A 222,768-nucleotide genomic window follows, 5' to 3' on the forward strand; every position below is an offset into this window, starting at 1 on the left:
TATCGTCACGCCGGGGCCAAAGACCACGTTGGGTTCCACCAGGGTATCGCGTCCGATGACGGTGTCGCGGGCCAGAAAAACGGTTTCGGGGGCGGTCAGGGTCACGCCATCCTCAAGCAATGCCGAACGGGCACGCGCCTGAAAGGTGTTTTCGGCACGGGCCAGTTCGCTGCGCGAATTAATGCCGACGGTTTCCCATTCTTCGCAGGTGACAGCAGTGGCGGACAATCCGCGGCCGCGGGCAAGACCGACGATGTCGGTCAGATAGTATTCTTCAGAAGCATTGTTGTTGTCGACCGCATCGATGAGATCAAACAACAGATCGGCATTGCAGGCGACGACGCCGGAATTGCACAGGGTGATCATGCGTTCCTGTTCAGAGGCATCCTTGAACTCGACGATGCGATCCAGTTGTTGGCCATCCATGACCAGACGGCCATAACGGGCGGGGTCCGCTGCTTCGAATCCCAGTACGACAACATCGTTCTGAGCCAGGGCGGCCTGCATTTTTTCGAGTGTCTCAGGGCGGATGAACGGCGTGTCACCATATAGCACCAGGGCCATACCGTCAAAACCGGCCAGTGCCTCGCGGGCCTGGGCAACCGCATGGGCGGTGCCCAGTTGTTCGGTTTGTTCGACCACATTGATCGACATGTCATGTGCAAGGGTCGCGCTGCGGACCTGTTCGGCACCGTGACCTGCAACCACGACAGAACGTTCCGGTTCCAGCATGGTGCCCGCTTCCAATGCGTGAATAAGCATGGGTTCACCGGCGATCGGGTGCAGAACCTTCGGCAGATCGGAATTCATCCTTGTGCCCTTGCCTGCAGCAAGGATGATGAGGGCGGTTTTCATTGTGACACTCGTTTATCCATTGTTGGCCCCTCTTTACGCGGTTGACGCAAAGGCGCAAGACTGGTGCGCATCAAACTAAGTTGCGTGTTGCAACATCAGCGGGCGGGGACCCGCGCACGGGAGGCGTCATGGCAAAGACAGTGATATTTGATCTGGACGGTACATTGGCTGATACCAGTGCCGATCTGATTGCGGCGGCAAATGTCTGTTTTCGGGATATGGGAGCGGGGGACATGCTTGAGACAGGCAGGGATTCCGGCATCGCGCTGCTGGGCGCAAGGGCCTTGTTGCAATTGGGACTGCAACGCCTGGAACGCGGGGGTGACCTGGCGGCGATTGATCGCTATTACCCGTTTTTCCTGGATGCCTATGCCCGCGACATCGACAGGCATACTGTTCTTTATGACGGGGCAATGGCGGCGGTCGAAAAGCTGAAAGCCGAAGGCTATCTCGTCGCAATTTGCACCAACAAGCCTGAGGGGCTGGCGGACAGTCTGTTGACGCGGCTGGGTGTGCGTTCAGTGTTTGATGCCCTTCTTGGGGCGGATAGCATTGCGGTGCGCAAGCCTGATCCGGAGCATCTGTTTGAAACAGCGCGGCGCGCGGGCGGCGATCCCGCACGGTGCATTCTGATTGGCGATTCGGAAACCGACCGCATGACGGCGCGGGCCGCCAAGGTGCCCTGTGTGCTGGTTACTTTCGGGCCGTCAGGGGAGGATATGTCGGTGTTGCAGCCAGAAGCATTGCTGGATCATTTTGATGATCTGCATGGAATCGTTGCGCAATTGATCGGAACGGCGGCATGAGCACGCGCTTTTCCGGGAGTTTTACCCAGCAGGAACCCATCCCCGAAGAAGGCATCGAAGCCGCAATGGCGGTGCTGCGGTCGGGGCGGTTACACCGATACAACACGGCAACGGATGAATTGGCCGAAACCGCGTTGCTGGAGCAGGAGTTTGCCGCGCTGGTCGGGGCGAAATATTGTTTGGCCGTGGCCTCGGGGGGGTATGCCATGGCGACCGCCTTGCGGGCCGTGGGGGTGAAACCGGGAGACCGTGTGCTGACCAATGCCTTCACGCTTGCCCCGGTGCCGGGTGCCATAGCGGCGGTGGGGGCGGTGCCGGTCTTTGTCGGGGTCACGCCGCAACTGGTCATTGATCTGGAGGATCTGGCGGCAAAGACCGGGCAGGCGGAAGTGCTGCTTCTCAGTCATATGCGCGGGCATCTGGCGGATATGGAGGCCTTGATGGCGATTTGTGACTCTGCGGGCGTCACAGTGATCGAGGATTGCGCCCACACCATGGGAGCGTCCTGGAAAGCTGTGCCATCGGGAACGCAGGGCCGTGTGGGCTGCTATTCCTGCCAGAGCTATAAACATGTGAATTCGGGCGAAGGCGGCTTGTTTGTCACGGATGATGCGCAGGTCGCTGCCCGTGCCGTGATCCTGTCGGGGTCCTATATGTTGTATGAAAGGCATCTGGCCGCACCGCCGGCCGAGGCGTTTGATGCCGTTCGCTATGAAACCCCCAATATATCGGGGCGGATGGATAATCTGCGTGCGGCCATCCTGCGCCCCCAGTTACGGAACCTGGCGTCGCAATGCGCAAGGTGGAACGAACGCTATTTTGCAATTGAGGCGGGGCTGCGTGATACGCCGGGTCTGACCGTGATTGAACGGCCCGCAGAGGAAAGTTTTGTCGGATCTTCGATCCAGTTCCTGTTGGAAGGTTGGGAAACCGAGGCTGTCGAAGCTGTTTTGACAGGGTGTCTGAAACGAGGTGTCGAGTTGAAGTGGTTCGGTGGTGCAGAACCAGTAGGGTTTACCAGCCGATATGATTCCTGGCGCTATGTGCAAGCGCCAAGGATGCCGCAAAGCGATGCGGTCCTTGCGGGAATTGTTGACATGCGGGTGCCGCTGACCTTCAGCCTTGAGGATTGCGCCCTGATTTCCGGGATCATCAAGGCGGAAGTTGGCGCAGTCTATCAGGAGGTACAGGGGTCTTAACTGTCAGGATCCGGCATGAATCGTTGACCGGTTGTGAACAACTTGGTAAGTAATGAACAACTGTTCATTAAATCCGTTTCGGGGAGACCGACCATGTTCAATGCAAGCATGAAATTTAATCTGGGCGAAGATGTCGAAGCCATGCGCGACATGGTGCACCGTTGGGCGCAGGAGCGGGTCAAGCCAATGGCCGCCGAAATCGACCAGAAAAACGAATTTCCGCCCGAGCTTTGGACCGAAATGGGTGAATTGGGCCTTTTGGGCATGACAGTGCCGGAAGAATATGGCGGGTCAGGCATGAGCTATCTGGCGCATACGGTTGCGGTTGAGGAAATCGCCCGTGCGTCGGCATCGGTTTCCCTGTCATATGGGGCCCATTCCAACCTCTGCGTGAACCAGATCAAGCTGAACGGCACGGATGAACAGCGCGCGCAATATCTGCCCAAACTCTGTTCCGGTGAACATGTGGGGGCGTTGGCGATGTCAGAGCCCTCTGCCGGGAGTGACGTGGTGTCGATGAAGTTGCGGGCGGAAAAACGTAATGATCACTATCGGTTAAGCGGCAACAAATATTGGATCACCAACGGGCCGGATGCGCAGACGTTGGTGGTCTACGCCAAGACCGATCCCGATGCAGGGTCCAAGGGGATCACGGCCTTTCTGATCGACAAGGATATGAAAGGTTTCAGCACCAGCCCGCATTTCGACAAACTGGGCATGCGTGGCTCCAATACGGCCGAGCTGATCTTTGATGATGTCGAAGTGCCGTTTGAAAACGTGCTGGGTGAAGAGGGGCGTGGCGTTGCCGTGCTGATGTCGGGTCTGGATTACGAACGGGTTGTACTGGCGGGTATTGGCCTTGGTATCATAGCCAACTGTCTGGATGAGATCATGCCCTATATGGTCGAGCGCAAACAATTCGGCCAGCCGATTGGCAATTTCCAACTGATGCAGGGCAAGATGGCCGATATGTATACAGCGATGAATTCGGCGCGGGCTTATGTTTATAATGTTGCGCAGGCCTGTGACCGCGGAGATGTGACCCGTCAGGACGCGGCGGCCTGCTGTCTTTATGCCTCAGAGCAAGCGATGGTGCAGGCGCATCAGGCGGTTCAGGCGATGGGCGGTGCCGGGTATCTGTCCGACAATCCCGTGGGCCGGATTTTCCGTGATGCCAAGTTGATGGAGATCGGGGCAGGCACATCGGAAATCAGGCGCATGTTGGTGGGCCGCGAAATGATGACCTCGATGGGCTAACCGGACATGTCGCAATCTTTGCCCGGTGTGTTGGACGACGGGGCGTGGGATATACCTGCGCGGTTGAACATGGCCGCGCAGTGTTTGGCACAGCCTTCGTCCCAGACGGCGATCATCGATCTGACGGGTGTGGGCAGGCGCGATGTCAGTTTCGCAGCGCTTGCAGAAATGACTGATGGTCTGGCGCGTGCATTGCTGACCAAGGTGCAGGCGGGGGATCGCGTTGGGGTCTTGCTGTCGCAATCCCCATGGTGCGCGGCGGCCCATTTGGCAATCTGGAAAATCGGTGCGATTTCCGTGCCTTTGTTCAAACTCTTCAAGCGGGATGCACTGTCATCGCGGGTGAAGGATGCCGGATGTGAAGTGGTGCTCACCGATGGTGAGGGCACCGCGCTGCTGGGTGATCTGGCCGAGGCCTGGATTGCGGATCAGGTGGGAGTGGGCGGTTCGGATGTGCCATTTGCCGACACTGGTCCCGATGACCCGGCGGTGTTGATCTATACCTCGGGAACCACCGGCAGCCCAAAAGGCGCGCTGCATGGCCACCGGATGCTGACCGGGCATCTGCCAGGTGTCGCGGTCAGCCATGACTTTCTGGGCCAGCCGGAGGATTGCCTGTGGACGCCGGCGGATTGGGCCTGGATCGGCGGGCTGTTTGATGTGGCGATGCCGGGCTTGGCCTTGGGCGTGCCGGTAGTGGCCGCGCGCATGGCGAAATTCACGCCCGAAGGCTGTTGTGAGGTGATTGAACAGGGTGGTGTGCGCAACGTGTTTTTCCCGCCAACGGCCCTGCGGATGCTGAAAGCCGCGGATGTTTCGATCGCTGGCCTGCGCTCTGTTGCCAGTGGCGGCGAACCTTTGGGCGCAGAGATGCTGGCATGGGGACGGCGATCATTCGGTTTGGACATCAACGAGTTTTATGGCCAGACCGAATGCAACATGATCGCCTCTTCCTGCGGGGCGGCGTTCAAGGCGAGGGCGGGGGCGATTGGCAAGGCCGTGGCGGGGCACCACCTGGCGGTACTTGACGCGCAGGGGCAGGAAAGCGACGGTGAGGGGGATATTGCCGTGCGGCGTGGTTCTGCCTCGATGATGTTGGGATATTGGCAGCGACCGGATGAAACGGCACAGAAGTATCGCGACAACTGGATGCTGACCGGCGATCGTGGCATCTGGGAGGGCGACTTCCTGCGCTTTGTCGGGCGCGAGGATGACGTGATCACCTCTGCCGGATACCGGATTGGTCCGGCAGAGATCGAGGATTGTCTGTTGACCCATGCGGGCGTTGCGACCTGTGGGGTTGTGGGCAAACCGGATGCGCTGCGCACCGAAGTTGTGAAAGCCTATGTGGTGCGCAGACCTGGGGCGGATGTGACGGCTGAAGTGTTGCAGAAATGGGTTAAGGATCGGCTTGCAAGCTATTCCTACCCAAGAGAAATCGAGTTTCTGGAAGCCCTGCCGATGACGGTAACGGGCAAGGTGATCCGCAAGGAATTGAAGGCGCGTGCAGCGCGGGAAGTTGAAGGAAAGACATGAAACTAGCATCACAGGCATTGCCGTCTTCCGAAGCCTACAAGGCCAATGAAGCGGCCCATCTGGAGGCGCTTGACGTGGTTCAGCATGCTGCCGAGGCTGCTGCTCTGGGCGGCGGTGAGAAATCGCGCGCCCGCCATGAGAGCCGGGGCAAGATGTTGCCGCGGGAACGGGTTGCGAACCTGCTTGATCCGGGAAGTCCGTTTCTGGAGATCGGCGCAACCGCGGCCCATGGGCTATATGACAATGCCGCCCCCTGCGCGGGTGTGATTGCCGGCATCGGTCAGGTACAGGGTCAGGAAGTCATGGTCGTCTGCAACGATGCAACTGTCAAAGGCGGCACATATTTCCCGATGACAGTAAAAAAGCATCTGCGCGCTCAGGAAATCGCGGAGGCGAACCATCTGCCCTGTGTCTATCTGGTGGATTCAGGGGGTGCCAATCTGCCGCAGCAGGACGAGGTGTTTCCTGACCGCGACCATTTTGGCGCAATATTCTACAATCAGGCGCGCATGTCTGCCAAGGGCATCGCGCAGATTGCCGTGGTGATGGGGTCCTGTACGGCGGGTGGGGCCTATGTGCCTGCGATGTCGGATGTGACGATCATCGTCAAAGAACAGGGGACTATTTTCCTCGCTGGCCCGCCTTTGGTCAAGGCCGCGACGGGCGAGGTTGTCACGGCGGAGGATCTGGGCGGCGGTGATGTACACACGCGCCTCTCCGGCGTTGCGGATTATCTGGCTGAAGATGATGCCCATGCGCTTGCCCTGGCGCGGCGTGCCGTGGGGCAGTTGAACCGGGCCAAACCTGCGACGGTGCAGTGGCAGACCTCCGAGGAACCGGCCTATGATCCATCCGAAATGCTTGGCGTGGTGCCTGCGGATCTGCGCACGCCCTATGACATCCGTGAGGTGATTGCGCGGCTGGTGGATGGCTCGCGATTTGACGAATTCAAGGCACGGTTCGGCGAGACCCTGGTGACCGGCTTTGCCCATGTGAAGGGCTGTCCGGTGGGTATCATCGGCAATAATGGGGTGCTGTTCAGCGAGGCGGCGCAGAAGGGTGCGCATTTTGTGGAACTGTGTTCTCAGCGCAATATCCCGCTTGTGTTCCTGCAGAACATCACCGGTTTCATGGTCGGACGGAAATACGAGAACGAAGGTATCGCACGGCATGGGGCGAAGATGGTGACGGCGGTAGCCAGTACCAATGTGCCCAAGATTACGATGTTGGTCGGCGGCTCCTTTGGGGCGGGCAATTATGGTATGGCGGGGCGGGCCTACCGGCCAAGGTTCCTGTGGACATGGCCGAACAGCCGTATCTCTGTGATGGGGGGGCCGCAGGCCGCGGGGGTATTGGCCACGGTAAAGCGCGACGCAATCGAGCGGGCTGGCGAGACATGGTCCGCCGAGGAGGAGGCCAGGTTCAAACAACCCACAATCGACATGTTCGAGGAGCAGTCGCATCCGCTTTATGCTTCTGCGCGGCTTTGGGATGATGGCATCATCGATCCGCGCAAGAGCCGGGATGTTCTGGCGCTCAGCCTGTCGGCCTCTTTGAACGCGCCGATCGAGGCAACAAAATTTGGTGTGTTCCGGATGTGAGGGCGGTTGCGTCCCCTGGTGACATGGTAGTCTGGGCCGGCTGCTGTAACAGGTCCAACAGGCCCAGGACCTGTCCCGCGGGGCAAGGCCGGCGGTTTTCCGGGGCTCTGCCCCGGACCCCGGAGTTTATTGGCAAGATGAAAGATGTGAGGTTTGGCGGCTATGTTTGACACGATTTTGATAGCGAACCGCGGCGAGATCGCCTGCCGGGTGATGGAAACCGCACAGGCAATGGGGGTGCGCTGTGTGGCGGTGTATTCGGACGCCGATGCGGGGGCCAAACACGTGGCAATGGCGGATGTGGCGGCCCACATTGGCGGCTCTGCGCCAAGTGCGAGTTACCTGCGCGGGGATGTGATCATTCAGGCGGCGTTGGATACGGGGGCACAGGCGATTCATCCGGGCTATGGGTTCCTGTCGGAGAACCCGGAATTTGTCGAAGCGGTTGAGGCGGCGGGATTGGTGTTTATCGGCCCGTCGGCCTCGGCCATTCGGGCGATGGGGCTTAAGGATGCTGCCAAGGCCCTGATGATAAAGGCCGGTGTGCCAGTGGTGCCCGGGTATCACGGGACGGATCAGGAGGATGGCTTGCTGGCCAAGGAGGCGGGCAAGATCGGCTATCCGGTGCTGATCAAGGCAGTCGCGGGGGGCGGCGGCAAGGGCATGCGTCTGGTGGAAGAGGCGGGTGGTTTTCAGGCGGCGCTGGAATCGGCGCGGTCGGAAGCGAAGACAGCCTTTGGCAATGCCGATGTTCTGGTTGAAAAATTTGTCGCCAAGCCGCGACACATCGAGGTGCAGGTGTTCGCAGACGGGACAAAGGCGGTGCATTTGTTCGAGCGGGATTGTTCCCTGCAGCGGCGGCATCAGAAGGTGATCGAGGAAGCACCGGCACCGGGGATGACGCAAGCGATGCGCCAGGCGATGGGAGATGCGGCTGTCAAGGCGGCCGAGGCGATCGGCTATGCCGGAGCAGGGACGGTAGAGTTTATCGTTGACGGGTCGGATGGTCTTTCGGCGGACGGGTTCTTTTTCATGGAGATGAACACGCGGTTGCAGGTGGAACATCCGGTGACCGAGGCAATTACCGGTGTTGACCTGGTGGCCTGGCAGCTGCGTGTCGCGGCCGGGGAGACTTTGCCAAAGACCCAGGACGAATTGACGATTGAGGGTCATGCCTTTGAGGCGCGGCTTTATGCAGAGGATGTTCCTGCAGGATTTCTGCCGGCGACGGGACAGTTGACGCATTTGCAGTTCACACCGCAGACACGGGCCGATTCCGGGGTGCGGGCCGGGGACAGCATCAGCCCGTTTTATGATCCGATGATTGCGAAGATCATCGTGCATGGGCCTACGCGGGACGTGGCGCTGGCGAAGCTGCGGGCGGCCTTGAGCGGTTGCCAGGTCGGGGGCACGGTCACCAATCTGGCGTTTCTGGGCGCGCTTGCGGGGCATGAAGGCTTTGGCAGGGGAGAAGTGGATACCGGCCTGATCGCACGCGACATCGACAGGTTGACGGCCGTTCCGGCGGTCGAGGTGCGGCATGTAGCCCTGGCGGGCATGGCGGCGCTGGGGTTGCTGGAACGGCGGGAGGCGGCGGGTTTTGTCCTGTGGCGTGCCCTGCGCCGGTCGGTGCTTCTGGGCTGGGGCGGCGAGGAGCATCTGGTGAAGGTGCGGGTGCTGGGTGCGGATGAACAGCTCTGGTCGGTCGGAGATGTCGAGGTCAGGGCACATCACCGTGGTGGGCAGTGGATCGTTGATGGACAGGCAACGGCCGATGTCGCAGTCGCAAGGAATGTGGTGACGGTTTTTGACGGGTATGGCATGGCCTTTGACGTGATCGACCCGCTGGACCGGGCGGCAGCCGCGCAGGGGGATGGCAATCTGATCGAAGCGCCAATGCCGGGGTTGGTGCGCTCTGTTGACGCCAAGGTCGGACTGCAGGTGGCCAAAGGGGATCGATTGGCGGTATTGGAGGCCATGAAGATGGAGCATTCGCTTTTGGCGGCCCGTGATGGCATTGTTGCCGAGGTGCTGGCCGTTGCCGGAGACCAGGTAGAAGCGGGTGCCGCTCTTGTCCGACTGGAAGCAGAAACCGAAGAGGCCACCCCATGATTGTATTACACCATTGTCCGCAAACACGATCGATGCGCACACTTTGGTTGCTAAACGAATTGGAAATCGAATTTCAGCTGCGTTTCCATGCCTTTGACCGGACCCTGAGAGATCCCGAATACCTGAGCCTGTCCCCTGCCGGACGGGTGCCTGCCCTGGAAATCGATGGCGAGCGGATGTTCGAAACCGGTGCCATCACACAGTATCTGTGCGAGCGGTTCAGCCCCGACCGGCTGGGACGCTCGGTGGGAAGCCCGGACAGGATGGCCTGGCTGGTGTGGTTGCATTTCGCCGAAACCATCAGCCAGCATACGGCGGCATTGACCCAGCAGCATGTCGCCTTGCGCGAGGATCATATGCGCAGTCCGATCGTGATGAAACTGGAAGCGGCGCGGGTGGCCAAATGTTACGATGCGCTCGAGGCGCGGTTGTCGACTCCGGTAGAGAATCGGGATTATCTGCTGACCAGCGGGTTTTCGGCAGTGGATATTTCTGTCGGTCAGGCGGTTTATATGTCACGCTGGTTTGTGACCCTGGACAATCACCCGGAAGTGGCCAAATGGTACGAACGCATCACCGAGCGCCAGGGGTTCATCAATGCACTGCCACAGGACGACGGAATTTATACGCAGGATTTCTATCCACCCTGGCCCGTTGAGTAAAACCCTGCGCGCACTTTTTACAAACTGAATTGGGGGAAAATCGATGAGCCTGGGACCATGTGAGATTTTTGAGGTCGGCCCACGGGACGGATTACAGAGCGAAACCAGAGAGATTGCTGTCGCAGACAAGGTTGCGCTGGTCGACAAGCTGACAGAGGCGGGGTTCCGGCGGATCGAATGCGCCAGTTTCGTGTCGCCCAAGTGGGTGCCGCAGATGGCCGGTTCGGGCGAGGTGATGGCGGCGATCACGCGCAAGGAGGGGGTGCGCTATGCAGCGTTGACGCCGAACATGCGCGGCTATCAGGATGCCTTGGCGGCGGGTGTGGACGAGATTGCTGTTTTTGGATCGGCCTCGGAAGGGTTCAGCCAGAAAAACATCAATGCAAGTATTGCCGAGAGTCTGGAATTGTTTGCTCCGGTGCTGGAGGACGCGCGCCATCGTGACATTCCGGTTCGAGGCTATGTCTCTTGTGTGGTGGAATGTCCCTATGACGGTGTGGTTGCACCAGCGGCGGTCGCCGAAGTGGCGGACAGGCTATTTGCCATGGGCTGCTACGAGATCTCACTGGGAGATACGACCGGAGCGGGCACACCTGACAGCATTGCGCGGATGTTGCTGGCGGTGCGCGATGTGGTGCCGGCGGGCAGGCTTGCCGGACATTACCATGACACAAAGGGCCATGCCATGGCCAACATAGATGCGTCCCTGTCCCTGGGATTGCGGGTATTTGACGGGGCAGTCGGGGGGCTTGGCGGTTGTCCCTATGCGCCCGGCGCACCGGGAAATGTTGCGACCGAAGCAGTGAACAAGCATTTGACGGCTTTGGGCTATGTAACGGGGCTGGATCAAAGCGTTCTGGAGGAAGCGGCCGCCATGGCACAGGCTATGCGGGGCTAGATCATGAAGATTGCGCTGCGGGCAGAGCGGCTGATGGGCATGAGCGATGAGATCTGGTTGCGCCATGCGAATCCATGGTCCGGCTGGACCCGCCTGAGCATCCTGCCGCTCTGGGCTTTGGCGATCTGGAGCCGGGTGTGGATTGGCAGCTATGCCTGGGGCGCTGTGGCGTTTGTATTGATCTGGATATGGTTCAATCCGCGTGTCTTTGCGCCGCCCGCCCGGTTTGACAGTTGGATGTCGCGCGGCGTGTTGGGGGAACGGGTGTTCCTGCAATTCAACGAATCCTTGCCCGCGCATCACCGCAGGATGGCGATTATTCTGGGCTATGGCGCGGTGCCGGGGCTGCTTGTTCTGGGCTGGGGGCTTTGGGTGCTTGATCCGGTGTTTGTCGCCTTTGGCGTCATACTCGCGGCGCTGCCCAAACTGTGGTTTGTGGACCGCATGGTGTGGATTTTGGAAGACTGGCGGCATCAAGGCGGACAGGTGCCGGGCTTGCCGGAAGGAGTGAACGATGTTTGAGACCATAACGATTGAAACGGATGCGCGCGGGGTGGCGACGCTGACCCTGAACCGCGTGGAAAAGCACAACGCGATGTCGGCGCAGATGCTGGCAGACTTGACCGATGCGGCGGCGCAGCTGGGGGCGGATGAGGCGGTGCGCGTTGTGGTGCTGACCGGGGCGGGCAAATCCTTTTGTGCGGGTGGTGATCTGGAATGGATGCGCGCACAGCGCGATATGGATGCGCCGACCCGGTCCGCAGAAGCGGGTAAACTGGCGGCAATGCTGGGAGCGCTCAACAGCCTGCCCAAACCTCTGATCGGGAAGGTGCAGGGCAACGCGTTTGGCGGCGGCGTCGGCATGGCGAGCGTTTGCGATGTGGCGATCGGGGTGGACAGCCTCAAGATGGGTTTCACCGAAACACGGCTGGGCATCATCCCCGCAACCATCGGGCCTTATGTGATTGCCCGCATGGGCGAAGGGCCCGCGCGGCGCGTGTTTATGTCGGCCCGTCTGTTCGGCGCGGCAGAGGCGGTTGATCTGGGGTTGTTGGCCCGGAGCGTGGCTGCCGATGAACTGGATGCAGCGGTAGAGGCCGAAGTGGTGCCTTATCTGAGCTGTGCACCGGGGGCCGTGGCGGCGGCCAAGGCACTTGCTTTGGAACTGGGTGGTGCGGCAAGCGAGGCGGCGGTTGCGCTTTCGATCAAGGCGCTGGCCGAACGCTGGGAGACGGAGGAAGCCGCCGAGGGGATCGGTGCGTTTTTTGACAAGCGCAAGGCGGCGTGGATGGGGTGATTCCCAAGTCTACCCAGCGATTGCACGCATCATTGCCTCAACCGGGCCACGCTTGAAGAATCTTGCCCAGACAAAGGCATAAAGCGTGGCGGCCGCGCAGAACAGAAGGGAGGCCGCTACGGCCTGTGCGGTAGTTTGTCCGCCCAGCATGCCAAGGGCTTCCAACGTGCCCATCCCGATCAGGATATGCGCGATGTAAAGCGTTAGGGTCTGCCGCCCTGCTGGGGCCAGAAGCCGCAAAAGACCCATTCTGGCAAGCCTGTCAGAGACCAGCAAACAAAGGCCAACAACGATGCATGCCGCACCGATCCCCGCCAGCATATAGAGCGGCATCGGCGGGACGGGTTCAGTCGTTACAAGAAGTGCCAGTTCGGGATCAATCTGCGCGAATTGGATGCGCAACACCGCGCTTAACGCTTCGGCCAAGGCAAAAAGAATGATACCCGCGATCACCAACCGAACTTGGGTTGTGCGTTCGACCAACGAAATCCGGCTCAACATGATCCCCACCAGCAGGAAGCCGAGCCATGGAATGACCGGATGCCAGCCGTTAAAGAACAGGTTGCGAACAAAGCCGACGGGTGTCCAGAAACCGGTATAGCTGTAGTCATCCCAGTTCCAGCCAGCGTCGTAGTCAAGGACAAGCACCATCACGACAAAGAACAGATTGAGACCGATCACGACCGCAAACAACGCTCGATTGCCCAAAGGCAGCAACAGCGCCCCAAACAGGAAGTAAAAGGCATAATAATGCAGGATATCTGCATCGAATATCGTCATGTTCAGCAAACCGACAGCGAGCAGGAACAGCGCGCGCTTCAGCGTCACTGCGATTGTCTGATCAAGCCCCCTGATCCCGGCAAGGCCAAGCCCTATCCCCGCAAGCACCACAAAAGTCGCGGCGGCGCGCCCTTCGAGCGCGCGTGTCAGCACATCCAACAGGGTTTCGCCGCCTTCTGCCCCCATGGCGATCTTGAAATTAACAATGACCATACCAACAAAGGCAATATATCTCGCAAGATCAAGTCCTTGCAGTCGGTTTCGTCGTTGTTTGGCGTCGGCTTGATCTGTCATCTTGGCTGATCCTTCGGCAGTATTGATAAGCCTTGGGAGAGCGGATTTTCCGCAATCAGTGGCGTATTTTGCGGCACAAGTTCGCGCGGGCGCTTCTGATCGCACTGCAATTGCTTGGCTTACCGTGCAACCTGCGCTTGATGGGAAGGGTATTCAAGACAGCAGCAAGCGGTTTTTTCCGCTGGCACCAACCATAACCCGACGCTCTGCGACGCCATTTCCACACCCCATCCCGTTGACCCTTCCGCTGCATCGGTTTAGACCCAGTGCTGACCATGTTCTGCCAGCGTCTGTGCCATCGTGCGCAGGCCCAGCCCTAAAGGAGCCTCCCTTGGACGAAATGCTGCGGGAATACCTGCCTATCCTTGTTTTTCTGGCTGTTGCCATCGGTTTGGGCCTTGTGCTGATCCTCGCCGCTTTGGTTCTGGCTGTGCGCAATCCCGACCCTGAAAAAGTGTCGGCCTATGAATGCGGGTTCAACGCCTTTGATGATGCACGTATGAAATTCGATGTGCGTTTCTATCTGGTATCAATTCTGTTCATTATTTTCGATCTTGAGATCGCGTTTTTGTTTCCCTGGGCGGTTGCGTTCAAGGACATTTCGATGGTCGGTTTCTGGTCGATGATGGTGTTCCTGGCTGTGCTGACCGCAGGGTTTGCATATGAGTGGAAGAAGGGGGCGCTGGAATGGCAGTAACGGATGCAGGTGTCGCGGGCGGCTACAAGGCCGGCCCTGATCGTGACGCGCAGACCGCGCAATTCAATGACGCCTTGCAGGACAAGGGGTTTCTGGTCACGTCTACAGCGGATGTGATCAACTGGGCGCGGACAGGATCGCTGCACTGGATGACCTTTGGACTGGCCTGTTGTGCGGTTGAAATGATGCATACCTCGATGCCGCGCTATGACCTTGAGCGGTTCGGCACGGCACCACGTGCCAGCCCGCGCCAATCGGATCTGATGATCGTGGCCGGTACGCTGACCAACAAGATGGCCCCGGCGCTGCGCAAGGTCTATGATCAAATGCCCGAGCCGCGCTATGTGATCTCGATGGGGTCCTGCGCGAACGGGGGCGGCTATTATCACTACAGCTACTCTGTGGTGCGTGGCTGTGACCGAATCGTGCCAGTGGATGTATATGTTCCGGGGTGTCCGCCAACTGCCGAGGCGCTGCTGTATGGTATTCTCCAACTGCAAAAGAAGATGCGACGGACAGGGACAATTGTACGATGAGCGATGCACTGCAAGAACTCGGAGCCTATATCGAGGCAAAGCGACCGGATTGTGTGCTGTCATGGGACGTTTCGCGGGGCGAATTGAACCTGAACGCGACGCTTACCAATATCGCGGGTCTTGTGGAGTTTCTCAAAGGCGATGCAAGCTGTCGTTTCTCGACGCTCGTGGATATTACGGCGGTGGATTACGCCGGCCGGGCCAAACGGTTTGATGTCGTCTATCACCTGTTGAGCATGTATCAGAACCACCGCATCCGTCTGCGCGTGGCGGTTCGGGAAAAGGATCTGGTACCGTCATTGGTGGCCGTGCACCCAAGCGCGAACTGGTTCGAGCGCGAAGTGTTCGATATGTTTGGTATTCTGTTTTCCGGCCACCCTGATCTGCGTCGCATCCTGACGGACTATGGTTTCCGTGGCTATCCCCTGCGTAAGGATTTCCCGACCACGGGCTATACCGAAGTGCGGTATGACGAAGCGCAAAAACGTGTGGTCTATGAACCGGTATCGCTGGTGCAGGAATACCGTCAGTTCGACTTCATGTCACCTTGGGAAGGGGCGGAGTATATCCTGCCCGGAGATGATAAAGTGGAAGGTGCCAAGTAATGGGCGGTTTCTGGTGGCTTTTGTTGTCCGCATTGACGGCAATTCCAATGCTGAAACTGCTGCCGTTCTTTGGCATCAATAAATACTGGGCTGCGGCCTGTTTGATCCCGTTTGGCACGATTGCGCTGTTGTGGTGGATGGGGATGAAACTGCAAGAGTTGGAGAAGCGGTGATTGACCTTCTGGAAGAGATGATAGCCAAGCTGTTCGGTCAGCGTGAGCAACAGCCGATCCGTGTTTTTGCGGATGATGAGCGGCCAATCGACAAGCAGTTGAAGGGGCGGAAATGATGGACGGCGATATTCGCACGAACACCTATAATGACGGATCGATTGATGCTGTCACGGGTGAACAGAAAATCCGTAACTTCAACATTAACTTTGGTCCGCAACACCCTGCGGCGCACGGTGTTTTGCGTCTGGTTCTGGAACTGGACGGCGAGGTGGTAGAGCGCTGCGACCCCCATATCGGACTTTTGCATCGCGGTACTGAAAAGTTGATGGAGAGCCGGACCTACCTGCAAAACCTGCCGTATTTTGACCGGCTGGATTATGTCGCGCCGATGAATCAGGAACACGCTTGGTGTCTGGCTATCGAAAAGCTGACCGATACGCCGGTGCCACGCCGTGCCAGCCTTATCCGCGTGTTGTTTTGCGAAATCGGCCGCATTCTGAATCACCTGTTGAACGTGACCACGCAGGCGCTGGATGTTGGCGCACTGACACCGCCGCTGTGGGGTTTTGAGGAACGCGAGCAGTTGATGGTGTTCTATGAACGGGTCTGCGGGGCGCGTCTGCATGCCGCGTACTTCCGCCCCGGTGGTGTGCATCAGGATTTGCCGCCCGGTCTGTTGGACGATATTCAGGCGTGGTCAGAACAGTTCATGACCAAGTTCATGGTCGATATTGATGAGTTGCTGACCGAGAACCGGATTTTCAAACAGCGCAATGTCGATATTGGCATCGTGACCGAAGAAGACATCCTGGATTATGGGTTCTCTGGCGTGATGGTGCGTGGTTCTGGCCTTGCCTGGGACCTGCGTCGTTCGCAACCCTATGAATGTTATGACGAATTCGAGTTTGAAATTCCAATTGGCAAGAATGGCGATTGTTTTGACCGATATTTGTGCCGCATGGAAGAGATGCGCCAGTCGGTGCATATCATCCAGCAGGCCATCGTGAAGCTGAACGCGCCTGACGGGCAGGGTGACGTGTTGGCACGGGGCAAGATCACGCCGCCGTCGCGCACCGCGATGAAGACCGACATGGAAAGCCTGATCCACCATTTCAAGCTTTATACCGAGGGCTTTCACGTGCCCGCGGGCGAGGTCTATTGCGCCGTCGAGGCGCCCAAGGGCGAGTTTGGTGTCTATCTGGTGGCGGATGGGTCCAACAAACCTTATCGCTGCAAGATCCGCGCGCCGGGTTTCCTGCATTTGCAGGCGATGGACCATATCAGCAAGGGTCACCAACTGGCTGATGTTGCTGCGATCATCGGCACGATGGATGTTGTGTTCGGAGAGATTGACCGGTGATACAGCCAGCGCTGCACATCCTTATTGAAAATACCGGGCGCTGCGCCGCCTATAGATACGAAGGCTAGTATCCATGCTCCGCCGACTACACCCAGACCAACCGCAGGCTTTCGCCTTTACCCCCGCCAATCAGGCATGGGCCGAGGCGCAGATCACCAAATACCCCGAGGGCCGTCAGGCATCGGCGATCATACCCCTGTTGTGGCGTGCGCAGGAGCAAGAGGGCTGGTTGACCCGTCCTGCGATTGAACATGTCTCTGAAATGTTGGGCATGGCCTATATCCGTGGGCTTGAGGTGGCGACTTTCTACTTTATGTTCCAGCTGCAACCAGTTGGTTCCGTAGCACATATCCAGATTTGTGGAACCACGACCTGCATGATTTGCGGGGCCGAGGATCTTGTGTCGGTATGTCAGGAAAAGATTGCCAAAAATCCCCATGAACTGTCGGCGGATGGCAAGTTTTCCTGGGAAGAGGTGGAATGCCTTGGGGCCTGTGCGAATGCGCCTATGGCGCAAATCGGCAAGGATTACTACGAAGATTTGACCGCAGAGCGGCTGGTGGCAATGCTGGATGATCTGGCGGCGGGTAAGGTACCGACGCCGGGCTCTCAGAGCGGGCGATTTGCGGCGGAACCCGCAAGCGGCCTGACCAGCCTCAAGGAATATGACAGCGGCAAGACACAGTATAACGCCAGCGTTCAGTTGGCAGTAGACATCGGCGACACGATCAAGCGGATCGATGGAACCGAAGTGCCGCTGCTGGCACCATGGCAAGGCAAGACGGCCAATAAGTCGGCAAAACCCTCCGCGCAGAAAACGTCTGCCAAAGAACAGAAAACGCCTGCCAAAAAAGCGGAGGCTTCGGCCAAGTCAAAGCCTGCAGCAAATGAGCCCGCGGACAAGACCGGGGTGACCAAACAAGAAGCGGTTGCTGCGTCCAAGGCCAAACCGCCCTCCAAGGCAGAGCCAAAAGGGGTTTCTGCGGCGGTTGCGGATGCGGGCAAAAAACCCAGAACCATGAAGGCTCCGCGCAAGTCGGGCGCTGACGATCTGAAAATGATCAAGGGTGTCGGTCCGAAGCTTGCAACCATGTTACATGACATGGGGATTTTTCATTTTGACCAGATTGCCAAATGGGGCGCTGCGGAAGTGGCCTGGGCGGATCAGAATCTGAAGGGATTCAAGGGCCGCGTAAGCCGTGACACCTGGGTAGATCAAGCACAAAAACTGGCGGCTGGCGAGGAAACGGCCTTTTCCGCCAAGGCCCGGACTGACGGGCGCTACGACAGCGAAACATGAGACCGTGTTGTCACCAAGGGGAAGTAAAAGACGATGTCACAGACTCAACTAAATGAAGACTGTAAGAGAAAATCATGGATCATTGCCGCCGTCGCCGGGGTGGTGGTGTTCTTTTTATTGTATTTGGCTTTTGGGCTTGGCGGGTTCGCGTCGTTTATCTGGGGGGTAATCGCGGGGCTGCTGTTGGCGTTTGTTTTGCCAAAGTTCATTTGCACGGGACAGGATGCAGGACAGGTATCGGGGCAGGCTGGTGCAACGGCGCAGGCTGCTGCATCGCGGACGGGCACAGCAGTAAGCGGTGACGCAGCGGGGACGACAACTGGCACACCGGCAGGTGCATCCGGGGCAGGCAGTGCAACCACCGGCACGGCAAGCGCTGCACAATCTGTCGCGACAGCATCCGACCTGACAACAACCGCAGCGCCATTGATGGCGCCGGATGCACCGGCAGAAGCCCCAGCGGATGTCGTGTCCGAGGTGGCACCGGGCAAGGCGACGTCCAAGCCGGCGGCCAAATCGGCGGCAAAGAAGCCGGCGGCCAAAGCTGCCAAACCGGCGGCAAAAAGCGCGGCAACAAAGCGCGCAACCTCTGAAAAAGCGGCACCCATGAAAGCTGCCCCCAAAAAGGCGGCGGCAAAGAGTACAACCGCTGACGCGGCGGCGCCCAAGAAGGCCGCTGCATCCAAGTCAGGCACCAAGAAAACCGCAGCGACAAAGCCTGCAACAAAGCCCAAGCGTGCACCCGTGGCGGCAGATGGACAGCCGCAGATCTATGACACAGTACCCGCGGGCGGGGCAGATGACCTAAAGCTGATCAGCGGCGTTGGTCCCAAGCTTGAGCAGACGCTGAACGACATGGGCATCTATCTGTATGAACAGGTGGCGGGCTGGCGTAAAAAGGAAATCGAATGGGTCGATGCGCGCCTGCGCTTCAAAGGCCGGATCGAGCGAGATGACTGGATGTCGCAGGCCAAGATTCTGGCCAAGGGCGGCGAGACTGAATTCTCTCGCAAGAAGAAGAAATAAGCGATTTCGCAGATGGGTGAACAACAGGACAAAGCACTTGCAAAGAAAGGCCAGACCGTGGGTCTGGTCATTGCAGTAACGATGGTGCTTTGGCTTGTTGCAAACCTTGCGGGGCCGCGATTGGGCTTGCCCGGACGTTATGCATTGTTATTTGACCTGGCCGCCTTGGCCGCGCTTGTATGGTCGATGGTGCTGATCTGGCAGATGTGGCAAGCGCGCCAGGCGGACAAGCAGTAGGCCGGAAATTAGACGGACCACCTGTGTGCGGGTGGCATACGAGATTAACCAGCTCCGAAGGGCTGACATGGAAGAGTAGGGCAAAGCAATGCTTGCAGATCAGGACCGCATTTTTACCAATCTCTACGGCATGCATGACCGCACGCTGAAGGGTGCGCAGCAGCGCGGCCATTGGGATGGCACTGCGGGCATCATCAAGAAAGGCCGCGACTGGATTGTGGACCAGATGAAAGCCTCAGGGCTGCGCGGGCGTGGTGGTGCGGGCTTCCCGACCGGTCTGAAATGGTCCTTCATGCCGAAAGAATCCGACGGTCGCCCCGCCTATCTGGTGATCAATGCGGATGAATCAGAGCCGGGCACCTGCAAGGACCGCGAGATCATGCGCCATGATCCGCATACGCTGATCGAAGGCTGCCTGATTGCCAGTTTTGCGATGAATGCCCATGCCTGTTACATCTACATCCGCGGTGAATATATCCGTGAGAAAGAGGCGCTGCAGGCAGCGATTGACGAGGCCTATGATGCAGGACTTGTGGGCAAGAACGCCTGCAAATCCGGGTGGGATTTCGACATCTATCTTGCGCATGGTGCCGGTGCCTACATCTGTGGTGAGGAAACCGCGCTGCTGGAAAGCCTTGAAGGTAAAAAGGGCATGCCGCGCATGAAGCCGCCATTTCCTGCAGGGGCTGGTCTCTATGGTTGTCCGACAACCGTGAACAACGTGGAATCCATTGCCGTGGTGCCGACGATCCTGCGCCGCGGGCCTGAATGGTTTGCAGGCTTTGGGCGTCCCAACAATGCGGGCACCAAGCTGTTTGCGATCTCGGGGCATGTAAACAACCCCTGTGTGGTTGAAGAGGCGATGTCGATTTCTTTCGAAGAGTTGATCGAGACCCATTGCGGTGGCATCCGGGGTGGTTGGGACAATCTCAAGGCGGTGATCCCCGGCGGGTCGTCGGTGCCGTTGATTCCGGGGTCGCAGATGAAAGATGCAATCATGGATTTCGACTATCTGCGCGAGCAGCGGTCGGGTCTGGGCACGGCGGCGGTGATCGTGATGGACAATTCAACCGATGTGATCAAGGCGATCTGGCGTTTGTCAAAGTTCTACAAACACGAATCTTGCGGCCAATGTACGCCCTGTCGCGAAGGTACCGGTTGGATGATGCGTGTCATGGACCGTCTGGTAACGGGCGATGCGGAGCCTGAGGAAATCGATATGTTGCTGGATGTAACCAAGCAGGTCGAGGGCCACACGATTTGCGCCCTTGGCGATGCGGCGGCCTGGCCGATCCAGGGGTTGATCCGGCATTTCCGGGATGAGATCGAGGACCGGATCAAGCACAAGCGCACCGGCCGCGTTTCTGCGGTGGCGGCGGAATGATGGATTACCTTGAGGCTTACAGCCACGCCATCGCCGCGCTGGCGATCTGGGCTTTGTTGAGCCTGGTGCTTGGAGCCATGTCGACGTTGGGACGCAATGCCCAGAACCGTTGTGAGTGCGGTCTGCCCAGACGCGACTATTCGGATGTGGTTTACCGCCGTGGCCGCGCTTTTGCGAATGCCATGGAAATGAACGGTCCTTTTGTGGCGGCGACTGTTGCAGGCATTCTTGCGGGCGCTGCGCCGTTCTGGGTGAACATTCTTGCATCCGTCTTTATCCTGTCGCGTGTCGCAATGGCGGTGGTTCACATTGGCACCGAAAACCAGCCGTTGCGTTCGATGACCTGGGCCATTGGCATGCTTTGCGTTTTCATCCTGGCCTTGATGGCCGCGATTGCCGCTTTCTGAAGTGATGCAGCAGCCCTATGGTCATCATCTTGCGGAACTGAACCTGGGGATCCTGAAATACGACTGGGATGATCCGCGGGTTCAGGATTTTGTAAATGGTCTTGAACTGGTTAACAGTGCGGCCAAGCGCAGCGCTGGTTTTGTCTGGATGATGGACCCGGATGAGATGGAATTCGAGCAGACCCACGCAGATGGCAATATGGGGGCGAATCCGCGTATGGCCAGCACCCTGAGCGTTTGGGAAAGCGTCGCGCGGTTGGAACATTTTGTCTGGAACACGGTGCACAAGCGGTTTTATGACCGCAAAGGTGAATGGTACGACATGGGTGCCGCATTGCGTTTTGCCATGTGGTGGGTGCCGATAGGCCATCAACCTACAATGGCCGAAGCAATGGCGCGTTTCCGGCATTTGGAAACCCATGGCCCAACTGATCACGCCTTTGGGTGGGGGCACATGAAAGCAGCGCAGCTTTGGAAAACTAAGGCCTGTGGGTAGCGCGGTGGGCTTCTTCAAAAATCTCTGGGATGGCTTGTTGAGCCTGATTGCCGCGTTGGCGACATTTGCCATATTCGGCATTCCGGTCTGGGCGACGCATCTGGCGATCAGCAATGGCATCGTGCCGATCTGGACCTATGCAGCAGTGGTGGGACTGGTGTTCATCGGCGGCAACCTCTGCCTTGCTTTTCTGCGCAAGGCGCTTGATGGGGTGGCTCCGCTGCGCGACAGGAAAAGACGTTGAACGGCATGCATCTGGCAGAGTTGAATGTGGGGCGACTGGTTGCGGCGCAGGATGATCCGCGTGTCGCGGATTTCATGACGAACCTCAACAGGATCAATGGGTTGGCGAAACGGATGCCCGGTTTCCAATGGATAATGGAAGGTGAGAGCGGCGGGGGCAATACGGATACGGCAATTGACGGTGATCCGCTGTTCATTCCCAACCTCAGTGTTTGAGAAAAAGTCGAAACGCAGGAAACATTCGTCTGGGACAGGATTCACAAACAAATTCTATGAGCGCCGTGCCGTGTGGTTCGATGTGCTGAGGGGTGCATCTTGTGATGTGGTTTGTGCCTGTTGGCCATCGACCGACACTGGATGACCCCCTGGCAAGGCTTGCGCACCGACAATCCAATGGTGACAGTGCACATGCCTTTGGCTGGGCGCTTTTGTCTGCGGCCAGTATGCATCGGACCCATGGTTGCCGTGACGCGGCGGTTGCCTGAACGGCAGAAGAAGCGAAATGTCTTCCAAGTGATCCCGAGAGGCAGCATGATCTGTAGCACCGCTGCCGCCTGTTTGGTCGGAATCGAATCTGGCCGGCAATAAACCTTGAGTTTAGAGCGAATTATGGGGAATCCTGGTAGAAGTGGCCGTGTGATCTGGGTAAAGATGCGGTGCTAAGGGAGATCACGGTGAAGCCGATTGCCGCAGCGCAATGGCCGGCGCATTTGCGGGTCCAGAACTAACAAGGGTACAAAAATGAAAACGACATCTGTAATGTTTGCCCTGTCATTGGGTCTGTTGACGGGCTGCACCGACAGTAAGAACCAGATAACTTTTGACGGGCATTATTTCCGTACAAAGGTGGCCAAGGTTGACAAGCAACGGGACGTGTTCACAGTGCGTATCCGCGATGTCGCGCAGTCCCTTGAGGGGGCGCGTGCCGCAGGCCGGCATGCGGGCATCGCTTATTGCGTCGAGAATTTTGGAAGTTCCAAGATCCGCTGGTCCGTGGGCCCGGAGACTCCGCCAGAGCAACTTCAGATTGTTGACAATACGCTGGTGTTTCAGGGTGTTTGCCCTCAGCTTTGAAATGCGCAATAAGGGCCGTGTTTACCACAGGCCGAGTGCCTGCTATTGCATATCAACGGGACCAAACCCCATGTGGACCAAGGGCAAAGCCGCCCGCGCCACCTGAGGAAGTAATACATGAGAATTTTGGTAGCAGCATTTCTGAGTGCAAGCCTGATCGCAGGTCCCGCGATGGCCAAGCCGCCTTTGCGTGAAGTTGCGGCGATTGATGATGCTCTGTTTGATTTGGGCCTCGCTGATATTATTCGCAAAGAATGTCCGACAATCAGTGCGCGCATGTTCAAGGCGATTGGATATGTGCGCAATCTGGAACAAAAAGCACGGGGAATGGGCTATTCCCAGGCCGAAATCGAAGCCTATACCGACAGTGACGCCGAAAAGAACCGGTTGCGGGCGAAAGCCGCTGCATTTTTCCGCGCGCGGGGGGTCGATACTTCCGACCCACAGAGTTACTGTGTGCTAGGACAGCAAGAGATTCAAAAATCGAGCCGTATCGGTTCGTTACTGAGAGCGAAGTAACCCTATGAGCGACCTGCGCAAAATCATTATCGACGGTAAAGAAGTTGAGACTGAGGGGGCCATGACGCTCATTCAGGCGTGTGAGCAGGCGGGGGTGGAAATTCCGCGGTTCTGTTACCATGAGCGTCTGTCGATTGCGGGCAATTGCCGCATGTGTCTGGTCGAGGTCGTCGGCGGTCCGCCCAAGCCGGCCGCATCCTGTGCGATGCAGGTACGTGATCTGCGCCCCGGCCCGGAAGGGCAACCGCCGGTTGTGAAAACCAATTCGCCGATGGTGAAAAAGGCACGTGAAGGGGTGATGGAGTTCCTGTTGATCAACCATCCGCTTGATTGCCCGATCTGCGATCAGGGCGGCGAATGTGACCTTCAGGATCAGGCGATGGCCTATGGTGTTGATTTCTCGCGTTTCCGCGAGCCGAAGCGGGCAACCGAAGATCTCGAAATCGGGCCACTGATCGAAACTCATATGACCCGCTGCATTTCCTGCACCCGTTGTGTGCGTTTCACGACCGAGGTCGCAGGCCAGCATATCATGGGCCAGACAGGACGCGGGGAAGATGCAGAGATTACGACCTATCTGGGGGCAGTGATCGAAAGCAATCTATCGGGCAACATCATTGATCTGTGCCCTGTGGGCGCTTTGGTCAGCAAGCCGTATTCATTCACGGCGCGGCCCTGGGAATTGTCCAAGACGGAATCAATTGATGTGATGGACGCGCTGGGATCGAACATCCACGTGGATACCAAAGGTCGTGAAGTCATGCGGTTCCTGCCGCGCAATCATGACGGTGTGAACGAGGAATGGATTTCCGACAAGACGCGCTTCGTCTGGGATGGGTTGCGCCGTCAACGTCTGGACACCCCCTATATCCGCGAGAACGGCAAGCTGCGCAAAGCCGATTGGCCCGAGGCGCTGGCGGCGGCTGCTGCGGCGATGAAGGACAAGAAGGTTGGCGGGCTGATCGGTGATCTGGTCTCGGTCGAAGCGGCCTATGCGTTGAAAACCCTGATCGAGGGGCATGGCGGTTCGGTTGAATGCCGCACCGATGGTGCGAAGCTGCCTGCGGGCAATCGTTCGGGCTATGTTGGCACGGCCACGGTTGAGGATCTGGACACTGCCGAGATGATCCAGTTGATCGGGACCAATCCAGCGGTAGAAGCGCCTGTACTGAACGCGCGTATTCGCAAAGCATGGACGCGGGGCGCAAACATCGGATTGATTGGCCAACCTGTTGATCTGACATATGATTATCACCACATGGGCGATGATCCGGCGGCGCTTGGCGCGGTGCTGGGGAACACATTCTCGAAGGTGCTGGAAGTGCCGTCGGTCATTGTGATCGGGCAGGGCGCATTAGCCCGCGATGACGGCGAAGCAGTTCTCGGCGCTGCAATGGAATTGTGCGAAAAGACACAGAGCAAGTTGTTGGTGCTGCACACGGCGGCTGGCCGCGTTGGTGCGATGGACATCGGGGCGACCTGCGAGAATGGCATCGCGGATATTCTGAGTGCGGATGTGATCTACAACCTTGGCGCGGATGAGGGCGACATTCCGGCGGGTCCATTTGTGATCTATCAAGGATCACATGGTGATCGCGGTGCCCATCGTGCGGATATTATCCTGCCCGGTGCGGCCTATACCGAAGAGGCAGGATTATTCGTGAATACCGAAGGGCGTCCGCAACTGGCGGCGCGTGCAAGTTTCGCACCGGGTCAGGCCAAGGAAAACTGGGCGATCCTGCGGGCCTTGTCCGCCGAAATGGATGCGACGTTGCCATATGATTCTCTCGTGGCGCTGCGAAAGGCGCTGGTTAAAGACGTGCCGCATCTGGGAGAGATAGACCGGGTCCCGGCAAATGAATGGCAACCCGTGAAAAGCGGCAAGCTGGGCAGCGCGGTGTTCCAGCCGGCGATTGCAGATTTCTATCTCTCTAACCCGATTGCAAGAGCAAGTGCGTTGATGGCGGAGCTTTCGGCCAATGCGGCGGCACGGGCTGCGTCACCTCTGGCGGCTGAGTGAGAGGGGTGGCGGCTCTGACACTTGCGGTGGCGGCGGTGACCCTGGCCGCCTGTGAGCCGCAGGTTCCCTTGGCCTCTGATTTCATTCCTGATTACAAGGGGGTGGAAACAGCGTTACTGGATGGGGATCTGGTGCAGTTCAAGGTTGCGATGACCAAAGCACAAAGCGGTCAGGACGTTTCGGACTATGCGGAATGTGCTGCAGCGCAATACACCCTTATTCGCGGCTATGGTTTTGCACGGCATGTCCGCACAAATGTCGCCCAAGAGGCTGGTCTTTGGCGAGGCGATGCTGTTTATACGATCTCGCCAAGCTTGCCACGTGGCATAAAGACAATTGATGCCGAGGTCACCGTCGCGAACTGCGTCGAGAAAGGCATTCCGAGGGTATGAGAGACCACGATTTGAAAGACAGGGGCTTAACGGCTAATGGTTGAATTCTTTACGCAAACAGGCCTCGGCATGGGGCTTTTGTTGGTGGGGCAGGTTCTGCTTCTCGTCGTGCCCTTGCTGCTGGCGCTGGCGTTTCTGATGTATGCGGACCGTAAGATCTGGGCCGCTGTGATGATGCGACGCGGCCCCAACGTTGTGGGTGTCTTTGGCCTGCTGCAATCATTTGCGGATTTTCTGAAATATATCGTAAAGGAAGTTGTCGTTCCCGCCGGTGCTGACCGCGCGGTCTTTTTCCTTGCGCCGATGATTTCCTTCGTTATGGCGATGATCGCCTGGGCGGTGATCCCCTTTAATGACACCTGGATTTTGGCCGATATTAACGTCGCCATCCTTTATGTTTTCGCGATTTCCTCGCTTGAAGTCTATGGCGTGATCATGGGTGGTTGGGCGTCTAACTCCAAATACCCTTTCCTGGGTTCCCTGCGGTCCGCGGCGCAGATGATCTCCTATGAGGTCTCGATCGGTTTGATCATCATCGGTGTGATCATTTCCACAGGGTCAATGAACTTTGGCGCGATTGTGCAGGCACAAGAGGGCGGTGGCGGATTGCTGCATTGGTATTTCCTGCCGCATTTCCCGATGATGATCCTGTTCTTTATCAGTGCTTTGGCTGAAACCAACCGGCCGCCCTTTGATCTGCCGGAAGCGGAATCAGAACTGGTTGCGGGCTATCAGGTTGAATATTCCTCGACACCTTTCCTGCTGTTCATGATCGGTGAACTGGTCGCAGTTGTGTTGATGTGCGCACTGGTATCTTTGCTGTTCCTCGGTGGCTGGCTGTCGCCTGTGGCTTTCTTGCCGGATGGCTTTTTCTGGATGTTCATCAAGATGCTGGGCGTCTTCTTTATGTTCTCGATGGTCAAGGCGATCACGCCACGCTACCGCTACGATCAGTTGATGCGTCTGGGTTGGAAGGTTTTCCTGCCGTTCTCTCTTTTCTGGGTGGTTTTCACGGCGTTCGCGGCGAAATTCGAATGGTTCTGGGGCATTTATGCCCGCTGGCCGATGTGAGGGTGATATGAGTCAAACCGATTTTTCCCGCAAGGCCGGATATTTCCTGCTGACCGACTATGTCAAAGGCTTCCTGCTGGGCATGCGCTATTTCTTTGCGCCCAAGGTCACGCTGAACTACCCACATGAAAAAGGCCCGCTGTCGCCGCGTTTTCGTGGGGAACATGCCTTGCGTCGCTATCCCAGTGGGGAAGAACGCTGCATCGCCTGCAAATTGTGCGAGGCAGTTTGTCCCGCGCAGGCCATCACCATTGACGCGGAACCCCGCGAGGACGGCAGCCGCCGCACCAAGCGTTATGACATAGACATGACCAAATGCATCTATTGCGGTTTCTGTCAGGAGGCCTGTCCAGTGGATGCGATTGTCGAAGGGCCGAACTTTGAGTTTTCGACGGAAACCCGCGAAGAGTTATATTACGACAAGGCCAAATTGCTGGACAATGGGGACCGTTGGGAAACCGAGATCGCCCGCAATCTTGAAATGGATGCACCCTACCGATGAATGATCCCGTAAACCCCTTTGAGGCGATGATGAAGCAAGCGCAGGAGATGGCCAAGGCCATGCCTGCGATGGACGCGTTTTCGCCCAAGGTGTTTGAGGCGATGATGGGCACCATGCCGAAAGACATGATGGAAATGATGTTTGGCAACGGTGTGAACAAGGACGGGCTTGATGCGCGGACACGCCTGTTGCTGACCCTGGCTGGGTTGACCATGCAGGGTGCCCAAAACGATGTGGCCGTGCGCCAGACCGTCCGCCACGCGATCGAGGCCGGCGCGACCAAGCAACATATCCGCGAAGCCATTGCACAGATGTCTGTTTTTGCAGGTCTGCCAGCTATGGCCAAGGCAATGGAACTGGCCGACGCTATTATGGCCGAGATAGATGAAAGCGACGAGAAAGGCACCCAAGCATGATGGTTTTTGCTTTCTATTTGTTTGCGATCTGCGTGATCGCGGGCGGGCTTTTCACCGTGGTCAGCCGCAACCCGGTGCATTCGGTGCTTTGGCTGATCCTTGCCTTCCTGTCCTCTGCAGGTCTGTTTGTGCTGCTGGGCGCCGAATTTGTCGCGATGTTGCTGATCATTGTCTATGTCGGTGCGGTTGCGGTGTTGTTCCTGTTCGTGGTGATGATGCTGGACGTTGATTTTGCCGAGTTGAAGGCCGAGATGGCGAAATACATGCCGCTGGCGCTTCTGATCGGGTTGATCATATTGATGCAATTCGTGATGGCTTTTGGTGCCTGGGAAAGCAATGCAGCAGCCGAAGGGCTACGCGCTCAGGTGACAGGTCTGAATGTGCAGAATACGGCAGCTTTGGGTCTGATCCTTTATGATGACTATTTTCTGCTGTTCCAATTGGCGGGGATGATCCTGCTGGTGGCGATGATTGGTGCAATCGTGCTGACCCTGCGCCACCGTGTGGATGTGAAGCGGCAGGATGTGGTGGCACAGATGATGCGTGATCCGGCCAAGACGATGGAATTGAAAGACGTGAAATCGGGGCAGGGGCTATGAACCTGCGCCAGTCAACAAGGGGACAACACCATGTCTAGAAATACAATCGTTGTACTCGTAGTGGTGCTTGTCATCCTGCTGGGTGGATACGGGTTCATGGGCTAACCAGCCTTTGGTGGCTTTCTGCCACAAGACTAAGACGAAATGCCTGACAACAGGGCGACAACCGAGGGACGACATGATCGGACTTGAACATTACCTGACAGTGGCGGCGACGCTTTTTGTCATCGGCATCTTCGGGCTATTCCTGAACCGCAAAAACGTGATCATCCTGTTGATGAGCATTGAATTGATGCTTCTGGCGGTGAATATCAATCTGGTCGCCTTCTCCAGTTTCCTTGGGGATCTGGTCGGGCAGGTGTTCACGCTGTTTGTCCTCACGGTTGCTGCGGCTGAGGCGGCGATTGGTCTGGCCATTCTGGTCTGTTTCTTCCGCAATCGTGGCACGATCGCGGTTGAAGACGTTAATGTGATGAAGGGCTGAGGCAGATGGAAACCACACTCCTTTTTGCGCCGCTGGTTGGCGCGCTTGTTGCCGGTTTCGGTTGGAAGTTGATGGGCGAAACCGCTGCGCAGTGGATCACCACGGGCCTGTTGTTTCTGTCTGCGGCCTTGTCTTGGATTGTGTTTCTGTCCTTTGACGGCCCGACAGAGCATATCCAGATCCTGCGCTTTATCGAATCCGGTAGCCTAAGCACCGACTGGTCGATCCGCCTGGATCGTATGACCGCAATCATGCTGATCGTCGTGACCACGGTTTCCGCGCTCGTGCACCTTTATTCCTTTGGCTATATGGCGCATGACGATAATTTCAGCGGCGAGGGGGAAAATTATCGGGCCCGTTTCTTTGCCTATCTGTCGTTCTTTACCTTTGCGATGTTGATGCTGGTCACCTCTGACAATCTTGTTCAGATGTTCTTTGGCTGGGAAGGTGTCGGCGTGGCCTCTTATCTCTTGATCGGTTTCTACTACAAGAAACCCAGCGCAAATGCGGCGGCGATCAAGGCCTTTGTGGTGAACAGGGTGGGCGATTTCGGTTTCGCGCTTGGGATCATGGCGCTGTATCTGATGACGGACAGCATCCGTTTCGACGATATTTTTGCGGCGGCCCCCGATCTGGCAGAGCAGACCATCGGCTTTCTCTGGACCGACTGGAATGCGGCGAACCTGATCGCCTTTTTGCTGTTTGTCGGCGCGATGGGGAAATCGGCGCAGTTGTTCCTGCACACCTGGTTGCCCGATGCGATGGAAGGCCCGACGCCTGTGTCGGCATTGATCCATGCCGCGACAATGGTGACGGCGGGTGTTTTCCTTGTTTGCCGGATGTCGCCAATCATGGAATTCGCGCCCGAAGCAATGATGTTTGTAACCTTTATCGGGGCCACAACCGCGTTGTTCGCAGCGACCGTGGGGCTGGTTCAGAACGACATCAAGCGCGTCATTGCCTATTCGACCTGTTCACAGCTGGGCTATATGTTCGTGGCGGCAGGTGTTGGCATGTACTCGGCGGCAATGTTCCACCTGTTCACTCATGCCTTCTTTAAGGCAATGTTGTTCCTTGGCGCGGGTTCAGTCATTCATGCGATGCATCACGAGCAGGACATGCGTAATTATGGCGGTCTGCGCAAAAAGATCCCCTATACCTTTGCTGCCATGATGATTGGTACGCTCGCGATTACCGGTGTGGGTATTCCGCTGACGCATTTCGGCTTTGCTGGTTTCCTGTCAAAAGACGCGATTATCGAGAGCGCATGGGCAGGTGGGTCGATGTATGGTTTCTGGCTGCTGGTGGCAGCGGCGGCGATGACCTCCTTTTACAGCTGGCGTCTGATGTTCATGACTTTCTACGGCAAGCCGCGCGGTGACAAACATACTCATGAACATGCCCATGAATCGCCCATGGTAATGCTGGTGCCTTTGGGGGTCTTGGCATTGGGGGCGATTTTTGCCGGGATGCTGTGGTTCAAGCCGTTCTTTGGCGATCACAAATATGTCGCGGCGTTTTACGATATTCCGCTCGCGGAAATGGCAGAAGGGACTGACACCCATACAAGCGGGGCAGAGGACAATCAGGGCAAATCGGATGACGGACATGGTGCAACGGAAGCGCATCATGCGGCATTTGGCGGTGCACCGGGCGAGGGGGCCTTGTTCTTTGGTCCTGACAACCACGTGTTGGAAGACGCCCATGCGGCACCGAAATGGGTCAAGGTTGCACCCTTTGTTGCCATGCTCTTTGGGCTTATCATGGCATTGTGGTTCTACATCTGGAATCCGAGCCTGCCCAAGCGTCTGGCCGAAAACCAGCAACCGCTGTATCAGTTCTTTTTGAACAAATGGTATTTTGACGAACTCTACGATGTCGTATTTGTAAGACCCGCCAAAGCCATCGGTCGCTTTTTCTGGAAGCGCGGCGACGGGAATGTCATCGACGGGACGCTCAACGGTATTGCCATGGGCATTGTGCCTTTTTTCACACGGCTCGCCGGTAAGGCACAGTCGGGTTACATCTTCACCTATGCCTTTGCCATGGTGATCGGCATTGCGGTGCTGGTGACATGGATGACGATGACCGGAGGGGCGCACTAATGGATACCCATCTGCTTTCCATTATCACTTTTCTGCCTGCCTTTGCCGCGGTGATCCTTGCGGTCTTTCTGCGGGGTGATGACGCCGCGGCGCAGCGCAATGCCAAGTGGCTGGCGATGATCACCACCACGGCGACCTTTGTGATCTCCTTGTTTGTGTTGTTTGAATTCGACCCGCAGGATACCGGTTTCCAGTTTGTGACCGAAGCTGAATGGCTTCTGGGGCTCAAGTACCGCCTTGGCGTGGACGGCATTTCGGTCCTTTTTGTGATGTTAACCACTTTCATGATGCCGCTGGTGATTGCCGCCTCGTGGAATGTGGACAAACGGGTCAAGGAATACATGATTGCCTTCCTGATGCTGGAAACGCTCATGCTGGGCGTCTTCATGGCGCTGGACCTGATCCTGTTCTACCTGTTCTTCGAAGCAGGGCTGATCCCGATGTTCCTGATCATCGGTATCTGGGGCGGGGCGAACCGCATTTATGCCAGCTTCAAGTTTTTCCTTTATACCTTTCTTGGTTCGGTGTTGATGCTGGTGGCGATGGTTGCGATGTTTTCGGAGGCCGGGACCACCTGTATCGCGGCCTGCGACGTCAGCCTGTTGAAACACCAGTTCGGCAGCGAGTCTTTCAGTATTCTTGGCATCCAGATTGTCGGCGGCATGCAGACACTGATGTTCCTGGCGTTCTTTGCGAGTTTTGCGGTCAAGATGCCAATGTGGCCGGTGCATACCTGGTTGCCTGATGCGCATGTGCAGGCACCGACGGCCGGTTCTGTGGTACTGGCTGCAATCCTGTTGAAGATGGGCGGCTACGGCTTTCTGCGCTTTACCTTACCGATGTTTCCCGTTGGATCCGATGTGATGGCACCACTGGTGCTTTGGATGTCTGCAATTGCGATTGTTTATACCTCGCTGGTGGCCCTTGTTCAGGACGACATGAAGAAGCTGATTGCCTATTCCTCTGTTGCCCACATGGGGTTTGTGACGATGGGTATTTTTGCCGGCAACCAGCAGGGCGTTGACGGTGCGATTTTCCAGATGGTCAGCCACGGCTTTATCTCTGCAGCGCTCTTTCTTCTGGTTGGTGTGATCTATGACAGGATGCACACCCGCGAGATTGACGCCTATGGTGGTCTTGTGAACCGGATGCCCGCCTATGCGATGGTCTTTATGTTCTTTACGATGGCGAACGTCGGCCTGCCGGGTACTTCAGGGTTCATCGGCGAGTTCCTGACCCTGATTGCGGTTTTCCAGGTCGACACATGGGTCGCAATGGTTGCAACAACGGGTGTGATCTTTTCAGCGGCCTATGCGCTGTGGCTGTATCGCCGCGTGGTGATGGGTGAGTTGATCAAGGAAAGCCTGAAGGCGATCAAGGACATGTCGCCGCGGGAAAAATGGATCCTGGCCCCACTGGTCGCCATGACACTGCTGCTGGGTGTCTATCCCGCATTGGTTTTGGATATTACGGGGCCGTCCGTGACAGCTCTGGTTGAGAACTACGCAAGCGCGGTAGAGGCGGCTGATACCTCCGTTCAAACCGCCACTGCATCGCATTAAGGAAGTCCACGATGATTGCCGCTGATCTGAATGTCATTTTGCCGGAAATCCTGCTGTCGGCCTTTGCGCTGCTGGGATTAATGGTTGCTGTCTATACCACCAAGGACAAGGTGGGTGGGATGCTTGTCTGGATCACGGCGGCTGTCTTTGTCGTGTTGGCCGCCTACATCGGGCTGACAGGCGAAGGAACGCAGAGCGCGTTTAACGGAATGTTCATCGAGGACGGATTTGCCCGGTTTGCCAAGGTAACGATCCTGCTGTCAGCAGCAGCGGTATTGGTGATGTCGGAAAACTATATGCGGAGCCGTGGTCTGCTGCGCTTTGAGTATCCCATTCTTGTCGCGCTCAGCGTTGTTGGCATGATGATGATGGTCAGTGCCGGTGATCTTATGGCGCTTTACATGGGTCTGGAGCTGCAGTCCCTGGCGCTTTACGTGGTGGCGTCGCTGCGCCGTGATTCCGTGCGTTCCACCGAAGCGGGGCTGAAGTATTTTGTGTTGGGCGCGCTGTCCTCAGGTTTGTTGCTTTACGGTGCATCGCTGGTTTACGGTTATGCAGGAACGACATTGTTCTCGGGCATCATTACGACCGCACAGGCAGGCGAGACATCGCTGGGCCTGTTGTTTGGCCTGGTCTTTTTGATTGCCGGCCTTGCGTTCAAGGTATCTGCGGTGCCATTCCATATGTGGACGCCTGACGTTTACGAAGGGTCGCCAACACCGGTCACCGCCTTTTTCGCAACCGCGCCCAAAATGGCGGCGATGGCGCTGTTTGCCCGAGTTCTGCATGATGCCTTTGGCAATGCCGTGAGCGACTGGAGCCAGGTCATCGCGCTTTTGTCCCTGCTATCGATGTTTCTTGGTGCTGTTGCCGCGATCGGGCAAACGAATATCAAACGTCTGATGGCGTTTTCCTCTATCGCGCATATGGGCTATGCGCTGATGGGTTTGGCGGCGGGCACCGCCTTTGGTGTGCAGGCGATGCTGGTCTATATGGCGATCTATGTGACAATGAACGTCGGTGCCTTTTCCTTTATTCTGATGATGCAAAAGGATGGTGCGCCGGTGACGGATATTGCGTCCTTGAACATGTACGCCAAGACCAATCCTGGACGCGCCCTGTCGATGTTGGTGTTGTTGTTCAGTCTTGCCGGGGTGCCGCCTATGCTGGGCTTTTTCGGCAAGCTTTATGTCCTGCGCGCAGCTTACGATGCTGGACTTGTGTGGTTGGCCGTTGCCGGTGTGGTCGCATCTGTGATCGGTGCCTATTATTACCTGCGGATCGTGTTCTACATGTATTTCGGCGAAGAACCAACCGAACAACTTGACCGGTCCAGCGGAAGGATCCTGCCTGCGTTTCTGACGGTATCCGCGGTGATCATGGTTCTGGGCATCATCAATATGTTCGGGGTCGAGGCAGCCGCAGTTGAAGCCGCTGGCGCGTTGGTGAATTGAACCATTCTGGCTTGCCCCTGCTATGGACAGGTCGATTTGTCCGGATGTGCAGATGAACAATTGGCCGCAAGGCTATGGCCGTCATGTGCTGGATGTAGTCGACAGCACCCTTTCCGAAGCGGCGCGCCTGTTGCCTGACCTTGCTGGTCCCACGTGGATCCTTGCGTTAGAGCAGACAGAGGCACGGGGCAGGCGTGGTCGCGCCTGGGCAACGCCACGCGGAAACTTTGCCGGAACTTTGGTGATGCGACGGGCCGAAACGCCAGCAGTTGCAGCGTTGCGTTCTTTTGTGACGTCGCTGGCGCTTTTGCGCAGCTTTGCCGCGGTTACCGGGATGCCGGATGCCTTTGCGTTGAAATGGCCAAATGATGTATTGCTCAACGGCGGCAAAGTGGCTGGGATCCTGCTTGAGAGCATTGGCGATCATCTGGTGATCGGCGTTGGTGTGAACCTTGTGCATGCACCGCGACCGGACCAGGTAGAGGCGGGTGCGCTACGCCCGGTGAGCCTTGCCGGTGAGTTGGGGGTAGACGTCAGTCCTGAGGTATTTCTGGATACGCTCGCCGCTCAATATGCTATACTGGAAAACCAGTTCACGGCACATGGCTTTGCTCCAATCCGCCGTGGCTGGCTGGATCATGCGGCAAAGCTGGGCGAGGTGATCACCGCCCGTACCATGCGAGATGAGACAATTGGCACCTTTCAGGATGTCGACGAAGACGGAAATCTTGTTTTACAGACATCCAAGGGGCCCGTGGCGATCACGGCGGCAGATGTGTTTTTCTAAGGGGACCAACCCATGCTTTTGGCGATTGATTGCGGCAATACCAACACGGTTTTTTCAATTTATGATGGCGATCATGCGCTCTGTACGATGCGCACGTCCACCCATCATGCCCGGACGGCGGATGCCTATTTTACCTGGTTCTCGACATTGCTGAATCACTACAAGATCGATCCCGAAATCACTGAAGTGATCATTTCATCCACGGTGCCACGCGTGGTGTTTAACCTGCGCGTGTTTTCGGACCAGTTTTTCAATTGTCGTCCATTGGTTGTGGGCAAGCCTGACTGCCTGTTGCCGACAAACCCGCGTGTGGATGAGGGCACGCTGGTCGGGCCGGACCGGTTGGTGAATGCTGCTGGTGCCTATGATCGCCATGGTGGCAACCTGATTGTGGTCGATTTCGGAACGGCGACCACCTTTGATGTGGCGGATCATGATGGGGCCTATGTAGGCGGTGTGATTGCGCCGGGGGTAAATCTGTCACTTGAGGCACTTCATATGGCGGCTGCTGCCTTGCCGCATGTGGACATTACCAAACCGCAACGTGTAGTAGGCACCAACACCGTTGCTTGTATGCAGTCCGGCGTCTTTTGGGGCTATGTCGGATTGGTGAAAGAAATTTGCGCCCGTATCAAAGCAGAACGTGAAAGCCCGATGAAAATAATCGCAACTGGCGGCCTGGCGTCGCTGTTTGCGCAAACCGAAGATCTTTTTGATGTCATAGAAAATGACCTCACGATGCACGGCCTGACCGTGATACATAAATATAATAAGGAAATAGCTGGATAATGAGCAGCGAAAGATTAATCTACCTTCCCCTTGGCGGGGCGGGTGAAATAGGCATGAATGCCTATGTGTACGGATATGGAAAACCGGGCAAGGAACGCCTGATTGTTGTGGACCTTGGAGTGGCCTTTCCTGACATGGACAGCTCACCCGGTGTCGATCTGATCATTGCAGACATTGCCTGGCTGCGTGCGCGCAAGGACCAGATTGAAGCGGTGTTCGTCACTCATGCCCATGAAGACCATGTCGGGGGTGTCTCCCATACCTATGGTCAGTTGCAAGCCCCGATTTATGCGCGCAAGTTCACCGCGAATATCACCAAGCGCAAGATGGATGAGCACGGCCATCCCGATGATGCAGTTCGGGTTATAGGTGCCTGGCCCGAGCAGATTGATGCAGGGCCGTTTACGGTGGGATTCCTCCCGATCTCGCATTCGATTCCGGAAAGTTCGGCATTGGTGATCGACACGCCGGCGGGGCGTGTGATCCATTCGGGTGATTTCAAGATCGACCGTACTCCGGGGGTGGGCGAAGCCTATGATCCCGACCTATGGGCCGAGGTTTGCAAGGATGGCATCAAGGCGCTGATCTGTGACAGTACCAATGTCTTTTCGCCGGATCCGGGGCGGTCTGAAGCGACACTTGGCCCCGCTCTTGAAGAGTTGGTCAGTGCTGCCGAGGGTATGGTTGTCGCGACAACCTTTGCATCCAACGTGGCACGGGTGAAAACGCTGGCCATGGCGGCGGACAAGGCAGGGCGTTCAGTTGTCCTGTTGGGACGCGCAATGAAACGCATGGTCGAAGCATCACTTGAAACCGGTGTGATGAAGGATTTCCCGCCAATCGTCAGCCCAGAGGAGGCACGCGGTATTCCACGTGAGAACCTGATGCTGTTGGTGACCGGATCGCAGGGCGAACGCCGTGCGGCAAGCGCGCAATTGGCCCGCGGAAAGTTTCAAGGGATCGAGATGAAGGAGGGAGATCTGTTTCTCTTCTCGTCCAAGACGATTCCGGGGAACGAAAAAGGCGTCATTCGCATTATGAACCAGTTCTCTGAACGTGGCGTCGATGTCGTGGATGACAGTTCTGGCAGATACCATGTGTCGGGTCATGCCAATCGTCCCGACCTCGAGACTCTCCACGACGTGGTGAAGCCACAGGTGCTGATCCCCATGCATGGTGAACACCGCCACCTGCGCGAGCATGTGAAGATTGCCGAAGGCAAGGGCATTGCCGGTGTACTGGCCGTCAACGGTATGATGATCGACCTGTCAGGCAATGAGCCCAAGGTTGCGGAATATGTCGAGACAGGGCGTACTTATATCGACGGATCGGTCCAGATCGGTGCACTTGACGGTGTTGTGCGTGATCGTATCCGCATGGCGTTGAACGGACATGTAACAGTCACCGTCATTCTGGACGATGAGGACGAACCGCTGGGAGATCCTTGGGTCGATACTATGGGCCTGCCTGAGGTTGGAAAATCCGGGGCACCGCTGGCCGACGTGCTGGAAGAAGACCTGAGCCAGTTTCTGGGGCGGTCCAAGGCGGCAACGCTGCGTGATGATACCAAGCTGAATGATGGGTTGAAGCGCGTCCTGCGCCAGTCTGCCCAAGAAGAAATCGGCAAAAAACCCGAAGTGACGGTCGTGGTCAGCCGGTTGAGTTAAGCGCTGTTACAGGCACAGGACAACGAAAAACGGCCCCCCAGTGATGCGGGGCCGTTTTTATTGGGGGGTAAAGGGGTTAGCTGTCGGGGCGGTCCGCAAAGCTGAGTTCGATGAACTCCGGCGTATGGTCGCCCAGGCCAATAACCTTGTGGTTTTGGCTGCGATCATTGCCGCGCCCGCCACGGTTGTCATTTCGGCCACCACGGTTGTCGTTTCTACCCTGTTTGTTGTCACGCCCGCCGTCGCGCTTGGCCTCGCGGTCATGGTTGTTTTTGTCAGAACGCTGTTCCGACTGTACCTGCCTGGACGTTTCAGATGCCTTTGACGCGTCTTTGCCAGTCTCCTTTTGGGGGGCCTCCGCCTTGGCCTCTTGCGCCTTTGGCGTTTCGGCCTTGGGTGCGGCATCGGACTTGCGGCTGCGCGAACGGCTACGCTTGGGCTTTGCCCCGGACTCATCCGCTGATTTCTTCTCCGGTACCTCGTCGGGAGTGGCATTCCCCCCGAGCGGGTTATCCAGACGCGGAATTTCGCGTTGTACCAGACGCTCCACATCCGCGAGGTTTTTCTCATCCCGCAGGGTGCAGATCATGATCGCGGTGCCATCGCGTCCCGCACGACCGGTACGGCCAATGCGATGCACGTAATCTTCTGCGTGACTGGGCACGTCAAAGTTGAACACATGGGATACCGAGGGCACATCAAGACCACGGGCAGCCACATCGGAAGCGATCAGAAAGCGCAAAGATCCTTCGCGGAAACCGTCCAGTGTGCGGGTACGCTGGCTTTGGTCAAGATCGCCATGGATCGGGGCGGCATCATAGCCATATTTCTTGAGGGACTTGGCAACGATGTCGACATCCATCTTGCGATTGCAGAATACGATGGCATTGGTGCATTTGTCGCCTTCGGCATCGATCAAAGCTCTCAGGACTTTGCGTTTTTCCGATGCCTCACGGTCCTTGCGCGAGCCTTTGAACATCAGCACACCCTGGGTGATATTCTCGCCGGTGGTGGCCTGCCGGGCAACTTCGATGCGTTCCGGGTTGCTGAGGAAGGTGTTGGTGATCCGCTCGATCTCGGGGGCCATGGTGGCAGAAAAGAACAACGTCTGCCGTGTGAAGGGGGTCAGACCAAAAATGCGCTCGATGTCAGGTATGAACCCCATGTCGAGCATCCGGTCGGCTTCGTCCACCACCATGATCTTGACGTCGTTCAGGATCAGTTTTCCGCGTTCGAAATGATCAAGCAAGCGGCCCGGTGTGGCAATCAGAACGTCGACGCCCTTGTCGATGGCGATGTCTTGTTCTTTGAACGATACGCCGCCAATCAATAGCGCCTTGGTCAGTTTGACATGTTTGGCGTAGGTGTCGAAATTTTCGGCAACCTGTGCGGCCAATTCACGTGTGGGGCATAGCACCAGCGAGCGTGGCATCCGCGCGCGCGCGCGGCCACGGGCAAGCATCGTGATCATCGGAAGCGTAAAGCTTGCGGTTTTTCCGGTGCCGGTCTGGGCGATGCCCAGAACATCGCGGCCTTCGAGGGCAGGAGGGATCGCACCTGCCTGAATCGGGGTGGGTGTCTCATATCCGGCCTCGTTGATGGCCTTGAGCACTTTTGGGCTGAGCTTCAGATCAGAAAATTTTGTCATATGTGTCCGGGTTTTGCGGACACGTTGTGGCCCGCTGCATCTGTCATATCGGCCCGCATGGCCCAAACGGCGGCATCTGCCGCGATATGTTGCGCACCGATACCAACTTGGGGGGAGATCGTCAAATAGAACGGGAATCAGGAGCTGTGGTGAGGAAAATGCTTGGCTGTTGTGGTATTTAGATCAAATTTCACCTCTCTGAGCAGACCTTGGGAGGCAAGCCTGCGGCGCAGGGCGGGGGTGTCGGCACAAACTTCGTCGAAAAACGCCCGCAGACCCGTTTCACCGTTTTCGGCCTCGATGGTTGCAAAGAGTTCGTGCATCGAAAGCCCGCCCTTTTCACGGGGACGATTGGGGGCAAGTTCGGCGCGGTAGGACCCTTTATCGAAGCGGTAGCGAAAGGCGGCGTACCACTCTTCCCAGGATGTTGCATGACAATGGGCGAGGTCGATGCCTGCTGTGGTTTCCGGACCTTGCAGCATCTGATCGTGTTGGAAGGCGTTGTGGATCTGGATGCGCATGCCTTGCAAACCGCTGCGCACGAAGCACTTTCCTGCGAGATGGCTCAGGAACCCACCTTTGATATGGGGCCCGTAGGTTGGATAAAGCTCTGCGACAATGCGGGCGCGGTCCGGTCCGTTGGGGACGAAGGCCTTGAATCGGCTGCCGTCACCCGCAAGCTGTTCCATTGGCCGGATACGCGCGATTTTATCGGCTTTTGGCAGGGCGGCGAGGATTTCGCCCACAGGCTGCTGTGCAACAAGAAACTCATCCACGTCCATATGGATCAGCCAGTCGACCTCGGTCCGACGGTGATAGGCATGGGTGGCGTTTTGTGTCTGGCGCACCTGGTGTTTTTTGGGGCGCTTGCCCCTCCACCATGCGTCGTTGCACAGGGTTGGTTTGATTTTGGGGTGAGCCTTGAGGATGTCAAACGCGGCCTGATTGTCGTCATCAAGATAAAGGTAAAGCCGGTGGGCACCTGCCTCAAGGTGATAGGCGGCAAAATCAAGGATTGTCGCCACCGGTGCGAGGATCGTGGCGCTGATCCCCCAACTGTCGCTCACACCATCATTTCCTTGGTCGCGGTCAGTCGTACCTCGGGGTAATCGCGGCCCACGCGGTCGATGTCCCATTGCAAACGGGTCAGATAGACGATGTCGCCATCATGGTCATGGGCTATATGCTGGGGATTGCTTTGTATAAATTTATCAACGGCTTGTTTGTCTCCAGTGACCCATCTCGCCGAGGTAAATTGCGACGCTTCAAAGCGCACCGGCAAACCGTACTCAAGCTCGATCCGGCTTGCCAGGACTTCAAACTGCAACTGTCCGACAACACCGACAACAAATCCGGATCCGATCGCCGGTTTGAAAACCTTCGCGGCACCTTCTTCGGCAAACTGCATCAGTGCCTTTTCCAAGTGTTTGGATTTCAGCGGATCGCCCGCACGTACCCCTTGCAACAGTTCAGGCGCGAAAGAGGGGATGCCAGTGACGCGCAATGCCTCGCCTTCGGTCAATGTATCGCCGATGCGAAGTTGGCCGTGGTTCGGGATGCCGATGATGTCACCCGCCCAGGCTTCCTCGGCCAGTTCGCGGTCTGAGGCGAGGAACATCACCGGATTGGTGATGGTCATTGATTTCTTGCTGCGCACATGGGTCATTTTCATGCCGCGCAGAAAGTGACCCGCAGCCAGACGGACAAAGGCAACACGATCGCGGTGTTTGGGGTCCATGTTGGCCTGAACCTTGAAAACAAAGCCAGAGACCTTTCTTTCTTCTGGCAGGATTTGTCGTGGTTCCGCCTTCTGGATTTGCGGTTCGGGACCGAATTTGGCGATGCCTTCCATCAACTCCTTGACGCCAAAGGAATTGATGGCGGATCCGAACCAGATCGGAGTGAGCGACCCTTCGGCCATGAGTTCCGCATCCAGTGGCGGCATCAATTCACGGACCATTTCAAGGTCTTCACGGAGTTTTTCAAGCAGATTGGCAGGGACATGTTCGGCCAGTTTCGGATCATCCAGACCATTGATTTCGACCGATTCCGCAACCTTGTTTCGATCCGCGCGATCCATCAGTTCAAGACGGTCGCGCAGTATGTCGTAGCAGCCGATAAAGTCACGTCCGACACCGATGGGCCAGCTTGCCGGGGTCACGTCAATGGCAAGATTTTGTTGGATTTCGTCAATAATTTCGAAAATATCCCGGCTCTCGCGGTCCATTTTATTACAAAATGTCAAGATTGGGAGGTCGCGCATGCGGCAAACTTCAAACAGCTTCTGAGTCTGGGATTCAACGCCCTTGGCACCGTCGATCACCATGACGGCGGCATCAACGGCCGTCAGTGTACGATAGGTATCTTCGGAAAAATCGGAGTGACCGGGGGTGTCTACCAGATTGAAGCGGAAAGTGTCGGATCTTGTGGTGAAATCAAAAGACATCGCGGATGCGGAGACAGAGATGCCGCGATCCTTTTCCATCGCCATGAAGTCGGACCGGGTACGGCGGGCTTCGCCCTTGGCGCGGACCTGTCCAGCCATCTGGATCGCACCGCCGAAGAGGAGGAATTTTTCGGTAAGCGTGGTCTTGCCTGCATCCGGGTGGCTGATGATGGCAAAGGTCCGGCGACGCGCGATTTCGGGTGGCAAAGGAGGGCGATTGGTATTTTGATCCAACATCTTGCGGGGCGTTCCTCATGTGTGTTTTACCGATCTTTCGGCAATGGGTGAACGACGTGTAAAGTGTCAAACAGACGTCACCGCGCGTACACATACCGTACATACGCAGCGTGGCAAGGGTTTGGGGGACTTTGTGTTTTGCTGCTGGGCAGCTTGAAGCGCAGTTGCGAAACAGGCACCTAGCCTGGAGTGGCCTTCAAAGCGGGAATCCTTGGCGGGAAAACTGCGCAACAAGGCACCGCAAAAACGAGTTGACCGGAGTCAATCGTCGGATGAAATGATCGGCTCTAGCGAACTGATCAACTTCAGCCGAAGCTTGATGTCGCCCTCCATACGATAGAGGACACCCATGTGATAGGCAGTGTCCTACGGCCAGAGCCCTTTCAAAATACTGGCAATAGACGCCAGATCAGGATGCAGCAGCAGAGCGGCACCGCGCATCCGGACGGCAATGTGATTTGCGGAAAGGTCGTCGAGGCCAATGCGCTTACCAAGTTGCGTGGCCAGCACGCGATTGCATCCCCTCGGGATCGTACACCCGATCAACCCGGCGCAGCGTGTTTTCCATCCTTCTTGCGTAGGCATAAATGGATGTCTTTGTGAGTGGGAGCACCTTGGGGTGAGACAGGTGGCGCATGGTCGTTACGTCGTCATTATCCGTATTCAACGGCATATTCGCAGCACCATATGCCATCTCAAACTGGACCGCATCCGCCAAGGCAGTCGCATAGGCCGGGTAATCTTCGATGTCGTCTTGCGAGAGCAGGGCCGCAAGGGGATGTTGTGATGCAATCGCCTTGAGCCAGCTCTGGCCAAAATGCCCATCGTTTTTGCTGCATCAATCTGCAGCGTTCTTTGTTGTCGAGGCCGGTGACGGCGTGAAGGTAGGTCTGCGACCTGATGTGCCTGAGGCCCAAGGCGAGTTGCGCGGCGAGAGTGCCACTTCCGGCGAGGGCTGCGCATTGACGGAGTGTGCCGAGGTTGTCTTGGCCCTACAACCAAGCGCTCTTTGCATTTTGAAAGCGGCGATCCTGATTCCCGCTGACATCTGCCATGGCTGCGAAAGACGTCAGGATCAGGGAAATCGCGCAGAGGAGATGGCCGATCACCGCGTCGATGCCTTGCGCAACAACTCTGCCGCATCCGGGCGGTTCAAAAGTGCCTCGTTCACGTCCAGTCCCGCATGGGGCAGGTCGGAGTGGCCGGGGATGACCTCGCCCAGTGCCTCTGACAGCTCCAGCGGCAGGACCGACTTTGTTCGGGTGTCGATCAGCATGGTTTCGGCAGCGATACCTTCGGCATAGATGATCTGGTGGCTGTCGAACAACAATTGGAAATAGTCGACAAAGCCGCCATCCATGACTGTCACGGTCATGCCGTTGACCAGATGGCGGGCTTTAACCAGTAGTTCGGCGCGCCCTACGCCGACTTCGTCACTGCGTTGATAGATGAACAGGCGGTGATCGGGGCTGACGATCAGGTCATGGTCGTTGTTGAGCGTGCCTGCGTTGATCTTGATCGGGGCGAAGTCACCGACGGCACGGGCGGTCGATTGGCTGATCCAGCGGATGGTTTGAACGCCGTCATCCCGCGTCAGGATTCGGTCGCCGACCTTAAGGTGCTCGATCTTGCGTTGTTCGCCAGAGGACATGGTAATATGGGTCCCACGGGTGAAGGAAACGCAGGCGACCTGTGCGAATTTCTTGTGTGCGTTTTCGGTGTCGATGCCAACAAGCCGATATTCCACATGGCCTGCCAGGGTTGTCAGCGGCAGGATATAGATCTCGGTCACGCTGCCTTCGTTATCGATTTCGACAAGCAGCAGCACGTCGTGCATTCCGCCATCATTGGACATGAAGCTGAGGGCGCTATCAAGGATCAAGGTCGCGCCGGGCGTGCCCAGCTGGGTATCTGTCGCGACACGAAACCGGCCGTTGTTGCCCGGCAGGATCGACAGGCGCTGTGCCTCGATCCTGTAGGGCAATTCATAAACGTCATCAAGAACCAGCTCGGAGGCAAAGGACAGGGCATCGCCCATGTTGGCACCATCCGAGGCGACAAATTCCTGGGCGCGGTAGACAGGCAAGTTTTGCGCGGGGGCGGGTCTGGAGCGGGCCATTTTGATCCTTGAGATAAAGGGTTTGGCAAGGCAGTAGAGTAGGATTGTGACACCGTTGGGTCAAGCTCAGGGTGTTTTGCTGGCAGTTGCTGTTGATCGTGGTAGGTCTGAGATAACCAAGGGAGGAATCGTAATATGGATTTGGGGATCAAGGGTAAAAAGGCGCTGGTTTGTGCATCGTCAAAGGGACTTGGGCTTGGCTGTGCAGAGGCATTGGCCCAGGCGGGTGTTGATCTGGTGATGAATGCACGCGGGGCCGAGGCGTTGCAGGCCTCGGCAGAGCGGCTGCGACAGGAATACGGTGTTGCGATCACGACAGTGGCGGCGGATGTGGCCACGCCAGAGGGGCAGGCCCTGGTGATTGCGGCGGCTGAGGGCGTGGACATTCTGGTGAACAACGCAGGCGGGCCGCCTCCGGGAATGTGGTCCGATTGGGATCGTGAGGATTTTATCAAAGCGTTGGATGCCAATATGTTAGCGCCAATCGCTTTGATCAAGGCGCTGGTGCCTGCGATGATGGATCGCGGCTGGGGGCGTGTGGTGAACATCACCTCGCAGTCAGTGCGCGCGCCGATTGGCGTGCTGGGCCTTAGTAATTCTGCACGAACCGGATTGACGGGATATGTGGCAGGGACCTCGCGACAGGTGGCGGGCAAGGGAGTGACGATCAACAACCTGTTGCCGGGGATTCATGCCACGGACCGGGCGGATGCGCTGGATGGCGGTGTCGTCAAGGCGCAGGGCGTCACGCTGGAAGAGGCGCGTGCACAGCGGGCCGCAACAATCCCTGCGGGACGCTATGGTACGCGGGATGAATTTGGCGCGGCTTGCGCGTTCCTGTGTTCGACCCATGCCGGGTTCATCGTGGGACAAAACCTGTTGCTGGATGGTGGTGCCACCAATATCACGATGTAATGACTATGGTATCGGAAGAAAAATTTTCGCTTAAGGATCATCTGTTTAATGCCGAAACCCTGGCACAACTGGCGGATGAATTTGCCGCTGGCCTGCCCGGATTTGACGGCGACAGGTTTCAGGTCGAGGCCTTGTCCGGCTTTGGCACACGCGAGTTGCTGGCGCGTTTGGAATGGATGGCGGACTGTCTGGAAGGGCAGTTGGCCGCCGATTTCCCAACCATGGCGGCGCAACTGGAGGCGGCAATGCCTGCGCCACTTGATCCTGCCTTGAGCGACGATGACTTTGGTCATTTCATCCATGCTTTGCCAGGGATTTTGGCGGTGCGTCACGGGTTGGAAGACCACCGCGAGCGGGCGTTGGATCTGCTCTATCAGGCGACGCAACGGTTCTCGATGGAGTATTACATTCGTCCATTTCTGAACCGCTGGCCCGAGGAGACACTGGCGCGGTTGTCGGTCTGGGCGACGGACGGCAATTATCATGTGCGCAGGTTGGTCAGCGAGGGCACACGACCCAGACTGCCCTGGGCCAAGGCCGTGCGCCTGACCAGTGATCAGACCTTGCCGCTGTTGGATCTTCTGTACAGTGATGGCACACGCTATGTCACGCGCTCTGTTGCGAACCATCTGAACGACATTGCCAAGAAACAGCCGGATCTGGTGTGCGCACGTCTGGCCGACTGGGCTGAAACCGGCCGGCAGACCGGCAAGGAGATGGCGTGGATGACACGTCATGGCCTGCGTACCTTGGTCAAACAAGGGCATGGCGGGGCGTTGACGATGTTGGGCTATCGTCCTGACGTGGCTGTTGATGCGACCTTGGATTTGGGGGCGGCCAGTTATGCGATGGGGGAAAAGCTTGCAGTCTCATGTGTGTTGCAATGCGCCCAAGACCTGCCGGTGCTGGCGGATTACCGCATGATCTTTGCCCGACCCGGCGGCAAGAAGGCTGAAAAGGTGTTCAAGCTGAAGGTAGGACAGATCAAGGCGGGAGTGCCGTTAAAACTGGCGAAAAACCATCCTCTCAAAGGAGATGCGAGCACTTTCAAACTCTATCCCGGTGCGCATGAAGTGGTTTTGCAGGTCAACGGGCGCGATGTTGCGCGGGCGGAGTTTGAACTGACCGCGTGATGTCTTGCAGGGGTGGATAGGGGCTGATAGCTCCGTTCAGAGCAATTTTTCGGGTATATATGCAAACCATTGAGACAGCGCCTGTGCCACGGCTTGAGATCAAAAACCTGCGCCGCAGTTTTGCGGGGCGGGTTGTGGTTGACGATGTGTCTTTGAAAATCATGCCCGGGCAGGTCACTTGCTTGTTGGGGCCTTCGGGCTGCGGGAAGTCCACAACCCTGCGGATGATCGCCGGTGTCGAAATGCAGGACAGCGGCTCGATCCATGTCGATGGCAAGCTGGTCTGCGACACAGTGTTCCGTATACCACCCGAACAGCGCGAGATTGGCCTGATGTTTCAGGATTTTGCGTTGTTTCCACATTTGTCCGTGGCCGACAATGTGGGCTTCGGGTTGCGCGGATCAAAGGCGGACAAGCGAGCGCGGATTGAAGAACTTTTGGCGCGGGTTGACTTGTTGCGTTTTATCGATGGGTATCCGCATCAATTGTCGGGAGGGGAACAGCAACGCGTGGCGCTCGCGCGTGCGCTGGCCCCCAAGCCCCGCATCATGTTGATGGACGAACCTTTTTCAGGGCTGGACAACCGGTTGCGGGACGGGATCAGGGATGAAACCCTGAGCATCCTGAAAGAAGAGGACACGGCGGTCCTGCTGGTCACCCATGAACCGGATGAGGCGATGCGGATGGCTGATGAAATCGCGCTGATGCGCGATGGCAGGATCGTGCAACAGGGGGCACCTTACAATGTTTATACCCGCCCGCTCGATCGGGCGGCGGTGGCCTTTTTCTCGGATGCGAATGTGGTTGAGGCCACGGTGGAAGGCGCGCTTGCGCAGACCGCCTTTGGCAGGTTTCTGGCCCCCGGTGTGGCGGACGGGACAGATGTGCAGATCGTGTTTCGCCCGCAGCATGTGCGAATTGATTTTGACCGCGCAGGCAAGGGACCGAATCCGACTGCCAAAGATGGCACACCGGCACGCGCCGCGGTATCGCGGGCGCGCTTCATGGGGTCCGAAAGCCTGATTGAATTTGTGATGGACTATGACGGGTCCGTGGTGCGCGCGACGGTGCCGAATGTGTTTTTGCCGCAGGTAGGGGCCGTGATGTGGCTGACCATCCCGCGGGATAGGTGTTTTGTGTTTCCGGTCGAGAAGAGGGCGGGCAATGACTGAGACTTTACTGGTGGAATTTGGCATGGGATCGTCCTTGCGGCGCGGGGATTACACCCAGGCGGCGGAACGTGCGGTGCGCGATGCCCTGTGGCATAACTCGATCAATCTGGCAGAGCTTTTCGGTTTTGACAAAGCGGACATGCAGATCAGGCTGGAGGTTGGAGTGCAAGAGCCCGAGGCGGTGGATGTCGAGGTTCTGAAAGCGGTTTTTCCTTATGGTAAGGTGACGGTTAAAGTGTCCAGGGGTGGACTGGATGTGCCGCGCCCTGTGGGCCAGGAAGGGACGGGCCAACCGACGGTGATGGCCACTGTCGCATTATGCGTGGGCTTTGAGATGGAGCGGTCGGATGGATGAACGCCGCAAAATGCATCGCGTGATCATCGAAATGGGCATGGGCAATGACCTACATGGGATGGATTACACCAAGGCCGCAGGACGCGCGATTGAGGATGCCTTGCGCCATTCGTCGCTGCCGTTGTTCGCAGTGACAGGTGTCAGCCCCGAAGAAATGCGCGTTCAAGTGACGATCGGAGTACAGGAACCCGACAAGCTGGATCTGGAAGAACTGGCGGCCCGGTTGCCACGTGGTAAGGCCGAAGTGCGGGCTGTTCACGGTGGATTAAACGTGTCGGCGGGCGATGAAACGATCGTGATTGCCCAGGCCTCGGTCGAGGCGTTTTTGCCGTTGCAAGGCGGCTGGAAACTGACTTCCTAGGGGGCGTAATCGGCCAGAGTCTTGCCGGGTTCATCGACAAACAGATCGGCCAGGGCTTCGGTGCTTTCAATCAGGTCAAGACGGAAAACGCGGAAATCATTTTGGCCTTCGCACCAGGCAGTGAGCGTCCAGACGCGCCCCCAATATTCCATATGCAGAGGGCGGATCGTGTCGCTGGTGACGGTACCATCGGCAAAGGTATAGGTCAGACGGATCTTCTGGCGGGCTTTGATGGCAGAGCGTAGCAGCGGCATATGTGTAAGATTGCGCGTTGGGCTGGCAAAGGGCGTCACCGCGGTGTTCCAGGCCTCGGCTTTGGCAATGGTTTGGGCAGGCAACACAGCGTCGACTTTGTCGGCCAGCGTTTTCGCGGCGGTTTTCAGTGTCTCATCCGCGGCCTGAGCAACAATCGCGAGGCCAAGGTTGAGTGCTTCGAATTCGGGTTCGGTCAGGGAGAGTGGCGGTAGGTTGATTTCAGGCGTGATACGATACCCTGCGCCACGTGTGCCCCGGATCGGGACACCGGAGGCAACCAGATGCTCCATATCGCGATAGATTGTGCGCGTTGTCACGCCGAGCGCGTCGGCAATGTCTTCTGCGCGGTGCAAATCGCCGTCACGCATAAGTTGGATCAATTCGAAAAGGCGGTCTTTGCGGGCCATCCTACTGACGTAAACCTGTCAGTTGTGTCGGGCAAGCCCAGATTTTCAAGGAGCTTTGATCAGGTTTTCATCGGTGAAGTGATTTGACACATTGCCTTGGCTGGTGGCCGCCTTAGAACGGGACTGAACGGAAAGAAAAGCTGTGATACGGATGTATGCGCTGAAAAAGGAGTAGTGAGATGTTGAATAATATTGGTTTGCCGGGAATCCTGCTGATCGCGGTTGTTGTCCTGGTTCTGTTTGGACGGGGCAAGATTTCCGGTCTGATGGGCGAAGTCGGCAAGGGGATTACCAGCTTCAAGCGCGGCATTTCCGAAGGCGAAAAAGAGCTGGAGAATGACGCCGAAGTGGTTGACAGCGAAATCGTAGATTCCAGCGACACGACCAAAGATAAGGTTTAAGCGATGTTCGATCTCGGCTGGACCGAGCTGTTGGTCATTGGTGTTGTTGCCCTGATTGTCGTTGGCCCAAAGGATTTGCCGATCCTGTTTCGCAGGGTGGGGCAATTTGTTGGCAAGGCCAAGGGGATGGCACGCGAGTTTTCGTCGGCCATGAACAATGCAGCCGATGAGACCGGTATGCGCGAGATGTCCTCATCGCTGAACAAGTCGTTGAAGGCCGCGACCAATCCGGTGGGTTCTGCGCTGGATGGGGTGAAATCAGCGGCGAAGTCGCTTGCGGACATCGACCCCGAAAGCGAGACCGGAAAACTGGCGGCAAAGCGAGCCGAGGATGTCAAGAAAATCCAGGTGGCAACCGCGCGCAAGGCTGCCGAGCGCAAAGCGCAGGAAGCAGCGGAAGCATTGAAAGCGGCTGATGCACTGGAAGCGGAAACAACACCGGCAGCCACAAAAACCGCAGCGGTGAAAAAGCCGGCACCAAAGAAGGCAGCGCCGAAAAAAACCACAGCCAAGAAACCCGCCGCCAAGAAACCCGCTGCCAAGAAAGCGCCGGCCAAAAAAGCCCCTGTCAAAAAAGAGTAAACCATGAGTGCGACAGACGAAATTGACGACAGCGCAGCGCCGCTGATCGAGCATCTGGCAGAGTTGCGCACGCGGCTGATTCATTCGGTGATCGCGTTCATCATCGGGATGATCATCTGTTTCACAGTTTGGAACCCGATCTTTAACTTTCTGACCAATCCCCTGTGTTCGGCAATGGCAGAGCGTGGGCAGGAGGATTGCGGATTGATCCTGATCAAGCTGCAAGAAGGCTTTTTTGTTGCGATTTCGATTTCGCTTTTAGGGGGTCTGATCCTGGGGTTTCCCTACATCAGCTATCAATTGTGGCGCTTTGTGGCTCCCGGCCTGTACAAGAATGAGAAAGGCGCGTTTCTGCCCTTTCTCATCGCATCACCGATTATGTTTTTTATCGGGGCATCCTTCGCATTCTATGTTGTGACGCCACTTGCCTTTGATTTCTTTCTTGGGTTCCAACAGGGATCATTGACCGGGGAAGGCTCCGAGGCCGTGGCGGGGGGCGTTGCTGCGATTGCCTTTCAGGGATCTGCCCAGGAATATCTGAGCCTGACAATCAAATTCATCGTGGCCTTTGGGCTGTGTTTTCAATTACCGGTCTTGTTGACCTTGATGGGCAAGGCGGGACTGGTTTCTGCTGAGGGGCTAGGCAATGTACGTAAATACGCAGTCGTCGCGATTTTGGTGCTGGCTGCCTTGGTCACGCCGCCGGATGTAATCACGCAAGTGATCCTGTTCGTTGTTGTTTACGGTCTATACGAGATGTCGATCCAGTTGGTGAAACGGGTTGAAAAGACACGTGAGGCCAAGTTGCGGGCCGAAGGGTACTACGACGAGGACGAAGACGATGCAGGTGATTTTGATCCCGATGATGATCTGAAGTGAGGAACCGTCAGTGCCGATGATTGATGACCCGATGGACCGGATCGCCATGGCCTTGGAGCGGATGGCACCCGCTCCGGCGCCTGCGCCTGACTTCGAAGCGGCTTCGGCCTTTGTCTGGCACACAGAGCCTGACCGGCTGGAGCCTGTGGCACAGATAAGCCGCATTGATCTGGGCTTGCTTGTCGGGGTGGACCGGTCGCGCGATACCCTGTTGCAGAACACGCGCCAATTCGCGGCGGGTCTGCCGGCGAATAATGCGCTGCTCTGGGGCGCAAGGGGGATGGGTAAATCCAGTCTTGTCAAAGCAATACATGCTGAAGTTCATGCAACACATGAGGCATTGCGTATCGTCGAGTTGCAGCGCGAGGATCTGCCCTCTGTCGCGCGCTTGCTGAATTTCCTGCGTGGGGCACCGCAACGGTTTATCCTGTTTTGCGACGATCTAAGCTTTGGTCATGATGATGCACATTACAAATCGCTCAAGGCGGTCCTGGACGGTGGCATCGAAGGGCGGCCGGAGAACGTGGTGCTTTATGCCACTTCGAACCGGCGGCATTTGATGGCGCGGGACATGATTGAGAACGAACGCGGCACCGCCATCAACCCGAGTGAGGCGGTCGAGGAAAAGGTATCCCTGTCAGATCGGTTCGGTCTTTGGCTCGGGTTTCACCCCTGTGACCAGGATCAGTATTTGCAGATGATCCGGGGCTATTGCACCGCCTATGGCGTCAAGATCGACGGTGATGAACTCTATGCCGAGGCGATTGAATGGCAGGCGACACGTGGTGCGCGGTCCGGGCGTGTGGCCTGGCAGTACTTTGTCGATCTGGCCGGGCGCAAGGGCGTAAGGCTGGACTAGGCTGCGTAAAGACAGCTTGCTTCGTAGCTGCGCAGGCAAGGTGCCGCTTTCGGTCCATAGGTACTGAGATCGGGAAACAACTCGAAGATTTCGGCGCGGGCGGCTTCGTTGACGGTTTGCAATGTCATTTCACCGGGAAAGAGGCTTTCGCTCCAGATTCCTTCGGAACAGACCAGATGATGCGCGTCAAACAGGATGTGGTAATAGGTGACCACCCCGCCGGTCTTGCGGTAAACCCCGTCGTGGCGCAGCAAGTCTACAGCCCGAACCAACACTTCTTCCTGGCCGAAAAACAATTCGGCGCGCCAGTCGTCCAATAGTATTGCATGCTGCGGAGAGACCACCAGATCACGGGAGTTGCCCAAGGTGCCTTTGGTGATGACAATCGGTGCCAGATCACCCTCGGCACGTACTGTCGTTTTGCCGATCCAAGCGATGGGTCGGTGGCCACCATCGCGTGTTTCAACCAGATCGCCGATCGCAAGATCCTCAACAGGAACCGACCGCTCCGTCGTTGTAATCAAAGTGCCATGGGCAAAGCAGACAACGCTGCCGCCGAGGTCGGCATGGGGAATGAAGTCTTCGTTGTCGACGATGCCGCCGATGGAGAGGTTGGTATCAGCGGGAGGCATGCCATCGGGAAAAATCAGGAAATAACCGTCTTCGCCTGCATCGTCTAAATCGTTGTCGTTGTTCAAATCAACGTCGATAGCCGTCACACGCCATGTCGTGGTGCCGTCGCTGACCGTGAAGGTATAGTCATAGATTATCTGGCGGTCGATGCCGCCGATCTCTGTGGTTTGCTGCCATCTGCCGCCGATACGTTCGTTTGTGCTGACGACTTCGTTGGTGGGATCGCCGTTGAAAACGCTGGCTCCGGTGTTTTCATCGACAACAAAATAGGTGTCCGGCCCGGAATAGCGCCATGTTCCGCTGGTTGGTGGGGAAAGGGCATAATTATGCGCCGCCCCGTTCACGGTGCTCTGTGTGCCGTATATTGTATTGGTGTAGCCGAAATGTTCGGGCATTTTTCAATCCAATCGCCTCAAATGCGTTGGATTGTTTCTATTCTTGCAACAGGGCGGAAACGGGGCGTTTCCGCGCCGTTTGAGGCAAACTTGTGATGTTTTAGAGGAAAATTATCTAAAAACCGAACTCCAGGTAGTGAAGGCAGGTGTCAGTTCAGGAAGGGCGCTGGATCGACGCTGTCGAACCCCTGGCGGACTTCGAAGTGCACATAGGCGTCATCTCCGCTGCGCAGTTTGGCGATTTGCTGGCCGCGTCCGACGGTGTCGCCTTTGGAAACGCTCACATCCGCTACATTGGCATAGACGGTCAACAGGTTGCCAGCGTGGCGAACAACGACAATAGGCACACCTTCGGCGCTTTTGGTGATTGCGGCTACGGTGCCGCTGTCGGCGGCTTTCACCGGGGCACCTGCGGCGGCTTTGATGTTGATGCCTTCGTTGCGTCCCTTGGCATAGGCGCGGATGATGCTGCCCTTAACGGGTGTGACCATCTTGGCGGCTTTGGCCGGTTTGGTGGTCTTGCCGACATCTGCTACCGGTTCGGTGGGTTCTTCGGCTTTGGCCACAGGTTTTGCGGTGTCATCATTTGGCAAGGGCTTGGCCGCCGAGGGGGGCGTTGGCGTCGGACTGCCAGCACCGGGGGCAGTGGCCTCGTCAAGAGCGGGCTTGCGTGCGGGTGGATTTTGCTTGGCAACGGGGATCAGCAGGAACTGGCCTTCGCGGACCTTGAAATCCGCGCCAAGGCCGTTCCATTCGGCCAATGCCTTGACCGGGACGGAATAAAGCCGCGCCACGGTATAGGCGGTTTCGCCGCGTTCAACCTTGTGGCGCACAGGTTCTTGACCGGTTTGTCGGGGGGCCGTTGCGGTATTGGCTGGGGGCAGGGCGGCGGTTTGGACACCCGGTGTTTCAGGGGCGCGATCGATCGCGCCACCAGCAAGTGCATTGATGTCTACAGGCTGGATTGGGCCGCTGGCAGCGGCGCCCGTAGCAGGAGAAGGTTCGGCAACGCGGCCGGAGAGGGCGATCACCTCGTCCTTGCGCAGGGGAACGTCGGGCGCAATGCCATTGAATCGGGCAAGGGATGCGGCGTCCACCCCAACGCGTTTGGCCACATCAGCCAGAGTATCGCCGCGACGCGCGATCGCCACTTGATAATTAGGATATGAGATCACGCCACGGTCATCGGGACGCGGGCGGCTGGCCAATGGGCCGGTCGCGGCTTCTGCGGTGCTGAACCCGCCGCCCAGTCCGCGCAGATCGAAATCAAGCGGTTGATCACCACAGGCGGTCAAAAGCGCAGCACTTGTCAGGAGGAGCACACCAGTCCGCATGCGGGAAATCGGGCTGGTGAAGCCTGGGGTGGAATTTCTCATCTGCTTGTCCTCATTTCACGCGATCCCCCATGTATCCGGGGGTTTTCCTCATAGTAACCTATTATCCATCTTTGCCCAAGCCCTCGAGAAGGGGAACAAAGCGGACAGAACGCATTTCGTCATATTCCAGACCGGTGGCGGTTTTACGCACGCGTATCAGGTGCTGTACCGCGTCAGATTGGCCGACTGGCAGAACCATGATGCCGCCTTCCTTGAGTTGTGCAAGCAGTGGTCCGGGCGGATCTTCGGCGGCGGCGGTCACGATGATACGGTCAAAGGGGGCCTGTTCGGCCAGTCCGTAACTGCCGTCGCCGGTGATGGCGGTGATATTGACCAGATCGAGGTTCTGGAAAATCGTACGGGCTTCATGCACCAGACGGCGATGGCGGTCGATGGTATAGACCCGCCGTGCCAGTTTCGAGAGGATCGCGGCCTGATAGCCCGAGCCAGTGCCGATTTCCAGCACCTTGTCCCGCGGCGTGATTTCCAGCGCCTGTGTCATCAACCCCACCACAGAGGGCTGGCTGATGGTCTGGCCGCATGCGATGGGCAAAGGCATGTCCTCATAGGCGCGTTCGGAAAACAGACCAGTGATAAAGGGGCCGCGATCAACGCTTTCCATCGCTTCAAGCACGCGTTTGTCTGTCACTCCCTTTGAGCGCAGCGCATACAAGAACTGCATCTTGCGTTCCGCGGTTGAAGCGGCTTCATCGGTCATGTGGAGATGCCTGCAAGGCTGTCCATCATGTCATATGCGGTCAGGTCCGCGCGCATTGGCGTGACGGAAACATAGCCTTCCAGATTGACCGCTGCATCAGATCCGGGGGCGGTCTTGACCTGTTGATCACCGCCTTTGATCCATGAAAAACGGCGGCCCGATGGTGCCAAATGGGGTTCTGTTCCGAATACAACGCCTGGTCGGCGTCCTTGCGTGGCAAGTCGGGTGCCCTTGACCTGAGCCGCGGCGACGGGAGGGAAATTCACGTTGTAAAACAGCGGGTAGTCAACATCTTCGTCAGGCGTATTGCGTAAAATACGGCGCAGGACTGCTGCGCCATGTTTGGCCGATGCCTCAAACGGATCGGCAAGGCCACTGTTGCCGGGACCAAAATATTGCGACAGGGCGATGGCGGGATAGCCTTGCAAGGCTGCTTCCATTGCGCCGCCAATCGTGCCGGAATACAGGGTGTTTTCGGCAGAGTTATTGCCGCGGTTGACCCCGGAAAGGACCAGGTCGGGGGGGCAGTCTTTCATCACGTCATGCACTGCGACCAGCACGCAATCGGCGGGTGATCCTTCGGCTGCAAAACGCCGTTCGTCCAGTTGGGTCATCATCGTGGGGTGGACATAATTGATACAATGGCCAACACCAGATTGTTCAAAGGCAGGCGCCACAGTCCAGACTTCACCGTTTTTGCCAGCCAGTTTTGTGGCGATCCGATGCAGCACCTCAAGTCCCGGTGCCGTGATCCCGTCGTCATTTGTGATGAGAATGCGCATGTGTCGCCCCTTTTTGCCTTGATAGGTGAGGGGCGAGGATGCGGCAAGCGCGGGCGTGGCGTGAACCGGCTAAAGTTGCGCCAATACCTCAGCCGCCTGAACCCCTGTGTCGCTCAGGGGGGCACGGTCTTCTCCGGGAAAGAAACGGGCACGTGTCGCTGTGGGCATCGGTTCGGGCGTCAAGATGCGAACATCGGGGCCGATATTGGCCGTTTCGGCAGCCCAGGCGCGGGCAAGGGCGATTTGCGCGGCCTTGGTCGCGGCATATGCGCCAAAGAACTTTTGGTTCTGGCGAGGATCGTCAAAAAAGACTGCGGTGCCGGATGACCCAAGCAGCGGCGCAACATAAGTAATCAGCGTTGAGGTCGCGGTGATGTTGCCGGAGACCGATTTTGCCATGTCCTTGGCATCGATATGATCGGCCGGGGCCAGTGGCGGTGCGTGGATGGCGCAATGCATCCACAGGTCAAGGTTGCCCCAGCGGTCATGAATGCCCCGGCAAAGCACTGCCATCGCATCGGCGTTGGTGATGTCCATGGGGGCAAGTGTGGCAGCACCGCCTTTGGCCTGTATGCGATCGTCAAGTTCTTCGAGCGCACCGGTGGTGCGCGCGACGGCGATGATGTGGTAGGTGGGCGCAAGCGCTTCGGCGAGGGCGGCACCCAGGCCGCGTGACGCGCCGGTGATGAGAGCTGTTTTTGTCATGAATGCGATGTGCCTGCTTGCGGCGGGCGGGTCAAGTGTCCGGCAAGCCTAGTATCTTGGTTTGTGCGCCCTTGGCGAGGATCACGCGGTCGATGTCAATCGCGGCGACCAAACTGCCCGCGACCGTATCGCCAACATTGATCCGTTGGATTTCGCCGTTGTGCCCGCGGATCAGTGCCGCGGGATTTGTTTCATTGCCAAACACACCGATCAGGGCCAGCGCGGGCAGCTTGACGCGTTGGGTGGCAAGGTCGGCCACATGTTGCGATGTTGGTTCTTGAGTGTCTTTGAGGATCATGTCCGGCTCTTTCGCACCATTGAGAGGAGTTCCGAGCGGGCAAGTATCAGTTATGCTGCAGCGCAGAAAGGCGGGGGGGTAGGCATCGGCCAACTTCAGCCGACGTTAAGTGAATCGCGCTTGGGCAGATGATAGGTGAAGGTCATTTGCGCCAGATGCGCGAGGGCCTGTTCCGGCAGATCCTCATTGAGCGACAGGACCAGCCGGCGGCGGCCGTCATTGGCCGGGAGGTCCGGATAAAGTTCACGCATGCGTTCGGCCAGATCGGTCTTGCAATCGACAAACAAGGCAAGCTGGTCTGGATCGGCAGGAATCCAATGCAGGCGCAAGGTGCTGCCGGTACGAGGCTTTTGCGGACGCCAGGCGGGTTGTCCCCATTTCAGGGACTCCGCTAACGGCCCAAGGTTGTTTTCTTGCGCAATGGTTTGGAAAATGGCCCGGCAAGCCCAGGCGGCATTTTGTGCCGGGGCTGACCATTGGCGAAATGTTGAAAGCAGCGAGGCTGGGGCATGTGTGGTGTCCATGACATCCTTCTAGCTCAGACTGCTGCCAATTTCCGGCAACAGGGCTATTCGGCGGCTGGTTTCATTTCAAACCCCTGATCCATCTGATCAGAGGGGATTACCGGATATTCTCCTGAGAAACAGGCGTCACAATATTGCGGACATTTGGCATTGCGCCCCTTGGCTTCGCCGACGGCGCGGTAAAGCCCGTCAAGGGAAATGAACTTGAGGCTGTCGACATTCAAATGTTCGCGCATTTCCTCTTCGGACATCGTCGCCGCGAGCAATTTGTCGCGCTGAGGTGTGTCCACACCATAAAAGCAAGGCCAGGCCGTTGGCGGTGACGCGATGCGGAAGTGAACTTCGCTGGCACCGGCATCGAGGATCATTTCCTTGATCTTGCGGCTGGTGGTGCCGCGCACCACGCTGTCGTCGACCAGAATCACCCGCTTGCCCTTGATCAGCGCCCGGTTGACGTTGAGTTTCAGGCGTACACCCATGTTACGGATCTGCTCTGTCGGTTCGATGAAGGTACGCCCCATGTACTGATTGCGGATGATGCCCATGGCATAAGGAATACCGGATTGCAGACTGTATCCAATAGCAGCAGGCGTTCCCGAATCGGGTACAGGGCAGACAAGATCGGCTTCGACCGGGCTTTCCTTGGCCAGTTCCCGGCCAATCGCCTCGCGGGTTTCATAGACAGAACGGCCACCGAGGATGCTGTCAGGACGGCTGAAGTAAACGTGTTCAAAAATGCAGAAACGTGGTTCCTGACGGCGGAAAGGAAAGTGGGACTCGATACCCTTGGGCGTAATCACCACCATTTCGCCCGGTTCGATTTCGCGGACGAATTCCGCACCAATGATGTCGAGTGCGCAGGTTTCGGAACTCAACGCCCAGCCATCGCCGAGTTTGCCCAGTACCAGCGGTCGCACTCCCAACGGATCGCGCACACCAATCAGTTTGGTGCGGGTCATGGCGACGATTGAAAAGGCACCTTCAACCCGGCGCAGGGCGTCTTCCATCCGCTCGGGGATATTGCGCTGCAAGGAACGTGCCATCAGGTGGATGATGCATTCACTGTCCGACGAAGACTGGAAAATGGAGCCACGTTCAATCAACTCGCGGCGCAGGGAATTGGCATTGGTGATGTTGCCGTTATGGGCAATTGCAGCGCCGCCCATGGCGAATTCGCCAAAAAAAGGCTGTACATCACGGATCGCCGTCGGGCCTTTGGTGCCGGAGGTGGAGTAGCGGACATGACCGATGGCGATTTCACCGGGCAGGGTTTCCATGATCTTTTGCGAGGTGAAATTGTCGCGGACATAGCCAAAGCGTCGGGCGGACTGGAATCCCACTTTCGGATCATGGCTGACGATGCCACCGGCTTCCTGTCCGCGATGTTGCAGGGCATGCAGCCCGAGGGCGACAAAATTGGACGCATCGGCCACGCCAATCACGCCGAAGACGCCGCATTCTTCCTTGAGTTTATCGTCATGGTCCGATTCGCGCAGATAGGAAGTGTCAAAGGGATGTGCGGGAGGCATGATTTTGGAGGTGTTCATGGGCACGGGGCAGCTCCGACTCCGGTTGAGGTCGGGCCATGTTTAGGAGTATTAAAGCGCAGTGTCACCCCGAAGCAGGTGATCTTTGCGTGATTGTTTAGGTCGATGTTGCGATTGACCGGGTTTCATCTGCGCAAAGTGGTCTCGGGCGATGATTGGCAGGATCATTTGGCAACGGGGCTGCAAACGATGGGTGCAGAAAATCATTGTCGCCTGTTCAGGTGCTCGAAAAGCCAGAAGGTTCAAACCGCGGCAAGATCTGTCGCGCGCAACCGTGGCTGATCAATTGGTGCCCTTGCTCAAAATGCAAATGAACAAACGGGTGGTTCAACACGCCTGGTCGATCGGTCCTGACCTATTCGCCGCAAGCGCCCACAAGTGCTTCGTAGCGTGACGTGATCCAGCCAAGCGCGGCTTCGGGGTTCTGATCCTCGATCTGGCCAGTGAAGCGGGAAAACACAACCGCCGAGCGGCTTTCGTCGACGATGGTGAACTGCTGGCTTGTGATCACTGTTTTATAGACAAAGAAGGCAATCGCAACGAGCAGGATGCCGCGTGCCACGCCAAAGATAAATCCAAGACCTTGATCAAGGCCGCCAAAGACGGAACGTTGTACCAGTGACGAAAACAAGGGAGTAAAGAGAGAGACAACAATCAGTGCAATGGCAAAGACGATGGCAAAGGCACCGATGATCGACAGTTCGCAGCTGTCCGCAAGGAAATCGCCAATGACCGGAATCTCACGAACCAAAGGTTCGACGCGCGGGGCGAACAGAAAGGCGAGGATCGCTGCCGCGATCCATCCGACAATTGCCATGAGTTCACGAACAAGGCCGCGGCCATAAGCCAAGAGCGCTGACAGAATGATGACCAGCGCCACCACACCATCAATAATTGTAAAGCCTTCCATCAGTACTGCCCTTTGCCTTTGTGCGCGCTAACCTGCGCCGAAAATTTCACCCACAAATCCGGTGAGATCGCTCATCGTGTTCAGCGAAATGCCGGTTGCCGCTGCCGCTTTTCCACCAGCAGGAGCGATAGCGCTGGTAAAACCAAGTTTTTGCGCCTCTTTCAACCTGTTTTCGGTCTGGGAGGCAGGGCGCAGGGCACCGGAAAGGCTTATTTCCCCAAATACAACAGTTTCCGCTGGAAGGGCGACGTCCTCGCGGGCGCTCAGCAATGCGGCGGCAACGGCCAGATCAGCGGCAGGTTCGGATATTTTCATGCCGCCTGCGACGTTGAGATAAACATCAAGGCCGGCAAAGGGGATGCCACAGCGGGCTTCCAATACGGCAAGGATCATCGCCAGCCGCCCTCCGTCCCAGCCGACAACCGTTCGGCGGGCCTGTGCATGGGGCGAGGGCGCAACAAGCGCCTGGATTTCAACCAGCAGCGGGCGCGTGCCTTCGATCCCGGCAAAGACAACTGATCCCGCGGCGGGTTCACCGCGTTCGGAAAGGAACAGCGCGGAGGGGTTGGTGACTTCGCACAGGCCACGACCGGTCATTTCGAATACGCCAATTTCATCGGCGGGGCCAAAGCGGTTTTTGACAGAACGCAAGATGCGGAATTGATGGCCGCGTTCGCCTTCGAAATAAAGCACGGTATCGACCATATGTTCGACAACGCGTGGACCGGCAATCGCACCTTCCTTGGTGACATGGCCGACAAGGATGACGCTGGTACCGGTACGTTTGGCAAAGGCGGTGAGTTCGTGGCTTGCGGCGCGGACCTGACTGACGGACCCTGGGGCAGATTCGACATTGTCGGCCCACATGGTCTGGATCGAATCAATAATGGCAAGCCGTGGGCGTTCTTTATCCAGCGTGGTGAGGATGTCGCGCAGGTTGGTTTCAGCGGCGAGTTTGACGGGAGCATCCGACAGCCCGAGGCGCTGGGCGCGCATGCGCACCTGTGCAGAGGCCTCTTCGCCGCTGACATAGATGGTCTTCAGCCCTGCATTGGCAAAATGGGCTGCGGCTTGCAGCAGCAGTGTCGATTTGCCGATACCGGGGTCACCGCCGACCAGGATGGCGGATGCTGCGACAAGCCCCCCGCCCAGGACGCGGTCGAGTTCTCCGATACCAGACTGGCTGCGCGGCGGCGGGGCTTCTTCGGTGGAAAGATCGCTAAGATGCATGGCAGAGCCGCGGCGCGCACCAAGTGACTTGCTGGGTGGGCCGGTTGAAATACCTTTATCTTCCTGAATGGTGTTCCAGTCGCCACAGCCGTCACAACGTCCGGACCATTTGTTGAAACTGGCACCACAGGCGGTACAGGAGAATGTCTTGACGGGTTTTGCCATGGAACGTGTTGTGGCCGAGACTGAGCGGGCCGTCAAAGGGAAAGCGGGGGAAAATTGCGCGGTTTCGGTTGCGCCCATCCGGTGACGATTTCGCAGGTTTGCCGTCTGGGGTTATTCCGCGGCCTTGGGTTGCAAATCCACAATGGTATTGTCGAGCGCGGTCTGGTTGTTTTTTATCCGGCTTTCCAAGCCCAGTTCCGGCAATATTTCCTGCATTTCCGCACGCAGGCGTTCAAGTTGTGCAACGGCAACGCTTTCTTCCAGTTCTACCTCATGCACCCAATGCTTGAGATCGTTTGTAATTGCCTTGGCCTGATCCAGACGCCCGTTGAACAAGGCGATCTCTTGTTGGCGTTCTTTCAGGAAATTGCGTGCACGGGCGAGTTTTTCGTCTGAATAGACCTCGGCCAGTTCGCGGCTGAGGTGGCTCATTTGGGCGGCGACTTCCAGTAGGGAGGGTTCAAGCGTGCTGAGGTCGGGGTGGTCACGCAAGTAGGCAAGTCTTTCGCGCACGGCATCGAATTCAGAGCTTAGCCGAAAGGTTTCGGCCCGATCCGCGGCGTGGACAGCCGCATAGGCGCGGGCGACGTCCTCCATTCCGATGGAAAACCTGCGATGCGAATTTTCCAATGTCATGATGCGGCGGTTAGAGGGCAGGAAAAAACACAGGCCCACAGCAAGAATGGTCAGGCCGATCTGCACATACATGCCAGCGTTTTCAATGGGCTTTCCTTGGTAGTTCAGGGTGAGATCAATCCATGCCCAGAAACCCAAGGCCGCCATGACAGTGGCCCCGAAAAGCGATAAGGCAGCAAACACAAAAACGATCAGCGCGAAACGCTGCATGATATACTGGATAAAATACGCAAGCGCGCGAACAGTAGACAAAGACATTCCCCCCGGAAGTATCTATCGGCAAGTTTATGCCGAAAGCCGGAAAAATGCATGAAAAAAGTCAAAAACACGTCGTAAATCGGGAAGGTTTGCTACAAATACCACAGTTTGTCTGAAAGTTGTTTCCTACCCGTGATCAATTGCGGTCGGTTTCAAGGATTGTTCTGTTTTCCAGCTGATCCAGAGAGAGGCAAGGATGCATGCAGTGAACAGATACAGCCCCCAAGCAACTTCGATCCGGCCCAGACCGATGCCTTTGGACAGGGTAATATAGAGTGCGATCAAGAAGATATCAGCCATCGCCAGTTTGCCCAGAACTTGCAGGGCAGGCAGCGCAACGGGTTTGAGAAGATCGAAATGCACCAGCGCCAGCCCGATGGTTTTGAGGTAAGGCGCAAACAGCGCGAAAAGCGAGACAACAAGCGCCAGAAAAATGTCCGAGGCCCAAAGCGATTGCAGGCCGGTCAACATCGAAATTTCGCTGAGCGAGAACAGGGGGAGCAGGCCCGCGCGCATCAGCGGTGCCCACCATGCAATCGGATACAGGACCAGGAGGCCGAGGTTCATCAGGGCCAAAGCCCGGTTGGTACGGGTCACCTCAGATACACCCGATCATAGCGTGCGCCCAGCGAGGTAAGGATTTCATAACCGATGGTGCCTGCAAACTCCGCCACTGTGTCCACCGATTGGTGCAATCCGATCAGTTGAAGATGTTCGGGCACCTTGGCCAGGCTGCTGACATCCACAGTGATCGCATCCATCGACACCCGGCCGATGACGGGCAGTTTCCTGCCTTCATGAGTGAAGGTCGCCTTGGCACCCATGGCGCGGATCACCCCGTCGGCATAGCCCGCTGCAACGGTTGCGACACGGGTTTCGGATTTCGCAACATAGGCAGCACCGTAGCCGACGCTTTCGCCGGCCGCCACATCGCGGACCTGAATCACGGGAACATCCAGGGTCACGACAGGCCTGGCATCGACAAAGGGTAACCCCCCGTAAAGTCCAACGCCGGGGCGTGTCAGGTCAAAATGGTATTTCTCGCCCAGAAAAATACCGCCGGTCGCTGCCAGTGACCGTGGAATATCGAGACCTTCAGTCATGTCGACAAAACAGTCCAGTTGCATCTGGTTTGCCAGATGATCGGGTTCATCGGCGCAGGCCAGATGCGAGATGAGCAGTTCCGGTTTTTGTGCAATCGCGATGTCATGCACCGCAGACCATTCCGCAGGTTCCATCCCCAGACGGTTCATCCCGGTATCGAACTGGATGCCAAAGGGATGTCCGGGCAGGGCCTCAACATGGATCAACAATTGATCGACCGAGTTCACCATCGGGGTAAGGTCGGCGGCGCGGATGATGTCCGCATCTCCAGGCATATGACCGGTGAATACGCAGATCGCTGGGCCGTGTCCCAGGGCACGCCGCAGTTGAATGCCTTCTTCGGCAGCAGCGACAAAGAACAGGCGCGCGCCCGCCCTGGCCAGGGCGGGGCCAACCTTGGCGACACCCAGACCATAGGCATCCGCTTTGACCACAGCAGCGGTTTCACAGGAAGTCAGCCGATCCAGCGTCTCCCAGTTGGCTGCGATGGCAGGCAGGTCGATGGTGAGGGTGGCGGTGCTCATGATGTGCAGATCCGGTGCTTGTCGTTCAATGAGAGGGCGTTTTACATCCGCTTTGCGGATCACAAATTCTTGGCTTAGGTTACTCAAGTTGTATCACAGGAACAAGCAGGGGGAACCGGGAGAGATGACACGGTTACGCATTCTGGCGCAGCATCGCTGTGTGGTCATTATGGCGGTGATATGCGCCGGCTCATTTGGGGCACTCGCGCTCTTTGGTCCTTGGTGGGCCTGGTTGTTGGTGCCGCTTGGTGTAGCCGCGCAATTGTTGAATGAATACAATTTGCACCGCCATGTTTTTCATCTTTCGCCACCGCGCCGGCAGTGGGCATTTGATCTGCTTTATCAGGCGCATTACGGGCATCACGACTTTCCCACCAACCATGCGTTGTTCTTTGTGCCGATCTGGGTGGCCTTGCCGATGCTGGCGGGGAATTTTGCGCTGGTCTGGGCCGTCGCCTGGGTCTTTGGGGCGGCACAGCCATTCTGGATCGCGCTGGCAATTGTTCCGGCGGGCGGCGTGGCAATGTTTCTGGTGTATGAATGGTTCCACATGACCGCCCATCTCACGCTGCCCAAATCCGCCGTATCACGTCGGGTCACGCGCCTGCACAACCAGCATCATTTCCGGGATTTCAGCAAATGGTTCCATGTCAGCCCCGGCGGAGAGATCATCGATCGTGCCATGGGAACCGAAATAGACAAGGAAACCCTCAAGCAGCAGCAGCGCCAGACATTCATCCGCACCCTTGGCATGCGTCCGGATGATCCACGACTTGTCGCAGCGCGTCAGAGATTTGCGTCCAAATACGGGCTGAGCGCGGCAGAGATCGCTGTCGCTGCCCGTGGGGGCAGTGATGTAACGTCATAGAATGACCGCTTGTGCCGCCCCGCTGCCGCCCTAAGCTGGGCGGGAAAGAGGAGGATGACATGTTGAAAACAACCCTTGCGGCGGCACCTGTTGCGCTTGCGCTCGCGACGGCACCGGCATTTGCCGAAAATCGAATCGACAGGCAACGTCCCGATGCACCGGCGCTCGCAGCCTATGGTGATTTGCCTGTCGGTGTGCGGCAATTGGATTTGGTCAACCCGCGCCAAGTCAATATACTGGCAATCGATCCCGCTGCGGACAAGCCAGCGACCCTGCCGACTTATGACCGTCCGCTGACTGTTGAAATGTGGTATCCTGCGGCGCAAGGGGCGGCGGGAGAGACCGGACTAAAGGTCTATCTGCGTGATGGTACCACCGAGGTGACCTTGCAAGGCCGTGCGGTGCGCGATGCTGCGCCTGCGGCACCCGCAGGCTATCCGTTGATCCTGATCAGTCACGGGTATCCCGGCAACCGCTTTCTGCTGTCCCATCTGGCAGAAAACATCGCGTCCAAAGGGTATGTCGTGGCCTCGATTGATCATACTGACAGCACCTACCGCACCCAGGCGGCCTTTGGGTCAACATTGGTCAACCGTTCGCTGGATCAAGTCTTTGTGCTGGAGGAAATGGCGCGGATGGCTGCCGAAGGTGGCGATTTCGCGGGGCTTTATGACGCTGACAATACCGGCTTGATCGGTTATTCGATGGGGGGATACGGGGCGGTGATTACCGCGGGCGGTGGTGTCACCGAAGCCTCGGTTGCCTATCCCTGGGGAGGGCCACACGACACATTGGCCATCCACCAATCCGGCAGTGACACCCATAACGCGCTTCCTGACGCCCGGATCAAGACCGCGATAGCCATAGGTCCCTGGGGCATGAACACAGGATTTTGGGATGCTGCTGGTCTGGCAGGTATCAAGATACCCATGATGTTCATCGCCGGGTCCCTGGACGATGTGTCGCTTTATGAAAAAGGCGTGCGTGCGATCTGGGAGAATGCCTCGGCTCTGCCCCATGCTTTGCTGACATTTGAAAATGGCGGCCATAACGCCGCTGCCCCGATACCGGCGCCGGCAGAAAGCTATTATTTCAACGCGGATAAAGGTTTTGACATCTCAAGTCACTATACCGATCCGGTCTGGGATACGACACGGATGAACAATATTGCGCAGCATTTTGTGACCGCGTGGCTGGACCGGGAATTGAAAGGTGATACGGACAAGAACGCTTATCTGCAACTGGTAGAGAATTCGAATGATGGCGTCTGGTCGATGAACGAAGACGGCACGGAGAAAGAGGATCACAGTTATTGGAAAGGTTTTGCCCAAGGAACGGCAAAGGGTCTGCGTTTCGAGGTGAAAACGCCCTAGGTTCCAAAATCTAACATGTTGTTGCAATGGTTGATTGGGCCCGTTTTGCCGCCTTCACAGCGGCGGCGGGCCCTTTATCACTGTACAAGACGTGGCAGGCGCATTTGAACGCTTGTTACTGGCCCAGCTGACCTTGAAATACAGGGCGCGCCAATCCTCGCTGATCGCAGAGCGGTCAAACCATCAGCGGGACGTGGCACTTCAACGGTGATCTTTCATGGCAATGCATCAGAATTCCTGATCGTTGCCCCCACCTTGCTGCCATGGCTTCACAAGGTTGCCAAAGCGGGTAAAGCGACCTTCAAAGCTCAATTCAACAGTGCCAATGGGGCCATGACGCTGTTTGCCGATGACGACTTCGGCCTTGCCATGCAGGCGTTCCATCTCTTCCTGCCAGCGGGCCATGGCTTCCAGATCGTGATCACCGGGCTTTTCGCGTTCTTTGTAATATTCTTCGCGGAAGACGAACATGACCACATCCGCATCCTGTTCGATTGAGCCTGATTCACGAAGGTCACTGAGTTGAGGGCGCTTGTCTTCGCGGTTTTCCACTTGTCGCGACAATTGCGACAGGGCGATCACCGGAATATCGAGTTCCTTGGCAATGGCCTTGAGACCCATGGTGATTTCCGAAATTTCATTGACCCGGTTTTCGGTTTTACCGGTACCGCGCACCAGTTGCAGATAGTCCACGATCAACACGTCCAGGCCATGGGTCCGTTTCAGGCGACGGGCACGGGCGGCAAGCTGGCTGATCGGCAAGGCGGGAGTGTCGTCGATATACAGCGGGCAGGCTTCAAGCGCTTTGGCGGCATCGACGAAACGTCGAAATTCGGTTTCGGACATGTCGCCCGAGCGGATCTGTTGTGAAGGGATTTCAGCGGCTTCGGAAAGGATCCGCGCAGCGAGTTGTTCGGCGCTCATTTCCAATGAATAAAACCCCACGACGCCGCCGTCGACTGCGCCTTCGGATCCGTCTGGCAGTTGTCCGCGTTTATAGGCCTTGGCGACGTTAAAGGCGATATTGGTCGCAAGCGAGGTCTTGCCCATGGAGGGGCGACCGGCCAGGATCAGCAAGTCAGAGCGGTGCAACCCCCCGAGTTTCGCGTCCATGTCAAGCAGACCGGTGGAAACACCGGACAGGCCGCCATCGCGCTGATATGCGGCATTCGCTACATTAACGGCGTCTGTTACTGCCTTGAGAAAGCTTTGAAATCCGCTTTCGGTCTGGCCTTGCTCTGCAAGTTTGTAAAGATGCTGTTCCGCCTCGACAATCTGTTCGCGGGGTTCGGAAGCCACGTCGACATTTGCGGCCTTGGCAGAGATGTCCCGCCCGAGTTGGATCAGGTCACGGCGCACTGCCAAATCGTAGATCATCTGTGCATAGTCGCGTGCTGCAAAGGCAGAGATCGCAGCGCCAGCAAGACGGGCCAGATAAGCGGGGCCACCAAGTTCCTTGAGACCTTCGTCGTCTTCCATAAACGCCTTGAGTGTCACCGGCGAGGCAAGGTTGTTTTTCGCGATTCGCTGGGCGGCGATGTCGAAAATGCGGGCATGCACAGGGTCATAGAAGTGTTTCGGTCCTATGATGGAGGCTATGCGGTCATAGATGTCGTTGTTGGTAAGGATGGCCCCCAACAACTGTTGTTCGGCCTCGATGGAATGTGGCATCGTCTCCGGAGCCTGCACAGCAAGATCATTCGCGTTCAGTGACGTGATTTCGTTCATATTCTCACCCGATTTTTCCCCTGTCCCCTTTAGGGGGCGCAGGGCGATGGCGCAAATTGTATGTTTTGTGGATAAGCCTGTAACTGGCTCGCGCCTACCATATCTTGCCTTGATGCGGGGCTGCGGGTCAACATGCTGCGTTCACTAAGACTTAAGTTTTGTGCGATTCCTGCCATTCCGTGGGGGAATTCAAAAAGGCTTCGACTTCGCTCAGGGTCGCCGTGCTGAAAGCATTCTGTGCTTTTGCTTCGGCCAGTACATCCCACCACGTGCAGAGCGAATGTAGCGTAACTCCATGATCACCCAGCGTCTTTTCGGTCTGCGGGAAGATACCGTAGTAAAAGATCACTGCCGTATGGGCGCAGTGTGCGCCGGTTTCGCGAATGGCATCGACAAAGCTGATTTTTGAACCGCCATCGGTGGTCAGGTCTTCGACCAGCAAAACGCGCTGGCCCTCACGCATGTCGCCTTCGATACGCGCATTTTTGCCATAGCCCTTTGGCTTCTTTCGCACGTAGGTCATGGGCAGGGCCATACGTTCGGCAACGAGCGCGGCAAAGGGAATGCCCGCCGTTTCGCCGCCGGCGATATTGTCAAATGCCTCCAGTCCCGCATTGCGCATCACGGTTACGGTCAGAAAATCCATCAGGGTGCTGCGGATGCGCGGATAGCTGATCAGCTTGCGGCAGTCGATATAGGTCGGGCTGGGAAGACCAGACGCGAGGATGAAAGGGTCCTCAGCGTTAAAGTGGACCGCTTTGATTTCCAACAACATGCGGGCGGTGAGGCGGGCCATTTCGCTGGCGTTGGGGTAGCTGGAAGGGATCATGCGGTTTCTCCGATAGTTTATTTGACCGACCAATTCAGGGGCATGGCGGGATCGAACACTGTGACAGGCCCATCGGGTGTATCTATGTGGCCGGGGTAATCAGGTGTTTCGCGAACAAGGGTGAGCGTTGTCTCATTGATGGGCAGACCGTAAAAGCGCGGCCCGTTCAGCGATGCAAAGGCTTCGAGATTGTCGAGGGCATCTTCCTGTTCAAAGACCTCTGCGAGGATCGACATGGTATTCGTCGCCGTGAAACAGCCAGCGCAGCCACAGGGCAGCAGCTTGTTCTCATCTGTATGGGGCGCGGAATCCGTACCCAGAAAGAAGCGCGCATCGCCCGAGGTCGCAGCCGCCCGCAAGGCAAGGCGGTGTTCTTCGCGTTTCGCGACGGGCAGGCAATAGTAATGCGGTTTGATGCCACCGGCGAGAATATGATTGCGATTGATCACGAGGTGGTGAGTCGTAATGGTTGCGGCAAGGTTTTCGGGATTGGCGTTCACATAGTCCACGGCATTGGAAGTGGTGATATGTTCCATGACCACAAGCAAGGCAGGGTGGTTGCGCCGGATCGGATCCAGGACGCGGTCGATGAACACAGCCTCGCGGTCAAAAATGTCCACATCGGCATCTGTAACCTCGCCGTGAGTGCAAAGGGGAAGGCCAATCTCTGCCATTTTCTCAAGTACTTGCGCGACGTTATCAAAGTTCGAGACACCGCTTGCGGAATTGGTTGTTGCCCCCGCCGGATAGAGTTTCACGGCATGGATAAGCCCTGCTGCATGGGCGGATGCAACATCTTCGGGATCGGTATCTTCGGTCAGATAGAGTGTCATCAGCGGTGTAAAATCCGCGCCCGTGGGCAAGGCATCAACAATGCGGTCGCGATAGGCGGCGGCATCAGCCATGGACACAACCGGTGGTACCAGATTGGGCATGATGATCGCACGGGCAAAATGGGTGCAGGTCTGTGGTAAAACAGCGCGTAGCATTTCACCGTCGCGCAGGTGCAGGTGCCAGTCATCAGGACGGCGGATCGTCAGTGTTTTTGTCATGGATGCGGCGGTATCACAGCCGCCGAAGGCAGGCTAGTCCTGATCTGTAGCGTCGTCGTCCGGTTCGCTTTTTCTGGCTTGTTGGATTCTGCGCAGGGTGATGGCAAATCGCGGTGCACGCATGCGATTGGAAACATTGGCACAGAGGGCTTCGACCAGTCCCGTCCGCTTTTCGCTTTCGAATGCGTCAAGCAGGTTACGCAGATAGGGGCGATAATTGCGTCTTGCGCGATATAGCTCGGCGAAACGGTTTGTGGTGAGTTCACCCTCGGCAATCGCAAGCAACAACGGAGCCCAGGTTCCCATCTCCAGCAGATCAGTTTGCAGGGCGTCACCCATGAAGCGCATTCGCAGTTTGTCGACATTTGGACGGGTAAAGAGTGCTGCGTGCATCGCGTCCAGTTGCTCGCGCGGGTCGTAGACGACGTAAGCCTGTTCGGCCGCATCCAGCATTTCGGGGGCAAAGCCATAACGCGTCGTGAAATCGTGAATACGCATATCGGTGAAACGGTCGTCCCATTCGGTCAGACGCGGATCCAGCGTGGCCTGTGGTTGGATCGCCAGAACCCGTGCGCCTGGTGAAGAAACGGAATAGGCGGCCGCGGCATAGGCACAGGGGCCCGCACCGTAAAAGACCACATTATCAAATTCGTCAAAGAACCCGTCGTCTATCAACCGATCAAAATAGCCATAGACTGCGGTATCGCGGAACCAGGTGTCACCATTGCTGGCCAGGCACAGATGCGACCAGCCATGATCACGCAACATTTCCCAGCCCAGAGGCTGGCCGAGATCTGACAATGCGTGGATGCCTTGCAGGGTTTCAAAGGTGACCAGCAACGTGCTGCCTTCTTCAAAGAAGATAGCATGATGGCGGCGGCCAAGTTTTTCGACATAGCCGTCTTCGTCTACAATCTGTTCGACCGTGGCCAACCATTCCCGCCGGGGCAGGTCCAGCAGGGACGTCTCAAGCGTCGGTGTTGCATCGGTCATTTGCTGCGTCCTCAACTGCACGTATCGCCCTTAGGATGAGCGATTTGGGGGCAGAGATACCAGCGATTTGCGGCAGAAATTAGGAGAATAGGTGCAAAATTAAGGCTGTTGCCGCGCTTTTCTATGCGCTTGCGTGGCGTGATGCAGGAGAAATTCGGCAGCCTTGCGGGACAGCGGCTGACTGGGCGGTGTCATCAGCAATCGACCAAACAAGGCGCGAAAGCTGTCCTGTTTCAACAGCGCGTCGAAGCGGTTTCGGCGCCAGGTGACCGCCTGATGATGCAACGTTGCCAGCACCTTGTCGGATTTTAACGCCGCCAGTTCTGTTGCCCTTTGGGGGGCAAGGGCTTGGATGCTGGTGTCAGTGTCGGTATTGAAATTCCGCTCGACAAAATAATCGAGGCCAAGGAAGTCGTCCGAATGAACGGCGCGTCCCCGGTCCGCCTTGAGGACATAGGATTCCAGAGCGCCGAGCGGGTAATGATTGAGCTGGACAAGCGTGTGGTTATCCTGACCGTAGTCCGAAAAGATGCGTTTGTTTTTGAATTGATCCGACAGGGTGCGTCCCGCCCCATCCATCCATGTCGCAGTGGCCAATCTGGCAGAGACTGCATCACGGGGACGGTGGACTCCGGGTTTCCTGTAGGTGCCATCATTGCGATAAAGTGTTTTGAACATTGCAGCCCGCCAGGGCCAATACATGATCGCTGGCGCACATTGGGTGAAAGTGTCCAGAACGGGCTTGTCCTGATAGCGTGTCTGCCCGTTATTGCCGAAAAGTCTCCATGTCAGGGTGATGGCTGTGGCATCAGGAAGGGCGGTATGCAGGGCAGACAGCGTATGGTCGCCAGTGTGAATGTTGACAAATTCATCAACGTCCAAGGGCAGAATCCAGTCCGCTTTTTTGACCTGGCGCAATTTGGCCGCGGCCTTGAGTGCCGAAAACTGGATTCCGCCCTTGTCGTAAGGGCCGTTGTTGCGGATATGAGTAAGCAGGCCCATCTCTGAAAGCCGGTCCAGCATCAGATCGGTGCCATCGGCGCAATCGTTTGAAAAGACGAGGAAATCGTCGAACCCCAAAGCCCGGTGATGGGCCAGCCATTCCAACAGAAAGGCAGCTTCGTTGCGGACACAGAGGATAGCGAGATGGGTCATGTGCGGTGTTACCAGCGGTCACGAAAGGCGATCACCTTGCCTTCGGAGCCGCGGTGATAATAGGCAAGGCCCGCGTCCATAAGGGCACGGAAAACCTTGTTCACGCCTTCCGGACCGATCCATTGCGGATGGGTTTCAATGATGGCAGCGCGCAGGCCGGTGAGGTCAATGTCAGGGATCAAATCGACCTCGGCACCTTCGATGTCGCAGATCAACACATTGGCACCGATCTCCTTGAGAGTGGTCTTTGCGTTGAGCACATCGACCTTGACGGAAGGAGGGTCGATTTCGCCCTCAAGCACTTGCATGGATGATCCGAGCATTGGTTCGCGGATGTAAAAATCGACCTTGCCCTTCCGCGGTCCCAGGATGGCGTTGGTCACCTGCACATTGCGGACGCCGTTGGCCTGATGCACAGATTTCATATAGGGGATCAAATTGGCGTTTGCCTCGAAAACATGTACGGATTTGACCGCGCGTTTGGTTGCGACGAGGGTGGACATATAACCGATGCCACCGCCCAATTCGACCACTACATCGTCCTTGCGTACCACGCGCAGAGCGGCTTCGGATTCCTTGCGTTCGTACACTCCGCGGCGCAGCATCCTGCGGATCTTGCCTTGTATGATCTCTGGATGTCTCGGGAATTTCATACCGCGAGATACAATGAAATCCTCGACCGTCTTGGTATCGGGTGCCATGTCAGCTCTCCATATCCAGCGATAGCGCATAGGCGACACGCTCTGTCTTGTTCAGCTTGATTTCGAGGGCCTGATGGTAAAGGTCGCGGAATTCGGGCATATTGTGCAGTTCCCGGGCCTTGGCTTTGTGCCAGGCCAAGCCGTCCTCGTGTGCTTTTCTGAGTTTTGTGTCGGTCAAAAGGTGATCATATTCCTGACGCAGGCGCGGGATGTTGCGTTTGATCGTTATGTCACGGGCGTCGGACCAGTCCATTCGAATCCAGTAGTTGATTCCGATCATACGATCGACATGCAGGGCGCGCCCCCTTTGACGTTTGATCAGGAATGAATCAGCGCTGCGCAGGGCATAATGATTGAGTTGCAACAGATCGTAGCCGATATTGCTCTGGGAGGAGCGCCAACCGTTATGGGCGGCGTCCGCAGTCATGTCCTGACCTGATCCGTTGACCCATTTCACTTTGTTTTCAAACGATTGATCAAGTTTATTCGGGCGGTGGCATGAAATTTTTCCATAGGCCCCGATGTTGCGGAACATGGTTTTGAAACCCCAGGCAGTGTGTGGTTTCGGGCAGTATTTCGGCGCACATCTGTCGAATTGGTCAATGACAAAGTTGTTGTTGATCTGTGTCACGTCGTTGTGTCCGAAAAGTCGCCAGGTCATTGCGATATTTGTGGCGTCCGGCACGGCCGCGAACAGATCGTCCAGCGTGCCATTACCGGTACGCACATTCATGAATTCGTCCACATCAATGTGGGCGATCCATTCGGCATTGGTGATCAACGGTTCCTTGAGCGACTTGTTCAGCGCATGTTGTTGCGGCGAATTGCCTTTCCAGCTGTTGTTGTTGCGAAGCTGGACAATGCCCATTTCCATAAGACGGCCCAGCACTTCATCAGTGCCGTCGGTACAATCATTGGTATAGATCAGAAAATTGTCGATGCCGATGGCGCGGTGATAGGCGATCCATTCAATGATATAGGGCGCTTCATTTTTCATGCAGCCGACGATGACGTTGCCCGTACTGCCGTTCGTTAACTGGCGTGGCGGCAACGAGATATAAGCCGGGGCGGGGCGTTCTTCATTTACCGTGCCCATGTTGTTGTGGGGTTTGAACTGGGTCGACATCACCATCTGGTGATTGACCTTTACGCGATTGAGAAGCCGTTCATTGGCGGCATCTTCATCCTTGTTTATGTTTTGTGTGCAGATGATTTCCTCGAATTTTCTAAAGGCTTCTATGGCTTCTACCGCCTCGCCCCGTTTTTCAGCCGCGGGAATCGAATTTTTGCGTATCCCATGTGCAAAAGCGGCCAGATATTGCGTGGCCCGGAAACCTCGGGTTGGGGGGGCCTCTTGCCATGGTGCCTGCGGGGGATCGGGTTGCAAGGCAGAGGCGAGATCGGGAAACCTTTTGATGAGCGTCGCATTCGCAGCTTCGAAATGTCTGGAAACAGATGCAAGGCTTCCCGGTGGAATCGGTTCTCCGTGAATGCGGACGTATTTGTGAATGTTGATCCAGATGTCGCGGGGGATGAATATGTCGCGGGCCTTGCTGTAGCGAATGAGGACGTCGTTCATCTGGCGCATGCGGGCAAGTGATGCGGCGGGTTCCGGCCTGAACATACGTGCGGGATCTGATTTGCCGAAAGTATTGTCAATGTTCAGCGCGGCACAGAGACATTCCATGCCGGAATCCCTGTTGAGGGAAACCAGGTCGAGCGGTGCCAGAGTGACATTGCCCGCACCAAACGCGGTTTCCCAGTGGGCGAGCAAGGCGACATAATCAAGCCAAAAGGGTGCACAATGCACGTCGTTAAAGAGACCCGACAGAGGGTCGTTCTTGCCCCGCATGTCAATTGCGCCTTTCCACCAGTCCTCTTTACCGGCGAGGTCGATCTCCTGTTCCAGCGAGGTATGGCGTCCTTCAAGCACACTATGGATATAATGTTGTACCAGCAGTCGCGCCTGTTCTTCTACATGAGCAACAATCTGAATCTTGTTGAAATAAGGGGATAAAAGCAGATAAAGACGCGACAGCTCCTCCGGGGTGTGTAGCAGGCTGCCTAACTGGGCCGAAACCCAGACCAGATGTGTGGCTGCCATATCGGGAAGGTCTTTCTGAAACCGTGTGTGGAATTCAGTCGTCAGGGTTTCTTGCGTGAGCGGCGACTCCAGCCCCCTGCGAAAACGCAAAACGCTGACTTCCTCCACTTCGGCACAGGCCGCATAAAGCCGCAAGTGGTTCCAGCCAGGGGCAGCAATGCCATGTTTCCGCATCGGTTCGGCATGCTGTTTCAGCAGACCGCGCATACGCATGGCCGCCTTTTCGGTAGGTCCGATAAAGAGGGTCAGATCAGGCTTCGTCATTGCCTTGCCCTTCCGGCGCAATGGTGCTGGTTTTCACAGGTTGCGCAGGGTTTTTATTCACATTCGCTTTTCCCCACCAGGGCAGTTCAAGCCCCAAAAAGCGGCTTATGTCTGCGCGGACATTCCGGTCTTCCAGTTTATAGGCCAGAAAATTCGGGGAGTTGCGGAAAAAACGGGCGCAAAAATTGTAATGCCCTTCGACCCACCGCGTCAGGTGTTTTATGTCACCGCCATAGGGACGGGGCAGGCCAGGTACATCGTTGCGCGGCAACCTGATTTTCCCCAGATTGTTCCACCCCATGATACTGTTGGCAACATCAGTCGGATCGCGCAGGGAGAGCACAAAGCGCGCCCCCGGATGATGGTGCAGGATCGCGCTCAGCATGCCGCTGTCGGTTTGTGGCCACATTGACATCCTGTTGTTAACCGCACTCATTTCGGTGACCGCATGGAATTCACCCAGCCGGGCCAGCGGATCGCCACTGTCAAAGTAGTCCTCATACATCAAGGGCGCGATCAATGCCCCTTTCAGCGCCGGATTTGCCGATTGTCCCTGACGGATGCGCCAGTCGATGACCTTGAGCCCTGCGTGCCGCAAGGCAACAGCCAGGGTGGTTGTTCCTGACTTGGGCAGGCTGAGGCTGATGATCGGGTTAGAGATCATGTGCCGGCAAGCTCCTTGATAATATCGGCTTCGGCCTGGCTGATGGCAGGGGCAAGGCGCAATTGGTCACGGATGTCGCGGTAGCTCTTCTGCGTCAGGAGGGCATCCCGCCGGGCCTTGTGCAGGGCAACGGCCTCGCGGTGCAGATCGGCAACGCCGTCAAGCGCCATGAGGCGATCCATTTCCGCTTTCAGCGGGTCAACATACCGAAGAATACTGTCGTCTCGATACCCGGAGTCATTGCGTTCGCGCCAATAGCTTTCGTCAAACGCGCGGTTCTCGCGGTTGACATCCCCGCGGTCGTTCTTGACGAGATAGCTGTCAAGCGAGCGCAGCGCATAATGGTTCAAGGTCGCATGCAACCGTGCGTCGCGAGCTGGAAAGGCGCGAATGCGACGTCTGCCCGCAGCCTTGCGAAAGGGGCGCGGGACCTGACGGCCCGACCCGTCGGTCCAGCGCGGTTTGAATTTTGCGTCGTCATGAAAGGGGCGGTGCGCCCCGAAGTATTCGGTGGGAAAGTCGCTGCGCACAAGTGTCTTGACTTCGATTGCGGTGTCGGCGCCCCAGATGTCGGGATTGTGACTGTGCAGAAACTGACCGATCACGGGGGCGTCAATATATTCTTCGACGCCATTATTGGCCATGAATTGAAAGGTAACGGAAATTGCCTGCGGGTCGCTACAGGCTTCGATCAATGCGGGGATCGTGTGATCGCCGACATGGATGTTCAGGAACTCATCCACATCTGCGACCCAGACCCAATCAGCAGATTTCACAATCTGATGCTGCTTGGCCGCCTTTAATGCTTGCATCTGATAGGTGCGATTGGTCGCCGGATTGGGCAGATGCGCGACAATGTCGTGACCTTCCAGGCAGTCCAGCAAACGGTCTGTCGCATCCGTACAATCGTTTGAATAAAAAAGGAAATCTGTTACCCCGATAACACGATGAAAGGCAATCCATTCCAGTAGGAAGGGCCCTTCATTCTTGACACAGGTCACGGCTGTGATGCGCATCTCAGCGATCACCCGTTGCTTTGGGGTGTTTCATGAATCGTTTCACTCTCGCCTCTGGGTCCGGGTAACTTTCGTCCCGAAAACCTCTCATTCTTTGTAAATATTATGTCAGCCCCACCGAATCCCGTCAATCTTGGAGCAGTTTGCAGGCGCGGGCGTGACAATTCGGCAAGGGCGCGACCTTGACCTTGCCGGACACAGGTGCACCTTTGGGCGTATCGGGAGAGATTTGAATGAATGATCTATCAAGCATCGACGCAGTGCAAGATTTGCTCGGCGATCAAGGTTATATCTGCGGGCGCGCCTTGGGAACGGTGGTGTTTCTGGCGCTCAGGCTGGGGCGCCCGCTGTTTCTGGAAGGGGAAGCCGGTGTGGGCAAGACCGAGATTGCCAAGGCATTGGCAGCAGGCCTGGGCCGCAAACTGATCCGGCTGCAATGTTATGAAGGGCTCGATGCGTCTTCGGCCGTCTACGAATGGAACTTTCCCGCACAGATGATCGCGATCCGCGCTGCCGAAGCCGCAGGCACCGTCCAGGCGGATAATCTGACGCAGGATCTGTTCAGCGACCGGTATCTGATCGAACGCCCCTTGCTTGAAGCGATGCGACCGGATGAACAGGGTGCGCCGATCTTGTTGATCGACGAACTTGACCGCACCGATGCGCCCTTTGAAGCTTTCCTGCTTGAAGCGCTCAGCGATTTTCAGGTGACGATCCCCGAGATCGGCACCATCAAGGCACCCGAACCGCCGATTGTGATATTGACCTCAAACCGAACACGCGAAGTCCATGATGCGTTGAAACGTCGGTGCCTGTATCACTGGGTCGACTATCCCGACTTCACGCGCGAGATGGAAATCCTCAAGGCCCGTGCTCCCGAGGCCTCGGAAGCGCTAAGTCGCGAGGTAGTGGCCTTTGTCCAACATCTGCGTACAGAAGATCTGTTCAAGAAACCGGGAGTGGCGGAAACCATCGACTGGGCAAAATGCCTTTTGGCATTGGATGTGATCAATCTCAGCCCCGAAGTCATCGCAGATACATTGGGCGCAGTCCTGAAATACCAGGACGACATTGCAAAATTGCACGGATCGGAGGCAAAACGAATCCTCGATCAGGCCAAAGCCAGTTTGGAACCGGCCTGAGATGCAGTCCTTTCTCTTTTTGGCCCTAAATACCGCAGGTGGTCTGGAGGACAGCGTCCTCCAGTCAACCATTTATGGTTGAACATATCCCTCTCGAACTGCCTGAAGATCCAAAACTCGCAGGCAATATCACCCATTTTGCACGCGCTCTGCGCCGTGCCGGTCTGCCGATCGGACCGGGCCGCGTGATCGATGCCATTCGCGCCGTGGAGGCTGCAGGCGTCGGCAACAAGCGCGACTTTTACTGGACGCTGCACGCTTGTTTCGTGAACCGTCCTGAACATCGCAGGATCTTTGCACAGTTGTTCCGGCTTTATTGGCGCGATCCGCGTTATCTTGAACATATGATGGCGGCGATGTTGCCCGCGATCAGAGGGGTGCAGGAAGAGAGGCCAGCCAAACCTGCGGAAAAACGTGCGGCTGAGGCCTTGCTGGACGGGGCTGAGGCCCCGCCAAGAGACGAAGAGGTACATTCCAGCGAAGAGGAAACCCTGATCGAGGTGGACGCAAGTCTGACCATGTCTTCGGCAGAGCGTCTGCGTTCTTTGGATTTCGAACAAATGTCGCTTGCCGAAATGGCCGAGGCGAAACGTATGCTGGCACGGTTGGCCTTACCGGTAAAACCGTTGCTGTCCCGGCGTGGCTTGGCGGCACCACGCGGAAGGATTGATGCGGCACGTACCTTGCGGCAGGCCCTGCGCCGCGGGGGAGAGATCGGCGGGCTTGCGTTGAAAAAGCCGCGCCCGCGGTATCCGAACCTTGTGGTCCTCTGTGATATTTCCGGTTCGATGAGCCAATATTCCCGGGTGATCCTGCATTTCCTCCATGCGGTCAGCAATGCGAGGGGGGCGGGCTGGGCCAAGGTGCATGCCTTTACCTTTGGCACACGGCTGACCAATATCACCCGTCACCTGGCGACTCGCGACGTGGATGCGGCGCTGGCGGCGGCGGGCTCCGAGGCGCAGGATTGGGAAGGCGGCACGCGGATCGGCGCGTCGATCGAGGCCTTCAACCGCGATTGGTCACGCCGGGTCATGGGACAGGGTGCCGTTGTCTTGTTGATCACTGACGGGCTGGACCGCGATGCCCCTGAAAACCTTGCGCGGCATATGCAACGGCTGCATCTTTCCGCCCGCCGGGTGATCTGGCTGAATCCCTTGTTGCGCTGGGATGGGTTCGCTCCCAAAGCGGCAGGCATACGCGCGATGCTGCCCCATGTGGACAGTTTCAGGGCCGGACATTCGATTGCGTCGCTCGAAGAGCTGGCAGCCGTCATCACGCGTCCGGATGATATGGGCGAGAAAACGCGCCTGATGGCGGCATTGCGCCAATCATGACGGTGAGACCCGGATCAGGCGAAGGTTTCCTCGAAGCTATTGCGATAGATCCGGGCAAGTTCTTCAAGCGGGGCACCGACACCACCAAAACTGACCAGATTGCCGCCGAATTTCCCTACTGTAGTAAGCGTGAGACCAGCCGAAGAGGCCGCGATCATCAATGCTTCGGCTTGATCAAAGTTGCAGGCAATGAGGTAGCGGGCCTGATCTTCGCCAAATAGCGTCGGGGTGTCGGCAGAGTCCAAAGTGATACCAACTCCAGCCAGTTCGCCCAGTTCAAAAGCCGCGAGCGCGAGGCCACCATCGCTTAGGTCAGTGCAGGCCTTGATCAATGAACGGTTGGCACGGATGAAATCGCCATGGGCTTTTTCCGCCGCCAGATCTACTGCAGGGGCGTCGCCTTCATTGCGGCCGAATACGGTTGCAAGCAGGGCAGATTGACCAAGATGACCGGTGGTTTCCCCCAGCACAAGAGCCACATGACCGTCCCGGACATCACAGCCGATGATGTCGTCGGGATGGTCGATCAGCCCGACCGCGCCGATGGTTGGCGTCGGCAGGATACCCTTGCCGTCGGTTTCGTTGTACAGCGACACATTGCCCGACACGATGGGCATATCGAGGGCGGATACGGCCTGGCCGATGCCCTTGATCGCGCCGACAAACTGGCCCATGATTTCAGGCTTTTCAGGGCTCCCAAAGTTCATGTTGTCCGTCGTAGCCAAGGGGGTAGCTCCCACGGCGGTCAAGTTACGGTAGGCTTCTGCAACGGCCTGTTTGCCACCCTCTACAGGGTTCGCCTTGACATAGCGCGGCGTGACATCAGAGGTGAAGGCGATGGATTTCTCGGTCCCGTGGACGCGGATGATGCCTGCGCCGACGCCGGGAGTACGGGCTGAATCGCCCATGACCATGGTGTCATATTGCTCGAACACCCAGTTCTTTGCAGCGTAGTTCGGATCAGATATCAGGGCTTTGAGGCCGTCGATGGGATCGATGCCTGCAACATCGGACAGGGGTTCACATGCAGGTGTTTCGACCCAGGGGCGATCATATTCCGGAGCGGTTGATGCAAGTTTGCTAAGAGGCAGGTCAGCTTTGAGTTCGCCGTTGTGCATGATCAGGAAGCGGTCCTCGGCCAGGGTTTCGCCGACAACGGCAAAATCAAGGTCCCATTTGTCAAACACCGCCTTGGCCTCTGCTTCGAGTTCGGGCTTGAGCACCATCAACATGCGTTCCTGCGATTCAGAAAGCATCATTTCATAGGCCGTCATGTTGGGTTCGCGAACCGGCACTTTTTCAAGGTCCAGACGTACGCCAAGCCCGCCCTTGTCGCCCATTTCCACAGCAGAGCAGGTGAGACCCGCAGCCCCCATATCCTGAATCGAGATCACGGCACCTGTGGCCATCAGTTCGAGCGTGGCTTCCATCAGTCGCTTTTCGGTAAAAGGGTCGCCAACCTGAACGGTGGGTCGCTTTTCCTCGATCGTATCGTCAAATTCGGCCGAGGCCATGGTTGCGCCACCGACACCGTCACGGCCGGTCTTTGCACCAAGATAGACGACAGGCATGCCCACACCTGATGCAGCGGAGTAAAAGATCTTGTCCGCATCCGCGAGGCCCGCTGCAAAGGCGTTCACCAGACAGTTACCATCATAGGCGGTATCAAAACGGACTTCTCCGCCGACCGTAGGCACACCAAAGCAGTTGCCATAGCCGCCGACGCCCGCAACAACGCCGTGGACCAATTGGCGTGTTTTGGGATGATCAGGGCGTCCGAAGCTGAGAGAGTTCATCGCCGCGATCGGTCGCGCACCCATGGTAAACACGTCACGCAGGATACCTCCAACGCCTGTGGCCGCACCCTGATAGGGTTCAATGTAGCTGGGATGGTTATGGGATTCCATCTTGAAGACAAGCGCTTGCCCGTCGCCAATGTCCACGACACCGGCGTTTTCGCCGGGGCCGCAGATGACCTGTGGGCCTTCGGTAGGCAGGGTACGCAGCCATTTTTTGGACGATTTATAAGAGCAATGTTCGTTCCACATCGCCGAGAAGATACCCATTTCGGTGTAATTCGGGGCACGCCCAAGGATATTGTTTACCTCGGCGTATTCTTCGGGCGTGAAGCCGTGTGAGGCAATCAATTCTTCGGTGATGACAGGTTCTTGCATGAGACGACTATTCCCAGTGGAGATTGTTGTCCTGTCTCTTAGAGGATGGGGCATGTGGGGGAAAGGGGGCAGGCGCTTCGTCGTGAAAAAGGCCGCCTCCCTGTAGGGAAGCGGCCTATGAGCGGATCCGTGCAAGCAGAGCCAATGTGATGCGGTTACATCACGATGACAGTGGTGCGGGTTTCGTCGTCGCGTTTGGAGCCGTCTTGCGCCTTGAGGTACAATTCATCTGCCGTCGTATCGAGAAAGATCTTGCCGTCGCGCAGGGTCAAGCTTTCGGGCAGCAGCGTCACGACCAGCGTATCCGCGTCGATCTTGCTGTCATCATTCAGATTTACAACAAGTTCGGGATTCCCCTGTGCATCAAAGGTGACACCGTCAACCACGCCCAGAACCTCATTGTCCTGCGTCTTGAAATCGGCACCAACAGAACGGGCAAGAGCTTGATATTCTTCCTTTGTCGTGACCATGCGAGTCGCGTCATACTCGGCAATGCCGAGGCCGACACGCTTGGTTGCGATGTCTGAGTTGGCGGTGGAGCCGACCACATTCTTGTTCCCGCCTTCGGTGACGGCGGGTGAGTTGCCTTGAAGGTCGCTCGCGCTGTTTTCAGCAGCAAAGGCCATGGGCGCGGCGATCAGGGTTGCGATTGTGGTTGAGGTCATCAGAAACTTGCGTGTCATGATTTCTCCAGTTCGTTTTCAGTTTCATTGCCGCATCAAATGCGGGGCTTGCGGTAACAACATGACGGCACGTGCAAAAGTTCCGAAAAACTTCCTTTGATTTGGGGTTGTTCTGTCTAATTATCTGAAAACCAATGCAATTCGTGGAGCCCTGCGCTTGATGCCACCGTGCGGTCTGTGGCTGAATTGTCGGTCATTGTCTGTTTCTGTAGCGATTTATCGGCCTCTGCCATGAAGCGGGGGCCGGTCCAGCGCGGAGCCGCGCCATTCGCATTATTTTTTTTGGAGCACCGGTGAAAGACTGCGCAGGCGCAGGCGCAAAAAAAGGCCGAGCACGAAGCTCGGCCGAGTCCAACAGGGAGGTATAAAGAAACGACCTTGCGGCCGTTGAACTTTATAAGGGTGAATTAGGAGGCAGCGTGCCTGCAATCAAGTCAGGCAATGTGTTTTTTGCAGCATGTCCGGTATGCATTTTTTGCATATCAGACCTAAGTCAGTTTTCTTTCAACCGCTTACGATAGCTTATGATCTCATCCTGTACAAAATCCTTGAAGGCCGAAACCCGCTTGGATTGGCGCAATTCCTCTGGGTAAGCGAGGAAAACAGGTACTCCGGCCGACTGAGTCTCAGGTAGAACCTCAATCAGGTCAGGAAAATCCTCGGTCAGATAGTCAGGCAAAACGCCGATTCCCAGATTATGCAAAACCCCCTGAAGGACGCCAAAATAGTTATTCACAGTCAATAATGATCTGACGTCATGCATCATCACCTGCTGGATCAGTGCCACACCTGCACCCACCTGGTTGCTTTCGGTGTTCTGGCAAACAAGCCGGTGGTTGGACATATCTTCCATACGCTGAGGGGTGCCGTTGGCTTCAAGATATGCAGGCGATGCATATAGACACATGCGGATCATCATCAGTTTCTTGCGAACCAGATCGGCCTGTGAGGGTTCTTTCATGCGAATGGCGACGTCCGCTTCGCGCATGGGCAGGTCCAGCACACGTTCTTCAAGCATGAGATCGATTTTGAGGTCCGGGTATTTTTCGTAGAGTTTAGGCAGGCGCGGGGCAAGCCACAGGGTACCAAAGCCGGTAGTGGTGGTGACGCGCAACTCTCCGAACACTTCTTCTTCGCTGTCGCGGATGCGTGCAGAAGCTGCGTCGAGTCGTTTTGACATGGCGGCAGTCGCGTCAAACAACAATTCGCCCTGTTCGGTGAGGATCAGGCCGCGGGCATGGCGGTGAAACAAATTGGTGTTCAATTGTTCTTCGAGTCCACGGATCTGGCGAGATACCGCCGACTGCGACAGGTTCAATTTATCGCCAGCATGGGTGAGCGATCCGGCATCCGCAACCGCATGAAAAATCCTGAGTTTATCCCAATCCATCCTGTCCGCCCTTTGGTTCGGCATATGCAAAGGCATGCCGCGATTCGTGTCTCTAATAGCTCATACTTGTTAACTATGCAGGGTTATGGGGGAAAATGCGGCAAAGGAGGTCATAAAAGATGCTATACAGGTCAGCATTTGTGACCTATAATTGCCCCAGATTGTGCAAAACTGTCGCAAGCCGAGGGAGGCCGCCATGACAACGCCCAAGATTTCACTTACTGACCGCTTCGATCTGGAAAAAAGCCCGGTTCTGTTGAACGGCACCCAAGCTTTGGTGCGGTTGATGTTGATGCAAGCAGCGCGGGACCGTGCGGCAGGGCTGAACACGGCGGGTCTGGTCACAGGCTATCGCGGGTCGCCGTTGGGGGCCGTCGATTTGCAGATGGCCAGGGCCGAGAAAGTCTTGACGCAGCATCAGGTGACCTTTCAGGCCGGCCTGAATGAGGATCTGGCGGCGACCGCGCTGTGGGGGTCTCAACAGGCAGAATTGCGCGGAGAAGGAAAATACGACGGTGTGTTTGGTCTGTGGTATGGCAAGGGTCCTGGTGTAGATAGGTCGGGCGATGTGATGCGGCATGCGAACATGGCGGGGACCTCTGCGCATGGCGGCGTCCTGATGGCGATGGGCGATGATCACACAGGCGAATCTTCTACCGTGTTGCACCAGTCGGAATGGGCGATGGTAGATGCCTATATGCCAGTGGTCAGCCCCGCAGGCGTTCAGGAAATCCTTGATTACGGTATATACGGCTGGGCGCTGTCGCGGTTTTCGGGGCTTTGGGTTGGTCTGAAGACGATGAAAGACACGGTTGAGGCAACAAGCGTGGTAGACGGAGATCCCGGCCGGGTGCAGCTCATCGCGCCGACGTTCGATATGCCCGAAGGCGGGCTGAACATCCGGTTGGGCGATACACCCCACGCCCAGGAAGCGCGGATGATCGACCACAAACGATATGCCGCTGAAGCCTTCAGCCACGCCAACAAGATGGACAAGCGGATGTGGGGCAAACCGGGTGCCAAGTTCGGTTTTGTCGCGGCGGGCAAGAACTGGCTGGATCTGATCCACGCCATGAGCCTGCTCAACATCGACGAGAACGAGGCGGAGCGGCTGGGCATCTCGCTGTACAAGATCGGCCAGACATTCCCGTTGGACATGCACGGGTTTCACGCCTTTGCCGAAGGGCTGGATCTGGTTGTGGTGGTTGAAGAAAAGCGTAAGCTGATCGAAGTTCAGATCAAGGAAGCGTTGTTTTCTGACCAGCACCGGCGCGTTTATGGCTGGTACAAGGGCGGTGGCGCAGGGCTGGAGCATGGCGAAGAGCTATTCCCGACGCGCGGGGCGCTGGACCCGATCTACATCGCACAAAAGTTAGGTGAAATCCTGATCGAAGAGGGACGTGAGACCGAAGGTGTCAAGGCGGGTATGGCTGCGCTGGATGAGGCGCGCCGCGCCGACAATGCCGAGGAAATCGCGGCACGGATGCCCTATTTCTGTTCCGGCTGTCCTCATAATACTTCCACCAAGGTACCCGACGGCAGCCGTGCCTATGCGGGTATCGGGTGTCACTACATGGTGCAGTGGATGGACCGGGAAACCACCGGTTTCACCCATATGGGCGGTGAAGGTGCCAACTGGATCGGCGAAGCGCCGTTTTCGACGCGCAAGCATGTGTTCCAGAATCTTGGGGATGGTACCTATAACCATTCAGGGGTGCAGGCGATCCGTGCGGCGCTGGCTGCAGGCACGAACATTACCTACAAGATCCTGTATAATGACGCGGTAGCCATGACCGGCGGGCAGCATAACGAAGGCGATTTGAACGCGCCACGCATTGTCGCCGAATTGCAGGCAATGGGCGTTCAGAACCTCGCCGTTGTCTATGACGAGAAAGAAGAAGTAGATTTCACAGCCTTCAAGGGTGTGGCGATGCATGAGCGTGCGCAGATGGATGCGGTGCAAAAGGACATGGCGACCAAGGAAGGTGTCAGTGCGATTGTCTATATCCAGACATGTGCCGCCGAGAAACGCCGCCGCCGCAAACGCGGATTGTTCCCCGATCCCGACAAGCGCGTGTTTATCAACACTGATGTCTGTGAAGGTTGTGGCGACTGCGGTGTGCAGTCCAACTGTGTTTCGATCGTTCCCGAAGAAACCGAACTTGGCCGCAAGCGGGCGATTGACCAGTCTTCCTGCAACAAGGACTTTTCCTGTGTAAAGGGCTTCTGCCCATCGTTCATCACGCTTGAAGGGGCGCAAGTGCGCAAGGATCCCACCGCCGAAATCAGCATCCCGGATCTGCCAATGCCTGATCTTCCTGAAATCGACGGCACACATAACGTGGTGATTACAGGTGTCGGTGGAACGGGTGTTGTGACCATTGGTGCCGTGTTGGCACAGGCGGCGCAGCTTGATGGTAAAGGGGCTGGCATGATGGAGATGGCTGGCCTTGCCCAGAAGGGTGGTGCCGTGCACATCCATTGCCGTTTGGCGAACAAGCCTGAAGACATTTCCGCCATACGGGTCGCGACGGGAGAGGCTCATGCATTGATCGGGGGCGATCTGGTGGTGTCGGCCGGGTCCAAGACATTGGGGCTGACTCGCGCCGGGCGCACCGGTGCCGTCGTGAATTCGCATCAGATCATCACAGGTGATTTTACCCGCGATACCGAATTCCACATGCCGTATGATCGTTTGACACTGGCTCTGGAGGCTCGGTTGAAGGACGACGTTGCTTTGTTTGATGCCTCTGATCTGGCAAAAGCGGCGCTGGGTGACAGTATTTATTCGAACATGATGGTGTTTGGCGCAGCTTGGCAAAAGGGGCTGTTGCCACTGACGCTGGAAAGTCTGCAAGATGCGATCCGCCTGAACGGTGCAGCGGTTGAGCGTAACCTGCGCGCCTTTGAAATCGGGCGCTGGGCAGTGCTTTATCCACAAGATGCGGCACGGGTGGCAGAACCCAAGGTGGTATCCTTGCCCAAGACGCTGGAGGACAAGATTGCCTTTCGCATTGAACACCTGACCGCATATCAAGGCAAGCGGCTGGCAAATCGCTATGCCAAGCTGGTGAATGGGATCAAGGACAGGGCGGTCAAGGCCGCTGCGGCCGATGGTTATCACAAGTTACTGGCCTACAAGGATGAATATGAGGTGGCGCGACTGCTTTTGAGCAGCCGAGAGAAGGCCCAGGCCGAATTTGATGGCGATTTTAGGATGACCTTCAATCTGGCACCGCCATTGTTGTCCAGAACCGGTCCGGATGGCCGCCCCATGAAGCGCGAATTTGGTCCATGGCTGGAAGGTCCCATGCGTTTGCTGGCGCGGATGAAAGCCCTGCGCGGCACACCGTTTGATCCCTTTGGCTATACCGCCGAGCGCAAGATGGAGCGCGGATTGATCCAGCAATACGAACGCGACATGGATGAAGTACTGCCAAAGCTCAATGACCAGAACCGTGAGGCGATTGTTGCGCTGGCTGAACTACCCAAGCAGATCAGAGGGTTCGGGCCGGTCAAACAGGCCGCAGAAGCCAAGGCCGCGAAACGGCGTGAGGAGTTGTTGAGCGTGATCCGTTCCGGCGGGGCAGAAATGGGCAAAGCCGCTGAATAAAACCCTTTGTGGATTTCCGTCGCAAAGCTACGTATGAGACGATGAACGCGAGTGCCAAACAGGGTAGTACAGCATGGCAGTGGGTATTTTTGACAGTGGTTTGGGCGGTCTTACCGTTTTGTCAGCCGTTCAGGACCGGCTGCCTGATGTGGATTTTGTTTATCTCGCGGATAGCGCGCATGCGCCCTATGGGGTGCGGACGGCTGACGACATCTACGCCTTGACCAAGACAGCGACGCAACGCCTTTTTGATGCGGGTTGTGATTTGGTGATCCTGGCCTGCAATACGGCGTCTGCGGCAGCATTGCGCCGGATGCAGGAGGGTTGGGTGCCGTCGGACAAACGCGTCTTGGGGGTGTTTGTGCCCCTGATCGAAGCACTGACAGAGCGTCAGTGGGGCGATAATTCACCGCCACGCGAAGTGGCGGTCAAACACGTCGGGCTCTTCGCCACACCTGCAACCGTGGCGTCGCGGGCCTTTCAGCGCGAGCTGGCCTTTCGCGCGATCGGGGTGGATGTCGAAGCCCAGGCTTGCGGCGGCGTTGTCGATGCAATCGAAGAGGGTGATTTCATCCTCGCCGAAGCCTTGGTGCGCAGTCATGTGGATGCGCTTAAACGCAAGATGCCGGAACCTCAGGCCGCCATTCTGGGCTGCACCCATTATCCGCTGATGCAAGAGACCTTTCAGGAGGCGCTGGGCGCGGAGGTGAAGGTATATTCTCAGGCCAATCTGGTGGCCGAAAGCCTGGCGGATTATCTGGGGCGCCATCCTGACAAACTGGGTACAGGCGAGGCTGCGTTTTTGACAACGGGGGATCCCCGGCAGGTTTCCAGCCGCGCGACACAGTTTTTGCGACGATCAATCCAGTTCACTGCTGCTTGATTCTCGCTTAAACGTCACCCGAACAAGGGATACCTACCATGTACAATATCGCAATTCTGGGCGCTTCCGGTTACACAGGTGCCGAACTGATCCGGCTGATTGCCGGACATTCTTTGATGAAAATCACGGCTTTGGGGGGGAACTCCAAGGCTGGGCAGAGAATGACCGAAGTCTTTCCGCATCTGCGGCATCTGGATTTACCCGCACTCGTGACCATCGAAGACATCGATTTCGCTGAGATTGATCTGTGCTTTTGCGCCTTGCCACACAAAACGTCGCAAGAGGTGATCGCGAAGCTTCCGAAAACACTAAAGATCGTCGATCTCTCCGCCGATTTCCGGCTGCGCGATCCGGCGGAATACCAAAAGTGGTACGGCAACGCCCATGCCGCTATGGAACAGCAGGCCGAGGCGGTTTATGGCCTGACGGAATTCTACCGCGATGAGATCAAGGCAGCGCGACTGGTTGCTGGTACGGGCTGCAACGCCGCGACTGGTCAGTTTGCCTTGCGGCCATTGATTTCGGGCGGTCTGATTGATCTGGATGACATCATCCTTGATTTGAAATGTGCGGTATCCGGCGCGGGGCGGTCCTTGAAGGAAAACCTGCTGCATGCGGAATTGTCCGAAGGCTATCACGCCTATGCGACAGGGGGCACGCACCGGCATCTTGGGGAATTCGATCAGGAGTTTTCGGCGCTGGCCGGGCGACCGGTGAAGGTTCAATTCACGCCTCATCTGGTTCCCGCCAACCGCGGTATTTTGGCGACATGCTACGTTAAAGGTGAAGCTGAACATATTCATAATGCGTTAGAAAAAACGTATCAGGATGAACCCTTCATCGAGGTGTTGCCGCTGGGCGAGGCACCAAGCACACGGCATATTCGTGGATCGAATTTCTGTCATATCGGCGTGACCGCTGACCGGATTTCGGGCCGGGCCATCGTAATCGCCGCCCTTGATAACCTGACGAAGGGCAGCAGCGGACAAGCGTTGCAGAATGCGAACCTGATGTTAGGTATTGAAGAGACCGAGGGGCTGATGATAGCCCCGCTATTTCCGTGAGTGCTATGAAAAGTTTGAAAAAACAAAGGCGTATTCAGGTGATTGCCGTCGCGATTGTGGCGCTGATCGCCTCGACGGCGCTGATTGGCTATGCGATGCGCGACGGGATCAATTTTTTTCGCGCACCGTCACAAGTGATCGCAGAACCCCCCGGTGCCACCGAGGTTTTTCGCATCGGCGGTCTGGTCGAAGAAGGCACGCTGGTGCGGGGCGAAAGCGAAACCGTCAGTTTCAACGTGACGGATGGCGGGGCATCGGTGCCTGTCACCTATCGCGGTGTCCTGCCTGATCTGTTTGAAGAAAACCAAGGCATGGTCGGGACCGGGCGTTACGTGAACGGCGTCTTTGAAGCGACTGAAATACTTGCGAAACATGATGAAACCTACATGCCTACAGAAGTGATCGATGCCCTCAAGGAACAGGGTGTTTATGTTGAGCCTGAAAGCTAAGACCGTGCGCTGCCCTTAGACGTTCTTAACCACTTTTTGCCCTTTTGAACCGCGAACAGCGGGCAAGGGTGTGTATGATTTCGGTCAGGGATATTGCAGAAAATATCGTAATCCGCGAAGGCGGTTTCGTGAACGATCCCGATGATCCGGGCGGGGCGACGAATTTTGGCGTTACGATTCATACGCTGCGGCGCTTGGGCCTTGATCTGACAGCAGACGGACATGTGGATAAACATGACGTCAAAGCGTTAACGCGGGCCCAAGCCGTAGATATTTTCATAAAACACTATTTCGAGGGACCGCGGATCTGTGACTTGCCTGAACCTTTGCAGGCAACGGTTTTTGACATGCAGGTGAACGCGGGATCCAATGCGATCCGTATTCTTCAACAGCTCCTGCGTGAGATGGGGATCAATGTCACTGTTGATGGCGTTCTGGGCCCGCAAAGTATCGCTGGTGTGAAACAGGCGATGGCTGCTGCACCGGATCATCTGGTTGATGCCTACGGGATTGCGCGGCGCAATTATTACTTTCGGCTTGCGGACCGTCGGGCGGCAAGCCGCAAATATGTCCGCACGCAGGCAGGCGGAAAAGGCGGTTGGATCAAACGTGCCGAGGATTTCATCGCACCGCGCTACCATCTGAGCGATCAGGCATTTAGACAAAGGGTTGCGTCATGGGGGTAATGGAGCGGCTGTTTGCGATGCTGTTTGGTAGGCAAACCAATGTCCTGCGTGAAACGGTTGAGGTCTTTCGCGAAAATGCGGAAGCAAACGCTGAACGGGGTGCCGCTACACAAAAACAGGCCATGAGCCAGTTCGGGGCAGAGTTCATTGCGCCGCGTCGCGGGGGATTTGACCGGTTCATGGACGGGGTGAACCGTTTGCCGCGCCCTGCCTTGGCACTGGGAACCTTGGGGTTGTTCGTTTCGGCGATGGTTGCGCCGTTGTGGTTTGCCGAACGGATGCAGGGCATCGCATTGGTGCCAGAGCCGTTGTGGTGGTTGCTGGGTGTCATCGTTTCTTTTTATTTTGGTGCGCGCCATCAAATCAAAGTGCAGGACTTTCAACGCGAGATTGCCAGCGGTGTTGCACGGGTACCCGAAGTATTGCACAACATTCACGCCATCCGCGACCTCCGGTATGATCAAGTTGCGCTTGCCGATACCGGGCCGGATGCCGCATTGTCCCTGAGTGCGGTCAAAGCGGCAGAAAACGCCGCGTTGGAGGCCTGGAAACAGTCACGCCGCTGACTGCGACGCTTTGTACGGCAAGTTGGGTAGAATTGGCGTGGCGGTGTCAGCATTTGCACCCTATATTGCCACCTATGATTACAGAACTCGGACATTTCGCCCTAATCCTGGCCTTTGCTGTTGCGATTGTGCAGATGGTCGTGCCCCTGATCGGTGCACATAAACGCTGGTCTGGCTGGATGGCGGTTGCTGAACCGGCTGCGGGGGCCCAATTCGCCCTGACGGCCCTGGCGTTCGGCGCTCTGATGTGGGGGTTTGTGACTTCTGATTTCTCATTGCGTCTGGTTTGGTTGAACAGCCATTCGGCCAAGCCGATGTTGTATAAAATCAGCGGCACCTGGGGAAATCACGAAGGTTCGATGCTGCTGTGGGTGTTGATTCTTACTTTGTTTGGAGCAATGGCAGCCTGGTTTGGTGGCAACTTGCCACCGACCTTGCGCGCGCGGGTGCTGGCTGTTCAATCGGCAATTGCGGTCGCATTTTTTGCATTTATTCTGTTCACGTCCAATCCTTTCTTACGGCTGGAAACACCGCCGTTTGATGGTCAGGATCTCAACCCTTTGTTGCAGGATCCTGGATTGGCCTTTCATCCTCCGTTTCTGTACCTTGGATATGTGGGGTTGAGCATGGCCTTCAGCTTTGCTGTTGCAGCGCTGATCGAGGGGCGGGTGGATGCTGCTTGGGGCCGTTGGGTGCGGCCGTGGACACTGGCGGCATGGATATTCCTGACCATCGGGATCGCTTTGGGGTCGTGGTGGGCCTATTATGAGCTCGGCTGGGGCGGGTTCTGGTTCTGGGATCCGGTTGAAAACGCTTCCTTCATGCCGTGGCTTCTTGCGGCTGCCTTGTTGCATTCTGCGATCGTCGTGGAAAAGCGCGAAGCCTTGAAAAGCTGGACAATCCTGTTGGCAATCCTTGCCTTCGGTTTCTCGCTGATCGGCACTTTCATCGTGCGTTCCGGTCTGCTGACATCGGTGCATGCCTTTGCCAACGACCCGGAACGAGGTGTGTTTATCCTCATGATTCTGGGGTTCTTCATGGGTGGTGCTCTGGTTCTGTTCACGTTGCGGGCCGGCACGATGGAGGCCAAGGGGGTATTTGGTCTGGTGAGCCGCGAGTCCGCCTTGGTGGTGAACAACCTGTTATTGGCCGTCGCTTGTTTTGTGGTTTTTGTGGGCACCATGTGGCCGCTCGTTGCTGAGATGTTTTTTGATCGTAAACTCAGTGTGGGGCCGCCGTTTTTCAACGCGGCCTTTACCCCATTTATGGTTGCCCTTGGTTTGATCTTGCCCGTGGGGTCGGTGATGCCGTGGAAAAGAGCGCGCATTTTCAAAGCGATGCGGCCGTTGCGCTATGTTTTTGTCCTGGCCCTGGCCTTGGGCGGGTTAAGCTATGCCATGCAGACCGGGCGCAGCATGATCGGGCCGCTGGGTCTGTTCCTGGGGGCATGGTTGGTGATGGGTGTGGGCGTCGAACTGGCGCAACGTACAGGGCGCGGGTCTGATCGTTTACGGCGTCTGACACGTTTGCCACGGGCTGATTGGGGTAAGGCAACAGCCCACGCCGGCCTTGGTGTGACCATTGCGGGGATCGCAGGACTGACCGCCTGGACGCAGGATGATATTCGCGTCGCACAATTGAATAAGCCGTGGAATGTCGGCAAATACGAACTGACGCTCACCGATGTTCAGGACCTGCGCGGCCCGAATTACCTGTCGACGATGGGCATGGTGGATTTGGCGCAAAAGGGTGAACTGGTCGCGCAACTACGCCCGGAAAAGCGATTCTATCCGGTGGCGCAGATGCCGACAACAGAAGCGGGCATCGATTCCGATTTCCTTCGGGATGTATATGTTGTGATCGGGGACCAGCAGAATAACGGCGGCTGGACGGTAAGAACCTATATCAAACCGTTGACGGCCTGGATCTGGCTGGGCTGTGCGATGATGGCGCTTGGCGGTGTGTTCAGTTTGAGCGATCGTCGGTTCCGCGTGGCCGCCGGGGCAAGTAAGGCGCGCAGAACGCCGGTGCCAGCCGAATGAAACCCCTGGTGTTGTTCATGATGCTGTTTGCTGCGCCGCTTTGGGCGGTGCAGCCGGATGAGATTTTGGACGATCCGGTGCTTGAACAGCGAGCACGTGATCTGTCCAAGGGGCTGCGCTGTCTGGTCTGCCAGAACGAGAGTATTGATGAAAGTGAGGCAACTCTGGCCCGCGATCTGCGTCTGTTGTTGCGCGAGCGGCTGGTGGCGGGTGACAGTGACGAACAGGCCGTTGACTTCATCGTCGCGCGGTATGGGGAATTTGTATTGTTGAACCCGCCTGTTACTGGTGCCAATTGGCTCCTTTGGGGAGCGGGACCATTAATGCTGTTATTGGCGGGCGGATTGGGAATGAGCTATCTGCGCAGACGTTCGGTGGCTCAAACGGGCGGCGAGGTTCCTTTGACGCAGGACGAACAAACGCGACTGAATGAGATCTTGCGCCGCTGATTGCAATTTTGCACGGTGACGTCCGGTTTTGCTGGTTCCTTTGATCTGCTTTGGTATCACTGTGCCAGACCCGCCATAGAAGGACCGGACCATGGAATATCAAACCATCACCTATACTGTCGAAAGTGATGTGGCAGTGATCACGCTGTCACGCGCGGACAAAATGAACGCGCTGACAACACAAATGCGAGCCGAAATTGCACATGCAGCGACGCAGGCTGGCAAAGATGCACGTGTTGTGGTCCTGACCGGTGAGGGGCGGGCGTTTTGTTCCGGCCAAGACCTTGGTGACCGGTCAGCAGGTGGGGCGACGGATATGGAGCGCACGTTGCGCGATGAATATGCGCCGATGCTGCGCGCCATTGTCAATTGTCCAGTGCCTACGATTGCAGCGGTGAATGGCGCGGCGGCGGGGGCAGGGGCCAATCTGGCATTGGCTGCCGATGTGGTGATTGCGACGGAATCTGCCTATTTCCTCCAGGCTTTTACGCGCATTGGCCTTATCCCTGATGCGGGGGGCACCTATACATTGCCTCGTTCCATGGGCAGCGCCAAAGCTATGGGCGCGGCATTGTTCGCGGACAAGATCAGTGCCCGTCAGGCCGATGATTGGGGCATGATCTGGGAAGCGGTGCCAGACAACGCTTTTGAGGCGAACTGGCGTGCCAAAGCTGCACATTTGGCAGCCGGACCGACAACTGCCTATTCGGAACTGAAAAAAGTGATCCGCGGCTCCTGGGACAACACTTTTGAGGATCAGTTGACCTTGGAAGAGCATGCGCAGGGAAAATGCGGCAAATCGCGTGATTTCAAGGAAGGTGTTCTGGCCTTTACCGAAAAGCGCCCGGCCGTCTTTGAAGGGCGCTAGGGAAGAAATTGCGAAACTAGATGTGGCGCTCAACCAGTAGCACATCATCAGCAGAGACCGCCGGCCCATCTGCCCGTGCGATCACCGCGACGGCAACGCCATCGGCCAAAACGGTATGCACCGATCCAGAAACCTTGCGGATGGTGATTTCGGGCGGGTTTTGGCCTTTGGGATATACGACCGCGACATGATCGCGGTTATGGTTGGTATCGGGGATAAAGGCCCCTTGGGGTTCGCCAATATCCGACTGTGAATTGTGCATCAGGCCGGTGGCTGCGTCCCATTGCAAAGCAGTAGTTGTGCGGTCGCAATTCATGTGCTTTGCCCTCGCTGCTTGTTGCGCGCGATCCTTGCCTGCACTTGTTTTGATTTCTGACGGAACCGGGAAGCCATCACAAGACTTCCAGTCAGCAAACAGGCCATCACGACCGCAAACTCAACAAACATTAGATTTCCTTTGATCTGATGAAGATAGGCTAGCGGGTCGATGGAGCACGGGTCAATGATCAGCAAGATATTGTACGCTCATCCGAAACAATGCCTTAATTGTGCCTTGTTTCCGCCTCCGCCGTTTCTAATTACGCATCGGCCATAGAAACAGTTCATAGGAAAAAAGAGGATTTGATAACGGAAATCGTGAAATAGGCAGCAATTGATTCGTGCAAATATCCAGGACCGCGCAATCCACGGGCCCACATTCGCCATAATTGCGTTTCCCAAACGTAAACAACGCCCCGCGTTGATGCGGAGCGTTGTTTTTTCCGTGCGATGAAATCGGTTTACCGGTTCTCAATATCCACATAGTCGCGCTGGGTTTCACCCAGATACAACTGGCGTGGGCGACCGATCTTGTTCTGTGGATCAGCGATCATTTCTTTCCACTGGGAAATCCAGCCAACGGTGCGCGACAGCGCAAAGATCGGCGTGAACATCGAAGTTGGAAAACCCATCGCCTCGAGGATGATACCGGAATAGAAATCCACATTCGGGAATAGTTTCTTCTCGGCGAAATAGGGATCGCTCAACGCGGCTTTTTCCAGTTCCTTGGCCACTTGCAGAACGGGATTGTTTTCCACACCCAGCAATTCCAGCACTTCATCAGCGCTTTCTTTCATCACGGTGGCACGGGGATCGTGGTTCTTGTAGACGCGGTGGCCAAAGCCCATCAGGCGGAAAGGGTCGTTTTTGTCTTTGGCGCGGGCGATGAATTCCGGGATACGATCCGGCGTTCCGATTTCCTTGAGCATCTCGAGGCAGGCCTGGTTGGCGCCACCATGTGCAGGCCCCCAGAGACAGGCAATACCCGCTGCAATACATGCAAAGGGGTTGGCCCCGGAGGAGGAGGCGAGCCGTACGGTTGAAGTGGAAGCATTCTGCTCATGGTCTGCATGGAGGGTGAAAATACGGTCCATTGCACGGCTCAGGATCGGATCCACAACATAGTCCTCCGCAGGGACAGCAAAGCACATGCGCAGGAAGTTGGAAGCATAATCCAGATCGTTCTTTGGATATTCGAAGGGTTGGCCGATGGTATATTTGAACGCCATTGCAGCGATGGTCGGCATTTTCGCAATCAGACGAATCGTTGCAACCTCGCGCTGCCATTCGTCCGTCACGTCGGTGCTGTCGTGATAAAAGGCAGACATTGCGCCAACCACACCAACCATGATGGCCATCGGATGCGCGTCGCGGCGGAACCCACGGAAAAGGTACATCATTTGTTCGTGGATCATCGTGTGTTTGGTCACACGGGATTCAAAGTCTTCCAGTTCTGCCGGGGTGGGCAGGTTACCATAGAGCAAAAGATAGCAAACTTCGAGGTAGTGGGAATTGCTGGCCAGTTGATCAATCGGGTAGCCACGGTGCAACAACACCCCTTCTTCACCATCGATGAAGGTGATGGTGCTGTCGCAGGATGCGGTCGAGGTATAGCCGGGATCATAGGTGAACACATCAGCCTGTGCATAGAGTTTGCGAACGTCCAGGACATCAGGTCCAGCGGTTGGCGAAAAGATCGGCAGTTCATAGCTTTTGCCATCAATGGTCAGCGTTGCGGATTTAGTGCTCTCGGTCATGCGGTCCCTTTCGTCCGATTGGCGGCGCGGCATTTTGCTTGGCCGTCCGGGGCGCGGCCCTTCGTAACGGGGCCGTTCCTTGTGTTATTTTACGCGACGTTGAGAATACGCAATACGTTTCTCAAGCCACTGCATCCGTCAGGCGGGCAAGGGTTTCTTCAGGCCCCAATACCAACATCATGTCATAAACAGATGGAGTTACTGCACGCCCCGCAAGTGCTGCACGAAGCGGCCCTGCAAGTTTGCCGAATTTGGTATCATGAGCGGCCGCAAAGCCGTTCATTACCTCTTCCAACGATTGTTTGTCCCAGCTAGCATTTTGCAACTGCGGCGTCAATTCTTTCAGCATGGTACGGGATGCCGGATCAAGGTTTTTCGCCGCTTTCTCATCGGGTTCAATCGGTCTGTTTGTTAAAATAAAGTGTGCTTTTTCAATAAGTTCAGTAAGTGTTTTTGCGCGTTCCTTGAGGCAGTACATCGCGCGCTCCAAACCATCACTTTGTTGTTCCGTCAGTGCAGGCAATTCTGCGGCTTCCAGATAGCTTTCACACTCTTGCCGCAATGCAGCATCATCCGCTGCCGCAATATGCTGGCCACAGATGTTTTCCAGCTTCTTGAGGTCGAATTGTGCGGGGCTTTTGCGGATACCGTCCAGATCAAACCATTCCAGCGCCTGAGCGTCTGTGAAAAACTCGTCATCGCCGTGGCTCCAGCCCAACCGCGCCAGGTAATTGCGCATGCCGGCAGCCGGATATCCCATCACCTGGTATTCCTGCGCGCCCAAAGCGCCGTGCCGTTTGCTAAGCTTCCTGCCGTCGTCGCCATGAATCAAAGGAATATGCGCCCAGACCGGTACATCCCAGCCCATGGCGTCATAGATCATCATTTGCCGCGCCGCGTTGTTCAGGTGGTCGTCACCCCGTACCACATGTGTCACACCCATATCATGATCGTCTACAACCACCGCCAACATGTAGACCGGTGTGCCATCCGAACGTAACAGAACCATGTCATCCAGTGTGTTGTTCTGGATGGTTACTTCGCCCTGTACCTGATCGCGGATTACGGTCGTGCCGTCCCGCGGCGCTTTGATGCGCAGGACATAGGGTTGGTCAGGGTGGCTGTCTGCCGGTGCATCGCGCCAGGGCGAATGGTAAAGTGTGCTTTTTCCTGCGGCTTTGGCGGCTTCACGAAAGGCGGTGATCTCTTCTTGTGTTGCGAAACACTTGTAAGCCTTGCCCTGTGCCAGCAGGTCGAGTGCCACCTCGGCGTGACGCGCTGCATTGTTGAACTGGCTGACGATCTCGCCGTCATGGTCCAGCCCCAGCCAAGCCATCCCCTGCAGGATTGCCGCGGTCGCTTCGGGGGTTGAACGGGCACGGTCGGTATCTTCGATCCGCAGCAGAAACCTACCGCCACGTCCGCGGGCATACAGCCAGTTGAACAGGGCCGTACGGGCACCACCGATGTGAAGGAATCCAGTGGGCGAGGGGGCGAAACGGGTGACAACAGGAGCGGCCATGAAGGGTACTTTCTTAACTGGATTTAACCGGAACCGTTCAGCGTTTACCATTCGCTAACCGTCATCCCGCTAGTGTTACCGCCTATCTACCCAGTGCGGTGAACGGGAGCAAGCATGGGCCGCATCAGCAGGATACTGCAGTTGCCATGGCGTAGGATTCAAGAGGTCTTGCTGGCGCAGCGTGGTCATTTGCTGGGCTGGGTACCAGTCTGCCTCGGGGCAGGGATCGGATTTTATTTTTCGTTGAGAACCGAACCTGCCTGGCCGGTCTATGTCTGGTTCGGGTTAGGTGCCGTTTTGTTATTTGTGCTCGCCTGGCACCTGGGCGAGGCAATCTCGCCCATTGCGGTTGCTGGCGCAGTTTTCCTGACCGGGTTCCTGTTGGCGGGGGGGCGTGCACATTCTGTGGCGGCACCAACTCTGGCATGGCGCTATTATGGTGCTGTCGAAGGGCGTATCGTTGCGATTGATCGCAGTCAGTCGGATGCGGTGCGTTTGACGCTGGACCAGGTACGCCTTGACCGTATCGCGCCTGCACGCACACCTCTGCGCGTGCGCATTTCGCTGCACTACAAGGGGCCTGCCGGTATCACACCGGCACCTGGGCTACGGGTGATGACGACGGCGCATCTGTCTCCACCCTCCGGCCCGGTTGAACCAAGCGGATTCGATTTCCAACGTCATGCGTGGTTCAATCGTTTGGGGGCTGTTGGGTATGCGCGGGTTCCGCTGATGGGGGTTGCCCCTGCGTCCGAAGGCCACGCGGGTTTGCGGGTGTTTCGTATTCGTATGGCGGCCTCGTCACGTATCCAGGAACATCTGGCAGGCGACACCGGCGGTTTTGCCGCGGCTATCACCACCGGAGATCGCAGCGCGATGAGCCGTCCGGCACTCGATGCTTTGCGCGCCAGTAACCTCGCACATTTGCTGGCTATTTCGGGATTGCACATGGGGCTGCTGACGGCCTTTGTTTTTGCCGTCCTACGGAGTTTGTTGGCGATGCATCCCGTCACAGCACTGCACCTTCCGACCAAGGGAATCGCGGCCTTCGGAGCCTTGGCCGCAGCGGCGTGCTATCTGGCGCTGTCGGGGGGAAATGTCGCTACACAGCGGGCATTTATCATGATTGCGGTTGCATTGGCGGCGTTGATCATCGGGCGGCGGGCCATGACGATCCGGGCAGTGTCAGTGGCGGCAACCATTGTATTGACCCTGCGCCCCGAAGCCTTGCTGGGGCCAGGATTCCAAATGTCTTTTGCTGCAACAACGGCCCTGGTGGCGGTGTTTGAATGGCTGCGCGGGATAAATCGGGACGGGATGGCGCAATGGGTCAAACCCGTCTTTGCTACGGTTGTCTCCTCTGCGGTCGCCGGTGTGGCGACAGCACCCATAGCCGCGGCGCATTTCAATGCCATCGCCCATTACGGTCTGATTGCAAATCTGTTGTCGGTGCCATTGATGGGAGTTTTGGTCATCCCTGCAGCGGTGGTTGGTTTGCTGTTGGCCCCTTTGGGGCTTGAGTGGATCGGACTTTGGGTGATGGGGCTGGGACTCGACTGGATTCTCAAGGTTGCCCATACGATCGCGGGACTTGAGAATGCGCGTGGCTATGTTGTTGGGCCGGGGGGCTGGGTGGTTCCGTTACTGGCCCTGGGTTTCCTGACAATCATTCTATGGCAAGGCAGGTTGCGATGGGCAGGTGGCGCGCTGATGGCTGTTGGTTTTGTGCTCTGGCATGGGACTGAGCGGCCTGATGTCCTGATCGCCGACAACGGGGCCCTTGTCGGTGTAATGACACCCCAGGGGCGCGCGTTGAGCAAATCTAAAACAGCGGGGTTCGTGGCGCGAAACTGGTTGGAAAATGACGGTGTCGGGCCTGATCAAATCGCGGCTGCCAAAATGTGGAAACAGGGTGCGGTTGTGCATTTATCAGGTAAACGCGCCTTGGCCGGATTTCGCGGATGCACCGCAGAACAGATTGTCGTGACCTCGGTAAAGGCCGGCGAAATACCGGATCTGCCTTGTATGTTCTTTGATCCTCTGCGGCTTCGGCATTCGGGGTCAATTGCCCTGCGTCGCATTGAAACCGCCTGGCAGATCACCACCGCGCGCGATCTTGCCGGAGAACGGCTTTGGACACGGTGGCCCAAAGCCGGCAAAGATGATCAATAGGTGCGGATCAATCCGACCAGACGGCCCTGAACCTTGACCAAATGAGAGGGGAAAACCCTGGTCTCGTAGGCGGGGTTTGCAGCCTCGAGTGCGATGGAAGCCCCCTTGCGCCGGAAAGTCTTCAACGTGGCTTCGCTGTCCTCAACCAATGCGACAACAATATCGCCATCATCTGCGGTCGATGTCTCGCGGATCACCACGACATCGCCGTTGTTGATCCCGGCTTCGATCATCGAATCGCCTTTGACCTCAAGGGCGTAATGTTCGCCTGAGCCGGCGATCATACCCCCCGGAACGGTCACGGAATGGGTCATGTGGTTGATGGCTTCGATTGGTACACCCGCAGCAATCTGTCCCATGACCGGCAGGCTCCTTGCATCGGCCAGACCGACCGGCATTGCATCGACAGGGGGCGATTTATCGGGTCGATCCCCGTCAATCACACGCGGGGTAAAACCGGGGTTTGGGGCACCACCCAGACTCTCGGGCAGTTTCACCACCTCGATAGCGCGGGCGCGGTGGGCCAGCCGGCGGATAAAGCCGCGTTCTTCAAGAGCAGTGATCAAACGGTGGATGCCTGATTTGGACCGTAGATCCAAGGCTAATTTCATTTCATCGAAACTGGGCGGTACACCGTCACGCTGTACCCGTTTGTGAATGAACGCCAAAAGATCAAGTTGTTTTTTGGTTAGCACGCCTGCGCCCTCCGCCATTAGTTTCAATTTGTTCTATGGATGTTCCCGTTTTGTGTCAACGCATTTTGCAATTTCGCGTCATAGCCTCAGATATTCGGCATCTTCACCCTGTTTGCGAGCGGGATCATCCACAGGTCTCACCAACAGTGCATCAGCGCTGGCCAATACGCTTAGCAAGGAACTGTCCTGGCGCGTATCGGGGTGCAATTTCCCTTTGATGATTTGTGCGCGCATGTAGTGCGCGCGTGCACCGTTGGCGGGCAAATCGACAGCAAGCGGTGCCTTGAAAACCTGCGCGGGTTCTGAGCCGAGTCCAAGCAACTTGTTCAGAACAGGTAATACAAATACATGACCACAAACCATCGCTGATACCGGGTTTCCGGGCAGGCCGAGCATTGCCATGTCGCCCATACGCCCTGCCATCAGAGGTTTTCCAGGTCGCATGGCGACTTTGTAAAAGGTCTGCTCCATCCCCAGTTCCGCCGCGATGGGGCCAACCAGATCGTGATCGCCCACCGATGCGCCGCCGATTGTCACCATCAGATCGGCCCCCCGCGCCAAGGCAAAGGCCTGTTTCAAGGATGCTGCGGTATCACGTGCAATCGGCAGCAGATGTACCCGAGCCCCTGCATTCTCAAGCATCGCGGCCAAACCGAAGCTGTTGGATGCGACAATCTGATCCGGTCCGGGGGATTCTCCCGGCTGGACCAGCTCGTCCCCTGTGGCAAGGATGGCGACCAGTGGTTTGCGCGTCACTGGCACATGGCTGATGTTCATGGCGGCAAGCAACGCAATGTCCGCCGGGCGCAGGCGCAGCGGTGCGTTGACGCTTTGGCCGATGGTGAAATCACCACCCGCAGGGCGAATGTTGTCCTTGTCCCCGATATTGTGACCCAGCGTGATCAGATCCCCCCGTCTGGTGGTATCTTCCTGAATGACGACAAAGTCGGCACCATCAGGGATTGGTGCACCGGTAAATATACGCACTGCCTGGCCTGCGCGAAGAGTTCCTTCAAAGCGGTGCCCGGCGGCGGCTTCACCAATAACCTTGAACATTGCATCCGGTTCTACCTCTGCACCGCGTAGCGCATATCCGTCCATCGAAGAGGCGGCGAAGGGAGGTTGTGTGCGCGTCGCCGTAACATTTTGGGCAAGGACACGGCCTGCGGCCTCGCGCAGAGGAATGAATTCGGTTTCCAATGGAGAAACAAGTGTCGATAATGCAGCATGTGCTTCAGCGACCGAGATCATGAGACTTCATACCGGCCTGATTTTCCACCGTCTTTCAAAACGACCCGCAATCCACCGACTTCCATGGATTTATCGACCGCCTTGGACATGTCGTAGATCGTAAGGGCGGTGACCGATGCGGCCGTCAGGGCCTCCATCTCGACACCGGTTTGTCCGGTGGTTTTGACCGTTGCGGTGATGCGGATGCCGGGCAGGGTGGCGTCGGGCTCAAGATCTATGCTGACCTTTGTGATTGGCAGCGGATGACACAGGGGGATCAGATCGGGGGTGCGTTTGGCGGCCATGATACCGGCAAGGCGGGCCACCCCCAGGACGTCACCCTTTTTGGCGCGACCTTCGGTTATGATGTCAAAGGTTTCTCGCTTCATTCTGATATGGCTTTCAGCCACGGCAATGCGTGATGTCACGGGTTTGTCCGATACATCCACCATATGTGCATCACCTTGGGCATCAAAATGTGAAAGCGCCATCACATGCCCCCGGCCGTGAGCGGGTTTGCCAGCAAACTGCGCGTTGCCTGTTCGACATCTGCCTGACGCATCAGGCTTTCCCCGATCAGGAAAGTGCGCGCGCCGTAAAGCGCCATATCCGCAAGATCCTGGGGTGTGTTCAAGCCGGATTCAGAGATGATCATCCGGTCTGCCGGTACCAGTTTTGACAGTTGACGTGTTACATCAAGAGAGGTCTCGAAGGTCTTGAGGTTGCGGTTGTTTATGCCGATAAGCCCGCTCTTGAGCAGGCCTGCGCGTTCAAGTTCGGCAGCATCGTGCACCTCGATCAGTGCCTCCATACCCCAAGAAAGTGCTGCGTCTTCCAGTTCGGCGGCCTGTGCGTCTGACACAGAGGCCATGATAATCAGAATACAATCCGCCCCCAGCGCCCGTGCCTGCGTGACCTGATAGGTATCGTACATGAAATCCTTGCGCAGGGCGGGCAACTCACAGGCAGCGCGTGCGGCAACAAGGTATTCTTTTGCACCCTGAAAACTGGGCGTGTCGGTGAGGACGGACAGACAGGTTGCGCCCCCTGCGGCATAGGCCTGGGCAAGGGTGGCAGGATCAAAGTCTTCGCGGATCAAACCCTTGGACGGACTGGCCTTTTTGATCTCAGCGATCAATCCATAGCCTTCCCGAGATGCAGCATGCAGCGCGTCACCAAAAGGGCGCACAGGCGGCGCGGCCTTGGCTTCGGCCTCAACATTGCTCAAGGGTTTGGCGGCTTTGTCCGCGGCGACTTCGTCGAGTTTGTAGGCTTTGATCCTGTCGAGAATGGTGTCGGTCATTGGTCCTCCGGAATGGTCCAGTTAATGGCGTCCCAGCCGTTGACCTGCAGGCAAGTGGTGGTGCCGCAGAATGAAAGTGGCAGTGCCGACTGTCCCGCAGCACCTCGGGGATCGATACGGCTCATGTTTCCTGTGACACGGCTGCGACGCGCGTGATCTTGTCACGTGCCGCGCCGGAATCGATGCTTGTACGCGCCATTTCCACACCTGTTTTCAAATCAGAGGCCGCATCCGCAACCATCAGTGCTGCGGCAGCGTTCAACAGAACCGCATCGCGGTAAGCAGAGGGGGCTCCATCCAGCAGCGCTTTGAAATCGCGGGCATTTTCTTCGGGTGTACCGCCGAGGATCGCCTCGAAATCATGCACGGGAAGACCCGCGTCTTCAGGGTGAACTTCAAAGTCTGTGATTTCCCCATCGGCAAGGCCCGAAACCCAGCTGACACCGGTTATCGTCAGTTCGTCTGTACCGTCCGACCCATGCACCAACCAGGCTTTTTCCGACCCTAACGCAAGAAGTGTTTCCGCCATTGGCCGGATCAGGTCGCGCCGATAAGCCCCGGTCAGTTGACGTTTGACAGAGGCCGGGTTGGTCAAAGGTCCGAGAATGTTAAAGATTGTGCGTGTGCCCAACTCGGAACGCGTTGGCATGACATGTGCAATGGCGGGATGATGCATGGGGGCCATCATGAAACCGATGCCCACCTCTGCCAGTTCGCGTTCGACCACTTTCGGCCCGACCATGACGTTCAACCCCATCTGGGTCAGCGCATCCGCAGCACCTGATTTGGACGACAGGTTGCGGTTGCCATGTTTGGCCACGACAACACCGGCACCTGCCACGACGAAAGCGGTAGCTGTCGAGATGTTCAGCGTGCCTTTGCCGTCCCCGCCGGTGCCGACGATGTCGATTGCGCCTTCGGGTGCTTTCACCGCATTGCACTTGGCGCGCATCACACTGGCGGCGGCGGCGTATTCATCGACGGTTTCGCCACGGGTGCGCAAGGCCATCAGAAACCCGCCGATCTGCGAAGGCGTGGCTTCGCCGTCAAAAAGGATTTCAAAGGCTTCGGCTGCTTGAACGCGAGTCAACGGGCCGTTGGCTGCAGCGTCAATCAGCGGTTTCAGGGAGTCACTCATGCGGGCACCTGCATTTCATTAAGGAAGTTTTGCAACAGGGCATGCCCGTGTTCGGAGCGGATCGATTCGGGATGAAACTGCACCCCATGCAGCGGCAATTCACGGTGTTGCAGGCCCATGATCGTTCCGTCATCGAGGCTGGCGGTGATTTTCAGGCAATCGGGCAAGGTATCGGGATCGACAACCAACGAATGATAGCGGGTGGCCTCAAACGGGCTTGGCAGCCCCGCAAAAAGGCCCATGCCGTCGTGGTTCATCCGGCCCATCTTGCCGTGCACGATGTCGGCGGCCCGAACCACCTTGCCACCAAAGGCCTGACCCAGGGTCTGATGGCCCAGACAAACACCCAACAATGGCAGGCCTGCTTCTGCGGCGGCAAGTGTCAGATCCAGACATATGCCGGCCTGGTCCGGGTCACAGGGACCGGGAGACAACAAGATTCCGGCAGGGCGCAATTCAAGTGCATCGGCAACACTCAGCTTATCATTGCGATGCACCTGCACATCCGCGCCAAGAGAGCCCAGATAATGTACAAGGTTGTAGGTAAAGCTGTCGTAGTTATCGATTAGCAGCAACAATGGTCAAAACTTTGCATCTAAGGAGGCCCGAAAGGCTGGAGACAAGCCCGTAGGCCAGCGTATATATACAGGTGCATAGATGTTCAGGCTTGCCTCGCGCCGTCAAGAGCGCGATCAGGCTAAATCGGACAGGCCAGCCCATCGCAGGTGGTGACGGGCTGGCATAGTGAGCAGGAGAAGATAGATGGCAGTTGGACTTCGCAGTGGGGGATTTCTCGGTGGTGCGTTGCTGGGTGGGGCGCTGAGCCTTGGTGCCGGTAGCGTGTTGTCGGTTATGGTGCCCCTTGCACCGGTCCAGGCACCTGAAGTCAGCGACATCGCCCCAAGTAGCGCCGATGCGCCGGGAGTCGATGCGGCGGCACCGTTGACAAAAGTCACAGAAACGGCGCCTCAACCTGTAGAAAACTCGGCACCTGTGACAGCGCCGGATCAGGATACGCTCGATGATCTGGAAGAAACGACAACAGCAATTGCACCAGCTCCGGTGACGGACGATGTTGCGGGGCTGGAGGCACCCGAGGATCTGCCGCATTCGGGAAGCGTGGTTCTGAGCGAAGAAGACCCGGTGTTTCCCAACCCGCAAGCCCTTGCCCCGATGCTGCCGCAAGATCTTGAATCAGTTGAAATCGATACCGCCCCTGCGGATCCGCCACAGCCACCGGTTACTGAAGCTACTTCACCAGAGCGTGACGCAGGTGAAGCCGCAGATACAGACGTCGCCGTGATCGAAGATGGGGCCACGCCATCGGAGGATGGCATGGATGCCGCCGCACCGCTGCCCGATGCGGATGCCCCGGAAGTGGCACAAAGACAAGAGGACGGGGACGCGCAACAACCAGTGCAAACCGAAGGGCCGGATCAGATCGAACAGCCGGAGCAGACGGAACAGGCCGGGCTTGAGCCGGTCGAGCCACCGGCAAATGTCCCGCCAGCAAAACCGGAAACGACCGTTCCCGACGATAAGCCAGAAGGGGCACCAAAGGTTGCAATGCTGGGCACATCGGCGCGGCCGCAAATTGGCACACCTGCCATTTCCCTTACCGACCGCAGCAATGGTGTTACAGTGAATCGGTTGGGCAACAGCGGCGGAAGCGGTAGTGACGCAGATCCCGTAACCGTGATCTCGCAGGACGGGTCGACCTCGGCAGGGGGCGATCAACCTCCCTTGAGTCGATTTGCCCAACCTTTTGCCAATACCGACAACAAGCCGTTGATGAGCATTGTCCTGATTGACGACGGCAGTAATCCCACCTCAGGTGCTCCGGGCATTGCGGCGCTGCGCAGTTTTCCCTACACGCTCAGTTTTGCGGTAGACAGCGCATTGCCGGATGCTGTCGAGCGTATGGCGCTTTATCGCAAGGAAGGCTTTGAGGTCCTGGCATTGGTCAACCTGCCGCAGGGGGCGCAGGCCACAGACGTTGAAACAACGCTGGGCGCGACGCTGGCGCAGATGAACGAAGTTGTCGGGCTGTTGGAAGGCACCGAAATCGGGCTGCAATCATCGCGAGAGGTGTCCGATCAGGTAACTGCAATTCTTGCTCAGACGGGTCATGGTCTGGTGACGATGGACAAAGGATTGAATACCATGCCCAAACTCGCCCGCAAGGAAGGCGTCCCTGCCGATCCGGTCTTTCGTGACTTTGACAGCAAAGGTCAGACCGCAACAGTCATCCGCCGTTTCCTGGATCAAGCGGCGTTCAAAGCGGGTCAGGAGGGGGCCGTGATCATGCTGGGTCGCGTGCGGCCGGATACGATTTCGGCCCTGTTGCTGTGGGGGCTGCAAGACCGTGCAGGGCAGGTTGCCCTGGCACCGATTTCGGCCCTGTTACTGCGTGGGGACAGTTGACACAGCGCGTTTTCAATTCAGACGAGAGTAACGAATTCTTTGGAGATGCCTGACCGATGATCGTGCGATTGCCGGCCGTCCCTCAGATGATTTCGTCTTCGTCAAACAACGGGTCCGTTTCGAGCTGGGTCGACAGATCATCTACCGTGTCCTCGGAAACTTTCGGGCTAAGCTGGGCCAGATGAAACACCGCGTCGCCCTCATTCACCACGGGCAGGATCGCGCGGCCGATCAGGATGCCGGGATACGGTGCAATCAAATCGGTTTCAACATCGCCAAAGGGGTCTGAAACAGTTGCGAGAACGTCGCCGGCGGCAACGGTTTCGCCTTCTGCACGGAAGGTACGCAACAAGCCGCCCGCTGGCGCGCGCAACCAAGTGGAGGCATTGCAAATGTAAGGCGCAACCTTGGGTTTGGCGATGCCTTTGGCAGGCAGCATGTTTTGCGCCCGCATGACGCGCAGGATGCCTGCGACGCCGGCTCGTACCGCCATTTCGTCGAACCGCAAACCCTCTCCTGCTTCATAGAGCAGGATCGGCGTGTCATGTTTGGCGGCAACGGCGCGCAAGGAGCCGTCGCGCAACGGCGAGGTCAACACCACAGGGGCACCGAAATCAATCGCCATCTGGCGTGTGAAACTGTCCTTGGGCGAAATGCGCACCTGAGGCAGGTTGGTGCGGTGGATCGCGGCAGAATGCAAGTCGATGCCGAAATCACAGCGTTTCACGATGTCATTGAGAAAGATATGCGCAAGGCGTGACCCCAATGAGCCAGAAGGATGCCCTGGAAAACAACGATTCAGGTCGCGACGGTCCGGCAGGTAGCGCGAACGCGATAGGAAACCGTAGGAGTTTACAACCGGCACGGCCAGCAGGCTTCCCCGCAAAGAGGCGAGTTGCGGGGCGCGCAGCAATCGACGCACGATTTCGACTCCGATCACCTCGTCGCCATGAACCGCGGCGGTTACACACATGGTTGGGCCTGCGCGCTTTCCATGGTGGATCTGCACATTCAGCCCGATGGGCGTATGGTCGGGCAGGGTTGATACGGGCAGGGTCACGGTTTGCGATGAACCGGCGGGGATCTGAACGCCTGCAATGTCAAAGGGCGCTTGCTGAGGCATCAGTTACGTCCCGATCCGTCAAAGCGTGCGGCATCTGCCGCAGCACGACGGATGGCACCGGATTTATGGATGGTTTCCATGAACTCTGCCTCGGCGTCACTGTCATAGACAACTCCACCACCCGCCTGGATATACAGGGTTTCATCCTTGATTACGGCTGTGCGCAGGGCGATGCACATGTCCATGTCGCCGCCGGCGCTGAAGTATCCGACGCCTCCGCCATAGACACCGCGTTTTTCCGGTTCAAGTTCGTCGATGATTTCCATGGCACGTACCTTGGGGGCTCCGGATACCGTACCTGCGGGCATGCCTGCGAAAAACGCATCCAGCGCGTCGCAGCCCTCTTTCAATTCGCCGACCACGTTGGAAACGATATGCATGACGTGGGAATAGCGTTCGACGATGAATTCTTCGGTAGGGCGAACGGTCCCTATTTTTGCAACGCGACCGACGTCGTTGCGCCCCAGATCCAGCAGCATCAGATGTTCAGCCAATTCCTTTTCGTCGGCAAGAAGATCTGCTTCCAGGGCGCGGTCCTCTTCCGGTGTTGCCCCGCGGGGGCGGGTGCCTGCGATGGGGCGAATCGTGACTTCCTTGCCGAAGACCCGAACCAGGATTTCGGGGCTGGCCCCCACCACATGAAACCCGCCGAAATTGAAATAGAACATGAAGGGTGAAGGGTTGGTGCGACGCAAGGAACGATACAAGGAAAGCGGCGGGCGCGGAAACGCCTGCGCCCAGCGTTGGCTGGGAACCACCTGGAAGATGTCACCGGCCACGATGTAGTCGCGGGCCTTTTCCACGGCGGACTTATAGCCTTCGCGGGTGAAATTGCTGACCGGTTCCGCAGCCTCGGCCGCATCGCCAAGATCACGGCTGGTTCCCGGCATCGCGCGTTCCAGATCGCGCACCGCGTCCATCACGCGTTCAGCGGCCTGAGCATAGGCCGCACGCGCCGATTGACCGTCCGAAACCCATGCGGGTGATACGATGGTGACTTCCCCCTTGACGCCATCGAGCACGGCGATCACCGAAGGCCGCAGCATCACGGCATCCGGCAGGTCCAGCGGATCAGGGTTCACATCGGGCAGGTGTTCCACCAGCCGGATCATGTCATAGCCGAGATAGCCAAACAGGCCAGCAGCGGCTTGAGGCAGGTCGTCTGGCAGGTCGATCCTTGATTCCGCAATCAGGGCGCGCAGCACATCCAGGGGATTGCCCGCGACTTGTTCAAAGGCATCTGCATCGTAGCGGGCGGCGCGGTTGATGGCGGATGTATCGCCGCGGCAGCGCCAGATCAGATCGGGTTTCATGCCGATAATGGAATAGCGTCCGCGCACTTCGCCCCCGGTGACGGATTCCAGCACAAAGGCATTTTCCGCCGCATCCGTCAGCTTGATCATCAGAGAGACCGGCGTGTCGAGGTCTGCCGCAAGACGGGTATAAACGACCTGGTTGCGACCGGCTTTATGGCCGGCTTCGAAGCTGTCGAAACTGGGGGTCAAGGCCATTTTCCGCGCCCTAGGGGAAGTTCACATGGACAGCTTGCAAAGCACGCTGATCCACCTGAGGTCTGGCCCGTCGCACCACGTCGTCCGCATAGATGTTGAACAGATCCTGGGCCAGAGCCTGATCCATCTGCGTGCTGAGTTGGCTCAGCAAGGCGACGTTATTGTCTTCGTCAGAGGCGGGGGTGATCGCGTCCAGGCGCACGATCACAACACTGTTTTCGTTCGGTAGAACGGCCAGATCTCCAACCGCCATTGCAAAGACTTCAGACATGAAATCCTTTGGTGTGCCTTCGATAAAGGCGTTTCGTGTCTGATCGGTCTCGACAAAGGCATCAAGGCCGGCTGCCTCGAATGCCACCGGGCCGTTCAACGTGCCAACCAAGGCTTCGGCCTGGGCCGTCAAGGCGGATACGGTCTGCTCCGCCTCCCATGCTGCGCGAATGTCGTCGGTGGCGTCCTCAAAGGCTTTGGCGCGTTCCGGCTGTTGGTCGTCCAGACGCATGGCAAAAATGCTGCCGTCGTCCAGTTGCGTAATCTTGGGGAAATCGCTGGATTGCAATGTTGCCGCCGCTTCGCGGAAACCCGCATAGGCCGCGATGCCTTCACTCGCTTCGCCATGCCAGGCAATGGTGCCGAGCTGCATCTGAGTCTCGTTGCTCAATTGCTCCAGCGTCGCGCCGCCTGCCAGTTGATCGTCAATATCCTGCGCGAGAACTTCGACGGCACGCACCGCCCGTTCGATTGCCTGTTCCTGCTGCAGTTCTTCGCGGGCTTCCTCGAAACTGGTGGAATGGGCAGGCAGGATCGCGTTGACCCGGAACAGGGCAGGGCCAAGCGGGCTGGGTTCCGGTCCGACGATGTCCCCTACTTCGGCTGCAAAGACGGCTTCGCCGGCGGCATCAAGCTCAAGCCGGCTGACATCCCCAAGGTCAATATCGGCCAGTGTCAGACCGCGTTCTTCGACCAGATTGCGAAATTTTGTGCCTCCCACTTCAAGCGCGGCTGCGGCCTGGTCTGCGGCTTCCTGGTCGGAAAAGACAAGGCGTTCGACCAGGCGTCGTTCGGGCTGGTTGTAGATATTGGCGCGGGCCTCATATTCTGCCCTCAGTTCCTCTTCGGGCACCTCGACCTCATCGGTCAACTGGTCGGGAGTCAGCAGAATATAAGTAATGAACTTGGTGTCTGGCAGCATGAATTGTTCTGTGTGTTCATCATAATAGCTGCGGAGTTGTTCCGGAGTTGGTGTTGCCAATTCAGTTGACAGACTGTCACCGTCAAGCAGGCTCCATGTGAAATTGCGCTGTTCGCCGACGTAATTCACCAGTGTTTCGGCATAGACCGGATTCATGCGGACACCGCCCAGGACCGCCCCTTGCAGCAATGTGCGTGCGGCTTCTTCGCGCAGGGAAGTTTCAAATTCCGCTTCGGTCACACCGCCCTGTTGCAGTGCAAAGCGATAACCTTCACGGTCGAATTCCCCGTTTACACCCTGGAAAGAAGAGATTTGCAGGATTTCGTCACGCAGGGATTCATCGCCAATGGACAAACCGAGTTCGCTATTCTCGTGATCCAATGCGCGGTTGCGCACCAGCCGTTGCAGGACAGCGCGATCAAGGCCGATGGCCTGAGCCTGAGCAAACGGCAGCGGCTGCCCGGTCTGGCGGGTGATTGCCTGAATCTCGTTTTGCAACTGGCGGGCATAGGCATCGACGGGAATGGATTTACTGCCGACAGTACCGATCGAGCGGATATTGCCGCTGAGGTTGGCTGCGCCGAAGCCGCCAAGGCCGATGAAAAGCAGACCCATCAGGCCCCACATTGCGATTTTGCCAATGCCGCTGCGTTTTGCCATGTCAAATATTCCTTATGTGCGGCGCGGGGGGCGCCCCGAATTCCCTGCTTGAATGGGATGTCTAAGCGGTGCAGCGAGGCGGGGCAAGGGGCGTTGGGCCCCTGCGTCAGGGCAGGGTGACTCTCTCAAGGCGGTCAAAAAGCGTGGCAATTCCGGCAGTGTCCAGATTGGCAAAGGCGATGCGCAGTTGGCGGGCACCGGCGCTCTCTGTTTCAGGATGGAACATCATGCCGGGAAGACAGAGAATGCCCGCCTGTTTAACAAGGGTCTGCGCGAGTTCAGTGGAATTGAGTGCGAAGGGGTGGTGCAGATAGGCGAAATAGCCACCCAGCCCCAGCAGCTGCCAGCCCTTGGCCTCGAGCCTGGGCATATTTTCCGCGATGGCAGCGCGACGTGCAAGGATTTCGGCACGTTCCCCGGCCAGCCATTGTGTCAGGTTCCGCATGCCCCAAAGCGCGGCGTGCTGGCCCAACTGACCGGGGCAGATGGCCACCGTATCAAGAAATTTTTCGACTTCTGCCAGGCGCGTTTCGCTGGCGATCAATGCGCCAACGCGGTGGCCGGTAAGACGATATGCCTTGGAAAAGGAATAGAGGTGGATCAGGGTGTCATGCCAGGCCGGATCCTGGAACAGCGCGTGTGGCGGGCCCGAACGGCTGTCGAAATCGCGGTAGGTTTCATCGACAATCAGCGCGATCCCATGAGCGCGGGCAAGAGTGAAAAAGGCCTGCATCAGATCGGCGGGGTATTCCACGCCGGCAGGGTTGTTCGGCGTGACCAGCGCGATGGCCCGTGTTCTGGCGGTGATCAGAGTCGCCGCATGATCAGGGTCGGGCAGAAGTGCGGGACCGGTGGGCAGCGGGACGCTTTTTACACCGGACATATCGAGCCACATTTTATGGTTGAAATACCATGGAGTTGGCAGAATCACTTCGTCACCATCGGTGCAAAGCATCGCGATGGCAGCGGCAAAGGCCTGATTGCAGCCGGAGGTAATGCAAGTTTGGGCGGGACTGATGTTGCCCGCATAGTGGCTGGCGGTTTGCTGGCTGAGTTCAAGGCGCAATTCGGGAAGCCCGAGGACAGGACCGTAAAGATGAGCATCGTCGTTGTTCAATGCGGCATCGGCCATGGCTTGGCGCAGGGCCTGGGGGGGCGGATCGACCGGTGCGGCCTGGGAGACATTTATCAAGGGGCGATCCGCCGGATGGGTGACGCCATCGAGCCAGCGGCGGGCTTCCATCACGGGGGGCGCAAATGTGGCAGCGGTGCGAGATAAAATCATGGGGGCGGTTCCGGTTGCGAGCGGTGGATCGGTATATAAGGCCAAAAAGAGGGGAAAGGGACCTGCGCCACCCCGGTGCGGTGGTCAGTCGGTGCCGCGGTAGGGTTCGACGTATTGCAAAGCCATGTCCCATGGAAAGAAAATCCAGGTGTCCTGACTTACTCCAGTGATAAAGGTATCCACTTGTGGTTCGCCTTCGGGTTTGGCGTAGACCGTGGCGAAATGCGCATTGGGATAGAGCGCGCGGACAAGTTCCAGGGTCTTGCCGCTGTCGACAAGATCATCGACGATCAGGATCCCGGTGCCGTCGGCCATCATTTCAGGGTCCGGAGATTTCAGTACCTTGGCATCGCGCCGCTCATCCGCCTTGCCGCCGCCGGCATGGTAGGACACGACGGAGATCGTATCGACCGTGCGGATGTCCAGTTCGCGTGCGACAATCATCGCAGGGGCCATACCGCCCCGGGTAATCGCGACGACCGCGCGCCAAGCGCCATCATCGGGGCCTTTCCCGTCCAAGCGCCAGGCCAGTGCACGGCTGTCGCGGTGGATCTGGTCCCATGAGATGTGAAACCCTTTTTCGTGAGGCAGGCGCGTGTCGGTCATGATCGATCTTTCATATCTTGGGGCATATATGCTGAGTGGCGGCGATCTAGTCCTTGGACATATCCGGCGCATCCACGGCCTTCATGCCGACAACGTGGTAACCGGCGTCGACATGCAGGTTTTCGCCAGTTGTGCCACTGCCCAGATCGGAGAGCAGGTAGAGCGCGGATTTTCCGACTTCGTCGATGGTGACATTTCGGCGCAGGGGCGAGTTATATTCGTTCCACTTCATAATATAGCGGAAATCTCCGATGCCAGAGGCGGCGAGAGTCTTGATCGGGCCCGCGGAGATGGCATTGACGCGGATTCCGTCTTTGCCCAGGTCTTCGGCAAGATACTTTACGCTTGCTTCAAGCGCAGCTTTGGCAACGCCCATCACATTATAATGCGGCATGACCTTCTCGGCACCATAGTAGGTAAGTGTCACCGCGCTGCCACCGGATTTCATCATCTTTTCGGCACGCTGCATCACCGCAGTGAAGGAATAGACCGAGATGTCCATCGACATGGCAAAGTTGCTGCGGCTGGTATCGACATAGCGACCGCGCAATTCGTTCTTGTCCGAAAAGCCGATTGCATGCACGACGAAATCGATCTCGTTCCAGCGTTTCCTGAGGCTGTCAAACAGGGCGTCGATCGAGGCTTCATCACCGACATCACAGGGCAGTACAATGTCGCTACCCAATTGCGCGGCCAGCGGATCAACCCGTTTTTTCAACGCTTCCCCCTGATAGGAAAAAGCCAGTTCCGCACCGGCGTCAGCGAGACAACGCGCAACGCCCCAGGCAATCGATTTGTCGTTGGCGAGGCCCATGATCAGCCCCCGCTTGCCCTGCATCAGATTGTTCGCCATGCCATGCCCAATTCTATTTACATACGTTCCCATTCGTTTAGGACATTGCGTGCATGCCATCAAGAGAGCTGCAACAGGGCCTTGTCCGATGCATGGGGCGGGCAAGGGAAGACAGAAGTCTGGCAATGGTGGTATGTCAGCTTTAGGTTGTTGCAGCCGCCCAATTCCTGTACTTTGCGAGATGGCAATCGCAACTTCTCGCTGGGGTTGTGTTGCGGGTGTGATGGGCAAGAATCAAGAGTGCGGTATGTCAGGTCGAAGCGGTAAATTTTCTGGGGATGACCCGTTCGAGATCGTCAGGTCATGGATGGAAGAGGCAGAGGCCAGTGAGCCGAATGATGCCAATGCGATTGCCCTGTCCACGGTCGACAGTGACGGTCTGCCCAATGCGCGTATGGTTCTGCTCAAGGAAGTAGAAAAGGACGCATTTGTTTTCTATACAAATTATGAAAGTCAAAAAGCGACCGAGCTGGAATCGGCTGGCAAGGCGGCTTTTGTCATGCATTGGAAATCCTTGCGTCGACAGATTCGCGTCCGTGGTCTGATCACACGGGAAGACGGCCCAAAGGCAGATGCCTATTATGCGTCGCGCGGTCTGCAAAGTCGTTTGGGTGCCTGGGCGTCAAAACAATCGCGTCCTTTGGCGAGCCGCGCGGCCCTCATTGCAGAAGTGGCCAAGGTCACAGCGACCAAGGGGATCAATCCGGCAAGACCGCCGTTCTGGGGCGGGTTCCGGCTTGTACCGGTAGAAATAGAGTTTTGGGCAGACGGGGAACACCGCTTGCACGACCGGTTTCAATGGAAAAGGGCGACGGCAGCTACCCCTTGGGAGATTAACCGTCTCAACCCTTGATTGGTTTTCTATATGTGTTTCAATGGCCTGTCTGAAAGTCAGGGCCAGAATGTCGGAACTTAATGGCCGACAGATTAAAGGTGTAACGTGGCAGAGCAAAACAGCGTCAAAGCAGAGGTCGAGCCGATGCCCGAGGTCGACCAGCAGCCCGTTTCGGGCGTGGTTAAATGGTTCGATCCGGTCAAGGGATTCGGCTTTGTCGTCGCGGATTCTGGCGGGCCTGATATTTTGTTGCATGTCAATGTGTTGCGCAACTTTGGTCAAAGTTCGATCGCGGATGGAACCTGCGTGGAATTGACTGTTCAGCAGACTGCGCGCGGCGTGCAAGCCACCGAGATCACAGCGATCCACCCTGTCGAGATCGTTCAAAGTGCCACGCTTGTGGATATTGTGGGGCTCGACTCCGATGCATTGCAGGCTGCACCGCTGGAACCTGCGCGGGTGAAATGGTTCGACAAAGCCAAGGGGTTCGGTTTCGCAAATGTTTTTGGCAAACCGGAAGATGTTTTTGTTCATGTGGAAATTCTGCGGCTTTCGGGGTTGTCAGACCTGCAGCCGGGCGAAGCCCTTGCGGTGCGCGTGATCAATGGCAAACGTGGTCAGATGGCGGGCGAGGTGCATGCGTGGGAAACGGTTCTGCATTCTACAGATTCCGACAGCTAATTTATGCGATCGGCGCCGTTCTGGCAGCAGGGACGGCGGCGGCAGATGCCTGCCGGCCTGATTCTGTTGAATTGAAAGGGGCCTGGGGTACAGCCAGATTCAATGTTGAGCTGGCCGATGACCCGGTCGAGCAGGCGCGCGGCCTGATGCATCGCAGCGAACTGGCGATGGCATCGGGTATGTATTTTGTAAATGCGCGGCCGCGTGAGACCAGTTTCTGGATGCGTAACACGCTGATTCCACTCGATATGCTTTTCATAGATGCGCGCGGCGTGGTGAAACATATACACCACAACGCCGTACCTCTGGACGAAACCCCGATTCCCGGCGGAGCGGACATTCTTACGGTGCTTGAAATAAACGGCGGGCTGGCCGCGAGGCTTGGCATCACTGTCGGTAGTTATGTGCGTCATCCCGCACATGCAGCCTGGTCGCCGGTATGGCCATGTTGATTTAGCGCATTCTAGGGCTTTTCATTCGCCTGAACTGTGGCTAAAGAAGCGGCAGTCGGAGCGTGGCGCAGCCTGGTAGCGCACCTGTTTTGGGTACAGGGGGTCGGAGGTTCGAATCCTCTCGCTCCGACCACTTTCAAATTTTGCAGATCTATAACGGACCAGAACGGTGAAAGTCGGCTGTTTTGTCGTTCTCGGGATGGGATGACCTATCGTGCCGAGGAAAGTTGCACCCACATCATCTAGAGGGTTCTGGCGCTGTGTACACTCCAGATAGTGTCTTGCGCCGATCCTCAAACCTTGATTCGGTGACATTCGTTCATAGCTGGTGTTGCATTTTTATGAATTCCCAAAAGATCGCCGGAGAGAATATTCGACGGCATTCGCCTGCGCTTATCCCCCGCCTACCTGTGGATAACTTCATGCAGTGGGTGAAGCGTCAGTGCTAAACCTGCCGCGAATCTAAGGTTTTTGAACCGAATGCCTGTTATCCCCTGAATTGGGATCTTGTGGATATCAAACGCGTGAATCAGACAGGCAAAACTGATTCAAAAAACCTCTGCCCGGTCAACAAAAACAAAGTCCAAATTTGCAAAAAAACGCGTTGACCGAGTGGGGTCGGATACGTCAGGTTGTGGAAGCCGGAGATGACGCCACAACATATGGTGGTTAACGCTGAAGAGGCGCATCGATAGCACAAGAGCAGGTTAACGACGATTATCTCGATCAGACCTCAGCAATTTCCCTGCTGCACCTGCGGTTCGGGAAGAATGGCCCTTGTGCGAAAACGGCAATGAACGAGATGGGGATGCTCCACTGGAGCGGCCTAGGGTAACATAGTTAGGACAGAGGCAGCGATAATGAAGATTGAACGTAAATTCACCAAGGCAGGCAAAGACGCATACGCAGAACTGGATTTCATTACGACAGTATCGGAAATCCGCAATCCCGACGGCTCTGTTGTTTTCAAGCTGGACAATGTGGAAGTGCCGTCGAGCTGGAGCCAGGTGGCAAGCGACGTTATCGCTCAAAAATATTTCCGCAAAGCCGGTGTTCCCTCAGAGTTGAAAAAAGTGAAAGAGAAGGGCGTGCCGGAATTCCTGTGGCGCTCCGTCCCTGCCGAAGGTGCCGAGATGGGTGGGGAAACCTCTTCCAAGCAGGTGTTCGATCGTTTGGCGGGTGCCTGGGCCTACTGGGGCTGGAAGGGCGGATACTTCACGACAGAAGAAGATGCCCAGGCCTATTACGACGAAATGCGCCACATGCTGGCCTCTCAGCGCGCAGCCCCAAATTCACCGCAATGGTTCAACACGGGTCTGCACTGGGCCTATGGTATCGACGGTCCTGCACAGGGCCACTATTATGTAGATTACAAGACAGGTAAACTGACGCGTTCCAAGTCTTCTTACGAACATCCGCAGCCGCACGCCTGTTTCATCCAATCCGTGGCGGACGATCTGGTCGGTGACGGCGGCATCATGGACCTGTGGGTGCGTGAGGCGCGGCTGTTCAAATACGGTTCCGGCACCGGCACGAATTTCTCTTCGCTGCGGGCCGCGGGAGAAAGTCTTTCTGGTGGTGGCAAATCCTCGGGCCTGATGGGTTTCCTGAAAATCGGTGACCGTGCTGCAGGTGCGATCAAATCCGGCGGCACCACGCGCCGTGCGGCCAAGATGGTGATCGTTGATGCAGACCATCCCGATATTGAGGATTTCATCAACTGGAAGGTGCTGGAAGAGCAGAAGGTGGCGTCCATCGTTGCCGGCTCAAAAATGCACGAGCAAAAATTGAACCTGATCTTCGCTGCGATCAAGGGCTGGGATGGTGCCGAGGCCGACGCCTACGATCCCGCCAAGAATGACCAGCTGAAAGCGGCGATCCGCGCGGCCAAAAAGTCCATGATCCCCGAGACATACGTCAAGCGTGTGCTGGACTATGCAAAGCAGGGGCATACATCGATTGAATTCCCGACCTATGACACGGACTGGGATTCCGAAGCGTATAATTCGGTTTCCGGCCAGAACTCCAACAACTCCATCCGCGTAACCAACGGCTTTCTCACCGCCGTTGAAAAGGACGCCGATTGGGAACTGATCGACCGGGTGACGGGCCGCGTCAGCAAGACCATCCGTGCCCGTGACCTGTGGGAACAGGTTGGCCATGCCGCATGGGCCTGTGCCGATCCGGGCATCCAGTACCATGACACCGTCAATGAATGGCATACCTGCCCGGAAGACGGCGCGATCCGCGGCTCGAACCCTTGTTCCGAATACATGTTCCTGGACGATACCGCCTGCAACCTTGCGTCGATGAACCTGCTGACCTTCCTGGAAGACGGCGTGTTCAATGTCGAAGACTACATGCATGCCGCGCGCCTCTGGACCGTGACGCTGGAAATCTCTGTGATGATGGCGCAGTTCCCGTCCAAGGAGATCGCGCAGCGCTCTTATGACTTCCGCACCCTGGGTCTGGGCTATGCAAACATCGGTGGCCTGCTGATGAACATGGGCTACTCCTATGACAGCGACGAAGGCCGGGCGCTTTGCGGCGCGCTGACCGCGATCATGACCGGTGTCGCCTATGCGACCTCGTCTGAGATGGCGGGCGAATTGGGCGCCTTTCCGGGCTATGGGAAAAACGCGGATCACATGCTGCGCGTGATGCGCAACCATCGCAATGCCGCCTATGGTAATGTGAATGGCTACGAAGCGCTGGCGATCAAGCCTGTGCCGCTGGATCATGACAATTGCCCACAGCCGGGTCTGGTTGACGTTGCCATGTCCTGTTGGGATGAGGTTTTGAAACTGGGCGAGGTACATGGCTACCGCAATGCGCAAACTTCCGTGATTGCTCCGACCGGAACAATCGGTCTGGTGATGGATTGCGACACCACAGGCATTGAGCCGGACTTTGCCTTGGTGAAGTTCAAGAAACTTGCAGGCGGTGGCTACTTCAAGATCATCAACCAATCCGTTCCAGCCGCATTGGAAAAGCAGGGGTATGGATCGGCTCAGATCGAGGAAATCGTTGGTTATGCGGTGGGCCACGGCACCATTGGCAATGCGCCCGGCATCAACCACACCACGCTGATGGGCCATGGGTTTGGGCCAAATGAACTGGCGAAAGTGGACGCCGCACTGGCACAGGCCTTTGACATCCGCTTTGTGTTCAACCAGTGGACGCTGGGCGAGGAGTTCTGCACCCAGGTTCTGGGTATTCCGGCTGACAAGCTGAACGATCCTTCCTTTGATCTACTGAAATCGCTTGGCTTTTCCAAAGCGGACATCGAAGCGGCCAATGACCACGTTTGCGGCACCATGACACTGGAAGGGGCACCGCACCTCAAGCAAGAGCATTACAGCATATTCGATTGTGCAAATCCCTGTGGCAAAAAGGGCAAGCGCTATCTCTCCGTGAATAGCCACATTCATATGATGGCCGCCGCGCAGTCCTTTATCTCCGGCGCTATTTCCAAGACGATCAACATGCCGAACGATGCCACGATCGAAGATTGCCAGAAGGCCTATGAGCTCAGCTGGTCCTTGGGGATCAAGGCAAACGCCCTCTACCGCGACGGCTCGAAACTGTCGCAACCCTTGGCTTCGGCCCTGGTTGAAGATGATGATGAAGCGGCAGAAGCGCTTGAAAGCGGCACAAACCACGACAAGGCCAAGGTCCTGGCCGAAAAGATCGTCGAAAAGGTAATCATCAAAGAGCTGGTGAAATCGCACCGTGAAAAAATGCCTCAGCGCCGCAAGGGCTATACCCAGAAAGCCATGGTTGGCGGGCACAAGGTCTATCTTCGCACCGGTGAGTATGAAGACGGCAAGCTGGGCGAGATCTTCATCGACATGCACAAGGAGGGTGCCGGTTTCCGCGCCATGATGAACAACTTCGCCATCGCGGTGTCTGTTGGGCTGCAGTATGGTGTCCCGCTGGAAGAATTTGTCGACGCCTTCACCTTCACCAAGTTTGAACCAGCTGGTATGGTTCAGGGTAATGACAGCATCAAGAATGCCACCTCGATCCTCGACTATATCTTCCGCGAACTGGCCGTCAGCTACCTCGACCGCACGGACCTGGCACATGTGAAACCCGAAGGGGCGACATTTGATGATCTGGGCAAGGGTGATGAGGCCGAGAATGTCGGCAATGTGGCGGAATTGTCCGAAACAGCCGCGACACGGTCTCTCGAAGTGCTCAAACAGATCAGTTCGTCGGGCTATCTGCGCAACCGGCCACCCCAGGAACTGGTTCTGTTGCAAGGGGGCGGGGATCTGTCTACAGCGCCGGTCGCCACCGAGGGCGGCGTCGCTGTTGCAATCGCTGGTAAGGCGGCTACCTCGTCGGGCGCAACATCGCTGGATGCACGCACCAAGGCCAAGATGCAGGGTTACGAAGGCGAAGCCTGTGGCGAATGTGGCAACTACACATTGGTGCGTAACGGCACCTGCATGAAATGCAACACCTGCGGCGGGACGTCTGGGTGTAGCTGATTTGAAATTGGGTGGGGCGCGTATCGCGCTTCATCAGTAACCGGGGGGGTTCTCATCGTTCGCAAGCGAACGACTGCCACCCCTTCGTCGCCCCGGCCAAGGCCGGGACGACGTACACGGAGCGGATGCGTTCGCTCTGGACGACGTTCAGGCCGCAGGCAAATAAACACCGAGCGGTTAACAAATTGAGCTTGAACGGCGAAACTCAAGGGGGGACTGCGGTCTCCCCTTTCTTCTATATGCAGACCTGGATTCGGTCTCCTGAACTGATTTCTTTTTGGCCATAAATACCGCGGAGGTCCGGAGGCAGAGCCTCCGGAAACCCGGTTTCGTAAGGGATCGCGCTCAAAGAAGGTCCGCCACCGACCCTTCGAGATCCATCGCGGCGCGCAACTTTGCGCGCGCGCGCCCCAGGCGTGACATCACGGTGCCCCGGGGGACTCCCAAACGCTTTGCCATACGGTCAGGGCTGGTTTCTCCTGTCACCACCAGGTTCATAACAACGGCTTGATCCCGCGGCAGATCCCCGATTGCCTCTATCAATTGAGCGCAGGCGATGCGTGCGGGGGCCACGGGCGCGATCTGTGCCATGTCTTCAGTCAGTTGTTCGGTCCGGTGACCCTTGCGCCAGCGTTGGCGGGCCAGGTTGTGGAGCATGGTCATGGCATAGCGTTCCGGCGCGTCTATCACCTGCTGGCTGTTGAGGCGCTGCCAGAGCCGCAGAACGGTCTCCTGCGCCATGTCTTCTGCTTCGGCGCGGTTGAGGGCCAGCCGTCGTGCCCGGCGCTGGAGTTTTGGCAATAATTCGGTGACTTGCATAGCTTCATGCATTTGGTGGCGGGATAACCCGGTGTGTTTCATTTTTTGCCTCACATTGATTTTCATCCAGCTTGGCATCTTGCTGGACTTCAATCACTGCGGGAATTTCCGCCGATTGCGACAGATTGCCCTTTTTGGGCAAAGCCTTGCCCATTCCGGACAGCGGCATCGGCAGTCCCCCGCGTGTACAGCATCCGGGCGGGATGCAAAGGCGCTCCGGTGCATCTGACAGGAGGAAGGCAACAAAGTCTTCGACCAATCCAACCCCTGAAAAGGAGTATCCAAATGACCAATAACTTCCGAATGATCCTTTGTACCGTGACCGCGCTGAGCTTGCCCGCCTATGCCATGGGCGCGGGAAACGCGGACCTGGACACCAATGAGGACGGTCTTCTCAGTGTCGCCGAGGTGCAGGCCGTCTATCCAGATATTACACCTGCGCAGTTCTCGGCTATGGATCTGAATGCCGATGGTGCGCTGGATGACAGTGAAGTCCAGGCCGCTCAGGAAGCCGGCATGATGCCCGCACCGACCAAGGGCTAGCAACAGCTACCACTCATGCACCGGTGACCCGGAGACAGTCGTGGCGGGGATCCCGGAGGACAGACCACGATGGACGGTGGCCCGACAGCAACGCTGTCGGGCCATTTATGGAATGTATCACCGTCTCAGGCAGGCAGGTGGATGTTGAATCTGTCCCGCACCGCTTTGTCGATCACGAGATCGAACCGGGCGCGCGCACGTTCGCTCAGGATCGCTTCCTTGCGCCGCGTGGCGTTTGGCACCAGTTCAGGCTTGCCCAGTTCATCCCATTCCTTGGGGGAGGAACGGTTGCCGAGGCTTGGATAAACGTGGTCGATCTCCATCCGGCTCAATGTCTGCTCCGTTCCCAGATAATGCCCCGGACCACCCATGCAGACTTCGCGCATCTGCTCCAGTGCAAGGGTTTCGTCATTCACCTCGATCCCGCGTACACAGCGCAAGGCCTGACCGATGATGTCATCTCCCAAGATCAGGGATTCATGACAAAAACCCAACAGGGAGGCATGCATTCCCGCGGCTTCATATACCATGTTCAGCCCCGACAGACCCGCCATCACGTTAGAGCACATCTGTTCCCATCCTGCCTGCATATCGGGCATCTTGGCATCTGCGATACCTGCTGCCGCACCGCCGGGAACTCCGTAGAACTGGTGCATCTGTGCACAGCCTGCGGTCAGTAATGCCTGTTCACCCGACCCGCCGGTCATCGCGCCGGAACGCAGATCCAGTCCGAAGGGCCATGTGCCAAAGATTGCCGGATGCCCCGGTTTGACTGCATTGACATAGACCAGACCGGCCAGACATTCCGCCACGGCCTGGGTAATCGCGCCGGCGATGGTTGATGGTGCTGTGGCGCCTGCCATGCCTGCGGACAATAACAGGACGGGCATGCCGCCCTCGATGCAGGCCTCCATGACCTGACAGGCCTCGGTGGCAAATTTCATCGGTGGCACGACAAAACAGTTTGAATTCGAGACAAAGGGCCGTTCGCGCCATTTGTCCTCGCCGCCCGCTATCATATGCAGAAATTCCAGCGCGTGTTTGACATATTCCGGTTCGGTAAACGAGGTGCCTACGTGCTTTAGTGTGCCGGAACAGCAGGCATAAAGGGTGTTCACGTCCATTTCGCGGTTATCGGTGATGTCACGGCACACCATGGGGCGTTGCAGGAAATGGATATTGTCGAGCACATCGGCAATGCGGGCCGCATCATGCAGGTCCTGCACGCCACATTCGCGGTAACTGTTGTCTTCTACATCGACCAAATGGACTGCCGCTCCGGCCGTTCCGAAATGCACACGGGTGCCGGAAAGATCCAGATCATGAGCAGGATCCCGGGCAAAAAGCGTGATCCTTCTGTTGGCGCGGGCAATCGTGTCTTCGACCAATGCGCGGGGAAAGCGGATACGACCATCATCTCCCTGTATCGCCCCGACACCGGTCAGATGGGCCACACCGGACGCGGGGGCATCCGCAAGGCCAATGGTTTCCAGGGCCTCCAGAGCAGCATTGTGAATCGCTGCCATGCCTTCCAGGGTGAGGGGTCTGTATTGACCGCCCTCCATGCCGGGGCGGATCGGGCGCAGGTGATCGGCAAGCGGATTGGCGCGGGCAGCGCGACGGGCCGCTCGGCCGCCGCTGCGCAAAGACGTGGTTTCTGTCATAGGGAAGTATCCGTTGGGCAAATGAAAGGGTAGGGCGGTTACAACCGCAGCGGTGCCCCGCGTGCCGCACGTCCCCGAACAGCACCAATGGTGCGGCAGATCCGTGTGATGATGCAGATGTCCGCTTCCATGCGCCGACCCTTTTTGCGGCTTCCTTAATGGGTAGCCTGCTCAGACAATAAGTCGGTTTCTGTCCTGTTTACGGCGTTTGTGTCTGTTTGCGACCCGTGCAGCTGCAGCATGAAAGACCGTCCTCATGGGATCAAAGCGGCACCAATGCGCGTTGCAGGCAGGATCGGCCCATTGTGCGCTTGGCAGCTGGATGGCGGTCTTGGTCGGGATCAAAGCGACCGGTGACTTTTGATTGCCCAAGATTATTGATGGGCCGCAAAGGGCGTTTGGGATGTCGTGCAGTTCGGTCCCGGAGGCGCGCTTTACTCGTCGATGCGGCAGGTTTTCGCAAAGGCGCAAAGCGTTTTTAGCGCTGTCTCAAAAGCGCTGTCCTGGATCGTCATTGCAACGCGCACATGTCCCGCGGCCGAGGCCCCGAAACTCTCGCCCGGCATTACCGCGATATGATGTGCATCCAACAGGGCGTTTGCAAAGGCCTCGCCCGACATGCCGGTGCTGCGTACGTCCAGCATCAGGTACATTGCGCCCTGTGCAGGCACCAGAGAGACCGCGTTCTGACCGGCCAGCAGCTTTTGCGCGATGGCACGGCGGCGTCGGAAAGGGGCGGCGACCTCGGCTTCGAAATCGGGGCCGAGATTCAGGGCAAACAATGCGGCATCCTGAATATAACCGGGCACGCCATAGGTGGTATGGATCGCCAGATTGATCATATCGTCGACAATCTGCGCAGGTCCGACAATCCAGCCGATGCGAGACCCGGTCATGGCGTGGGATTTGGACATCGAGCCGACTACAAGTGTGCGCTGAGCCATATCGGGCAATGCACGCGGCGACAGGTGGTCACCTTCCCAAACCTGGGTGTCATAGACTTCATCCGATATCAGCCAAAGGTCGTGATCCTTGCAAACCTGTGCGATGCCTTCAAGGGTGGCACGGGAATACACCACGCCCGTAGGGTTGTTAGGCGAGTTGATCAGCAGGGATCTAGCGCCCTTTGCCTCGGCCGCAATATCGGCAGCACGAGGTTGAAAGGCGTCCTCTGCATGGGTTTGTATGCGCTGGGGCGCTGTGCTGGCACCCCGCAGGGTACCGGGATAGGTGGCATAAAAAGGATCAAGGTACAATGCACGGTCACCAGGATCACAAACTGCAAAATGGGCAGTATAAAGCGCGGATTGCCCACCCGGTGTGATCAGGATGTTGTCGCGGGTCGTGGGCACGCCGCTTTGCGCCTCAACCCGTGCCGCAATCGTGTCGCGCAGCGCAGGTACCCCCGGGACCGAGGCATAACCGGTGTGCCCCCCCATGGCAGACCTGTGCATGTCCTGCAGAATGGGCGCAGCGGTACGGATGTCATGTTCCCCGATGGTCAGCTCCACAACAGGTGTACCCGCCGCGATCATCTCTCGGGCTTTGTTGAACACGTCCCAGCCGTCTGATCCGCCGCCCAAGATCCCCGAAATCCGCTTTGATGGCTGCATGTTGTGTCCCTTCCCCTGTTTACAGGCAGGGGCGCAGAGAGAGATCGATTCGTCAATCAACCTTGACCTACCGGCCTGTCCTCGGCTAGCTATCCGGCATGACCATGATGACCTGCATGATTTGTTGCACGATTACCTGCTGAGTTTTTTCTCGCGGGTTGTTATCATGTCGTTTCGTTTTCTTAAGATATGTGGCAAGCCCGCGTGACCGCTGCGCGAGGAAGACACGATGAGCACAATCAATCTCTACAACACCAAGACCCGTCGCAAAGAACCCTTTGCGCCCTTGGACCCGAACAACGTGCGTATGTATGTTTGCGGACCAACGGTCTATGATCGTGCCCACTTGGGCAATGCACGACCGGTGATCGTGTTTGACGTGCTGAACCGTTTGCTGCGCCATGTTTATGGGCAGGATCATGTCACCTATGTGCGCAATTTCACGGATGTGGACGACAAGATTAACGCCCGCGCAGCGCAAAGTGGCAGATCCATCAGTGACATCACCGCCGAGACAACGGGCTGGTTTCTGGAGGATATGGCCGCAGTCGGGGCGTTGCAGCCGTCGATACGGGGCAAGGACCATGAACGCGCAATGCCACGTGCCACCGCCTATATCGGCCAGATGGTTGCGATGATTGAAGACCTGATTGAAAAGGGCCATGCCTATCCCGCAGAGGGGCATGTGTTGTTCCGGGTGCGGTCCTATTCTGAATATGGTGCACTGTCTGGGCGGTCTGTGGATGATATGATCGCCGGCGCGCGGGTTGAAGTGGCCCCGTTCAAAGAAGACCCGATGGATTTTGTGCTGTGGAAACCCTCGCCGGATGATTTGCCCGGCTGGGAGTCGCCTTGGGGGCGTGGCCGTCCCGGTTGGCATATCGAATGCTCTGCCATGGCGCATGAATTGCTGGGCGAGAGTTTTGACATTCACGGCGGCGGCAATGATTTGACCTTCCCGCATCACGAGAATGAGATTGCGCAGTCCAAATGTGCAGGCCACGGGTTTGCGAATGTCTGGATGCACAACGAGATGTTGCAGGTGGAGGGCAAGAAGATGTCCAAGTCCCTTGGCAACTTCTTTACCGTGCGCGATTTGCTGGAACAGGGCGTGCCTGGGGAGGTGATCCGCTTTGTGATGTTGTCGACGCATTACCGCAAGCCGATGGACTGGACCGAGAAGAAGCGGGTTGAGGCGGAGAAGACGCTGCGGAAATGGCGGGATGCAGCAAATGCGGCGGGAGCCGACGGTAAGCCCTCGGAAAAGGTGCTTAGTGCCTTGGCGGATGATCTGAATACATCACTGGCTATTTCGGAACTCCACAAGATCGCGCAATCCATCCTCAGCAAGCAACATGGTGAGGACGAAGCTGGCGAGATAGATGACTTTGCTGCGTCCGCCAGACTCTTGGGGTTGCTTGAGGACAACGCCGTAATGGGTAGTTGGGTGTTTGATGGAGGAGTTGAAAGTCTCTTGCTTGCAACATGGGAAGATCGGCTTGCGGTGCTTCGTGCGGAGGCGATGGAGACCAAGAACTTCGCCGAAGTGGACCGGATCAAGTCAGCCCTGATCGCTGTAGGCATCGAAGTGCAAATGAGCAAGGATGGCGTAAAGCTGACCGCACCTGCAGGATTTGATCGCGCGACACTGGAGGGGGTGTTGTGAGTAGTTTGGCAGGACCAGATGTGGCGGGTAGGGCGGGGTTGACCCCGCCGCGCCGGAGTGGCGGGGTCAACCCCGCCCTACGGAGTCTGAGAACCCGGCCATGGGGCGGCAAAGTGCACGAACGTTTCTGTGAGTCACACGGAAAGGGCTATAACCAATGAAACAACGCCTCTCCCTCTACGACACCACCCTGCGTGACGGCCAGCAAACTCAGGGCGTGCAATTTTCCACCAAAGAAAAACACCAGATCGCAGCGGCGCTCGACAGTCTGGGCGTTGACTATATTGAGGGCGGCTGGCCCGGGGCAAACCCCACCGACAATGCGTTTTTCGAGGAGGCACCACAGACCCGGGCGAAACTCACCGCCTTTGGCATGACCAAACGATCCGGTATTTCGGCGCAGAACGATGATGTGCTGGCCGCCGTGCTGAACGCAGGCACGTCATCCGTTTGCATCGTTGGCAAGACGCACGAATTCCACGTTACCAAGGCACTTGGCATCACACTGGAAGAAAATCTGACGTTGTTGAAAGACAGCATCGTGCATCTGGTGGCATCCGGGCGCGAGGCGCTGTTTGATGCAGAGCACTTCTTTGATGGATATAAATCCAACCCCGATTATGCGTTGAAGTGCCTGAAAACCGTTTATGATGCGGGGGCGCGCTGGATCGTGTTGTGTGATACCAATGGCGGTACGCTGCCTGCGGAAATCGCCGCGATTACTGCTGCGGTTATCGCGTCCGGTATTCCCGGCGACCATTTGGGCATCCATACCCATGATGACACTGAAAACGCAGTGGCTTGTACCCTGGCCGCCGTTGATGCGGGGGCACGTCAGATTCAGGGTACATTGAACGGTTTGGGCGAACGCTGTGGCAATGCCAACCTCACCGCATTGATCCCGATCCTTTTATTGAAGGAACCCTATGCCAGTCAGTTCGATACGGGCATCTCTAAAAAGGCGTTAAGCAACCTGACCCGTACCAGCCGCATGCTGGATGAAATTCTCAACCGGGTGCCGCACAAGCAGGCAGGGTTTGTTGGGGCGTCGGCCTTTGCCCACAAGGCCGGACTGCATGCCAGTGCCATCGCCAAAGATCCGACAACCTATGAACATATCGACCCGGCGCTGGTCGGCAATACGCGGATCATTCCGATGTCCAATCAAGCCGGTCAGTCCAATCTGCGCAAGCGACTGGCAGAGGCCGGTCTGGATGTGACCAGGGGCGATCCTGCGCTTGGCCGAATCCTTGAAGAGGTGAAAACACGCGAAGCAGAGGGTTATGCCTATGACACTGCGCAGGCAAGTTTCGAGTTGCTGGCGCGGGAGGTTCTGGGACAGCTACCCGAATTTTTCGAGGTGAAACGCTATCGCGTGACTGTCGAGCGGCGCAAAAACAAATACAACAAGATGATAAGCCTTTCCGAAGCGGTCGTGGTCGTCAAAGTGGATGGTGAAAAACGTCAGTCGGTCAGCGAAAGCATGGATGCAGCAGGTGGTGACCGTGGTCCGGTCAACGCGCTGGCCAAGGCTTTGGCCAAGGATCTGGGCCAATATTCGGCACTGATCGAAGACATGCGGCTGGTCGATTTCAAGGTGCGCATCACACAAGGCGGCACCGAGGCTGTGACCCGGGTCATCATCGACAGCGAAGACGGGCAGGGCCGTCGATGGTCGACAGTAGGTGTCAGCGCCAACATAATAGATGCCAGTTTCGAGGCGTTGCTGGATGCGATCCGGTGGAAATTGATCAGAGATTTGAAAGCCGAAGAGACATGATCGGCAAAGTGGTCACGTTTATCGTTTCATCAGTTGTGATTACCTTCGGCATTGCCGGCGTGCTGATCCTGTCGCAACGCCCAAAGGAAATACCGCCCGGCGATGGTCTGGATTTCAGTCAAACGCTTGAAAACGAAAGACAAGTGCCAAAGCCGCTTACCCAAGTGGCAATGCGTGACGGCTTTCCCTTACAGGTCCGTCGATATGACAGCATTGCGCCAGACGCGCCACTTCTGGTGTTGGTGCACGGTTCCGGCTGGCACGGTCTGCATTTTGATGGCTTGGCGCGCAGTCTGACTGCCGTCGCTGATGTGATCGCACCCGATTTGCGCGGACATGGCCCAAAGCCCGGACAACGCGGCGACATTGAATATATCAACCAGCTTGAGGATGACCTTGCCGATCTGATCAAAGCCACGGCCAAGCCTGGTCAAAAGGTGGTGCTGGGCGGCCATTCCTCTGGCGGTGGCTTGGTTCTGCGTTTTGCTGGCGGTGCCCATGGGGGCATGCTGGACGGCGCGCTGCTGCTGGCCCCGTTTCTAAAATATAACGCGCCGACAACGCGCCAGAATTCGGGCGGTTGGACCAATGTGCTGACACGGCGGATCATCGGGCTGAGCATGTTGAACAGCTTCGGGATCACAGCCTTGAACCATCTGACTGTTATCCAGTTGCGCATGCCACAAGCCGTGTTGGACGGACCGCTGGGCGATACGGCGACAACAACCTATTCCTATCGTCTGAACACCGGTTTTGCGCCGCATGGCGACTATCTCAGGGATGTGGCGGCCTTGCCGCGTTTCACGCTGATCGTCGGGGCGCAAGACGAAGCCTTTGATGCGGCGTTGTACGAACCGACAATGGGCGCGGTGACAGACAAGGGCACCTATGTGATCGTCGATGGAGTCAAACATCTGGACATCGTCGATGCCGTGCAAACACGCGAAACTATCGAAAGCTATCTCAATGACTTCTGATCCGACGCAGGCGTTTTTTACCTTACACAGGGATTTGCCCCGCGAAGGGCCGGGCGAACCCGCAGATATTCATTGGGCGGCCAGCGTCGCGGGCACACCCCAAACAGCACAGATGGCTGATGTCGGTTGCGGTCCAGGTGGCGACATCGGTTCCCTGCTGGAAATTGCGCCCAGGGGACAGGTGACTGCCCTCGACAAGATAGCGCACTTTGTAACAGCTGCCCGAGAGACCTGGCAGGGGGACGGGCGGGTGACGGTGCTCAAGGCGGATATGGCGGTCATCCGCAATCAATATGATCTGATTTGGTGTGCTGGCGCGGTTTATTTTCTGGGAGTCACCGAAGCCTTGACCGGGTGGCGCAAATCCTTGACCCGCAATGGGGTGATCGCATTTTCAGAGATATGCTGGTTCACCGACCGGCCCTCGCCAAGGGCGCGAAAGCTTTGGTCCGGCTATCCGGCGATGACAGATGCGGCAGGCATTCAGCAACGGGTCGAAGCGGCAGGCTATGAAGTTCTGGATACACGCCCTTTGTCGGATGCAGCCTGGGAAGCTTATTTGACACCACTTGAAATACGTATCGCAGCCCTGCGTAAAGGTGCTGATTCAGCATTGCAAAAGGTGTTGGACGAAGCAGCCGAAGAAGCGGCCTGTTGGCGTGAACACCGGCAGGAATTCGGCTATTTGCTGAGTGTCGTTCGACCAAAATGAGTTTTGATGAGGATCTGAAGGCCTGTGCCAGCCTGGTTGAACGCGCCGACCCCTGGCGCTTTCGCGCTGTGATGGCTGCACCTGTCGCGGCCCGACGCGTGTTGTTCCCACTTTATGCCTTTAACGTCGAAGTTGCCCGCGCGCCCTGGGTCACACAGGAGCCGATGATCGCGGAGATGCGGCTACAATGGTGGCGCGACATCGCCGAAGAAATCGCCAAGGGTGCGCCAGTACGTCGCCATGAAGTGGCCACGCCCCTGGCATCAGTCCTTTCGGTTGAAAATGCTGATCTTTTGGATGAGCTTATCGCAGCAAGGCGTTGGGATATATACAAGGATGCCTTCGAAAGCCAGGCGCATTTTGAACGTTATATTGATCAGACCACAGGCAATCTGGCATGGATTGCGGCCAATACGCTTGGTTGTGCTGATGAACAAACCGTGCGGCATGCAGCTTTTGCCTCGGGCGTTGCTGCCTGGTTTCGCGCCATTCCCGAGCTTGAGGCGCGCGGGCGCATCCCGTTGCTGGACGGGACCGCTGCGGGTGTTGCCAAACTGGCAGATGCCGCGCTTGCCCGGTTGGCCCAAGCCTGCGCAAACCGATCCGGCGTAGACCGTGCAGCACGGCCAGCACTGCTGCATGTTGGACCCGCCCGAAAGATCTTGCTGGCGGCTGCAGGTGATCCCGGCGCGGTGATTGATGGGCGCTTGCCACACCCTGTGGACAGCGACCGTTTCGGTCTTGCCTATCGTGTGCTCACAGGCCGCTGGTAGCGGTCAGGCTGGTTCGGCCTTGGGACGCATGACCAGCCAGATCAATGCGCCACCGGCCAGGGTCAGGAAGGGGATCATCGCGATATTCACCGCTGCCCAGCCCGTTGCGGCGTCGCCACCTGCACAGTTCATCAAGCCGCCGGAGGCCAATGACGCCAGGGTCACACCTCCAAAGACCAGCAGATCGTTGAGCCCCTGCATTCGGCCCCGCTCGTGCGGTTCATGGGATCCGGCAAGCAGGGTGGTGGCACCAATGAAACCAAAGTTCCAACCGAGCCCCAGCAGGATCAGGGAACTGTAGAAATTCATCAAGGCGACCCCTTGCAATGCAACAATCCCGGCGATGCCGAGGATCGCGATGCCCAGTCCCATGATCTTTTCCACGCCAAAGCGGGCAATCAGATGGCCGGTAAAGAACGAAGGAGCGAACATAGCCAGGACATGGCCTGTAACGACATTCGAGGCATCCGAAACGGCGAACCCGCAGCCAACAACCGCCAATGGCGTCGAGGTCATCACGAGGTTCATCAGCGCGTAGGACACCATGGCGCAAATCACGGCGACGGCGATGCGCGGGGTGGTGAGCAATTCCCAGCGGGTGCGCCCCTTGGGGCTGTCCATTGTCGGGGCAAGTGGTTTTGGTATGTCGAGCAAAAAGAACATCGCCATACCAACAAGGTTCAATGCCATCGCGGTCAGATAAACCGGAAGGAAGCGCATCACGGTGGCATCCCCGCCATCCGAAAGAAAGGAAACAAGCTGCGGCCCGATGATGGCAGAGATCAGTCCACCAGCCATCACATAGGAAATGGCCTTGGGGCGAAAGGAATCCGAGGCGGTATCCGCCGCTGCAAAGCGAAAGAACCCCTGGGAGGACATATAGATGCCGGTAAAGTAACTGCCGACCAGAAAGACCCAGAAATTGTTTATCGTCAGGGCATATGCACAGATCATCGCGCCGATCAGACCGCCGAGGGCACCAATAAGGAATCCCGCACGTCTCCCGTGTTTCTGCATCAGCGGTGACAACCAGGGCGCGGTGGACATCGACCCAAAGACAATCAGCGAAATGGGCAGTGTCGCTAGACAGGCGTTGGGGGAAAGCTGTTGGCCTGCCAGTCCGCCGATTACAAAGATCATGGTAATCTGGCTGCCTAGAAATGCTTGTGCGGCAACAAGAACAGCTACATTGCGCTTCGCGCGTGAGTCATCAATCATGCAGAAATTTCCTTTGTTGACGATTGGGTAAACCTCTGTTCCGGAAGGAGCAACCCCTGAGCTGAAAGAGGTGCTGCGCTTGGCCCTTGTGTCCAGCGATGGCCTGCCTAAGATCGCCCCGATGAAACCGACGGGTCATATCCTTTTGCTTGCGGGTAGCGCCGAAGCGCGCCAGATCGCGGTGGCGTTGACAGACCGGGGCATCGCCCTGCGCACAGTTTTGTCCGAACCACCCCGAGGGGCCAACCCGATGCCGGTTCCCTTTGAGGTTGTTAGTGATCCAACACCTCAACTGATGATCGGGGCTGCATCGGATGCAATTGCCATTCTGGACGCCAGCCATGGCTTTGACGGGCGCATGACGGAGCTGGGACATGCGGCAGCTTTGCAGCTTGATCTGCCGTTTGTGACCCTTTCGCGGCCGATATGGGAGGTCTGCGGGGAAGAACACTGGCATCGCGCTGCTGATGTGTCGGCGGCAATGGCGATGATCGCGCCGTCAGAGCGGGTGTTTTCAGCCACGGGGTGGCAGAGCCTGCCGGAGTACGCCGGTTTCAAGGGCGCCTGTTTGATGGTGCGCCAAACCAGCCCACATGATCGGCCGCCACCATTTGAATTTGTAGAGTTGGTGTTTGGCAAGCCACCCTTCACGGTGTCAGGTGAAAGGACATTGTTTCAGGAGCTTGCGGTCGACACGTTGATTGCGCGTAACCTCGGCGGGATTCCCAGCCGCCCCAAACTGGATGCGGCCAGGGAATTGGGGCTCAAGGTGATCCTGATTGACCGGCCTAAAGCACCGCGTGGCATTCAGGTCGTGCACAATATTGCAGATGCATTGCAGTGGGTAGAAAAGCTTTGAGCGACGTATCGTCAATCATTCGCACCGATCAGGATGTAGCGGAGGCCGCAGCCAGACTGGCATTGATCGAGCCGCGTTTCGCGCAGGTATTGTCGCAGACAGGACCGCTGCCGTTGCGGTTGAAACCCGATGGTTTTGCCGGTTTGCTTGAGATCATCGTCAGTCAGCAGGTGAGCGTTGCCTCCGCAGATGCCATTAGGTTGCGCATGAACGCGGTGGGGCTGTTCTCGGAGCAGGCGGTGTTATCTGCGGGAGAAGACGGGCTGCGCAACACCGGGCTGAGCCGGCCCAAGGCGCGCTATGCGTTGAATCTGGCAGGTGCGGCGCTTGACTATAACGCGTTGCATGATCTTGATAATGCACAGGTGATGGCTCGGTTGACGGCAATTACAGGCGTTGGGCCGTGGACGGCGCAGATCTATGCAATGTTCTGCATGGGGCGGGCGGATCTGTTTCCGCATGGGGATCTGGCATTGCAGGTTGCAGCACAGGCATTGTTTGAATTGGGCGAAAGGCCCAAACCCGAAGCATTGGCGCAGATGGCGGAAAACTGGGCACCCTGGCGGTCGGTTGCAGCCCGTGCACTCTTTGCCTACTACCGGATAGTGAAAAACAGAGAGGGGCTTGGATGACACGGGTTTTGAACGCGGAGCGGCGGGAAGCGAAATCGGGCGAAACACGCTCGATCGTGGTGTTTCTGCACGGATACGGTGCCAATGGTGCGGACCTTTTGGGCCTGGCTGATCCATTGGGTGAACATTTGCCCGACACGATGTTTGTGGCACCTAATGCGCCGGAAACGATCGCGGGCATGCCCAATGGTTATCAATGGTTTCCGATTCCCTGGATTGATGGATCATCTGAAGAAGAATCCATGCGTGGAATGGATCAATCCGTTCAGGACCTGAATGCGTTTCTGGATGCGCTGATGGTAGATGAGGATGTGCTGCCCGAACAGGTGGTTCTGTTCGGGTTCTCACAAGGCACGATGATGGCGCTCCATGTCGCCCCGCGCCGCGAAGATTCGGTTGCGGGCATCGTTGCGTTTTCAGGGCGGTTGCTGGCACCAGAATCTCTTGCGGAAGAAGCCGTTGTAAAACCTCCCATCCTGTTAGTGCATGGCGATCAGGATGATGTTGTTCCGCCTGAATCCCTGGCTCAAGCGGCAGAAGCGCTTGAAGCGGCAGGGTGGAAGGACGTTTATGCCCATATCATGAAAGGCACGGCTCATGGCATCGCACCGGATGGATTAAGCGTAGCCCTTGCCTTTATGCGCGATAAGTTGGGCCTGTAGCCGGCTGTCACAAAGCTGTCACGAACCCCCTCTAACCATATCCTCGACATCTTGTGCCAAGCTTGGGCTTGCCAGAGCAAAAACACGAGATATAGTCGCGGAAAAGGCTAGAGGGCGCAGGCCAGTGCAAGGCGATTTCAGAAGCGAGTTTACGAGACAACCGTCGGGGCTCAAACACAGGCCCGCCCTGGTTTTGAATGCGGACTACCGGCCACTGAGCTATTATCCCTTGTCGCTGTGGCCATGGCAGGATGCGATCAAGGCCAAATGGCTGGACCGCGTCGACATCGTTGCAGAATATGACGATGTGGTGCGCAGCCCGACAATGACATTGAAAATTCCATCCGTTATTGTCCTGAAAGATTATGTAAAACCTCAAAAGCGCGTGGCCTTCACGCGCTTTAATTTATTTCTGAGGGACGAATTCTGCTGCCAGTATTGCGGTGCGCGCGGAGAGTTGACCTTTGACCATGTGGTGCCACGCGCCTCCGGCGGCGTGACTTCATGGCAGAATGTGGTGGCGGCCTGTTCGCCTTGTAACCTGCGCAAGGGGTCGCGGCCTCTGCACCGAACCGGCCTGCACCTGCGTAAAACCCCGCGCCAGCCAGCAGCAGAAGAACTACGCAACATGGGGCGCAAATTCCCCCCAAACCACCTGCATGACAGTTGGATAGACTTCTTGTACTGGGATGCAGAGCTTGAGGCCTAGGCCCCGTGCGTTTGATGCTTTCAGGTTGCAGCAAAGGCATGCTGAATCGTTGCAGGTCTGACGTCTGGCTGCGACAGGCGGGCTTATTCTGATTGCATGGATGCAAGATGGGGCAAGACATAGCTTTGCCCGGCAGCGGCTGGCATGTTTACTGTCAGGTCACATCCGTATGCCTTTGACAGCACATCATTTTGCATAACTCGGTCAGGCGGGCCAGAGAGCAGTAACTTGCCGTCCAGGACAATGGCCATTCGATCTGCAAACATGGCGGACAGATTGAGGTCATGCATCACCGCGACCACGCCGCCGCCACGTGTGGCATAATCCCTGATCAATTGCATGACCAAAAGCTGATGCCCGATGTCGAGGCTCGCAACCGGTTCGTCCAGCAAGAGCCAGCGCGGTGCGCTCTCGACCACCGGATTCCAGACCTGGCACAAGACCCGCGCCAATTGAACGCGCTGTTGCTCGCCGCCTGATAACTCCTGATAGAAACGCATGGCATAGCCATCAAGACCCACTGCTGCCAGTGCGCGGTCGGGAATGTCCGCGCGTTCGCCCGATGTGCCACTCATCAGACCCATACGGACAACTTCGATCACGGTGAAGGGGAAAGCCAGCGTGCTGGCCTGTGGCAGCACACCACGCAGCGCGGCAAGTTCCCAGGGTTTCAACCCACTTATGTCCTGACCGTTCAGGCTAACGCTGCCGGTGAAATTGATTTCATCCGTGATCGCTTTCAAAAGTGTCGACTTGCCGGAACCGTTCGGGCCGACGATGGCGGTGACCTCACCAGAATGCGCCGTGAGGTCGATGCCACGGAGAATCTGTTTTTTACCGATTCGGGCGTGAATGTTGAGCGCTTTTAGCATTACAGATCCACCAATCCGCGGCGACGCAGCAGTATCCACAGAAACACCGGCGCGCCAAGGACGGCCGTGACGATCCCGATGGGCAGTTCCGCGGGCGCAATGATGACGCGGCTGATCACATCCGCAACAAGCAACAGGCTGGCTCCGAGCAGGGCAGCATTGATCAACAGTGTCTGGTGATCCGGTCCGGTTGCCAGCCGCAACAGATGCGGCACGACGATACCAATGAAGCCGATCCCGCCTGAAACGGCCACCGCAGCCCCGGTTGCGGCGGCAACAGTCAGGATGGCGGTGTTCTTGACCCGTTGCACGGGGGTACCCATATGCGCGGCCGTGGCCTCGCCCAGGGCGAGACTGTTCAATCCATGGCCCAATGAGGCAGCCAAGAGAAGGGCGACGCCGATAACCGGACAGGCGACCAGAACCTTGGTCCAGGTGGCACCGGCAAGTGAACCGAGCCCCCAGAATGTCAGATCACGCAGTTGCGCATCATCGGCCAGGTAAACCAGTATACCGGACACCGCCCCGGCAAGGGCGCCCAGGGCAATCCCTGCCAGCAACATGGTTGCGACTGAGGTGCGTCCTGCCCGCGTTGAGACCCGGTACAGGATCATTGTCGATCCCCATCCTCCAAGAAAGGCGGCAAGCGGGACCAGCCAGTAGCCAATAAATCCCATCACCCCCAAAGGCAGCAGCCCACCCAGAACAATGGCCAGGATCGCCCCAAGGCCTGCGCCCGCAGAGACTCCCACAAGTCCGGGGTCGGCCAGTGGATTACGGAACAATCCCTGCATCACGGCGCCTGAAACTGCCAGGGATGCCCCGACCGCAATGCCGAGTATCAACCGGGGCAACCGGATGTCCCACAATACCACGCGTTCCATCTGGCTCAGGGGAGCACCTGTCACGAGTTTCTGCAAAGCCCCCCAAAGAGAGGTGCCCGATGCCCCTGTGGCAAGGCTTGAGATGCTGACCGCCACCAGTACAACGACGAGCCAGACATGGGCCTGACGTGCGGTTCTGCGACGGTCAAAAGGCAGGGCGGACTCCGCTGTCAAGGTCATCCGCTCAACTACCGTATAAAGCGCGGTTCAGGTCGGACACGGCATCGGCTGTGCGCGGCCCGAAACCCAACAGATACAATCCGTCCATCCGGATCACTGCGCGGTTCTGCGCCGCAGGAGTTGAGGCAATGGCGGGCAATGACAACAGGCCGTCGATTGAGCCGTCATGATCTCCCGCGCGTTCCATCATCAGAATCGCATCTGGTGCGGCGGCGATAACGGCCTCATCGGTGAGGGGCTTGTATCCTTCAAAAACAGTCACCGCATTCCGGGCACCGGCCATTTCGATCATGGCCGCAGCCGCTGTATTTGTGCCCGAGGCCATGATTCTCCCGCCCTGTGTACTGAGAACGAACAACACGCGCCTTTTTTCGCCGTCAACTTTTCCTTGGGACGTCTGCATCACAGTGTTCAATCGTCGGCGCAGATCAGCGGCCAATGCCTCGGCCTTTTCTTCTTCGTTGATGGCCTTGCCAATTGCCATGATTTTTGCGCTGACACCCTGCGCGGAAAATTCATCTGGGACCGTGACAAAGGGGATATGCGCCCCTTCCAGCACGCTGATTGTCTCCAATGGTCCCGCTCCGTCCTCGGCGATGATCATTGTGGGATCGGTGGCCAGAACCCCTTCGGGAGACAGGGCGCGCATGTAACCGACATCGGGCAGGCTTTCTGCTTCGGGCGGGTAGCTTGAGGTGGTGTCGCGCGCCACCAAACGGTCAGCAGCCCCAAGGGCAAAGATGATTTCGGTCACCGATCCACCAATTGACACGATACCGCCCGGCTTGCTCTGCGCCAGGGCTGGCAGGGATGTTGAGATCAGGCAGAAGGCCGCGACGAGCGTAAGTGACCTCATGCCGACACCTGAGCGTTCAGACCTTCGAGGCCCGCCACCAGCTTGCCCCAGGCCGGGCGGCAATCGCGGCCGTCCTTGCCGACCCCGAAGACCTGAAAAATCAATCCACCCGTCGCATTGAAGGCCTCGATCGAAACCGCCGGGCCGCGCTGTGTGGGTTTGTCTACCGCCCAGACCTCTGCAATGTGGTCAAGGCGCAGATGCAGGTTGAAGCGCGGATCCATCACATTTTGCCAGGGACCCATTGCCTTAAGGTTCTCGATGGGTCCGGAATGGATCTGGATGCAGCCACGGTTGCCGGTAAAGACCATGATCTCCAGTTCACTTGCCGCGACCTCCTGCAGCATCTGATCAACCGCGGCTGGTTCCAATGCGCGGGCAAGGGGTTCGCCCGCAATCCGGTAAGCCCCCAGCCGGTTCATTTTGAGCTTGGACGTCAGGCGCATGAACTGATGCGTGTCCGTCATCCGCGCCCATTCCTTCTGCAGGATATCGAGCTTTGAGATGTCCGCTTTTGGGGTCTCGTCCGGTTTGCGCGCCTCGACCTTCAGCGATTGGGATTGATCCTCAAGGCGCAATTCCGCCTTGGCGCGTTCAAATGCCGCAATGTCAGAGCCATCACGCAGGAAGATCTTGTGGACCGCATCGCCCGCGGCATCAAAGACCTGCAGGCTGCGCCGCGTGCCAGCATCGGTTTCCTTTTCAACCATGTAGGCATGTTTCCAATGGCTTGGGAAAATACGCAGGTCAATGTCGTCTGTCAGGATCATCGAGGCATGTGCGCCGGATTGGTAGTTGTCGTAGGTTCCGACCTTTTCGTTGACGCAGGATGGATTGCGGGTCAGGGCCATGACTTCGCCCAGAGTTTGAGCCGCCGCCATGATCCCGTCTGGATGCGCCGCGACGCGCAAGGATCCCTCACCACAATGTGCCGCGATCAACTGTGCCTCGCTGATGTTCAGCTTGTCGGCGAGGTCGCGTTCTCTCATTTGCGGGTTCTCGATTCGACATGCGCGGATGTGGTCCGGGGTTGGGGAATCTGTCTGGGTCATGCAGCACCTCTTGGCCTAATCATTGGGGGGAGGGGGCTGGCGAGGCGCGGTCGCGCGCTGGCTGGCAAAGGTTTAGTAAAATACTCAGCCTTTATTCTTGACACTTTTACTATGTCTTTTTAGAAGGCGCAAGAACGCCAGGACGATCGGCGTGAAAAATTTGCACTGCCGCCGCCAGCCCATCGCAAGCACTTGGCCCCACTAGATGTTTGCGAGGACTCCAATGACGATTTTGACTGCCGGCACGCGTGCTGCCTTGTTGGGCACGACCAGCCTTATTTTCCTAGGAATCAGCGCACATACATTACGCGCTCAGGAGGCGGGTGACGGCTTTCTCGGCACGTTGGTTCTGGGCGAGAGCAAGCGGGATGTTCTGACCGATACCGCCGTTCCGGTAACGGAAGTGGACCAAGAGGAAATTGATGACAGACAGGCGGGAACCGTCGCCGAACTGATCGACTCCGTACCGGGTGTCAGCCTGGTCAACGGTTCCACACCACAGGGTTCCGGCATCAATATTCGCGGATTCGGAGCGAATGGCACCTTTGGTACAGATAGCAAGGTGGCGGTGCAGGTCGACGGGGCGAGCGTCGGTGCGGAAAAGCTGTACCGCATCGGCACGCAACTGTTCACCGATCCATTTCTTTATAAAAGCGTGAGCGTGATCCGTGGTACGGTCGGCAGCTTTGAATATGGCTCTGGCATCGTTGGTGGTGTGGTAAAGCTGGAAACAAAAGATGCATCGGATTTGATGCAGGGCGAGATCGGGTATGCCCTTGGCCAGACGTTGGAGTTCAGCAGTAACGGCACCGGGATCACATCCTCAAGTGTTTTGGCATGGCAGCCAACACAGGACATGGAATTTCTGCTGAACTACACATGGCGTGATCAGGACAACCAGAAGGACGGGGGCGGTAACGCCATCGGCAACAGCGCCTTTTCCCTGCCATCAGGTCTGATCAAGGCGAAATATACCTTTGGCGAGAATCGCGATCAGTCCGTGACGCTCAGTTTTGCCAAAACTACGGCCAGCGACCGTGACGTGCCTTTTGACAGCTTTACTACCACTGCGAATGCATTTGGCCATGTTGACCGTGATACGGATTCAACAACGGCTGTTTTGACCTACAATTTCAATCCGGCAGACAATGACCTGATCGATCTTGATGTCGTATTGTCCTACGCGGACCAGCAGATTGATCAGCGGTATGTGCCGGGGACGTCACCACTGGAAAACACGCCAAGTGCGGCTGGGTTATTGGCCTTGGTCAATGCCGATCACCGCTATCAAACAACCAAACTGGCCTTTAAAAACACCAGCCTTTTCAACACTGGTGCCGTCAGCCACGACTTGCGTACAGGGCTTGAGCTTATCCGTCGTGAAAGACTTGACGCCAGTTCGGCGGCGGGTGGTGTTGACAATCGTTTAGCCCTGTTTGCTGTGGATGACATGCGGATTGGTGATGCGTGGACCGTAACACCTGCATTGCGGTATGAGTCGTCGAAAATTACAGGTTCGACCGCGCCCAATGATGGGACATTCAAAAGCGATGCAGTGATGGGCGGACTCTCGGTTCGCTACGCTTTTGGCAACGGTTTGGCGCTGTTCGGTAGCGCCGCATATACCGAAGGCTTGCCCATCATTGACGATCTGGATACCGCCTCGGCGATCACACAATCCGAAAAATCACGCACCTTTGAAATAGGTGCATCGTTTGATCGTTCGGACCTGTTCCAAAGTGGTGATAATTTCTCGATCAAAGGCGTAGTTTATCAAACCAGCCTTTACGACGTGACCAGCTATCTGGTGCCCGGCGTTCGCCCACCTGCACCGGCCCTGGACAAGATCGAAACCGAAGGTCTGGAAGTCGAAGTCTCTTACGCGATGGAAAGCGGCTTCTATCTGGACCTGAATGCAAACATGGTGAAAGGATCTGAATTTGGTCCCGGTTTGCCTGTAACAGACTGGCGCAATTCCCCTGCAGACAGCGTGAGGTTCACGCTTGGCAGGAAATTCGGGGATGAGTTGGATCTTAGCTGGGAAGTCGTGGCAAATACCTCGATTGACGGCGGGCGCGCTGCTACTTCGGGCTTTGGTGTCCACAATCTGCGCGCCACCTATATTCCGCAATCCGGGGTATTGAAGGATACGCAAATCCGTGTGGGGCTGGAGAACGTGTTTGACCGTGATTATACGCCCCATCTTTCCACGCGACCGGCACCGGGTCGCAATTTGAAACTCACCCTTTCCAAACTGTTCTGAGGATGATCATGGGCAAGAATATCGTCTTTGCCGCTGCGCTATCGTTGGGTGCGGCGGCTGCCTTGGCGCAGGATGTCGACCAACAGTTGACGGTCGAGCTGAATTCCGTGGCAAGTGCCGAGTCAGGATGCCTTCTGACCTTCATGGTGACCAACAGTTTTACCGACGCGATCGACAGCGCGATATTCGAGACCGTGCTTTTCACCACTTCAGGACAGGTGGACCGACTGACCCTATTCGATTTCGGCAACCTTCCTTCAGGACGGCCACGGGTACGCCAGTTTCAGGTGGATGGATTGCGTTGTGATGATCTTGGTCAAGTTTTGATCAACGGGGCCAGTACATGCCAGGTGGATGGTGCAGAAAGTTCGCACTGCGCCGCGCCAACTCTTAAAACCCGCACCGAAACGGAGTTTCTGGGATGAATTTTCTTCAGGCACTGCAAGATTTGATTGCCGAGGTGTTCAACCTTGGTGGTCCGGTAGTGGTATTGCTGATCGCCGTGTCGATCCTGACAACAGGCGTGGTTTTTTACAAAATCTGGCAATTCCGACAGGCCGGTGTCGGGCGTCACACGGCCTTGCAGGCTGCTATTGAATCCTGGGATCAAGGGGACCAGCCCAAGTCGTTCAGATTGTTGAACGACAGCACCAGCTACTTGGCCGCCGTGATCCGCATGGCAATGGAACATCACGTCGTTCCCGATATTGGTCAGCGGCTGGAGGCCGAGGCAGAGGCACGTTTTGCGGTGCTGGAGCGCGGATTCCGGCTGCTTGATTCTGTCGCGCAACTTGCGCCGCTGTTGGGTCTGTTCGGGACGGTTCTTGGCATGATCGAGGCTTTCCAGTCGCTCCAGGCTGCGGGAAGCCAGGTGGACCCGTCCTTGCTTGCGGGGGGGATCTGGGTGGCGCTGCTGACAACTGCTGTCGGCCTGGGAGTCGCGATGCCGACGTCCGTAATCTTGTCCTGGCTGGAAAGCCGTATGGCATCTGAACGCGTTTTGGCCGAACGGGCACTGGCGGCTATTCTCACACCCACTGGTGAGATGGGACCAGAACAGCGCAGTCAGCAGAACGCCGCGCCCAGCAGCCGGCCTGTTCTTCATGGCGCTTAGAGCTACATATCGCCGCCGGCCTTTGTCCATGACATCCCTGATTGATGTCATTTTTCTGTTGCTGTTGTTCTTCATGCTGTCCTCGACCTTTTCCAAATTTGCCGAAGTCGAACTGGCAGGCCCGGCGGGGCAGGGAGGCGGTGAAGCGGGCGACACATTGTTTGTGCAGGTCTCTGCGCAGGCGCTTCGTCTGAATACCGCATCCTTGCGCATCGAAGAGTTGCCTGCGCGGCTGAGGGAGTCAGCCGAAGACGGTGCTGCGCATGTCCTGCTCAGCCTGTCGGATAATGTTACCGCCCAGCGTCTGACGGAAGTATTGGTAGTCCTGCGCAGGCTGCCAGCGCTGAAGCTCAGCATCCTGGCCCCGAGATGAGACCTTCCTTGTCCCGTCGCCCCAAAGAGCCGACGATCGCACTGATCAACATCGTGTTCCTGATGCTGATCTTCTTTATGGTGGCAGGCACATTATCACCTTCAATGGACGATGATATAACGCTGGTCGATACGCAGGCACTGGAAGGGGCCGAGCCTCCAGATGCCCTGGTCATCGACAAGACCGGCCAATTGCGCCATCGTGGTATCGTGCTGACATCCGCAGCAGCCTATCTGGACCGGCCCGACAGCCGCCCCCGTGATGTCGTGCGTCTATTGCCGGATCGTGATCTGTCTGCCACTCAATTGTTGGCAATATCTGCCGAACTGCGTGCGGCGGGTGCCGGGCGGATCATTCTCGTGACCGAAAGGGCCTTGCAATGATTGTGCGGTCCCGTCTGGCTTTTGCGATCGTTCTTGGTGTTTCATCTGCCTTGCATCTTGGGGCGATGACATTGCTTTGGACCGCGCCTTCCCCCGAAATCGAAGGCGGGACGTTGATGGCGGAGACATCATTCGGATCAAGCTTTTCAGACCTTGCGGAAGGGGTACAGCAAGCGACCGAGACACTGAAGCAAGTCACCCCGAACACCGCGCCTGCCATTACGCGAGCCGTACAACCAGAACAGTTAACGGCCAGGTCGGTCGCTGTGCAGGCCACTCCTGCGGCTGCGCAGGCCAGCACACCGATCAGGGCGTTGAAAAGCTCAGAACATGCCAAATCACAACCCGTTCCTGGCGTGGTGCAACAACCAGCGCCAGTTTCTGCAAAAAAAGCGCAACCCGTGCAGCCCGAACTGACCGTTTCAGCTTTGCCTGAACCCGCCGCAACACCGGTTTCGGTCAGATCACGCATGCCTGCCAAACGCCCCGAGCCTTCAAATGTCAAACCGGTACGAAGTCGTTCCAAGCAGAAAGGAAATGCAAGCCGCAACGCCAAGGCAGGACAGCAGACTGGTCATGCAGCAAAACCTTCGCAGGCGCGCCAGGCAGGAAAAGCGGTTACGAAAAAGGCGCAGGGCGGTGCCGCTGCATCAAATTATCCTGGATTGGTCATGCAGCGTATCTCACGGGTTCCAAGGCCGCGAACATCCGCGCGTGGCGTCGCGGTGATCCGCTTCTCTATTGCTGCGAATGGGCGGCTGGCCTCGGCCAGCGTTGCCGGGTCTTCCGGGTCAGGGGCGCTTGATCAGGCGGCTTTGGCGGTGGTGCGCAAGGCACAGCCGTTTCCGCCGCCGCCCAACGGCGCACGCCGCAGCTATTCAATCAAGATCAAGGGCCGTTAGGGTCATCGCAGGTGCGCAGGACTGCCCCCGTCCGGCTAGTCAACAACGCAGTTCTGCATGCTGTCCGCCTTCAACGTGTTTTCCAGCGTCGCGCCTTGTCCCTTGGTCCACCAGACATCGCTACCAGATACATATTTTGCGCCTGACGCCGCTACCACATTTACGAAAATCCGGTCTGCGCCATCAAGGGGCAGGATTGCGAGGGAATTTGCTCCCGAATTGACATATTGTACCGTGAGGGCTGCGCCTTCTCCACAGGAATAGCTTTGCGATTGCACGCTATCCGAAGTGTCGGCGGCGAGCGGGATGGACAGGCTGACCTGCGCGGTTGCCGCGCTGGCGGTCGCCATAAGGGCAAGCGCCAATGATGTGATACGCATTCTGTAATCTCCTGCATGTGGCCAGTGCTGGCATGTGAGTGTACGGGTCTGGCGAAGGCTTCAAGTCATCGCCAAGGATCATGTATTGAGGATGCTGCGCAAGGCCTTGATTTCTTCCTCGACGATACCATGACCCTCGCCGGGATAGATTTGTGTGGTGACATCAGCACCCATATCGCTGAACGATTTCTGTGTTGTTTTCACACGAGCAAGCGGGATGTGCGGATCCCTCTCGTGACATCCCAGAAGCACGGGAGTTCCGTCCATTCGACCATCGTAAACGAACTCTTTTTCTACATGATTATAGAGCGCTTGCTGTCGCGTGCCGGTGCCGTCCTTAGTCCCGACAAGACCACCCGAAAGCCCGGCAACACCCGCAAAGCGCGTGCCTGCCCGCGCGGCATATTCCAGCGCAAGGCAGGCACCCTGGCTGAAGCCGAGAACGACAGTACGATCCGGCGAGATGCCTTCTTTGCCCAATTGCTGCGCGATATTTTCAATTACAGCCAAGGCCGACGACAACCCCGGCTCGTTGTTGGGCAAGGGGGCCAGAAAACTATCGGGCCACCATGAGTTGCCAGCGGCCTCGGGCGCGCGCACGGCGATGTCCGGCAGCCCCAGATGTTTGGCAAGGCGCAACATATCTTCTGGTGCGCCGCCCCGTCCATGCAACATGATCATGGCCAATCGCGCACGGGAAAGGGGGGCACCATCCGAGAGGAGGCGTCCTTGGCCATGTGGGTCATTGGTCATGTGGTTGTCCTTTTCGGGTTGGAGATCGAAGGCAGGATGCGTTCGATTCTGTCGCGCTGGGTTTCGTATTGGGCCGGGAGTTTTAGCGCTTGTCCCAGCGTTTCCATAGGTTCATCCGTGGTAAAACCGGGCGGATCGGTGGCAATTTCGAACAGGACACCACCGGGTTCGCGGAAATAGATTGCGTTGAAATACTGCCGGTCGATTTGCGGTGTCACATCAAAACCCTGGCTGCGCAGGATCTCTTGCCAAGTCTTTTGGACATCGTCGTTTTCCGCCCGAAAGGCAACGTGATGAATGGTTCCGGCTCCCTGCCTGCCAATGGAGGCGGCATTTGATGTGATCAAATCAATGGCCGAACCGCGCCCGTGCCCCTTGGCCTGAAACCGATGACGTTTCACGCCGCCGTCGGTTTCTTCACCGGCGCTGCTATAGCCGAAAACATCCGTTAACAGACGTGCAGTTCGGTCCGGCGCATCCAGCCATAGGGTGACGGAATGAAATCCGCCATCAACGGGTGTATCGTCGCCAGCCGCAAGGTCACCGGTTCCGCGATCCGTTTCAATCAGTTCGATCCGTAACCCGTCAGGATCGGTCAAAGCGATCATTTGTTCGCCAAACCTCTCAGTCGGTCCGTCGAAATCAATTGCTGCCTCGGCAAAGGCCATCATCCAGGAATTCAGGCCACCTATTGGCACCGCATAGGCGACCGCGCTGGCCATACCCGGTCCGGCGCGGCCAGGTCCGGCATCGACAAAGGGAAAGAACGTCAGGATGCTGCCCGGCTCGGCCTGTTTGTTGCCGTAATAAAGATGATAGGTGCCGGGATCGTCGAAATTCACGGTCTTTTTGACAAGCCGTTGCAGCATGGTACCGACATAGAAGTCGACGTTGCCCTGCGGTGGTCCGGAAATTGCAGTGACATGGTGAAGGCCCGGGATCGTCTGTGTCATGACTGCACCCTTTCATATGGTTTGGTTTTCAAGGGAAATGAACACCGCCCTCAGCGCGGCGCGGCTTACCGATATTGTCAGGTAACGGAATGAAATCCGCCTCATCCCCCGGCACAGTATCAAAGCGTCCTTTGGCCCATTCTTCCTTTGCGGCCTCGATCCTCTCTGGGCGTGAGGATACGAAGTTCCACCAGATATAGCGCGGACCTTCCATCGGTGCGCCGCCAAAGATCATGAACCGTGATGTTGTATGGGCGCGCACTGTGATTGCATCACCAGGGCGCAACACCAGAAGCTGGCCTTTTTCAAAACGGTCTCCTGCAATCTCGATCTCGCCCGAAATCGTGTAAAGGGCGCGTTCCTCATAGTCGGCGTCGATGGGCATGTTGTGTCCTGCCTGCAATTCGACATCGCCGTAGAGGGTTTCTGATGCGGTTTGCAGGTTTGACGATTTGCCAAAGGCTTGGCCGGCGATAATACGGGCTTTTATGCCGTCGCTGTCGAACATCGGCAGTTCATCAGATCCATAGTGAATGAACTCCGGTGCGGATTCCTCCTGTGCTTCGGGCAGGGCCATCCAGGTCTGCAATCCGAACAGTTTTTGGCCGTGTTTTTTCCTTTCGTCAGACGTACGCTCGGAATGTACGATGCCTTTGCCCGCCCGCATCCAGTTGACCGCACCTGGTTTGATGGTCTGTTCGGTTCCAAGTGAATCCCGGTGCAGGATTTCGCCCTCGAACAGATAGGTCAGCGTGGCAAGGTTGATATGCGGGTGAGGACGCACGTCGATGCCCTGATCTGTCAGAAACTCGGCAGGGCCCATCTGATCGAAAAAGATGAATGGGCCAACCATCTGTCGCTTGGTTGAGGGCAGGGCGCGACGGACTTCCATTTCGCCCAGATCAACCGCACGGGGCACGATCAGGGTTTCGATTGCGTTGACGCCATCTCTGTCTCCGAGAACAGGGTCGGGGCAAGGGGAATAACTCATCTCATGCAGCTCCTTGTTTGTTTTTCTGAATTCCTAGCAGTAGCATATGTTGCCGCGCCCGTATCGACGCGGCAACACAAATGTAAACCGCCCGCCAATGGTCTGAGTGTAGCGACCTGTGGTCAAAACTTCGAGGCGTCCGCGCGCAGGGTCGTGTGGTTGACCCCTGCCGCCCGCAGCCATGGGCTGCGTGCGGGTATCGTACCTGTCGGTCACCGGTTTTGTGCCGACAGGGATTTGCGGGCTTCCCTTTAGGCCAGTTTGGCGGCCACTTCGACAAGGCGGCGTGCCTGGTGACCGATGGCGGCTTTTGCGTCGTCAGAGAAAGCAGCACCCTGGGTATGGCTATAGCCATAGGGGTTGCCGCCAGTCTTGAAGATCACTTCATCCGTGTAACCGGGTGCCACGATGAATCCGCCCCAATGCATTGCTGTAATGTAAAAGGAACTCAGCGTGGTTTCCTGGCCGCCGTGATCGTTCTGCGCCGATGTCATTGCCGAAATCGGCTTGTTGGCCAGGCCACCCTTGCTCCAGACACCACCAAGCGTGTCGATGAAGGCGCGCATCTGGCTGGCCATCACGCCAAAGCGTGTTCCGGCAGAGATGAGATAGGCATTGGCCCATTCCATATCTTCGGCAGTGGCGTGGGGGATGTCAGCGGTGGCTTCGGCATGGGCCTTCCACGCGTCCTGACTGTTCACCGCTGCGGCAGGGGCGGTTTCAGGTGCCTTGAGAAGACGCACCTCAGCGCCCGCGACCTTTGCCGCCTCGGCAGCAATGGTCGCCATCTGATGATTGGTACCGTAGCTTGAATAATAGATGATTGCGAGCTTAACAGTCATGGGATTTCTCCTGTTTTTGGTGGATGGGTTGAGGTTGTGTGAAGTATAGGCTGACCACTGGATGCCGACCCGATTGCGGGTTTCGTTGTTTGTGCCCTTCAGTTTGAACGCCGGTTGCGAATGGCGTCGAGACTCCATGGGCCAGGGCCGGCAAAGACAATGTAAAGAAAGACAAAGCAGAACAGGATCGCGGCAGCGCCGTTATTGATGGAAGGAAAGAAGCTTTGCGGCGCATGTGCGATGAAATAGGCCACAGCCATCAAGCCCGAACAAACAAAAGCGGCTTGGCGGGTAAACAGGCCAACAAGCAGCAAGCCACCGCCGACCAGTTCGATCACACCAGCGATCCACGACAATGTAAACGCATCGGGAGCCCGATTTTGCGGAAAACCCAGGATCTTGTCCGTGCCGTATGAAAACAGGACGAGGGCCGCAATGATGCGCAACAGGCTCAGCATGCGTGGCGTCCAGACGGTTTCGAGGTTGTGGGCATTCATGTCGGGTTCCTTTCATTTTTCCGAAAACGGACCGGCGCTGCGCGCGTGGCAACACCGTTCCAAAGCATCAGTCCGTGATGACCGACAGTGTTTTCTCCAACTGCGGGCGCAGGTGGGCGTGTTGGTCGGGAAGCTTTAGAGCTTGGCCCAGATGGGCCAGGTCCTCGTCCCGATCAAAGCCGGGTTCGTTTGTTGCAATTTCAAAGAGAACTCCGCCGGGCGTGCGAAAGTAGATCGCCCAAAAGTAGTCCCGGTCAATGACAGGAGTGACATGGGCCCCTGCTGCGAGCAGTGCCTTGCGTACTTCTGCCTGTACTTCGCGATTCTCTACCGCAAAGGCGACGTGGTGAACAGAGCCTGCTCCCTCGCGGGCCGGTGCGGCACCAGGAAGCACCTCAATATCTATAATGTCGGCTCCATTGCCGTTCTCAAGACCCATGCGGATCAGCGCACCTTCCCGATCAATTTCTTGATACCCCATGAAGGTCAGAAGCCTGGCCGTGGCCGCGCCATCACGCAGCCGCATGGTGACACCGCGAAAGCCATGGACACCCTTGTCGGTCGGAACGGGACCGTCGGCATAGGGCGGACGTGCATCTCCTGATACTTCGACAAGTGCAAAGCCATCGCCGTCAGGACCCGCAAACCGAAGCCGCTTCTCCCCGAACTGTATCACCTCTTCGAGGCCATCAACCCCCGCGAGGGCAAGTCGATCACGCCAATAGGGGAGCGCGTTTTCAGGCACTGCAAAGGCCGTTTCGCTGACTTCGCCTGTGCCGCGGCGGCCCTTCACGATATGTGGGAAAGGAAAATAGGTCATTACAGATCCCGGGGTACCGGTCGCGTCGCCGTAATATAGGTGATAGACATCCGGTGCATCAAAGTTGACTGTTTTCTTGACCCGGCGCATGCCGAGCAGCTTGGTAAAGAAATCGTTATTTTCCTGTGCATCCGCGGCCATTGATGTGACGTGGTGCAGGCCTTTGATCTGGGTGAGCATGACGGGCTCCTTCCTGGCTTATGTTGCTTGCTCAAGACATAGGGCATCCAATCATTTAGCAGAATAGGTATAATATTGCATTGACTGTTGCAGTATGCGTAATAATGAGATCATGGGTGAACTGGAATCTATTCGCGTCTTTCTCGCTGTGGCTGAACTGGAAAGTTTTGCCGGTGCGGCACGCCAGCTTGGCATGACGCCTGCCTCTGTCACGCGCACGGTTGCGGCGCTTGAGGACAGGTTGAACCTGCAATTGCTGGTGCGCACGACACGGCGGGTTTCGTTGACATCTGCAGGGGCGCTTTATGCTGCACGGGTGACGCCACTGGCAAAGGGTCTGGCATCTGCCGTCGAAGAGACACGCGAGGCGCAGGGCATGACAGCGGGTCGTATCCGGATCAGTGCGCCCATTTCACTAGGGCTCGAGGTGCTGCCCACTGTCCTGACGCAATTCGCAACACTGCACCCCAAGACCCATGTCGCAGTAAGCCTGTCTGACAGGTTCGTTGATATAGTCGAAGAAGATTTCGATCTGGCCATCCGGGTTTCAGGACCGCCGAATGACAAATCAACCATCTGGCGCAAGATTTGCAAGGTCCCGCGCGTCCTTGTCGCCTCGGCTGATTATGGCGCTGTAAAGGGGCTGCCAGATTCGCCCGATGATCTGCACCGGTTTGACTGTCTCAGCTATGATGCTGAAACACGGGAAGAGACCTGGGAACTGTCCAAAGGCGGATCCCATCGCAGTCACAAAGTTGACGGGACTTTCAGTGTCAATAACGGCGATCTGTTGGCGAAACTTGCGTTGAACGGAGAAGGTATTGCCCTGTTGCCGCGTTTTATTGTCGCCGCAGATCTGGACGCGGGCCGGCTGATTGAGGTTTTGCCTGACTGGTCGATTTCCGAAATCTGGCTAACGCTTTATTATCCGCCCTATAATCGGTTGCCTCTGCGGGTGGCGACGTTCTCCGACTTCTTTGAAACCCATGTGAAAGAGACCTGCAAACTGTGAAAAGGATATGCCGCTTCTCACTGCCATGAGGGGCAGCCAAGAGCGGTATTCATGCCAATCTGTGCCCTCTAATGACAGGGTCGTCTAGAAATCCAGTTCGATCCAGACTGGTACATGGTCCGAAGGTTTTTCCAAGGCCCGAATCTCTTTGTCGATCTGACAGTCGCGCAGCCAATCTGCCACGGCTGGACTAAGCAGGAAATGGTCGATGCGGATGCCGTTGTTGCGATTCCAGGCACCAGCCTGATAGTCCCAGAAACTATAGTGTCCTGGCCCCTGTGTGCGGGCGCGGAATGCATCGGTCAGACCGAGGTTCACCAATTTGCGCCAGGCAGCGCGTGATTGCGGGCGAAACAGCGCATCCTCACGCCAACTGTCGGGCTTTGCTGCATCTTCAGCCTGGGGAATGATGTTATAGTCGCCTGCCATCAAGAATGGAGTTTCGGCCTTCAAGAGTGTCTTGGCCCGATCCTGCAGGCGTTCCATCCAGGCCAGCTTGTAGTCGTATTTCGGACCAGGAGCTGGGTTGCCGTTGGGCAGGTACAGCCCGCAGATCCGCAGGGCATCCCTTTCGCCGATCACGGTGGCCTCGATCCAGCGCGCCTGCACGTCGCTGTCATCACCCGGCAGACCTCTTGTGACATCTTCGAGGGGATATTTGGACAGGATCGCAACACCGTTGAATGATTTCTGACCATGGGTGTGCACGTTATAGCCGCGCTCTTCGAAGATGTCGGACGGAAATGTCTCATCAACCGATTTTATTTCCTGCAACAGGACCACATCCGGTTGGGCAGAGTCCAGCCAGGCGGGCAGGGCGTCAATGCGGGCTTTGATCCCGTTGATGTTGAAGGTTGCGATCTTCATCTTCGTCTCCGCCAAATCCCGTTACGCGTCAGATCCCGCTAGTAGCCCGCTTCACCTTAGGGTGATTCTCATCGGGCTAAATCAACTTTTGGTTGCACATGTCCACCAGTTTGTAGGGAAACAGTCGCGGTCACTTACTGTGTGTAACTCTTTTGTTTACTGTGGAAAACCCTCATTTATCGTCCAGGGTCGCGCTACTGTGGCCGGAGGTCAATGTGTGTGATCTTGTGGACAAAAGAAAGTCGAAAAAATTCCATTTGGCAGAACGATTTTGACGGGCAACGCTGAGTTTGCTGCAACTTATGATTGCGGTTTTTCACATCCAAAAGGAGTATAACCATGACAGCACTTGCACGTTCTTCCGTATTTGCCGCCTCACGAACAGCCGATGCCCATAGCATTGACTCTGGTGCAGGGGTGGAGATGTTCAGTTCCGGATCGCTCGCTTCTACTGCTGATATGATGGCGGGGGACGGTCTTGAGATGTTCACCTGCAGCGTCCTGGGCGCAGGGGCTGACGTGATGGACGGTGACAAGGTGGAAATGTTCACTTGTAGCGTACTTAACATGCGATCCGCAGTTATGGATGGTGACCAGACAGGGCTGTATACCTGCAGCGTCTGATCATCTTGTCACGTTCCAACGGGTCCAGTGAATTGATGCTGGACCTGTTCAATCCCCCGAAATCAGGCTTGCCATGACCAATATCATTACCTTCCCGCCCGTTGACTGCCTGCCAGTCGGGCACGGATGTCGGGATATGAACCTGCAGATACTCGTAAATGCTGTGGCAACAGAGCGGCGCCTACCTGACGACGTCTTCTGGCTCAAGGAAAACGCGGAACTGCTGGGCGTACTGGCGTCCACCCAAGCGCATCGCGCACCGCTTGATCTGACCCCCTATGCCGAGTTTTACGAGCGGATCGACCAACAGCTCCGGTTCTTTCCGCAATATTACCGGTTTTATCTTTCGCTTTGTCTGGACCTGGAAGATCTCGGCTTTGACGGCAACAAGGGGGAGGCCTTGTGTCATTGGGTTGCCCGAAAAGAACTGGCTCAAGCGGAACTGTCAGATTTGCAGCGCGGCGAAGCCTGTCGATTGCTGGCACGACGTGGCGCAGGTGATGTCCTGACGCGAACCAAGGTGGCACAGCGGCTGCGCAGCTTTTCCGAACGGGTGGAAACCTTTGCCTTGCCTAACAAAAAAGCGGCCTATGAACTGACCCATATCGTGTTCTACCTGTCAGATTACGGCAAGACCGACCCGGCGCTGAGCGCGGCGACCTTGACCAGCCTTGAATTTGCCGGGGTTCTGGCCTTTCTGGACCAAAATCATGATTTGCTTGCCGAAGTCTGTATTGCGCTGACATTTGCCGGGACCACTCCCAACAGGGCATGGATCCGCACGATTGAAAAGACCCATGGGCAAATCCTGCCGACGGCGGGAAGGGCCGAGGAAACAAAGCAAGATGCCTATCATGCCTATTTGATGACAGGTTGGGCGCAGGCCGTGTCGGGAGAAACCGGTTTTGACGCACCGGTACCGAATGGTCCCTTGTATTTTCGTGCAACATCCAGGCCCGTCAGCGCGCTGCGGCCATTGTCAGAATGTCTGTATGAGTTGGGCGCACGACGCAGCGGCGATTGGGCATCCATGCGTGGTCGTATCATGCCGCTGCTTGCACGACAAAGTCGTGACATATTGCAGGCTACAGAGGCGTCGACTGGTAAGTTTGATGTGTTTTTCGAAGCTTTTGCACGGGCTGGCAATCGCTGGGCGGTCGGGGCGGGCTAATGCTACATCGAAAATGAAGTACCACAGCCACAAGCCGAAGTCGCATTTGGATTTTCAATGACAAAACGGGCACCGATCAATTCTTCCGAAAAATCAATCACGGCATTTGCGAGGAAAGGCAGGGAGATACTGTCAACCACAACTTTCTGGCCTGATCCTTCCAGCACCAGATCATCCGCTTTGGGGTCGTCCAGTTCAATTTCGTATTGAAATCCCGAACATCCACCACCTTCCACTGCGACACGCAGGGCTTTGCCCTGTTCGGACGCGCCGATCTCTGCAAGACGTTCGAAAGCACGTGGTGTCACTTTGGGCGGCAGGTTCATTTTAAGCTCTCGGTTTTAATCGCTCGGTTCCTACAATATAGAAGTGCAAGGGACAGGCCACAAGGACCAGCCGCGATGCGCGCACTTTTTGCCTCTGATCCTGCACAGGCCATGGGACGGCGCGTGCCGGAGGAGGAAAGCACCTTTCGTTCTTGCTATCAGCGGGACCGGGACAGAATTATTCATGCCAGCGCCTTTCGACGGCTCAAGCATAAGACGCAGGTTTTCGTTGAGCACGAAGGCGATTATTACCGCACGCGCCTGACCCATTCGATTGAAGTGGCACAGGTGGCCCGCACAATTTCAGGAGCCCTGGGCTTGAACAGTGAACTGACCGAGGCTGTCGCCCTGGCGCATGATCTGGGGCATACGCCGTTTGGACATACGGGTGAAGATGCTTTGCACCTGCTTATGTCTCCTTACGGTGGATTTGATCACAACGCGCAGGCGATCAAGATTGTGACCTCGCTTGAACGTCATTATGCTGAATTCGATGGACTTAACCTGACATGGGACACCTTGGAAGGGATTGCCAAGCACAACGGGCCGGTTGTTGGCGATTTGCCATATGCGCTTGCCGAATATAATGCGGTGCATGATCTTGAATTACACACCCATGCGAGTGCTGAGGCACAGGTTGCGGCCCTGTCCGACGATATTGCCTATAACAATCATGACCTGCACGATGGCTTGCGCGCGCAGTTGTTCAGCGAAGAAGAAATTGCGCAGCTCCCCTTGATCGGCGCCGCCTATGCCGAGGTCGATACGAGGTATCCTGATACCGATCCTTACCGCCGCCGCCACGAGGCATTGCGACGCGTGTTTGGTATGATGGTCGCGGATGTCATTGAAACCTCAAGGCAATTACTGGCCGAAGCGGATGCCGGATCTGCGGCCGGGATCCGTCGCCTCGGGTACCCCGTCATTCGTTTTTCACCTCAGATGTGGCAGGATATTCGCGCAATTCGTAATTTTCTGTTTGCCCGTATGTATCGGGCACCGTCAGTTATGGAAAAACGCGCCGAGGTGACGGTTGTGGTTGAGGAACTCTTCCCTTTGTTTTTGGAGAATCCCGACCTGTTGCCGCGACATTGGGCCCGCGAGATCGAAGCCGCCGCTCAGGACCGGACGACCCTGGCGCGCATGGTCAGCGACTATATCGCGGGCATGACCGACCGTTTTGCATATGCAGAACATGCGCGACTGGTCGGTGGGAAGGCCTGATAGGGGTTGAGTGCGGTTCTTGAGGTGATAGATGAGGCGTGAATAAGGAAATGACCCATGAATATCTTTGCTGAAATCCGCACGTTGATCCTGAACACACTAGAGGACATGGTCCAGGCCGGGACCTTGCCTGAAGGGTTGAACCTTGACCCGATCACGGCAGAGCCACCACGCGATGCGTCACATGGGGATATGGCAACCAATGCGGCGATGGTCTTGGCAAAACCAGCCAAGATGAAACCACGTGATATTGCCGACGCTCTGGCGGTGAAGCTGGCCGAAGATTCCCGTATCACCTCTGCGGAAGTGGCCGGGCCCGGTTTCTTGAACCTGCGGCTGGCCTCGAAAGTTTGGCAAGCTGTTGCCACGACCGTGCTGACCGAAGGTACGACCTTTGGACGTGGTTCGCTGGGGCAGGGTAAAAAGGTTAACGTCGAATATGTCTCGGCCAATCCGACGGGACCGCTGCATGTGGGTCACACACGCGGCGCGGTATTTGGTGATGCTTTGGCGTCCTTGCTGAAATTTGCCGGTTATGATGTCACGCGTGAATACTACATCAATGATGGCGGCGGGCAGGTCGATACGCTGGCCCGGTCTGTTTATCTGCGTTACCTCGAAGCACATGGTCAGAAAGTCGCCTTTCCCGAAGGAACCTATCCCGGGGATTATCTGATTGCGACAGGTGAGGCGCTCAAGGGCAAGGTGGGTGATGCCTATGTGGGGAAGGATGAATCCTTCTGGTTGCAGGATGTCAGAAGTTTCTCAACGGATGCCATGATGGATATGGTCCGTGAGGATCTCAAGGCGCTGGGCGTCGAGATGGATGTCTTCTTTTCGGAGAAATCACTTTACGGCACCGGCCGGATCGAAGCGGCAATCGAGGACCTGAACGCCAAGGGCCTGATCTATGAAGGCACATTGCCGCCCCCGAAAGGCAAGCCCAGCGACGATTGGGTGCCGCGCATTCAGACCTTGTTCAAATCCACTGAACACGGTGATGACGAAGACCGGCCGGTTAAGAAATCCGACGGCAGTTGGGCATATTTCGCACCTGACATCGCCTATCATTACGATAAGGTCCAACGTGGTTTCGACCAATTGATCGATGTCTTTGGCGCGGATCACGGTGGTTATGTCAAACGTATGAAAGCCGCGGTGTCAGCCTTGTCCGAGGGCAAGGTGCCGCTGGACATCAAGCTGACGCAACTGGTGAAGCTGTTCAAAAACGGTGAGGAATTCAAAATGTCCAAACGGGCAGGGACCTTTATTACCCTGCGCGATCTGATCGACGAGGTTGGTCCGGATGTTACACGGTTTGTTATGTTGACCCGCAAAAACGACGCGATGTTGGATTTTGATTTTGATAAAGTGCTGGAACAATCCCGCGAGAACCCGGTGTTTTATGTGCAATATGCACATGCACGGGTCGCGTCGGTCTTGCGCAAGTCCATCGAGGCCGGGATCGCTGTAGACGATGCAACCCTGGCCGGTTCCGATCTTGGCCTGCTCGATCACGAGAGCGAGCTCACGGTGCTGCGTAAACTCGCAGAATGGCCCCGGCTGGTTGAAACGGCTGCACGCAGCAATGAACCACATCGGGTGGCCTTTTACCTGTATGAACTTGCGGGGGATCTGCATGGCTTGTGGAACAAGGGCAATGAACTCCCTTCTTTGCGCTTCATTCAGGATGATGTGGCCACATCGCAAGCAAAAATTGCCCTTGCTCGGTCCACGGCGATTGTAATTGCTGCCGGTCTTGGTATTCTTGGTGTCAATCCGGCGGACGAGATGCGGTAACGCACAAAAGCGCCGAATACAGGCAACCCCAAGACCAGACCTTTCGGACAATGTATCCGCAGGGCAATGAGGCAAAGATGGCAGATTTCACGTCTTCCCCCATGGCGGGGGAATACTATGACGACCAACATTCGGATTACACCGTAAAAGGGTCTTCCAACAGGCTGGTAACACTCACAAATATCGCAGGTGCCGCGCTATCTTTGGTGCTGATCGTCGGTATTGGTATCTGGGGATATAAATTGCTGGTGCGCGATGTCAGCGGTATCCCCGTTGTGCGTGCTGCCAGCGGCGAAATGCGCATCAAACCTGATGATCCGGGGGGTGAAACGGCCAGTCATCAAGGTTTGTCCGTGAATGCGGTGGCCGCACTCGGCACAGCGGCAGCGCCTGCGGATCGCTTGATCCTGGCACCCAAACCTATCGATCTTTTGGATGAAGATCAGGTCATGCCCGCCGCGATGGTGGCACCGGTGCAACAGGAAGAGAGTGTCCAAGCCCTGTCCGAAGCGCCAATATTGGATGCGGAAGAGGTGATCGCAGCGCTGGAAAGCGGCAATGTCGATGATATTGTGGCGCAAATGACGGCAGGCGTCGCCCCGCTGAGCGATGTCGGTGAGGACAGCGAAACGGTTGTAGCCTCTGTAAACAAAGCCGTGCTGGCCGAGGTGACCGAAGCCGAACGTCAGGTTGCCTCGGTGATAGAAGCCCCGGGTGTGCGTCGCTCCAAACGCCCGAAAAAACGGCCGGCAACGCGCGCGGTGATCACCCCGGCAGCGCTCAGCACTGCAAGCGCGCCGGCGGCAAAAACAGCCGAGGCAAATGCTGCAAGCTTGCCCGCCGGCACGCGGTTGGCCCAGTTGGGGGCCTTTGACAGTCCCGAAGTGGCACGCGAGCAATGGGATCAATTGACTGTGCGGTTTGATGCCTATCTTTCGGACAAAACGCGTATCGTACAGAAAGCGACCAGCGGGGGCCGCGTGTTCTATCGTCTGCGGGCCATGGGGTTCGAGGACATTGCGGACGCGCGTCGGTTTTGTTCGGCCCTTGTTGCTCAAAACGCCGATTGTATTCCGGTTGTGACACGCTGATGAATTATGGGGCAACGATCATCGACGCTGATGGTCTGCGCTTGACCGCCGCGGAAAAAGCCCTGTTCCGTGAGGCCGATCCTTTCGGATTTATCCTTTTTGCGCGCAACATCGATACGCCGGAACAGGTGCGTGCACTATGTGCGGAAATGCGCGAGGCCGTGGGCCGCAATGCTGTAATTACCATCGATCAGGAAGGTGGGCGCGTCCAGCGGATGCGCAGTCCGCATTGGCGCGATTGGTTGCCCCCGCTGGAACTGGTGGCGCTGTCAGGTGAAACCGCACCGCGTGCCCTGTATCTGATGTATCGCATCATTGCTGATGAGTTGCACAAGGTCGGGATCGACAGCAATTGCGCGCCAATGGTCGATGTTGCGGGTGTGGCAACCCATCAATTCCTGCGCAACCGCTGTTACAGTAGCGATCCTGTCCGTGTGGCAGCCCTGGGCCGTGCCGCAGGCGCTGGCCTGTTGGATGGCGGTGTACTGCCGGTTGTGAAACATATCCCCGGCCACGGTCGGGCGACGATGGACAGCCACTTCGACTTGCCATTGGTTTCGGCACCGCTCAGTGACCTGCAGGATTCTGATTTCCTACCATTCCAAGCGCTGAACCATTTCCCAATGGGGATGACCGCGCATCTGGTTTATGAAGCGATCGACGTCATGCCAGCGACGCTGTCGCCCAAAGTGATGAAATTGATCCGCGAGGAAATCGGTTTCGACAACCTGATCATGACCGATGATATTTCGATGCAGGCCTTGTCAGGTGCACCGGCGGAAAATGCCGTCAATGCCATCGCGTCTGGTTGTGATCTTGTGCTTTATTGCAATGCTTCCCTCGAAGACCGTCGCGCCGTCACCCAAGCTGCGGGGCGTATGACCCCTCAGGCGCAGATCCGCGCTGAGCGGGCCCTGTCGATGCGCAAGGCCCCCGATGACGTTGACATTCCAGCCCTTGAGCGCGAGTTTGAAGCGCTTTTGGGCGGGGCAGAGCATGGCTGAAACTCTATTCGAAGAAGACAAGACATCGGTTGCCGAAAGGATAGCCGCCGAAGCGTTGATCGTAGATGTCGACGGCTTTGAAGGGCCGTTGGACCTGTTATTGACCCTCAGTCGCACGCAAAAGGTTGATCTGCGCAAGATTTCGGTCCTGCAACTGGCGCGGCAATACCTTGCCTTTGTGGAAAAGGCCAAGGCATTGCGGCTTGAACTGGCTGCGGATTATCTGGTGATGGCGGCCTGGTTGGCCTTCCTGAAATCGCGACTGCTTTTGCCTCCTGATCCAACCGAGGACGGTCCCTCCGGAGAAGAACTTGCTGCACATCTGGCGTTCCAGCTTGAGCGTTTGCAAGCGATGCGCGATGCAGCCGCACGGTTGATGGCACGGGATCAACTAGGGCGTGATTTTTTTGCGCGGGGGCACACGAACGAGGTCGAGCGGGTTCGCAAGATCACCTATACGGCAACTCTCCTGGAACTCATGCAGGGTTATGCGCGGATCAAGACCAAGGATGATTTTCGCCCCTTTGTCCTTGATCGCGATGCGGTTTTCACGATGGAACAGGCGCTGGACCGGATGCGTGGTCTGATCGGCTATGCCGGCGATTGGGGTGATCTGCTTAGTTATTTGCCCGAAGGCTGGGAAAGCGATCCGGTCAAGCGTCGTTCGGCCACGGCGGCGACATTTGCAGCCTCCCTTGAACTGGTTAAAGAAGGGCATCTGGAAATTCGGCAAAGCGATACCTTCGCGCCAATCCAGTTACGTAAGAGGGAAGAGCCGCGTGACTGAACATACTGAAGAAAAAGAAGAAAGCCTATTCGAGGCTCCGCCGATGGCCGAACAGGAACGCATGATCGAGGCGGTTCTTTTTGCGACATCAGAGCCGATCACGATCAAAGAACTTGAAGCGCGAATGCCGCATGGATGTGATGCTGCCGAAGCTATGGTGCATCTGCGCAAACGCTATGAAGGGCGCGGTGTACAGCTTGCCCGTGTCGGGGACGGTTATGCCATGCGGACGGCGGCAGATCTGGGTTTTTTGATGCAAAAGGAAACCGTCGAAGTCCGCAAGCTGAGTCGTGCAGCCATCGAAACCCTGGCGATCATCGCCTACCATCAGCCGGTGACCCGTGCAGAGATCGAAGAAATACGAGGTGTTTCCGTGTCGCGTGGTACTGTGGATCAATTGCTGGAGATGGAGTGGATCCGCTTTGGCCGACGCAAGATGACTCCGGGACGTCCGGTTACCTTTGTGGTGACGCAGGAATTCCTTGATCACTTTGGTCTGGAAAACGCACGCGACCTGCCGGGGTTGAAAGAGCTGCGGTCGGCGGGGTTACTGGAAAACCGCCCGCCATTTGGGGCCGGGCCGGTGTTGGGCGATGGCGAGGTCGAAGAAGAGACAAGCGAAGGTCAATCCGAACTTTTCGAGGATTGACCGCTCAGGGGCCTGAAAATCGCCTCAATCCGCGCTATATTACACATTGAGGCAATTCGAGGACCAAGAGATGAACCAGATTATCAATATGATCATCCGTCAAGTGATGAACCAATTGGTGCGTCGCGGTATCAACGCGGGCATTGATAAAGCCGGCCAGATGGGTCAGCGCCGCAAAGCGCAGCAATTGCCACCTGATGCTCTGGACGACTATGGCAATCCGTTGAGGCCCGAAGTGACGCGGCAGGACCGTAACCACCAGCAGCGATCCCGGCAGCAGGCCCGTCAGCAGCGGCAACAGATGAAACTGATACGCCGCCTCAAATAAGCTGGGGCGTCGCAACGTTTCTTCAATATCGTCGCAGTAAGACGTTTTTTGTCTCGGTCACAATTGGCCGGATCATTTCATGTTCTTGTATCGCGGGGGATTTGAAAGTCATTTCAGGTGCTTACGAGGCAACCCTAAACCTTGAAATGCTTGGACAGTTTCAATCCTTGCCCTTGATAGTTCGATGCAAGTGCCGCTCCGTACAATTGTGTCGGGGCTTCGCACATGCGTTCATAGACAAGTCGGCCAACAACCTGACCATGTTCCAGGACAAAGGGTGCTTCGTGGCAGCGGACTTCCAAAACGCCGCGAGAACCCGCACCCCCCGCAGAAGCAAAGCCGAAACCAGGATCGAAGAAACCAGCGTAATGCACACGGAACTCTCCCACCATCGCGAGGTAGGGCGCCATTTCTGCGGCAAAGTTCGGCGGGATTGTCACCGCTTCGCGACTGACAAGGATATAGAATGCACCAGGGTCCAGGATGATCTGGCCGTTGGTGGTGTGAACTTCTTCCCAATAGTCCGCAGGTGCATAATGGCCAATTAGATCCAGGTCGATCACACCGGTATGTGGCTTGGCACGGTAACCGACCAGCGTTGTATCCGGTAATTTCAAATCAACGGAAAAGCCCAGGCCGTCGTCAATCACGGCGTCACCGTCGACCAATGGTACTTCGCTGTGCAGCGCTTGCAATGCAGTGTCATCCAGTACCGCATCGCCACGTCCAAAGCGGATCTGGTTCAGACGCATGCCGGGGCGGACAAGTACGGAAAAAGAACGCGGACAAATTTCAGCGTAAAGCGGGCCGGAATAGCCACAGGCAATGCGATCGAATTCCGTACCGCCGTCGGTAATTGCGCGGGTCAACAGATCAAGTCTGCCGGTCGAGCTTTTGGCGTTAGCAACGGCTGACACATCGGCGGGCAGGTCTAGGCGCTCCATCAAGGGCACAACGTAAACACAGCCTTTTTCAAGTACTGCACCGTTGTTCAGGTCGACGCGGTGCATTTCGAATTCGGCAAGGCGGTCCGAGACATTGGCACCATGTCCAGCAAGAAAAGAGGCCCTGACGCGATAGGCCACATCGCCAAGGCGCAGATCAAGGCTGGCGGGTTGGATCTGGGCCGGCTGTACAGCAGGACGCGCTGTAATCTCGCCTTTCTCAATCATCCTGGCGATCAATTGATTGGGGATCACACCCTGCATGTTTCGCCTCTTTGTTCAAATTCAAACGCCCGCGCACCCAAGGTGCAGCGGGCGTGTGAAATATGTCGGTTGGTCGGGCTAGCAGGACTCGAACCTGCGACCTTCCGTCCCCCAGACGGACGCGCTACCAGACTGCGCCATAGCCCGACATGGGGGCGTTCATACCTGATCTTCACAGCCGTGCAAGAGCGAACTAAGCCTGCAGGCATTGGATTACCCGTTTGATCCTGATTTGGTTGCGCCGCTGCGGGTGGTCGCCATGGAATCACGCAATACTTCCAGCTTGGCGAGCAGGGGCGCAATCTGGCGAGCCTGCCGGGTAGAGAGATGCTTGCAACGGCAGGCGGTCGACAGAATCGCGGGATGGGCCACGATGTCGTGTTCGGGCGTAAAATCGGGCATGTCGATCATGCGTGGTTTTGGTGACGGCGGTTCGACGGGTTCGGGGGCTTCTGTCTCTTTTGTTTCTGCCATGTCCACCGGGGGATTGTCCGAGGGCGCGGGTTGATCCGCCATCGGTCGACGCAAGAACGCGGGCAGGGTCGCAGTTTCCGGCAGTGAGGAATCTTCGCCCTTTGGTGTATCCGCCGTTGCGGTTGTTTCGGGATCCTGCCCAGCGGCAGCAAGGTTTTCAGGGGGCAGGGCAGAAGGTTCTGGCGGAGTTGTGGCGGCCTGCGCTTCAACGGGAGCAGGCGTTTCTGTGGCGGGGGTTTGCTTGCCAGGTGTTTCTGTAGCGACAGGGGCTGTTTCAACCTGTACCTCAGGTTCCGGTGCAGAAGCGGGCGCTGCGGTCTCATCGGGTGCTTCTGATTCCGGTTCTGAGGTCTTTGCGTTGGATTGGAGCGGCGGTTCAACGGCTTCGGGCGTAGCGGTTTCAGGCTCGGGCGCTTCAGGTGCCGGCACATCTGATTTGCTGTCGTCAGAGTCGACTGTGGGTTGATCCGTTTCTGAAGCTGCGGGTTCAGCCGCAGGGGCAGAAGTTTCGGGTTCGCCCATTACAGGTATCGGCGCGTCAGAAGTGCTATCGTCTGGGGTGGCGGAAACTGCATCGGTTGTGATCTCTGGTTTCTCCACATCGTCTGCCAAAGCCTCGCGCTGTTCGTCGACAGGATCTTCGCTCTTTACCTGTGAAATAGCCGCTGGCGCAGCGGCTTCTGGTTCCAAAACTGTGTCTTCGACCTTGGCCGGCGATTGTTCGAAATTCAGTACAATGCCCTTGTCTTCCAGGTGTGGTTTCGGTGGTTCCGCAACCGAGGCCTGTGAGGCGTCCTGCACCTGTGAGTGGGTCAATTCATCCAGTGGTGGCGACATGGCAGCGACATGGCCCATGCCTTCTTCGCGCAGGATCTTTTGCACCCCTTTGATGGTCAAACCATCCTCGTGCAGCAATTGCTTGATCCCGCCCAACAGCAACATATCGTTTGGGCGGTAATACCGTCGTCCACCCGCGCGTTTGACAGGTCGCACCTGCGTAAATTTGCTTTCCCAAAAGCGCAGCACATGGGCCTGAATGCCCAACCAGTCTGCAACTTCGGAAATGGTACGGAACGCGTCTGCCGATTTGGCCATCAGATCAGGACTTGTTGCCGTCCGCGACACGGTCTTTCATCAGGTGTGAAGGACGGAAGGTCAGCACGCGCCGGGGATTGATGGGCACTTCTTCTCCGGTCTTGGGGTTGCGGCCGACTCGCGCAGTCTTGTCACGCACGCTGAATGTACCAAAAGAGGAGATTTTGACCTGATCCCCGCTGACCAATGCATCAGACATATGGTCGAGTACGGATTCAACCAATTGTGCGCTTTCGTTGCGTGACAGACCCACTTCGCGGAAGACCGCCTCGCTCAGGTCCATACGCGTCAAGGTTTTATTCGGCATCTTTGTCCCCCGGTATTTTCATTACCTTAGCCGCGGGCAATTTTCAGAGTCAATATCAATGGCTTGCATAGCCGTCTTTGAGCGAAAACAAGTCTGTAAAAAGCGCAACTTACCAGCGCAGGACAACGGCACCCCAGGCCAGGCCGCCGCCGATGGCCTCGGTCACGATCATGTCACCCGCTTTGATCTGACCACGGTCGCGCCCTACAGACAAGGCCAGCGGGATTGACGCCGCAGAGGTGTTGCCATGGTCCTGAACCGTGACCACGACCCTGTCCATCGGCAGATTCAATTTTTTGGCGGTGCCCTGAATGATACGGATATTGGCCTGGTGCGGTACAATCCAATCCACTTCTTCGGCGGTGATGCCTGCGCGCTCCATCGCTGTCGTGGCCGTTGCGGCAAGTTTCGCTACTGCATGGCGAAACACCTGATTGCCCTGCATGCGCAGATAGCCAGTGGTTCCGGTGCTCACGCCGCCATCAACATAAAGCAGGTCGCGGTGACGCCCGTCGGAATTGAGATCGGTAGACAGCACACCACGGTCCGCCGACGCGCCATCCCCTTCTTGTGCTTCAAGCAGAAGTGCCCCAGCACCGTCGCCGAACAACACACAGGTACTGCGATCGGTCCAGTCCATGATGTTGCTGAAAGTTTCGGCTCCGATCACCATTACACGTTTGGCCTGACCCGAGACTATCAATGCGTTCGCATTACTCAGGGCAAAGATGAATCCAGCACAAACAGCTTGAATATCAAAGGCATAACCGCGGTTCATGCCCAATTGGGCCTGTACCATTGTGGCCGCGGAAGGAAAGGTCAGGTCCGCCGTGGAGGTTGCCAGGATGATCGCATCTACGTCGTCGGCTGCGAGACCGGCATCATCCAGAGCGGCCTGGGCTGCGGCTGTGGCCATGGTCGAAGTCGTTTCGCCCTCGGCAGCAAAGTGACGCCGTTCAATGCCGGAACGGGTCCGGATCCATTCGTCATTGGTGTCGAGCGTTGCCTCGAATTCGGCATTTTCTACCACGCGGGAAGGCAGGAAGTGTCCACATCCAATCACTACAGCGCGGGTCGTCATTCCGGGGTCTCCTCCGCGGGAAGTGTGGCTGCGATTCGCGCAGCCAGTTTGTCGTTGAACTGGTTCTGAGCCAGTTGTGCCGCCAATTTGATGGCTGCCGATACACCCGTCGCATCTGCTGATCCGTGGGATTTCACAACTGTACCATTCAATCCCAGGAAGACACCACCGTTGACGCGCCGGGGGTCGATTTTGGCCTTCAGACGGACAAGTGATGTATAAGCCAGCAGCGAGGCGAGGCGCGAAAGGATCGAATAGCCAAAGGCTTCGCGCAGGCGGTTGCCAATCAGGCTGGCGGTGCCTTCGCCGGTCTTGATCGCGATATTGCCTGTAAAGCCGTCGGTAACAATGACATCTGCCACATCACCGGAAATATCCCCTCCCTCGACGAATCCGACAAAATCAAACCCGACATTCACCTCCTGACCGCGAATCAGGTCATAGGCTTCCTTGAGTTCTGAACGCCCCTTGTGTTCTTCGGTGCCGACATTCAACAAGCCAACGCGGGGCCGCTGCAGGTCCATGCCGTTGCGGGCATAGGAGGCCCCCATCAGCGCAAAGCGCAGCAGGTCTTCTGCATCGGCGCGGATGTCCGCGCCAACATCCAACATCACGTTAAAACCTTGCTTGTTCGAGGACGGGTAGAGCACGGCAATTGCCGGACGGTTCACACCGGGCAATCTGCGCAGGCGGATCATCGAGATGGCCATCAAGGCACCTGTATTGCCACAGGAAACGGCGACCGCTGCCTCGCCGGAGCGAACGGATTCGATGGCCGCCCACATCGAGGTTTCCTTGCCGGTGCGCACAACCTGACTGGGCTTGTCTTCCATCGACACCACGTCGCTGGCATGTCGTATATGACACCGGTTCTTCAACCCGGCATATTTGGCAACCAATGGTGCAAGCTGGCTCTCATCGCCGTGCAAAATATAGGCAATATCGGGATTGATCTCTGCAGACAAAGAACACCCGGCAACAACGGCTGCCGGGCCTTCATCCCCCCCCATGGCATCCACGGAAATAAGGGTGCGTCCGTTCGACCGGATATGGTCCGAACGGGCATCAGGCTTCGCGTCGGTATGATCGGTCGGTACCGTCATGGATGCGAATGCCCTTTTATGATCTGCAAAAACCGATTGCCTAAGGTTAGGCCGCGTCTTCATCCAGTTCGATTTCTTCCGTCAGTGCGACAATTTCCTTGTCGTCGTAGTGACCGCAAGATGCGCAGATGTGATGAGGGCGCTTCAGTTCACCGCAGTTGGAACATTCGTTCGGGTTTGCGGCGGTAAGAGAATCGTGCGCACGACGGTTGTTGCGACGCGATTTGGAAACTTTATTCTGCTGGACAGCCATGACTGGTGCCTTTGTTTTTCGGGGGGCTCCTGCACACTTGCAAAACCCCGTGTTTCATTTGACCCCGGTTGGGTGTGTCGCCGCTTTAGGCAAAGCAGGCCGCGATGTCCAACCTTAATTCGGGTGAGGGCGGCAAAATACCGCGAAAAACCGCGGGCGCAAGTGATAATGCCGCCAGTCGCGACCCTGCGCGAAAAATGCCCTTTCGATCACAGGTTTCAATTGCCACCCTTCTCCAGTTTGTTTTTCAGATCAGCCAGTCCGGCGAAGGGGCGGGCGTCCTCGTCTGTCATCGGGGATTCACCGGGCTTGGTATAGACCATCTGTCCGAGGGTTGCATCATTCTTGCGCGGATAGTCGGGTGCCGCCAGCGCCAGGGATTCGCGCATGACCTGTCCGGGATCGATCCAGTTGCCCAGTGGTTCGGTACTATCGTCCTCGGGCATTTCTGCCTCAGGCTCCTCTGGGTCGGTATAGCCGCTGAGGTATTGTCGCCTGACGGCGACATCAATCCGGGTTGTGACAGGTTCGAGCGTGACGACGCAGGGCTGTACAATGGTGGCGCCCAACTGACCTTCGAGCGCCCAATCGCTGTTTCCGATTGGCGTGATTTGACCATCAAAGCTGAGTTTGCGCAGGGTGAGAAAGCCAAGTTCACTGCAAATCGTCTTTAACTCTTCCGCATCCGGACGCAGGGCAAAGGCGTTGTCGGTGCTCTGGGACAGGTCGGAGACGCGGATCGCCGTGTCGCTGGAATTTGGATGCGCCATATCTGGTCTACTTTCGTTTCTTGAACACAAGGTGCTGCATGGTGTATGCGGGATAAAAGCCAGACGTTCCAAGGGCAAGAGGGCAGACATCATGCGCACCATTCGCCAATCGGGCCTTCGGGCCATTCGGGCCACCGCCTTGGCGTTGGTCTTTGGTGTCGCAGGTTGTGCGCCACAGTTCAACAACTACGGTTATGTGCCGCCTGCCGAAGACCTTGAACTGATCGCAGTCGGCAGCGACACGCGGGAGACGGTCGCGGACAAGATTGGCGTACCTGCTTCTTCCGGTGTTCTGAATTCCTCAGGGTATTATTACGTGCGGATGCGCACCAAGACAATCGGACCCCTGGCCCCTCAGGAAATCGACCGTCAGGTTGTCGCAATCAGCTTTAGCGAAGCCGGTGTTGTTCAGAATGTGGAACGCTTTGGCCTTGAGCGGGGCCGCGTTGTACCCTTGTCGCGGCGCGTGACTTCGTCGCCGGTCAGTGACAACAACTTTCTGCGCCAACTTCTGGGTAACATCGGACGCTTCAATCCCACAGCCTTTGGAGGCTAGGACTGCATGAGCTGCCTGCCTGTGATGCGCGCCTTCGCGTTGCAATCAGGAACCGGCACGTGATTGCCCCACTTTACAAAGGGCGTTTCTGTGCAAGGGCGGCAGCAGGCGCAGCGGATCTGGCTGCCGCGCAGAGCCTGCGGGCAAGAAGTTTTCTTTTGGGATCGCCGCGTGACCGGGATCCGTTTGACGACATCAGCACACATATCCTGATCGAAGACCTTACCGACGGCACGCTGGTATGCTGTTATCGTCTGCTGGAGCTGGATGGTGCCAGTCTGTGCAGAAGTTATGCCGCGCAATATTATGATCTGGAGGCATTGGCGCGCTTTCAGGGGCGGATGCTTGAACTGGGCCGTTTCTGTATCGCGCCGGAACGCAAGGATCCAGACATCCTGCGCATCGCCTGGGCAGTGATGACCGATCTTGTGGACCGCCAGCGGATCACCTTTCTGTTTGGATGCTCCTCTTTTGCCGGCATCAATCCGGAGGTCTATCTGGATGCTTTTGCCTTGTTGCATGACCGGCATCTGGCCCCGGAGCGGTGGTTACCATGCGTCAAGGCACCGGATGTCTTTCGGTTTGCTACCCGGATGGGGAGGGTGTCGGACCTTCGCAAGGCTTTGCTTGAGATGCCGCCGCTCTTGCGTAGTTATCTGTTGATGGGCGGCCGGGTGAGCGATCATGCGGTTGTGGATCACCAGATGAACACGTTGCATGTGTTTACCGGCGTTGAAACCGGGGCGATCCCCGAGAGCCGAAAGCGCTTGTTGCGGGCTTTGGTTTAGAGTTTATTTGGCAAGATGAAGCCAGGGCGCGTTGACCTTCGCGAAGGTGGCGTTTAGCTGCGGGTCATGGCACGTGCACCTCTTTTACAACTCAATGATATTTCACTTACCTTTGGCGGTGATCCGGTATTCAAAGATCTGTCCCTGGTGGTTCAGCCGGGGGACCGTGTGGCCCTGGTCGGGCGCAACGGATCGGGGAAATCCACCTTGATGAAGGTCATGGCCGGACTGGTCGAAGCCGACAGGGGCGGCGTGATTGCGGGACCGGGCGTTTCGGTAGGCTATATGGAACAGGACCCGGATCTGTGTGGCTATGAGACCCTGGGTGATTTCGCGTCGGCCAAGCTTGAGATGTCGGAGATGTACAAGGTTGAACGGGCTGGCGAAGGGTTGAAATTTCATCCTGACAGGCCCGTGGCAACGGCAAGTGGCGGCGAGCGGCGTCGCGCAGCATTGGCACGGCTGATGGCGGAAGAGCCGGAATTGATGTTGTTGGACGAACCGACCAACCATTTGGATATCGAAGCGATCCGCTGGCTGGAAGAAGAACTGAAAGCGACCCGCACCGCCTTTGTGATTATCAGCCATGATCGCGCGTTTTTGCGTGAGCTTACCCGCGCAACCCTTTGGATCGACAGGGGTAACGTGAAACGACAGGAAAAAGGGTTTGGCGCTTTCGAAGCCTGGCGGGATCAGGTTTGGGAAGAGGAGGACACCCAGCGTCACAAGCTTAACCGCAAGATCAGATCCGAGGCCCGTTGGGCTGTCGAGGGTATTTCTGCGCGGCGCAAACGCAATCAGGGCCGGGTACGGGCCTTGCAGGAGCTGCGTGCTCAACGATCGTCCCAGATCAACCGACAGGGTGCTGCCGCCATGGTACTTGAAGCCGGGCCGAAATCAGGGCGCAAGGTGATCGAGGCGGTCAATATAACCAAACGGTTTGGTGACAAGACCATTGTGCGGGATTTTTCGCTGAAGGTGCAACGCGGCGATAGAATTGCGCTGGTCGGTCCGAACGGGGTTGGCAAAACGACGCTGCTGAACATGCTGATTGGCAAGGACTCTCCTGATGAGGGTGCGGTGACGCTGGGCACCAATTTGGCGCTGGCCTTGTTTGATCAGGCGCGTGCGCAACTGGATGGCGACATGACCCTGTGGGATTCATTGACCGGGGATCCCGAAATGCGGGTGTCAGGCAAGGCCGATCAGGTATTGGTGCGCGGCAACCCCAAGCATGTTGTCGGCTATCTCAAGGAATTCCTGTTCGACGAAGCGCAGGCGCGGGCACCTGTGCGGTCCTTGTCGGGTGGTGAAAAGGCGCGTTTGTTGTTGGCCAAGATCATGGCGCGTGAAAGCAATCTGCTGGTGCTGGATGAACCGACAAACGATCTGGATGTAGAAACGCTGGACCTGTTGCAGGAATTGCTGGGTCAATATGATGGCACGGTGATTCTGGTCAGCCACGACCGTGATTTTCTGGACCGTGTGGCCGCGACGACCATTGCGATGGAAGGTGACGGGCGGGCGACGGTCTATGCCGGGGGATGGTCAGATTACCTGATGCAACGCGGGCAGGACGATTTTGCCAGCAGTGTAACCGAGACCAAAAAGCCTGCGGTGGCCAAGGATGGACCCAGGAAGGCCGGCAAAAAGGGCCTGAGTTTCACCGAAAAGCACCGGCTTGAGGCTTTACCAGCCGACATTGAGCGGCTTGAAGCCGAAATTGCCAAGGTCGAAGGTCTTCTGGCCGATCCGGAACTGTTCATCCGTGAACCGGTCAAGTTCAAGAAAGCGACGCAAGCCCTTATTGAACGTCAGGAAAAGCTGGCATCCCTTGAGGAAGAATGGCTGATGTTGGAGGAGCGCGCAGCCGAGTAATGCGGCGCGAAACGGTTGGCCTTCGCCTGCGGTCCCCTCAGGCCTTGTCACGGGGTCAGCCGATCTGCACCAGGGCGTGACGCTTTTTGCCGGCACTCAGTTTCATCGGGGTAACAAGGGCGGTGGCATCTACCATCATGCCCGCATCGGTCAGCGGTGAGTCATTGATCTTGGCCCCGTTTTCGGAAATCAGACGTTTGGCTTCCTTGCCCGATCCGGCAAGACCGGATTTGACCAGCAGTTGCACAATGGAAATTCCGTCACCAACATCTGCCGGGCTGAGCGTCAGGGTGGGTAGATCGTCGCCGACACCGCCTTTTTCAAAGACTTCACGCGCTGTGGATTCCGCAGCTGCCGCAGCATCTGCACCATGCAGCAACTTGGTGACCTCATTGGCAAGGATGATCTTGGCTGCATTGATCTCGGAGCCTTCCAGCGCACCCAGACGCTCGCATTCGGCCACCGGAATTTCCGTGAACAACTTCAGGAACTTACCCGTATCAGCATCGGTTGTATTGCGCCAGAACTGCCAGAATTCATAGGGTGACAACATATCCCCGTTCAGCCAGATGGCACCGCCTTGCGATTTGCCCATCTTGCGCCCATCCGAGGTGGTGAGCAGCGGTGTAGTCAGCCCGTAAATCTCATTGTCGAGCACCCGGCGCGTGAGGTCGATACCATTGACGATATTGCCCCATTGGTCGGACCCGCCCATCTGCAACAGGCAGCCGTAGCGCCGATTGAGTTCCAGAAAATCATAGGCCTGAAGGATCATGTAGTTGAATTCGAGGAAGGACAGCGATTGTTCACGATCCAGACGCGACTTCACGCTTTCAAAGCTGAGCATGCGGTTGACACTGAAATGCCGCCCGATGTCGCGTAGGAAATCAAGGTAGTTCAACCCGTCCAGCCATTCGGCATTGTTCAACATCAAGGCGTCGGTCGCACCTTCTCCATATTGCAGATATTTTGCAAACACCTGCTGCATACCTGTGATGTTCGCCGCGATCTGTTCGGGGCCAAGCAAGGGGCGTTCATCGCTGCGGAAAGACGGATCCCCCACCTTGGTGGTGCCACCGCCCATAAGGGTGATCGGCTTGTGACCGCATTTCTGCAACCAGCGCAGCACCATGATGTTCATCAAATGCCCCACATGCAGGGATTGGGCCGTGGCGTCATAGCCGATATAGGCGGGCACAACACCCGCGGCAAAGGCCTCGTCCAGACCTTGATAGTCGGTACAATCGGCGAGGAAACCACGCGACATCATCACGGTGATGAATTCCGATTTGGGATGATAGGTCATGGTGTCTTGCCTCACGCTTGCTTTGCGGGGCATCTATAGGCGCATGGGCCGACAAGGGAAAGGCCCGAGGTTTGAGGCAGGTCATATGAACAGGGCGATCAGCAAGGAGGGGCCGGTGCGGGCCTTGGGGGCGATGTCGGGGACATCTCTGGACGGGGTCGATGCAGCGGTGCTGGTCACGGACGGCCATGATATTCTGGCGTTTGGGCCTACAGCCTATCGCAGTTACACACCCCAGGAACGTGCGGTTATTGCCGCGGGGTTTGGGCTGTGGCATGGGGCCGCGGTCGAGGCAGCCGCAGAAGTGGTGGAACAGGCGCATGTCGCCTTGTTGGACCCAATGGAACGCGTTGATCTTATTGGGTTTCATGGGCAGACCTTGGCGCATGCGCCACGCCTGCAGGGCACTTTGCAGGTGGGTGATGGCGCGGCCCTTGCGCGGCGTTTGGGCTGTCCTGTGGTCTGGGATTTTCGCAGTGCGGATGTCGAGCTGGGCGGTGAAGGCGCGCCATTGGCACCGTTTTTCCATCATGCCTGTGCACGTTTTGCAGGTTTGCAGGCACCTGTGGCCTTTTTGAACCTTGGCGGCGTGGGCAATCTCACCTGGGTTGATCCACTGGTTACGCGGCCCCAGGATGCAGGCGCATTGCTGGCTTTCGACACAGGTCCTGCCAATGCGCCAATGAACGATCTGATGCAGAACCGTTTGGGAAAGCCATTTGATGACGGGGGAAAACTGGCCGCGCGGGGGGCGGTTGAACAGGGGGCGCTGGAGCTGTTTCTGGCAGAGCCCTATTTCGCGCGTATGCCGCCCAAGTCGTTGGACCGCAACGATTTTGCAGAAATGGTGGCGTTGGTAGGGGAACTGTCTGATGCTGATGCTGCTGCGACGCTGACCGCCATGTGCGCGGCGGGGGTGGCCGAAGCCATGCAGCATTGTCCCGCCCTGCCGTCGAAGGTTCTGGTGACAGGCGGCGGGCGCAACAATCCTGTTCTGATGCAAATGCTGCGCGTCAGCCTTGATTGCCCGGTAGAGCCGGTTGAAACCATCGGGCTGGACGGTGATATGCTCGAGGCGCAGGCCTTTGCCTATCTTGCAGTGCGGGTGGCACGGGGATTGCCGACCTCTTGCGAGACAACAACGGGTGTGCGGGCGGCCGTTGGTGGCGGCGTGGTAAGCCTGCCGTGATTTCGGTTGCTGGAGTGGGAAGCAGCGCCATGGGGCAAATCCTGACGCGTTCTTTGTCGGTGATGTGGCTATTTGAGTTTATTGGCAAAGTGATTGGGGGGCAGGGGATTTACGACTCAGGCGGTGTCTTGGATCAAGGGGTCGACCGGGTTGCTATCGCGGAATTTCCATTCCGGGCGGGGCCAGCGTGAAGCCGTCAAATTCAAAACCGGGGGAGACCGTGCAGCTGACAAGCGTGAAATCCCCCGTCGTACGGGCAGATTGCCAGTGGTTTTCGGGCACAATGCACTGAGGCTCGCCCTGGCTCAGATCGGGTGTCAGCAGGTGGTCCTGGCAGGGGCCGGAATCGGTTTCGGCCAAAGACAGAACCAGGGGCGCACCGGCATGATAGAGCCAGATTTCAGTGGCATCCACGCGGTGCCAATGGCTGCGTTCGTTGTTCTTTAGCAGGAAATAGATGCAGGTGCCTGTCGCGCGACCGCTGTTTTGAGCCTGCCAGGTCTGGCGGTAATAGCCACCTTCGGGATGGGGAGCGAGGCCAAGGCGGCTGATGATCTGTTCGGCGGTCATTTGTGTCATAATCGGCGCTCGTAGAACAGAAGTTCGGGCACGACCTCTGGGGGAAGCGGTTGATAGGGTGTGCGTTGTGAGAAGCCAAGCCTCTGATACAGGCCCTGTGCCGCATGCAGGCCTTTGGAGGTGTCCAGAACGATGCGTTCAAAGCCGTCCGCCCTGGCCTGTGCGATCAAGGTTTCACAGATCAGGGCCGCGACACCCTGTCCACGCGCCTGGTCAGTGACAAAGACCCGTTTGATTTCGGATGTCCGCGGATCGAGCGCATGAGTCATCCCGCAACCAACCGCAGTGCCATCGGCGGTCCGCGCCAGCAAAATCATCCCCCGTGGACGTTCATGGATCTGTGCCAGATTGTCCATCAGGGCCTGATATTTTGGCACCGGGTAGAAGGTTTCGGTTATGTCCCTGTCGATGCTGGAATGCGTCATCAGGAAATCGCGAAAGGCCCAACACAGGCTGCGCACCGCGTCCAGATCGGCGGCGGAGGTTGCTTCGGTCACGGTGGTCGGTGGCATTGAAAAACCGGGTGCAGCGTGGCTGCACGCGCTCCTTTGTTTATTTCAGGATACTGCGACCGGCAAATTCGGCCGTTTCGCCCAGGAGTTCTTCGATACGGATCAGCTGATTGTATTTTGCCAACCTGTCAGACCGCGCCAATGAACCGGTTTTGATCTGGCCGCAATTCGTTGCCACGGCGAGATCCGCGATGGTCGCATCCTCGGTTTCACCAGAGCGATGGGACATGACGTTGGTAAATCCTGCACGATGGGCCATTTCAACGGCTTTCAAGGTTTCGGTCAGGCTGCCGATCTGGTTAACCTTGACCAGCATGGCATTGGCCGAACCGCGTTTGATGCCTTCGGCCAGCCGTCTTGGATTGGTGACAAACAGATCATCCCCCACCAGTTGAACCTTTTCCCCCAGCGCAGATGTCAAGGCCTTCCAGCCATCCCAGTCGTCTTCGGACATGCCGTCTTCGATGGAAATAATGGGGTAATCATTTACCAAAGCGGTCAGATAATCTACATTCTCTTCGCTGCTCAGTGATTTGTTTTCACCTGACAATTCGTACTTTCCATCTTTGTAGTATTCTGTCGCTGCACAATCGAGTGCGAGATAGATGTCCTCGCCCGGCTTGTAGCCAGCCTTTTCAATGGATTTCAGAATAAAATCAAGCGCATCGCGGGTGGAGTTGATATTGGGGGCGAACCCGCCTTCATCGCCGATTCCTGTAGACAATCCGGCGGCCGACAATTCGCCTTTCAGCGTGTGAAAGACCTCGGCCCCCATACGCACGGCCTCACGGATGTTTGCGGCAGCGACCGGCATGATCATGAATTCCTGAATGTCGATCGGGTTGTCCGCATGCTCTCCACCGTTGATGATGTTCATCATCGGCACTGGCAGGAGGCGCGCGGAAGTGCCACCGACATAGCGAAACAACGGCTGGGTGCAGTAATCTGCGGCTGCCTTGGCCGCGGCGAGAGACACCCCGAGGATGGCGTTGGCGCCCAGACGGGACTTGTTGTCGGTCCCGTCCAGCTCGATCATGATCTCATCGATTTCGACCTGCTCTGTGGCGTCAATGCCTACCAGAGCTTCGGCGATTTCACCGTTAACTGCGGCGCAGGCATCGAGCACGCCCTTGCCCAGATACCGAGTTTTGTCACCATCGCGTTTTTCGACCGCTTCATAGGCTCCGGTGGAGGCACCAGAGGGGACAGCCGCCCGTCCCATGGTTCCATCTTCGAGGGTCACATCAACCTCGACGGTCGGATTGCCCCGGCTGTCGAGGATTTCGCGTGCGTGAATATCGATGATGGTGCTCATGGGCTCAATCCTTTGGCTGCGTTTGACGCTTCTTAGCGCGACGAAGTCAGGTGTGAAAGGTCTTAGACGGCCAAGCGTCTTTCGCGCCATACGGTATAAATGCCCGAGGCTACGATGATCACGGCCCCCGCCAAGGTCAGTGCATCGGGAGATTCGCCAAAAAAACCGACCCCGATGACCAATGCAAAAATCAGGCGGGAATAGCGGAACGGCGTGACAAAGCTGACCTCGCCCAACCGCATGGCAGCAACAATACCGTAATAGGCGAAAAGCCCCACGATCAGAGCGGCGAAAAAGTACATCCATTGGCCGCCATTCAATATGACATAGGGTGTGCCCGTGGCGAGCATCAGGCCCAGGCCAGCGGGAATGATGACGACAAACCCTAGAAAGCTGAGTTGCATCGTGCTGATATTTGCAGGTGTGCGACGGGTCGCGAGGTCGCGCATGCCCAACATGAACACGGCGATGACGGCAAGCAGCGACAATGCTTCAAAGCTGTCAAACCCAGGACGGATGATCAAGAGAACACCACAGAGGCCGACAATGATCGCGCTCCAGCGGCGCCATCCTACCGATTCACCGAGGAAAAGCGCAGCTCCCAGCGTTACTACCAGTGGCGTTGCCTGCAGAATCGCCGAGGCGCTGGAGAGTGGTGTCAGCGAGATCGCCGAGACAAAGGCGACGGTGCCAGCCATCTCGCCCAAGGCCCGCAAACCGATGGGGGCAGTTAGCATGTCACGGGAGAACAATGCCTTGCCCTGTATCACTACAACCACGCCAAAAACGATTGATCCGCCAACCCCGAGCATTGCCAGAATTTGTCCGACGCTGACCGTGCCTGACAGAAACTTGATAAAACTGTCCTCAAGCGCGAAACCCAACATGGCAAGTACCATCAGCACCGCGCCGCGTGTATTGTCCATGAGTTGAGATCCTTGTCCGTTTCACAGTTCAAATGACCTGTTTGACGGGCAGGGGCAAGGGGCGGCGACGTGACAGCCCGGCTGCTTTAGCCTTTCGGTTTTTTGATTGGCACGCCATAAAGTTCCAGGCGGTGACCGCGCAGTTCGTAACCCAACTTTTGCGCAATCTTTTCCTGGAGGGCCTCGATCTCTGCATCGACAAATTCGATGACAGCACCAGAGTTCAGATCGATCAAATGGTCATGATGATCGCGCTCTGCATCTTCATAACGGGCGCGGCCGTCACCGAATTCCAGTTTGTCGAGGATACCGGCCTCTTCAAACAATTTCACCGTCCGGTAAACCGTTGCAATGGATATGCCCGCATCACGGTTGGACGCGCGGGTGTAGAGTTCTTCAACATCGGGATGGTCATCGCTGTCTTCGATCACCTGCGCAATGATACGCCGCTGGCCGGTCATGCGCAGACCCATAGTCTCGCATCTGTTGATGATGGATTTAGGCATTCCTGGCCTCCGCGCGGTGATTGCGCACCATGTAGCGTTCTTTTTCCCGCAGGGCTACCGACGTTTTTCCTGTAGTGGTTGACTTATCCTCTCATCTGCCTCATTTGCCAAAGCAAGCGATGCCTTCTGCCGCGTGAGCAGTGCCCGACCCGAATTTTGAGGTCCGGCTAAAAAGGCCCGCCGATGTTCCCAAAATCACGCGTGGGGCCAAGCGCAACAGACAGGTGTCTGGCAGTTGGCCATACACTTGCGATCTGCTTTGCGTGACCCTACTGGCGCAATCTGTGCCTATGAATGATGGCGTGTGGGATACCTTGCGCGCAGAAAGAATGATATGAGCGATTTTGACATGATGGACCTGCCGCCGAAGCTGGTGGCACGATTGCATGAGATGGGTTTGAAAGACCCGACACCGATCCAGAAACAAGCCATTCCACACGCTCTGAACGGGCGCGACGTGATGGGGCTGGCCCAAACCGGGACTGGAAAAACGGCGGCCTTTGGTGTGCCGCTGATCGCGCAGATGATGCGCGAGCCCAAACGCCCCTCGCCAAAATCCGTGCGTGCGCTGGTGCTGGCACCGACACGCGAACTGGCGCAACAAATCATGCAGAATCTCAAGGGGTTTTGCGACGGCACACCGATCAAGGCCCAGATGGTCGTGGGCGGCCAGTCGATCAATCCACAGATCAACCGGCTTGACCGCGGCGTCGACATTCTGGTGGCGACACCGGGTCGGTTGCTTGATCTGATGGACCGGCGCGCCGTGAAGCTGAACGAGGCAACCTTTCTGGTGCTGGACGAGGCGGATCAGATGCTCGACATGGGCTTTATCCACGATCTGCGTAAAATTTCAGCCGTGATGCCCAAAGAACGTCAGACGATGTTGTTCTCAGCGACAATGCCCAAATTGATGAACGAGATCGCAAGCACCTATTTGCGCAGTCCGATCCGTATTGAAGTTTCGCCTCCGGGCAAGGCGGCGGATAAAGTCACCCAAGAGGTTCATTTCATCGCCAAGGCCGAGAAAACATCGTTGTTGCAAGAATTGCTGGCGAAACACAAAGAGGAGCGTGCCCTGGTCTTTGGACGGACAAAACACGGGTGCGAAAAATTGATGAAGACCCTGGTAAAAGCCGGTTTTAATGCGGCTTCCATCCACGGGAACAAATCGCAAGGCCAGCGCGATCGCGCTATTGCCGGATTCAAGTCCGGACAAGTCACGGTATTGGTGGCAACGGATGTTGCGGCGCGCGGATTGGATATTCCAGATGTAAAGCACGTATATAACTATGAACTGCCTAATGTTCCTGACAATTATGTCCACCGGATCGGCCGTACTGCACGAGCGGGCAAGGATGGAGCGGCGATTGCCTTTTGTGCGCCGGATGAAATGGGCGAACTGATTGCTATTCAGAAAGTGATGAAAATACGCATTCCCGTGGCCTCGGGCCGTCCCTGGGAAGGTGCCGAGATCGAAGAGAAACCGAAGCAGCAGCGCGGTCGTGGCCGCGGCCGGTCTGGTGGCGGCGGTGGTGGTGGTCGCCCGTCGGGTGGCGGCGGACAGGGCGCTGGCAAGCCGGGTGGCGGTCGCAACCGTCGGCGCGGTGGCGGTGGTGGAAAGCCGGGTGGCCAACAGGCCGCTTGATCCGCTGATCGGCTCTCAATGCGTTGAACGAACGGTGGCATTGCTGATGGCGGTGCCGCCGTTTTTGCATTTGCCCGGCGGTTTATGCAAAAATCCATGGATGTTTCGCGCCGTGGCGTGATGGCGCATGATTGATTTTTCCCTGGCCCGGCTGGCCCCGAGGAGTCGCTTGTTACCGTTGCGCCCATGCTCATCTGAGTGATCGGAAAGCTGCACAAATCTGGGTAAAACTGCCTGCGCTCCAAATAAACTTCGGGGCGCAAGCGATTGATATTTTGTTGTTTTCAGGTGTAAAGAGACGGTACGCCCATCTGTGCATGAATGTCGTTCACTTCGGCGGGCTTCATGCCGTAACCCTGGGCCAACTGATGCAGATATTGTGCCTCTTTCTGGGTGTCCAGATCGATCCCCAGCAGGGACATTGCATAGATCTGACTTTGCATGCCTTCAGGCGTTTCGCGCACCAACATGTCGACATCTACCGGTGCTTGCAGCTGTGCCTGGACAAAGGCGGCTTCTTCGGCGTCGACGTCGCCCAATTGATCCAGTAGCTTGGCTTTTTCAGCTTCGTCAAAGGTGCCATCCGATTTTGCCGCCTGGATCATAGCGGCGAGCATCAAACCTGCTGCGGCTTCCTGATCCTGTGACGGCTCGATCTCGGGCTCGGGGGTGGAATCGAATTGCGAGTTCAAGACCGCCCCAAAATCATGATCGTTCGTTTTCGGACGCTTTTGCACGGCTGCGCCAGCCCCGGCCAATAGCCCGCCGGCACCGGCCAGACCGCCCAGCAAACCGCCAAGCCCACCCTTCGAACTGCCACCGCTGCCAAGCAGATCGCCCAGCCCGCCGGTCGAGGTCCTGCCGCCGCCACCGCCCAGTTGGTTGAGCAAACCGCCCAGGCCTCCGGACATGCCCGGGGCATTTGCACCGCCTGCACCGCCCAGAAGGCCACCAAGCATATCCTGTAGTCCGCCGCCCGCAGTTGCCGTGCCGCCACCGGTCAAACCACCCAGCAAACCACCCAGGCCGCCTGCACCCGCTGTATTTGCGTTATTGCCCTTTTTCATCATCGCGCTGGCACCCTTTGCCACCGCTACGCCAACGGCCACTTTGGCCAAGGTTTTCATCAAGCTCATCTGGTAAACCCCCTATTTGAGTCGCCGCAGTTTGACATGTTTTGCGACAGCCACGAGGGGAAAATACAAGGATTTACCTCAGTCGCGGGTATTTTCACATTGACTGGCTGGCTGTCAGCCGCGCTAGTGGTGCGATGGAACGCAAGGATCATATGGACCTTTTCGGTGCGGCTGCTCTCATCGCCTTTGCGTTGCATCTGGCGTTCAATCAGGTCGTGATCAAAGTGACCGGCGGTGGTTTCGGGCCGGTCTTTCAGGCGGGCCTACGCTCTGCCGGTGCGGTGTTGGTGCTCTACCTTTGGATGCACATGCGCGGAGTCAGCTTCTCTGTTCCGCGCAATGCATGGTTGGGTGGTATCGCATCGGGTCTGTTCTTTACGTTTGAATTCCTTTGCCTTTTCTCGGCATTGGACATCACAACGGTCAGTCGGGCCTCGGTGATCTTTTATTCCATGCCGGTCTGGCTTTCCCTGATCGCCCATGTGTTTTTCCCGGGAGAACGCCTTACACCGCTCAAGATCACAGGTTTGTTGCTGGCAATGACCGGCGTTGCGGTTGCGCTGGCGGATCGGTCGGGGGGGGACGTCAGCTGGGCAGGAGACTTGTTGGCGCTTACTTCGGCGTTTTGCTGGGCGGCAATCGTGATTTGCGTGCGCATCACGCCGCTGTCCGAGGTGCCGCCTGCGCAACAGCTGATGTTTCAGGTTTTGATATCTGCACCGATCCTGTTGCTGCTCGCACCCTTTCTTGGTCCATTGCTGCGCGATGTTGCCCCGATCCATATCGTCGGCTTGTTGTTTCAGATCGTCGCCATCGCCAGCCTTGGATTTCTGGCGTGGTTCTGGTTGATGACGATTTATCCCGCCTCTTCGGTTGCATCTTTCAGCTTTCTGTCCCCGGTGTTTTCGGTGATCTTGGGCTGGCTATTGCTCTCCGAAGACGTCGCGCCCTCCGTTTGGGGTGCCTTGGTTCTGGTCGCCAGCGGGATTTACCTGATCAACCGAAAGCCGCGCAAAACCTAGGTGCCACAAAAGGTAGCTGGAACGATCTCTTGCCGGGAAGGCGGGCGGGCAAGAGCGGCATCGGTTTCGACAAATGGCGTTGCGAGGGCCTTCATCAACCGTTCGAAAGGGGCCATGTCACCGGCAACCGCGGCCTCAATCATCTGTTCAATCCGGTGATTTCGGGGAATGATGACGGGATTGGCGCTTTGCATAACCGTTTGAGATTCTGCCTCGGTGGTCAGGCGGTTTTTCCATTTTTCCGACCATTGATCGAAGGCTTCAAGGTCTGTGAATTGATCCCGCGCCTTGCCTTCGTTAAGTGCCTGAAAAGTGTTGGTAAAGTCGGCTTCATCGGTTTGCATAAGCGCCAAAAGCTCTTCAATCAGGCCTTGGTCATCAGCCTGTGGCGTGCTGATGCCAATCTTGGCACAAAACCGGTTTAGCCATGCTTTCTCCAACAGATCTGGCATCGCATGAACAATTTCTGTTGCTTCTTCGAGGGCGGCATCGCGGTCTTTGAAGAGTTGGATCAAACAGGTTGCCAATTGAGCCATGTTCCAGACGGCAATGCCAGGTTGCGTACCAAAGGCATACCTGCCTTGGGTATCGATGGAACTGAAAACGCGGTTTTGATGAAACCCATCCATAAAGGCACAGGGGCCATAGTCGATGGTTTCTCCAGCGATGCTGCAATTATCCGTGTTCATCACGCCATGGATGAAACCGACAGACATCCAGCGCGTGACCAGATCGGCCTGCGCCGCGCAGACCGCCCGCAGCAGGTCCATCGGGCCCTGGGCCTCGGGATAGTGACGTTGAATTGTGTATTCCGTGAGGGTCCGGAGATGCTCAAGCTCACCACGATGGGCAAAAACCTGAAACGTACCGACGCGCAAATGGCTGGTGGCCACGCGGGTCAGTACCGCGCCGGGCAGCGCGCCTTGCTCGCGCCAGATCTGTTCGCCTGTTGCAACAGCAGCCAAAGCGCGGGTGGTGGGAATGCCAAGGGCTTGCATTGCCTCCGAGATCACATATTCGCGCAACACAGGGCCAAGCCAGGCACGGCCGTCGCCCATGCGAGAATAAGGTGTCGGACCGGACCCCTTGAGCTGGATGTCACGGCGGATCCCGTCGCTGCCAATGACCTCGCCCAACAGGATCGCGCGGCCATCACCAAGTTGCGGATTAAAACTGCCAAACTGGTGACCGGCATAAAGCTGGGCAATCGGAGCCGCGTTTTGGGGTATTGAATTACCGCTAAATACGCTGGCCGCCTCGGCAAAGTCATCGAGCTCAATACCCAAGGTCAATGCCAGTTCATTGTTGAAAGCCAATAGCTTGGGGTCTGAAACTGAAGTTGGTTTCTGTTTTGAAAAGAAACCTTCGGGCAAAAGGGCATAGCTGTTGTCAAATGGGATGAACATCTGATCAAAGAACTCGGGACATGAACATGTATTTTTCTCGCGGTTTGAAACCGGCCCTTGCATAGAGTTTGAGCGCGGCAGCATTTTCTCGGTCAACCTCGAGGTGAACAGCCCTGAGGCCACCTTCGGCGAGGGCCCGGGGCAAAGCGATCAGGCTTTCTGTTGCAATGCCACGTCCGCGCACGCCGGGGCGAATGTAAAGTTCGTCCAGAATTGCGTCCAAACCGCCAAATTCGATGGACCAGCCGAAACATAGTACCATGTAGCCGATGGCCGCACGCGGGGGGCCAATCAGATAAATCGCACCATATGGGGATCCTTCAAGCAATGGCGCAAGCGCTGCCCGGCGTATTTCGTCGGATTGCGAAATCCCTGTTTCGGCGTGAAAATTGGCACAAAGGGTCGCGACCTTGTCCAGATGCTCCGGTTTGGCGAGGGTGAGGGCCGCACTCACAATCTGGCCAAGCGGTCGGTTAGAAGGTCAAAGAAACCGTCAGCGTCTATATCCCCCATAAAGGTTGCATTGGGGGCGCGGTCCGTAACGCCCCACCAATCCGCGACGGTCATGCCCATGGTGAGTTCCGACTGCGTTTCGATTTCAACATTGATGTGTCGGCCGGTGAAAAGATCCGGATTGATCAGATAGGCCGTCACACAGGGGTCATGTAACGGGGCCCCTTCGGACCCGTACTTTTCCTTGTCGAACCGTTCAAAGAAATCGGTCATTTCAGCCACAGCGATGCCGACAGAGGTCTGCAAGGCTCGAAAGGCATCATTGCGGGATTTGGTGACAAGGGCCTTATGGGTGACATCAAGCGGCATCACGACAATCGGAACGCCGGATTTGAACACAATATCAGCGGCATGCGGATCAACGTAGATGTTGAATTCCGCGGTTGGCGTAATGTTGCCACCTTCGAAGTATCCGCCGCCCATCAAGACGATCTTGGCGACACGCTTTTTGATGTCCGGCGCTTTTTCAAAGGCCGTCGCAATGTTGGTCAACGGTCCGAGGGGACATAGAGTGACTGTGCCCGGGGCAAATTCGCGCAATTGCTCGATGATGAAATCAACCGCATCACCTTGGGCCAGGGGCATCACCGGATCAGGCAGGTTGGGCCCGTCCAGACCTGTCTTGCCATGCACATGCTCTGCCGTGACCAGGTCTCGGCCCATCGGGCGATCGCAACCGGCGAAAACCTTTACATTCGTTTTTCCCGCTAACTCACAGACGATGCGTGCATTTTTTGATGTCAGGTCGAGGGGTACGTTCCCCGCGACACAGGTTATGCCAAGAAGGTCGATCTCTTCCGGGCTGGCCAAGGCAAGAAGAATAGCGACCGCATCGTCCTGGCCGGGGTCCGTGTCGATGATGATTTTGTGTGGCGGCATGGGGCTTCCTCTTTGTCTCAGGAATAGGGGAAATACAGGGTGAACAAAAGGGGCGGTTCAGCCTTTGCTGTCGCTTTGGCGTTCTTCCGCTTTGACGGCGTTCCAAAGAGCGTCCATTTCGTCCAGATCGCTGGCGGAGGGCGTTTTACCCATCGCCGCGAGCCGCGTCTCGATTGCACGAAAGCGGCGTTCAACCTTTGCGTTCGTGCGCCGCACCGCAGCTTCCGGGTCAACATCAAGATGCCGAGCCAGGTTGGCAATGACAAACAGCAAATCGCCAAATTCATCCTCTATGGAATCGGGATCCTGGGTATCGCGTGCTTCGACCAGTTCCGCCGCTTCCTCAATGATCTTGTCCAATACGCTGTCCGTGTTGGCCCAGTCAAAGCCGACCCGTGCGAGCCGCTTTTGCAGTTTGACCGCACGTGTCATGCCGGGCAGACCAAGAGCAACGCCGTCAAGCGTGCCTTGCTGTTTCTTGCCGGCCCGTTCGGCAGCCTTGATTTTTTCCCAATCGATCGTTTGCTGTTCGGCGGATTTGTTACGATTCTCATCGCCGAAGACATGCGGGTGTCGGGCGACCATCTTGTCCGAAATGTTGTTTACCACAGTTGCAAAGGTGAAATGCCCGGCTTCTTCACCCATGGCGGTATGATAAACTGTTTGTAATAGCAGATCTCCCAATTCGCCCTCAAGCTCGGACCAGTCCTGGCGCTGAATGGCATCTGCAACTTCGTAAGCTTCTTCAATGGTATAGGGGGCGATGCTGCCGAAATCCTGCTCTATGTCCCATGGGCATCCTGTTTCCGGATCCCGCAGACGGCGCATGATTTCAAGCAAGCGTTCGATCCCGGCATCGGAAGCGTGGATCAGGGCGTCATCTTTTGCTGGGTCTGGCATTGCGGCTGGGTCCTGTCTGGTGTCAGATGGCACCAGATCATTGTCTTGCCCAAGGAGTCCAGCCCCATGCCCGTTGTCAACCGTATTGCCGATTTTGCCTCCGACATGACGGCCTGGCGTCAACATCTGCATACCATCCCCGAGTTGGGGCTGGAGTGTTACCAGACGGCTGCCTTTGTCGCTGAACGGCTACGTGAATTCGGGGTGGACGAGTTGCATGAAGGCGTTGCCAAAACCGGAATCGTGGCGATCATCAACGGACAGGGTGCCGGCCCCACCTTTGGCCTGCGCGCCGATATGGATGGCTTGCCGATTCACGAGGAAACCGGCGTGCCCTATGCCAGCACACATGAGGGCAAGATGCACGCCTGCGGCCATGACGGGCACACCACAATGTTGCTGGGTGCAGCGAAATACCTGGCGGAAACCCGAAACTTCTCGGGTCGCGTGGCACTGTTATTCCAACCGGCAGAAGAGGATGGAGCCGGCGGCAAGGTGATGGTGTGTGAAGGGGTGATGGACCGGTTCAATATCGAACAGGTCTATGCGCTGCACAATGCGCCGGGTTTGGAGTTCGGTCGTTTTCACACGACGCCGGGACCGATCATGGCCGCGGCGGACCGCTTTACCATCAACCTGACGGGCAAGGGCGGCCATGCAGCGCGACCTCATGAAAGCATTGATCCAGTTGTGGCTGCCTGTGCGATTGTTCAATCGTTACAAACGATTGTAAGTCGAAACACCGATCCCAAGGCACAATTGGTGATTTCTACGACGCAGATACACACCGGGACAACAGATAACGTGATTCCTGAAGATGTCTTTATCAACGGCACTGTACGCACCTTTGACAAAGAGGTTCAGGCGATGGTGGTGCGGCGTATGCAGACCATCGTGGACGGCCATGCGGCAAGTTACGAATTGACAGCTGATCTGGAGTTTCAGTTCGGCTATCCGCCCACGGTCAATGACGCCGCCAAGGCGAAATTCGCAGCAATCGTCGCGCAGGAGGTGGCTGGTGAAGCGGGGGTTGATGAGGCCTTTCCGCCTGTTATGGGGGCCGAGGATTTTTCTTATATGCTGGAAGCGCGCCCGGGTGCCTATCTGATGCTGGGACAGGGCGAGGGTGCGGGGCTGCATCACCCTAAATACAATTTCAATGATGAGATCGCTCCTGTGGGTGCGTCCTTTTTTGCGCGTCTGGTCGAACAGGCGCAGCCAGTGGCGGTATCCTGAAATGGCCCTGGAAGATGCTGCATCACAGGTCGATCAGGCAATCACGCGAACTGATCTGAAGGGGCCGAGTTTTGAAAATGCCTTTGGTGGCGTGACATCATTTCTACGACGCAAGTATACCAAGGATCTGACCGGCGTCGATATTGCGGTGACCGGTGTGCCGTTCGATCAGGCGGTGACCAACCGGCCGGGTACCCGCCTGGGTCCAAGGGCAATCCGCGAGGCCTCGAGCCTGCAGCCCTATGACCCGCCCTATGGTTGGGATTTCGATGTACTGAGCGAATGCGCCATCACGGACTACGGCGATCTGGCCTTTGACTATGGTCATACCTCGAAATTCCCCGCAGCGCTGACAGCCCATATCAAAGGGATACTCGACGCCGGCGCGGCCAGTCTCACGCTGGGCGGGGATCACTACATCAGCTTTCCCATTCTCAAGGCTTATGCAGAGAAATACGGCCCCGTCAGCTTGCTGCAATTCGATGCCCATTCGGATACCTGGCCCGATGACGATATGGAGCGGATCGATCATGGCACGATGTTTTACAAGGCAGTGCAATCGGGTGTCGTCGATCCAGCGACTTCGGTGCAAGTGGGGATCAGAACAACCAATCCGGACACACTGGGCGTGGCGACGATCGACGCCCGTGAGGTTCATGAACGCGGGGCACAGGCAGCGGTGATGCGCATCAAGCAGATTTTGGGCGATCGTCCCTGTTATCTGACGTTCGACATTGATGCGCTGGATCCGGCATTTGCGCCGGGCACGGGGACGCCGGTCTGGGGCGGGCTGACTTCGGCGCAGGCGGCCATCATGCTGCGAGATCTGGCGGGAATCAACATTGTCGGCGGAGATGTGGTTGAGGTTTCACCACCCTTTGATCCCACCGGTGCCACCGCCATCGCAGGTGCGCATGTTGCGACCGAAATTCTATGTCTATTGGGACATCGGATGCGCAACTCATGACCAGCAGAAACCAACCGATCAGCGGCAACGATCTGGCGCGGTTTTCGGGACCGAACACTTTCATGCGCCTGCCCGAGGCCAAGGATTCCGAAGGACTGGATGTCGCGATTCTGGGTATTCCGCTGGATATTGGCACCTCATGGCGGTCCGGCACGCGTTTGGGCCCAAAGGAAGTGCGCACTCAAAGCGCGATGTTGCGGCCATACAACCTGGGCACGGGGGCAGCACCCTTTGACAGTTTACAGGTGGCTGACATCGGAGACCTGCCCATCAACACCTTTTCCCTGAGTGACAGTTTGCGTATTATCGCAAAGTGTTACGACGCAATTCTCACGACCTCTGCAATCCCGCTGGGGATCGGTGGTGATCATTCGATCACCTTGCCAATCCTGCGGGCGATGGCCAGACGCCACGGGCCTGTGGCATTGATCCATGTGGATGCCCATGCCGATGTGAATGACGAAATGTTTGGTGTGCGCGAATGTCACGGCACGGTATTTCGCCGTGCCTATGAGGAAGGGCTGATTCAACCGGCCAAGACATATCAGATCGGTTTGCGCGGCACCGGGTATTCTGCCGAAGATTTCACCGAGGCGCGCGGATGGGGCTTTCAGCAATTTTTAGCCCAGGATCTCTGGGGACGTAGCCTTGTCAATCTGGGGGCGGAGATCCGGCGCGACATCGGTGATGCGCCTGTCTATCTGACCTATGACATCGACAGTCTTGATCCCGCCTATGCACCTGGCACCGGTACACCGGAAATTGGCGGGTTGACGACACCGCAGGCGATGCAGTTGATCCGTGCCCTGCAGGGCCTGAACTTTGTCGGAGGGGATCTTGTTGAAGTGTCGCCACCTTACGATTCCACAGGCAATACCGCGCTGACGGGGGCAAACTTGCTGTATGAGATGTTATGTGTTCTTCCTGGCGTTGTCTGTCGTTGAGAAGGCGGAATTGAGTTTATTGGCAAGATGAAGCGCGGGCCAGCGGCAATGATGATTTGGGCAGGGATAGGAGCAGGTGTTGCGGTGCTGGGTTATGTGCGGTTCGCACCTTTTGACCCTGACCGCTGGCACCGTCGGGCTGGTCACTCCGGTATGGGGGAGTTGCAGGGGAGACAGAGTTATGTCTGGCGCGCACCGGTCGAGAACACCGGTGCCGGACTGCTGAAGGCAATGGCAAATGTCATGGAAGCAACACCTCGCACCCAGGCAGTAGCGGGGTCACTGAAGGCCGGACAGATGACATTTGTGTCACGTTCACTGGTATTTGGCCTGCCAGATTACACGACAATAGGTGTGTACAGGGGATCGGTCGAAGAAGGCGGGCAAAGCTATTTCGAGATCTTCGGGCGCGCGCGTTTTGGCCGGTCAGATTTTGGGATAAATGCCAAACGTATCAAGGGATGGCGCGCTGTTGTCCAGGGCGGATGAAAGGCAACCTTCCTGGATTTCGCGCCACATCGGTACGTTCAGCGACATCTGGCATTGGGCCATGAACATGCGGCCATCAACCTGCAGGCAAATCGTTTCGCCCAGTTCGATCCGGTTGTGGTTGCGGTCGGTACAATAGCATTCGACCGTTTTGCCGCTTGGCGATGTGACATCGGCGGTTGCTGGCAGCGCAGCGAGGCTGGCAAGGATCATGATGTGTTTCATGGGATGATAATAGCATGATGCAGCCCTTGACCAAAGCCTTTCCATCGGCGACATGGTTTGACGATGATAGCACGCGACCGTCTTGAGCAGATTACGCAGCGATTCCAGTTTCTGGAGGCGTCGATGTCTTCTGGCTCGGACCAGGCTGATTTTGCAGCTTTGGCCAAGGAATATGCGGATTTGCGCCCGGTGGTCGTGCAGATCGAAAGCTATATGCAGCTGTTGCGTGATCTGGATGAGGCGCAAGCGATGCTGGCGGACCCTGAGATGGCGGAACTGGCGCAGGAAGAACTGCCCGCCTTGAAAGCAGCGGTTCCCGAAGCCGAAGCGGCATTGCAAATTGCGCTGCTGCCACGGGATGCGGCGGACGCCAAACCTGCGATGCTGGAGATCAGGCCGGGCACCGGGGGGGATGAAGCGGCTTTGTTCGCGGCCGACCTGTTGCGCATGTATCAACGATATTGCGAGGCTCAGGGCTGGGGGGTCGAGTTGATCGAGGAACAGATGACGGAGTTGGGCGGGGTCAAGGAAGTTGTTGCGCATATCACCGGTCAGAATGTTTTTGCGCGTCTGAAATATGAAAGTGGCGTGCACCGGGTCCAGCGGGTACCGACCACGGAATCCGGTGGCCGGATCCATACCTCTGCTGCGACGGTTGCCGTGCTGCCGGAGGCAGAAGACGTGGATATCGAAATCAACCAGAACGATTTGCGCATTGATACCATGCGATCGTCCGGTGCCGGCGGGCAGCATGTGAACACCACTGATTCTGCGGTCCGCATCACCCATCTGCCAACGGGGCTGGTGGTGACCTCGTCTGAAAAATCCCAGCATCGCAATCGTGACAAGGCGATGCAGGTCCTCAAGGCCCGGTTGTACGACATGGAGCGGTCACGCATTGACAATGCGCGTTCGGCGGATCGTGCGTCGCAGGTAGGTTCTGGTGACCGGTCGGAGCGTATCAGGACCTATAACTTTCCCCAGGGACGGATGACGGACCACCGGATCAATCTGACATTGTATCGGCTCGATGCCATCATGCAGGGGGATCTGGATGAGATCATCGACGCCCTGACGGCGGATGCGCAGGCGCGGCAGATGGCAGAGATGAATCGATGAGCACAGCGGCCCAGGCGATGGCCGCTGCGGCCTCGCGGCTCAGAGCAGCGGGTGTGCCAGATCCGGCACGGGATGCGAGATTGCTTTTGGCCCATGCCGCCTCGGTCGATGCGGCGCGGATAACATTGATTGCCCCTGAAGAAATCGCACCTGAAATTGCAGAACGCTATGACAACCTGATTGCATTGCGTGCTATCAGGGTCCCGGTTTCCCAACTTGTCGGTGCCCGCGCATTCTACGGTCGTGACTTTAAGATCAGCCGAGAAGTACTTGATCCCAGACCAGAAACCGAAACGCTCGTTGACCTGGCGCTGAGCGCGCCCTTTGACAGGGTGCTGGACCTTGGAACTGGTTCAGGCTGTATTCTTGTGACGTTGCTGGCCGAGCGCGGGGACGCCCTTGGTGTCGGCGTTGATCTTTCCGAGGCGGCCTGTCTGCAAGCCAGCGCAAATGCGATTCTGCATGGTGTGGCGGATCGGGCCAGGATCCTCCAGTCGGATTGGTTTGATGCGGTGGAAGGCCGTTTTGACTTGATTGTTGCGAACCCGCCTTATCTTGCCCCTGGCGAACTGGCAGATGTCGCACCGGAGCTGCGCGATCACGAACCGCGGATGGCACTTACGGACGGTCTGGATGGTCTGTCGGTTTATCGTGAAATCGCGGCACAGGCGCAGTCCTATCTGACCGCACAGGGGCGCGTGATGGTGGAAATTGGCTGGCAACAGGGCGATTCTGTTCGCGAAATTTTCAAAGGTGCAGGCTGGGCCGGTGTAGATGTCGCACAGGACCTGGACGGGCGCGCACGTGTGGTCTGTGCGGCGCAACCGGCGTAATAATGCACTTTCGCGAAAATTTTGTGACTTTTCACTTGCCGCGCCGATGCTCTCATGTTTATTCAGGGGTGTTGCAGCGGTGGATGCCTATGGCGGTCCCGTGCGGTTTTTAACCCAACATTTTCTTACCGATGCTGTCCGCGCTTTGCGCAATCGGTTCATCTTCGCGAAACAGCACCAAAGGCTGATACTTTTCAATGAAATCTACCAGATCACGCGGTCGGTCCAAGAATAACCGTAACCGTAACAACAACAATCAAGGCGGCGGTAACGTCGTTAACCGTGTTTTTGACAGTTCCGGTCCGGAAGGCAAGGTACGTGGAACGCCAAGTCAGGTGATTGAAAAATACAATCAACTTGCCCGCGACGCGCAGTTGTCAAATGACCGCGTGGCGGCGGAGAACTTTCAGCAGCATGCAGAGCATTATCTGCGTATGTTGTCCGAGGCGCAGCGTGAGATTGACCAACGCCGTGAGGAACAGGAACGCCAGAATCGCGAACGCCAGGCCGAGCGGGACCGTGAGCGTGCGGAGCGTCAGGAACGTGAAGCCAATCAACAAGGCAACAACCAGAACGACGCTGGCGCGCAGCAAGGCGGTGATCAATCCAGTGGCGAGCCGGCGGCTGATGTTGTCCAGCCCGAAGGTGTTGTCGAGCCTGAGTCAGACGGTGACAGCGGGTTGGTCGAAACACCTGAGAGCAAACCGAAACCGAAACGCGCCCCGCGACGCAAGCCGAAACCCAAAACTGAAGTCGCCTCAGATGGTGACAGCAGTGACGCGCCAAAGGCTGCAGAATAAACAGAAAACCCCGCATTGAGCGGGGTTTTTGTAGAGTTTCATTCGGCGGGCGGTGCTGCCAGAGATCCTTTGGTCCGGTGGACGTAATGGATCCGTCCCTTGTCGCGCAGCACCTGCGCGCGGGGGAGCCAATCATAGCGCCTGTCCTCTGTCACGGGTGACCAGAACAAGGTACCGCCCTTGCGCCAAGGATCAATAACCACGCCGTCTTCCATCTTTGCGCCTTTTGGTGTCAGGACTGCGGTGGAATGTTCAATCAAGAACAAGGCATCGGAATTGGCAATGGCACGGGTGACGTCGAGCGTATGAAAACCCTCTGCCTCGAGGCGTGCCTGCATGTCCTCAGCCCAATGGTAGCAGAGGCCGCGTGGCCGTGTACCGGCGTTGACCTTTGCATTGTGAATCAGGGGGCTGTCGGTGATGTGATAGGCGCGCGCCAGTTCCCGACTGGTCGCATAGGACAAACGCGCTGCGATCGTCGCCTCTGTGGGGTCAACGTCGGGTGACATCTGGCGCAAGGCCAGGGCGAGCGCGGTAATCTGCCTGGGCGTGGCAGGTGCAGGTGGTTTCGGAGCGCAGGCCGCCAGTAAAAGCAGCGCCAGAAGCAATGCTATTCGGGTCATGAGCGCGCCACCTCCCGAGCCAGGGCACAGAACCCCTCTAGCGGAATTTGTTCTGCACGGTCCGTAGGTTTGATACCAGCGGCACGCAGACGGTCTTCGATGTCTGGGGCGATCCCCTTGAGCGACGCCCGCAGCATCTTGCGTCTTTGGTTGAATCCGGCTGCAACAACGCGGTTGAGGATTGCAGGATCGGCAGGGAAACGCGGCGCGCTGAGGGCGCTGAGATGAACCACGGCCGAGGATACCTTGGGCGGCGGCGTGAAGGCCTCTGGCGGCAAGGTTAACACAATGCGCGCGTCAGTCCGCCACTGGGCAAGGATCGCGAGGCGGCCATAGGTTTTTGAGCCAGGAGTTGCGACGATCCTTTCCGCCACCTCGCGCTGAAACATCAGTGTCAGGCTTTGCCAGAAGGGCGGCCAGAGGGGCGGCGTGAGCCAACGCACCAGCAACTCGGTGCCAACGTTGTAAGGCAAATTCGCGGCGACGCGGATCGGTGCCGTAAGATGGGCCAATGGATCGATCTCAAGTGCATCTCCCTGTATCACCGTCAATCGGTCAGGATAGGCTTTGCCGATTTCGGCCAATGCCGGGAGGCAGCGGGGGTCCTTTTCAATGGCAAGGACGTGACGGGCACCTTCGGACAGCAACCCGCGTGTCAGTCCCCCGGGCCCTGGGCCGATTTCAAGCACATCAAAGCCTGTAAGGTCACCGGCCTGGCGGGCAATCTTGGCCGTCAAGTTCAGATCCAGCAAGAAGTTCTGCCCCAGCGACTTGCGGGCAGATAATTCATGTGTCGCGATGACCTCGCGCAGCGGCGGAAGGGAGTCGATCGCGCTCATCTTGAGGCGGCCATCTTGTGGGCCAGACGGATGGCTTCAATCATGCTGGAAGGGTTAGCAAGGCCGCGTCCTGCGATGTCAAATGCGGTGCCATGATCGGGTGAGGTGCGGATAAACGGCAAACCCAATGTCACGTTTACGCCCTTGTCAAAATCCAAGGTCTTGATCGGAATAAGGGCCTGGTCATGATACATTGCAATTGCCGCGTCATATCTGGTGCGGGCAGCGGCGTGAAACATCGTATCGGCAGGCAGGGGACCGGCAAGGGCAAAACCCTCGCCCCGCATTTTTTCAACCAGATCGTTGATCCAATCACATTCCTGCATGCCCATCGTGCCGCCTTCGCCTGCGTGCGGGTTCAGTCCTGCGATTGCGAGGCGCGGCGCGGCAATGCCAAACTGTTCACGCAAGCCCTTGTCGGTTGTTTCAATCACATGCCTGAGCAAAATTGGCGTCAGTTGCTGCGGCACCTGATCCAGCGCAATGTGGATGGTTGCCGGGACCACCCGCAATTGTTCGGATGCCAGCATCATCACAGCGTCCTGAACACCTGCAAGGGCGGCAAGGTATTCGGTATGGCCGGGGTAGGCGAAACCGGTTCCGTCCTTGAGCGCCTTTTTGTTGATCGGTGCGGTACACAGGGCTGAGGCCAGGCCGCTTTGGACAAGGTCGACACCCTTTGCGATCATTTCGACGACATGGGGCGCATGCCCCGGCATGGCTGTCCCGGCAACACTGGCTGATCCAAAATCATGCGCAAGTACGGGTAATGCTTCGGCGTTGGGCAAGGTCGCCTCTGCCGGTGTTGCCACCACCTTGTAAGGTGTGCCCGCAGGCAGGTGGCGGGGGTCACCGAGCCAGAGCATAGGTATTTCCTGCGCCAGCGCAGCCCAAGCTGCCGCCGCCACTTCGGGACCAATGCCAGCGGGTTCTCCACAGGAGATCACAACCGGCAGCATACGTCCTGTCATTGCATCAAGATACGCGCATCGGCACGTAACTGTTCCATGTAATTGTTGGCAAATCCTTGCAATTTGCGCTGTCTCAGGGTGCTGATGACGTCCTCGCGGCTGACTTCGGCATTGGCTTGGGCAGTGCGTTTGCACAGCATCAGGAATACCAGCGTTTCGCCGTTGGAGCGGGTCAACGCCGTTGATACTTCACCGGGATCAAGTTTTGCCAATTCGATCGCAATGTCTTGTGGAAGTTCAGCAGGAGCTTTGGTGCCACGGTCCAGAACTTCTTCTGGCTGGTCTTTGGCAATCCCGTACAGATCGTCACAGGTATCAACCTGGGTGCGCAGACGGGCGGCCTGCGCCAGCGTCGCTTCGGAGCGGCCACCGGCCATGTAATAGGCAGCGTATTCGATTTCGGAATAGATTTTGGCAGGTGCGCCGGTTTCTTCTATTCCACGCAATTGGAACAGGGCGATGGCATTAGGGATCGGTAGCGGTGCGGTCACCTCGCCGGGACCAAGCGCCAGCAATATCGGATGCAGCGCAGGAGGAAGTTTTTCCAGAGGTGTCCACGGCATCCGCCCGCCACGGCCGCGTGACGCAGTCGCGGAGTATTGACCGGCAAAACGCGAAAATTCGCTTTCGGATTTCGATTGTGCGATGCGTTCCGCCAAGGCGGCAACCTGCGTTGCACGCTGGGGTGGCGCGGGAATGATGATCTCGGACAATAGAACCCGAATCCCGGATCCTGTTGATCGGGTGTTGCCGAGTGCGCGATTGATTTCGTCTTCGGAAACCGAGGACTGGCGTGCATAACGCGCGCGGATCAATTCGCGCCATGCCAGGGAATTGGACACAAAGTCGCGCAGTGTTTCACGAGATACGCCGGATTGTTCAAGCGCCTGGGTGAATTCTTCGAGCGTTAGATTGGCGCGGGAGGCGAATTCTGCCAATCCCTCCTGCAACCCTTCCTCGGTCAGTGCTATGCCGCTGTCTGTTACCGCCTGCGCCCGCAGACGGTCATCAATCAGGCCTTGCACAGCGCTGTCGCGATCCGATCCCGGCGCATTCAGAACCTGCAAGAAACGCTGGCGCTGCTGAACTTCGAATTCAGTGACAACCATGTCGTTGACACGCGCAACAGGCGCAAACAGGTTCTGCGCCTGCGCCATCTGTGCCCCGAGGGTCATCGCACCCAAAAGGGCAAGCCGACGAAGTGTGGCGGATATTTTCATCTGGATCACCTTTGACATGAGCGACTATAATTTTTACTGCCCGACGAGGCTGCGAAACCTCTTAGGCCGACGTTAAACCCGAAATTGGTAGTAGGCTCAACCGCCGTGGAAGAAGAATAACTGCGGGCAACGGACAGATCGATCTTTACACATTCGTTGTTGTAACTCAGGCCGATACCAGCGGTTGCGGCGCGGTCGTCTGCGACGTTGAATCGCCAGTCGGCACTGACCTCCCAGTGGTTGCTGATCTCATAGCGTCCCGCCAGAAGGATTTCCGAAACCGCTTCGTCACGTTCTTCTGCCGCGTCTTCGTCCAGCCAGACATAGCTGCCTGCAAGCGATCCACGTGAAAAGCCCCAGTTGCCGCGCAACTCCGCTTTGGCAAAACGGAATTCGCGGTCAAACAGGCTGCGGCCCGAGATGGACAATCCGTTGGGCGTAATCAACTGTGCCGCCAGCAAGATGTTTGAGGACACGCCGTTCAAACCCGTGGAAGTCGAAAAATCGGCATCGGCATCGCTTCGAAAGACCTGACCGACCGAGATATGGCTGTCCCAGCCCTGCGGGTTGATCCGAGACCAGTTCAGCCCCACGGCACCGACGGTACTGCGTTCGCGACGGTCCGGGCGCGGAAAGCGTGACAAGGACAAAAGATTGCCTTCGTCAAATTCTACACGCGTGCTTTCGTCGTTCGGCACGTCAAGACGGCGACCACCGGTCCAGCCGATCTGGGCAACTGGTTGCAGGATTTGTGTGATGCCGCCGCTGTCGCGCCGCACCATTGGATAGCTGAATGTCAGAGCCGCATTGGGCACGATTTCCGAATGGTTCTGCGCGAAGGAGGCATCTTGAGTGATGTCAAAAAAGTTAAAGCTGACCCCGCCCTGTAGATCTGCGACCAATCCGCTTTTCCAGGTAAAGCGGCGTCGCCAATCCGCTTCGCCGTGCAGTCGCGCGACGTCGCGCCCGTCCGTTACCAGATCGGCATCGGGGCCGTCCACATCGCTGTCCGAATTGCGTCGATGGGCATGGGCCTTGATGCCGAGACGCAGTTCGCCGCCCAGAGCTTTCGGAAAGAAACGCCGTTCGAATTCGCCGTCCAGCACGACTGTCGGCAAATTGTCGTTGATGTCATCAGCGCGCAGACTTTCAAAATTATACAGGCTGGCGCGAACAAATTCGTCGCGACGGGCACGATCGACCGTGATCTGGCTTTCCAGCCGGTCCTGCAGGAAATAACCGTATTCATTCAGATAGGCGCGATCCGTGGTGGCCTCGATGTCAAAATCCAATTCATAGTCGCGCGCGAGATCGAACTGGCCTTCACCAAAAACATAGCCTCGATTTGATCCGGGTTGCTGATCATCGCGGGTGAATGCGCCGTTAAATGTGATGCGTCCCTTGCGGTAGGCCTGACGATAACGGAATTCCAAAGTGCGGGTGACGCTGGAAAGATAGGGCGTCAAGGTCAGATCGCGGTGTTCGCCCAATTTGATGAAATAGGGCACCTTGAGCCCTGTCCCCAATTGCGAAGTAGTGCGGATCGACGGCACCAGAAAGCCGGTGGCCCGTTCGAGTTCGGGGCCGGGCAGGCGCAGCCGTGGCAGATACAGGACCGGCACGTTCAGAATGCGAAACTGGGCCTCGTCAAAGTAAAGCTGTTCTTCCAACTGGTCATGGATCACGCGTTTTGCGCGGATTTGCCAAAGCGGCGGGCTGCCGTCTTCACAGACTTTGCAGGAGGTGACCGAGGCTTTGGACAATTGGGAATAGCGCCCTGCGACACGGTCCAGTTGCACAGCGGCAATCTGCAATTGCCGGTTGAGGATCAGCCGAGCGCCGGACAGAATTCCGTTGCGCATATCCGCGTCCAGTTCGGCTGCATCCGCAAAGATCAGTGTTTCGCTGCCTTCCGTCAGGGTGATCGGCCCTTCGATCGTGAGACTGCCGTTGGTTTGGTCGTATCGGATGGATTTTGCCTGCAGACGGGCTGTACCTTGAAAGGCTTCAACATTGCCGCGGGCGACCAGCTTGCGGTCTTTGGTGATAAAAACCTCGTCCGCGATCAATACGGCGGGTTGTTGATGTGAGGTGGTTTCCTGCGCATGACTGAGGCGGGGCATCAACAGGGCAGCAACCAGCAGAAGCAGACGCACCATTAGCCGTCCTCCACATGCAGCAAGAGACCAATAGCCAGCAGAACAGCGGCAACAGGGGGTGCCCAAGCGGCAAGCAGTACGGGAATCTGTCCGTTCTCGCCCAAAATCTGGGCGAAACTGCGAATGAAATACAGTCCAAAGCCCAACAGCACGGCCGTCAACACCGCCACTCCGGTTCCGCCAAAGCGCGTGTGGCGCATGGTAAAGGCACTGGCAACCAATACCATCGCCATCAGGAACAAAGGCCGCGCAAACTCAGTTTGCAACCAGACCTGATGACGCCGTGCCGAGAATCCGGATTGCTCCAATTGCCGGATAAAAGTGGGCAAATCGTAAATCGAAACAGCTGCAGGTTTGCCAATGCTTTCGCGAATCCGCTCCAGTGTCAGCGAAGAAGGAATAATGAGGGTCTCGAATTTTTCGGCCTTTGCCTCGGAATTCACACCGGGAGAAAGCGGCCATGATTTCGCATTGCGCAATGACCATGCGCCCTCTTGAAGCGCGGCGCTGCCTGCCTCGATCCGGCGCACCGGTCCGTTTTCGGAATCATAGGAGATGAAAGTCACGTCAAAGAGCACCGATGCATCTGAATTTGAGCGCCAGGCCCGGATCACGGTTTGGCCCTGCGCCGTGCCCTGACGCAACCACAGACCTTCGTCGCTGATCGACAGGGCAGAGGCCCCACCGGCGCGATAGCTTTCGGAAAGTTGCAAATACCGGTTGCCGGTGGCTGCAACAATCGGGTTCAGCATGCCGACGGCCATGATGCCGATCAGCAAGGCGACGACCACAGGCGCAATCAGTGCCCGCATCGCAGACCGTCCGGCAGCACGGGTGACCACCAGTTCCGAAGATCGCGCCAGAGAGATGAAGAGGGTGATTGTCGCCAGGATTACAATCAGGGGTAGGATCAGGTTGATGGTCTGGGGCGCATTCAGAAAGGTGAGCTGCAGGATCCGGGGCCAACCCAGATCCAGTCCGCCAAATCTGCGCGCCTGATCAACCCCATCGATCAACATGACCAAAGCGAACAAAACAGCCATGATCATCAGGAAAGTCATGGCAAAACGACGTGCGAAATACAGGTGCAGGATCATTACGCGATCTTTCGTCGGCGTAGGCGGACCAACCAGCCGGGGTTGGCCACATGCCACAACATTGCAATGACCAGCACTCCACCGACCAGCGATGGCACATACAACAAGGGCCAGTTGGTTGCGTCATTTCTGACGCTGTCCACCAACGATCCCCGGATGCCGTCGATCGCAATCAGCAAGGCAAAGGCAATGGCAATCTCTCGCCAGACCCCGAACCGTGAGAACCCGCCAAGCAGCAATGTGGCATAGCCGACCAGGGCAGCCACGATGCAAAACAATGGCTGGGCAAACCGCGCATGAAGTTCTTCGGCAATCACGCCTTGGCTGTCGCCGGTGCGCGCAGCAACGTCCTCCCAGTCCCGCAGCAGATAGGTTGAGATCAGATTGTTGGTTGACAGCGTGCTATTGCTGCTTTGGTTCACCAATCCGGAAATATCAAAGGAGAAATCGCGAAATTTGGCCGTGGCAAGCCGCGTGTCGGCTTTGTTCAGCCGCTGTGCCAGACCATCCACCATGATCAAAGTTGTTCCTGAGCCATTGCGGACAAGATAGGCTTCGGCAGCGGTATAGATTACGCCTTCGGCCGGATCACGCCGGTCCGATAGAAAAACATCGCGTAGCACACCATCCGTATCGATGGCGCGGGTGTAGAAGGTGACATTCTGTGTCGGATGCAGGAATCGCCCCTCGCGCAGCAGGCTGGCGGTAATGTTCTGGGAAATTTCGTTTTCGCGTTGGGTCAGTTGGGATTGCGCCATAGGGACAAGAAAATGGGTGAGTATACTCATCATGACGGCAACACATAGCCCGAAGACCAAGACGGGGCGCGCCAGTCGCCAAGGGCTGGAACCTGTGGATTGCAGCACGGTAAGTTCTGATTCAGAAGACATACGATTGGTGACATATACTGCTCCTGCAAAGGTAGCGATGGGCAGGACAGTCGTGATGAGTTTGGGCAGGCCGAGGGCGGTGAATTCCAGAAAGACCAGGGCAGATTGCCCGTCACCAATCAGCCGGTCAAACAGGATGACGGCCCGGTTGATCCAGAACAGCGCCACCAGAACAAGCGCAAAGAAGCCAAACAGCAGCAAAAGCTGTGACAGCATATAGCGGTCTAATCGTGCCACTCATGTCCCCCAAGGTGCCTGTTCGGGCTATTTTACAGCAATGTCTAAAGCAAAATATGGCCGGGGAAAACTGCTAACTGGCCAAGGAAGTCCCAAGGCGCTAGATCTTGTGGAATTTCAGCACAAAGGCACACAACATGACCGCTCTGACTCCTATCACCTTCGCCGCCACTGACATTGAAAAAATCGCCGCACAAGAAGGGCGTGTCGCTATTTTTCTGGCTCCTGACGGACCTTTGGATGCAGGTGCGCGCCGGGTTAACAAGCTGACGAAAGGGGCGGTGCAGCGGTTGCTGGCTGGGCAGAAATTCGCCAAATCGAAACCCGGTGACGTCGCCACACTGACCTTTCCTGTGGGCATGGTGGCAGAGGCCGTAGACATTGTTCACCTGCCGCGCCGCACTGATGCCCTTGCGGCGCGCAAGGCGGGCGCCGGTCTGGCAAAACTTCGCGGCCAGTCGGATCTGTTGTTGCTGGCGGCAAATATGAAGTATGTCGCCGAGGTCTGCTTCGGTCTGGCAATGCGTGACTACGGATTTGATGATCACAAGACCGATGCCAATGAGCGCAAGGGCGCTGTCGTCACGATGTGCAAAAAACCTGATGAGGCCGAGGCCGCCGCAGCCCCGTTGATGGCAATCGCCGAAGGGGCATTCATGACCCGCGATCTCACAAATGCACCGGCGAATGTGCTGACGACCACGGCATTTGCGGATCAGCTCTCGGCGATGCAGGATCTGGGCCTGAAAGTTGAAGTGTTAGATGAGGATCAGCTTGTAAAGTTAGGCATGAGAACGCTTTTATGCGTTGGTCAGGGATCAGAAAGCCCGTCCAAGGTGGTAGTCATGGAATGGAATGGTGGCGCAAAGGACGAGGCCCCGTTGGCGTTGGTTGGTAAGGGTGTGGTTTTTGATACCGGTGGTATCAGTCTCAAGCCCGGCGCAGGCATGGAAGATATGACGATGGACATGGGCGGTGCCGGTGTTGTGGCCGGGGTGATGCGCAGTCTGGCGTTGCGTGCCGCCAAGGCCAATGTCGTCGGGCTTGTCGGGCTTGTTGAAAACATGCCTTCGGGGAATGCTGTGCGGCCCGGAGATGTTGTCACCTCGATGAAGGGCGACACAGTCGAGGTGATCAATACGGATGCTGAGGGGCGTTTGGTGCTCTGTGACGTGATGTGGTATGCACAGGAAAGGTTCAAGCCTGCGGCCATGATTGACCTGGCAACCCTGACAGGTGCGATTGTCGTCGGGCTGGGCCATGAGAACGCCGGTGTTTTTTCCAACGATGATGCCCTGTGTAATGCCTTTCTCAAGGCGGCGCAGGCAGAGGGGGAAGGTGCATGGCGAATGCCGATGGGACGAGGGTATGATACCCTGCTCAAAAGCCGGATTGCGGATATGAAGAACATCGGCGGTCGTGCGGCCGGGTCAGTGACCGCAGCGCAGTTCCTGAAGCGTTTTGTCAAAGAGGAAACGCCCTGGATTCATCTGGATATTGCAGGGGTTGCATCGGTCAAATCCGAAACGACACTGGCACCCGCAGGGGCTACGGGATGGGGTGTCGCTGCCTTGAACCGTCTGGTGCGTGAGCGGTTCGAGAAAGGATAGGCCTGATGGGCGCGGTCTTTTTCTATCACCTGACACAGCGCTCGCTGGCTGAAACCCTGCGAATGTTGCTTGAGAAATCTCTGGCCAACGACTGGCGTGTTGTGGTGCGAGGGACCGAAGAGTCAGGGCTCAGGGCGTTGGACAATGCCCTGTGGCTCGGACCGGAAGACGCATTTCTGCCACACGCCATGGCGGGGGGCGACCATGACAGTGACCAGCCGGTTTTGCTGACCACGGATTTGGCCCTCACGAAAGAGGCGCATTGCGTGATGTCGGTTGCCGGTGCTGAGGTCACGGCGACGGAGGTTGAAGCGATGGAGCGCGTATGCATCATCTTTGACGGCAATGATGATCGTGCTTTGAACCGGGCAAGGGGACAATGGAAGTCACTGAAAGATGCGGGTGTCCGGGCGCAGTATTGGTCCGAAAACTCTGGACGATGGGAGAAAAAGGCAGAGACCTGAGACACGGACCATGATCAACGGGTCAGGATCAACTCGCCACCAGCGATCTCGATTCGGCCCCAACGCTGCAGGTAACCCATACCCAAGAGTGATTGTTCCATCTGACCTTCGTTTACCACAGCGGGCACATCGTGATCGCTGACGCTGCCGAGTTGTACGGAATCGAGGCGCACGAATGCGGTGCGAACTTCGCCATTGGCAGTATTGGCGCGACCCAAATAGGCAAGATCGCCTGGATCTATTCCCGCCCGTTTTGCGTCAGACTGGGTGAGCACCATGTCTGTGGCACCGGTGTCGACGACAAAGCGGATGCTGGTGCCGTTGACCTCGGCAGAAAGGTAATAATGACCGTCACGGGCCCGGGGCACGATGATCTGATCCGTATCTGAATAGCTGATTTGCGACCGGCGCGCATCGCGGCTGATGTCCTGCCACAGGCCCACCGCAGCGGCGGCACCGACAAAGATCATCGCCCAAACGGCTGCATATTGCAGTGTTTTATTCAGACCCTCACGGGATTGCATGAAAAACCAACCTGCAACCATGGCAAGCAAAACAATCAGATAGATCAAGTTTCCGGTGTCGAGATTTGTCATGGCAGCCCCTGTTTCACCCTATGGGATATATATAGGATGGCACGGGCCGGATGTCAGCCCGTTGTCGGGCCAAAGCCATAGGCAGCCAAACCATCAAGGACAAATTGAACCGCCAGCGCGGCAAGCAACATGCCGAGGATACGGGTGATCACATTGATGCCGGTCTTGCTGATGATGCGGTCAAGGTAACTGCTGACCATCAAGGTCAACAACATGCTAACCAATACGAATGCGGTGATGGCAAGCACGGTGACAAGACCCTGGCCGCCGGGCTTTTCAGCGATCAACAGGATGATCGAGGCAATGGATCCCGGACCTGCAATCAATGGAATGGCCAAGGGAAAGACGGAAGGGTCGTCGGTGTCCTCTTCTTCAGTGCGGTCCTCACGCCGTTTTGCACGACGGTCAAACAGCATGTCGAGCGCGGTAAGGAAAAGCAGGATGCCGCCGGCGATGCGAAAGGAGGGCATGGAGATGCCGACAAACCCGAGGACGGCTTTGCCGAACAGGGCAAAAAGTGCGAGGATCAGTGCGGCGACGCAAACCGCACGAATGGCGATGCGCCGGCGTTCTGTCGGCGTATAGCCCGGGGTGAGGGCCAGAAACAACGGGAAGATGGCGATCGGATCGATCACGACAAACATCGTGACAAGGGCGGTGATCATATAGGCGGTATCGAGTGTCATCTGTCCAAAACCGATTGTGGGCCGCGCCCGTTACATTATTTGGGACAGCGCCCCATCATCAAAGATGAATTCCCGAGGATCTTAAGGCCAGAAGGAGCCGAGGTAAGAAATGAGGGATGTCAGCCTGTCGCCTTTTCGAGTTTTTCCTGGGCCTGCATCCAGAGAGTTTCAGCGCGTTCCAGTGCCTGCATGACCTCGGCGTATTTCTTGTTCCATACATCAAGTTCGCCATTTTTGGTATCTTCGTAAAGGGCAGGATCGGCGAGTTTTTTGGCCAGCTTGTCGCGCATGTCATTGATTTTGGTCATGCGCGCTTCGGCTTTGCGCACTTCGGCGCGCAGGGCGAGGACTTCGTCGCGGCTGGCGCGTTTTTCCTTGGGTTTCTCTTTGGTCCTTGCGTTCTTGCTGACCGGTTTTGCCGGCGCCAACAACAGCTTACGATAGGATTCCAGGTCGTCTTCGTAAGGGGTGACAGTGCCGTTCGACACCAGCCACAGGCGGTCGGCAACCATCGACAATAGGTGCATGTCGTGGCTGACAAGGATCACCGCACCGGAATATTGCGTGAGCGCTTCGACCAGGGCTTCGCGGGATTCGATGTCGAGGTGGTTTGTCGGCTCATCAAGGATCAGCAGATGCGGCGCGTCGAGCGTGGCAAGCAGCAGGGACAGGCGGGCTTTCTGGCCCCCTGACAGTCGGCCCACTTCGGTTTCGGCCTGATCCGGGCCAAGGCCAAAACCGGCCAGTTGGGCACGCAGTTTTGACTGTAACACCCCGGGTCGGGCGGCGATCATATGTTGCAGCGGGGTTTCCTCGACAATCAACTCCTCGACCTGATGCTGGGCGAAGAAACCGATGCGCAATTTATTGGCTTTTACAGCCTTGCCGTCCATCAATATGAGGCGGTCGGAAAGGAGTTTGGAGAGGGTTGATTTGCCCTGACCATTGCGCCCCAAAAGGGCGATGCGATCATCCTGATCGATGCGAAGATTGAGGCGGGAGAGGACGGGCGTGCCTTCGAGATAGCCGACCGAGCCGTTTTCGATCGAGATGATGGGCGGTGAAAGCTCTTCGGGCTCGGGAAAGGTGAAGACGCGTTTGGCCGCCTGCTCCGGCGAGGCGATCATGTCCATCTTTTCGATCATCTTAAGGCGGGATTGCGCCTGTTTGGCCTTGGACGCCTTGGCCTTGAAGCGGTCCACAAAACTTTGCATGTGATCGCGGCGCTGCTGTTGTTTCTTGGCCATCGCGGCCTGAACCGCGCGTTGTTCGGCGCGTTGGCGGGCGAATTGGTCATAAGGACCCTGGTAGAAGGTCAGCTTGCGGTCTTCCAGATGCAGGATGCCGTTGACTGCACGGTTGAGCAATCCGCGGTCGTGGCTGATGATGATGACTGTATGGGGATATTTGGCAAGATATGCCTCGAGCCAGAGCGCGCCTTCAAGGTCAAGGTAGTTTGTCGGTTCATCCAGCAACAAGAGATCAGGCTGGGCAAAAAGCACTCCGGCGAGCGCGACGCGCATGCGCCAGCCGCCCGAAAATGAAGAGCAGGGCATGAGTTGGTCTTCAGCGTCAAAACCAAGGCCTTTGAGGATCGACGAGGCGCGCCCTTCGGCGGACCATGCATCAATGTCCGACAGGCGGGCCTGTATGTCGGCGATGCGGCCCGGATCAGTCGCGGTCTCGGATTCGATCAACAAGGCTGCGCGTTCAGTATCAGCTTGCAGCACAGTATCGAGCAGGGAAGTTTCAGAAGAAGGAACTTCCTGTGCCACGCCACCGATCTTGGCGCGTGAGGGCAGGGTGATTTCCCCCGCATCAAGGCTCAATTCGCCACGAATGATCCGGAACAGCGTGGTTTTTCCCGCGCCATTACGTCCGACAAGGCCCACCTTGTGACCATCGGGAATGACAGCGGAAGCTTCCTCGAACAGAGGACGGCCTTCGACGGAATAGTTGATTTCTGAGATGCGTAACATGGGCGGGGTGTGCCGCAATGCGAGGCGGGCGTCAATCGCGGGTTTTCACGCGAGGATCACCATGCTAGGGAGCGGCCAAATCAACCCCCATAGGAGCAAGCCACATGGCCCTTGAGCGTACATTCTCGATCATCAAACCCGATGCAACCAAGCGCAACCTGACCGGCGCAATCGTCAAGAAATTCGAAGATGCAGGTCTGCGCGTTGTCGCATCCAAGCGTATCCATCTGACCATGGCACAGGCCGGCGAGTTCTATAAAGTTCACGCAGAGCGTCCGTTTTACGGCGAACTGTGTGAATTCATGGCCTCTGCGCCCATCGTTGCACAGGTTCTGGAAGGTGAAAACGCCATTGCCAAGAATCGCGAAGTGATGGGTGCCACAAACCCCGCAGATGCCGCAGCCGGCACGATCCGCGCCGAATTCGCACAAAGCGTTGGCGAGAATTCAGTTCATGGCTCAGATGCGCCAGAGACTGCAGCAGAAGAGATCGCCTATTTCTTTTCTGGTCTGGAGTTGGTGGGCTAAGCCTGCTGTCCTGTCTCAGCGATGTTTGGAAGAGGCCGCAGCGATGCGGCCTTTTTTATGGGCGCGGATCAGGGTTTGTTCAGGCCGATTTCGTCAAGAAATTTGTCCAATGAGGTTTTTTGCGGCGGGTGGTGCGCAGCCTTAAGCGCGTCGAATCTTTTGCGCAAAGCAGCTTTTTCAGCACCCTTGCAATCATTCCACGGGCGGCCCTGAAGCGCCATGACCAGGACGTAATAACCAATGAAGTGGGGGGCGACGCCAGCGGTCAAGAGCTTGGCATATGCTGCATCCGGCCCCAAGGCACGCAATGCTTCGGCACTATGAATGCCGGCTGCTGTGCAATTGGCCTCGAAGGCGGGACCAAGGTTGCGGATTGACGAGACAGGCGTTGTCATGACCTGATATTACTTCGCGCCGCGAGGGCTGTCATCCCGGAATGCCGGATTCAGTCAGAGACTGGCGTAGTCGGTAAATACGGGCTTGGGTGCTGCTTCGGGACCTTGCGCCTGGGCACTGGGTGCGGCGGGTGCAGGTTGAGGGGGTGGTTTGTCATCGGAAGTGTCACGGCGTGCCATCTGGCTGCTCCTGAAAGGGGGCCGGACAGGGAATGACCAGCCTGTAAATCAATGCCTTGCAGAAAAGAGTGCCGTCAGAGCGGCAAAATTATGGCGGCAATGTGGCAATCAGGCCGGCGCTGTCAGGTGATAACTGGTCACTTGCCGCCAGATCTGGCCGGGCCGCAGAATGATTGAAGGGAAAGTTGGATGTCGCGGGGCGTCGGGCCAGAACTGGGGTTCAAGCGCGAGACCAGCAAATGGTCGCAGGTCTGTACCATCTTGCAGAGCGCCGGGCCAGTGAGGCAGAAAGCCACCCGCATACACCTGTATCCCCGGGGCGTTTGACATCACCCTTAGCCTGGTCCCGTTCGGGCCTGTGAGGGTGGCACAGAGGCGCGAAGGACCATCTTTGATGGTGTCGATGCAGTAGTTCACGTCCAGGTCCCTGCTTAGGGGTACCGGTTTGGCGGAGGTAAAATCAAACATGCTGCCTGAAACAGAGGCAATCTGGCCGGTGGGCAGATTGTGGGCGTCAGTCGGCAAATACAGTTGGGCGGGAATATGCAGTTGATGTTCTGCAACATCCTTGCCGCCCAGATTCCAGTAGGGGTGATGGGCAATATTCATCGGCGTGGGCTGGTCGGATTGTGCCGTGATCTCCAGGCGGAGGCATTGGGCGTCCAGGCTGTAACGTGCGGTGATCCTGCGCAGACCGGGAAGGCCTTGTTCACCATCTGCCAATACCGCACGCAAACACAGGTGCGTCGCACCGTGATCAACCTCTTCCCAATCGCGGGCGTGCAACCCGTCAGCACCGGAATGAAGGCAGGCACGGCCTTCTTCGTTCAATGGCATTTGGTAAACTGTGCCGTCGACCGGCATCAGACCTTTGGAGATGCGATTGGCCACTGGCCCCACAATTGCACCTGCATAATCAGGCATTTGCGCGTCATTCTTTACGGCCAGCACGAGACTGCGATCCAGCCCGCGCATATGCAACGCCACGAGCCTGGCCCCTTTGGACAGGATACGGACCGTCAGGCTGTCAGAGGTAAGGGTGAAAGACATCGAACCCATCGTGGCGCGCATTGCGGGTTTGATCAAGTCGGCGATACAGGAAAAGCAAAGGGCCTAGCATTTGCATGCTAAGCCCTTGAAACTTATGGCTCCGACGGTAGGGATCGAACCTACGACCAATTGATTAACAGTCAACTGCTCTACCGCTGAGCTACGTCGGAACGGTCTGGGCGATATAGCAGTGAGATTCTGGCGCGTCCAGAGGGATTTGGTCTGAATGTCAGAATTTTTGTCCTCTAGACGGACTTTAGTTGGAATTCTGCTTCGGCATGCAACGAACCAAGCGGTTGGACTTTGGATTTACCATTAAGATCAACAAGATGTGCGAGTACGTTACGGGTTGCGGCAGCAAGCAGGGCAGCGGGGGTGTCGGCATAGACCAGTTTGGCAATGGTCTGGGCGGTGGCAGGGCCGGCGGACAATGCTTTTAGGATCGCGGATTCGCGGTTCAACCGATGTGCAACCAACCAGTCGAGACGGGCAGCGGGGTCATCGACCTGCGCGCCGTGACCGGGGTAAAAGACACGCCATTGTCGTGTTGCCAGTCGCATACATGAGGCCATGAAATCGGTCAGATCGCCATCGGGGGGAGAAACCAGCGATGATGCCCAACCCATCACGTGATCCGCCGTAAAACAGGCGTCCCCCCAGGCCAGTGACAAATGATTGCCGATGTGGCCGGGGGTGTGCAGCGCTTCGAGCTGCCAGCCGTCACCCCGTAATATTTCACAATCACCGAGTGTTTGATCGGGCGTGAATTCAGCATCGATGCCTTCGCCGCCACCCAGCAATCCGCCGGCAGCGAGGGTTTGCATGACCTCGGAGCGGCCGGCCGTGGCCTCACCAAAGGCCAGGACAGGGGCGCCACTGGCCTTGGCCAGTGGACGTGCCAGGGGCGAATGGTCAAGGTGGGTATGGGTGACGATGATATGGGTGATCCGCTGGGGGGGCTGGACCGCGTCAAGGATCGCCTGCAGATGCGCGTCACTCAGCGGGCCGGGATCAATAACGGCAAGGCCACCTGACCCCAGAAGATAGGTATTGGTGCCACGATAGGTCATCGGTGAGGGGTTGGGAGCCAGGATTCGACGCAGACCTGGTTCCAGCAGTTCGGGAACACCGACCGGAGGATTAAAGTCGTCAGGAGGCTGCATGGCAGAGTTTCATCGGGAATGGCCTTTCATAGGGCGGTGACGCTGGCTAAGGTCTATCCCATGTCGTTCCTCTGGCTCAAACACTATATGCCGCGCGGTATTTACGGGCGGGCCGCATTGATCCTGCTTTTGCCGGTGGTGATCATTCAATTGGTGGTCACGGTGCTTTTTGCGCAGCGTCATTTCGAAGGCGTGACACATCAGATGGCCGATACGGTGCTGCGTGAGCTTGTTCTGGTGCAAGAGGAGATTGAAAAGGCCCCCAGCCGCTCGGCAGTCTCAAGGCAGGTATCAGAACGGCTCGAAGCGCTTGAAATCGGGGTTTTTCCTGTTGGAGCGTCAGACTTGCCACCTGGGAATAGGATGTTGTGGTACGATTATTCAGGGCGCGTTATTGCACAACGCTTCAAGAATATGCTTGCGGGGTTCCAGGCGGTCGATCTGACAAATGGCAGCCTGGTAAAGGTATTTGTGGCGTCGCCGAAGGGGGCAATGGAAATCCGATTCGACCGACGACGCATCTCCGCGAGCAATCCGCACCAGCTTTTTGTCTATACGATTTTCTTTGGTGCATTGATGACGTTCATCGCTTTTGTTTATTTGCGTAATCAGTTGCGCCCGATCAAGCGGCTGGCTCTTGCGTCCGAGGCCTTCGGGCGTGGACGCCATGTGCCCTATTCACCCGCCGGTGCGGTTGAAGTGCGCAGCGCGGGGGCGGCCTTTGTGGACATGCGCAACCGGATCGAACGCCAGATCGAACAGCGCACCCTGATGTTGTCGGGGGTCAGCCATGACCTGCGCACACCGCTTACGCGGATGCGGCTAAGCCTGTCGATGTTGGACGATGATGAGGCCACACCATTGTTGCAGGATGTGGATGACATGCAACGGATGCTGGATGAATTTCTTGATTTTGCCAAAGGTGCTGCCGAGGGCACGCCAGAGGCCGTCGTGCCGTTCGATCTTGTCACCGAGATAGTGAATGAGGCACAGCGTGGCGGACGTGATGTGAGTTTGTTGCCGGCTGAGGGCGACGGCACAGGTACGGTGATGCTGCGCCGCGTCGCGATCCGGCGTGCAGTCGACAACCTGATTTCCAATGCAGTGCGCTACGGTGCCCGGGCCGAGGTCTCTGTCATGTTGACCGACAAGACTTTGCGAATTCGTGTCGAAGACGATGGTCCCGGTATTCCCGAGGACCGCCGCGCCGAGGCAGCACGCCCCTTTACCCGGCTTGATCCTGCACGCAATCAGGACAAGGGCGGTGGTGTTGGTTTGGGGCTGGCCATTGCGACAGACATCGCACGGGCGCACGGAGGTGTTCTACGTTTGGGGGAATCGCAGCGTCTGGGCGGTTTGAAGGCGGATATTGTCATCGCGCGATAGGTTTTTGCAACTTGGCGACCCAGCGGAAGGATTGCAGCGCGGCCAGATCTTGATCACAGTTGCCAGACCCCAAGCCGGAGACTCCCATGACACCCTATGAAATGATCAAAACCAACCTTGACAGCGCTGTACCGTTTGCCAGCCATGTGGGGGTCAAGTTGCTGGAGCTTGGTGATGGCGTTGCCAGCGCAGAGCTGGATCAACGAGAAGAGGTGTCCAATCATATCAATTCAATGCATGCAGGCGCGATGTTCACGCTGGGAGAAGCGGCATCAGGGGCAGCCATGGCAGGGGCATTGGCACCAGTCATCCTGCAGATGCGTCCGGTGGCTGCGGTGGCCAGTATCGCATTCAAGAAAGTTGCCAAGGGCAGGCTGACAGCCCATGCCAAAACCTCCCGAGAAGGCGCGGCGCTGATGGCTGCGATTGCGGATGATGGCAAGGTGACATTCGATGTCAGCGTCGAGATCCAAGACGCCAGCGGCGACACCGTCGTCGAGATGACCGTGAACTGGTATGTGAGCGCGGTAAGATAAGCCAGGCGCATCTTATCCAAGACCAAGGCAGCGCGTCGGAGACTGCTATGTACGTCAGCCTTGAACGAACCTGACATGGTTTTCCGCCCCATCGGTTTTGTTGCTTGTTAATGGTTGGAACATGCGCGTTGGTTGGGGTTTTCGCCTGTTCAGCCCAGGACCACTGGGCGCTGCCTTCCACGGTCGTTACGGAACAATCGATTCCGTGGTAAAGGAAACTGATGCGTGACCACTGTGATCAACCCATTTCACATGTGAGGCATAGCTGCTCGATGCGCCGATTGGGCGTGGAAAGGGTAGCGTCAGGCGATTGGCCATGCCCGAAAACACTGCTTAGCGCGCATGTCTGTTGGGGGCCGTGATACCCGCGATGTTCAACTCTTTTATGGTGAAAGGCCGACCTTGGGGCGTATTGAAATTTCGCCCACCTGCTTGCAGCCGACCGGGCCTTGAGGGCAATTTTCACGAATTCAACCGACAGCCCATTGGCAGGGATAAATGTGAAAATACCTTTGGGCATATGTCGCGAAGATCTAGGCGGATTCGCGGCCAGATCCGCCAGAAGTCGGTCCCATAGTCATTCAGTGGTTCAATGAACTTTTTGGTAATTCGACGGTTCCAGCTAAGATACTGAAAGGCTTGGTAGGCCCGGCAGGACTTGAACCCGCAACCAAAGCGTTATGAGCGCTCTGCTCTAACCAGTTGAGCTACAGGCCCACCACGGGCGTTGGGTAAGCCGCGATGAAACATTCGTCAAGACCTTGCGTGGGTTCGGCGTTCCGGTTTGCAAAGACCCATCGCAGGACAGGCGGCGTGAATCCGGTGATGGCAGTGGTTGCTTGGGTCGGGTTGATCGGGTATCGCAGCGACATTGTCTGGAAACTGGGGATTGAGCATGACAAAAAACGGTATCACCTATGCGGATGCGGGCGTGGATATCGACGCTGGCAATGCGTTGGTTGAACGGATCAAACCTGCGGCCAAACGTACCCAGCGGCCGGGCACGATGGCGGGTCTTGGTGGATTTGGTGCATTGTTCGACCTGAAAGCAGCAGGGTTTGTCGATCCGATTCTGGTGGCGGCGACGGATGGTGTTGGCACCAAACTGCGTATTGCTATTGATACAGGAAATGTTGACGGCATCGGCGTTGATCTGGTTGCCATGTGTGTGAACGATTTGGTGTGTCAAGGTGCAGAGCCATTGTTTTTTCTGGATTATTTTGCAACGGGCAAGCTGGAGCTGGATCAGGCGACCCGTATCATCGAAGGCATCGCCGCGGGTTGCGAAGCGTCCGGCTGCGCTTTGATCGGAGGTGAAACTGCTGAGATGCCCGGCATGTATCACGCAGGCGATTTTGATCTTGCAGGTTTTTCCGTCGGCGCGATGGAGCGCGGTGCGGAGCTGCCACGCGGGGTGGCCGAGGGTGACATCTTGTTGGGTTTGCCCAGTGACGGTGTGCATTCCAACGGCTATTCGCTGGTGCGTAAGATTGTCGAGATTTCAGGCCTTGGCTGGGAGGATCGCTCACCCTGGAATGAGGAGACCTTGGGAGCGGCGTTGCTGACACCGACGCGGCTTTACGTCAAGGGGGCTGTTGCAGCCTTGCGCCGCGATTGCTTGCAAGCGCTTGCGCATATTACGGGTGGCGGCTTGACCGAGAACCTTCCGCGTGTGCTGCCCGAAGGGCTGGGGGCGAAAATCGATCTGGAGACCTGGACTTTACCACCTGTTTTCAAATGGTTGTCCCAAACTGGCGGAATTTCCGAAGCTGAGATGCTCAAGACCTTTAATACCGGTGTTGGCATGGTTGCCGTCGTACCGCAGGACAAGGTCTCTGATGCCAAGGAAGCTTTTGCCAGTGACGGACACGTGGCGTTTGAAATGGGCCGGATCATCAAAGGCGCAGGCGTGCATTATACGGGTGCTCTGCTTTGACAAAGCGGGTTGCGATCTTCCTTTCTGGTGGCGGTTCAAACATGCGTGCACTGGTCGAGGACATGCAGGGCGATCACCCGGCGCGACCCTGTGTTGTGCTTTCAAATCAGGCGGAAGCCGGTGGGATCGCTTGGGCAAGAGAGCAGGGTATCGCGACAGAAGTGGTGGACCATCGTCCGTTTGCCGGCGACAGGGTGCAGTTTGAAACCGCAATAAGCGCGGCCCTAACGCCGCATCAGCCAGACATCATCTGCCTTGCCGGATTCATGCGGAAACTGACGGCCGGGTTTACCGATCAGTGGGCGGGAAAAATGATCAACATTCATCCCTCATTGTTACCGAAATATAAAGGGTTGCATACGCATCGCCGTGTACTGGATGAAGGCGATGCGCAACATGGTTGCACCGTGCACGAGGTCACGGCGGCGCTGGATGATGGTCCGATCCTTGGCCAAGCTGTCTTGTCTGTTGCGGTGGATGACTCAGCACAGTCGCTGGCAGAGCGGGTTTTGGTGCTTGAGCATAAACTGTACCCTGCCGTTTTACGCCGTTTTGCCGATGGGGATCGCAGGCCAGTGATGTTGACAGGTTGACTGGTCAATTCCCGGTTCGTGCTGTAGCTGTTGGGCGATCTGCACCACCCTTTCTTCGCGAAGTGAATTCATGAGAACAATAACAACGACAGCCGACCTCGCCGAATTTTGCAGCCAAGCCGCAGAACATCCCTATGTCACTCTGGACACCGAATTTCTGCGCGAACGTACTTATTATTCGAAACTTTGCCTTGTGCAGCTGGCGATGCCCGGCAGCGATGACAGCAACGCGGTTCTGCTGGATCCGCTGGCAGACGGTATTTCGCTCGAGCCGCTTTATGACCTCTTTCGTGATTCATCGGTGGTCAAGGTTTTTCATGCGGCGCGTCAGGATCTTGAAATCTTTTTTGTCGATGCGCAGGTTTTTCCCGAACCGCTGTTTGATACCCAGGTCGCGGCGATGGTCTGTGGATTTGGCGAACAGGTGGGCTATGAAACGCTGGTGCGAAAGATCTGCAATGAGGGTGTGGATAAATCCTCGCGCTTTACCGATTGGTCGCGCCGTCCGTTGTCAGACGCACAAAAGAAATATGCTTTGGCGGATGTTACCCATTTGCGGCAGATATACGAATTCTTGGCCGGGAAGCTGGAAGAAAGCGGGCGTGGCCGTTGGGTACAGGAGGAACTGACCACCCTCACGTCGCCCGAAACCTACGTCACTGCGCCGCAGGACGCCTGGAAACGGGTCAAGACCCGGACAAATTCGCCGAAGTTTCTGGGCATCGTACGCGAATTGGCAGCTTTCCGCGAGGCTTATGCCCAGGCGCGCAACATCCCGCGCAACCGTGTTTACAAAGATGACGCACTTGTTGAACTGGCCAGTCTCAAGCCCTCCAACCATGAAGAGCTTGGCCGCGCCCGGCTCTTGCTACGCGAAGGACGTAAAGGAGAGATTGCCGACGGTATCTTGCAAAGCGTAGCGAAGGGGATCAAGACAAAGGCAGAAGACCTGCCCAAGCCAGACCGTAGCCGCGACAAGCTGCATGTAAACCCGGCGCTGGCGGACCTATTGAGAGTCTTGCTCAAGGCGAAAACCGAACAGGCAGGTGTGGCGGCCAAGCTGATTGCCCCTGCTGCTGATCTGGACGGAATCGCAGCCGGCATGCGGGATGTGCCGGCATTGCGCGGGTGGCGTTTCGAGGTATTTGGCAATGACGCTCTGCGTCTGTGCAAGGGCGAGATTGCTTTGACGGCCAAGGGTAATGACATCAAGCTTGTTGATGTATGAGGTCGTGATTGATGCGAAAATCAAACAATGGGGTAAACCATGACAGAAATTAAAAGATACCACGGCAACCAACGCATGAGCCAGATCGTCACCCACGCTGGGACGGTTTACCTGGCGGGGCAGGTTGGCACTGCCGGCGCGAGCGTGGCAAAGCAGACGCAGGAGTGTCTGGACAAGGTTGACGCCTTGTTGGCCGAAATCGGATCCGACAAGAGCCGGATCCTGCAAGCGGTGATCTGGCTTGATAGTATGGATGATTTTGCTGAAATGAACGCGGTCTGGGATGCCTGGGTCCCGGAGGGTCATGCCCCGGCGCGGGCCTGCGGGGAAGCCAAGCTGGCGCGGCCAGAATTTACGGTGGAAATCATCGTAACGGCGGCATTGGCGTAGGGTCTCCACCTTTTGCACAACTAATGCCTCAATGCACCGGTGTCCTGTTTTCGGCGTGTTGAGGCATGGTGTCGCGGCAATCGCAGATGTGAAAGACCTTAGCGGCGTGCGACCTGTGCGTTGAGTTGCCCTTCGACTCGGATACGACGGACCCCTGCAAGCTGCTGATCGGTCAAGGGGCGTGCTGCGATCACTTCACGGGTAGGTTTACTGCCAATCGGCGTCTGCTGTTTGGGCCGGATACCTTCCAGACGATAGGTCAGAACCCCATCAACAGGTTTTTCCTCTTCGTTTGCCGGTGTCAGTTGCACAGCGTAGATGCCTTGCCGCGCAGCGAGACCGGTCGCACGCACGATGGCACCGCCGGGCACACGTTCTATTGTCAGATTGGTAACCTGTTCGAAGGGACGGCCTTCGTAGACTTCTTCGCTGGATCGGCGTTTGGCAAACAAGCCGCTGCGCGTCGGGATCAGGGGATTGGTGTTTTCGACCGTGGCGACGGGCTCTGATCGGGACTGGCCGAACCAGTTCAGCGGATTCACCCGGCTTTCGCGGATTGACGCGCAGGCCCCCAGAACGAGGGTTGCCGAAAGGAGTAGGGGGAGTGTCTTGCACATGAGGGCTGCCTTGGAAATTCGCTTGAGGATTTGAGTATCCTATCCCGCTGGGCTTGGGAAGGGGCTGGACCTTTGGCGGAGGCGGTCCTAGGTCTTGGGGGAATTTCGCAGAAGGTGTCGGATGGCCAACGCAGCATTTGAAGAACTTGTCGAGGATTTCGAGTTTCTTGACGATTGGGAAGATCGCTATCGTCATGTGATTGAACAGGGCAAGGCGATGGAAGCGCTGGAAGAGGCATTGCGCGTCCCTGCCACCAAGGTCGACGGCTGTGCGTCGCAGGTCTGGTTGCATGCACAAATCGAGGATGGACGCCTGCATTTTGATGGCGCGTCGGATGCCATGATCGTTTCCGGACTGATTGCGCTGCTTCGGACCTTGTATAACGGGTTGTCACCTGAGCAGGTGCTTGCCGTGGATGCGAGGGCAGAGATGGCGCGGTTGGGGTTGAATGAACATCTTTCGGCGCAGCGTTCCAATGGATTGCGCGCAATGATCGAAAGAATACGCGAAACGGCAGCAGCGCTGTAGTCGCTTTCTTGGTGAACTACTGATGTGGCAGAAGCTGTTGCTGCGTCTTTTCGCAGGTCATGAGGGGCGCTGCCCCGTCGCGCAAGCGCGACTCCCCGCGGTTCTTAAGGCCAAAAAGAACAGCACCTAAAGGCGGGCGAGGGTGGTTTGCAAATCCCCATAGCCTGTGAAACGGCGTTCAAAGGCAAGGCCGAGGCGCGCCGCGCATTCTCTGGCCTTGTCAGTCAGTGCGGGATCGTCTGTCTGGGCCTGGTAGATCAGTTTTTCGTAGTTGCCAAAATACATTTCGCGCAGATCGGGATGGCGGTCCAGCCCCATGGGTTTCCAGATAAAGGCATCAAATTGGCGCACAAGAAAATCGGTGAGATAAAAGCAGGTAAACTCCTGATCAGCTTTCGCGGCAAAGGCTGCGTTGCCTTCGAAAAAGCTGTAGCAATGAGGCCCTGCAACCATTTCCACGCCCATTTCCGCGCAGGCCGCTTCCAGTAAGCCACCGGTGCCGCAATCGGCATAAACGATGAAGATCTGGTCGTAGGAGGCATGGTGCTTGGCCACGGTATCGCGCACGGCCTGGGTGATTTTTTCCGGGTGAAGATGCAGATTTGCAGGCAGGCAGGTCAGATCAAGGTGGGTCCAGCCGTTCATGGCCTTCAGATCAAGGATTTCTCGGGCCAAGGCACCGCAAGCGACCAACAGGATCTGGCCCTTTGCCTCTGCGAGGGGCAGGCCCGCTTCGGCCAGCTCTGTATCGGATGGGATCATGGCCACAGTACCCTGACGGTGCCAGCGGCAAGCAGAAAGACGGGCAATACTGCAAGGTCCAGTCCGGCATCGCCAAGGAGCAGCAGCCAGAGCGTCACAGCGGCGGCGATCAAGGCACCTGCAAAGATCAGAAAGAACCGGCGGGCAGGCATGGCGGTCTCCTTGTTGCTTTACACGACGGGCGCGGGGGGGCCGTCGAGGAAATTGCGGCGCGACGCAGTGCCGAGGATCACCGGTCGGTCCAGCAGGATCAGGCCGGTTTCGCCTGGTTGTGCTTGCGTCCCATCCATTCCTTGGCGGTTTCAACAGCCACGGCCGCATCGCGACAATAGGCATCCGCGCCGATGGCTTTGCCGAACTCTTCGTTCAGGGGAGCACCACCGACCAATACGATATAGTCGTCGCGCTTGCCCTGTTCAATGAGCGTGTCGATCACGACTTTCATGTAGGGCATCGTGGTTGTCAGCAGAGCTGACATGCCAAGGATGTCGGCCCCTTCGGTTTCAAGCGAATCCAGATAGTTTTCGACAGGATTATTGATTCCGAGATCGACCACTTCAAAACCCGCACCCTCCATCATCATCCCGACCAGGTTCTTGCCGATGTCGTGAATGTCGCCCTTTACGGTGCCGATGACCATCTTGCCGACCCGTGGTGCGCCGGTTTCAGCCAGCAGCGGCTTGAGGATGGCCATGCCGCCTTTCATTGCATTGGCAGCAAGCAGAACCTCGGGAACGAACAGAATACCATCGCGGAAGTCGGCACCGACGATGGTCATGCCACCGACCAGCGCTTTGGTCAGTACATCATAGGGTTCCCATTTGCGTTCCAGCAGGATCTCAACGCCTTCTTCGATCTCTTCCTTGAGGCCGTCATACAGATCGTCAAACATCTGTTGGACAAGCTCTTCGTCGTCGAGTTCGGACAGGATGATTTCATCTTCGTCTGACATCTGCATTTCCTCTATGCGGTTCTGGCGGGCCCTGGGCCTGTGGCTACTTTTGTCACGGAAAGCGTCGAATTGACACGCAAATTACGACATCAACTGGAGTTTCAGCGACGCATTATTCTCACGATTATCATGAATTTCTTGCATGCAGACAGAGGGATAGGGAATGGCGGTTGTGTCTGTTCTCTTTTTGTTCCAGATTGGCGCATGGATAGCGAAATCACACGATATAGGATCAAAGGCCGCGCCGCGGCAAGCAACCATGCCGGGCGCTTTGAACGTCACCAGGTGGCGGCGGTGGATGACGGCTGGACCCGTGACGAGGATCTGCCGATGCTGCGTACTGTCACGCGGACGGAAGTGCCGCGCAAGATGATCAGCTATAACCGCGCGCCGGACCTGCCGTTTGATCGGTCGATCAACCCCTATCGCGGCTGTGAACATGGCTGTGTTTATTGCTTTGCGCGCCCCAGTCATGCCTATCTTGGCCTGTCTCCGGGGCTTGATTTCGAAACCCGGTTGATCGCACGGCCGAATGCACCGGAAGTTCTGAAACGTGATCTTGCGGTCAAAACCTACCGTGTGGCCCCCATAGCGATCGGCACCAATACCGACCCCTATCAACCGATTGAGAAAGAGCATGGGATCATGCGTGGCTGTCTGGAGGTGTTGGCGGATGCGGGGCACCCGGTGGCAATTGTAACCAAGGGCAGCCTGATCGAACGAGACATTGATATTCTGGGTCCGATGGCGCGACGCGGTTTGGTGCGTGTCGGGATTTCCGTGACGACACTTGATCCTGAGTTATGCCGATTGATGGAACCGCGGGCACCTGCGCCGCAGCGTCGTATGGTGATGATCCGGCGTCTGGCAGAGGCGGGAATTCCAGTGCGGGTCATGGCATCGCCAATGATCCCCGCGCTTACCGACCCTGAACTTGAGGCGATACTCGCTGCGGGGCGGAAAGCAGGGGCGCGTTTTGCCAGCTGGATCATGCTGCGCCTGCCGCGGGAAGTGTCCCCGCTGGTGCAGGAGTGGCTGGCACGGCATTATCCGGATCGTGCAGACCGGATCATGGCGCGGTTACGTGAAATGCACGGTGGCAAGCCTTATGACGCCAGATGGCACCGGCGCATGCGTGGCGAGGGGCCTTACGCCGAAATCATCGCTCAGCGCTTCAATCTGGCGGTCAAGCGGTTGCGGCTGGACAGAGAGGCCCCACCGATGCGCTGTGATCTCTTTCGGCCGCCAAAGGTGCAGGGCGCACAATTGTCGTTGTTTTAGCGTTTGATCGCCGGTTTCAGCTGCGCCGACGGCCTTTTCGTGGTCCGCGGGTTGGGGCATTGCCGTCAGTGCCATCACTGGTCGATGAGAAGTCACCCAGCGTTCTGACGATTTCCTCCAAGGTGGGAGCGCTGCCCTTTGCGGTTGTATCAAGGGCTTCACGCATAGCCTTGAGGTGGCTTGGCATCGTGCCGCAACAGCCGCCAATTACGGTTGCGCCGCAGTTGCGTGCCATCACCGCATATTGGCCCATCAGCTCTGGTGTGCCATCATAGTGGATGTGACCCTCGATATATTTCGGGATGCCGGCGTTGCCTTTGGCGATCACGGGGCGGGTGCTGCCTTTGTCTGCAAAGCCCAGGACGGTGCGCAGCAGGTCGGATGCACCGGTGCCGCAGTTTGCGCCAAAAGCCATTGGAGGATTGTCCAGAGCTTCGACCATGTCGACCATCCCGGCCGAGGTCACACCCATCATCGTGCGCCCGGCGGTATCGAAACTCATGGTGCCACACCAGGGAAGACCCGCCAGGGCAAAGCCTTCGGCTGCGGCGGAATATTCTTCGGGCGCGCTGATAGTTTCGAGCCAGCCGATGTCGGCCCCACCCGCCTTGAGCCCGTCGGCCGTTTCATGAAACATTTCGACAGCAACCGCATGACTGAGTGTACCCACAGGTTCCATAATCTCGCCTGTCGGACCAACCGAGCCTGCCACGATCACCTTGCGTCCCGCGGTATCTGCGACTTCGCGGCCCAGTTCGGCGGCAACGCGGCTTAGCTCATGCGCCCTCTTGGCGGCATTATGCAGCTTGAGGCGCGAGGCATTGGCACCAAAACTGTTGGTCAGGAAAAGATCGCTTCCCGCGTCTACCGCACCTTTGTAAAGTGCAGTGATGTTTTTCGGCTTATCGGTGTTCCAGAATTCCGGTGGATCCCCTGCCATCAATCCCATGTTGAACAGGTTGGTCCCCGTCGCCCCATCGGCCAGAAGGATGCCTTTTTCGGCCAAAAGGTCTGTGAATGCGTTGTTCATGTAATCTGCCTGTCTTGTCTCAGAATGTCCCTTTCCATGCTCAGAGGCTCGAGGCAATGTCAATTTTTTCATTTTGTCCATGAGGAGCGGGCCCTGGCAAGGCAGCGCTGCACCAATTGCGCCCTTTCGATAATACGAAGGGCGCATCCATTGGTTTGCGGTTCAGATGGTGCGGGGCCGGTCAGTCGGCCTCCTCCATGATCTGGCCTTTGGCCTGTATCATCAGATCGGCCATCCGGCTGCGGATGGTCGCTTCGTCAGCGCGGTCTCCCAGATCACCTGCCACCTTGCGGTAGACATCTTCATCACCCGCTTCCTCGAAGTCGGATTTCACCACTTCTTTGGCATAATCATCGGCGGCAATACCGGTCTTGCCCAACAGATCTGCAGCCCAAAGGCCCAGCAACTTGTTGCGGCGGGCTTCGGCCTTGAACTGCATTTCTGCATCATGGGCAAACTTGTTTTCAAATGCGTTTGCGCGGTCTTTCATCGTGGTCATCAGACGTCCTCCGGGTTGGCACTGGTGTCAGGTGGCAGGGTCTTGCTTTCAAGATGGCCCTTACCTGCGTTCGAAACAAGGTCTTGTACGAGAGATGCAGGGACAACTTGCGGGGCGGGAAGGCTTAGACTAAGAGGTGCGCAACAGGGTCGGGGAGCCCCCTCGACCTGTCCTGACGAAAGGACGCCCATGGCCCGGCGCAAGAAAATTTACGAAGGCAAAGCTAAGATCCTGTATGAAGGCCCAGAGCCGGGGACGATTGTCCAGTATTTCAAGGATGATGCGACTGCGTTCAATGCGGAAAAGAAAGACGTGATCGAAGGCAAGGGGGCGTTGAACAACCTCTTGTCGGAATATTTCATGACCGGGTTGAACCAGATCGGTGTACCGACACATTTCATCAAACGGCTGAACATGCGCGAACAACTGGTACGCCAGGTCGAGATTGTGCCGCTGGAAGTCATCGTGCGCAACTATGCCGCAGGCACCATGTCCAAGCGGCTGGGCATTGATGAGGGCACGCAATTGCCACGTCCGATCGTGGAATATTGCTTCAAGGACGACAAACTTGGTGATCCTTTGGTTACGGAAGAACATATCGCGGCTTTTGGTTGGGCAACCCAGCAGGATATGGAAGACATCCTGAGCCTGGCCTTGCGGGTGAATGATTTCATGTCAGGTGTCATGTTTGCCGTCGGGATCAAACTGGTGGACTTCAAGATCGAGATCGGTCGCGTTTTTGAGGGCGATTTCCAGCGGTTGATCATTGCAGACGAGATCAGCCCGGACAGTTGTCGGTTGTGGGACATCGAGACCGGTCAGAAACTGGACAAGGATGTGTTTCGCCGCGATCTGGGGTCGCTGACGGATGCCTATACGGAAGTGGCCAAGCGCCTGGGTGTGATGCCCAAGACGTCAACGCCGATCACCAAACCGACGCTGATCAACTGAAGCAGATGTCAGATTGAGTTTAAGAGCAAGATGAAGCAGGGGAAGGCACGATGAAAGCACGGGTGCATGTGATGTTGAAGAACGGTGTATTGGACCCGCAGGGCGAAGCGGTGCGCCATGCATTGGGTGCTTTGGGCTTTGACGGGGTGAAGGGCGTTCGCCAGGGCAAGGTGATCGAGCTTGATCTTGAAGAAGGCATATCCGAGGCGGATGTGGCGCAGATGTGTGAAAAGCTGCTGGCCAATACGGTGATCGAATCCTACGTGGTGGAGATCGTCTGATGCGGGCTGCTGTTGTCGTGTTTCCCGGGTCCAATTGCGACCGGGATCTGGCGGTTGCCTTCAAGGCGGCTGGGCTGCAGGTCGATATGGTCTGGCACAAGGACAGCGCCCTGCCGCAGGGGGTGGATATTGTGGGCATTCCGGGCGGGTTTTCCTATGGTGACTATTTGCGTTGCGGTGCGATTGCAGCCCAGTCCCGGATTATCGGATCGGTCAAGACGCATGCAGAGCGCGGGGGGTACGTGCTGGGCGTTTGCAACGGGTTTCAGGTATTGACCGAAACCGGAATGCTGCCCGGTGCGCTGCTGCGCAATGCCGGATTGAAATATATCTGCAAGACGGTTGGGTTGAAGGTGGAAACCACGCAAAGCGTCTATACAGAGGGATATGATGCCGGGGAAGTCATCAATATTCCGATTGCGCATCACGATGGAAATTACTTTGCCGATAATGAGACGATTGCGCGGCTTCAGGGTGAGGATCGTGTGGCCTTTCGCTATACGGACAATCCCAATGGGGCACAGGCGGATATTGCGGGGATCCTTTCGGAAAACCGTCGAGTCCTTGGCATGATGCCGCACCCGGAACGGGCGGCGGACATTGGCCATGGCGGAACGGAGGGAGCGGCGCTCTTTCGCGCATTGGCAGGGGCAGTAGCTGCAGCGTGACTTGAGTGCCCAGTGCAACCTGCGTAGGGTCGCGCCATGAGCGCCGCCCCTGATCCCAACCCATCGCTGAATGTATCGTGGCGTTTGCGCGTCGCGATCGGCCTGATCATGTTGGTCGCGGTCCTGACGATCTCTGTTACCAACAAATTGCTGACGGACCGGTTTACACAGAGCACCCGCAACCGGGCCGAAATGCGGATTGCGCTCTATAGCGGAAACCTGATGTCCGAGTTGCGTCAGAACGCGATCGTGCCACAGTTGCTGGCGCGCGACCCCGCCTTGATCACGGCCCTGCAGAACGCCGATTATTCCCTGTCGACCCAGCGCCTGATTTCCTTTGTGGAGGAAATTGGTGCGGCATCCCTGATGCTATATGACATCGACGGACGTACCGTGGCGGCGACGGATCGCAACCGGTTGCAGTCGGGGCACCGCTCGGAGGCCTATTTCGTGGATGCGATCCGTTCCAATGCGACGATCTTCAGCAGCATCAAGCTGCCGGGGGGGGGATATAAATTCATGTATTCGCGCCGCATCCAGGCGGGGGGAGATATGCTGGGCGTTATCGCGGTCGAGGTCGATCTGCAGAAGTTCGAACGCGGATGGGCCGGGGTTTCGGATGCGGTCATGGTGGTCGATAGCACAGGCGAGATCATTCTGGGCACCTCACCGCGCTGGCGCGGCCTTACCGAGGCACAGGCGCTGGCGAATGATCTGCCCAGAACTGCAATCGAGCGTGCGATCAAGGTCACTGCTGACTGGACCGCCTTGCCACCGGATGCTTATTTGCAGGGCGAAGCGGTGATGCGTCTTGAGAGCCGTATCCCGTTCCGGGGTTGGCGGATGGTCAGCTACACGACCTATGCCAGCACGCGCGAGAGGGTAAATGGCGTGCTGGCTCTGCAGGTCATGGGATTTGCGATTCTGCTGGCGTTTACCTTCTATTTCCTCAGCCGTCGCACCGCCGGTCGTTTGGCGATTTTTCAACGCGAGTCGGCCAAACTTCGCGCATTGAACGTGGCGTTGCAGCGGGAAATCGCTGAGCGCAAAAGGGTGCAGAAAACGCTTGCGGTGGCAGAACAGACGCTTGAGCAATCTTCAAAACTGGCCGCCCTGGGGGAGATGTCGGCGGCTGTCAGTCACGAGTTGAACCAGCCGTTGGCAGCGATGAAAACCTATCTGGCAGGGGCGCGATTGCTGTTGCATCGCAACCGTCCCGAAGAGGCTTTATCCTCTTTTGGTCGTATTGATGGTCTGATTGAACGCATGGGAGCCATCACCAAACAATTGAAGTCTTATGCGCGCAAGGGCCAGGAGGCGTTTTCCCCTGTGGATATTGGCGCGGCGCTTGCCTCTTCGATGTCGATGATGGAGCCGCAACTGCGCCAGCGACAGGTCGAAATCGCACGCATTCTACCAGATGAACCGGTGATTGTGATGGGCGACCAGATGCGGATTGAGCAGGTCATTGTGAACCTTTTGCGCAATGCGCTGGACGCGACCAAATCAGAGCGCCATCCGCTGGTCGAGATCATCCTGACCGCTGGTGAAACCGCCACGCTCACCGTGCGTGACAACGGTCCTGGAATTGCAGACCTCGATGCCCTGTTCGAACCTTTTTATACAACCAAGCAACCGGGGGACGGAGTCGGCTTGGGGCTTGCCATCTCTTCTGGTATCGTAAACGACCTTGGGGGACGGTTGACGGCGCGCAACGGACAATCGGGGGGCGCGGTCTTTGAGATGCAATTGCCCATCATGGGCGAGCAAGAGACAGAAGAAGCTGAGGAGCATGCCAAATGGCACAGGCAATGAAAATCGCGATCGTCGATGATGAACAGGACATGCGCCGGTCCATCAGTCAATGGTTGGCCCTGTCTGGCTATGACACTGAAACCTTCGGTTCGGCCGAGGAAGCATTGAAGATCCTGGGGCCGGATTATCCGGGCATTGTGATCTCTGACATCAAGATGCCGGGCATGGACGGTATGCAGTTTCTGCGCAAACTGATGGGCAATGACAGTGCCCTGCCAGTGATCATGATCACCGGTCACGGCGATGTGCCGATGGCGGTTGAAGCGATGCGCGTCGGTGCCTTTGATTTTCTCGAGAAACCCTTCAATCCGGACCGGATGAGCGAACTGGCAAAGAAGGCCACCACCGCAAGGCGGCTGGTCATGGACAGCCGTGCCTTGCGCCGCGAATTGTCGGATGGGGGCCAGTTGATGAAAAAACTCATCGGTCAATCACCGGTGATGGACAGGCTGCGCGAAGATATTCTGGACCTGGGACAAGCGGATGGCCATGTCTTGATTGATGGTGAAACGGGCACGGGGAAAACTCTAGTCGCTCATGCCCTGCATGCCGTGGGAAGCCGTGCCGGCAAGAAGTTCGTGCTCGTGTCCTGCGGCGCGCTGGAAGAGGACAACCTGTCCAAACGGCTGTTTGGCCCGATGCAGCCGGAAGATGCGCAACTCCCGGCGATCGAGGAGGCGCGTGGCGGAACGCTGGTTCTTGAGGACATCGAAGCCTTGTCAGAAACGCTGCAAGCGCGGTTGTTGTCGGTGATCAATGAACAAGGCACCCCGGCCGAGACACGGATTGTCGCCATTTCGAATCTGCAGGAGGCCGGGCGTACCTCGGAAGACGTATTGCGTTCGGATCTGTTTTACCGCCTTGCCGCCCTGCGAATTACGGTACCGCCCTTGCGCCAACGGGGAGAGGACATTCTGACTTTGTTTACCCGCCTCAGTGAACAGTTTGCCGATGAATACGGTTGTGAGGCACCGCAGGTCAGCGCGCAGGAAGCGGCACAGCTATTGCAGGCACCTTGGCCGGGAAATGTGCGTCAATTGATCAACGTGGCGGAAAGGGCAGTGCTTCAATCGCGGCGTGGCTCCGGCACCATTGCGTCCCTGTTGATGTCGGATCACGAGGAAATGCAGCCGGTGATGACCACCGAAGGCAAACCGCTCAAGGAATATGTCGAAGCCTTTGAACGCATGTTGATTGACAATACCATGCGCCGCCACAAGGGGTCGATTGCATCTGTGATGGACGAATTGTGCCTTCCACGGCGAACGCTGAACGAAAAGATGGCAAAATACGGATTGCAACGTTCGGATTATCTTTGAGCGGGCTTGAAAAAGGTCAGAACCTGCCGGATCTGACCTTGCTTTCAGATTGATGCTGACCTGTGTTGCGGACCGGCTCAGCCGTTCTGACGTTCGACGATCTGGGTGGCCTGACCATTGGCGTCGGTCACGCAGGTCCATCGTTTTGCGCCCGGAACATCCACGATAAACCGGTGTGTCTCGATCACGGGCAGGGTGGTATTGATAGCAACGTTGGCCGCACCCGTCTCTGCCGCGACGGCTGCGACGCAGCTTTTCTGACCGCGCAGATCGGCAAGGGCCACCGGGTCATTGGCAACCGCCAACTCGTCACAGGCAACTAGCCCCACAAGAGAAAAACCAAGAATGGAGCGGGTCAGAATATGCATAGAAGGTCCTTTGGGTCTTTGAATAGCGGCAATTGGCACGGTATTTGAGGC

The 222,768-nt window shown here is 57.1% G+C and carries 228 protein-coding genes and 4 tRNA genes (1 of these 232 running past the window's edge); 123 read left to right on the top strand and 109 right to left on the bottom strand.

Features of this window, described 5'->3' with window-relative positions:
* On the bottom strand, positions 1–855 hold the 5' portion of the coding sequence (gene glmU, locus OS190_RS07455) for a bifunctional UDP-N-acetylglucosamine diphosphorylase/glucosamine-1-phosphate N-acetyltransferase GlmU (RefSeq protein WP_267158028.1). 498 nt of this gene lie to the left of the window's left edge; the window shows 855 of its 1,353 coding nt (coding positions 1–855); it begins with the start codon at positions 853–855; its stop codon lies off the left edge, out of view.
* Between the two features lie 128 nt (positions 856–983).
* On the opposite strand from glmU, the gene OS190_RS07460 reads away from it, so the two are divergent.
* The 10 genes from OS190_RS07460 (at position 984) to OS190_RS07505 (ending at position 12,223) form a co-directional block, all read left to right on the top strand.
* Entirely contained in the window at positions 984–1,661 is a 678-nt protein-coding gene (locus OS190_RS07460; protein ID WP_267158029.1) for an HAD-IA family hydrolase, read from the top strand.
* Positions 1,658–2,860, top strand: coding sequence for a DegT/DnrJ/EryC1/StrS family aminotransferase (locus tag OS190_RS07465; RefSeq protein ID WP_267158030.1), 1,203 nt, complete (start codon positions 1,658–1,660; stop codon positions 2,858–2,860). The genes OS190_RS07460 and OS190_RS07465 overlap by 4 nt, the downstream gene beginning before the upstream one ends.
* 93 nt (positions 2,861–2,953) lie before the next feature.
* Entirely contained in the window at positions 2,954–4,117 is a 1,164-nt protein-coding gene (locus tag OS190_RS07470) for an isovaleryl-CoA dehydrogenase (RefSeq protein ID WP_267158031.1), read from the top strand.
* Positions 4,118–4,123: 6 nt separating this feature from the next.
* Complete coding sequence (locus OS190_RS07475; protein WP_267158032.1) at positions 4,124–5,653, top strand: AMP-binding protein; 1,530 nt, start codon at positions 4,124–4,126, stop codon at positions 5,651–5,653.
* Positions 5,650–7,254, top strand: coding sequence for a carboxyl transferase domain-containing protein (locus OS190_RS07480; protein ID WP_267158033.1), 1,605 nt, complete (start codon positions 5,650–5,652; stop codon positions 7,252–7,254). Before OS190_RS07475 ends, OS190_RS07480 begins: the two co-directional genes overlap by 4 nt.
* A gap of 162 nt (positions 7,255–7,416) precedes the next feature.
* Complete coding sequence (locus OS190_RS07485; protein ID WP_267158034.1) at positions 7,417–9,366, top strand: acetyl/propionyl/methylcrotonyl-CoA carboxylase subunit alpha; 1,950 nt, start codon at positions 7,417–7,419, stop codon at positions 9,364–9,366.
* Positions 9,363–10,028 (top strand): glutathione S-transferase family protein, encoded by a 666-nt coding sequence (locus OS190_RS07490; RefSeq protein ID WP_267158035.1) that lies wholly within the window; start codon positions 9,363–9,365, stop codon positions 10,026–10,028. Before OS190_RS07485 ends, OS190_RS07490 begins: the two co-directional genes overlap by 4 nt.
* A 43-nt stretch (positions 10,029–10,071) precedes the next feature.
* Positions 10,072–10,926 carry a hydroxymethylglutaryl-CoA lyase gene (locus tag OS190_RS07495; protein ID WP_267158036.1) on the top strand — a complete coding sequence of 285 codons (855 nt, stop codon included), beginning with the start codon at positions 10,072–10,074 and terminating at the stop codon, positions 10,924–10,926.
* 3 nt (positions 10,927–10,929) lie between these two features.
* Complete coding sequence (locus tag OS190_RS07500) at positions 10,930–11,448, top strand: DUF6653 family protein (RefSeq protein ID WP_267158037.1); 519 nt, start codon at positions 10,930–10,932, stop codon at positions 11,446–11,448.
* Positions 11,441–12,223 (top strand): crotonase/enoyl-CoA hydratase family protein, encoded by a 783-nt coding sequence (locus OS190_RS07505; protein ID WP_267158038.1) that lies wholly within the window; start codon positions 11,441–11,443, stop codon positions 12,221–12,223. Before OS190_RS07500 ends, OS190_RS07505 begins: the two co-directional genes overlap by 8 nt.
* A gap of 9 nt (positions 12,224–12,232) precedes the next feature.
* Here the strand turns inward: OS190_RS07505 and OS190_RS07510 are convergent, their stop codons facing one another.
* Positions 12,233–13,297 carry a DUF418 domain-containing protein gene (locus tag OS190_RS07510; RefSeq protein ID WP_267158039.1) on the bottom strand — a complete coding sequence of 355 codons (1,065 nt, stop codon included), beginning with the start codon at positions 13,295–13,297 and terminating at the stop codon, positions 12,233–12,235.
* 331 nt (positions 13,298–13,628) lie between these two features.
* On the opposite strand from OS190_RS07510, the gene OS190_RS07515 reads away from it, so the two are divergent.
* From OS190_RS07515 to OS190_RS07650, 29 genes are all read left to right on the top strand, one after another.
* Positions 13,629–13,994 carry an NADH-quinone oxidoreductase subunit A gene (locus OS190_RS07515; RefSeq protein ID WP_267158040.1) on the top strand — a complete coding sequence of 122 codons (366 nt, stop codon included), beginning with the start codon at positions 13,629–13,631 and terminating at the stop codon, positions 13,992–13,994.
* The gene (locus OS190_RS07520) at positions 13,985–14,530 is read left to right on the top strand and encodes a NuoB/complex I 20 kDa subunit family protein (RefSeq protein WP_267158041.1); all 546 of its coding nucleotides are present in this window, start codon (positions 13,985–13,987) and stop codon (positions 14,528–14,530) included. The genes OS190_RS07515 and OS190_RS07520 overlap by 10 nt, the downstream gene beginning before the upstream one ends.
* On the top strand, positions 14,527–15,135 hold the full coding sequence (locus OS190_RS07525; protein ID WP_267158042.1) for an NADH-quinone oxidoreductase subunit C: 609 nt from the start codon (positions 14,527–14,529) through the stop codon (positions 15,133–15,135). Before OS190_RS07520 ends, OS190_RS07525 begins: the two co-directional genes overlap by 4 nt.
* Positions 15,135–15,308 carry a hypothetical protein gene (locus tag OS190_RS07530; protein WP_267158043.1) on the top strand — a complete coding sequence of 58 codons (174 nt, stop codon included), beginning with the start codon at positions 15,135–15,137 and terminating at the stop codon, positions 15,306–15,308. Before OS190_RS07525 ends, OS190_RS07530 begins: the two co-directional genes overlap by 1 nt.
* Positions 15,309–15,420: 112 nt before the next feature.
* Positions 15,421–16,668, top strand: a complete 1,248-nt coding sequence (locus OS190_RS07535; protein WP_267158044.1) for an NADH-quinone oxidoreductase subunit D — start codon at positions 15,421–15,423, stop codon at positions 16,666–16,668.
* A 73-nt stretch (positions 16,669–16,741) separates the two neighbouring features.
* Complete coding sequence (locus OS190_RS07540; RefSeq protein WP_267158045.1) at positions 16,742–17,968, top strand: NADH-quinone oxidoreductase subunit E; 1,227 nt, start codon at positions 16,742–16,744, stop codon at positions 17,966–17,968.
* A 33-nt stretch (positions 17,969–18,001) separates the two neighbouring features.
* Entirely contained in the window at positions 18,002–18,994 is a 993-nt protein-coding gene (locus tag OS190_RS07545) for a helix-hairpin-helix domain-containing protein (RefSeq protein WP_267158046.1), read from the top strand.
* Between the two features lie 12 nt (positions 18,995–19,006).
* Entirely contained in the window at positions 19,007–19,231 is a 225-nt protein-coding gene (locus tag OS190_RS07550) for a DUF5337 domain-containing protein (RefSeq protein ID WP_267158047.1), read from the top strand.
* A gap of 88 nt (positions 19,232–19,319) precedes the next feature.
* Positions 19,320–20,615 carry an NADH-quinone oxidoreductase subunit NuoF gene (gene nuoF / locus OS190_RS07555; protein ID WP_267158048.1) on the top strand — a complete coding sequence of 432 codons (1,296 nt, stop codon included), beginning with the start codon at positions 19,320–19,322 and terminating at the stop codon, positions 20,613–20,615.
* Positions 20,612–21,022 (top strand): MAPEG family protein, encoded by a 411-nt coding sequence (locus tag OS190_RS07560; protein WP_267158049.1) that lies wholly within the window; start codon positions 20,612–20,614, stop codon positions 21,020–21,022. Before nuoF ends, OS190_RS07560 begins: the two co-directional genes overlap by 4 nt.
* Entirely contained in the window at positions 21,009–21,518 is a 510-nt protein-coding gene (locus OS190_RS07565; RefSeq protein ID WP_267158050.1) for a DUF3291 domain-containing protein, read from the top strand. Before OS190_RS07560 ends, OS190_RS07565 begins: the two co-directional genes overlap by 14 nt.
* 37 nt (positions 21,519–21,555) lie before the next feature.
* A complete protein-coding gene (locus OS190_RS07570; protein WP_267158051.1) occupies positions 21,556–21,762 on the top strand; it encodes a hypothetical protein in 207 nt (68 codons plus the stop codon).
* 5 nt (positions 21,763–21,767) lie between these two features.
* Complete coding sequence (locus tag OS190_RS20500; protein WP_323370651.1) at positions 21,768–21,977, top strand: DUF3291 domain-containing protein; 210 nt, start codon at positions 21,768–21,770, stop codon at positions 21,975–21,977.
* A gap of 104 nt (positions 21,978–22,081) precedes the next feature.
* Positions 22,082–22,246, top strand: a complete 165-nt coding sequence (locus tag OS190_RS20505; protein ID WP_323370652.1) for a DUF3291 domain-containing protein — start codon at positions 22,082–22,084, stop codon at positions 22,244–22,246.
* Between the two features lie 256 nt (positions 22,247–22,502).
* The gene (locus OS190_RS07580) at positions 22,503–22,835 is read left to right on the top strand and encodes a hypothetical protein (protein WP_267158052.1); all 333 of its coding nucleotides are present in this window, start codon (positions 22,503–22,505) and stop codon (positions 22,833–22,835) included.
* 117 nt (positions 22,836–22,952) lie between these two features.
* Entirely contained in the window at positions 22,953–23,354 is a 402-nt protein-coding gene (locus tag OS190_RS07585) for a DUF5333 domain-containing protein (RefSeq protein ID WP_267158053.1), read from the top strand.
* Between the two features lie 4 nt (positions 23,355–23,358).
* Positions 23,359–25,374 carry an NADH-quinone oxidoreductase subunit NuoG gene (gene nuoG / locus OS190_RS07590; protein ID WP_267158054.1) on the top strand — a complete coding sequence of 672 codons (2,016 nt, stop codon included), beginning with the start codon at positions 23,359–23,361 and terminating at the stop codon, positions 25,372–25,374.
* The gene (locus OS190_RS07595; RefSeq protein WP_502212025.1) at positions 25,371–25,766 is read left to right on the top strand and encodes a YNQ4 family lipoprotein; all 396 of its coding nucleotides are present in this window, start codon (positions 25,371–25,373) and stop codon (positions 25,764–25,766) included. The genes nuoG and OS190_RS07595 overlap by 4 nt, the downstream gene beginning before the upstream one ends.
* A 36-nt stretch (positions 25,767–25,802) precedes the next feature.
* Complete coding sequence (gene nuoH, locus OS190_RS07600) at positions 25,803–26,837, top strand: NADH-quinone oxidoreductase subunit NuoH (protein ID WP_267158056.1); 1,035 nt, start codon at positions 25,803–25,805, stop codon at positions 26,835–26,837.
* A gap of 7 nt (positions 26,838–26,844) precedes the next feature.
* Positions 26,845–27,339 carry an NADH-quinone oxidoreductase subunit NuoI gene (nuoI, locus tag OS190_RS07605; protein WP_267158057.1) on the top strand — a complete coding sequence of 165 codons (495 nt, stop codon included), beginning with the start codon at positions 26,845–26,847 and terminating at the stop codon, positions 27,337–27,339.
* Positions 27,336–27,755, top strand: a complete 420-nt coding sequence (locus OS190_RS07610) for a carboxymuconolactone decarboxylase family protein (protein WP_267158058.1) — start codon at positions 27,336–27,338, stop codon at positions 27,753–27,755. Before nuoI ends, OS190_RS07610 begins: the two co-directional genes overlap by 4 nt.
* On the top strand, positions 27,752–28,354 hold the full coding sequence (locus tag OS190_RS07615) for an NADH-quinone oxidoreductase subunit J (RefSeq protein WP_267158059.1): 603 nt from the start codon (positions 27,752–27,754) through the stop codon (positions 28,352–28,354). The genes OS190_RS07610 and OS190_RS07615 overlap by 4 nt, the downstream gene beginning before the upstream one ends.
* 178 nt (positions 28,355–28,532) lie before the next feature.
* Positions 28,533–28,838, top strand: a complete 306-nt coding sequence (gene nuoK, locus OS190_RS07620; RefSeq protein WP_008553673.1) for an NADH-quinone oxidoreductase subunit NuoK — start codon at positions 28,533–28,535, stop codon at positions 28,836–28,838.
* Between the two features lie 5 nt (positions 28,839–28,843).
* Entirely contained in the window at positions 28,844–30,943 is a 2,100-nt protein-coding gene (gene nuoL / locus OS190_RS07625; RefSeq protein WP_267158060.1) for an NADH-quinone oxidoreductase subunit L, read from the top strand.
* Positions 30,943–32,505, top strand: coding sequence for an NADH-quinone oxidoreductase subunit M (locus OS190_RS07630; RefSeq protein WP_267158061.1), 1,563 nt, complete (start codon positions 30,943–30,945; stop codon positions 32,503–32,505). Before nuoL ends, OS190_RS07630 begins: the two co-directional genes overlap by 1 nt.
* An 11-nt stretch (positions 32,506–32,516) precedes the next feature.
* Positions 32,517–33,959 carry an NADH-quinone oxidoreductase subunit NuoN gene (nuoN, locus tag OS190_RS07635; protein ID WP_267158062.1) on the top strand — a complete coding sequence of 481 codons (1,443 nt, stop codon included), beginning with the start codon at positions 32,517–32,519 and terminating at the stop codon, positions 33,957–33,959.
* A gap of 52 nt (positions 33,960–34,011) precedes the next feature.
* A complete protein-coding gene (locus OS190_RS07640; protein WP_267158063.1) occupies positions 34,012–34,746 on the top strand; it encodes a biotin--[acetyl-CoA-carboxylase] ligase in 735 nt (244 codons plus the stop codon).
* A 12-nt stretch (positions 34,747–34,758) separates the two neighbouring features.
* Positions 34,759–35,535 (top strand): type III pantothenate kinase, encoded by a 777-nt coding sequence (locus tag OS190_RS07645; protein WP_267158064.1) that lies wholly within the window; start codon positions 34,759–34,761, stop codon positions 35,533–35,535.
* The gene (locus OS190_RS07650) at positions 35,535–37,202 is read left to right on the top strand and encodes a ribonuclease J (protein WP_267158065.1); all 1,668 of its coding nucleotides are present in this window, start codon (positions 35,535–35,537) and stop codon (positions 37,200–37,202) included. Before OS190_RS07645 ends, OS190_RS07650 begins: the two co-directional genes overlap by 1 nt.
* Before the next feature lie 76 nt (positions 37,203–37,278).
* Here the strand turns inward: OS190_RS07650 and OS190_RS07655 are convergent, their stop codons facing one another.
* From OS190_RS07655 to OS190_RS07675, 5 genes are all read right to left on the bottom strand, one after another.
* Positions 37,279–38,850, bottom strand: a complete 1,572-nt coding sequence (locus OS190_RS07655; protein ID WP_267158066.1) for a DEAD/DEAH box helicase — start codon at positions 38,848–38,850, stop codon at positions 37,279–37,281.
* A 137-nt stretch (positions 38,851–38,987) separates the two neighbouring features.
* Positions 38,988–39,917 carry a glycosyltransferase family 2 protein gene (locus OS190_RS07660; RefSeq protein ID WP_267158067.1) on the bottom strand — a complete coding sequence of 310 codons (930 nt, stop codon included), beginning with the start codon at positions 39,915–39,917 and terminating at the stop codon, positions 38,988–38,990.
* Positions 39,914–41,533 (bottom strand): peptide chain release factor 3, encoded by a 1,620-nt coding sequence (locus OS190_RS07665; protein ID WP_267158068.1) that lies wholly within the window; start codon positions 41,531–41,533, stop codon positions 39,914–39,916. The genes OS190_RS07660 and OS190_RS07665 overlap by 4 nt, the downstream gene beginning before the upstream one ends.
* Positions 41,534–41,899: 366 nt before the next feature.
* A complete protein-coding gene (locus OS190_RS07670; protein ID WP_267158069.1) occupies positions 41,900–42,118 on the bottom strand; it encodes a hypothetical protein in 219 nt (72 codons plus the stop codon).
* A 520-nt stretch (positions 42,119–42,638) separates the two neighbouring features.
* Positions 42,639–43,652 (bottom strand): Hint domain-containing protein, encoded by a 1,014-nt coding sequence (locus OS190_RS07675; RefSeq protein WP_267158070.1) that lies wholly within the window; start codon positions 43,650–43,652, stop codon positions 42,639–42,641.
* Between the two features lie 135 nt (positions 43,653–43,787).
* Between OS190_RS07675 and OS190_RS07680 the strand changes: the two genes are divergently transcribed.
* The 5 genes from OS190_RS07680 to OS190_RS07700 are packed head-to-tail and all read left to right on the top strand — an operon-like array spanning position 43,788 to position 47,588.
* Entirely contained in the window at positions 43,788–44,567 is a 780-nt protein-coding gene (locus tag OS190_RS07680; protein ID WP_267158071.1) for an SDR family oxidoreductase, read from the top strand.
* On the top strand, positions 44,567–45,700 hold the full coding sequence (locus OS190_RS07685; RefSeq protein ID WP_267158072.1) for a YhaZ family DNA alkylation repair protein: 1,134 nt from the start codon (positions 44,567–44,569) through the stop codon (positions 45,698–45,700). The genes OS190_RS07680 and OS190_RS07685 overlap by 1 nt, the downstream gene beginning before the upstream one ends.
* Before the next feature lie 59 nt (positions 45,701–45,759).
* Positions 45,760–46,872 (top strand): ABC transporter ATP-binding protein, encoded by a 1,113-nt coding sequence (locus OS190_RS07690; protein ID WP_267158073.1) that lies wholly within the window; start codon positions 45,760–45,762, stop codon positions 46,870–46,872.
* Positions 46,865–47,227 carry a Lin0512 family protein gene (locus OS190_RS07695; protein ID WP_267158074.1) on the top strand — a complete coding sequence of 121 codons (363 nt, stop codon included), beginning with the start codon at positions 46,865–46,867 and terminating at the stop codon, positions 47,225–47,227. The genes OS190_RS07690 and OS190_RS07695 overlap by 8 nt, the downstream gene beginning before the upstream one ends.
* Positions 47,220–47,588: a Lin0512 family protein gene (locus OS190_RS07700; protein ID WP_267158075.1), complete on the top strand. Its 369-nt coding sequence runs from the start codon at positions 47,220–47,222 to the stop codon at positions 47,586–47,588. Before OS190_RS07695 ends, OS190_RS07700 begins: the two co-directional genes overlap by 8 nt.
* On the opposite strand, the gene OS190_RS07705 is transcribed toward OS190_RS07700, so the two are convergent.
* Complete coding sequence (locus OS190_RS07705) at positions 47,585–48,250, bottom strand: helix-turn-helix transcriptional regulator (protein ID WP_267158076.1); 666 nt, start codon at positions 48,248–48,250, stop codon at positions 47,585–47,587. The two genes, OS190_RS07700 and OS190_RS07705, sit on opposite strands and share 4 nt — an antisense overlap.
* A gap of 179 nt (positions 48,251–48,429) precedes the next feature.
* On the opposite strand from OS190_RS07705, the gene OS190_RS07710 reads away from it, so the two are divergent.
* The 4 genes from OS190_RS07710 to OS190_RS07725 are packed head-to-tail and all read left to right on the top strand — an operon-like array spanning position 48,430 to position 50,971.
* Entirely contained in the window at positions 48,430–48,651 is a 222-nt protein-coding gene (locus OS190_RS07710) for a twin-arginine translocase TatA/TatE family subunit (RefSeq protein WP_267158077.1), read from the top strand.
* Positions 48,652–48,654: 3 nt separating this feature from the next.
* Positions 48,655–49,233 (top strand): Sec-independent protein translocase protein TatB, encoded by a 579-nt coding sequence (gene tatB / locus OS190_RS07715; RefSeq protein WP_267158078.1) that lies wholly within the window; start codon positions 48,655–48,657, stop codon positions 49,231–49,233.
* A gap of 3 nt (positions 49,234–49,236) precedes the next feature.
* A complete protein-coding gene (gene tatC / locus OS190_RS07720) occupies positions 49,237–50,112 on the top strand; it encodes a twin-arginine translocase subunit TatC (RefSeq protein ID WP_267158079.1) in 876 nt (291 codons plus the stop codon).
* Positions 50,113–50,128: 16 nt separating this feature from the next.
* The gene (locus OS190_RS07725; RefSeq protein WP_267158325.1) at positions 50,129–50,971 is read left to right on the top strand and encodes an ATP-binding protein; all 843 of its coding nucleotides are present in this window, start codon (positions 50,129–50,131) and stop codon (positions 50,969–50,971) included.
* Here the strand turns inward: OS190_RS07725 and OS190_RS07730 are convergent.
* From OS190_RS07730 to alr, 13 genes are all read right to left on the bottom strand, one after another.
* Positions 50,968–51,999 carry a Hint domain-containing protein gene (locus tag OS190_RS07730; protein ID WP_267158080.1) on the bottom strand — a complete coding sequence of 344 codons (1,032 nt, stop codon included), beginning with the start codon at positions 51,997–51,999 and terminating at the stop codon, positions 50,968–50,970. The genes OS190_RS07725 and OS190_RS07730 overlap by 4 nt on opposite strands.
* A 149-nt stretch (positions 52,000–52,148) precedes the next feature.
* Positions 52,149–53,375, bottom strand: coding sequence for a peptidoglycan DD-metalloendopeptidase family protein (locus OS190_RS07735; RefSeq protein ID WP_267158081.1), 1,227 nt, complete (start codon positions 53,373–53,375; stop codon positions 52,149–52,151).
* Positions 53,376–53,436: 61 nt separating this feature from the next.
* The gene (locus OS190_RS07740; protein WP_267158082.1) at positions 53,437–54,093 is read right to left on the bottom strand and encodes a protein-L-isoaspartate(D-aspartate) O-methyltransferase; all 657 of its coding nucleotides are present in this window, start codon (positions 54,091–54,093) and stop codon (positions 53,437–53,439) included.
* Positions 54,090–54,875, bottom strand: coding sequence for a 5'/3'-nucleotidase SurE (gene surE, locus OS190_RS07745; protein ID WP_267158083.1), 786 nt, complete (start codon positions 54,873–54,875; stop codon positions 54,090–54,092). The genes OS190_RS07740 and surE overlap by 4 nt, the downstream gene beginning before the upstream one ends.
* A gap of 69 nt (positions 54,876–54,944) precedes the next feature.
* A complete protein-coding gene (locus tag OS190_RS07750; protein ID WP_267158084.1) occupies positions 54,945–55,580 on the bottom strand; it encodes an SDR family NAD(P)-dependent oxidoreductase in 636 nt (211 codons plus the stop codon).
* Positions 55,581–55,611: 31 nt separating this feature from the next.
* Positions 55,612–55,878 carry a pilus assembly protein PilZ gene (locus OS190_RS07755; RefSeq protein WP_267158085.1) on the bottom strand — a complete coding sequence of 89 codons (267 nt, stop codon included), beginning with the start codon at positions 55,876–55,878 and terminating at the stop codon, positions 55,612–55,614.
* A gap of 95 nt (positions 55,879–55,973) precedes the next feature.
* The gene (locus OS190_RS07760; protein WP_267158086.1) at positions 55,974–56,402 is read right to left on the bottom strand and encodes a hypothetical protein; all 429 of its coding nucleotides are present in this window, start codon (positions 56,400–56,402) and stop codon (positions 55,974–55,976) included.
* A gap of 44 nt (positions 56,403–56,446) precedes the next feature.
* Complete coding sequence (gene purF / locus OS190_RS07765) at positions 56,447–57,931, bottom strand: amidophosphoribosyltransferase (protein ID WP_267158326.1); 1,485 nt, start codon at positions 57,929–57,931, stop codon at positions 56,447–56,449.
* 373 nt (positions 57,932–58,304) lie between these two features.
* A complete protein-coding gene (locus OS190_RS07770; protein ID WP_267158087.1) occupies positions 58,305–58,859 on the bottom strand; it encodes a CvpA family protein in 555 nt (184 codons plus the stop codon).
* A 27-nt stretch (positions 58,860–58,886) separates the two neighbouring features.
* The gene (gene radA, locus OS190_RS07775) at positions 58,887–60,254 is read right to left on the bottom strand and encodes a DNA repair protein RadA (RefSeq protein WP_267158088.1); all 1,368 of its coding nucleotides are present in this window, start codon (positions 60,252–60,254) and stop codon (positions 58,887–58,889) included.
* Between the two features lie 111 nt (positions 60,255–60,365).
* On the bottom strand, positions 60,366–61,148 hold the full coding sequence (locus OS190_RS07780) for a DNA repair protein (protein WP_416237377.1): 783 nt from the start codon (positions 61,146–61,148) through the stop codon (positions 60,366–60,368).
* A gap of 126 nt (positions 61,149–61,274) precedes the next feature.
* Positions 61,275–61,715, bottom strand: coding sequence for a paraquat-inducible protein A (locus OS190_RS07785; protein WP_267158327.1), 441 nt, complete (start codon positions 61,713–61,715; stop codon positions 61,275–61,277).
* A gap of 26 nt (positions 61,716–61,741) precedes the next feature.
* A complete protein-coding gene (alr, locus tag OS190_RS07790; RefSeq protein WP_267158090.1) occupies positions 61,742–62,776 on the bottom strand; it encodes an alanine racemase in 1,035 nt (344 codons plus the stop codon).
* Positions 62,777–62,900: 124 nt separating this feature from the next.
* Here alr and OS190_RS07795 point away from each other — a divergent pair, with 124 nt between their 5' ends.
* Together OS190_RS07795 and OS190_RS07800 are read left to right on the top strand one after the other, a co-directional pair.
* Complete coding sequence (locus tag OS190_RS07795; RefSeq protein WP_267158091.1) at positions 62,901–63,644, top strand: sterol desaturase family protein; 744 nt, start codon at positions 62,901–62,903, stop codon at positions 63,642–63,644.
* 59 nt (positions 63,645–63,703) lie between these two features.
* Positions 63,704–65,017 carry an alpha/beta hydrolase family protein gene (locus OS190_RS07800; RefSeq protein ID WP_267158092.1) on the top strand — a complete coding sequence of 438 codons (1,314 nt, stop codon included), beginning with the start codon at positions 63,704–63,706 and terminating at the stop codon, positions 65,015–65,017.
* 228 nt (positions 65,018–65,245) lie between these two features.
* Here OS190_RS07800 and OS190_RS07805 read toward each other — a convergent pair whose 3' ends face one another.
* The 9 genes from OS190_RS07805 to OS190_RS07845 all read right to left on the bottom strand — a co-directional run bounded on the left by OS190_RS07805 (position 65,246) and on the right by OS190_RS07845 (position 75,523).
* Positions 65,246–66,745 carry a replicative DNA helicase gene (locus OS190_RS07805; protein WP_267158093.1) on the bottom strand — a complete coding sequence of 500 codons (1,500 nt, stop codon included), beginning with the start codon at positions 66,743–66,745 and terminating at the stop codon, positions 65,246–65,248.
* A gap of 151 nt (positions 66,746–66,896) precedes the next feature.
* Positions 66,897–67,574 carry an orotate phosphoribosyltransferase gene (locus tag OS190_RS07810; protein ID WP_267158094.1) on the bottom strand — a complete coding sequence of 226 codons (678 nt, stop codon included), beginning with the start codon at positions 67,572–67,574 and terminating at the stop codon, positions 66,897–66,899.
* A gap of 17 nt (positions 67,575–67,591) precedes the next feature.
* On the bottom strand, positions 67,592–68,626 hold the full coding sequence (pyrC, locus tag OS190_RS07815) for a dihydroorotase (RefSeq protein WP_267158095.1): 1,035 nt from the start codon (positions 68,624–68,626) through the stop codon (positions 67,592–67,594).
* 33 nt (positions 68,627–68,659) lie between these two features.
* Complete coding sequence (locus OS190_RS07820; RefSeq protein ID WP_267158096.1) at positions 68,660–69,619, bottom strand: phosphoadenosine phosphosulfate reductase; 960 nt, start codon at positions 69,617–69,619, stop codon at positions 68,660–68,662.
* 99 nt (positions 69,620–69,718) lie between these two features.
* Positions 69,719–70,774 carry a glycosyltransferase family 2 protein gene (locus OS190_RS07825; RefSeq protein ID WP_267158097.1) on the bottom strand — a complete coding sequence of 352 codons (1,056 nt, stop codon included), beginning with the start codon at positions 70,772–70,774 and terminating at the stop codon, positions 69,719–69,721.
* 8 nt (positions 70,775–70,782) lie between these two features.
* Positions 70,783–71,475 (bottom strand): FkbM family methyltransferase, encoded by a 693-nt coding sequence (locus OS190_RS07830; protein ID WP_267158098.1) that lies wholly within the window; start codon positions 71,473–71,475, stop codon positions 70,783–70,785.
* Between the two features lies 1 nt (position 71,476).
* The gene (locus OS190_RS07835; protein ID WP_267158099.1) at positions 71,477–73,843 is read right to left on the bottom strand and encodes a glycosyltransferase family 2 protein; all 2,367 of its coding nucleotides are present in this window, start codon (positions 73,841–73,843) and stop codon (positions 71,477–71,479) included.
* Positions 73,830–74,507: a sulfotransferase family protein gene (locus OS190_RS07840; RefSeq protein ID WP_267158100.1), complete on the bottom strand. Its 678-nt coding sequence runs from the start codon at positions 74,505–74,507 to the stop codon at positions 73,830–73,832. Before OS190_RS07840 ends, OS190_RS07835 begins: the two co-directional genes overlap by 14 nt.
* Positions 74,504–75,523 carry a glycosyltransferase family 2 protein gene (locus tag OS190_RS07845; protein WP_267158101.1) on the bottom strand — a complete coding sequence of 340 codons (1,020 nt, stop codon included), beginning with the start codon at positions 75,521–75,523 and terminating at the stop codon, positions 74,504–74,506. The genes OS190_RS07840 and OS190_RS07845 overlap by 4 nt, the downstream gene beginning before the upstream one ends.
* A 233-nt stretch (positions 75,524–75,756) precedes the next feature.
* Here OS190_RS07845 and OS190_RS07850 point away from each other — a divergent pair, with 233 nt between their 5' ends.
* Positions 75,757–76,665 (top strand): AAA family ATPase, encoded by a 909-nt coding sequence (locus tag OS190_RS07850; protein WP_267158102.1) that lies wholly within the window; start codon positions 75,757–75,759, stop codon positions 76,663–76,665.
* Positions 76,666–76,739: 74 nt separating this feature from the next.
* Positions 76,740–78,002: a vWA domain-containing protein gene (locus OS190_RS07855; RefSeq protein WP_267158103.1), complete on the top strand. Its 1,263-nt coding sequence runs from the start codon at positions 76,740–76,742 to the stop codon at positions 78,000–78,002.
* Positions 78,003–78,016: 14 nt separating this feature from the next.
* Here the strand turns inward: OS190_RS07855 and purL are convergent, their stop codons facing one another.
* From purL to OS190_RS07870, 3 genes are all read right to left on the bottom strand, one after another.
* Positions 78,017–80,176, bottom strand: coding sequence for a phosphoribosylformylglycinamidine synthase subunit PurL (purL, locus tag OS190_RS07860; protein ID WP_267158104.1), 2,160 nt, complete (start codon positions 80,174–80,176; stop codon positions 78,017–78,019).
* Between the two features lie 155 nt (positions 80,177–80,331).
* Positions 80,332–80,859: a hypothetical protein gene (locus tag OS190_RS07865; RefSeq protein WP_267158105.1), complete on the bottom strand. Its 528-nt coding sequence runs from the start codon at positions 80,857–80,859 to the stop codon at positions 80,332–80,334.
* 493 nt (positions 80,860–81,352) lie between these two features.
* The gene (locus tag OS190_RS07870; RefSeq protein WP_267158106.1) at positions 81,353–82,249 is read right to left on the bottom strand and encodes a LysR family transcriptional regulator; all 897 of its coding nucleotides are present in this window, start codon (positions 82,247–82,249) and stop codon (positions 81,353–81,355) included.
* A 163-nt stretch (positions 82,250–82,412) separates the two neighbouring features.
* Here OS190_RS07870 and OS190_RS07875 point away from each other — a divergent pair, with 163 nt between their 5' ends.
* The 9 genes from OS190_RS07875 (at position 82,413) to OS190_RS07915 (ending at position 92,869) form a co-directional block, all read left to right on the top strand.
* Positions 82,413–85,862 carry an indolepyruvate ferredoxin oxidoreductase family protein gene (locus OS190_RS07875; RefSeq protein ID WP_267158328.1) on the top strand — a complete coding sequence of 1,150 codons (3,450 nt, stop codon included), beginning with the start codon at positions 82,413–82,415 and terminating at the stop codon, positions 85,860–85,862.
* Positions 85,863–85,935: 73 nt separating this feature from the next.
* A complete protein-coding gene (locus OS190_RS07880) occupies positions 85,936–86,745 on the top strand; it encodes a glutamate racemase (protein WP_267158107.1) in 810 nt (269 codons plus the stop codon).
* A gap of 38 nt (positions 86,746–86,783) precedes the next feature.
* Positions 86,784–87,809 (top strand): N-acetyl-gamma-glutamyl-phosphate reductase, encoded by a 1,026-nt coding sequence (gene argC / locus OS190_RS07885; protein ID WP_267158108.1) that lies wholly within the window; start codon positions 86,784–86,786, stop codon positions 87,807–87,809.
* Positions 87,810–87,814: 5 nt separating this feature from the next.
* The gene (ccmE, locus tag OS190_RS07890; protein WP_267158109.1) at positions 87,815–88,258 is read left to right on the top strand and encodes a cytochrome c maturation protein CcmE; all 444 of its coding nucleotides are present in this window, start codon (positions 87,815–87,817) and stop codon (positions 88,256–88,258) included.
* 74 nt (positions 88,259–88,332) lie between these two features.
* A complete protein-coding gene (locus OS190_RS07895; RefSeq protein WP_267158110.1) occupies positions 88,333–88,944 on the top strand; it encodes a holin-associated N-acetylmuramidase in 612 nt (203 codons plus the stop codon).
* On the top strand, positions 88,935–89,510 hold the full coding sequence (locus tag OS190_RS07900; RefSeq protein WP_267158111.1) for a holin family protein: 576 nt from the start codon (positions 88,935–88,937) through the stop codon (positions 89,508–89,510). The genes OS190_RS07895 and OS190_RS07900 overlap by 10 nt, the downstream gene beginning before the upstream one ends.
* Positions 89,511–89,584: 74 nt before the next feature.
* Entirely contained in the window at positions 89,585–91,552 is a 1,968-nt protein-coding gene (locus tag OS190_RS07905; protein ID WP_267158112.1) for a heme lyase CcmF/NrfE family subunit, read from the top strand.
* A complete protein-coding gene (locus tag OS190_RS07910) occupies positions 91,549–92,001 on the top strand; it encodes a cytochrome c-type biogenesis protein (RefSeq protein WP_267158113.1) in 453 nt (150 codons plus the stop codon). Before OS190_RS07905 ends, OS190_RS07910 begins: the two co-directional genes overlap by 4 nt.
* A gap of 91 nt (positions 92,002–92,092) precedes the next feature.
* Positions 92,093–92,869 (top strand): enoyl-CoA hydratase-related protein, encoded by a 777-nt coding sequence (locus tag OS190_RS07915; protein WP_267158114.1) that lies wholly within the window; start codon positions 92,093–92,095, stop codon positions 92,867–92,869.
* A 16-nt stretch (positions 92,870–92,885) separates the two neighbouring features.
* Here OS190_RS07915 and OS190_RS07920 read toward each other — a convergent pair whose 3' ends face one another.
* The 3 genes from OS190_RS07920 to gltX form a co-directional block, all read right to left on the bottom strand.
* Positions 92,886–93,185 (bottom strand): hypothetical protein, encoded by a 300-nt coding sequence (locus OS190_RS07920; RefSeq protein ID WP_267158115.1) that lies wholly within the window; start codon positions 93,183–93,185, stop codon positions 92,886–92,888.
* Between the two features lie 463 nt (positions 93,186–93,648).
* The gene (gltA, locus tag OS190_RS07925; RefSeq protein WP_267158116.1) at positions 93,649–94,944 is read right to left on the bottom strand and encodes a citrate synthase; all 1,296 of its coding nucleotides are present in this window, start codon (positions 94,942–94,944) and stop codon (positions 93,649–93,651) included.
* 121 nt (positions 94,945–95,065) lie between these two features.
* Entirely contained in the window at positions 95,066–96,466 is a 1,401-nt protein-coding gene (gene gltX, locus OS190_RS07930; protein ID WP_267158117.1) for a glutamate--tRNA ligase, read from the bottom strand.
* Positions 96,467–96,580: 114 nt separating this feature from the next.
* Between gltX and OS190_RS07935 the strand changes: the two genes are divergently transcribed.
* Complete coding sequence (locus OS190_RS07935) at positions 96,581–98,638, top strand: ComEC/Rec2 family competence protein (protein WP_267158118.1); 2,058 nt, start codon at positions 96,581–96,583, stop codon at positions 98,636–98,638.
* On the opposite strand, the gene lexA is transcribed toward OS190_RS07935, so the two are convergent.
* From lexA to OS190_RS07965, 6 genes are all read right to left on the bottom strand, one after another.
* The gene (gene lexA / locus OS190_RS07940) at positions 98,632–99,333 is read right to left on the bottom strand and encodes a transcriptional repressor LexA (RefSeq protein WP_267158119.1); all 702 of its coding nucleotides are present in this window, start codon (positions 99,331–99,333) and stop codon (positions 98,632–98,634) included. The genes OS190_RS07935 and lexA overlap by 7 nt on opposite strands.
* 78 nt (positions 99,334–99,411) lie before the next feature.
* A complete protein-coding gene (locus OS190_RS07945; RefSeq protein WP_267158120.1) occupies positions 99,412–100,584 on the bottom strand; it encodes a molybdopterin molybdotransferase MoeA in 1,173 nt (390 codons plus the stop codon).
* Positions 100,581–101,054 carry a cyclic pyranopterin monophosphate synthase MoaC gene (gene moaC / locus OS190_RS07950; protein ID WP_323370634.1) on the bottom strand — a complete coding sequence of 158 codons (474 nt, stop codon included), beginning with the start codon at positions 101,052–101,054 and terminating at the stop codon, positions 100,581–100,583. Before moaC ends, OS190_RS07945 begins: the two co-directional genes overlap by 4 nt.
* Positions 101,054–101,866, bottom strand: a complete 813-nt coding sequence (trpC, locus tag OS190_RS07955; protein ID WP_267158122.1) for an indole-3-glycerol phosphate synthase TrpC — start codon at positions 101,864–101,866, stop codon at positions 101,054–101,056. Before trpC ends, moaC begins: the two co-directional genes overlap by 1 nt.
* A 121-nt stretch (positions 101,867–101,987) precedes the next feature.
* Positions 101,988–103,004 carry an anthranilate phosphoribosyltransferase gene (gene trpD / locus OS190_RS07960; RefSeq protein WP_267158123.1) on the bottom strand — a complete coding sequence of 339 codons (1,017 nt, stop codon included), beginning with the start codon at positions 103,002–103,004 and terminating at the stop codon, positions 101,988–101,990.
* Positions 103,001–103,582, bottom strand: a complete 582-nt coding sequence (locus OS190_RS07965) for an anthranilate synthase component II (RefSeq protein WP_267158124.1) — start codon at positions 103,580–103,582, stop codon at positions 103,001–103,003. The genes trpD and OS190_RS07965 overlap by 4 nt, the downstream gene beginning before the upstream one ends.
* Positions 103,583–103,766: 184 nt before the next feature.
* Between OS190_RS07965 and OS190_RS07970 the strand changes: the two genes are divergently transcribed.
* Positions 103,767–105,428, top strand: a complete 1,662-nt coding sequence (locus tag OS190_RS07970) for a divergent polysaccharide deacetylase family protein (RefSeq protein ID WP_267158125.1) — start codon at positions 103,767–103,769, stop codon at positions 105,426–105,428.
* An 82-nt stretch (positions 105,429–105,510) separates the two neighbouring features.
* Here the strand turns inward: OS190_RS07970 and OS190_RS07975 are convergent, their stop codons facing one another.
* From OS190_RS07975 to fabI, 6 genes are all read right to left on the bottom strand, one after another.
* The gene (locus OS190_RS07975; RefSeq protein ID WP_267158126.1) at positions 105,511–106,551 is read right to left on the bottom strand and encodes a succinylglutamate desuccinylase/aspartoacylase family protein; all 1,041 of its coding nucleotides are present in this window, start codon (positions 106,549–106,551) and stop codon (positions 105,511–105,513) included.
* A complete protein-coding gene (gene trpE / locus OS190_RS07980) occupies positions 106,551–108,062 on the bottom strand; it encodes an anthranilate synthase component I (protein WP_267158127.1) in 1,512 nt (503 codons plus the stop codon). Before trpE ends, OS190_RS07975 begins: the two co-directional genes overlap by 1 nt.
* 10 nt (positions 108,063–108,072) lie before the next feature.
* Complete coding sequence (locus OS190_RS07985) at positions 108,073–109,914, bottom strand: peptidyl-prolyl cis-trans isomerase (RefSeq protein ID WP_267158128.1); 1,842 nt, start codon at positions 109,912–109,914, stop codon at positions 108,073–108,075.
* A 106-nt stretch (positions 109,915–110,020) separates the two neighbouring features.
* Positions 110,021–111,199 carry an aminotransferase gene (locus tag OS190_RS07990; RefSeq protein ID WP_267158129.1) on the bottom strand — a complete coding sequence of 393 codons (1,179 nt, stop codon included), beginning with the start codon at positions 111,197–111,199 and terminating at the stop codon, positions 110,021–110,023.
* 84 nt (positions 111,200–111,283) lie between these two features.
* Positions 111,284–111,805 carry a xanthine phosphoribosyltransferase gene (gene gpt, locus OS190_RS07995; protein ID WP_267158130.1) on the bottom strand — a complete coding sequence of 174 codons (522 nt, stop codon included), beginning with the start codon at positions 111,803–111,805 and terminating at the stop codon, positions 111,284–111,286.
* 46 nt (positions 111,806–111,851) lie between these two features.
* On the bottom strand, positions 111,852–112,658 hold the full coding sequence (gene fabI / locus OS190_RS08000) for an enoyl-ACP reductase FabI (RefSeq protein ID WP_267158131.1): 807 nt from the start codon (positions 112,656–112,658) through the stop codon (positions 111,852–111,854).
* Between the two features lie 247 nt (positions 112,659–112,905).
* Between fabI and pdxH the strand changes: the two genes are divergently transcribed.
* The 5 genes from pdxH to OS190_RS08025 all read left to right on the top strand — a co-directional run bounded on the left by pdxH (position 112,906) and on the right by OS190_RS08025 (position 119,122).
* Entirely contained in the window at positions 112,906–113,511 is a 606-nt protein-coding gene (pdxH, locus tag OS190_RS08005; protein ID WP_267158132.1) for a pyridoxamine 5'-phosphate oxidase, read from the top strand.
* 126 nt (positions 113,512–113,637) lie between these two features.
* Positions 113,638–114,174 (top strand): cold-shock protein, encoded by a 537-nt coding sequence (locus OS190_RS08010; protein WP_267158329.1) that lies wholly within the window; start codon positions 113,638–113,640, stop codon positions 114,172–114,174.
* Complete coding sequence (locus OS190_RS08015) at positions 114,135–114,626, top strand: DUF192 domain-containing protein (protein WP_267158133.1); 492 nt, start codon at positions 114,135–114,137, stop codon at positions 114,624–114,626. Before OS190_RS08010 ends, OS190_RS08015 begins: the two co-directional genes overlap by 40 nt.
* Before the next feature lie 56 nt (positions 114,627–114,682).
* Positions 114,683–114,759 (top strand) — tRNA-Pro (locus OS190_RS08020).
* Positions 114,760–115,486: 727 nt separating this feature from the next.
* On the top strand, positions 115,487–119,122 hold the full coding sequence (locus OS190_RS08025; protein ID WP_267158134.1) for a vitamin B12-dependent ribonucleotide reductase: 3,636 nt from the start codon (positions 115,487–115,489) through the stop codon (positions 119,120–119,122).
* Between the two features lie 345 nt (positions 119,123–119,467).
* Here OS190_RS08025 and OS190_RS08030 read toward each other — a convergent pair whose 3' ends face one another.
* Both OS190_RS08030 and OS190_RS08035 read right to left on the bottom strand, forming a co-directional pair.
* Positions 119,468–119,941 carry an RNA polymerase sigma factor gene (locus tag OS190_RS08030; RefSeq protein ID WP_267158135.1) on the bottom strand — a complete coding sequence of 158 codons (474 nt, stop codon included), beginning with the start codon at positions 119,939–119,941 and terminating at the stop codon, positions 119,468–119,470.
* A gap of 4 nt (positions 119,942–119,945) precedes the next feature.
* The gene (locus tag OS190_RS08035) at positions 119,946–120,095 is read right to left on the bottom strand and encodes a hypothetical protein (protein ID WP_267158136.1); all 150 of its coding nucleotides are present in this window, start codon (positions 120,093–120,095) and stop codon (positions 119,946–119,948) included.
* Positions 120,096–120,226: 131 nt separating this feature from the next.
* On the opposite strand from OS190_RS08035, the gene OS190_RS08040 reads away from it, so the two are divergent.
* Positions 120,227–120,484 carry an EF-hand domain-containing protein gene (locus OS190_RS08040; protein WP_267158137.1) on the top strand — a complete coding sequence of 86 codons (258 nt, stop codon included), beginning with the start codon at positions 120,227–120,229 and terminating at the stop codon, positions 120,482–120,484.
* A gap of 125 nt (positions 120,485–120,609) precedes the next feature.
* Here the strand turns inward: OS190_RS08040 and OS190_RS08045 are convergent, their stop codons facing one another.
* Positions 120,610–122,148 (bottom strand): trimethylamine methyltransferase family protein, encoded by a 1,539-nt coding sequence (locus OS190_RS08045; RefSeq protein WP_267158138.1) that lies wholly within the window; start codon positions 122,146–122,148, stop codon positions 120,610–120,612.
* A 434-nt stretch (positions 122,149–122,582) separates the two neighbouring features.
* On the bottom strand, positions 122,583–123,761 hold the full coding sequence (locus tag OS190_RS08050) for a pyridoxal phosphate-dependent aminotransferase (RefSeq protein ID WP_267158139.1): 1,179 nt from the start codon (positions 123,759–123,761) through the stop codon (positions 122,583–122,585).
* A gap of 229 nt (positions 123,762–123,990) precedes the next feature.
* On the opposite strand from OS190_RS08050, the gene cysS reads away from it, so the two are divergent.
* From cysS to OS190_RS08075, 5 genes are all read left to right on the top strand, one after another.
* Positions 123,991–125,427: a cysteine--tRNA ligase gene (gene cysS / locus OS190_RS08055; protein WP_267158140.1), complete on the top strand. Its 1,437-nt coding sequence runs from the start codon at positions 123,991–123,993 to the stop codon at positions 125,425–125,427.
* Between the two features lie 157 nt (positions 125,428–125,584).
* Positions 125,585–127,207 (top strand): citramalate synthase, encoded by a 1,623-nt coding sequence (gene cimA, locus OS190_RS08060; RefSeq protein WP_267158141.1) that lies wholly within the window; start codon positions 125,585–125,587, stop codon positions 127,205–127,207.
* Entirely contained in the window at positions 127,204–128,184 is a 981-nt protein-coding gene (locus tag OS190_RS08065) for an alpha/beta hydrolase (RefSeq protein ID WP_267158142.1), read from the top strand. Before cimA ends, OS190_RS08065 begins: the two co-directional genes overlap by 4 nt.
* Positions 128,174–128,896 (top strand): class I SAM-dependent methyltransferase, encoded by a 723-nt coding sequence (locus OS190_RS08070; protein WP_267158143.1) that lies wholly within the window; start codon positions 128,174–128,176, stop codon positions 128,894–128,896. Before OS190_RS08065 ends, OS190_RS08070 begins: the two co-directional genes overlap by 11 nt.
* Positions 128,893–129,669 (top strand): squalene/phytoene synthase family protein, encoded by a 777-nt coding sequence (locus tag OS190_RS08075; protein ID WP_267158144.1) that lies wholly within the window; start codon positions 128,893–128,895, stop codon positions 129,667–129,669. Before OS190_RS08070 ends, OS190_RS08075 begins: the two co-directional genes overlap by 4 nt.
* 3 nt (positions 129,670–129,672) lie before the next feature.
* On the opposite strand, the gene OS190_RS08080 is transcribed toward OS190_RS08075, so the two are convergent.
* Positions 129,673–130,887, bottom strand: a complete 1,215-nt coding sequence (locus OS190_RS08080) for an MFS transporter (RefSeq protein ID WP_267158145.1) — start codon at positions 130,885–130,887, stop codon at positions 129,673–129,675.
* 88 nt (positions 130,888–130,975) lie between these two features.
* On the opposite strand from OS190_RS08080, the gene OS190_RS08085 reads away from it, so the two are divergent.
* The 4 genes from OS190_RS08085 to OS190_RS08100 all read left to right on the top strand — a co-directional run bounded on the left by OS190_RS08085 (position 130,976) and on the right by OS190_RS08100 (position 133,749).
* Positions 130,976–131,746 (top strand): precorrin-6A/cobalt-precorrin-6A reductase, encoded by a 771-nt coding sequence (locus tag OS190_RS08085; protein ID WP_267158330.1) that lies wholly within the window; start codon positions 130,976–130,978, stop codon positions 131,744–131,746.
* Positions 131,743–132,378, top strand: coding sequence for a DNA-3-methyladenine glycosylase family protein (locus OS190_RS08090; protein ID WP_267158146.1), 636 nt, complete (start codon positions 131,743–131,745; stop codon positions 132,376–132,378). The genes OS190_RS08085 and OS190_RS08090 overlap by 4 nt, the downstream gene beginning before the upstream one ends.
* Positions 132,375–133,040: an alpha/beta hydrolase gene (locus tag OS190_RS08095; RefSeq protein WP_267158147.1), complete on the top strand. Its 666-nt coding sequence runs from the start codon at positions 132,375–132,377 to the stop codon at positions 133,038–133,040. The genes OS190_RS08090 and OS190_RS08095 overlap by 4 nt, the downstream gene beginning before the upstream one ends.
* A gap of 124 nt (positions 133,041–133,164) precedes the next feature.
* Positions 133,165–133,749, top strand: a complete 585-nt coding sequence (locus OS190_RS08100) for an HNH endonuclease (RefSeq protein WP_267158148.1) — start codon at positions 133,165–133,167, stop codon at positions 133,747–133,749.
* 83 nt (positions 133,750–133,832) lie between these two features.
* Here OS190_RS08100 and OS190_RS08105 read toward each other — a convergent pair whose 3' ends face one another.
* The 4 genes from OS190_RS08105 to OS190_RS08120 are packed head-to-tail and all read right to left on the bottom strand — an operon-like array spanning position 133,833 to position 137,593.
* Positions 133,833–134,621, bottom strand: a complete 789-nt coding sequence (locus OS190_RS08105) for a heme ABC transporter ATP-binding protein (RefSeq protein ID WP_267158149.1) — start codon at positions 134,619–134,621, stop codon at positions 133,833–133,835.
* Positions 134,621–135,685: a FecCD family ABC transporter permease gene (locus OS190_RS08110; protein WP_267158150.1), complete on the bottom strand. Its 1,065-nt coding sequence runs from the start codon at positions 135,683–135,685 to the stop codon at positions 134,621–134,623. The genes OS190_RS08105 and OS190_RS08110 overlap by 1 nt, the downstream gene beginning before the upstream one ends.
* Positions 135,686–135,689: 4 nt before the next feature.
* The gene (locus OS190_RS08115; RefSeq protein ID WP_267158151.1) at positions 135,690–136,541 is read right to left on the bottom strand and encodes a heme/hemin ABC transporter substrate-binding protein; all 852 of its coding nucleotides are present in this window, start codon (positions 136,539–136,541) and stop codon (positions 135,690–135,692) included.
* Complete coding sequence (locus OS190_RS08120) at positions 136,538–137,593, bottom strand: hemin-degrading factor (RefSeq protein WP_267158152.1); 1,056 nt, start codon at positions 137,591–137,593, stop codon at positions 136,538–136,540. The genes OS190_RS08115 and OS190_RS08120 overlap by 4 nt, the downstream gene beginning before the upstream one ends.
* Before the next feature lie 223 nt (positions 137,594–137,816).
* Here OS190_RS08120 and OS190_RS08125 point away from each other — a divergent pair, with 223 nt between their 5' ends.
* Genes OS190_RS08125 through OS190_RS08150 form a run of 6 tightly spaced genes read left to right on the top strand, consistent with a single transcriptional unit; the run spans position 137,817 to position 142,628 of the window.
* Positions 137,817–139,856: a TonB-dependent receptor domain-containing protein gene (locus OS190_RS08125; protein WP_267158153.1), complete on the top strand. Its 2,040-nt coding sequence runs from the start codon at positions 137,817–137,819 to the stop codon at positions 139,854–139,856.
* A gap of 8 nt (positions 139,857–139,864) precedes the next feature.
* The gene (locus OS190_RS08130) at positions 139,865–140,281 is read left to right on the top strand and encodes a hypothetical protein (RefSeq protein ID WP_267158154.1); all 417 of its coding nucleotides are present in this window, start codon (positions 139,865–139,867) and stop codon (positions 140,279–140,281) included.
* Positions 140,278–140,970, top strand: a complete 693-nt coding sequence (locus OS190_RS08135; RefSeq protein WP_267158155.1) for a MotA/TolQ/ExbB proton channel family protein — start codon at positions 140,278–140,280, stop codon at positions 140,968–140,970. The genes OS190_RS08130 and OS190_RS08135 overlap by 4 nt, the downstream gene beginning before the upstream one ends.
* Positions 140,971–140,998: 28 nt before the next feature.
* Positions 140,999–141,343 (top strand): biopolymer transporter ExbD, encoded by a 345-nt coding sequence (locus OS190_RS08140; RefSeq protein WP_267158156.1) that lies wholly within the window; start codon positions 140,999–141,001, stop codon positions 141,341–141,343.
* An 8-nt stretch (positions 141,344–141,351) separates the two neighbouring features.
* The gene (locus OS190_RS08145; RefSeq protein ID WP_323370638.1) at positions 141,352–141,726 is read left to right on the top strand and encodes an ExbD/TolR family protein; all 375 of its coding nucleotides are present in this window, start codon (positions 141,352–141,354) and stop codon (positions 141,724–141,726) included.
* Positions 141,723–142,628, top strand: coding sequence for an energy transducer TonB family protein (locus OS190_RS08150; protein ID WP_267158158.1), 906 nt, complete (start codon positions 141,723–141,725; stop codon positions 142,626–142,628). Before OS190_RS08145 ends, OS190_RS08150 begins: the two co-directional genes overlap by 4 nt.
* 35 nt (positions 142,629–142,663) lie before the next feature.
* Here OS190_RS08150 and OS190_RS08155 read toward each other — a convergent pair whose 3' ends face one another.
* The 7 genes from OS190_RS08155 to OS190_RS08185 form a co-directional block, all read right to left on the bottom strand.
* Positions 142,664–143,008, bottom strand: a complete 345-nt coding sequence (locus OS190_RS08155; RefSeq protein ID WP_267158159.1) for an MliC family protein — start codon at positions 143,006–143,008, stop codon at positions 142,664–142,666.
* Between the two features lie 78 nt (positions 143,009–143,086).
* Positions 143,087–143,761 carry an alpha/beta hydrolase gene (locus tag OS190_RS08160; RefSeq protein WP_267158160.1) on the bottom strand — a complete coding sequence of 225 codons (675 nt, stop codon included), beginning with the start codon at positions 143,759–143,761 and terminating at the stop codon, positions 143,087–143,089.
* Positions 143,758–144,714, bottom strand: a complete 957-nt coding sequence (locus OS190_RS08165) for a ring-cleaving dioxygenase (protein ID WP_267158161.1) — start codon at positions 144,712–144,714, stop codon at positions 143,758–143,760. The genes OS190_RS08160 and OS190_RS08165 overlap by 4 nt, the downstream gene beginning before the upstream one ends.
* A gap of 28 nt (positions 144,715–144,742) precedes the next feature.
* On the bottom strand, positions 144,743–145,705 hold the full coding sequence (locus tag OS190_RS08170; protein ID WP_267158162.1) for a pirin family protein: 963 nt from the start codon (positions 145,703–145,705) through the stop codon (positions 144,743–144,745).
* Positions 145,706–145,956: 251 nt separating this feature from the next.
* A complete protein-coding gene (wrbA, locus tag OS190_RS08175; protein WP_267158163.1) occupies positions 145,957–146,547 on the bottom strand; it encodes an NAD(P)H:quinone oxidoreductase type IV in 591 nt (196 codons plus the stop codon).
* 98 nt (positions 146,548–146,645) lie between these two features.
* A complete protein-coding gene (locus tag OS190_RS08180; RefSeq protein ID WP_267158164.1) occupies positions 146,646–147,044 on the bottom strand; it encodes a DoxX family protein in 399 nt (132 codons plus the stop codon).
* A 67-nt stretch (positions 147,045–147,111) separates the two neighbouring features.
* A complete protein-coding gene (locus OS190_RS08185; RefSeq protein WP_267158165.1) occupies positions 147,112–148,044 on the bottom strand; it encodes a VOC family protein in 933 nt (310 codons plus the stop codon).
* Between the two features lie 94 nt (positions 148,045–148,138).
* On the opposite strand from OS190_RS08185, the gene OS190_RS08190 reads away from it, so the two are divergent.
* Positions 148,139–149,056, top strand: coding sequence for a LysR family transcriptional regulator (locus tag OS190_RS08190; protein WP_267158166.1), 918 nt, complete (start codon positions 148,139–148,141; stop codon positions 149,054–149,056).
* Positions 149,057–149,140: 84 nt separating this feature from the next.
* Here OS190_RS08190 and xth read toward each other — a convergent pair whose 3' ends face one another.
* Positions 149,141–149,923 (bottom strand): exodeoxyribonuclease III, encoded by a 783-nt coding sequence (xth, locus tag OS190_RS08195; RefSeq protein ID WP_267158167.1) that lies wholly within the window; start codon positions 149,921–149,923, stop codon positions 149,141–149,143.
* A gap of 339 nt (positions 149,924–150,262) precedes the next feature.
* On the opposite strand from xth, the gene OS190_RS08200 reads away from it, so the two are divergent.
* Both OS190_RS08200 and OS190_RS08205 read left to right on the top strand, forming a co-directional pair.
* Entirely contained in the window at positions 150,263–150,547 is a 285-nt protein-coding gene (locus OS190_RS08200; RefSeq protein WP_267158168.1) for a DUF6749 family protein, read from the top strand.
* A gap of 73 nt (positions 150,548–150,620) precedes the next feature.
* Entirely contained in the window at positions 150,621–151,718 is a 1,098-nt protein-coding gene (locus OS190_RS08205) for a DUF6902 family protein (protein WP_416237378.1), read from the top strand.
* Between the two features lie 2 nt (positions 151,719–151,720).
* On the opposite strand, the gene OS190_RS08210 is transcribed toward OS190_RS08205, so the two are convergent.
* The gene (locus tag OS190_RS08210; RefSeq protein WP_267158170.1) at positions 151,721–152,044 is read right to left on the bottom strand and encodes a HesB/IscA family protein; all 324 of its coding nucleotides are present in this window, start codon (positions 152,042–152,044) and stop codon (positions 151,721–151,723) included.
* A gap of 75 nt (positions 152,045–152,119) precedes the next feature.
* Between OS190_RS08210 and OS190_RS08215 the strand changes: the two genes are divergently transcribed.
* From OS190_RS08215 to OS190_RS08245, 7 genes are all read left to right on the top strand, one after another.
* Positions 152,120–153,268: a deoxyguanosinetriphosphate triphosphohydrolase gene (locus OS190_RS08215; protein ID WP_267158171.1), complete on the top strand. Its 1,149-nt coding sequence runs from the start codon at positions 152,120–152,122 to the stop codon at positions 153,266–153,268.
* Positions 153,269–153,325: 57 nt separating this feature from the next.
* On the top strand, positions 153,326–155,068 hold the full coding sequence (argS, locus tag OS190_RS08220) for an arginine--tRNA ligase (protein WP_267158172.1): 1,743 nt from the start codon (positions 153,326–153,328) through the stop codon (positions 155,066–155,068).
* 77 nt (positions 155,069–155,145) lie between these two features.
* Positions 155,146–156,159, top strand: a complete 1,014-nt coding sequence (locus tag OS190_RS08225; RefSeq protein WP_267158173.1) for an SPOR domain-containing protein — start codon at positions 155,146–155,148, stop codon at positions 156,157–156,159.
* The gene (gene nagZ, locus OS190_RS08230) at positions 156,159–157,163 is read left to right on the top strand and encodes a beta-N-acetylhexosaminidase (protein WP_267158174.1); all 1,005 of its coding nucleotides are present in this window, start codon (positions 156,159–156,161) and stop codon (positions 157,161–157,163) included. Before OS190_RS08225 ends, nagZ begins: the two co-directional genes overlap by 1 nt.
* A complete protein-coding gene (locus tag OS190_RS08235; RefSeq protein WP_267158175.1) occupies positions 157,156–157,950 on the top strand; it encodes a segregation and condensation protein A in 795 nt (264 codons plus the stop codon). The genes nagZ and OS190_RS08235 overlap by 8 nt, the downstream gene beginning before the upstream one ends.
* A 43-nt stretch (positions 157,951–157,993) precedes the next feature.
* Positions 157,994–158,599 carry an SMC-Scp complex subunit ScpB gene (scpB, locus tag OS190_RS08240; RefSeq protein ID WP_416237387.1) on the top strand — a complete coding sequence of 202 codons (606 nt, stop codon included), beginning with the start codon at positions 157,994–157,996 and terminating at the stop codon, positions 158,597–158,599.
* Positions 158,600–158,669: 70 nt separating this feature from the next.
* A complete protein-coding gene (locus OS190_RS08245; protein WP_267158177.1) occupies positions 158,670–158,927 on the top strand; it encodes a hypothetical protein in 258 nt (85 codons plus the stop codon).
* 134 nt (positions 158,928–159,061) lie between these two features.
* Here OS190_RS08245 and OS190_RS08250 read toward each other — a convergent pair whose 3' ends face one another.
* The 8 genes from OS190_RS08250 to OS190_RS08285 all read right to left on the bottom strand — a co-directional run bounded on the left by OS190_RS08250 (position 159,062) and on the right by OS190_RS08285 (position 165,218).
* The gene (locus tag OS190_RS08250) at positions 159,062–160,135 is read right to left on the bottom strand and encodes a 2'-deoxycytidine 5'-triphosphate deaminase (RefSeq protein ID WP_267158178.1); all 1,074 of its coding nucleotides are present in this window, start codon (positions 160,133–160,135) and stop codon (positions 159,062–159,064) included.
* A 70-nt stretch (positions 160,136–160,205) separates the two neighbouring features.
* Positions 160,206–160,282, bottom strand: a tRNA-Pro gene (locus tag OS190_RS08255).
* A 66-nt stretch (positions 160,283–160,348) separates the two neighbouring features.
* A complete protein-coding gene (locus tag OS190_RS08260; protein ID WP_267158179.1) occupies positions 160,349–161,704 on the bottom strand; it encodes a MerR family transcriptional regulator in 1,356 nt (451 codons plus the stop codon).
* A 4-nt stretch (positions 161,705–161,708) separates the two neighbouring features.
* Positions 161,709–162,011 (bottom strand): integration host factor subunit alpha, encoded by a 303-nt coding sequence (gene ihfA / locus OS190_RS08265; RefSeq protein WP_267158180.1) that lies wholly within the window; start codon positions 162,009–162,011, stop codon positions 161,709–161,711.
* A gap of 109 nt (positions 162,012–162,120) precedes the next feature.
* A complete protein-coding gene (locus tag OS190_RS08270; protein ID WP_267158181.1) occupies positions 162,121–163,092 on the bottom strand; it encodes a beta-ketoacyl-ACP synthase III in 972 nt (323 codons plus the stop codon).
* A complete protein-coding gene (gene plsX / locus OS190_RS08275) occupies positions 163,089–164,195 on the bottom strand; it encodes a phosphate acyltransferase PlsX (protein ID WP_267158182.1) in 1,107 nt (368 codons plus the stop codon). The genes OS190_RS08270 and plsX overlap by 4 nt, the downstream gene beginning before the upstream one ends.
* A gap of 46 nt (positions 164,196–164,241) precedes the next feature.
* Positions 164,242–164,448 carry a 50S ribosomal protein L32 gene (rpmF, locus tag OS190_RS08280; RefSeq protein ID WP_267158183.1) on the bottom strand — a complete coding sequence of 69 codons (207 nt, stop codon included), beginning with the start codon at positions 164,446–164,448 and terminating at the stop codon, positions 164,242–164,244.
* A 218-nt stretch (positions 164,449–164,666) separates the two neighbouring features.
* On the bottom strand, positions 164,667–165,218 hold the full coding sequence (locus tag OS190_RS08285) for a YceD family protein (RefSeq protein WP_267158184.1): 552 nt from the start codon (positions 165,216–165,218) through the stop codon (positions 164,667–164,669).
* A gap of 91 nt (positions 165,219–165,309) precedes the next feature.
* Here OS190_RS08285 and OS190_RS08290 point away from each other — a divergent pair, with 91 nt between their 5' ends.
* From OS190_RS08290 to OS190_RS08300, 3 genes are all read left to right on the top strand, one after another.
* Positions 165,310–165,774 (top strand): outer membrane protein assembly factor BamE, encoded by a 465-nt coding sequence (locus OS190_RS08290; RefSeq protein WP_267158185.1) that lies wholly within the window; start codon positions 165,310–165,312, stop codon positions 165,772–165,774.
* Between the two features lie 62 nt (positions 165,775–165,836).
* Entirely contained in the window at positions 165,837–166,562 is a 726-nt protein-coding gene (locus tag OS190_RS08295; RefSeq protein WP_416237388.1) for a GNAT family N-acetyltransferase, read from the top strand.
* Between the two features lie 66 nt (positions 166,563–166,628).
* On the top strand, positions 166,629–168,440 hold the full coding sequence (locus OS190_RS08300) for an ABC-F family ATP-binding cassette domain-containing protein (RefSeq protein ID WP_267158187.1): 1,812 nt from the start codon (positions 166,629–166,631) through the stop codon (positions 168,438–168,440).
* 55 nt (positions 168,441–168,495) lie between these two features.
* On the opposite strand, the gene tyrS is transcribed toward OS190_RS08300, so the two are convergent.
* Positions 168,496–169,746: a tyrosine--tRNA ligase gene (tyrS, locus tag OS190_RS08305; RefSeq protein WP_267158188.1), complete on the bottom strand. Its 1,251-nt coding sequence runs from the start codon at positions 169,744–169,746 to the stop codon at positions 168,496–168,498.
* Positions 169,747–169,831: 85 nt separating this feature from the next.
* Here tyrS and OS190_RS08310 point away from each other — a divergent pair, with 85 nt between their 5' ends.
* On the top strand, positions 169,832–170,935 hold the full coding sequence (locus OS190_RS08310) for an anhydro-N-acetylmuramic acid kinase (protein WP_267158189.1): 1,104 nt from the start codon (positions 169,832–169,834) through the stop codon (positions 170,933–170,935).
* 153 nt (positions 170,936–171,088) lie between these two features.
* On the opposite strand, the gene OS190_RS08315 is transcribed toward OS190_RS08310, so the two are convergent.
* The 5 genes from OS190_RS08315 to OS190_RS08335 all read right to left on the bottom strand — a co-directional run bounded on the left by OS190_RS08315 (position 171,089) and on the right by OS190_RS08335 (position 174,773).
* Positions 171,089–171,505, bottom strand: a complete 417-nt coding sequence (locus tag OS190_RS08315) for a cupin domain-containing protein (RefSeq protein ID WP_267158331.1) — start codon at positions 171,503–171,505, stop codon at positions 171,089–171,091.
* A 5-nt stretch (positions 171,506–171,510) separates the two neighbouring features.
* Positions 171,511–172,026, bottom strand: a complete 516-nt coding sequence (locus OS190_RS08320; protein ID WP_267158190.1) for a GNAT family N-acetyltransferase — start codon at positions 172,024–172,026, stop codon at positions 171,511–171,513.
* Positions 172,027–172,066: 40 nt separating this feature from the next.
* Positions 172,067–173,341, bottom strand: a complete 1,275-nt coding sequence (gene eno, locus OS190_RS08325) for a phosphopyruvate hydratase (protein WP_267158191.1) — start codon at positions 173,339–173,341, stop codon at positions 172,067–172,069.
* Positions 173,342–173,403: 62 nt separating this feature from the next.
* A complete protein-coding gene (locus OS190_RS08330) occupies positions 173,404–174,267 on the bottom strand; it encodes a DMT family transporter (protein WP_267158192.1) in 864 nt (287 codons plus the stop codon).
* Positions 174,268–174,353: 86 nt separating this feature from the next.
* Positions 174,354–174,773, bottom strand: a complete 420-nt coding sequence (locus tag OS190_RS08335; protein WP_267158193.1) for a Fur family transcriptional regulator — start codon at positions 174,771–174,773, stop codon at positions 174,354–174,356.
* Between the two features lie 334 nt (positions 174,774–175,107).
* On the opposite strand from OS190_RS08335, the gene OS190_RS08340 reads away from it, so the two are divergent.
* Positions 175,108–176,421 carry a DEAD/DEAH box helicase gene (locus OS190_RS08340; RefSeq protein WP_267158194.1) on the top strand — a complete coding sequence of 438 codons (1,314 nt, stop codon included), beginning with the start codon at positions 175,108–175,110 and terminating at the stop codon, positions 176,419–176,421.
* 284 nt (positions 176,422–176,705) lie between these two features.
* On the opposite strand, the gene OS190_RS08345 is transcribed toward OS190_RS08340, so the two are convergent.
* Entirely contained in the window at positions 176,706–177,557 is an 852-nt protein-coding gene (locus OS190_RS08345) for a DUF533 domain-containing protein (RefSeq protein ID WP_267158195.1), read from the bottom strand.
* Positions 177,558–177,691: 134 nt separating this feature from the next.
* On the opposite strand from OS190_RS08345, the gene OS190_RS08350 reads away from it, so the two are divergent.
* Complete coding sequence (locus tag OS190_RS08350; protein ID WP_267158196.1) at positions 177,692–178,579, top strand: DMT family transporter; 888 nt, start codon at positions 177,692–177,694, stop codon at positions 178,577–178,579.
* On the opposite strand, the gene OS190_RS08355 is transcribed toward OS190_RS08350, so the two are convergent.
* Genes OS190_RS08355 through mazG form a run of 4 tightly spaced genes read right to left on the bottom strand, consistent with a single transcriptional unit; the run spans position 178,576 to position 182,277 of the window.
* Positions 178,576–179,985 (bottom strand): protein adenylyltransferase SelO, encoded by a 1,410-nt coding sequence (locus OS190_RS08355; protein ID WP_267158197.1) that lies wholly within the window; start codon positions 179,983–179,985, stop codon positions 178,576–178,578. The genes OS190_RS08350 and OS190_RS08355 overlap by 4 nt on opposite strands.
* Before the next feature lie 4 nt (positions 179,986–179,989).
* Entirely contained in the window at positions 179,990–180,439 is a 450-nt protein-coding gene (locus tag OS190_RS08360) for a GNAT family N-acetyltransferase (protein ID WP_267158198.1), read from the bottom strand.
* Positions 180,436–181,377: a nucleoside hydrolase gene (locus OS190_RS08365; protein ID WP_267158199.1), complete on the bottom strand. Its 942-nt coding sequence runs from the start codon at positions 181,375–181,377 to the stop codon at positions 180,436–180,438. The genes OS190_RS08360 and OS190_RS08365 overlap by 4 nt, the downstream gene beginning before the upstream one ends.
* A gap of 57 nt (positions 181,378–181,434) precedes the next feature.
* A complete protein-coding gene (gene mazG, locus OS190_RS08370; protein WP_267158200.1) occupies positions 181,435–182,277 on the bottom strand; it encodes a nucleoside triphosphate pyrophosphohydrolase in 843 nt (280 codons plus the stop codon).
* Between the two features lie 66 nt (positions 182,278–182,343).
* Here mazG and OS190_RS08375 point away from each other — a divergent pair, with 66 nt between their 5' ends.
* The 4 genes from OS190_RS08375 to OS190_RS08390 are packed head-to-tail and all read left to right on the top strand — an operon-like array spanning position 182,344 to position 185,913.
* Positions 182,344–183,513, top strand: coding sequence for a M20 aminoacylase family protein (locus OS190_RS08375; protein ID WP_267158201.1), 1,170 nt, complete (start codon positions 182,344–182,346; stop codon positions 183,511–183,513).
* A gap of 1 nt (position 183,514) precedes the next feature.
* On the top strand, positions 183,515–184,480 hold the full coding sequence (gene speB / locus OS190_RS08380; RefSeq protein WP_267158202.1) for an agmatinase: 966 nt from the start codon (positions 183,515–183,517) through the stop codon (positions 184,478–184,480).
* The gene (gene speB / locus OS190_RS08385) at positions 184,477–185,424 is read left to right on the top strand and encodes an agmatinase (RefSeq protein WP_267158203.1); all 948 of its coding nucleotides are present in this window, start codon (positions 184,477–184,479) and stop codon (positions 185,422–185,424) included. Before speB (OS190_RS08380) ends, speB (OS190_RS08385) begins: the two co-directional genes overlap by 4 nt.
* A gap of 48 nt (positions 185,425–185,472) precedes the next feature.
* Positions 185,473–185,913 (top strand): DUF1499 domain-containing protein, encoded by a 441-nt coding sequence (locus OS190_RS08390; protein WP_267158204.1) that lies wholly within the window; start codon positions 185,473–185,475, stop codon positions 185,911–185,913.
* Here OS190_RS08390 and OS190_RS08395 read toward each other — a convergent pair.
* Positions 185,851–186,126, bottom strand: a complete 276-nt coding sequence (locus OS190_RS08395) for a hypothetical protein (protein WP_267158205.1) — start codon at positions 186,124–186,126, stop codon at positions 185,851–185,853. The two genes, OS190_RS08390 and OS190_RS08395, sit on opposite strands and share 63 nt — an antisense overlap.
* A 75-nt stretch (positions 186,127–186,201) precedes the next feature.
* Here OS190_RS08395 and prfA point away from each other — a divergent pair, with 75 nt between their 5' ends.
* From prfA to OS190_RS08410, 3 genes are all read left to right on the top strand, one after another.
* Complete coding sequence (gene prfA, locus OS190_RS08400; protein ID WP_267158206.1) at positions 186,202–187,257, top strand: peptide chain release factor 1; 1,056 nt, start codon at positions 186,202–186,204, stop codon at positions 187,255–187,257.
* Complete coding sequence (prmC, locus tag OS190_RS08405) at positions 187,254–188,090, top strand: peptide chain release factor N(5)-glutamine methyltransferase (RefSeq protein WP_267158207.1); 837 nt, start codon at positions 187,254–187,256, stop codon at positions 188,088–188,090. Before prfA ends, prmC begins: the two co-directional genes overlap by 4 nt.
* Positions 188,091–188,287: 197 nt before the next feature.
* Positions 188,288–188,890 carry a DUF4167 domain-containing protein gene (locus OS190_RS08410; RefSeq protein WP_267158208.1) on the top strand — a complete coding sequence of 201 codons (603 nt, stop codon included), beginning with the start codon at positions 188,288–188,290 and terminating at the stop codon, positions 188,888–188,890.
* Positions 188,891–188,928: 38 nt separating this feature from the next.
* Here the strand turns inward: OS190_RS08410 and OS190_RS08415 are convergent, their stop codons facing one another.
* The 7 genes from OS190_RS08415 to lptF are packed head-to-tail and all read right to left on the bottom strand — an operon-like array spanning position 188,929 to position 196,926.
* Positions 188,929–189,513, bottom strand: coding sequence for a hypothetical protein (locus tag OS190_RS08415; protein ID WP_267158209.1), 585 nt, complete (start codon positions 189,511–189,513; stop codon positions 188,929–188,931).
* The gene (gene rsmA, locus OS190_RS08420) at positions 189,510–190,352 is read right to left on the bottom strand and encodes a 16S rRNA (adenine(1518)-N(6)/adenine(1519)-N(6))-dimethyltransferase RsmA (RefSeq protein ID WP_267158210.1); all 843 of its coding nucleotides are present in this window, start codon (positions 190,350–190,352) and stop codon (positions 189,510–189,512) included. Before rsmA ends, OS190_RS08415 begins: the two co-directional genes overlap by 4 nt.
* Complete coding sequence (pdxA, locus tag OS190_RS08425; RefSeq protein WP_416237379.1) at positions 190,349–191,323, bottom strand: 4-hydroxythreonine-4-phosphate dehydrogenase PdxA; 975 nt, start codon at positions 191,321–191,323, stop codon at positions 190,349–190,351. The genes rsmA and pdxA overlap by 4 nt, the downstream gene beginning before the upstream one ends.
* Entirely contained in the window at positions 191,320–192,543 is a 1,224-nt protein-coding gene (locus OS190_RS08430) for a peptidylprolyl isomerase (RefSeq protein ID WP_267158212.1), read from the bottom strand. The genes pdxA and OS190_RS08430 overlap by 4 nt, the downstream gene beginning before the upstream one ends.
* A 5-nt stretch (positions 192,544–192,548) precedes the next feature.
* Complete coding sequence (locus OS190_RS08435; RefSeq protein WP_267158213.1) at positions 192,549–194,702, bottom strand: LPS-assembly protein LptD; 2,154 nt, start codon at positions 194,700–194,702, stop codon at positions 192,549–192,551.
* On the bottom strand, positions 194,702–195,799 hold the full coding sequence (gene lptG / locus OS190_RS08440) for an LPS export ABC transporter permease LptG (RefSeq protein ID WP_267158214.1): 1,098 nt from the start codon (positions 195,797–195,799) through the stop codon (positions 194,702–194,704). Before lptG ends, OS190_RS08435 begins: the two co-directional genes overlap by 1 nt.
* Positions 195,799–196,926: an LPS export ABC transporter permease LptF gene (gene lptF / locus OS190_RS08445; protein ID WP_267158215.1), complete on the bottom strand. Its 1,128-nt coding sequence runs from the start codon at positions 196,924–196,926 to the stop codon at positions 195,799–195,801. Before lptF ends, lptG begins: the two co-directional genes overlap by 1 nt.
* Positions 196,927–197,063: 137 nt before the next feature.
* Between lptF and OS190_RS08450 the strand changes: the two genes are divergently transcribed.
* The gene (locus OS190_RS08450) at positions 197,064–198,536 is read left to right on the top strand and encodes a leucyl aminopeptidase (protein WP_267158216.1); all 1,473 of its coding nucleotides are present in this window, start codon (positions 197,064–197,066) and stop codon (positions 198,534–198,536) included.
* Positions 198,537–198,541: 5 nt separating this feature from the next.
* Entirely contained in the window at positions 198,542–199,000 is a 459-nt protein-coding gene (locus tag OS190_RS08455) for a DNA polymerase III subunit chi (protein ID WP_267158217.1), read from the top strand.
* 14 nt (positions 199,001–199,014) lie between these two features.
* Here the strand turns inward: OS190_RS08455 and OS190_RS08460 are convergent, their stop codons facing one another.
* The 3 genes from OS190_RS08460 to OS190_RS08470 all read right to left on the bottom strand — a co-directional run bounded on the left by OS190_RS08460 (position 199,015) and on the right by OS190_RS08470 (position 202,261).
* Complete coding sequence (locus OS190_RS08460; protein ID WP_267158218.1) at positions 199,015–199,596, bottom strand: retropepsin-like aspartic protease family protein; 582 nt, start codon at positions 199,594–199,596, stop codon at positions 199,015–199,017.
* A 53-nt stretch (positions 199,597–199,649) separates the two neighbouring features.
* Entirely contained in the window at positions 199,650–200,282 is a 633-nt protein-coding gene (locus OS190_RS08465; RefSeq protein ID WP_267158219.1) for a MarC family protein, read from the bottom strand.
* Between the two features lie 119 nt (positions 200,283–200,401).
* The gene (locus tag OS190_RS08470) at positions 200,402–202,261 is read right to left on the bottom strand and encodes an ABC-F family ATP-binding cassette domain-containing protein (protein ID WP_267158220.1); all 1,860 of its coding nucleotides are present in this window, start codon (positions 202,259–202,261) and stop codon (positions 200,402–200,404) included.
* 104 nt (positions 202,262–202,365) lie between these two features.
* Here OS190_RS08470 and ndk point away from each other — a divergent pair, with 104 nt between their 5' ends.
* A complete protein-coding gene (ndk, locus tag OS190_RS08475; RefSeq protein WP_267158221.1) occupies positions 202,366–202,788 on the top strand; it encodes a nucleoside-diphosphate kinase in 423 nt (140 codons plus the stop codon).
* Between the two features lie 68 nt (positions 202,789–202,856).
* Here the strand turns inward: ndk and OS190_RS08480 are convergent, their stop codons facing one another.
* The 5 genes from OS190_RS08480 to OS190_RS08500 all read right to left on the bottom strand — a co-directional run bounded on the left by OS190_RS08480 (position 202,857) and on the right by OS190_RS08500 (position 205,576).
* Complete coding sequence (locus tag OS190_RS08480; protein ID WP_267158222.1) at positions 202,857–203,183, bottom strand: TfoX/Sxy family DNA transformation protein; 327 nt, start codon at positions 203,181–203,183, stop codon at positions 202,857–202,859.
* A gap of 54 nt (positions 203,184–203,237) precedes the next feature.
* Positions 203,238–203,363 carry a hypothetical protein gene (locus OS190_RS08485; protein WP_267158223.1) on the bottom strand — a complete coding sequence of 42 codons (126 nt, stop codon included), beginning with the start codon at positions 203,361–203,363 and terminating at the stop codon, positions 203,238–203,240.
* 108 nt (positions 203,364–203,471) lie between these two features.
* Complete coding sequence (locus tag OS190_RS08490; protein WP_267158224.1) at positions 203,472–204,413, bottom strand: aldose epimerase family protein; 942 nt, start codon at positions 204,411–204,413, stop codon at positions 203,472–203,474.
* A gap of 95 nt (positions 204,414–204,508) precedes the next feature.
* A tRNA-Asn gene (locus OS190_RS08495) sits at positions 204,509–204,583 on the bottom strand.
* A 75-nt stretch (positions 204,584–204,658) separates the two neighbouring features.
* On the bottom strand, positions 204,659–205,576 hold the full coding sequence (locus tag OS190_RS08500) for an MBL fold metallo-hydrolase (RefSeq protein ID WP_267158225.1): 918 nt from the start codon (positions 205,574–205,576) through the stop codon (positions 204,659–204,661).
* A 60-nt stretch (positions 205,577–205,636) separates the two neighbouring features.
* Here OS190_RS08500 and OS190_RS08505 point away from each other — a divergent pair, with 60 nt between their 5' ends.
* Positions 205,637–206,962 (top strand): ATP-binding protein, encoded by a 1,326-nt coding sequence (locus tag OS190_RS08505; RefSeq protein ID WP_267158226.1) that lies wholly within the window; start codon positions 205,637–205,639, stop codon positions 206,960–206,962.
* Between the two features lie 86 nt (positions 206,963–207,048).
* Positions 207,049–207,498, top strand: a complete 450-nt coding sequence (locus OS190_RS08510; RefSeq protein ID WP_267158227.1) for a DUF4442 domain-containing protein — start codon at positions 207,049–207,051, stop codon at positions 207,496–207,498.
* A 640-nt stretch (positions 207,499–208,138) separates the two neighbouring features.
* On the opposite strand, the gene OS190_RS08515 is transcribed toward OS190_RS08510, so the two are convergent.
* Positions 208,139–208,215, bottom strand: a tRNA-Ile gene (locus tag OS190_RS08515).
* 178 nt (positions 208,216–208,393) lie between these two features.
* Between OS190_RS08515 and purM the strand changes: the two genes are divergently transcribed.
* The 4 genes from purM (at position 208,394) to OS190_RS08535 (ending at position 211,645) form a co-directional block, all read left to right on the top strand.
* Complete coding sequence (gene purM, locus OS190_RS08520; protein WP_267158228.1) at positions 208,394–209,434, top strand: phosphoribosylformylglycinamidine cyclo-ligase; 1,041 nt, start codon at positions 208,394–208,396, stop codon at positions 209,432–209,434.
* The gene (gene purN / locus OS190_RS08525; RefSeq protein WP_267158229.1) at positions 209,431–210,027 is read left to right on the top strand and encodes a phosphoribosylglycinamide formyltransferase; all 597 of its coding nucleotides are present in this window, start codon (positions 209,431–209,433) and stop codon (positions 210,025–210,027) included. The genes purM and purN overlap by 4 nt, the downstream gene beginning before the upstream one ends.
* A gap of 70 nt (positions 210,028–210,097) precedes the next feature.
* Positions 210,098–211,255 (top strand): ribonuclease D, encoded by a 1,158-nt coding sequence (gene rnd, locus OS190_RS08530; RefSeq protein ID WP_267158230.1) that lies wholly within the window; start codon positions 210,098–210,100, stop codon positions 211,253–211,255.
* A 39-nt stretch (positions 211,256–211,294) separates the two neighbouring features.
* Positions 211,295–211,645: a RidA family protein gene (locus OS190_RS08535; protein ID WP_267158231.1), complete on the top strand. Its 351-nt coding sequence runs from the start codon at positions 211,295–211,297 to the stop codon at positions 211,643–211,645.
* A 98-nt stretch (positions 211,646–211,743) separates the two neighbouring features.
* On the opposite strand, the gene OS190_RS08540 is transcribed toward OS190_RS08535, so the two are convergent.
* Positions 211,744–212,262 carry a hypothetical protein gene (locus tag OS190_RS08540; RefSeq protein ID WP_267158232.1) on the bottom strand — a complete coding sequence of 173 codons (519 nt, stop codon included), beginning with the start codon at positions 212,260–212,262 and terminating at the stop codon, positions 211,744–211,746.
* A gap of 121 nt (positions 212,263–212,383) precedes the next feature.
* Between OS190_RS08540 and OS190_RS08545 the strand changes: the two genes are divergently transcribed.
* On the top strand, positions 212,384–212,791 hold the full coding sequence (locus OS190_RS08545; RefSeq protein WP_267158233.1) for a SufE family protein: 408 nt from the start codon (positions 212,384–212,386) through the stop codon (positions 212,789–212,791).
* A gap of 126 nt (positions 212,792–212,917) precedes the next feature.
* Here the strand turns inward: OS190_RS08545 and OS190_RS08550 are convergent, their stop codons facing one another.
* The 3 genes from OS190_RS08550 to OS190_RS08560 all read right to left on the bottom strand — a co-directional run bounded on the left by OS190_RS08550 (position 212,918) and on the right by OS190_RS08560 (position 214,505).
* Positions 212,918–213,553, bottom strand: a complete 636-nt coding sequence (locus OS190_RS08550) for a DUF1638 domain-containing protein (protein ID WP_267158234.1) — start codon at positions 213,551–213,553, stop codon at positions 212,918–212,920.
* Positions 213,550–213,705 carry a hypothetical protein gene (locus OS190_RS08555; protein WP_267158235.1) on the bottom strand — a complete coding sequence of 52 codons (156 nt, stop codon included), beginning with the start codon at positions 213,703–213,705 and terminating at the stop codon, positions 213,550–213,552. Before OS190_RS08555 ends, OS190_RS08550 begins: the two co-directional genes overlap by 4 nt.
* Before the next feature lie 98 nt (positions 213,706–213,803).
* A complete protein-coding gene (locus OS190_RS08560) occupies positions 213,804–214,505 on the bottom strand; it encodes a corrinoid protein (RefSeq protein WP_267158236.1) in 702 nt (233 codons plus the stop codon).
* Between the two features lie 204 nt (positions 214,506–214,709).
* Here OS190_RS08560 and OS190_RS08565 point away from each other — a divergent pair, with 204 nt between their 5' ends.
* Entirely contained in the window at positions 214,710–215,786 is a 1,077-nt protein-coding gene (locus OS190_RS08565) for a PA0069 family radical SAM protein (protein WP_267158237.1), read from the top strand.
* A 16-nt stretch (positions 215,787–215,802) separates the two neighbouring features.
* Here OS190_RS08565 and bmt read toward each other — a convergent pair whose 3' ends face one another.
* Positions 215,803–216,816: a betaine--homocysteine S-methyltransferase gene (gene bmt, locus OS190_RS08570; RefSeq protein WP_267158238.1), complete on the bottom strand. Its 1,014-nt coding sequence runs from the start codon at positions 216,814–216,816 to the stop codon at positions 215,803–215,805.
* A 181-nt stretch (positions 216,817–216,997) separates the two neighbouring features.
* The gene (locus OS190_RS08575; protein WP_267158239.1) at positions 216,998–217,315 is read right to left on the bottom strand and encodes a DUF1476 domain-containing protein; all 318 of its coding nucleotides are present in this window, start codon (positions 217,313–217,315) and stop codon (positions 216,998–217,000) included.
* Between the two features lie 189 nt (positions 217,316–217,504).
* On the opposite strand from OS190_RS08575, the gene purC reads away from it, so the two are divergent.
* From purC to OS190_RS08600, 5 genes are read left to right on the top strand one after another with little or no spacing between them, the layout of a single operon-like run.
* Positions 217,505–218,266, top strand: a complete 762-nt coding sequence (purC, locus tag OS190_RS08580; RefSeq protein ID WP_267158240.1) for a phosphoribosylaminoimidazolesuccinocarboxamide synthase — start codon at positions 217,505–217,507, stop codon at positions 218,264–218,266.
* A 50-nt stretch (positions 218,267–218,316) separates the two neighbouring features.
* Positions 218,317–218,547, top strand: a complete 231-nt coding sequence (gene purS / locus OS190_RS08585; RefSeq protein ID WP_267158241.1) for a phosphoribosylformylglycinamidine synthase subunit PurS — start codon at positions 218,317–218,319, stop codon at positions 218,545–218,547.
* On the top strand, positions 218,547–219,215 hold the full coding sequence (gene purQ / locus OS190_RS08590) for a phosphoribosylformylglycinamidine synthase subunit PurQ (protein WP_267158242.1): 669 nt from the start codon (positions 218,547–218,549) through the stop codon (positions 219,213–219,215). Before purS ends, purQ begins: the two co-directional genes overlap by 1 nt.
* 36 nt (positions 219,216–219,251) lie before the next feature.
* Complete coding sequence (locus tag OS190_RS08595; protein WP_267158243.1) at positions 219,252–221,030, top strand: sensor histidine kinase; 1,779 nt, start codon at positions 219,252–219,254, stop codon at positions 221,028–221,030.
* Positions 221,015–222,349, top strand: a complete 1,335-nt coding sequence (locus OS190_RS08600) for a sigma-54-dependent transcriptional regulator (RefSeq protein ID WP_267158244.1) — start codon at positions 221,015–221,017, stop codon at positions 222,347–222,349. Before OS190_RS08595 ends, OS190_RS08600 begins: the two co-directional genes overlap by 16 nt.
* A 77-nt stretch (positions 222,350–222,426) precedes the next feature.
* Here OS190_RS08600 and OS190_RS08605 read toward each other — a convergent pair whose 3' ends face one another.
* Positions 222,427–222,717: a hypothetical protein gene (locus OS190_RS08605; RefSeq protein WP_267158245.1), complete on the bottom strand. Its 291-nt coding sequence runs from the start codon at positions 222,715–222,717 to the stop codon at positions 222,427–222,429.
* Positions 222,718–222,768: the final 51 nt, after the last annotated feature.

It is taken from the genome of Sulfitobacter sp. F26204 (genome assembly GCF_026410305.1).
Lineage (GTDB): Bacteria > Pseudomonadota > Alphaproteobacteria > Rhodobacterales > Rhodobacteraceae > Sulfitobacter.

What these genes read in the sequence shown, in the direction of transcription:
- OS190_RS07460 (WP_267158029.1), top strand. Translation starts at nt 984, where the DNA reads ATGGCAAAGACAGTGATATTTGATCTGGACGGTACATTGGCTGATACC.
- OS190_RS07465 (WP_267158030.1), top strand. Translation starts at nt 1,658, where the DNA reads ATGAGCACGCGCTTTTCCGGGAGTTTTACCCAGCAGGAACCCATCCCC.
- OS190_RS07470 (WP_267158031.1), top strand. Translation starts at nt 2,954, where the DNA reads ATGTTCAATGCAAGCATGAAATTTAATCTGGGCGAAGATGTCGAAGCC.
- OS190_RS07475 (WP_267158032.1), top strand. Translation starts at nt 4,124, where the DNA reads ATGTCGCAATCTTTGCCCGGTGTGTTGGACGACGGGGCGTGGGATATA.
- OS190_RS07480 (WP_267158033.1), top strand. Translation starts at nt 5,650, where the DNA reads ATGAAACTAGCATCACAGGCATTGCCGTCTTCCGAAGCCTACAAGGCC.
- OS190_RS07485 (WP_267158034.1), top strand. Translation starts at nt 7,417, where the DNA reads ATGTTTGACACGATTTTGATAGCGAACCGCGGCGAGATCGCCTGCCGG.
- OS190_RS07490 (WP_267158035.1), top strand. Translation starts at nt 9,363, where the DNA reads ATGATTGTATTACACCATTGTCCGCAAACACGATCGATGCGCACACTT.
- OS190_RS07495 (WP_267158036.1), top strand. Translation starts at nt 10,072, where the DNA reads ATGAGCCTGGGACCATGTGAGATTTTTGAGGTCGGCCCACGGGACGGA.
- OS190_RS07500 (WP_267158037.1), top strand. Translation starts at nt 10,930, where the DNA reads ATGAAGATTGCGCTGCGGGCAGAGCGGCTGATGGGCATGAGCGATGAG.
- OS190_RS07505 (WP_267158038.1), top strand. Translation starts at nt 11,441, where the DNA reads ATGTTTGAGACCATAACGATTGAAACGGATGCGCGCGGGGTGGCGACG.
- OS190_RS07510 (WP_267158039.1), bottom strand. Translation starts at nt 13,297, where the DNA reads ATGACAGATCAAGCCGACGCCAAACAACGACGAAACCGACTGCAAGGA.
- OS190_RS07520 (WP_267158041.1), top strand. Translation starts at nt 13,985, where the DNA reads ATGGCAGTAACGGATGCAGGTGTCGCGGGCGGCTACAAGGCCGGCCCT.
- OS190_RS07525 (WP_267158042.1), top strand. Translation starts at nt 14,527, where the DNA reads ATGAGCGATGCACTGCAAGAACTCGGAGCCTATATCGAGGCAAAGCGA.
- OS190_RS07530 (WP_267158043.1), top strand. Translation starts at nt 15,135, where the DNA reads ATGGGCGGTTTCTGGTGGCTTTTGTTGTCCGCATTGACGGCAATTCCA.
- OS190_RS07535 (WP_267158044.1), top strand. Translation starts at nt 15,421, where the DNA reads ATGATGGACGGCGATATTCGCACGAACACCTATAATGACGGATCGATT.
- OS190_RS07540 (WP_267158045.1), top strand. Translation starts at nt 16,742, where the DNA reads ATGCTCCGCCGACTACACCCAGACCAACCGCAGGCTTTCGCCTTTACC.
- OS190_RS07545 (WP_267158046.1), top strand. Translation starts at nt 18,002, where the DNA reads ATGTCACAGACTCAACTAAATGAAGACTGTAAGAGAAAATCATGGATC.
- OS190_RS07550 (WP_267158047.1), top strand. Translation starts at nt 19,007, where the DNA reads ATGGGTGAACAACAGGACAAAGCACTTGCAAAGAAAGGCCAGACCGTG.
- nuoF (WP_267158048.1), top strand. Translation starts at nt 19,320, where the DNA reads ATGCTTGCAGATCAGGACCGCATTTTTACCAATCTCTACGGCATGCAT.
- OS190_RS07560 (WP_267158049.1), top strand. Translation starts at nt 20,612, where the DNA reads ATGATGGATTACCTTGAGGCTTACAGCCACGCCATCGCCGCGCTGGCG.
- OS190_RS20500 (WP_323370651.1), top strand. Translation starts at nt 21,768, where the DNA reads ATGCATCTGGCAGAGTTGAATGTGGGGCGACTGGTTGCGGCGCAGGAT.
- OS190_RS20505 (WP_323370652.1), top strand. Translation starts at nt 22,082, where the DNA reads ATGTGGTTTGTGCCTGTTGGCCATCGACCGACACTGGATGACCCCCTG.
- OS190_RS07580 (WP_267158052.1), top strand. Translation starts at nt 22,503, where the DNA reads ATGAAAACGACATCTGTAATGTTTGCCCTGTCATTGGGTCTGTTGACG.
- OS190_RS07585 (WP_267158053.1), top strand. Translation starts at nt 22,953, where the DNA reads ATGAGAATTTTGGTAGCAGCATTTCTGAGTGCAAGCCTGATCGCAGGT.
- nuoG (WP_267158054.1), top strand. Translation starts at nt 23,359, where the DNA reads ATGAGCGACCTGCGCAAAATCATTATCGACGGTAAAGAAGTTGAGACT.
- nuoH (WP_267158056.1), top strand. Translation starts at nt 25,803, where the DNA reads ATGGTTGAATTCTTTACGCAAACAGGCCTCGGCATGGGGCTTTTGTTG.
- nuoI (WP_267158057.1), top strand. Translation starts at nt 26,845, where the DNA reads ATGAGTCAAACCGATTTTTCCCGCAAGGCCGGATATTTCCTGCTGACC.
- OS190_RS07610 (WP_267158058.1), top strand. Translation starts at nt 27,336, where the DNA reads ATGAATGATCCCGTAAACCCCTTTGAGGCGATGATGAAGCAAGCGCAG.
- OS190_RS07615 (WP_267158059.1), top strand. Translation starts at nt 27,752, where the DNA reads ATGATGGTTTTTGCTTTCTATTTGTTTGCGATCTGCGTGATCGCGGGC.
- nuoK (WP_008553673.1), top strand. Translation starts at nt 28,533, where the DNA reads ATGATCGGACTTGAACATTACCTGACAGTGGCGGCGACGCTTTTTGTC.
- nuoL (WP_267158060.1), top strand. Translation starts at nt 28,844, where the DNA reads ATGGAAACCACACTCCTTTTTGCGCCGCTGGTTGGCGCGCTTGTTGCC.
- OS190_RS07630 (WP_267158061.1), top strand. Translation starts at nt 30,943, where the DNA reads ATGGATACCCATCTGCTTTCCATTATCACTTTTCTGCCTGCCTTTGCC.
- nuoN (WP_267158062.1), top strand. Translation starts at nt 32,517, where the DNA reads ATGATTGCCGCTGATCTGAATGTCATTTTGCCGGAAATCCTGCTGTCG.
- OS190_RS07640 (WP_267158063.1), top strand. Translation starts at nt 34,012, where the DNA reads ATGAACAATTGGCCGCAAGGCTATGGCCGTCATGTGCTGGATGTAGTC.
- OS190_RS07645 (WP_267158064.1), top strand. Translation starts at nt 34,759, where the DNA reads ATGCTTTTGGCGATTGATTGCGGCAATACCAACACGGTTTTTTCAATT.
- OS190_RS07650 (WP_267158065.1), top strand. Translation starts at nt 35,535, where the DNA reads ATGAGCAGCGAAAGATTAATCTACCTTCCCCTTGGCGGGGCGGGTGAA.
- OS190_RS07655 (WP_267158066.1), bottom strand. Translation starts at nt 38,850, where the DNA reads ATGACAAAATTTTCTGATCTGAAGCTCAGCCCAAAAGTGCTCAAGGCC.
- OS190_RS07665 (WP_267158068.1), bottom strand. Translation starts at nt 41,533, where the DNA reads ATGTTGGATCAAAATACCAATCGCCCTCCTTTGCCACCCGAAATCGCG.
- OS190_RS07670 (WP_267158069.1), bottom strand. Translation starts at nt 42,118, where the DNA reads ATGCCTACGCAAGAAGGATGGAAAACACGCTGCGCCGGGTTGATCGGG.
- OS190_RS07675 (WP_267158070.1), bottom strand. Translation starts at nt 43,652, where the DNA reads ATGGCCCGCTCCAGACCCGCCCCCGCGCAAAACTTGCCTGTCTACCGC.
- OS190_RS07680 (WP_267158071.1), top strand. Translation starts at nt 43,788, where the DNA reads ATGGATTTGGGGATCAAGGGTAAAAAGGCGCTGGTTTGTGCATCGTCA.
- OS190_RS07685 (WP_267158072.1), top strand. Translation starts at nt 44,567, where the DNA reads ATGACTATGGTATCGGAAGAAAAATTTTCGCTTAAGGATCATCTGTTT.
- OS190_RS07690 (WP_267158073.1), top strand. Translation starts at nt 45,760, where the DNA reads ATGCAAACCATTGAGACAGCGCCTGTGCCACGGCTTGAGATCAAAAAC.
- OS190_RS07695 (WP_267158074.1), top strand. Translation starts at nt 46,865, where the DNA reads ATGACTGAGACTTTACTGGTGGAATTTGGCATGGGATCGTCCTTGCGG.
- OS190_RS07700 (WP_267158075.1), top strand. Translation starts at nt 47,220, where the DNA reads ATGGATGAACGCCGCAAAATGCATCGCGTGATCATCGAAATGGGCATG.
- OS190_RS07705 (WP_267158076.1), bottom strand. Translation starts at nt 48,250, where the DNA reads ATGGCCCGCAAAGACCGCCTTTTCGAATTGATCCAACTTATGCGTGAC.
- OS190_RS07710 (WP_267158077.1), top strand. Translation starts at nt 48,430, where the DNA reads ATGTTGAATAATATTGGTTTGCCGGGAATCCTGCTGATCGCGGTTGTT.
- tatB (WP_267158078.1), top strand. Translation starts at nt 48,655, where the DNA reads ATGTTCGATCTCGGCTGGACCGAGCTGTTGGTCATTGGTGTTGTTGCC.
- tatC (WP_267158079.1), top strand. Translation starts at nt 49,237, where the DNA reads ATGAGTGCGACAGACGAAATTGACGACAGCGCAGCGCCGCTGATCGAG.
- OS190_RS07725 (WP_267158325.1), top strand. Translation starts at nt 50,129, where the DNA reads ATGATTGATGACCCGATGGACCGGATCGCCATGGCCTTGGAGCGGATG.
- OS190_RS07730 (WP_267158080.1), bottom strand. Translation starts at nt 51,999, where the DNA reads ATGCCCGAACATTTCGGCTACACCAATACAATATACGGCACACAGAGC.
- OS190_RS07735 (WP_267158081.1), bottom strand. Translation starts at nt 53,375, where the DNA reads ATGAGAAATTCCACCCCAGGCTTCACCAGCCCGATTTCCCGCATGCGG.
- OS190_RS07740 (WP_267158082.1), bottom strand. Translation starts at nt 54,093, where the DNA reads ATGACCGATGAAGCCGCTTCAACCGCGGAACGCAAGATGCAGTTCTTG.
- surE (WP_267158083.1), bottom strand. Translation starts at nt 54,875, where the DNA reads ATGCGCATTCTCATCACAAATGACGACGGGATCACGGCACCGGGACTT.
- OS190_RS07750 (WP_267158084.1), bottom strand. Translation starts at nt 55,580, where the DNA reads ATGACAAAAACAGCTCTCATCACCGGCGCGTCACGCGGCCTGGGTGCC.
- OS190_RS07755 (WP_267158085.1), bottom strand. Translation starts at nt 55,878, where the DNA reads ATGATCCTCAAAGACACTCAAGAACCAACATCGCAACATGTGGCCGAC.
- OS190_RS07760 (WP_267158086.1), bottom strand. Translation starts at nt 56,402, where the DNA reads ATGGACACCACACATGCCCCAGCCTCGCTGCTTTCAACATTTCGCCAA.
- purF (WP_267158326.1), bottom strand. Translation starts at nt 57,931, where the DNA reads ATGCCTCCCGCACATCCCTTTGACACTTCCTATCTGCGCGAATCGGAC.
- OS190_RS07770 (WP_267158087.1), bottom strand. Translation starts at nt 58,859, where the DNA reads ATGGAAGGCTTTACAATTATTGATGGTGTGGTGGCGCTGGTCATCATT.
- radA (WP_267158088.1), bottom strand. Translation starts at nt 60,254, where the DNA reads ATGGCAAAACCCGTCAAGACATTCTCCTGTACCGCCTGTGGTGCCAGT.
- OS190_RS07780 (WP_416237377.1), bottom strand. Translation starts at nt 61,148, where the DNA reads ATGTCTTTGTCTACTGTTCGCGCGCTTGCGTATTTTATCCAGTATATC.
- OS190_RS07785 (WP_267158327.1), bottom strand. Translation starts at nt 61,715, where the DNA reads ATGAACCTCGGCCTCCTGGTCCTGTATCCGATTGCATGGTGGGCACCG.
- alr (WP_267158090.1), bottom strand. Translation starts at nt 62,776, where the DNA reads ATGAGCACCGCCACCCTCACCATCGACCTGCCTGCCATCGCAGCCAAC.
- OS190_RS07795 (WP_267158091.1), top strand. Translation starts at nt 62,901, where the DNA reads ATGACACGGTTACGCATTCTGGCGCAGCATCGCTGTGTGGTCATTATG.
- OS190_RS07800 (WP_267158092.1), top strand. Translation starts at nt 63,704, where the DNA reads ATGTTGAAAACAACCCTTGCGGCGGCACCTGTTGCGCTTGCGCTCGCG.
- OS190_RS07805 (WP_267158093.1), bottom strand. Translation starts at nt 66,745, where the DNA reads ATGAACGAAATCACGTCACTGAACGCGAATGATCTTGCTGTGCAGGCT.
- OS190_RS07810 (WP_267158094.1), bottom strand. Translation starts at nt 67,574, where the DNA reads ATGATCCCTTCCAGCTACCCCAACGCCAGCGAAATGGCCCGCCTCACC.
- pyrC (WP_267158095.1), bottom strand. Translation starts at nt 68,626, where the DNA reads ATGACAAAAACACTGACGATCCGCCGTCCTGATGACTGGCACCTGCAC.
- OS190_RS07820 (WP_267158096.1), bottom strand. Translation starts at nt 69,619, where the DNA reads ATGACCGATGCAACACCGACGCTTGAGACGTCCCTGCTGGACCTGCCC.
- OS190_RS07825 (WP_267158097.1), bottom strand. Translation starts at nt 70,774, where the DNA reads ATGACCCATCTCGCTATCCTCTGTGTCCGCAACGAAGCTGCCTTTCTG.
- OS190_RS07830 (WP_267158098.1), bottom strand. Translation starts at nt 71,475, where the DNA reads ATGGCACCCGATACCAAGACGGTCGAGGATTTCATTGTATCTCGCGGT.
- OS190_RS07835 (WP_267158099.1), bottom strand. Translation starts at nt 73,843, where the DNA reads ATGACGAAGCCTGATCTGACCCTCTTTATCGGACCTACCGAAAAGGCG.
- OS190_RS07840 (WP_267158100.1), bottom strand. Translation starts at nt 74,507, where the DNA reads ATGATCTCTAACCCGATCATCAGCCTCAGCCTGCCCAAGTCAGGAACA.
- OS190_RS07845 (WP_267158101.1), bottom strand. Translation starts at nt 75,523, where the DNA reads ATGCGCATCACAGCCGTGACCTGTGTCAAGAATGAAGGGCCCTTCCTA.
- OS190_RS07850 (WP_267158102.1), top strand. Translation starts at nt 75,757, where the DNA reads ATGAATGATCTATCAAGCATCGACGCAGTGCAAGATTTGCTCGGCGAT.
- OS190_RS07855 (WP_267158103.1), top strand. Translation starts at nt 76,740, where the DNA reads ATGGTTGAACATATCCCTCTCGAACTGCCTGAAGATCCAAAACTCGCA.
- purL (WP_267158104.1), bottom strand. Translation starts at nt 80,176, where the DNA reads ATGCAAGAACCTGTCATCACCGAAGAATTGATTGCCTCACACGGCTTC.
- OS190_RS07865 (WP_267158105.1), bottom strand. Translation starts at nt 80,859, where the DNA reads ATGACACGCAAGTTTCTGATGACCTCAACCACAATCGCAACCCTGATC.
- OS190_RS07870 (WP_267158106.1), bottom strand. Translation starts at nt 82,249, where the DNA reads ATGGATTGGGATAAACTCAGGATTTTTCATGCGGTTGCGGATGCCGGA.
- OS190_RS07880 (WP_267158107.1), top strand. Translation starts at nt 85,936, where the DNA reads ATGGCAGTGGGTATTTTTGACAGTGGTTTGGGCGGTCTTACCGTTTTG.
- argC (WP_267158108.1), top strand. Translation starts at nt 86,784, where the DNA reads ATGTACAATATCGCAATTCTGGGCGCTTCCGGTTACACAGGTGCCGAA.
- ccmE (WP_267158109.1), top strand. Translation starts at nt 87,815, where the DNA reads ATGAAAAGTTTGAAAAAACAAAGGCGTATTCAGGTGATTGCCGTCGCG.
- OS190_RS07895 (WP_267158110.1), top strand. Translation starts at nt 88,333, where the DNA reads ATGATTTCGGTCAGGGATATTGCAGAAAATATCGTAATCCGCGAAGGC.
- OS190_RS07900 (WP_267158111.1), top strand. Translation starts at nt 88,935, where the DNA reads ATGGGGGTAATGGAGCGGCTGTTTGCGATGCTGTTTGGTAGGCAAACC.
- OS190_RS07905 (WP_267158112.1), top strand. Translation starts at nt 89,585, where the DNA reads ATGATTACAGAACTCGGACATTTCGCCCTAATCCTGGCCTTTGCTGTT.
- OS190_RS07910 (WP_267158113.1), top strand. Translation starts at nt 91,549, where the DNA reads ATGAAACCCCTGGTGTTGTTCATGATGCTGTTTGCTGCGCCGCTTTGG.
- OS190_RS07915 (WP_267158114.1), top strand. Translation starts at nt 92,093, where the DNA reads ATGGAATATCAAACCATCACCTATACTGTCGAAAGTGATGTGGCAGTG.
- OS190_RS07920 (WP_267158115.1), bottom strand. Translation starts at nt 93,185, where the DNA reads ATGAATTGCGACCGCACAACTACTGCTTTGCAATGGGACGCAGCCACC.
- gltA (WP_267158116.1), bottom strand. Translation starts at nt 94,944, where the DNA reads ATGACCGAGAGCACTAAATCCGCAACGCTGACCATTGATGGCAAAAGC.
- gltX (WP_267158117.1), bottom strand. Translation starts at nt 96,466, where the DNA reads ATGGCCGCTCCTGTTGTCACCCGTTTCGCCCCCTCGCCCACTGGATTC.
- OS190_RS07935 (WP_267158118.1), top strand. Translation starts at nt 96,581, where the DNA reads ATGGGCCGCATCAGCAGGATACTGCAGTTGCCATGGCGTAGGATTCAA.
- OS190_RS07945 (WP_267158120.1), bottom strand. Translation starts at nt 100,584, where the DNA reads ATGATCTCGGTCGCTGAAGCACATGCTGCATTATCGACACTTGTTTCT.
- moaC (WP_323370634.1), bottom strand. Translation starts at nt 101,054, where the DNA reads ATGGCGCTTTCACATTTTGATGCCCAAGGTGATGCACATATGGTGGAT.
- trpC (WP_267158122.1), bottom strand. Translation starts at nt 101,866, where the DNA reads ATGACCGACACCATTCTCGACAGGATCAAAGCCTACAAACTCGACGAA.
- trpD (WP_267158123.1), bottom strand. Translation starts at nt 103,004, where the DNA reads ATGAGTGACTCCCTGAAACCGCTGATTGACGCTGCAGCCAACGGCCCG.
- OS190_RS07970 (WP_267158125.1), top strand. Translation starts at nt 103,767, where the DNA reads ATGGCAGTTGGACTTCGCAGTGGGGGATTTCTCGGTGGTGCGTTGCTG.
- OS190_RS07975 (WP_267158126.1), bottom strand. Translation starts at nt 106,551, where the DNA reads ATGCCTCAGCAAGCGCCCTTTGACATTGCAGGCGTTCAGATCCCCGCC.
- trpE (WP_267158127.1), bottom strand. Translation starts at nt 108,062, where the DNA reads ATGGCCTTGACCCCCAGTTTCGACAGCTTCGAAGCCGGCCATAAAGCC.
- OS190_RS07985 (WP_267158128.1), bottom strand. Translation starts at nt 109,914, where the DNA reads ATGGCAAAACGCAGCGGCATTGGCAAAATCGCAATGTGGGGCCTGATG.
- OS190_RS07990 (WP_267158129.1), bottom strand. Translation starts at nt 111,199, where the DNA reads ATGATTTTATCTCGCACCGCTGCCACATTTGCGCCCCCCGTGATGGAA.
- gpt (WP_267158130.1), bottom strand. Translation starts at nt 111,805, where the DNA reads ATGACCGACACGCGCCTGCCTCACGAAAAAGGGTTTCACATCTCATGG.
- fabI (WP_267158131.1), bottom strand. Translation starts at nt 112,658, where the DNA reads ATGGCGAACAATCTGATGCAGGGCAAGCGGGGGCTGATCATGGGCCTC.
- pdxH (WP_267158132.1), top strand. Translation starts at nt 112,906, where the DNA reads ATGTCAGGTCGAAGCGGTAAATTTTCTGGGGATGACCCGTTCGAGATC.
- OS190_RS08010 (WP_267158329.1), top strand. Translation starts at nt 113,638, where the DNA reads ATGCCCGAGGTCGACCAGCAGCCCGTTTCGGGCGTGGTTAAATGGTTC.
- OS190_RS08025 (WP_267158134.1), top strand. Translation starts at nt 115,487, where the DNA reads ATGAAGATTGAACGTAAATTCACCAAGGCAGGCAAAGACGCATACGCA.
- OS190_RS08030 (WP_267158135.1), bottom strand. Translation starts at nt 119,941, where the DNA reads ATGCAAGTCACCGAATTATTGCCAAAACTCCAGCGCCGGGCACGACGG.
- OS190_RS08035 (WP_267158136.1), bottom strand. Translation starts at nt 120,095, where the DNA reads ATGGGCAAGGCTTTGCCCAAAAAGGGCAATCTGTCGCAATCGGCGGAA.
- OS190_RS08040 (WP_267158137.1), top strand. Translation starts at nt 120,227, where the DNA reads ATGACCAATAACTTCCGAATGATCCTTTGTACCGTGACCGCGCTGAGC.
- OS190_RS08045 (WP_267158138.1), bottom strand. Translation starts at nt 122,148, where the DNA reads ATGACAGAAACCACGTCTTTGCGCAGCGGCGGCCGAGCGGCCCGTCGC.
- OS190_RS08050 (WP_267158139.1), bottom strand. Translation starts at nt 123,761, where the DNA reads ATGCAGCCATCAAAGCGGATTTCGGGGATCTTGGGCGGCGGATCAGAC.
- cysS (WP_267158140.1), top strand. Translation starts at nt 123,991, where the DNA reads ATGAGCACAATCAATCTCTACAACACCAAGACCCGTCGCAAAGAACCC.
- cimA (WP_267158141.1), top strand. Translation starts at nt 125,585, where the DNA reads ATGAAACAACGCCTCTCCCTCTACGACACCACCCTGCGTGACGGCCAG.
- OS190_RS08065 (WP_267158142.1), top strand. Translation starts at nt 127,204, where the DNA reads ATGATCGGCAAAGTGGTCACGTTTATCGTTTCATCAGTTGTGATTACC.
- OS190_RS08070 (WP_267158143.1), top strand. Translation starts at nt 128,174, where the DNA reads ATGACTTCTGATCCGACGCAGGCGTTTTTTACCTTACACAGGGATTTG.
- OS190_RS08075 (WP_267158144.1), top strand. Translation starts at nt 128,893, where the DNA reads ATGAGTTTTGATGAGGATCTGAAGGCCTGTGCCAGCCTGGTTGAACGC.
- OS190_RS08080 (WP_267158145.1), bottom strand. Translation starts at nt 130,887, where the DNA reads ATGATTGATGACTCACGCGCGAAGCGCAATGTAGCTGTTCTTGTTGCC.
- OS190_RS08095 (WP_267158147.1), top strand. Translation starts at nt 132,375, where the DNA reads ATGACACGGGTTTTGAACGCGGAGCGGCGGGAAGCGAAATCGGGCGAA.
- OS190_RS08105 (WP_267158149.1), bottom strand. Translation starts at nt 134,621, where the DNA reads ATGCTAAAAGCGCTCAACATTCACGCCCGAATCGGTAAAAAACAGATT.
- OS190_RS08110 (WP_267158150.1), bottom strand. Translation starts at nt 135,685, where the DNA reads ATGACCTTGACAGCGGAGTCCGCCCTGCCTTTTGACCGTCGCAGAACC.
- OS190_RS08115 (WP_267158151.1), bottom strand. Translation starts at nt 136,541, where the DNA reads ATGAGGTCACTTACGCTCGTCGCGGCCTTCTGCCTGATCTCAACATCC.
- OS190_RS08120 (WP_267158152.1), bottom strand. Translation starts at nt 137,593, where the DNA reads ATGACCCAGACAGATTCCCCAACCCCGGACCACATCCGCGCATGTCGA.
- OS190_RS08125 (WP_267158153.1), top strand. Translation starts at nt 137,817, where the DNA reads ATGACGATTTTGACTGCCGGCACGCGTGCTGCCTTGTTGGGCACGACC.
- OS190_RS08130 (WP_267158154.1), top strand. Translation starts at nt 139,865, where the DNA reads ATGGGCAAGAATATCGTCTTTGCCGCTGCGCTATCGTTGGGTGCGGCG.
- OS190_RS08135 (WP_267158155.1), top strand. Translation starts at nt 140,278, where the DNA reads ATGAATTTTCTTCAGGCACTGCAAGATTTGATTGCCGAGGTGTTCAAC.
- OS190_RS08140 (WP_267158156.1), top strand. Translation starts at nt 140,999, where the DNA reads ATGACATCCCTGATTGATGTCATTTTTCTGTTGCTGTTGTTCTTCATG.
- OS190_RS08150 (WP_267158158.1), top strand. Translation starts at nt 141,723, where the DNA reads ATGATTGTGCGGTCCCGTCTGGCTTTTGCGATCGTTCTTGGTGTTTCA.
- OS190_RS08155 (WP_267158159.1), bottom strand. Translation starts at nt 143,008, where the DNA reads ATGCGTATCACATCATTGGCGCTTGCCCTTATGGCGACCGCCAGCGCG.
- OS190_RS08160 (WP_267158160.1), bottom strand. Translation starts at nt 143,761, where the DNA reads ATGACCAATGACCCACATGGCCAAGGACGCCTCCTCTCGGATGGTGCC.
- OS190_RS08165 (WP_267158161.1), bottom strand. Translation starts at nt 144,714, where the DNA reads ATGACACAGACGATCCCGGGCCTTCACCATGTCACTGCAATTTCCGGA.
- OS190_RS08170 (WP_267158162.1), bottom strand. Translation starts at nt 145,705, where the DNA reads ATGAGTTATTCCCCTTGCCCCGACCCTGTTCTCGGAGACAGAGATGGC.
- wrbA (WP_267158163.1), bottom strand. Translation starts at nt 146,547, where the DNA reads ATGACTGTTAAGCTCGCAATCATCTATTATTCAAGCTACGGTACCAAT.
- OS190_RS08180 (WP_267158164.1), bottom strand. Translation starts at nt 147,044, where the DNA reads ATGAATGCCCACAACCTCGAAACCGTCTGGACGCCACGCATGCTGAGC.
- OS190_RS08185 (WP_267158165.1), bottom strand. Translation starts at nt 148,044, where the DNA reads ATGCTCACCCAGATCAAAGGCCTGCACCACGTCACATCAATGGCCGCG.
- OS190_RS08190 (WP_267158166.1), top strand. Translation starts at nt 148,139, where the DNA reads ATGCGTAATAATGAGATCATGGGTGAACTGGAATCTATTCGCGTCTTT.
- xth (WP_267158167.1), bottom strand. Translation starts at nt 149,923, where the DNA reads ATGAAGATCGCAACCTTCAACATCAACGGGATCAAAGCCCGCATTGAC.
- OS190_RS08200 (WP_267158168.1), top strand. Translation starts at nt 150,263, where the DNA reads ATGACAGCACTTGCACGTTCTTCCGTATTTGCCGCCTCACGAACAGCC.
- OS190_RS08205 (WP_416237378.1), top strand. Translation starts at nt 150,621, where the DNA reads ATGACCAATATCATTACCTTCCCGCCCGTTGACTGCCTGCCAGTCGGG.
- OS190_RS08210 (WP_267158170.1), bottom strand. Translation starts at nt 152,044, where the DNA reads ATGAACCTGCCGCCCAAAGTGACACCACGTGCTTTCGAACGTCTTGCA.
- OS190_RS08215 (WP_267158171.1), top strand. Translation starts at nt 152,120, where the DNA reads ATGCGCGCACTTTTTGCCTCTGATCCTGCACAGGCCATGGGACGGCGC.
- argS (WP_267158172.1), top strand. Translation starts at nt 153,326, where the DNA reads ATGAATATCTTTGCTGAAATCCGCACGTTGATCCTGAACACACTAGAG.
- OS190_RS08225 (WP_267158173.1), top strand. Translation starts at nt 155,146, where the DNA reads ATGGCAGATTTCACGTCTTCCCCCATGGCGGGGGAATACTATGACGAC.
- nagZ (WP_267158174.1), top strand. Translation starts at nt 156,159, where the DNA reads ATGAATTATGGGGCAACGATCATCGACGCTGATGGTCTGCGCTTGACC.
- OS190_RS08235 (WP_267158175.1), top strand. Translation starts at nt 157,156, where the DNA reads ATGGCTGAAACTCTATTCGAAGAAGACAAGACATCGGTTGCCGAAAGG.
- scpB (WP_416237387.1), top strand. Translation starts at nt 157,994, where the DNA reads ATGGCCGAACAGGAACGCATGATCGAGGCGGTTCTTTTTGCGACATCA.
- OS190_RS08245 (WP_267158177.1), top strand. Translation starts at nt 158,670, where the DNA reads ATGAACCAGATTATCAATATGATCATCCGTCAAGTGATGAACCAATTG.
- OS190_RS08250 (WP_267158178.1), bottom strand. Translation starts at nt 160,135, where the DNA reads ATGCAGGGTGTGATCCCCAATCAATTGATCGCCAGGATGATTGAGAAA.
- OS190_RS08260 (WP_267158179.1), bottom strand. Translation starts at nt 161,704, where the DNA reads ATGGCCAAATCGGCAGACGCGTTCCGTACCATTTCCGAAGTTGCAGAC.
- ihfA (WP_267158180.1), bottom strand. Translation starts at nt 162,011, where the DNA reads ATGCCGAATAAAACCTTGACGCGTATGGACCTGAGCGAGGCGGTCTTC.
- OS190_RS08270 (WP_267158181.1), bottom strand. Translation starts at nt 163,092, where the DNA reads ATGACGACCCGCGCTGTAGTGATTGGATGTGGACACTTCCTGCCTTCC.
- plsX (WP_267158182.1), bottom strand. Translation starts at nt 164,195, where the DNA reads ATGACGGTACCGACCGATCATACCGACGCGAAGCCTGATGCCCGTTCG.
- rpmF (WP_267158183.1), bottom strand. Translation starts at nt 164,448, where the DNA reads ATGGCTGTCCAGCAGAATAAAGTTTCCAAATCGCGTCGCAACAACCGT.
- OS190_RS08285 (WP_267158184.1), bottom strand. Translation starts at nt 165,218, where the DNA reads ATGGCGCATCCAAATTCCAGCGACACGGCGATCCGCGTCTCCGACCTG.
- OS190_RS08290 (WP_267158185.1), top strand. Translation starts at nt 165,310, where the DNA reads ATGCGCACCATTCGCCAATCGGGCCTTCGGGCCATTCGGGCCACCGCC.
- OS190_RS08300 (WP_267158187.1), top strand. Translation starts at nt 166,629, where the DNA reads ATGGCACGTGCACCTCTTTTACAACTCAATGATATTTCACTTACCTTT.
- tyrS (WP_267158188.1), bottom strand. Translation starts at nt 169,746, where the DNA reads ATGACCTATCATCCCAAATCGGAATTCATCACCGTGATGATGTCGCGT.
- OS190_RS08310 (WP_267158189.1), top strand. Translation starts at nt 169,832, where the DNA reads ATGAACAGGGCGATCAGCAAGGAGGGGCCGGTGCGGGCCTTGGGGGCG.
- OS190_RS08315 (WP_267158331.1), bottom strand. Translation starts at nt 171,505, where the DNA reads ATGACCGCCGAACAGATCATCAGCCGCCTTGGCCTCGCTCCCCATCCC.
- OS190_RS08320 (WP_267158190.1), bottom strand. Translation starts at nt 172,026, where the DNA reads ATGCCACCGACCACCGTGACCGAAGCAACCTCCGCCGCCGATCTGGAC.
- eno (WP_267158191.1), bottom strand. Translation starts at nt 173,341, where the DNA reads ATGAGCACCATCATCGATATTCACGCACGCGAAATCCTCGACAGCCGG.
- OS190_RS08330 (WP_267158192.1), bottom strand. Translation starts at nt 174,267, where the DNA reads ATGGACAATACACGCGGCGCGGTGCTGATGGTACTTGCCATGTTGGGT.
- OS190_RS08335 (WP_267158193.1), bottom strand. Translation starts at nt 174,773, where the DNA reads ATGCCTAAATCCATCATCAACAGATGCGAGACTATGGGTCTGCGCATG.
- OS190_RS08340 (WP_267158194.1), top strand. Translation starts at nt 175,108, where the DNA reads ATGAGCGATTTTGACATGATGGACCTGCCGCCGAAGCTGGTGGCACGA.
- OS190_RS08345 (WP_267158195.1), bottom strand. Translation starts at nt 177,557, where the DNA reads ATGAGCTTGATGAAAACCTTGGCCAAAGTGGCCGTTGGCGTAGCGGTG.
- OS190_RS08350 (WP_267158196.1), top strand. Translation starts at nt 177,692, where the DNA reads ATGGAACGCAAGGATCATATGGACCTTTTCGGTGCGGCTGCTCTCATC.
- OS190_RS08355 (WP_267158197.1), bottom strand. Translation starts at nt 179,985, where the DNA reads ATGTTCATCCCATTTGACAACAGCTATGCCCTTTTGCCCGAAGGTTTC.
- OS190_RS08365 (WP_267158199.1), bottom strand. Translation starts at nt 181,377, where the DNA reads ATGCCGCCACACAAAATCATCATCGACACGGACCCCGGCCAGGACGAT.
- mazG (WP_267158200.1), bottom strand. Translation starts at nt 182,277, where the DNA reads ATGCCAGACCCAGCAAAAGATGACGCCCTGATCCACGCTTCCGATGCC.
- OS190_RS08375 (WP_267158201.1), top strand. Translation starts at nt 182,344, where the DNA reads ATGCCCGTTGTCAACCGTATTGCCGATTTTGCCTCCGACATGACGGCC.
- speB (WP_267158202.1), top strand. Translation starts at nt 183,515, where the DNA reads ATGGCCCTGGAAGATGCTGCATCACAGGTCGATCAGGCAATCACGCGA.
- speB (WP_267158203.1), top strand. Translation starts at nt 184,477, where the DNA reads ATGACCAGCAGAAACCAACCGATCAGCGGCAACGATCTGGCGCGGTTT.
- OS190_RS08390 (WP_267158204.1), top strand. Translation starts at nt 185,473, where the DNA reads ATGATGATTTGGGCAGGGATAGGAGCAGGTGTTGCGGTGCTGGGTTAT.
- OS190_RS08395 (WP_267158205.1), bottom strand. Translation starts at nt 186,126, where the DNA reads ATGATCCTTGCCAGCCTCGCTGCGCTGCCAGCAACCGCCGATGTCACA.
- prfA (WP_267158206.1), top strand. Translation starts at nt 186,202, where the DNA reads ATGATAGCACGCGACCGTCTTGAGCAGATTACGCAGCGATTCCAGTTT.
- prmC (WP_267158207.1), top strand. Translation starts at nt 187,254, where the DNA reads ATGAGCACAGCGGCCCAGGCGATGGCCGCTGCGGCCTCGCGGCTCAGA.
- OS190_RS08410 (WP_267158208.1), top strand. Translation starts at nt 188,288, where the DNA reads ATGAAATCTACCAGATCACGCGGTCGGTCCAAGAATAACCGTAACCGT.
- OS190_RS08415 (WP_267158209.1), bottom strand. Translation starts at nt 189,513, where the DNA reads ATGACCCGAATAGCATTGCTTCTGGCGCTGCTTTTACTGGCGGCCTGC.
- rsmA (WP_267158210.1), bottom strand. Translation starts at nt 190,352, where the DNA reads ATGAGCGCGATCGACTCCCTTCCGCCGCTGCGCGAGGTCATCGCGACA.
- pdxA (WP_416237379.1), bottom strand. Translation starts at nt 191,323, where the DNA reads ATGACAGGACGTATGCTGCCGGTTGTGATCTCCTGTGGAGAACCCGCT.
- OS190_RS08430 (WP_267158212.1), bottom strand. Translation starts at nt 192,543, where the DNA reads ATGAAAATATCCGCCACACTTCGTCGGCTTGCCCTTTTGGGTGCGATG.
- OS190_RS08435 (WP_267158213.1), bottom strand. Translation starts at nt 194,702, where the DNA reads ATGGTGCGTCTGCTTCTGCTGGTTGCTGCCCTGTTGATGCCCCGCCTC.
- lptG (WP_267158214.1), bottom strand. Translation starts at nt 195,799, where the DNA reads ATGATCCTGCACCTGTATTTCGCACGTCGTTTTGCCATGACTTTCCTG.
- OS190_RS08450 (WP_267158216.1), top strand. Translation starts at nt 197,064, where the DNA reads ATGACCGCTCTGACTCCTATCACCTTCGCCGCCACTGACATTGAAAAA.
- OS190_RS08455 (WP_267158217.1), top strand. Translation starts at nt 198,542, where the DNA reads ATGGGCGCGGTCTTTTTCTATCACCTGACACAGCGCTCGCTGGCTGAA.
- OS190_RS08460 (WP_267158218.1), bottom strand. Translation starts at nt 199,596, where the DNA reads ATGACAAATCTCGACACCGGAAACTTGATCTATCTGATTGTTTTGCTT.
- OS190_RS08465 (WP_267158219.1), bottom strand. Translation starts at nt 200,282, where the DNA reads ATGACACTCGATACCGCCTATATGATCACCGCCCTTGTCACGATGTTT.
- OS190_RS08470 (WP_267158220.1), bottom strand. Translation starts at nt 202,261, where the DNA reads ATGTTACGCATCTCAGAAATCAACTATTCCGTCGAAGGCCGTCCTCTG.
- ndk (WP_267158221.1), top strand. Translation starts at nt 202,366, where the DNA reads ATGGCCCTTGAGCGTACATTCTCGATCATCAAACCCGATGCAACCAAG.
- OS190_RS08480 (WP_267158222.1), bottom strand. Translation starts at nt 203,183, where the DNA reads ATGACAACGCCTGTCTCGTCAATCCGCAACCTTGGTCCCGCCTTCGAG.
- OS190_RS08485 (WP_267158223.1), bottom strand. Translation starts at nt 203,363, where the DNA reads ATGGCACGCCGTGACACTTCCGATGACAAACCACCCCCTCAACCTGCA.
- OS190_RS08490 (WP_267158224.1), bottom strand. Translation starts at nt 204,413, where the DNA reads ATGTCTTTCACCCTTACCTCTGACAGCCTGACGGTCCGTATCCTGTCC.
- OS190_RS08500 (WP_267158225.1), bottom strand. Translation starts at nt 205,576, where the DNA reads ATGCAGCCTCCTGACGACTTTAATCCTCCGGTCGGTGTTCCCGAACTG.
- OS190_RS08505 (WP_267158226.1), top strand. Translation starts at nt 205,637, where the DNA reads ATGTCGTTCCTCTGGCTCAAACACTATATGCCGCGCGGTATTTACGGG.
- OS190_RS08510 (WP_267158227.1), top strand. Translation starts at nt 207,049, where the DNA reads ATGACACCCTATGAAATGATCAAAACCAACCTTGACAGCGCTGTACCG.
- purM (WP_267158228.1), top strand. Translation starts at nt 208,394, where the DNA reads ATGACAAAAAACGGTATCACCTATGCGGATGCGGGCGTGGATATCGAC.
- rnd (WP_267158230.1), top strand. Translation starts at nt 210,098, where the DNA reads ATGAGAACAATAACAACGACAGCCGACCTCGCCGAATTTTGCAGCCAA.
- OS190_RS08535 (WP_267158231.1), top strand. Translation starts at nt 211,295, where the DNA reads ATGACAGAAATTAAAAGATACCACGGCAACCAACGCATGAGCCAGATC.
- OS190_RS08540 (WP_267158232.1), bottom strand. Translation starts at nt 212,262, where the DNA reads ATGTGCAAGACACTCCCCCTACTCCTTTCGGCAACCCTCGTTCTGGGG.
- OS190_RS08545 (WP_267158233.1), top strand. Translation starts at nt 212,384, where the DNA reads ATGGCCAACGCAGCATTTGAAGAACTTGTCGAGGATTTCGAGTTTCTT.
- OS190_RS08550 (WP_267158234.1), bottom strand. Translation starts at nt 213,553, where the DNA reads ATGATCCCATCCGATACAGAGCTGGCCGAAGCGGGCCTGCCCCTCGCA.
- OS190_RS08555 (WP_267158235.1), bottom strand. Translation starts at nt 213,705, where the DNA reads ATGCCTGCCCGCCGGTTCTTTCTGATCTTTGCAGGTGCCTTGATCGCC.
- OS190_RS08560 (WP_267158236.1), bottom strand. Translation starts at nt 214,505, where the DNA reads ATGTCAGACGAAGATGAAATCATCCTGTCCGAACTCGACGACGAAGAG.
- OS190_RS08565 (WP_267158237.1), top strand. Translation starts at nt 214,710, where the DNA reads ATGGATAGCGAAATCACACGATATAGGATCAAAGGCCGCGCCGCGGCA.
- bmt (WP_267158238.1), bottom strand. Translation starts at nt 216,816, where the DNA reads ATGAACAACGCATTCACAGACCTTTTGGCCGAAAAAGGCATCCTTCTG.
- OS190_RS08575 (WP_267158239.1), bottom strand. Translation starts at nt 217,315, where the DNA reads ATGACCACGATGAAAGACCGCGCAAACGCATTTGAAAACAAGTTTGCC.
- purC (WP_267158240.1), top strand. Translation starts at nt 217,505, where the DNA reads ATGGCCCGGCGCAAGAAAATTTACGAAGGCAAAGCTAAGATCCTGTAT.
- purS (WP_267158241.1), top strand. Translation starts at nt 218,317, where the DNA reads ATGAAAGCACGGGTGCATGTGATGTTGAAGAACGGTGTATTGGACCCG.
- purQ (WP_267158242.1), top strand. Translation starts at nt 218,547, where the DNA reads ATGCGGGCTGCTGTTGTCGTGTTTCCCGGGTCCAATTGCGACCGGGAT.
- OS190_RS08595 (WP_267158243.1), top strand. Translation starts at nt 219,252, where the DNA reads ATGAGCGCCGCCCCTGATCCCAACCCATCGCTGAATGTATCGTGGCGT.
- OS190_RS08600 (WP_267158244.1), top strand. Translation starts at nt 221,015, where the DNA reads ATGGCACAGGCAATGAAAATCGCGATCGTCGATGATGAACAGGACATG.
- OS190_RS08605 (WP_267158245.1), bottom strand. Translation starts at nt 222,717, where the DNA reads ATGCATATTCTGACCCGCTCCATTCTTGGTTTTTCTCTTGTGGGGCTA.